Source organism: Mycobacterium sp. Panama NTM2 (assembly GCF_054355555.1).
The window spans coordinates 2791466-3019224 of sequence record NZ_CM135953.1; the positions used below are offsets into that span (position 1 = coordinate 2791466).

The 227759-nt window shown below is 68.0% G+C and carries 215 protein-coding genes and 5 pseudogenes (2 of these 220 running past the window's edge); 97 read left to right on the top strand and 123 right to left on the bottom strand.

Features of this window, described 5'->3' with window-relative positions; genetic code table 11:
* Positions 1–734: the 3' portion of a PE-PPE domain-containing protein gene (locus tag ACXYX3_RS13220; RefSeq protein WP_458607813.1), read on the top strand. It extends 679 nt beyond the left edge of the window; 734 of the gene's 1413 nt are visible here — the last part of the coding sequence; its start codon lies beyond the left edge, outside the window; the stop codon is at positions 732–734.
* A gap of 43 nt (positions 735–777) precedes the next feature.
* Positions 778–1608 (top strand): SDR family NAD(P)-dependent oxidoreductase, encoded by an 831-nt coding sequence (locus tag ACXYX3_RS13225; protein WP_458612078.1) that lies wholly within the window; start codon positions 778–780, stop codon positions 1606–1608.
* Here the strand turns inward: ACXYX3_RS13225 and ACXYX3_RS13230 are convergent.
* The 7 genes from ACXYX3_RS13230 to ACXYX3_RS13260 all read right to left on the bottom strand — a co-directional run bounded on the left by ACXYX3_RS13230 (position 1591) and on the right by ACXYX3_RS13260 (position 12139).
* Positions 1591–2769, bottom strand: a complete 1179-nt coding sequence (locus ACXYX3_RS13230) for an alkane 1-monooxygenase (protein ID WP_458607814.1) — start codon at positions 2767–2769, stop codon at positions 1591–1593. The genes ACXYX3_RS13225 and ACXYX3_RS13230 overlap by 18 nt on opposite strands.
* Positions 2770–2936: 167 nt before the next feature.
* The gene (locus tag ACXYX3_RS13235; RefSeq protein ID WP_458607815.1) at positions 2937–4538 is read right to left on the bottom strand and encodes a peroxidase family protein; all 1602 of its coding nucleotides are present in this window, start codon (positions 4536–4538) and stop codon (positions 2937–2939) included.
* A 52-nt stretch (positions 4539–4590) separates the two neighbouring features.
* Positions 4591–6483: a substrate-binding domain-containing protein gene (locus tag ACXYX3_RS13240; protein WP_458607816.1), complete on the bottom strand. Its 1893-nt coding sequence runs from the start codon at positions 6481–6483 to the stop codon at positions 4591–4593.
* Between the two features lie 47 nt (positions 6484–6530).
* Positions 6531–8732: a malate synthase G gene (locus tag ACXYX3_RS13245; RefSeq protein WP_458607817.1), complete on the bottom strand. Its 2202-nt coding sequence runs from the start codon at positions 8730–8732 to the stop codon at positions 6531–6533.
* On the bottom strand, positions 8729–9703 hold the full coding sequence (locus ACXYX3_RS13250; protein ID WP_458607818.1) for a 3-methyladenine DNA glycosylase: 975 nt from the start codon (positions 9701–9703) through the stop codon (positions 8729–8731). The genes ACXYX3_RS13245 and ACXYX3_RS13250 overlap by 4 nt, the downstream gene beginning before the upstream one ends.
* Before the next feature lie 5 nt (positions 9704–9708).
* Complete coding sequence (locus ACXYX3_RS13255; protein WP_458607819.1) at positions 9709–10770, bottom strand: hemolysin family protein; 1062 nt, start codon at positions 10768–10770, stop codon at positions 9709–9711.
* Complete coding sequence (locus tag ACXYX3_RS13260; RefSeq protein ID WP_458607820.1) at positions 10763–12139, bottom strand: hemolysin family protein; 1377 nt, start codon at positions 12137–12139, stop codon at positions 10763–10765. The genes ACXYX3_RS13255 and ACXYX3_RS13260 overlap by 8 nt, the downstream gene beginning before the upstream one ends.
* A 376-nt stretch (positions 12140–12515) precedes the next feature.
* On the opposite strand from ACXYX3_RS13260, the gene ACXYX3_RS13265 reads away from it, so the two are divergent.
* Genes ACXYX3_RS13265 through ACXYX3_RS13275 form a run of 3 tightly spaced genes read left to right on the top strand, consistent with a single transcriptional unit; the run spans position 12516 to position 16055 of the window.
* On the top strand, positions 12516–13484 hold the full coding sequence (locus ACXYX3_RS13265; RefSeq protein WP_458612079.1) for an iron ABC transporter substrate-binding protein: 969 nt from the start codon (positions 12516–12518) through the stop codon (positions 13482–13484).
* Positions 13481–15013, top strand: coding sequence for an ABC transporter permease (locus tag ACXYX3_RS13270; protein ID WP_458607821.1), 1533 nt, complete (start codon positions 13481–13483; stop codon positions 15011–15013). The genes ACXYX3_RS13265 and ACXYX3_RS13270 overlap by 4 nt, the downstream gene beginning before the upstream one ends.
* Positions 15006–16055 carry an ABC transporter ATP-binding protein gene (locus ACXYX3_RS13275; protein WP_458607822.1) on the top strand — a complete coding sequence of 350 codons (1050 nt, stop codon included), beginning with the start codon at positions 15006–15008 and terminating at the stop codon, positions 16053–16055. The genes ACXYX3_RS13270 and ACXYX3_RS13275 overlap by 8 nt, the downstream gene beginning before the upstream one ends.
* On the opposite strand, the gene ACXYX3_RS13280 is transcribed toward ACXYX3_RS13275, so the two are convergent.
* From ACXYX3_RS13280 to ACXYX3_RS13295, 4 genes are all read right to left on the bottom strand, one after another.
* Positions 16008–17447, bottom strand: a complete 1440-nt coding sequence (locus ACXYX3_RS13280; RefSeq protein WP_458607823.1) for a GuaB1 family IMP dehydrogenase-related protein — start codon at positions 17445–17447, stop codon at positions 16008–16010. The genes ACXYX3_RS13275 and ACXYX3_RS13280 overlap by 48 nt on opposite strands.
* Before the next feature lie 99 nt (positions 17448–17546).
* Positions 17547–19007 (bottom strand): NADP-dependent phosphogluconate dehydrogenase, encoded by a 1461-nt coding sequence (gndA, locus tag ACXYX3_RS13285; RefSeq protein WP_458607824.1) that lies wholly within the window; start codon positions 19005–19007, stop codon positions 17547–17549.
* A gap of 48 nt (positions 19008–19055) precedes the next feature.
* Entirely contained in the window at positions 19056–19991 is a 936-nt protein-coding gene (locus ACXYX3_RS13290) for a M56 family metallopeptidase (RefSeq protein ID WP_241207943.1), read from the bottom strand.
* Positions 19992–20005: 14 nt separating this feature from the next.
* Positions 20006–20422 carry a BlaI/MecI/CopY family transcriptional regulator gene (locus ACXYX3_RS13295; RefSeq protein WP_241207942.1) on the bottom strand — a complete coding sequence of 139 codons (417 nt, stop codon included), beginning with the start codon at positions 20420–20422 and terminating at the stop codon, positions 20006–20008.
* A 209-nt stretch (positions 20423–20631) separates the two neighbouring features.
* Here ACXYX3_RS13295 and ACXYX3_RS13300 point away from each other — a divergent pair, with 209 nt between their 5' ends.
* The 9 genes from ACXYX3_RS13300 to ACXYX3_RS13340 all read left to right on the top strand — a co-directional run bounded on the left by ACXYX3_RS13300 (position 20632) and on the right by ACXYX3_RS13340 (position 27191).
* Entirely contained in the window at positions 20632–21396 is a 765-nt protein-coding gene (locus ACXYX3_RS13300) for an iron reductase (RefSeq protein ID WP_458607825.1), read from the top strand.
* A 219-nt stretch (positions 21397–21615) separates the two neighbouring features.
* A complete protein-coding gene (locus ACXYX3_RS13305; RefSeq protein ID WP_241207948.1) occupies positions 21616–21960 on the top strand; it encodes a PaaI family thioesterase in 345 nt (114 codons plus the stop codon).
* Between the two features lie 63 nt (positions 21961–22023).
* Positions 22024–22326: an urease subunit gamma gene (locus tag ACXYX3_RS13310; RefSeq protein WP_241207940.1), complete on the top strand. Its 303-nt coding sequence runs from the start codon at positions 22024–22026 to the stop codon at positions 22324–22326.
* Positions 22323–22637, top strand: coding sequence for an urease subunit beta (locus ACXYX3_RS13315; RefSeq protein ID WP_241207939.1), 315 nt, complete (start codon positions 22323–22325; stop codon positions 22635–22637). Before ACXYX3_RS13310 ends, ACXYX3_RS13315 begins: the two co-directional genes overlap by 4 nt.
* The gene (locus tag ACXYX3_RS13320; RefSeq protein ID WP_241207938.1) at positions 22634–24355 is read left to right on the top strand and encodes an urease subunit alpha; all 1722 of its coding nucleotides are present in this window, start codon (positions 22634–22636) and stop codon (positions 24353–24355) included. Before ACXYX3_RS13315 ends, ACXYX3_RS13320 begins: the two co-directional genes overlap by 4 nt.
* Complete coding sequence (locus tag ACXYX3_RS13325; protein ID WP_458607826.1) at positions 24355–24993, top strand: urease accessory protein UreF; 639 nt, start codon at positions 24355–24357, stop codon at positions 24991–24993. Before ACXYX3_RS13320 ends, ACXYX3_RS13325 begins: the two co-directional genes overlap by 1 nt.
* Before the next feature lie 15 nt (positions 24994–25008).
* A complete protein-coding gene (ureG, locus tag ACXYX3_RS13330; protein ID WP_458607827.1) occupies positions 25009–25695 on the top strand; it encodes an urease accessory protein UreG in 687 nt (228 codons plus the stop codon).
* A complete protein-coding gene (locus ACXYX3_RS13335; protein ID WP_458607828.1) occupies positions 25696–26322 on the top strand; it encodes an urease accessory protein UreD in 627 nt (208 codons plus the stop codon).
* Positions 26319–27191 (top strand): LLM class flavin-dependent oxidoreductase, encoded by an 873-nt coding sequence (locus ACXYX3_RS13340; protein ID WP_458607829.1) that lies wholly within the window; start codon positions 26319–26321, stop codon positions 27189–27191. The genes ACXYX3_RS13335 and ACXYX3_RS13340 overlap by 4 nt, the downstream gene beginning before the upstream one ends.
* On the opposite strand, the gene ACXYX3_RS13345 is transcribed toward ACXYX3_RS13340, so the two are convergent.
* The 3 genes from ACXYX3_RS13345 to ACXYX3_RS13355 form a co-directional block, all read right to left on the bottom strand.
* Positions 27188–28555 (bottom strand): NAD(P)/FAD-dependent oxidoreductase, encoded by a 1368-nt coding sequence (locus tag ACXYX3_RS13345; protein ID WP_458607830.1) that lies wholly within the window; start codon positions 28553–28555, stop codon positions 27188–27190. The two genes, ACXYX3_RS13340 and ACXYX3_RS13345, sit on opposite strands and share 4 nt — an antisense overlap.
* Positions 28556–28677: 122 nt before the next feature.
* On the bottom strand, positions 28678–29607 hold the full coding sequence (locus ACXYX3_RS13350) for an LLM class F420-dependent oxidoreductase (protein WP_458607831.1): 930 nt from the start codon (positions 29605–29607) through the stop codon (positions 28678–28680).
* A gap of 113 nt (positions 29608–29720) precedes the next feature.
* Positions 29721–30392, bottom strand: a complete 672-nt coding sequence (locus tag ACXYX3_RS13355) for an SDR family oxidoreductase (RefSeq protein WP_458607832.1) — start codon at positions 30390–30392, stop codon at positions 29721–29723.
* 318 nt (positions 30393–30710) lie between these two features.
* On the opposite strand from ACXYX3_RS13355, the gene ACXYX3_RS13360 reads away from it, so the two are divergent.
* Together ACXYX3_RS13360 and ACXYX3_RS13365 are read left to right on the top strand one after the other, a co-directional pair.
* The gene (locus ACXYX3_RS13360; RefSeq protein WP_458607833.1) at positions 30711–31742 is read left to right on the top strand and encodes an APA family fibronectin-binding glycoprotein; all 1032 of its coding nucleotides are present in this window, start codon (positions 30711–30713) and stop codon (positions 31740–31742) included.
* A gap of 200 nt (positions 31743–31942) precedes the next feature.
* Positions 31943–32212 (top strand): GlsB/YeaQ/YmgE family stress response membrane protein, encoded by a 270-nt coding sequence (locus ACXYX3_RS13365; RefSeq protein ID WP_241207902.1) that lies wholly within the window; start codon positions 31943–31945, stop codon positions 32210–32212.
* A gap of 26 nt (positions 32213–32238) precedes the next feature.
* Here the strand turns inward: ACXYX3_RS13365 and ACXYX3_RS13370 are convergent.
* Positions 32239–32996, bottom strand: a pseudogene (locus tag ACXYX3_RS13370) (lysostaphin resistance A-like protein).
* Between the two features lie 51 nt (positions 32997–33047).
* Complete coding sequence (locus ACXYX3_RS13375; RefSeq protein ID WP_458607834.1) at positions 33048–35507, bottom strand: phosphoketolase family protein; 2460 nt, start codon at positions 35505–35507, stop codon at positions 33048–33050.
* 114 nt (positions 35508–35621) lie between these two features.
* Here ACXYX3_RS13375 and ACXYX3_RS13380 point away from each other — a divergent pair, with 114 nt between their 5' ends.
* The gene (locus ACXYX3_RS13380) at positions 35622–37961 is read left to right on the top strand and encodes a CaiB/BaiF CoA transferase family protein (protein ID WP_458607835.1); all 2340 of its coding nucleotides are present in this window, start codon (positions 35622–35624) and stop codon (positions 37959–37961) included.
* 3 nt (positions 37962–37964) lie between these two features.
* Entirely contained in the window at positions 37965–39440 is a 1476-nt protein-coding gene (locus ACXYX3_RS13385) for an acetyl-CoA acetyltransferase (RefSeq protein WP_458607836.1), read from the top strand.
* Here ACXYX3_RS13385 and ACXYX3_RS13390 read toward each other — a convergent pair whose 3' ends face one another.
* The 6 genes from ACXYX3_RS13390 to ACXYX3_RS13415 all read right to left on the bottom strand — a co-directional run bounded on the left by ACXYX3_RS13390 (position 39441) and on the right by ACXYX3_RS13415 (position 45083).
* Complete coding sequence (locus ACXYX3_RS13390; protein WP_458607837.1) at positions 39441–40427, bottom strand: malate dehydrogenase; 987 nt, start codon at positions 40425–40427, stop codon at positions 39441–39443.
* 14 nt (positions 40428–40441) lie between these two features.
* Complete coding sequence (locus ACXYX3_RS13395) at positions 40442–41038, bottom strand: hypothetical protein (RefSeq protein WP_458607838.1); 597 nt, start codon at positions 41036–41038, stop codon at positions 40442–40444.
* Between the two features lie 134 nt (positions 41039–41172).
* A complete protein-coding gene (locus ACXYX3_RS13400) occupies positions 41173–41817 on the bottom strand; it encodes an HhH-GDP family DNA glycosylase (RefSeq protein WP_458607839.1) in 645 nt (214 codons plus the stop codon).
* Positions 41818–41854: 37 nt separating this feature from the next.
* Positions 41855–42187: a TfoX/Sxy family protein gene (locus tag ACXYX3_RS13405; protein WP_241207893.1), complete on the bottom strand. Its 333-nt coding sequence runs from the start codon at positions 42185–42187 to the stop codon at positions 41855–41857.
* A 105-nt stretch (positions 42188–42292) separates the two neighbouring features.
* Complete coding sequence (gene lon, locus ACXYX3_RS13410) at positions 42293–44617, bottom strand: endopeptidase La (RefSeq protein WP_458607840.1); 2325 nt, start codon at positions 44615–44617, stop codon at positions 42293–42295.
* Between the two features lie 28 nt (positions 44618–44645).
* Positions 44646–45083, bottom strand: coding sequence for a nucleoside deaminase (locus ACXYX3_RS13415; protein WP_458612080.1), 438 nt, complete (start codon positions 45081–45083; stop codon positions 44646–44648).
* Positions 45084–45190: 107 nt separating this feature from the next.
* Between ACXYX3_RS13415 and ACXYX3_RS13420 the strand changes: the two genes are divergently transcribed.
* The 3 genes from ACXYX3_RS13420 (at position 45191) to ACXYX3_RS13430 (ending at position 48214) form a co-directional block, all read left to right on the top strand.
* Positions 45191–46114: an NADP-dependent oxidoreductase gene (locus ACXYX3_RS13420; protein WP_458607841.1), complete on the top strand. Its 924-nt coding sequence runs from the start codon at positions 45191–45193 to the stop codon at positions 46112–46114.
* Complete coding sequence (locus ACXYX3_RS13425; RefSeq protein ID WP_458607842.1) at positions 46111–46848, top strand: SDR family oxidoreductase; 738 nt, start codon at positions 46111–46113, stop codon at positions 46846–46848. The genes ACXYX3_RS13420 and ACXYX3_RS13425 overlap by 4 nt, the downstream gene beginning before the upstream one ends.
* Positions 46849–46936: 88 nt before the next feature.
* On the top strand, positions 46937–48214 hold the full coding sequence (locus tag ACXYX3_RS13430; protein WP_241207888.1) for an ATP-binding protein: 1278 nt from the start codon (positions 46937–46939) through the stop codon (positions 48212–48214).
* A gap of 18 nt (positions 48215–48232) precedes the next feature.
* Here ACXYX3_RS13430 and ACXYX3_RS13435 read toward each other — a convergent pair whose 3' ends face one another.
* Both ACXYX3_RS13435 and ACXYX3_RS13440 read right to left on the bottom strand, forming a co-directional pair.
* Positions 48233–48454: a hypothetical protein gene (locus ACXYX3_RS13435; RefSeq protein WP_458607843.1), complete on the bottom strand. Its 222-nt coding sequence runs from the start codon at positions 48452–48454 to the stop codon at positions 48233–48235.
* Between the two features lie 85 nt (positions 48455–48539).
* Positions 48540–49535, bottom strand: a complete 996-nt coding sequence (locus ACXYX3_RS13440; RefSeq protein WP_241207887.1) for an esterase family protein — start codon at positions 49533–49535, stop codon at positions 48540–48542.
* 190 nt (positions 49536–49725) lie between these two features.
* Between ACXYX3_RS13440 and ACXYX3_RS13445 the strand changes: the two genes are divergently transcribed.
* A complete protein-coding gene (locus ACXYX3_RS13445; RefSeq protein ID WP_458607844.1) occupies positions 49726–50157 on the top strand; it encodes a DUF1810 domain-containing protein in 432 nt (143 codons plus the stop codon).
* Between the two features lie 18 nt (positions 50158–50175).
* On the opposite strand, the gene ACXYX3_RS13450 is transcribed toward ACXYX3_RS13445, so the two are convergent.
* From ACXYX3_RS13450 to ACXYX3_RS13460, 3 genes are read right to left on the bottom strand one after another with little or no spacing between them, the layout of a single operon-like run.
* The gene (locus ACXYX3_RS13450) at positions 50176–51480 is read right to left on the bottom strand and encodes an alpha-amylase family protein (RefSeq protein ID WP_458607845.1); all 1305 of its coding nucleotides are present in this window, start codon (positions 51478–51480) and stop codon (positions 50176–50178) included.
* Entirely contained in the window at positions 51477–51956 is a 480-nt protein-coding gene (locus ACXYX3_RS13455; RefSeq protein ID WP_458607846.1) for a nucleoside deaminase, read from the bottom strand. The genes ACXYX3_RS13450 and ACXYX3_RS13455 overlap by 4 nt, the downstream gene beginning before the upstream one ends.
* Before the next feature lie 9 nt (positions 51957–51965).
* Entirely contained in the window at positions 51966–53627 is a 1662-nt protein-coding gene (locus ACXYX3_RS13460; protein WP_458607847.1) for a tetratricopeptide repeat protein, read from the bottom strand.
* Positions 53628–53702: 75 nt separating this feature from the next.
* On the opposite strand from ACXYX3_RS13460, the gene ACXYX3_RS13465 reads away from it, so the two are divergent.
* The 3 genes from ACXYX3_RS13465 (at position 53703) to ACXYX3_RS13475 (ending at position 58753) form a co-directional block, all read left to right on the top strand.
* Complete coding sequence (locus ACXYX3_RS13465; RefSeq protein ID WP_241207882.1) at positions 53703–54086, top strand: cupin domain-containing protein; 384 nt, start codon at positions 53703–53705, stop codon at positions 54084–54086.
* 131 nt (positions 54087–54217) lie between these two features.
* Entirely contained in the window at positions 54218–55432 is a 1215-nt protein-coding gene (locus ACXYX3_RS13470; protein ID WP_458607848.1) for a cytochrome P450, read from the top strand.
* Between the two features lie 69 nt (positions 55433–55501).
* Positions 55502–58753 (top strand): helix-turn-helix transcriptional regulator, encoded by a 3252-nt coding sequence (locus tag ACXYX3_RS13475; RefSeq protein WP_458607849.1) that lies wholly within the window; start codon positions 55502–55504, stop codon positions 58751–58753.
* A 2-nt stretch (positions 58754–58755) separates the two neighbouring features.
* On the opposite strand, the gene ACXYX3_RS13480 is transcribed toward ACXYX3_RS13475, so the two are convergent.
* The 5 genes and pseudogenes from ACXYX3_RS13480 to ACXYX3_RS13500 all read right to left on the bottom strand — a co-directional run bounded on the left by ACXYX3_RS13480 (position 58756) and on the right by ACXYX3_RS13500 (position 65824).
* Entirely contained in the window at positions 58756–60351 is a 1596-nt protein-coding gene (locus ACXYX3_RS13480; protein ID WP_458607850.1) for a SulP family inorganic anion transporter, read from the bottom strand.
* Positions 60352–60361: 10 nt separating this feature from the next.
* Complete coding sequence (locus ACXYX3_RS13485) at positions 60362–61051, bottom strand: cysteine hydrolase family protein (protein ID WP_458607851.1); 690 nt, start codon at positions 61049–61051, stop codon at positions 60362–60364.
* Positions 61048–62097: pseudogene (locus tag ACXYX3_RS13490) on the bottom strand (amidase family protein); the annotation flags it as partial. The gene ACXYX3_RS13485 and the pseudogene ACXYX3_RS13490, both read right to left, overlap by 4 nt.
* Before the next feature lie 184 nt (positions 62098–62281).
* Positions 62282–63769: an FAD-dependent oxidoreductase gene (locus ACXYX3_RS13495; RefSeq protein ID WP_458607852.1), complete on the bottom strand. Its 1488-nt coding sequence runs from the start codon at positions 63767–63769 to the stop codon at positions 62282–62284.
* Positions 63770–63841: 72 nt separating this feature from the next.
* Positions 63842–65824: an FUSC family protein gene (locus ACXYX3_RS13500; RefSeq protein WP_458607853.1), complete on the bottom strand. Its 1983-nt coding sequence runs from the start codon at positions 65822–65824 to the stop codon at positions 63842–63844.
* 33 nt (positions 65825–65857) lie between these two features.
* On the opposite strand from ACXYX3_RS13500, the gene ACXYX3_RS13505 reads away from it, so the two are divergent.
* Together ACXYX3_RS13505 and ACXYX3_RS13510 are read left to right on the top strand one after the other, a co-directional pair.
* Complete coding sequence (locus ACXYX3_RS13505) at positions 65858–66568, top strand: EthD domain-containing protein (RefSeq protein WP_458607854.1); 711 nt, start codon at positions 65858–65860, stop codon at positions 66566–66568.
* Complete coding sequence (locus ACXYX3_RS13510; protein WP_458607855.1) at positions 66565–67314, top strand: enoyl-CoA hydratase/isomerase family protein; 750 nt, start codon at positions 66565–66567, stop codon at positions 67312–67314. The genes ACXYX3_RS13505 and ACXYX3_RS13510 overlap by 4 nt, the downstream gene beginning before the upstream one ends.
* On the opposite strand, the gene ACXYX3_RS13515 is transcribed toward ACXYX3_RS13510, so the two are convergent.
* A complete protein-coding gene (locus ACXYX3_RS13515; RefSeq protein WP_241206464.1) occupies positions 67298–67498 on the bottom strand; it encodes a (2Fe-2S)-binding protein in 201 nt (66 codons plus the stop codon). The genes ACXYX3_RS13510 and ACXYX3_RS13515 overlap by 17 nt on opposite strands.
* A gap of 207 nt (positions 67499–67705) precedes the next feature.
* Between ACXYX3_RS13515 and bfr the strand changes: the two genes are divergently transcribed.
* From bfr to ACXYX3_RS13540, 5 genes are read left to right on the top strand one after another with little or no spacing between them, the layout of a single operon-like run.
* A complete protein-coding gene (bfr, locus tag ACXYX3_RS13520; RefSeq protein WP_241206463.1) occupies positions 67706–68197 on the top strand; it encodes a bacterioferritin in 492 nt (163 codons plus the stop codon).
* A gap of 19 nt (positions 68198–68216) precedes the next feature.
* Positions 68217–68699, top strand: coding sequence for a carboxymuconolactone decarboxylase family protein (locus ACXYX3_RS13525; RefSeq protein ID WP_241206462.1), 483 nt, complete (start codon positions 68217–68219; stop codon positions 68697–68699).
* Between the two features lie 29 nt (positions 68700–68728).
* Positions 68729–70081 carry a type I glutamate--ammonia ligase gene (locus ACXYX3_RS13530; RefSeq protein WP_458607856.1) on the top strand — a complete coding sequence of 451 codons (1353 nt, stop codon included), beginning with the start codon at positions 68729–68731 and terminating at the stop codon, positions 70079–70081.
* A 55-nt stretch (positions 70082–70136) separates the two neighbouring features.
* Positions 70137–70508, top strand: coding sequence for an ArsR/SmtB family transcription factor (locus ACXYX3_RS13535; RefSeq protein WP_241206460.1), 372 nt, complete (start codon positions 70137–70139; stop codon positions 70506–70508).
* 2 nt (positions 70509–70510) lie between these two features.
* Complete coding sequence (locus tag ACXYX3_RS13540) at positions 70511–70996, top strand: SRPBCC family protein (protein WP_458607857.1); 486 nt, start codon at positions 70511–70513, stop codon at positions 70994–70996.
* On the opposite strand, the gene ACXYX3_RS13545 is transcribed toward ACXYX3_RS13540, so the two are convergent.
* The 3 genes from ACXYX3_RS13545 to ACXYX3_RS13555 are packed head-to-tail and all read right to left on the bottom strand — an operon-like array spanning position 70997 to position 74995.
* Entirely contained in the window at positions 70997–72760 is a 1764-nt protein-coding gene (locus tag ACXYX3_RS13545) for an N-acyl-D-amino-acid deacylase family protein (RefSeq protein WP_458607858.1), read from the bottom strand.
* A gap of 11 nt (positions 72761–72771) precedes the next feature.
* Positions 72772–73188 (bottom strand): nuclear transport factor 2 family protein, encoded by a 417-nt coding sequence (locus tag ACXYX3_RS13550; protein ID WP_241206483.1) that lies wholly within the window; start codon positions 73186–73188, stop codon positions 72772–72774.
* 16 nt (positions 73189–73204) lie between these two features.
* Complete coding sequence (locus tag ACXYX3_RS13555) at positions 73205–74995, bottom strand: N-acyl-D-amino-acid deacylase family protein (RefSeq protein ID WP_458612081.1); 1791 nt, start codon at positions 74993–74995, stop codon at positions 73205–73207.
* Positions 74996–75099: 104 nt separating this feature from the next.
* On the opposite strand from ACXYX3_RS13555, the gene ACXYX3_RS13560 reads away from it, so the two are divergent.
* The 4 genes from ACXYX3_RS13560 (at position 75100) to ACXYX3_RS13575 (ending at position 78247) form a co-directional block, all read left to right on the top strand.
* Positions 75100–76047 (top strand): dienelactone hydrolase family protein, encoded by a 948-nt coding sequence (locus tag ACXYX3_RS13560; protein WP_458607859.1) that lies wholly within the window; start codon positions 75100–75102, stop codon positions 76045–76047.
* Positions 76048–76148: 101 nt separating this feature from the next.
* On the top strand, positions 76149–77255 hold the full coding sequence (locus tag ACXYX3_RS13565; RefSeq protein WP_458607860.1) for a glycosyltransferase: 1107 nt from the start codon (positions 76149–76151) through the stop codon (positions 77253–77255).
* Between the two features lie 38 nt (positions 77256–77293).
* On the top strand, positions 77294–77686 hold the full coding sequence (locus tag ACXYX3_RS13570) for a hypothetical protein (protein WP_458607861.1): 393 nt from the start codon (positions 77294–77296) through the stop codon (positions 77684–77686).
* Positions 77687–77779: 93 nt separating this feature from the next.
* Positions 77780–78247 (top strand): hypothetical protein, encoded by a 468-nt coding sequence (locus ACXYX3_RS13575; protein ID WP_458607862.1) that lies wholly within the window; start codon positions 77780–77782, stop codon positions 78245–78247.
* A 1-nt stretch (position 78248) separates the two neighbouring features.
* Here ACXYX3_RS13575 and ACXYX3_RS13580 read toward each other — a convergent pair whose 3' ends face one another.
* From ACXYX3_RS13580 to ACXYX3_RS13590, 3 genes are all read right to left on the bottom strand, one after another.
* Positions 78249–79553: a cytochrome P450 gene (locus tag ACXYX3_RS13580; protein WP_458607863.1), complete on the bottom strand. Its 1305-nt coding sequence runs from the start codon at positions 79551–79553 to the stop codon at positions 78249–78251.
* Positions 79554–79570: 17 nt separating this feature from the next.
* Positions 79571–79966: a hypothetical protein gene (locus ACXYX3_RS13585; RefSeq protein WP_458607864.1), complete on the bottom strand. Its 396-nt coding sequence runs from the start codon at positions 79964–79966 to the stop codon at positions 79571–79573.
* A gap of 84 nt (positions 79967–80050) precedes the next feature.
* On the bottom strand, positions 80051–80269 hold the full coding sequence (locus ACXYX3_RS13590; RefSeq protein ID WP_458607865.1) for a hypothetical protein: 219 nt from the start codon (positions 80267–80269) through the stop codon (positions 80051–80053).
* A 192-nt stretch (positions 80270–80461) separates the two neighbouring features.
* On the opposite strand from ACXYX3_RS13590, the gene ACXYX3_RS13595 reads away from it, so the two are divergent.
* Positions 80462–81346 carry a cyclopropane mycolic acid synthase family methyltransferase gene (locus ACXYX3_RS13595; RefSeq protein ID WP_458607866.1) on the top strand — a complete coding sequence of 295 codons (885 nt, stop codon included), beginning with the start codon at positions 80462–80464 and terminating at the stop codon, positions 81344–81346.
* A 9-nt stretch (positions 81347–81355) separates the two neighbouring features.
* On the opposite strand, the gene speB is transcribed toward ACXYX3_RS13595, so the two are convergent.
* Both speB and ACXYX3_RS13605 read right to left on the bottom strand, forming a co-directional pair.
* Positions 81356–82408 (bottom strand): agmatinase, encoded by a 1053-nt coding sequence (gene speB / locus ACXYX3_RS13600; RefSeq protein ID WP_458607867.1) that lies wholly within the window; start codon positions 82406–82408, stop codon positions 81356–81358.
* A gap of 16 nt (positions 82409–82424) precedes the next feature.
* Positions 82425–82856 (bottom strand): acyl-CoA thioesterase, encoded by a 432-nt coding sequence (locus ACXYX3_RS13605; protein ID WP_458607868.1) that lies wholly within the window; start codon positions 82854–82856, stop codon positions 82425–82427.
* Positions 82857–82891: 35 nt separating this feature from the next.
* On the opposite strand from ACXYX3_RS13605, the gene ACXYX3_RS13610 reads away from it, so the two are divergent.
* The 4 genes from ACXYX3_RS13610 (at position 82892) to ACXYX3_RS13625 (ending at position 85542) form a co-directional block, all read left to right on the top strand.
* On the top strand, positions 82892–83839 hold the full coding sequence (locus ACXYX3_RS13610) for a threonine ammonia-lyase (protein ID WP_458607869.1): 948 nt from the start codon (positions 82892–82894) through the stop codon (positions 83837–83839).
* Positions 83840–83857: 18 nt separating this feature from the next.
* Entirely contained in the window at positions 83858–84457 is a 600-nt protein-coding gene (locus ACXYX3_RS13615; protein ID WP_458607870.1) for a Pr6Pr family membrane protein, read from the top strand.
* 95 nt (positions 84458–84552) lie between these two features.
* Positions 84553–85302, top strand: a complete 750-nt coding sequence (locus tag ACXYX3_RS13620; protein ID WP_458612082.1) for a L,D-transpeptidase — start codon at positions 84553–84555, stop codon at positions 85300–85302.
* Between the two features lie 75 nt (positions 85303–85377).
* Positions 85378–85542 carry a hypothetical protein gene (locus ACXYX3_RS13625; protein ID WP_241206445.1) on the top strand — a complete coding sequence of 55 codons (165 nt, stop codon included), beginning with the start codon at positions 85378–85380 and terminating at the stop codon, positions 85540–85542.
* On the opposite strand, the gene ACXYX3_RS13630 is transcribed toward ACXYX3_RS13625, so the two are convergent.
* Complete coding sequence (locus ACXYX3_RS13630; protein ID WP_458607871.1) at positions 85527–85952, bottom strand: lipoprotein LpqH; 426 nt, start codon at positions 85950–85952, stop codon at positions 85527–85529. The genes ACXYX3_RS13625 and ACXYX3_RS13630 overlap by 16 nt on opposite strands.
* 81 nt (positions 85953–86033) lie before the next feature.
* Positions 86034–86810 carry an MmyB family transcriptional regulator gene (locus ACXYX3_RS13635; protein ID WP_458607872.1) on the bottom strand — a complete coding sequence of 259 codons (777 nt, stop codon included), beginning with the start codon at positions 86808–86810 and terminating at the stop codon, positions 86034–86036.
* Between the two features lie 85 nt (positions 86811–86895).
* Here ACXYX3_RS13635 and ACXYX3_RS13640 point away from each other — a divergent pair, with 85 nt between their 5' ends.
* The gene (locus tag ACXYX3_RS13640; protein ID WP_241206443.1) at positions 86896–87183 is read left to right on the top strand and encodes a hypothetical protein; all 288 of its coding nucleotides are present in this window, start codon (positions 86896–86898) and stop codon (positions 87181–87183) included.
* A gap of 12 nt (positions 87184–87195) precedes the next feature.
* Here ACXYX3_RS13640 and ACXYX3_RS13645 read toward each other — a convergent pair whose 3' ends face one another.
* A complete protein-coding gene (locus tag ACXYX3_RS13645; protein ID WP_241206442.1) occupies positions 87196–88452 on the bottom strand; it encodes a cytochrome P450 in 1257 nt (418 codons plus the stop codon).
* A 187-nt stretch (positions 88453–88639) separates the two neighbouring features.
* Between ACXYX3_RS13645 and ACXYX3_RS13650 the strand changes: the two genes are divergently transcribed.
* Positions 88640–89116, top strand: a complete 477-nt coding sequence (locus ACXYX3_RS13650) for a hypothetical protein (RefSeq protein ID WP_458612083.1) — start codon at positions 88640–88642, stop codon at positions 89114–89116.
* Here ACXYX3_RS13650 and ACXYX3_RS13655 read toward each other — a convergent pair.
* The 4 genes from ACXYX3_RS13655 to ACXYX3_RS13670 all read right to left on the bottom strand — a co-directional run bounded on the left by ACXYX3_RS13655 (position 89113) and on the right by ACXYX3_RS13670 (position 93990).
* The gene (locus tag ACXYX3_RS13655; RefSeq protein ID WP_458607873.1) at positions 89113–91368 is read right to left on the bottom strand and encodes a molybdopterin-dependent oxidoreductase; all 2256 of its coding nucleotides are present in this window, start codon (positions 91366–91368) and stop codon (positions 89113–89115) included. The genes ACXYX3_RS13650 and ACXYX3_RS13655 overlap by 4 nt on opposite strands.
* On the bottom strand, positions 91365–91958 hold the full coding sequence (locus ACXYX3_RS13660) for a TetR/AcrR family transcriptional regulator (protein ID WP_458607874.1): 594 nt from the start codon (positions 91956–91958) through the stop codon (positions 91365–91367). Before ACXYX3_RS13660 ends, ACXYX3_RS13655 begins: the two co-directional genes overlap by 4 nt.
* Before the next feature lie 89 nt (positions 91959–92047).
* Positions 92048–93181, bottom strand: coding sequence for a nitronate monooxygenase (locus ACXYX3_RS13665; RefSeq protein WP_241206438.1), 1134 nt, complete (start codon positions 93179–93181; stop codon positions 92048–92050).
* 53 nt (positions 93182–93234) lie between these two features.
* The gene (locus ACXYX3_RS13670) at positions 93235–93990 is read right to left on the bottom strand and encodes an HAD family hydrolase (protein WP_458607875.1); all 756 of its coding nucleotides are present in this window, start codon (positions 93988–93990) and stop codon (positions 93235–93237) included.
* Between the two features lie 201 nt (positions 93991–94191).
* Between ACXYX3_RS13670 and ACXYX3_RS13675 the strand changes: the two genes are divergently transcribed.
* Both ACXYX3_RS13675 and ACXYX3_RS13680 read left to right on the top strand, forming a co-directional pair.
* Positions 94192–94578: an STAS domain-containing protein gene (locus ACXYX3_RS13675; protein WP_241206436.1), complete on the top strand. Its 387-nt coding sequence runs from the start codon at positions 94192–94194 to the stop codon at positions 94576–94578.
* A gap of 45 nt (positions 94579–94623) precedes the next feature.
* The gene (locus ACXYX3_RS13680) at positions 94624–95070 is read left to right on the top strand and encodes an ATP-binding protein (protein ID WP_241206435.1); all 447 of its coding nucleotides are present in this window, start codon (positions 94624–94626) and stop codon (positions 95068–95070) included.
* Between the two features lie 4 nt (positions 95071–95074).
* Here the strand turns inward: ACXYX3_RS13680 and ACXYX3_RS13685 are convergent, their stop codons facing one another.
* On the bottom strand, positions 95075–96142 hold the full coding sequence (locus ACXYX3_RS13685) for an NAD(P)H-dependent amine dehydrogenase family protein (RefSeq protein ID WP_241206434.1): 1068 nt from the start codon (positions 96140–96142) through the stop codon (positions 95075–95077).
* A gap of 80 nt (positions 96143–96222) precedes the next feature.
* On the opposite strand from ACXYX3_RS13685, the gene ACXYX3_RS13690 reads away from it, so the two are divergent.
* The 4 genes from ACXYX3_RS13690 to ACXYX3_RS13705 are packed head-to-tail and all read left to right on the top strand — an operon-like array spanning position 96223 to position 101309.
* Positions 96223–96969: a glucose 1-dehydrogenase gene (locus ACXYX3_RS13690; protein ID WP_458607876.1), complete on the top strand. Its 747-nt coding sequence runs from the start codon at positions 96223–96225 to the stop codon at positions 96967–96969.
* Between the two features lie 30 nt (positions 96970–96999).
* Positions 97000–99783: a glycoside hydrolase family 2 protein gene (locus tag ACXYX3_RS13695; protein WP_458607877.1), complete on the top strand. Its 2784-nt coding sequence runs from the start codon at positions 97000–97002 to the stop codon at positions 99781–99783.
* 22 nt (positions 99784–99805) lie between these two features.
* Complete coding sequence (locus ACXYX3_RS13700; protein ID WP_458607878.1) at positions 99806–101074, top strand: competence/damage-inducible protein A; 1269 nt, start codon at positions 99806–99808, stop codon at positions 101072–101074.
* A gap of 10 nt (positions 101075–101084) precedes the next feature.
* A complete protein-coding gene (locus ACXYX3_RS13705) occupies positions 101085–101309 on the top strand; it encodes a hypothetical protein (RefSeq protein WP_458607879.1) in 225 nt (74 codons plus the stop codon).
* Here the strand turns inward: ACXYX3_RS13705 and ACXYX3_RS13710 are convergent, their stop codons facing one another.
* Genes ACXYX3_RS13710 through ACXYX3_RS13725 form a run of 4 tightly spaced genes read right to left on the bottom strand, consistent with a single transcriptional unit; the run spans position 101310 to position 104333 of the window.
* Complete coding sequence (locus ACXYX3_RS13710) at positions 101310–102245, bottom strand: alpha/beta fold hydrolase (RefSeq protein ID WP_458607880.1); 936 nt, start codon at positions 102243–102245, stop codon at positions 101310–101312.
* Between the two features lie 31 nt (positions 102246–102276).
* A complete protein-coding gene (locus ACXYX3_RS13715) occupies positions 102277–103743 on the bottom strand; it encodes an amidase (RefSeq protein ID WP_458607881.1) in 1467 nt (488 codons plus the stop codon).
* A 45-nt stretch (positions 103744–103788) separates the two neighbouring features.
* Positions 103789–104127 carry a hypothetical protein gene (locus tag ACXYX3_RS13720; RefSeq protein WP_458607882.1) on the bottom strand — a complete coding sequence of 113 codons (339 nt, stop codon included), beginning with the start codon at positions 104125–104127 and terminating at the stop codon, positions 103789–103791.
* Positions 104124–104333: a hypothetical protein gene (locus ACXYX3_RS13725; RefSeq protein ID WP_458607883.1), complete on the bottom strand. Its 210-nt coding sequence runs from the start codon at positions 104331–104333 to the stop codon at positions 104124–104126. The genes ACXYX3_RS13720 and ACXYX3_RS13725 overlap by 4 nt, the downstream gene beginning before the upstream one ends.
* A gap of 116 nt (positions 104334–104449) precedes the next feature.
* Here ACXYX3_RS13725 and ACXYX3_RS13730 point away from each other — a divergent pair, with 116 nt between their 5' ends.
* Positions 104450–104947, top strand: coding sequence for a hypothetical protein (locus ACXYX3_RS13730; protein ID WP_458607884.1), 498 nt, complete (start codon positions 104450–104452; stop codon positions 104945–104947).
* A gap of 7 nt (positions 104948–104954) precedes the next feature.
* Here ACXYX3_RS13730 and yaaA read toward each other — a convergent pair whose 3' ends face one another.
* From yaaA to ACXYX3_RS13760, 6 genes are all read right to left on the bottom strand, one after another.
* Complete coding sequence (gene yaaA / locus ACXYX3_RS13735; RefSeq protein ID WP_458607885.1) at positions 104955–105701, bottom strand: peroxide stress protein YaaA; 747 nt, start codon at positions 105699–105701, stop codon at positions 104955–104957.
* A gap of 24 nt (positions 105702–105725) precedes the next feature.
* A complete protein-coding gene (locus ACXYX3_RS13740) occupies positions 105726–106262 on the bottom strand; it encodes a C40 family peptidase (protein WP_241206424.1) in 537 nt (178 codons plus the stop codon).
* Positions 106263–106423: 161 nt separating this feature from the next.
* A complete protein-coding gene (locus ACXYX3_RS13745; protein ID WP_458607886.1) occupies positions 106424–107569 on the bottom strand; it encodes an alkaline phosphatase family protein in 1146 nt (381 codons plus the stop codon).
* A gap of 9 nt (positions 107570–107578) precedes the next feature.
* Positions 107579–108019: a response regulator gene (locus ACXYX3_RS13750; protein ID WP_046364196.1), complete on the bottom strand. Its 441-nt coding sequence runs from the start codon at positions 108017–108019 to the stop codon at positions 107579–107581.
* The gene (locus tag ACXYX3_RS13755; protein WP_458607887.1) at positions 108016–109641 is read right to left on the bottom strand and encodes a sensor histidine kinase; all 1626 of its coding nucleotides are present in this window, start codon (positions 109639–109641) and stop codon (positions 108016–108018) included. The genes ACXYX3_RS13750 and ACXYX3_RS13755 overlap by 4 nt, the downstream gene beginning before the upstream one ends.
* A complete protein-coding gene (locus ACXYX3_RS13760; protein WP_458612084.1) occupies positions 109638–110822 on the bottom strand; it encodes a PP2C family protein-serine/threonine phosphatase in 1185 nt (394 codons plus the stop codon). Before ACXYX3_RS13760 ends, ACXYX3_RS13755 begins: the two co-directional genes overlap by 4 nt.
* Positions 110823–111083: 261 nt before the next feature.
* Between ACXYX3_RS13760 and ACXYX3_RS13765 the strand changes: the two genes are divergently transcribed.
* The 3 genes from ACXYX3_RS13765 (at position 111084) to ACXYX3_RS13775 (ending at position 113361) form a co-directional block, all read left to right on the top strand.
* Complete coding sequence (locus tag ACXYX3_RS13765) at positions 111084–112298, top strand: acyltransferase family protein (protein ID WP_241206421.1); 1215 nt, start codon at positions 111084–111086, stop codon at positions 112296–112298.
* Between the two features lie 63 nt (positions 112299–112361).
* The gene (locus ACXYX3_RS13770; RefSeq protein WP_241206420.1) at positions 112362–113051 is read left to right on the top strand and encodes an Rv0518 family GDSL lipase; all 690 of its coding nucleotides are present in this window, start codon (positions 112362–112364) and stop codon (positions 113049–113051) included.
* A 19-nt stretch (positions 113052–113070) separates the two neighbouring features.
* Positions 113071–113361: a Dabb family protein gene (locus ACXYX3_RS13775; protein WP_458607888.1), complete on the top strand. Its 291-nt coding sequence runs from the start codon at positions 113071–113073 to the stop codon at positions 113359–113361.
* Here the strand turns inward: ACXYX3_RS13775 and ACXYX3_RS13780 are convergent.
* Positions 113358–114095, bottom strand: coding sequence for a glutamine amidotransferase (locus tag ACXYX3_RS13780; RefSeq protein ID WP_458607889.1), 738 nt, complete (start codon positions 114093–114095; stop codon positions 113358–113360). The genes ACXYX3_RS13775 and ACXYX3_RS13780 overlap by 4 nt on opposite strands.
* A 35-nt stretch (positions 114096–114130) precedes the next feature.
* On the opposite strand from ACXYX3_RS13780, the gene ACXYX3_RS13785 reads away from it, so the two are divergent.
* On the top strand, positions 114131–114901 hold the full coding sequence (locus ACXYX3_RS13785; protein ID WP_458607890.1) for an O-succinylbenzoate-CoA synthase: 771 nt from the start codon (positions 114131–114133) through the stop codon (positions 114899–114901).
* Positions 114902–114911: 10 nt separating this feature from the next.
* Here ACXYX3_RS13785 and aceA read toward each other — a convergent pair whose 3' ends face one another.
* The 5 genes from aceA to tenA all read right to left on the bottom strand — a co-directional run bounded on the left by aceA (position 114912) and on the right by tenA (position 121126).
* A complete protein-coding gene (aceA, locus tag ACXYX3_RS13790; protein ID WP_458607891.1) occupies positions 114912–117200 on the bottom strand; it encodes an isocitrate lyase ICL2 in 2289 nt (762 codons plus the stop codon).
* Between the two features lie 36 nt (positions 117201–117236).
* Positions 117237–117878 carry a uracil phosphoribosyltransferase gene (gene upp / locus ACXYX3_RS13795; protein WP_458607892.1) on the bottom strand — a complete coding sequence of 214 codons (642 nt, stop codon included), beginning with the start codon at positions 117876–117878 and terminating at the stop codon, positions 117237–117239.
* Positions 117879–119102, bottom strand: a complete 1224-nt coding sequence (locus ACXYX3_RS13800) for a DUF1688 family protein (RefSeq protein ID WP_458607893.1) — start codon at positions 119100–119102, stop codon at positions 117879–117881.
* Positions 119099–120334 carry a GTP cyclohydrolase II gene (locus tag ACXYX3_RS13805; RefSeq protein ID WP_458607894.1) on the bottom strand — a complete coding sequence of 412 codons (1236 nt, stop codon included), beginning with the start codon at positions 120332–120334 and terminating at the stop codon, positions 119099–119101. The genes ACXYX3_RS13800 and ACXYX3_RS13805 overlap by 4 nt, the downstream gene beginning before the upstream one ends.
* 75 nt (positions 120335–120409) lie before the next feature.
* Positions 120410–121126: a thiaminase II gene (gene tenA / locus ACXYX3_RS13810; RefSeq protein WP_458607895.1), complete on the bottom strand. Its 717-nt coding sequence runs from the start codon at positions 121124–121126 to the stop codon at positions 120410–120412.
* A gap of 86 nt (positions 121127–121212) precedes the next feature.
* On the opposite strand from tenA, the gene ACXYX3_RS13815 reads away from it, so the two are divergent.
* The 4 genes from ACXYX3_RS13815 to ACXYX3_RS13830 all read left to right on the top strand — a co-directional run bounded on the left by ACXYX3_RS13815 (position 121213) and on the right by ACXYX3_RS13830 (position 125158).
* Entirely contained in the window at positions 121213–121902 is a 690-nt protein-coding gene (locus ACXYX3_RS13815) for a DUF899 domain-containing protein (RefSeq protein WP_458607896.1), read from the top strand.
* 42 nt (positions 121903–121944) lie between these two features.
* A complete protein-coding gene (gene tpx, locus ACXYX3_RS13820) occupies positions 121945–122442 on the top strand; it encodes a thiol peroxidase (protein WP_241206412.1) in 498 nt (165 codons plus the stop codon).
* A 195-nt stretch (positions 122443–122637) separates the two neighbouring features.
* On the top strand, positions 122638–123270 hold the full coding sequence (gene ripD, locus ACXYX3_RS13825; protein WP_458607897.1) for an NlpC/P60 family peptidoglycan-binding protein RipD: 633 nt from the start codon (positions 122638–122640) through the stop codon (positions 123268–123270).
* A gap of 55 nt (positions 123271–123325) precedes the next feature.
* A complete protein-coding gene (locus ACXYX3_RS13830) occupies positions 123326–125158 on the top strand; it encodes a fatty acyl-AMP ligase (RefSeq protein WP_458607898.1) in 1833 nt (610 codons plus the stop codon).
* On the opposite strand, the gene ACXYX3_RS13835 is transcribed toward ACXYX3_RS13830, so the two are convergent.
* Positions 125151–125681, bottom strand: a complete 531-nt coding sequence (locus ACXYX3_RS13835; protein WP_458612085.1) for a YdcF family protein — start codon at positions 125679–125681, stop codon at positions 125151–125153. The genes ACXYX3_RS13830 and ACXYX3_RS13835 overlap by 8 nt on opposite strands.
* 167 nt (positions 125682–125848) lie before the next feature.
* On the opposite strand from ACXYX3_RS13835, the gene ACXYX3_RS13840 reads away from it, so the two are divergent.
* Positions 125849–126340, top strand: coding sequence for a hypothetical protein (locus ACXYX3_RS13840; protein ID WP_458607899.1), 492 nt, complete (start codon positions 125849–125851; stop codon positions 126338–126340).
* An 8-nt stretch (positions 126341–126348) separates the two neighbouring features.
* Here the strand turns inward: ACXYX3_RS13840 and ACXYX3_RS13845 are convergent, their stop codons facing one another.
* Entirely contained in the window at positions 126349–126780 is a 432-nt protein-coding gene (locus ACXYX3_RS13845) for an MOSC domain-containing protein (protein WP_458607900.1), read from the bottom strand.
* A 244-nt stretch (positions 126781–127024) separates the two neighbouring features.
* On the opposite strand from ACXYX3_RS13845, the gene ACXYX3_RS13850 reads away from it, so the two are divergent.
* Positions 127025–128404, top strand: a complete 1380-nt coding sequence (locus ACXYX3_RS13850) for a hypothetical protein (protein WP_458607901.1) — start codon at positions 127025–127027, stop codon at positions 128402–128404.
* A 51-nt stretch (positions 128405–128455) separates the two neighbouring features.
* Here ACXYX3_RS13850 and ACXYX3_RS13855 read toward each other — a convergent pair whose 3' ends face one another.
* Positions 128456–129208, bottom strand: coding sequence for an alpha/beta hydrolase family protein (locus ACXYX3_RS13855; protein WP_241206406.1), 753 nt, complete (start codon positions 129206–129208; stop codon positions 128456–128458).
* A gap of 66 nt (positions 129209–129274) precedes the next feature.
* On the opposite strand from ACXYX3_RS13855, the gene ACXYX3_RS13860 reads away from it, so the two are divergent.
* The 3 genes from ACXYX3_RS13860 to ACXYX3_RS13870 are packed head-to-tail and all read left to right on the top strand — an operon-like array spanning position 129275 to position 130966.
* The gene (locus tag ACXYX3_RS13860; RefSeq protein ID WP_458612086.1) at positions 129275–130156 is read left to right on the top strand and encodes a TIGR03854 family LLM class F420-dependent oxidoreductase; all 882 of its coding nucleotides are present in this window, start codon (positions 129275–129277) and stop codon (positions 130154–130156) included.
* A 55-nt stretch (positions 130157–130211) separates the two neighbouring features.
* Positions 130212–130580, top strand: coding sequence for a SpoIIAA family protein (locus ACXYX3_RS13865; protein WP_458607902.1), 369 nt, complete (start codon positions 130212–130214; stop codon positions 130578–130580).
* The gene (locus ACXYX3_RS13870; protein WP_458607903.1) at positions 130577–130966 is read left to right on the top strand and encodes a DUF4267 domain-containing protein; all 390 of its coding nucleotides are present in this window, start codon (positions 130577–130579) and stop codon (positions 130964–130966) included. Before ACXYX3_RS13865 ends, ACXYX3_RS13870 begins: the two co-directional genes overlap by 4 nt.
* 1 nt (position 130967) lies before the next feature.
* Here ACXYX3_RS13870 and ACXYX3_RS13875 read toward each other — a convergent pair whose 3' ends face one another.
* Both ACXYX3_RS13875 and ACXYX3_RS13880 read right to left on the bottom strand, forming a co-directional pair.
* Positions 130968–131513 carry a class I SAM-dependent methyltransferase gene (locus ACXYX3_RS13875; protein ID WP_458607904.1) on the bottom strand — a complete coding sequence of 182 codons (546 nt, stop codon included), beginning with the start codon at positions 131511–131513 and terminating at the stop codon, positions 130968–130970.
* Between the two features lie 4 nt (positions 131514–131517).
* Positions 131518–131862 carry a DUF3253 domain-containing protein gene (locus ACXYX3_RS13880; protein WP_458607905.1) on the bottom strand — a complete coding sequence of 115 codons (345 nt, stop codon included), beginning with the start codon at positions 131860–131862 and terminating at the stop codon, positions 131518–131520.
* A gap of 130 nt (positions 131863–131992) precedes the next feature.
* On the opposite strand from ACXYX3_RS13880, the gene ACXYX3_RS13885 reads away from it, so the two are divergent.
* Together ACXYX3_RS13885 and ACXYX3_RS13890 are read left to right on the top strand one after the other, a co-directional pair.
* The gene (locus ACXYX3_RS13885) at positions 131993–132259 is read left to right on the top strand and encodes a hypothetical protein (RefSeq protein ID WP_458607906.1); all 267 of its coding nucleotides are present in this window, start codon (positions 131993–131995) and stop codon (positions 132257–132259) included.
* A gap of 60 nt (positions 132260–132319) precedes the next feature.
* The gene (locus ACXYX3_RS13890) at positions 132320–132613 is read left to right on the top strand and encodes a hypothetical protein (protein WP_241206400.1); all 294 of its coding nucleotides are present in this window, start codon (positions 132320–132322) and stop codon (positions 132611–132613) included.
* Positions 132614–132659: 46 nt separating this feature from the next.
* Here ACXYX3_RS13890 and ACXYX3_RS13895 read toward each other — a convergent pair whose 3' ends face one another.
* Entirely contained in the window at positions 132660–133619 is a 960-nt protein-coding gene (locus tag ACXYX3_RS13895; protein WP_458607907.1) for an esterase family protein, read from the bottom strand.
* Between the two features lie 188 nt (positions 133620–133807).
* On the opposite strand from ACXYX3_RS13895, the gene ACXYX3_RS13900 reads away from it, so the two are divergent.
* A complete protein-coding gene (locus ACXYX3_RS13900) occupies positions 133808–134059 on the top strand; it encodes a hypothetical protein (protein WP_241206398.1) in 252 nt (83 codons plus the stop codon).
* A gap of 7 nt (positions 134060–134066) precedes the next feature.
* On the opposite strand, the gene ACXYX3_RS13905 is transcribed toward ACXYX3_RS13900, so the two are convergent.
* Together ACXYX3_RS13905 and ACXYX3_RS13910 are read right to left on the bottom strand one after the other, a co-directional pair.
* A complete protein-coding gene (locus tag ACXYX3_RS13905; RefSeq protein ID WP_458607908.1) occupies positions 134067–135626 on the bottom strand; it encodes an FAD-dependent oxidoreductase in 1560 nt (519 codons plus the stop codon).
* Entirely contained in the window at positions 135619–136443 is an 825-nt protein-coding gene (locus tag ACXYX3_RS13910) for a carotenoid biosynthesis protein (RefSeq protein WP_458607909.1), read from the bottom strand. Before ACXYX3_RS13910 ends, ACXYX3_RS13905 begins: the two co-directional genes overlap by 8 nt.
* Positions 136444–136531: 88 nt before the next feature.
* Between ACXYX3_RS13910 and ACXYX3_RS13915 the strand changes: the two genes are divergently transcribed.
* On the top strand, positions 136532–137665 hold the full coding sequence (locus ACXYX3_RS13915; RefSeq protein ID WP_458607910.1) for a glycosyltransferase family 2 protein: 1134 nt from the start codon (positions 136532–136534) through the stop codon (positions 137663–137665).
* A complete protein-coding gene (locus ACXYX3_RS13920; protein WP_458607911.1) occupies positions 137662–139158 on the top strand; it encodes a phytoene desaturase family protein in 1497 nt (498 codons plus the stop codon). Before ACXYX3_RS13915 ends, ACXYX3_RS13920 begins: the two co-directional genes overlap by 4 nt.
* On the opposite strand, the gene ACXYX3_RS13925 is transcribed toward ACXYX3_RS13920, so the two are convergent.
* Entirely contained in the window at positions 139109–139840 is a 732-nt protein-coding gene (locus ACXYX3_RS13925; protein ID WP_241206394.1) for a CDP-alcohol phosphatidyltransferase family protein, read from the bottom strand. The genes ACXYX3_RS13920 and ACXYX3_RS13925 overlap by 50 nt on opposite strands.
* 3 nt (positions 139841–139843) lie before the next feature.
* Between ACXYX3_RS13925 and ACXYX3_RS13930 the strand changes: the two genes are divergently transcribed.
* Both ACXYX3_RS13930 and ACXYX3_RS13935 read left to right on the top strand, forming a co-directional pair.
* The gene (locus tag ACXYX3_RS13930; protein ID WP_458607912.1) at positions 139844–140662 is read left to right on the top strand and encodes a YihY/virulence factor BrkB family protein; all 819 of its coding nucleotides are present in this window, start codon (positions 139844–139846) and stop codon (positions 140660–140662) included.
* A 27-nt stretch (positions 140663–140689) separates the two neighbouring features.
* Positions 140690–142105, top strand: coding sequence for an HNH endonuclease signature motif containing protein (locus ACXYX3_RS13935; protein ID WP_458607913.1), 1416 nt, complete (start codon positions 140690–140692; stop codon positions 142103–142105).
* A 6-nt stretch (positions 142106–142111) separates the two neighbouring features.
* On the opposite strand, the gene ACXYX3_RS13940 is transcribed toward ACXYX3_RS13935, so the two are convergent.
* Positions 142112–143296, bottom strand: coding sequence for a lycopene cyclase family protein (locus tag ACXYX3_RS13940; protein ID WP_458607914.1), 1185 nt, complete (start codon positions 143294–143296; stop codon positions 142112–142114).
* A 137-nt stretch (positions 143297–143433) separates the two neighbouring features.
* On the opposite strand from ACXYX3_RS13940, the gene ACXYX3_RS13945 reads away from it, so the two are divergent.
* From ACXYX3_RS13945 to ACXYX3_RS13955, 3 genes are all read left to right on the top strand, one after another.
* The gene (locus ACXYX3_RS13945; protein WP_458607915.1) at positions 143434–144483 is read left to right on the top strand and encodes a permease; all 1050 of its coding nucleotides are present in this window, start codon (positions 143434–143436) and stop codon (positions 144481–144483) included.
* Between the two features lie 71 nt (positions 144484–144554).
* On the top strand, positions 144555–145172 hold the full coding sequence (locus ACXYX3_RS13950) for a dihydrofolate reductase family protein (RefSeq protein WP_458607916.1): 618 nt from the start codon (positions 144555–144557) through the stop codon (positions 145170–145172).
* Entirely contained in the window at positions 145169–145606 is a 438-nt protein-coding gene (locus tag ACXYX3_RS13955) for a VOC family protein (RefSeq protein WP_241206388.1), read from the top strand. The genes ACXYX3_RS13950 and ACXYX3_RS13955 overlap by 4 nt, the downstream gene beginning before the upstream one ends.
* 80 nt (positions 145607–145686) lie before the next feature.
* Here the strand turns inward: ACXYX3_RS13955 and ACXYX3_RS13960 are convergent, their stop codons facing one another.
* Genes ACXYX3_RS13960 through ACXYX3_RS13980 form a run of 5 tightly spaced genes read right to left on the bottom strand, consistent with a single transcriptional unit; the run spans position 145687 to position 152453 of the window.
* Positions 145687–147141: an aminotransferase class I/II-fold pyridoxal phosphate-dependent enzyme gene (locus tag ACXYX3_RS13960; RefSeq protein WP_241206387.1), complete on the bottom strand. Its 1455-nt coding sequence runs from the start codon at positions 147139–147141 to the stop codon at positions 145687–145689.
* Positions 147131–148306, bottom strand: coding sequence for an amidohydrolase family protein (locus tag ACXYX3_RS13965; RefSeq protein ID WP_241206386.1), 1176 nt, complete (start codon positions 148304–148306; stop codon positions 147131–147133). The genes ACXYX3_RS13960 and ACXYX3_RS13965 overlap by 11 nt, the downstream gene beginning before the upstream one ends.
* The gene (locus tag ACXYX3_RS13970; RefSeq protein WP_458607917.1) at positions 148293–149597 is read right to left on the bottom strand and encodes an aspartate aminotransferase family protein; all 1305 of its coding nucleotides are present in this window, start codon (positions 149595–149597) and stop codon (positions 148293–148295) included. Before ACXYX3_RS13970 ends, ACXYX3_RS13965 begins: the two co-directional genes overlap by 14 nt.
* A complete protein-coding gene (locus tag ACXYX3_RS13975) occupies positions 149594–151108 on the bottom strand; it encodes an APC family permease (RefSeq protein ID WP_458607918.1) in 1515 nt (504 codons plus the stop codon). Before ACXYX3_RS13975 ends, ACXYX3_RS13970 begins: the two co-directional genes overlap by 4 nt.
* Positions 151109–151124: 16 nt before the next feature.
* Entirely contained in the window at positions 151125–152453 is a 1329-nt protein-coding gene (locus tag ACXYX3_RS13980) for a type I glutamate--ammonia ligase (RefSeq protein ID WP_458607919.1), read from the bottom strand.
* A gap of 129 nt (positions 152454–152582) precedes the next feature.
* Here ACXYX3_RS13980 and ACXYX3_RS13985 point away from each other — a divergent pair, with 129 nt between their 5' ends.
* Complete coding sequence (locus tag ACXYX3_RS13985) at positions 152583–153377, top strand: class II glutamine amidotransferase (RefSeq protein WP_458607920.1); 795 nt, start codon at positions 152583–152585, stop codon at positions 153375–153377.
* 5 nt (positions 153378–153382) lie between these two features.
* Complete coding sequence (locus tag ACXYX3_RS13990; protein WP_458607921.1) at positions 153383–154249, top strand: MurR/RpiR family transcriptional regulator; 867 nt, start codon at positions 153383–153385, stop codon at positions 154247–154249.
* Between the two features lie 10 nt (positions 154250–154259).
* On the opposite strand, the gene ACXYX3_RS13995 is transcribed toward ACXYX3_RS13990, so the two are convergent.
* Together ACXYX3_RS13995 and ACXYX3_RS14000 are read right to left on the bottom strand one after the other, a co-directional pair.
* Entirely contained in the window at positions 154260–157142 is a 2883-nt protein-coding gene (locus ACXYX3_RS13995; protein ID WP_458607922.1) for an aminotransferase, read from the bottom strand.
* A gap of 101 nt (positions 157143–157243) precedes the next feature.
* A pseudogene (locus tag ACXYX3_RS14000) lies at positions 157244–159297 on the bottom strand (amidase).
* Positions 159298–159458: 161 nt separating this feature from the next.
* On the opposite strand from ACXYX3_RS14000, the gene ACXYX3_RS14005 reads away from it, so the two are divergent.
* Together ACXYX3_RS14005 and ACXYX3_RS14010 are read left to right on the top strand one after the other, a co-directional pair.
* Positions 159459–160010 (top strand): TetR/AcrR family transcriptional regulator C-terminal domain-containing protein, encoded by a 552-nt coding sequence (locus tag ACXYX3_RS14005; RefSeq protein ID WP_458607923.1) that lies wholly within the window; start codon positions 159459–159461, stop codon positions 160008–160010.
* A gap of 5 nt (positions 160011–160015) precedes the next feature.
* Entirely contained in the window at positions 160016–160309 is a 294-nt protein-coding gene (locus tag ACXYX3_RS14010; protein ID WP_458607924.1) for a DUF1905 domain-containing protein, read from the top strand.
* 12 nt (positions 160310–160321) lie between these two features.
* Here ACXYX3_RS14010 and ACXYX3_RS14015 read toward each other — a convergent pair whose 3' ends face one another.
* On the bottom strand, positions 160322–160879 hold the full coding sequence (locus tag ACXYX3_RS14015) for an FKBP-type peptidyl-prolyl cis-trans isomerase (RefSeq protein WP_458607925.1): 558 nt from the start codon (positions 160877–160879) through the stop codon (positions 160322–160324).
* Positions 160880–160939: 60 nt separating this feature from the next.
* Between ACXYX3_RS14015 and ACXYX3_RS14020 the strand changes: the two genes are divergently transcribed.
* Positions 160940–161404, top strand: coding sequence for an SRPBCC family protein (locus tag ACXYX3_RS14020; protein WP_458607926.1), 465 nt, complete (start codon positions 160940–160942; stop codon positions 161402–161404).
* 31 nt (positions 161405–161435) lie between these two features.
* Positions 161436–162473 carry a zinc-dependent alcohol dehydrogenase family protein gene (locus ACXYX3_RS14025; RefSeq protein WP_458607927.1) on the top strand — a complete coding sequence of 346 codons (1038 nt, stop codon included), beginning with the start codon at positions 161436–161438 and terminating at the stop codon, positions 162471–162473.
* Positions 162474–162475: 2 nt separating this feature from the next.
* Here ACXYX3_RS14025 and ACXYX3_RS14030 read toward each other — a convergent pair whose 3' ends face one another.
* From ACXYX3_RS14030 to ACXYX3_RS14045, 4 genes are all read right to left on the bottom strand, one after another.
* On the bottom strand, positions 162476–163744 hold the full coding sequence (locus tag ACXYX3_RS14030) for a S1C family serine protease (protein WP_458607928.1): 1269 nt from the start codon (positions 163742–163744) through the stop codon (positions 162476–162478).
* A 124-nt stretch (positions 163745–163868) separates the two neighbouring features.
* Positions 163869–164708, bottom strand: coding sequence for a bifunctional hydroxymethylpyrimidine kinase/phosphomethylpyrimidine kinase (gene thiD, locus ACXYX3_RS14035; RefSeq protein ID WP_241206373.1), 840 nt, complete (start codon positions 164706–164708; stop codon positions 163869–163871).
* Positions 164709–164750: 42 nt separating this feature from the next.
* On the bottom strand, positions 164751–166028 hold the full coding sequence (locus tag ACXYX3_RS14040) for a sensor domain-containing phosphodiesterase (RefSeq protein ID WP_458607929.1): 1278 nt from the start codon (positions 166026–166028) through the stop codon (positions 164751–164753).
* Positions 166029–166159: 131 nt separating this feature from the next.
* Entirely contained in the window at positions 166160–166969 is an 810-nt protein-coding gene (locus tag ACXYX3_RS14045; protein ID WP_458607930.1) for an LLM class F420-dependent oxidoreductase, read from the bottom strand.
* A gap of 162 nt (positions 166970–167131) precedes the next feature.
* Here ACXYX3_RS14045 and ACXYX3_RS14050 point away from each other — a divergent pair, with 162 nt between their 5' ends.
* On the top strand, positions 167132–167281 hold the full coding sequence (locus ACXYX3_RS14050; protein WP_241206370.1) for a hypothetical protein: 150 nt from the start codon (positions 167132–167134) through the stop codon (positions 167279–167281).
* A gap of 5 nt (positions 167282–167286) precedes the next feature.
* Here ACXYX3_RS14050 and ACXYX3_RS14055 read toward each other — a convergent pair whose 3' ends face one another.
* A complete protein-coding gene (locus ACXYX3_RS14055) occupies positions 167287–167637 on the bottom strand; it encodes a nuclear transport factor 2 family protein (RefSeq protein ID WP_458607931.1) in 351 nt (116 codons plus the stop codon).
* A gap of 153 nt (positions 167638–167790) precedes the next feature.
* Here ACXYX3_RS14055 and ACXYX3_RS14060 point away from each other — a divergent pair, with 153 nt between their 5' ends.
* From ACXYX3_RS14060 to ACXYX3_RS14095, 8 genes are all read left to right on the top strand, one after another.
* On the top strand, positions 167791–168204 hold the full coding sequence (locus tag ACXYX3_RS14060; protein ID WP_458607932.1) for a nuclear transport factor 2 family protein: 414 nt from the start codon (positions 167791–167793) through the stop codon (positions 168202–168204).
* Between the two features lie 20 nt (positions 168205–168224).
* Positions 168225–168917, top strand: coding sequence for a helix-turn-helix transcriptional regulator (locus ACXYX3_RS14065; protein WP_458607933.1), 693 nt, complete (start codon positions 168225–168227; stop codon positions 168915–168917).
* Positions 168918–168977: 60 nt separating this feature from the next.
* A complete protein-coding gene (locus ACXYX3_RS14070) occupies positions 168978–170000 on the top strand; it encodes an LLM class flavin-dependent oxidoreductase (RefSeq protein WP_458607934.1) in 1023 nt (340 codons plus the stop codon).
* Positions 170001–170115: 115 nt separating this feature from the next.
* The gene (locus ACXYX3_RS14075) at positions 170116–170967 is read left to right on the top strand and encodes an AraC family transcriptional regulator (RefSeq protein ID WP_458612087.1); all 852 of its coding nucleotides are present in this window, start codon (positions 170116–170118) and stop codon (positions 170965–170967) included.
* Positions 170921–171334, top strand: coding sequence for a VOC family protein (locus ACXYX3_RS14080; protein WP_458607935.1), 414 nt, complete (start codon positions 170921–170923; stop codon positions 171332–171334). The genes ACXYX3_RS14075 and ACXYX3_RS14080 overlap by 47 nt, the downstream gene beginning before the upstream one ends.
* Positions 171335–171414: 80 nt before the next feature.
* The gene (locus ACXYX3_RS14085; RefSeq protein ID WP_458607936.1) at positions 171415–173649 is read left to right on the top strand and encodes a catalase; all 2235 of its coding nucleotides are present in this window, start codon (positions 171415–171417) and stop codon (positions 173647–173649) included.
* Positions 173650–173756: 107 nt separating this feature from the next.
* On the top strand, positions 173757–174113 hold the full coding sequence (locus ACXYX3_RS14090; RefSeq protein WP_241206363.1) for a VOC family protein: 357 nt from the start codon (positions 173757–173759) through the stop codon (positions 174111–174113).
* Positions 174114–174181: 68 nt separating this feature from the next.
* A complete protein-coding gene (locus tag ACXYX3_RS14095; protein ID WP_241206362.1) occupies positions 174182–174679 on the top strand; it encodes a GAF domain-containing protein in 498 nt (165 codons plus the stop codon).
* Between the two features lie 48 nt (positions 174680–174727).
* Here ACXYX3_RS14095 and ACXYX3_RS14100 read toward each other — a convergent pair whose 3' ends face one another.
* Genes ACXYX3_RS14100 through ACXYX3_RS14125 form a run of 6 tightly spaced genes read right to left on the bottom strand, consistent with a single transcriptional unit; the run spans position 174728 to position 180394 of the window.
* On the bottom strand, positions 174728–175525 hold the full coding sequence (locus tag ACXYX3_RS14100) for an ABC transporter permease (protein WP_458607937.1): 798 nt from the start codon (positions 175523–175525) through the stop codon (positions 174728–174730).
* Complete coding sequence (locus ACXYX3_RS14105; protein WP_458607938.1) at positions 175500–176384, bottom strand: 2-aminoethylphosphonate ABC transporter permease subunit; 885 nt, start codon at positions 176382–176384, stop codon at positions 175500–175502. The genes ACXYX3_RS14100 and ACXYX3_RS14105 overlap by 26 nt, the downstream gene beginning before the upstream one ends.
* A complete protein-coding gene (locus tag ACXYX3_RS14110; protein WP_458607939.1) occupies positions 176381–177550 on the bottom strand; it encodes an ABC transporter ATP-binding protein in 1170 nt (389 codons plus the stop codon). Before ACXYX3_RS14110 ends, ACXYX3_RS14105 begins: the two co-directional genes overlap by 4 nt.
* A 1-nt stretch (position 177551) precedes the next feature.
* The gene (locus ACXYX3_RS14115; RefSeq protein WP_458607940.1) at positions 177552–178592 is read right to left on the bottom strand and encodes a 2-aminoethylphosphonate ABC transporter substrate-binding protein; all 1041 of its coding nucleotides are present in this window, start codon (positions 178590–178592) and stop codon (positions 177552–177554) included.
* Between the two features lie 3 nt (positions 178593–178595).
* Positions 178596–179279: a phosphonatase-like hydrolase gene (locus ACXYX3_RS14120; protein ID WP_458607941.1), complete on the bottom strand. Its 684-nt coding sequence runs from the start codon at positions 179277–179279 to the stop codon at positions 178596–178598.
* Entirely contained in the window at positions 179279–180394 is a 1116-nt protein-coding gene (locus tag ACXYX3_RS14125; protein WP_458612088.1) for a TIGR03364 family FAD-dependent oxidoreductase, read from the bottom strand. Before ACXYX3_RS14125 ends, ACXYX3_RS14120 begins: the two co-directional genes overlap by 1 nt.
* A 109-nt stretch (positions 180395–180503) precedes the next feature.
* Here ACXYX3_RS14125 and ACXYX3_RS14130 point away from each other — a divergent pair, with 109 nt between their 5' ends.
* Positions 180504–181031 (top strand): HD family phosphohydrolase, encoded by a 528-nt coding sequence (locus tag ACXYX3_RS14130; RefSeq protein ID WP_458607942.1) that lies wholly within the window; start codon positions 180504–180506, stop codon positions 181029–181031.
* On the top strand, positions 181028–181726 hold the full coding sequence (locus ACXYX3_RS14135; protein WP_241206357.1) for a GntR family transcriptional regulator: 699 nt from the start codon (positions 181028–181030) through the stop codon (positions 181724–181726). The genes ACXYX3_RS14130 and ACXYX3_RS14135 overlap by 4 nt, the downstream gene beginning before the upstream one ends.
* On the opposite strand, the gene ACXYX3_RS14140 is transcribed toward ACXYX3_RS14135, so the two are convergent.
* The 6 genes from ACXYX3_RS14140 to ACXYX3_RS14165 form a co-directional block, all read right to left on the bottom strand.
* Positions 181713–182147: a hypothetical protein gene (locus ACXYX3_RS14140; protein ID WP_458607943.1), complete on the bottom strand. Its 435-nt coding sequence runs from the start codon at positions 182145–182147 to the stop codon at positions 181713–181715. The two genes, ACXYX3_RS14135 and ACXYX3_RS14140, sit on opposite strands and share 14 nt — an antisense overlap.
* A gap of 56 nt (positions 182148–182203) precedes the next feature.
* Positions 182204–182383, bottom strand: a complete 180-nt coding sequence (locus tag ACXYX3_RS14145) for a hypothetical protein (protein WP_458607944.1) — start codon at positions 182381–182383, stop codon at positions 182204–182206.
* Positions 182384–182405: 22 nt separating this feature from the next.
* Positions 182406–183314 (bottom strand): LLM class flavin-dependent oxidoreductase, encoded by a 909-nt coding sequence (locus ACXYX3_RS14150; protein WP_458607945.1) that lies wholly within the window; start codon positions 183312–183314, stop codon positions 182406–182408.
* A 74-nt stretch (positions 183315–183388) separates the two neighbouring features.
* Complete coding sequence (locus tag ACXYX3_RS14155; RefSeq protein WP_458607946.1) at positions 183389–184444, bottom strand: glucose 1-dehydrogenase; 1056 nt, start codon at positions 184442–184444, stop codon at positions 183389–183391.
* A 133-nt stretch (positions 184445–184577) separates the two neighbouring features.
* Entirely contained in the window at positions 184578–185912 is a 1335-nt protein-coding gene (locus tag ACXYX3_RS14160) for a DUF1214 domain-containing protein (RefSeq protein WP_458607947.1), read from the bottom strand.
* 992 nt (positions 185913–186904) lie between these two features.
* Positions 186905–187555, bottom strand: a complete 651-nt coding sequence (locus ACXYX3_RS14165) for a TetR/AcrR family transcriptional regulator (RefSeq protein ID WP_458607948.1) — start codon at positions 187553–187555, stop codon at positions 186905–186907.
* Here ACXYX3_RS14165 and ACXYX3_RS14170 point away from each other — a divergent pair.
* Positions 187538–188617 (top strand): oxidoreductase, encoded by a 1080-nt coding sequence (locus ACXYX3_RS14170; RefSeq protein ID WP_458607949.1) that lies wholly within the window; start codon positions 187538–187540, stop codon positions 188615–188617. The genes ACXYX3_RS14165 and ACXYX3_RS14170 overlap by 18 nt on opposite strands.
* 54 nt (positions 188618–188671) lie before the next feature.
* Here ACXYX3_RS14170 and ACXYX3_RS14175 read toward each other — a convergent pair.
* Positions 188672–189892: pseudogene (locus tag ACXYX3_RS14175) on the bottom strand (amidohydrolase family protein).
* A gap of 204 nt (positions 189893–190096) precedes the next feature.
* Here ACXYX3_RS14175 and ACXYX3_RS14180 point away from each other — a divergent pair.
* Positions 190097–190849: an SDR family oxidoreductase gene (locus ACXYX3_RS14180; RefSeq protein ID WP_458607950.1), complete on the top strand. Its 753-nt coding sequence runs from the start codon at positions 190097–190099 to the stop codon at positions 190847–190849.
* 112 nt (positions 190850–190961) lie between these two features.
* Here ACXYX3_RS14180 and ACXYX3_RS14185 read toward each other — a convergent pair whose 3' ends face one another.
* Positions 190962–194087 carry a hypothetical protein gene (locus tag ACXYX3_RS14185; protein ID WP_458607951.1) on the bottom strand — a complete coding sequence of 1042 codons (3126 nt, stop codon included), beginning with the start codon at positions 194085–194087 and terminating at the stop codon, positions 190962–190964.
* 993 nt (positions 194088–195080) lie between these two features.
* Here ACXYX3_RS14185 and ACXYX3_RS14190 point away from each other — a divergent pair.
* The 3 genes from ACXYX3_RS14190 (at position 195081) to ACXYX3_RS14200 (ending at position 198189) form a co-directional block, all read left to right on the top strand.
* Positions 195081–195800, top strand: coding sequence for a hypothetical protein (locus tag ACXYX3_RS14190; RefSeq protein ID WP_458607952.1), 720 nt, complete (start codon positions 195081–195083; stop codon positions 195798–195800).
* A 155-nt stretch (positions 195801–195955) separates the two neighbouring features.
* Positions 195956–196795 carry an alpha/beta fold hydrolase gene (locus ACXYX3_RS14195; protein ID WP_458607953.1) on the top strand — a complete coding sequence of 280 codons (840 nt, stop codon included), beginning with the start codon at positions 195956–195958 and terminating at the stop codon, positions 196793–196795.
* The gene (locus ACXYX3_RS14200) at positions 196792–198189 is read left to right on the top strand and encodes an FAD-dependent oxidoreductase (protein WP_458607954.1); all 1398 of its coding nucleotides are present in this window, start codon (positions 196792–196794) and stop codon (positions 198187–198189) included. Before ACXYX3_RS14195 ends, ACXYX3_RS14200 begins: the two co-directional genes overlap by 4 nt.
* An 88-nt stretch (positions 198190–198277) precedes the next feature.
* Here the strand turns inward: ACXYX3_RS14200 and ACXYX3_RS14205 are convergent, their stop codons facing one another.
* Both ACXYX3_RS14205 and ACXYX3_RS14210 read right to left on the bottom strand, forming a co-directional pair.
* Positions 198278–199303, bottom strand: a complete 1026-nt coding sequence (locus ACXYX3_RS14205) for an alcohol dehydrogenase catalytic domain-containing protein (RefSeq protein WP_458607955.1) — start codon at positions 199301–199303, stop codon at positions 198278–198280.
* Positions 199304–199361: 58 nt separating this feature from the next.
* Entirely contained in the window at positions 199362–202094 is a 2733-nt protein-coding gene (locus tag ACXYX3_RS14210) for an AAA family ATPase (RefSeq protein WP_458607956.1), read from the bottom strand.
* A 54-nt stretch (positions 202095–202148) separates the two neighbouring features.
* Here ACXYX3_RS14210 and ACXYX3_RS14215 point away from each other — a divergent pair, with 54 nt between their 5' ends.
* Complete coding sequence (locus tag ACXYX3_RS14215) at positions 202149–202601, top strand: winged helix-turn-helix transcriptional regulator (RefSeq protein WP_458607957.1); 453 nt, start codon at positions 202149–202151, stop codon at positions 202599–202601.
* Between the two features lie 72 nt (positions 202602–202673).
* On the opposite strand, the gene ACXYX3_RS14220 is transcribed toward ACXYX3_RS14215, so the two are convergent.
* From ACXYX3_RS14220 to ACXYX3_RS14230, 3 genes are all read right to left on the bottom strand, one after another.
* Positions 202674–203327 (bottom strand): cutinase family protein, encoded by a 654-nt coding sequence (locus ACXYX3_RS14220; RefSeq protein WP_458612089.1) that lies wholly within the window; start codon positions 203325–203327, stop codon positions 202674–202676.
* A gap of 349 nt (positions 203328–203676) precedes the next feature.
* Positions 203677–204420 (bottom strand): type 1 glutamine amidotransferase domain-containing protein, encoded by a 744-nt coding sequence (locus ACXYX3_RS14225; protein WP_458607958.1) that lies wholly within the window; start codon positions 204418–204420, stop codon positions 203677–203679.
* Between the two features lie 80 nt (positions 204421–204500).
* Positions 204501–205292, bottom strand: a complete 792-nt coding sequence (locus ACXYX3_RS14230) for an NAD(P)H-dependent oxidoreductase (protein ID WP_458612090.1) — start codon at positions 205290–205292, stop codon at positions 204501–204503.
* Positions 205293–205425: 133 nt separating this feature from the next.
* On the opposite strand from ACXYX3_RS14230, the gene ACXYX3_RS14235 reads away from it, so the two are divergent.
* Complete coding sequence (locus tag ACXYX3_RS14235) at positions 205426–206388, top strand: AraC family transcriptional regulator (RefSeq protein ID WP_458607959.1); 963 nt, start codon at positions 205426–205428, stop codon at positions 206386–206388.
* A 64-nt stretch (positions 206389–206452) separates the two neighbouring features.
* Here the strand turns inward: ACXYX3_RS14235 and ACXYX3_RS14240 are convergent.
* The 16 genes and pseudogenes from ACXYX3_RS14240 to ACXYX3_RS14315 all read right to left on the bottom strand — a co-directional run.
* A pseudogene (locus ACXYX3_RS14240) lies at positions 206453–206557 on the bottom strand (hypothetical protein); the annotation flags it as partial.
* Positions 206558–207068: 511 nt separating this feature from the next.
* The gene (locus ACXYX3_RS14245) at positions 207069–210032 is read right to left on the bottom strand and encodes an eCIS core domain-containing protein (protein ID WP_458607960.1); all 2964 of its coding nucleotides are present in this window, start codon (positions 210030–210032) and stop codon (positions 207069–207071) included.
* A 328-nt stretch (positions 210033–210360) separates the two neighbouring features.
* Positions 210361–210669 (bottom strand): hypothetical protein, encoded by a 309-nt coding sequence (locus tag ACXYX3_RS14250; protein WP_458607961.1) that lies wholly within the window; start codon positions 210667–210669, stop codon positions 210361–210363.
* Complete coding sequence (locus ACXYX3_RS14255) at positions 210669–213719, bottom strand: DUF6519 domain-containing protein (protein ID WP_458607962.1); 3051 nt, start codon at positions 213717–213719, stop codon at positions 210669–210671. Before ACXYX3_RS14255 ends, ACXYX3_RS14250 begins: the two co-directional genes overlap by 1 nt.
* A 9-nt stretch (positions 213720–213728) precedes the next feature.
* Positions 213729–215744, bottom strand: coding sequence for a hypothetical protein (locus ACXYX3_RS14260; RefSeq protein WP_458607963.1), 2016 nt, complete (start codon positions 215742–215744; stop codon positions 213729–213731).
* Positions 215741–218191, bottom strand: a complete 2451-nt coding sequence (locus ACXYX3_RS14265; protein WP_458607964.1) for a putative baseplate assembly protein — start codon at positions 218189–218191, stop codon at positions 215741–215743. The genes ACXYX3_RS14260 and ACXYX3_RS14265 overlap by 4 nt, the downstream gene beginning before the upstream one ends.
* A gap of 116 nt (positions 218192–218307) precedes the next feature.
* A complete protein-coding gene (locus tag ACXYX3_RS14270; protein WP_458607965.1) occupies positions 218308–220932 on the bottom strand; it encodes a putative baseplate assembly protein in 2625 nt (874 codons plus the stop codon).
* On the bottom strand, positions 220929–221294 hold the full coding sequence (locus ACXYX3_RS14275) for a GPW/gp25 family protein (protein WP_458607966.1): 366 nt from the start codon (positions 221292–221294) through the stop codon (positions 220929–220931). Before ACXYX3_RS14275 ends, ACXYX3_RS14270 begins: the two co-directional genes overlap by 4 nt.
* Positions 221291–221605: a hypothetical protein gene (locus ACXYX3_RS14280; RefSeq protein WP_458607967.1), complete on the bottom strand. Its 315-nt coding sequence runs from the start codon at positions 221603–221605 to the stop codon at positions 221291–221293. The genes ACXYX3_RS14275 and ACXYX3_RS14280 overlap by 4 nt, the downstream gene beginning before the upstream one ends.
* A gap of 1 nt (position 221606) precedes the next feature.
* A complete protein-coding gene (locus ACXYX3_RS14285) occupies positions 221607–222152 on the bottom strand; it encodes a phage baseplate assembly protein V (RefSeq protein ID WP_458607968.1) in 546 nt (181 codons plus the stop codon).
* Positions 222149–223282 carry a hypothetical protein gene (locus ACXYX3_RS14290; RefSeq protein ID WP_458607969.1) on the bottom strand — a complete coding sequence of 378 codons (1134 nt, stop codon included), beginning with the start codon at positions 223280–223282 and terminating at the stop codon, positions 222149–222151. The genes ACXYX3_RS14285 and ACXYX3_RS14290 overlap by 4 nt, the downstream gene beginning before the upstream one ends.
* A complete protein-coding gene (locus tag ACXYX3_RS14295) occupies positions 223275–223640 on the bottom strand; it encodes a LysM peptidoglycan-binding domain-containing protein (RefSeq protein WP_458607970.1) in 366 nt (121 codons plus the stop codon). Before ACXYX3_RS14295 ends, ACXYX3_RS14290 begins: the two co-directional genes overlap by 8 nt.
* The gene (locus ACXYX3_RS14300; RefSeq protein ID WP_458607971.1) at positions 223637–224299 is read right to left on the bottom strand and encodes a hypothetical protein; all 663 of its coding nucleotides are present in this window, start codon (positions 224297–224299) and stop codon (positions 223637–223639) included. Before ACXYX3_RS14300 ends, ACXYX3_RS14295 begins: the two co-directional genes overlap by 4 nt.
* A gap of 295 nt (positions 224300–224594) precedes the next feature.
* Positions 224595–226400 (bottom strand): ATP-binding protein, encoded by a 1806-nt coding sequence (locus tag ACXYX3_RS14305; RefSeq protein ID WP_458607972.1) that lies wholly within the window; start codon positions 226398–226400, stop codon positions 224595–224597.
* Positions 226397–227677, bottom strand: coding sequence for a Pvc16 family protein (locus ACXYX3_RS14310; protein ID WP_458607973.1), 1281 nt, complete (start codon positions 227675–227677; stop codon positions 226397–226399). The genes ACXYX3_RS14305 and ACXYX3_RS14310 overlap by 4 nt, the downstream gene beginning before the upstream one ends.
* Positions 227674–227759, bottom strand: the end of a protein-coding gene (locus ACXYX3_RS14315) for a hypothetical protein (protein ID WP_458607974.1). The gene runs 427 nt beyond the window's last position; 86 of the gene's 513 nt are visible here — the last part of the coding sequence; its start codon lies off the right edge, out of view; the stop codon is at positions 227674–227676. Before ACXYX3_RS14315 ends, ACXYX3_RS14310 begins: the two co-directional genes overlap by 4 nt.

A 227759-nucleotide genomic window follows, 5' to 3' on the forward strand; every position in this document is an offset into this window, starting at 1 on the left:
ACAACATCGTCTGGAAGGAAGGCAAGACCACCTACGTCTACGTGCCCACCGAGCATCTGCCCCTGCTGCAAGGCTTCTACGATCTGGGGCTCGGGTCACTGGTGGCCGACATCGAGCCTAAACTGCGGGAGATCGTCGACAAGGCCTACGACCGGACCTGGCTGGAGGGCAAACCCACGCTGGGTGACATCGCGGCGGGTGCCGAGACCACGGCCTCGACGTCGGTGACCACGCCGCAGGCTCGCCCTCTGGTTCGCGCGGCGGACACCAAGACCGCGGACACCGAGACAGCGGACTCGGAGAAGAACGCCACCGAAGCCACCGGCACCGGTGGCGAGCACGCTTCGGCGCGACCCGACACGACACCGAGCCCCGAGTCTCCCGACACCGGAAGCGATTCCGAGTCCGAGCAGCCGACCGATCCCGACGTCGTCCCCGCCGACGAGCCGGGCGACATCGTGACGCCCGACGACCGGCCGGCCGACGACGCCACGGCGCCGGACGGCGAGCAGCCCTCCGACACGCCGACCGAGGCATCCGACGGCGACGGCGACACCGGCACCGCGTCCGCGCCGCGGGCCAAGCACCGCATGCCGCTGCGCGGCGTCCTGAAGGCCATCGCGGCCGAGAAGGCCACCAAGACCGCCGAGACCGCCAAGTCCGACACCAGCCGGACCTCGTCGGCGAAGACGGCGTCCTCGTCGGCCGGGGGCGGCACCGACTCGCAGAACTGACACGGCGGCCGGCGGCTATCCTTCCGTCGTGGCAACTGAGGGTATGGCGGGCAAGGTCGCGTTCATCACCGGTGGCGCATCGGGAATCGGGGCCGCCCTCTCAGAGGCACTGGCAGCTGCGGGTGCGCACGTGTGGATCGCCGACCGGCAGGTCGAGGTCGCCGAGACGGTGGCTCAGCGGCTGCGCGGCACGGGTGCCACCGCCCACGCCGTCGCCCTCGACGTCCGCGATCCCGCAGCGTTCGAGGACGCCATCGCCGACACCGTGCGCACCAGCGGCCGTCTCGACCTCCTGTTCAACAACGCGGGTATCGGCATCGGCGGTGAGGTCGATGCGCTCACCCTGCAGGACTGGACGGACATCATTGACGTCAACCTGCGCGGCGTGGTGCACGGGGTACAGGCCGCCTATCCGCGGATGATCGCGCAGGGCAGCGGGCACATCGTCAACACGGCATCGATGGCGGGCCTGATCACCACGTCCGCCCAGGCCGGTTACTCGGCCACCAAGCACGCCGTCGTCGCGCTGTCGAAAACACTGCGTGTCGAGGCGGCCGCGCACGGCGTGCAGGTGTCGGTGCTCTGCCCCGGGGTGGTGCGCACGCCGATCCTGTCCGGCGGCGAATACGGGCGCAATCGCACCGTGAGCCGGGAGAACCTGATCAAGCTCGGTGAGGCGCTGCGCCCCATCGAGCCGGATCAGTTCGCCTCCCAGGCCCTGCGCGGCGTCCGCCGCAATCACGCCATCATCGTGGTACCGCGCTGGTGGAAAGCGCTGTGGTACCTGGAACGCCTGTCGCCGACCCTGTCGATGAAGACGGCCGCGATCGCGCTCAAACGCACGCGCGAGGTGGCCTCAGCCCCGCTGCAGTAACCGCTGCGCCTGCCGGGGCCGCAGCGCGGCCAGCCGGATGTCGCCGCGATAGTGGTCCTTCACGCGCCGGTCCATGACCCATCGCCACAGCGGTGGGCACAACGCCAGCACCACCATGGCCGCGTAGCCCGCCGGCAACTGAGGCGCCTCGTCGGCGTGGCACAGCGCCTGGTAGCGGCGTTGAGGATTCGCGTGGTGGTCGGAGTGGCGCTGCAGGTGAAACAGGAAGACATTGGAGATCACCGAGTTGCTGTTCCAACTGTGCGCCGGGCGGACCGGCTCGTAGCAGCCGTCGGGCCGGCGCTGCCGGCGCAGACCGTAGTGCTCGAGGTAGTTGATGGTCTCGAGCAGGAAGACGCCCAGCAGAGCCTGACCGATCAGCCAGGGCACGACCTGCACCCCGAATCCGATGATCAGCGCTGCGAACAGCACCACAGCCATCAGCCACGCGTTGAGCACGTCGTTGTGCAGCGTCCAGACCCGTCGTCCGTGCCGGCGCAGCCGCCGGCTCTCCAGCGACCAGGCCGACCGCAGACTGCCGGTGATCGAGCGCCAGTAGAACGCGTACACGCTCTCGCCCAGACGTGAGCTCGCCGGGTCCTCGGGCGTGGCCACCCGCGCGTGGTGGCCCCGGTTGTGTTCGACGAAGAAGTGGCCGTAGCCGGTCTGGGCGAGCGCGACCTTGCTCAGCCAACGCTCCGCGCGTGCGCGCTGATGGCCCAGCTCGTGGGCGGTGTTGATCGCGATGCCGCCGATGCCGCCTACGGTCAGCATCAGGCCGACCTTGTCGGGCGGCGTCATCGTCACCCCGCCCCCGCCGGTCCACAGCCAGCACGCCAGCAGCAGCGACATGTACTGCGCGGGCAGATAGAGGTAGGTGGCCCACCGGTAGTAGCGGTCCTGCTCGAGGTAGACCAGCACGCTGTCCGGCGGGTTCTCCGAGTCCGGCCCGACGAGGTAGTCCAGCATCGGGATGATCACCAGCATCAGTGCCGGCCCGGACCACCAGAACAGCCCCGAACCGGTCAGCGCAACGGCTGCCCACGAGGCGGGGACCAGGACGGGGATCACTATTCCGAGCAGCCACACGTAGCGCTTGCGGTCGCGCCAGTCACGGGGCGCCGCAGCGGATCGGATGTGGCCGGGCCGTCGGGTGGGCATCGTGCGCCTGCTCCCCCTCCTCGCCGTACTGTTAGCTGATCTTCGCACCCCCGCGCGTCGATCCGGTAACGCCGTCATATCATTGTTGCTCGTCATCGGGCAATCTCAGGAGCGAAGCGTGTCGTGTCGGACTGCTCACCGACCCCTTTCGAGCAGTTGCTCGCCAATCAGAAGACGCCGGGTCGCCGGTGGCGCCGGCCGAGGCTGACCCGCGGCGCGGGCGCCTCTCCGGAGATGTTGCGCAGGACCACGTCCGACAGCGTCGTCGTCGAGTCAATCACCTCGCACCCGACCGCGGAGAACGTCGTCTCACCGTACACGCCCGGGTCCAGCAAGGGGTTGGTCAGCGCCTGGGAGAACGCGTCCACCGCCACCATCGCGCTCATCAGCGGGGGCAGCGTGCTGCCGCGCCGGACGTCTTCGGCGAACAGTCCCACGAACAACTCGACGCGGTCCATCCCGTCGGCGCCGTAGCACGCCGTCAGCGCATCGCGGGTCCGCCGATCCGAGGTCAGATCGTCGATGGTGGTGAGCGCGGGAAAACCGCACAGCTCCCGGTAGGCGTTGTAGGGCTGCAGCCCGGTGTCGCGGCCGATCGTGATCGACTTCTCCTCGATCGGCAGCAGGCTCGGGTCGGTGTTGCCGAGGGCGATCGTGCTGCAGGGCTGGCGCGAGGCCTCGTCGAACAGCGCGGACAGCCCGTGTTCGGTGACGGGACGGGTGTCCCACCACATATCGGCGAAGCGCCGCTGCTGCCCGCCGACGGTGACCTCGGTCGGCACCAGCGAATGCCACCGGTAGAGCAGGTTGAACTCGACCGACATCCAGTTCTGCCGGTACCACTTCTCGCCTGCGCCGATCCCCGGCTCGACGAACAGGGGGAACTTGATCGGCGTGATGTGGTTGATGTAGTCCTCGATGACGATCTTGAGCAGCACCACGGTCAGCGTGTTGCGGGTGGTGTCGAACACCCGGTCGTCGGACCAGTCCGGGTGTTTCTCGCTGATCAGCCCCGCGATGCGGTTGTGCTCGCGCAGGAAGAGCGTGCTCATCATCACGAAGCCGTAGTGGATGTTGCCGCGGGGGATGCCGAGCGCGAAGAGCGTGGATCTGCGGGCATCCGGTACGGGACCGCCACGCTCGGCCTTGATGTCTCGCCCCCGGAACTCGGTCTGCAGACCCTCGAACTCGGGCTTGACGGTGCCGTCGGCGTCGCAGAGATAGGGCGGGAACTCGGCGTCGAGGGTGGGTTCGGTCTTCAGCCGGCCGCCGGTGTGCGCCCGCAGCACCGTGGTCACCTCTGTCTCCTGGCCGTAGAGCTGGCTCAGGTCGATGTCGTGCGTCGAGGTGTTCTTCTTGTCGTTGCGGGGGTCGGTCCGCAGGAATCCGTCGACGAACCACTGCGCGAAGATCGGGAAGAGCAGCGTCGACTTCGGCGACTCCGGGCATCGCGTGCCCGCACGGGCGAACAGTGCAGCCACCGTGGCCGGCGCGGGCAGGTCGGCCGCACGGCTCGGCAGCGACGGCAGATGACGTTGGCTGAAGCGGCGGTCGTGCAGTGACTCCCACGAAATCCAGTCCTGCTTGGTGCTCAACGCACCGGTTCGGGTCGGCATCGTGTAGATCAGCGAGTTGATCAGCCACCGGTTGACCAGCTTCGACACCCCTGGCGTCGCGCGCAGCCCGCGCCAGATCAGCGCGAAGTGCGTGGTCGCCAGGATGCGAACACCGTGCGAGACACCGTTCTTCCGCCAGAACCCGCTGGTCACGGACGTCAATATAAGTCAACAGCGCGGCTGGGGGAGGTTCTCCGGGGCGCGCTCAGCCCATCATGGTCGCGACGGCCGACGCCAGCTCCGGACCCGACGAGCTGGACAGGTTCTGGTAGGTGCCGCCCGTGGTCCGGGAGACCGCTTCCCAGGTGGAGCGGTCGGGATCGTCGCCGAAGTCGATGACGTTGATCGCGACGGGTTTGGCCGGGTCGAACGCGCCGCTGACGTACTGCTGTAGTCCGTCGGCACCCAGCGACTGGTCGGTGTGCGGGCCGGCGGTGATCACGAGCACCGAATTCTTCTGGCCCTCACGATATTTCGCCGATGCGTCGGTGTAGACCAGGCGCAGCGTCGTGAACGACACCGCGCCGCCGTCAGACGGCGACTGCCCGTCGAGCGCGGCGGTCACCGCGGCCGAGCGCGGCTGGCCGTTCACCTGGTCCGACAGCGCTCCTAGCGGCACCTCCGAGCGTCCGGCCACCCCGTCGAACGTCCACAATCCCACCCCGGAATCCGGGGGTAGGACCTGCAGGCGCGCCGTGAGCGCGTCGACGACATTGCTCAACCGCGATTTCCCGCCCTCGTCGGTCGGCATCGACTGGTCGAGCATCACGGTGACGGTCGGGCTCTGCGCCGGGCTGGCCAACATGTCGGCAATGGTGACCCGCAGCGCGTTGTCGCCGAGGTCGACCGGTGTGCCGAGGGGCCCGAAAGACACCACGTCGCTGGCCGGGGGCTGCTGGCCCTCCACCCGGAACCCTGCCTTCGCGAGCTCGGCGAGCTGGTCGGGTTTGCGCATGAACCGGGCGAACTCGCTGGCGGCCGAGATCTGCTCCTGGGCCAGTCCATCGCCGGAGAGCAACACGGTGGGGAAGTCGGCGACCGCGGTGGGTCCCGGCGGCAGCCACGCCGCCAGCTTGGCGTTCGCGTCGGGCAGGTCGGCAGCCTTCTGGAAGAGCCGCTGCTCGGTGGTGACCACGGCGTGCACCGGTGCGGTCGCGGGGTCGTCAGCGCCCAGCAGTGCGTCGAACGCCGTGCCGGCGGTGGCGTCGTCGAGGTCGGGGGCCGCGGCCATGACGGTGCTGACGGCGCCCAGCCCGGCGCTGGGCGGCGCGCCCGCGGGTGCCGATGCGGCGGCGATCGCCTCGGCGGCCAGATACGACGCGTCGCTGTCCTGGTTCACGGGCAGCGCCAGGCGGAGTCCGCCCCAGCCCTGCAGTCCCAGGCCGTCGAGTCCGGCAGGATCGCTCTGCAGCCGCGCGAGGGTGCCCCAGTTCTGGTCCTTCAAGGCGCCCTGCACTTGCGGAGACGTGGCCAGCACCACGGGCGAGGTGACCAGGGAGCGGCTGTCGCTGACGGTGCGCGGTCCGGTCTTGGCCTCCAGGCGGGCCTCCGAGGCCGAACTGGCCGGGATCCACAGGGCCGGGCGCTGCCCGAGGTCACCGGGCCAGTCCCCGGTCAGCCCGTTGAACACCTGATCGGAATCGGCGGAGGTGACCTCGACCTTCACGCACTTGTCGCCCACCGGCTCGGCGGTGTCGTTGTAGCGCTGCGCCAGCGCGGTCACGGGCTCCGCGATCGCGGGATCGGCGACGACCGCCACGGCGACCTCACCCTCGACACACCGGGCAGCGGCCGTCTGCGAACGGCTCGACAGCGCATCACCGAAGAACCGCCACATGATCACCGCGCCGACGATCACGACAACGCTGATCAGCGCGACGATGACGCCGACCGAGATCTTCCGACGTCCCGGGGTGACCGCCCGGTGGCTGCCGGTCCACTCGCCGTTGTCCCAGCCGCCGCTGCGCTGACCGTCGGGCCGCGATCCGTCGGCTTTTCGGGCCGCGCCGAAGCGTTCGGTCTGTGACTCGTCGGGTGCAGGTCCTTGCCGCCTGGTCGAGTCGGAGTCGTCGGGATCGGGGAGGCTGTGTCTACCCAAAGTGGTCCAGTACCTGCCTTGTCGTTGACCTGGTGTGTCGCCGGAGCTCAGTGCGCGCCGGCGGCGGCTTTGAACTCACGTCGGCGGCGATGCAGGATCGGTTCGGTGTAGCCGCTGGGCTGCGCGCAACCGTCGAGGATGAGCTCCTGAGCCGCCTGGAACGCGATGCTGCCCTCCGGGTCGGGCGCCATCGGCCGGAAATCGGGATCCGCGGCGTTCTGCTCGTCGACCACGGCGGCCATCCGCCGCAGGCTCGCCTTGACGTCGTCGGCGGTGATCACCCCGTGCCGCAGCCAATTCGCCAGCAGCTGACTGGAGATCCGCAGCGTGGCCCGGTCCTCCATCAGCGCGACGTCATGGATGTCGGGCACCTTCGAGCAGCCGACACCTGCGTCGATCCAGCGCACCACGTAGCCGAGGATCGACTGACAGTTGTTGTCGACCTCCTCGCGGATCTCGTCGGACGCCCACGCCAGCTCCTTGGCCAGCGGAACCGTCAGCAGGTCGTCGAGGCTGGAGCGGCGCTTGCCCTCGAGCTCCTTCTGCACCGCGAACACGTCGACCGCGTGGTAGTGCATCGCGTGCAGGGTGGCCGCGGTCGGCGACGGCACCCAGGCGGTGGTCGCGCCCGCTTTGGGCTGGCCGATCTTCTGCTCGACCATGTCGGCCATCAGCTCGGTCATCGCCCACATGCCCTTGCCGATCTGCGCCTTGCCGGAGAGCCCGGTCTCGAGACCGATGTCGACGTTCTGGTTCTCGTAGGCCTGAATCCACGCGGTCGACTTCATCGCGCCCTTGCGGATCATCGGACCCGCCTCCATCGACGTGTGGATCTCGTCGCCGGTGCGGTCCAGGAAGCCGGTGTTGATGAACACCACACGGTCGGCGGCGGCCTTGATACAGGCCTTGAGGTTCAGCGTGGTGCGCCGCTCCTCGTCCATGATGCCGACCTTGATGGTGTTCTGCGGCAGCCCCAGCACATCCTCGACGCGGCTGAACAGCTCGCAGGTGAAGGCGACCTCGTCGGGGCCGTGCATCTTCGGCTTCACGATGTAGATCGAGCCGGTGCGGCTGTTGAGCAGCGGGCCGTTCCCGTCCTCGTCGCGCAGGCCGTGGATCGCGATCAAGCTGGTGAACAGGGCGTCCTGGATGCCCTCGGGCACCTCGGCGGCGTCGGACCCGTCATCTGTGGCGAACACGATCGCGTCGTTGGTCATCAGATGGCCGACGTTGCGGACGAACAGCAGGCTGCGGCCCGGCAGCGTGACCTCCGCGCCGTCCGGACCGGTGAAGGTGCGGTCGTCGTTGAGCACCCGGGTGAACGTCTTGCCGCCCTTGCGGACCTCTTCGGCCAGGTCACCGCGGTTGAGGCCCAGCCAGTTCCGGTAGCCGAGCACCTTGTCGTCGGCGTCGACGGCGGCCACCGAGTCCTCGAAGTCCATGATCGTGGTGATCGCCGACTCGAGCACGACGTCCTTGATGCCGGCCTTGTCGGTGGAGCCGATGGGGGAGTCGGCGTCGATGAGGATCTCGATGTGCAGGCCGTTGTTGACCAGCAGCACCGCGGTCGGGGCGTCGGGCTCGCCGAGGTAGCCGACGAACTGGGCCGGATCCTCGAGCGAAACCGATTCGTCGTCCAGCGTCACGGTCACCGCGCCGTCGGCGACGGTCAGCCCGGTGATGTCGGCCCAGGAGCCCTGCGCCAGCGGCGCGGCACCGTCGAGGAACGTCCGGGCGTAGGCGATCACTTTGTCGCCGCGCACCTTGTTGTAAGAATCGCCGGGCTCGGCGCCGCCGTCGGTGGGGATCACGTCGGTGCCGTAGAGCGCGTCGTACAGCGAGCCCCAGCGGGCGTTGGCGGCGTTGAGCGCGAAGCGCGCGTTGAGCACCGGCACCACCAGCTGCGGGCCGGCGGTGGTGGTGATCTCGTCGTCCACGCCGGAGGTGCTGATCGTGAAGTCGGCGGGCTCGGGCTCGAGGTATCCGATGTCGGTGAGGAACTGCTTGTACTCCTCGGGGTCGAAGCCGCCGATGATGCGGGCCCGATGCCACCGATCGATCTGGGCCTGCAACTCGTCGCGGCGCGCCAGCAGCTCCTCGTTCTTCGGGGTGAGGTCGGCGACGACCTTGTCGACACCGGACCAGAACGTGTCGGGATCGATACCGGTACCCGGGAGCGCCTCGTTCGTGATGAAGTCGTACAGCACCGGGGCGACGCGCAGGTTACCCACCGTCACACGTTCCGTCATGAGTCCTCCCTCGGCGGCATGCGCGCGCTCGAACCCGCGCTACCTGTCGTGAATTCCGTCGAACCAGCGTACCCGCCGGTAAACACCCCACCGGTGCCGGTGAGCGCAGCCCCGTTGTCAGCCGAGGCCGCGAGCGCGTCGCAGGCGTCGATGAGCCGCGCCCGCAGCGGGGCGGCGCGCACGCTGATCGCCTCCTGGGCAGCGGCGTATTGCGCTCGGCCCGCGGATGTTTCGACCGGGATGGGTGCGAGGCCGAAGTCCCGCAGGTCGTAGGGGCTGGCGCGCATGTCGAGCACCCGCGCGTCCACCGCGAGGGCGAAACAATCCAGCAGCAACGAGGATTCGATCAGCGGTCCCAGCTTGGCCGCCCACTTGTACAGATCCATGCCCGCGTGCACGCATCCCGGCTGTTCCTCGGTGATCTGCGTCGCCCGCGACAGCGGTCGGGCGTTGCGCGGCGCGGCCGCGGGAGTGAAGAACCGATAAGCGTCGAAATGGCTGCACCGCAACGGCATCGACTCGACCACCGCATCCGTGCCCGCCGCCCCCAGGCGCAGCGGCACCGCGCCGTGGCGCACCTCCGACGTCCGGTACACCATCGCCCACTCGTGCATGCCGAAGCAGCCGAACCGGGGCGGTCGTGACGCCGTTGCGGTCAGCAGATCGGCGATGAATCCCACGGTGTCCGACCGCGCCACCAGATGGTCGCGGCTGACGGCGACCCCGCCGCCGTGGCGGTGGTAGCCGGCCCGGGTGAGGTAGTCCCGCGCCCCGGGCCCGGTCAGCACGACACCGTAGCCGGGATGCCAGACGCGCAGGTGCCGCGGACGCAAGCGGTAGTAGGTGAACAGGAAATCGAATACCGGGTGAGCCAGCCCGGCCTGCCGGCGCTCGACGTGCGGGGCCAGCAGGGCGTCGGCGCGCCGACGATGGGCGGCGGCCCGCTCCTGCCACGTCATCCGCGCTGCCATCCGAATCACACCCGGTGGGTGCCGTCCCGGACCGTCCCGACCAGGTCTTCGACGAGGTCTTCCAGCGCGACCATCGCGGTGATCGTGCCGTCGGCCGCGGTGACCAGCGCGAGGTGGCTGTTGGTGCGGCGCAGCCGGGTCAGCGCATCGGGGAGCGGCATGGAGGCCGGCACCTGGGGCAGCGGGCGCACCATCGACGACTCCAGCACCACCGAATCGTCGTTGGGACCGTCCAGCAGCGGGAGCACGTCTTTGATGTGCAGATAGCCGACGTACGCGCCGGAGGGGTCGGCGACGGGGAAGCGCGAGTACCCGGTCTCCTTGAGTGCCTGTTCCAGCGCGCCGATCGTCGGCCCCGCCCCGGAGCGCGCGGCGGGAACCGCGCGGATCTGGTGCAGTGGCAGCGCGACGTCGTTGACCACCCGGTTGCGGATCTGCAGCGCCCGGGTCAGCCGGGTGTGCTCCTCGGGGTCGAGCAGCCCCTCCGACAGCGATTCGGCGATCATCTCCGACAGCTCGACCGTCGACACCGTCACGTCGAGCTCGTCCTTGGGTTCCACCCCGAACGCCCGCAGCGTGGTGTTGGCACACCAGTTGTAGAAGGCGATGAACGGCCGGGCGGCGCGGATCCAGACCAGGTAGATCGGGATCAGCAGCATCGCCGTCGACTCGGGTCCGGCGATCGCGATGTTCTTGGGCACCATCTCGCCGAGCAGCACGTGCAGCGTCACGACGATCGACAGCGCCACCAGGAACGAGACGGTGTGCAGCAGCGCGGTCGGAATGCCGAGGAGCTCGAACGGCTTCTCCAGCAGATGCGCCACCGCGGGTTCGGCGACCCGGCCCAGCAGGATCGAACACACCGTGATGCCGAGCTGGGCGCCGGCGAGCATCAGGGACAGGTTCTCACCGGCCCTGATCACGGTGACCGCGCTGTTCTTGCCCTGCTCGGCGAGTGCTTCGAGCCGGTCGCGGCGGGCGGAGATCAGCGCGAACTCCGAGGCCACGAAGAAGGCGTTGGCGGCGAGCAGCACGAAGGTGAGCAGTACGCCGAAGACGTCACCCATCGGATTCCCCGCCGCTCTCGGCCTCGTCGGCGGCACGGCCGAGCCTGGTCAGCTCCAGCTGATCGATGCGACGGCCGTCCATTTTCACCACGGTGGCCAGCCACCGGATCGGGTCGTCGATCGGCCCGTCGGGGTCGAAGGCGACCAGTTCCACCGATTCCCCTTCGTCGGGGATGTGGCCGAGCTGTTCGAGGACCAGACCGCCGATCGTCTCGTAGTCGCCCTCCGGAGCCCGGAACTCGGTGTTCTCGGCGACCTCGTCGATGCGCAGCAGTCCTGACACCTGCCAGCCTTCACCGGCATGGACCACGTCGGGCGGCTCGTCGTCGTGTTCGTCGCGGACGTCGCCGACGATCTCCTCGATCAGGTCCTCGACGGTCACCATGCCGGCGGTGCCGCCGTACTCGTCGACGACGAGGGCGGTGGCCAGTCCGTTGGCACGCACCTCGGACATCACCGCGTCGCCGTCGAGGGTCGACGGCACGCGCGCGACGGACTGCACGATGTCGGACAGCTTGCGGGTGGCGCGCTGGTCGCGCGGCACCGCGAACACCTGCTTGACGTGCACGACGCCGATGGTCTCGTCCAAGTCGCCGCGGATCACCGGGAACCGCGAGTGCCCGGTACGGACCGCCGCCTGGCTCAGATCGAGCACAGTGTCGTCGGCGTCGAGGGTGTCGATCTTCGACCGCGGTGTCATCAGCTCCTCGGCGGTGCGGACGCCGAATTGCAGCGAGCGGTCGACCAGCACGGCGGTGACCGGATCGAGCGAGCCGCTCTCGGCCGAGGTGCGCACCAGCGACACCAGTTCCTGCGGGGAGCGAGCCGACCGCAACTCCTCGGCCGGCTCGATGCCCACGCGGCGCAGAATCCAGTTCGCGGTCCCGTTGGTGAGCCGGATCAGCGGGGTGAACAGGAACGAGAACATCAGCTGCGGGCCCGAGGCGAACCGCGCCGTGGGCACGGGCCGGGCGACGGCGAGATTCTTGGGTACCAGCTCGCCGAACACCATCGACACCGAGGTGGCGATCAGGATGGCCAGGATCAGCGCCAGCGTGGTCGCGAAGCTCTCCGGTAGCGACAACGCGGCCAACCCGGGCTCGAGGAGGCGGGCCAGTACGGGTTCGGCGAGGAAGCCGGTGGCCAGCGTGGTGATCGAGATGCCGACCTGCGCCCCCGAGAGCTGGGTGGACAGCGTGCGGTGGGCGCGTTGCACCATCTGGTCGCGGCGGTTACCCGATCGCGCATTGGCTTCGACGGTGCTGCGCTCGAGGGCGGTCAGCGAGAACTCGGCGGCGACGAACACCGCGGTGCCCGCGGTGAGCACCACGATGGCCAGCAGTGAGAGCAGCGAGGTAACGACGGTCACCGGCGGCCGCCCGACGAGACACAAGGGACGCCGGGCCCAGCGCCCGGCTGACTAGAGGAGGGCTCGGTCTCGGCCGGCTCCCGGTCGGGCCGCTCGGCGAGTATGGCCGGCTCGGATGGGCGTCCATCCAGTGCCTGCGGCACCTGATCCCTTTCGGCGCAGTGACAAACGGTAGTGCCCGTTCATGCTAGCCGACCTGTCCGGCTGCCCCGAGCCGGGCAATCGGTCTGGTTAGGCTCGCCTTAGCGCGGTGGTAGGTTCACAGCGAACGATCAGGAAAGGCGGACCCATGTCGCTCACACAGTCGGTCACTCGCTCGAACTCCCGGCCCTCCCGGTGGGTGGGGGCGGTCGCCACCGTCGCCGCGCTGGTGGCCATGACGGCCTGCGGACCGTCGAACACGACCGACGACGCCGACAAGGTGGTGGTGTATTCGGGGCGCAGCGAGGAGCTGGTGGCTCCGCTGTTCACCCAGTTCACCGAGGACACCGGCATAAAGGTGGAAGCGCGCTATGCCGGCTCGGCGGAGATGGCCGCGCAGCTGATCACCGAGGGCGACGAGTCCCCGGCCGACGTCTTCCTGTCCCAGGACGCCGGCGCGCTGGGCGCGGTGTCGAAGGCCGGGCTCTTCGCGCCGATCGACGCCGAGACGCTCCGAGCGGTCCCCGCGCAGTACGCGGCCGCAGACGGCACCTGGGTCGGGGTGTCCGGCCGCGCTCGGGTCGTGGTGTACAACCCCACGCTGGTGCCCACGCCGCCGGACACGATCGACGGGCTGCTGGCCCCGGAATGGAAGGGCAAGATCGGCTTCGCGCCGAGCAATGCGTCATGGCAGGCGTTCGTGACCGGGCTGCGGGTGGTGCGCGGCGAGGACGGCGCGGAACAATGGCTGCGCGCGTTCAAGGCCCAGGACCCCACGCCGTACGAGAACAACGTCGCAGTGCGGGACGCCGTGGATGCCGGTCAGGTGCCGCTGGGCCTGGTCAACCACTACTACCTCTACGAGCTGATCGACGCCAAGGGCGCGGACGCGGTGACGGCGCAGAACAAGTTCATGGCCGCCGGTGATCCCGGCGGTCTGGTCAACGTCGCGGGCGTCGGCGTCCTCAAGGCCGCCCCGAATCCCGAAGGCGCACAACGGTTCGCGTCCTATCTGGTCGGCGAGTCCGCGCAGAAGTACTTCGCTCAGGAAACCGAGGAGTACCCGCTCGCCGCGGGCGTGTCGCCGTCGGGGCAGATGCCGCCGCTCAGTGAACTGCAGCCGCCCGCGGTCGATCTGTCGCAGCTCGACGACATCGAGACCACGCAGGAGCTCCTGGTCGAGACCGGCCTGCTCACCAATTGACCGCAGGCTCGATCCGGGCGGCCCGCCCGCCGGTACTGCTGTTCGCGGCGGCCGCGCTGGTGGCGGCCGCGACGCTGATCCCACTGGTCTATCTGGGTGACCGCGCGTTCTCGCGGGGCTGGACCGCGGTCGTCGACGAGGTGCTGCAGCCGCGCACCGCGGCGCTGATCGGCCGGTCGCTGCTGCTGGTGGTCACCGTGACCGTCGCGTGCGTGCTGCTGGGGGTGACCCTCGCCGTCCTGCTCACCCGCACCGATCTGGTGGGCCGGCGGATCTGGAGCGTGGTGCTGACGCTGCCGCTGGCGATGCCGAGCTATCTGCTGGCCTACCTGTGGGTCTCTGCCGTGCCGTCGATCGCCGGGTTCTGGGGTGCGGTGCTGGTCCTGACGCTGGTGAGCTACCCGCTGGTGTTGCTGACGACGACGGCCGCGCTGGCCCGGGTCGATCCCGCACAGGAAGAGGTGGCGCGCTCGCTGGGGCGGGGCGGTTGGGCGGTGTTGTTCGGGGTGACGCTGCGCCAGTCCCGGGCGGCGATCGCCGCGGGGGCGCTGCTGGTGGCGCTGTACGTGCTCAGCGACTTCGGGGCGGTGGCCGCCATGCGGTACGAGGCCTTCACCTGGGTGATCTACGGCGCCTACCGCTCGGGGTTCAACCCGTCCCGCGCCGCGGTGCTGTCTCTGGTGCTGCTGGTGTTCGCGGTGGCCCTGGTGGTCGCCGAGCACGCCGCGCGGGGCCGGGCTGCGGCGTCGCGCGTCGGCTCGGGCACCCCGCGGCCGGCGCCGGTGAGCCGGCTCGGCAGCTGGCAGGGGCCGGCGCTGGTCGTGCCCGTCGCGGTGCTGGCCGCTGCGGTCGCCGTGCCGGCCGCCGAACTCGCGGAGTGGCTGGCCACCGCGGGCGCCCGCTGGGACGGCGGCCTGTGGAGCGCGGCACTGGGCGCCACGCTGTGGCTCTCGGCGGCCGCCGCGGTGGTGTCGACGGTCGCAGCACTGCCCCTCGGCGTGCTGGCCGCGCGGCATCGCGACCGCGCGACCCGGGCGTTGGAGGGCGCGAGCTACGTTGCGCACGGCCTGCCGGCGATCGTGATCGCGATTTCTATGGTGTCGCTCGGGGTGTTGCTGCTACGGCCGATTTACCAGCGGGAACCGCTGCTCATCCTGGCGTACACGGTGTTGTTCGTACCCCTGGCCGTCGGGTCGGTGCGGGCGGCAGTCGAGTCGGCGCCGATCCGGCTGGAGGAGGTCGCGCGGTCGCTCGGCCGCGCGCCGGTGCGCGCGTTCGTTGCGGTGACGGCCCGGGTGGCGCTCCCCGGTATCGCGGCGGGAGCGGCGATGGTACTGCTGACGTGCATGAAGGAATTGCCGGTGACGCTGCTGCTGCATCCGACCGGAACGGACACGCTGGCCACCCGGTTGTGGGGGTACAGCTCGGTCAGCGACTACGCCGCCGCCGCGCCGTACGCAGCCGCCCTGCTGGTCTTCGCGGCTGTCCCGACCGCGCTGCTCGGCGTGTGGAGCGTGCGCGGTGACTGACGGGGTGGCCGCGCACGGCATCCAGAAGTTCTTCGGCACCCGGCGGGTGCTCGCCGGGGCCGATCTGGTCGTGCCCGACGGCACGATGACCGCGGTGCTCGGGCCGTCGGGTTGCGGCAAGACCACGCTGCTGCGCATCATCGCCGGCTTCACCGATCCCGATGCCGGCACGGTCCGGATCGCCGGTCAGCTGGTGGCGGGCGGGCCCGCACCGGTGCCCGTCCATCGGCGCCGCGTCGGCCTGATGCCGCAGGAAGGTGCCCTGTTCCCGCATCTGAGCGTCGGCGGCAACATCGCGTTCGGGATGCCGCGCGGCGAGCGGGTCGAGAAGTGGCTCGACGTGGTGGGACTCGAGGGGCTCGCCGATGCCCGGCCGCATGAGCTCTCCGGCGGACAGCAACAGCGGGTGGCGCTGGCCCGCGCGCTGGCGGCCCGGCCGCGGGTGCTGCTGCTCGACGAGCCGTTCGCGGCACTCGACGCAGGGTTGCGCACCCGGGTGCGCGAGGACATCGCGACGATTCTGCGGGACACCGCGACGACGTCGGTGCTGGTCACCCATGACCAGACCGAGGCTCTGTCGCTGGCCGACTCGGTGGCCCTGCTGATCGACGGTTCGATCGCCCAGCACGGCAGCCCGGCCGAGCTGTACCAGTGTCCGGCCACGCTGGCGGCCGCCCGGTTCATCGGTGCGACGGTGGAGCTGGCCGGCACCGCCTCCGCAGGCGTCGTGCACACCGCGCTCGGGGCGTTGCGCCCGCTCATGCGCGTCGCCGACGGTGCCGCGGTGGTGGTGTTGCGTCCCGAGCAGCTGCGGCTCGCGGCGGGGGGTCGCCCCGCCCGCGTCACGGCGTGCCGGTTCTACGGCTCGGACACCGCGATCGAGCTGCGGCTGCCGGACGGCTGCACGGTGCGGATGCGGGTGCCGGGCCGGGCCGATCTGGAGCTCGGGTCCGACGTCGGCGTCGAGGTGGGCGGGTCGGTGCTGGCCTATCCGTCACCAGCCGGTGGGCAGGGGGTGGCCCTCGGCGAAGCCGGCGGCTGACTGCACCCCGAGCACCACCTTCTCGTGCAGTTCGGGCAGCGTGCGCGCACCGACGTAGGTGCAGGTGCTGCGTACGCCCGAGGTGATGTGGTCGAGCAGGTCCTCGACGCCGCCGCGGGCGGGGTCGAGGTTCATCCGGGAGGTCGAGATGCCCTCCTCGAACAGGCCCTTGCGGGCACGGTCGAAGGCGCTGTCGGCCGCGGTGCGCGCGGCGACGGCACGCTTGGAGGCCATGCCGTAGCTCTCCTTATACGGCTTGTCGTCGCGGTCGTGCAGCAGGTCGCCGGGGGACTCGTAGGTGCCGGCGAACCAGGAGCCGATCATCACGTTGGACGCGCCGGCGGCCAGCGCCAGCGCCACGTCCCGCGGATGGCGCACGCCGCCGTCGGCCCACACGTGCCCTCCGAGTTCCGCTGCCGCAGCGGCACATTCGACGACCGCGGAGAACTGCGGCCGGCCCACACCGGTCATCATCCGGGTGGTGCACATCGCGCCGGGACCGACGCCGACCTTCACGATCGAGGCGCCCGCGTTGATCAGGTCGCGGGTGCCCTCGGCGGAGACGACGTTGCCGGCGACCAGGGGCAGGCCCAGATCGAGCGCGGCGACGGCGGCGATCGCGTCGAGCATCTTGGCCTGATGGCCGTGGGCGGTGTCGATGACCAGCAGGTCGGCGCCCGCGTCGGCCAGTCCCCGCGCCTTGGCCGCGACGTCGCCGTTGATGCCGACGGCGGCGGCGATGCGCAGCCGGCCCCGGTCGTCGAGAGCGGGGGTGTAGATGCCGGCGCGGACGGCGCCGGTGCGGGTGAGCACGCCGGCCAGGGCGCCGTCGGCGTCGGTGAGCACCGCGACGTCTGCGCCGGGTGCGTGGTCGAGCAGGTCGAAGACCTTGCGCGGGTCGGTGCCCACCGGCGCGGTGACGAAGTCCGAGATCGCGACGTCCCGCACCCTGGTGAAGCGGTCCACACCGCTGCACACCGATTCGGTGACGAGCCCGGCCGGCCGGTTGTCGTCGAGGACGACCGCCGCGCCGTGGGCCCGCTTGTTGATCAGCGCGCACGCGTCGGAGACCGAGTCGTCGGGGGAGAGCGTGACCGGGGTGTCGACGACGGTGTCGCGGCTCTTGACGAAGTCGACGGTGTGCTGGACCGCTGAGAGCGGCAGGTCCTGGGGCAGCACCACGATTCCGCCGCGGCGAGCGACCGTCTCTGCCATCCGCCGGCCGGCGACCGCGGTCATGTTCGCGACGACGACCGGGATCGTGGTGCCGGAGCCGTCGACGGTGGACAGGTCGACGTCGAATCGCGAGGCGACCTGTGTGCGGCCCGGAACGATGAAGACGTCGTTGTAGGTCAGGTCGTACGGCGGCCGGTGGCCCTCGAGGAACTTCACGCCCGCGAGTCTAGTGGGGTCACCTCATCCGGCGAGCAGACGCGAACTCGAGCCCCAGGGGCCTCAAACACTCGAGTTCGCGTCTGCTCGCGGGGAGAATCAGGCCTCGATCTGGCTGCGGTCCCCGCTCCACAGCGTGTGGAAGCGCTTGTCGCGGTCGGCGTCGATGCGGCCGTAGGTGTGTGCACCGAAGAAGTCGCGCAGCCCCTGGGTCAGGGCGGCGGGCAGCCGCTCGGTGCGCAGCGCGTCGTAGTACGACAGCGCGGAGGCGAAGCCGGGGATCGGGATGCCGAGTTCGGTGGCCTTCACCACGACGCGGCGCCAGCTGTCGATACCCGACTCGATGGCCTCGCGGAAGTACGGCGCGGCGATCAGCGTCGCCAGCTCGGGATCCTCGTCGAACGCGTCGGTGATCCGGTTGAGGAACTTGGCGCGGATGATGCAGCCGCCGCGCCAGATCCGTGCCATGTCGCCGGGCTTGATGTCCCAGTCGTATTCGGCGCTGCCGGCCTGGATCTGGTTGAAGCCCTGGGCGTAGGCGATGATCTTCGATGCGTACAGAGCCTTGCCGACGTCGTCGACGAATTGTTTTGCGTCGGAGGGCTTCTCACCCAATTCGCCGGATGCCAACCCGGTGGTGGCCTTGCGCTGGGCGACCGATCCGGACAGCGCGCGGGCGAACACCGCCTCGGCGATGCCGGTGACCGGCACGCCCAGATCCAGCGCGGACTTGACCGTCCAGCGGCCGGTGCCCTTCTGCTCGGCCTCATCGAGGATCACGTCGACCAGCGGCTTGCCCGTCGCGGCGTCGGTCTGGCGCAGCACGGTCGCGGTGATCTCGATCAGGAAGCTGTCCAGGTCGCCGGTGTTCCACTCGGCGAACACGTCGGCGATTTCGGTTGCGCTCATGCCGAGCCCGTCGCGCAGCAGCTGGTAGGCCTCGCCGATGAGCTGCATGTCGGAGTACTCGATGCCGTTGTGCACCATCTTGACGAAGTGTCCGGCGCCGTCGGGGCCGATGTGGGTGCAGCACGGCACGCCGTCGACGTGGGCGGAGATCTCCTCGAGTAGCGGGCCCAGGCTCTTGTAGGACTCCGCGGGCCCGCCCGGCATGATCGACGGGCCGTTGAGCGCACCTTCCTCGCCGCCGCTGATGCCGGCGCCGACGAAGTGCAGACCGCGCTCCCGGATCGCCTTCTCCCGGCGAATGGTGTCCGTGTAGAGCGCATTGCCGCCATCGATGATGATGTCGCCTTCTTCCATGGCGTCGGCGAGCTCGTTGATGACGGCGTCGGTGGGATCACCGGCCTTGACCATGATGATCACGCGGCGCGGCTTCTCCAGCGCATCGAGGAACTCCTCGATCGTCTCGCTGCGCACGAACTTTCCTTCCGAGCCGTGCTCGGCGAGCAGCGCATCGGTCTTGGCGGTGGTGCGGTTGTGCAGCGCGACGGTGTAGCCGTGGTGGGCGAAGTTGCGCGCCAGGTTCGACCCCATCACTGCAAGGCCGGTCACCCCGATCTGCGCGGTGCCGGTCGTCGAGCTAGCGGAGTCGGTCATGCAGGGCGCCTTTCGTTGTGCGGTTGTTGCGTGCAGTCGAGCAGATCATCATGCGGTGAACAGCCGGTGCAGCTCGGTGAGCCAGGGCACCGCCAGCGCGATCGTCGGTACGACGAGTACCGCCGCGGCGCACACGTAGGCACCGGCGGCCAGCGCGCGGCTGTTCGGGGCGCCGCCGAGACGTCGCACCCGCACCACCGTGGTCGGGCCGCCGGCGGCGAGCGCACCTCGGGGGGTGTGCCCGGCGGCGCAGGCGACCAGCGCGCGCGCCAGGGGAGTGGGTCCGGTGCTGCGCACCGCGGCGTCGTCGGCGAGCGCCTCGATGAGCAGCCGCACCGCGTTGAGGGCGTGTCCGCTGCGCACGATGCGGGGGAAGGCAGCGTGCACCGCGGTGAACATCTCGAGCACCAGATCGTGCCGTGCGCGCAGGTGGGCCCGTTCGTGCGACAGGATCGCCGAGATCTCGTTGTCCGACAGCGTGTTCAGCGCGCCCTCGCTGACCACGACGCGGCTGCGCACCCCGGGCAGGCAGTAGGCCAGCGGCTGGGCGACGTCGAGGATGCGGATGCCGTGGGCGGGCATCGGGCGGGTGGGGTGGGCGCCGACGAGGTCGACGATCATCCGGTGGTGGGCGCGACGGCGTCGGGTGGCGATCGCCACCTGCAGGATCGAGCCGATCAGCCGCGCTCCGACGACGAGAGTGAGCGCGAAGACGACGACGTAGGCGGTCCACAGCGGCCAGCCGAGATCGTCGAGCGCGGTGACGATGGTGGCCGTGGGCCGGCCATCGGGTCCGGGCTCGAAGAGCCGGCTCGCGATCGCGATGCCCGCGGAGAAGAAGGACAGCACCGCGGCCAGCGCGATCGACTGCCACAGCACGATCGCCGCCCTCGGCGCCCGCAACGGCCACGTCGCGCGGGCCAGCAATGCAGGCACCGGCCCCGACAACATCAGGGCGACGATGGTGAAGGCCAGCGCGGACACGCTGTCAGTGTCTCTCAGCTGATGCCGTGATCGCCACTGGGTGTGTCTGCGCGGTGTTTGTCCTCGAGTTCGGCCAGGGCCCGGCGCAGCGCCGCAGCCTCATCGGCGCCGACGCGTTCGACGAAATGCACCAGTGCCGCCTCGCGGCTTCCGGAATCGGCGGCCTGGTCGAGCGCGTCGACCATGAGGCCGGCGACGAGTTCGTCGCGACCATGGGTGGGCGCGTAGCGGTGGGCCCGGTCGTCGCGGTGCTGGACGACGAGATTCTTCTTCGCCAGCCGCTGCAGCACGGTCATGATCGTCGTGTAGGCGAGGTCACGCTCGGACGACAGCGTCTCGTGGACCTGCCGCACGGTCTGCGGCTCACCCGCGGACCACAGGTGATCCATCACGGAGCGCTCGAGCTCTCCGAGCCGAGTCAACTTGGGCATGGTCCTCTCTCCTACCGGCGGTGCCTGTGAGCGTACTACGGCATTACTACCGCGTGTCGTATCACGTGAGACGACGTCTTCGAGCGCAACGCCGCGACGGTCGACAGCGGTGCCGGGCGGTGTTGTGAGTCCGATCACAGCGGTGGCCTCCTGTGGAGTCGATGTGCCTCGTGGTTATAGTAAGGCTAACCTAACTCAGGGAGGTTGCCGTGTCCGTTCTCGTCGACGATCCGCTGATCGCGAGCATGTCGATCAGGCGCCCGCTGCCGATCCATGCATCCAGCCGCCGGCTGCGCGCGCTCGATCCGGAATGCCCGCGCGTGCACGGGGTCGCGGTCATGGGCGACCTGTCACGTCGCCGCTGGTGGCCGCTGGCCGAACTCCTCACGACCGACCGGCTGTCTCGCATGTACGCGGCCGGCCTGGCCGAGATCGCGAACCCGGCCACGGTCACCCAGCAACTGGCCGCGACATTCGCCCACGTCGTCGTCGGCCGGGTGATCCCGCTCCTGGCGCTGGAAGGCCGGGCCTGGGACACCGGACCGGAGAACCTCTGGGTGCACGTGGACTCCGAAGGCACGATCGACTGGGTGGGCGTGGCCGAGCCCACGCTGCGCGCTCTACCCGACGATCCGGCGTTCGCCGGACGTCGCGCCGCGCGCAGGGACGGCATCGTCGCGCTGCCCAGCGAGGCCGCGCTGACCACCTGGGTCGCCCACCGCAGCCATCGCGCATTGGGCCCGCTGTTCACTCGCCTGCACGCAGAAAGCGACGGGACCACGCCGGTGTCGGCGATGTGGCATGCCGTCGGAGCCGCCGCCGTCAGCGCCGCCACCCAGATCCCGCTGCTGGCCGGCAGCAGCGAGGCGGTGAGCATGCGGCGCACGCAGGCTCTCCTCGACGCGCTGATGAGTTTCGGCCTGCCGGTCCGCGGCGGGCACCGGCCGATTCCGACGAAGGCCTTGTTGAATTAGGCAAGGCTTGCCTATATTGATCGAGTACCACCCGGACCGCGCCGGAGTCCTGAGGGCTGCAGAGACCCCCGGTCCGACCACAGGACGGGCCCCACGCCGCACGGCGTGGGGCCCGTCCGCTTCTGCGCCGACGGCGGCGTGTAGACACGATTCGTGATTGATCTTCCCGAAGGACTCGGTGACGGCTTCGACACGGTGCTCGGCCTGCGCTACGAGGAGATGTCCGCCGACGGCGGCCGCGCGACTCTCGAGATCACCGATGTCCTGTTGCAGCCCTGGGGCATCGTGCACGGCGGGGTGTATTGCGCGGTGATCGAGAGCATGGCCAGCGTGTCAGGCCATGTCTGGCTGACCCAGAACGGCGGCGGCTACGTCGTCGGCGTCAACAACAACACCGACTTCCTGCGCGCCATCCGATCGGGCACCGTGACGGCCACGTCGTCACCGATCCACCGGGGCCGGCGCCAGCAGCTGTGGGTGGTGACGATCACCGAGGGCAGCGGGGACAGCGGACGCCTGGTCGCCCGGGGCCAGGTGCGCCTGCAGAACATGACCGAGGAGTAGCCGGCAGCAGCCAGCGCCCGTGTGCGCTGCTGAGTGCGGCGGGTCGTGGCAGGATCGCCCTCTATGCGCCTGACACCGCATGAACAGGAGCGGTTGTTGATCTCCTATGCCGCCGAACTCGCCCGCCGCCGCCAGGCACGCGGACTGCGCCTGAACCACCCCGAGGCCGTCGCGGTGATCACCGACCACATCCTCGAGGGCGCTCGCGACGGACGCACCGTTGCCGAGCTCATGGTCAGCGGGCGCGCCGTGCTCGGCCGCGACGAGGTGATGGACGGCATTCCCGAGATGCTGCACGACGTCCAGGTCGAGGCCACCTTCCCCGACGGCACCAAGCTCGTCACCGTCCACGACCCGATCGCATGATCCCCGGCGAGATCGTCTTCGACGACGACGACATCGAACTCAATGCCGGTGCCGAGCGCCTTGAGCTCGACATCGTCAACACCGGCGACCGGCCGGTGCAAGTCGGCAGCCATGTCCATGTGCCACAGGCCAATTCGGCGCTGGACTTCGACCGCGCCGCCGCCCATGGTCACCGGTTCGACATCCCGGCCGGCACCGCGATCCGCTTCGAACCCGGCATCGCCCAGCGCGTCAGCCTGGTACCGCTGCGCGGCACGCGCGAGGTGTACGGCCTGAGCTTGAACCCACCGGGCAGATTGGATCAGCCATGACGGCGCTGTCCCGCGCGCGCTACGCCGCGCTCTACGGTCCCACGGCAGGGGACCGCATCCGCTTGGCCGACACCGATCTGTTCGTCGAGATCACCGAGGACCGCAGTGGCGGACCTGGGCTGGCCGGCGACGAAGCGGTGTTCGGCGGCGGCAAGGTGTTGCGGGAATCGATGGGTCAATCCCGCGCCACCCGCGCCGACGGCGCCCCCGACACCGTCATCACCGGGGCGGTGATCCTCGACCACTGGGGAATCATCAAGGCCGACATCGGTATTCGCGACGGACGCATCGTCGCGATCGGCAAGGCGGGCAACCCCGACATCATGTCGGGGGTGCATCCCGATCTGGTGGTCGGGCCCTCGACCGAGATCATCTCCGGCAACGGCCGCATCGTCACCGCGGGTGCCATCGACTGTCACGTGCACCTGATCTGCCCGCAGATCATGGAGGAAGCGCTCGGCAGCGGGATCACCACGATCGTCGCCGGCGGCACCGGCCCCGCCGAAGGCAGCAAGGCCACCACCGTCACACCCGGGGCGTGGCACCTGGCCCGCATGCTGGAAGCGCTCGACACCTGGCCGCTGAACGTCGCGCTGCTGGGCAAGGGCAACACCGTCAGCACCGAGGCGATGTGGGAGCAATTGCGCGGCGGGGCAGCAGGATTCAAGCTTCACGAGGACTGGGGTACCACCCCGGCGGCCATCGACGCCTGCCTGACCGTTGCCGAGGCCGCCGGCGTACAGGCCAACATCCACACCGACACCCTCAACGAGGCCGGCTTCGTCGAGGACACGCTGGCCGCGATCAAGGGCCGGTCGATCCACGCGTATCACACCGAGGGTGCCGGCGGCGGTCACGCGCCCGACATCATCACGGTCGCGGGTAAGCCCAATGTGCTGCCCAGTTCCACCAATCCGACGCGTCCGCACACCGTCAACACCCTCGACGAGCACCTCGACATGCTCATGGTGTGCCATCACCTCAACCCGAGCGTGCCCGAGGACCTGGCGTTCGCCGAGAGCCGGATCCGGCCGTCGACGATCGCGGCGGAGGACCTGCTGCACGACATCGGCGCGATCTCGATGATCGGCAGTGACGCCCAGGCGATGGGCCGCATCGGCGAGGTGGTGCTGCGCACCTGGCAGACCGCGCATGTGATGAAGCAGCGCCGCGGCTTCCTGCCCGGCGACACCAGAGCCGACAACACCCGTGCGCAGCGCTACGTGGCCAAGTACACGATCTGCCCGGCGATCGCCCACGGCATGGACCGCGAGATCGGTTCGATCGAAGTCGGCAAGCTCGCCGACCTGGTGCTGTGGGAGCCCGCGTTCTTCGGTGTCCGCCCGCATGCCGTGCTCAAGGGCGGCATGATCGCGTGGGCCGCGATGGGGGACGCGAACGCGTCGATCCCCACGCCACAGCCGGTGCTGCCGCGCCCCATGTTCGGTGCGGCACCCGCGGCCGCGGCCGCCACATCGCTGCACTTCGTCGCGCCGCAGGCGATCGAGGACGGGCTGGCCGACCGTATCGCGGTGGCGCGCCGCCTCGTCGCGGTGGAGAACGTGCGCGCTGTCGGCAAGGCGCAGATGCCGCTCAACGATGCGCTGCCCGACATCCGCGTCGATCCCGACACCTTCACCGTGCACATCGACGGCGAGGTGTGGCAGGAGCAGCCCGCCGCGGAACTGCCCATGGCGCAACGCTTCTTCCTGTTCTGATGATCACCACGCTGCTCGCACTCGCGGATTCGCGGCTGCCCACCGGCGGCCACGTGCACTCCGGCGGCGTCGAGGAAGCGGTGACCAGCGGCTTGGTCGTCGATCTGCCCACGCTGCGGGCGTACCTGCACCGCCGGATTCGCACCACCGGCCTGGTCACCGCGTCCCTGGCGGCCGCGGTGCACACCGGCACGCTCTCGCCAGCTGCCGGAGGCTCCGGGGAGGCCGAAACCGACGCCCGTACACCGGCTCCCGCGGCACGCGCGGCGTCGCGTGCTCAGGGCAGGGGACTGGTCCGGCTGGCCCGGCGCGTCTGGCCGGACACCGATTGGGCCGCTCTGGGGCCCACGCCTCACCTGGCGGTCGCGGCCGGCGCCGTCGGACACGCCAGCGGGATCGCCGCGGCGCACACCGCCCTGTCGCTCGTCTACACCACGATGACCGGATCGGCCACCGCCGCCCAGCGGCTGTTGGCCCTGGATCCCGGTGATGTCGCCGCGGTGACCTTCGCGCTGGCGCCGGTGTGCGAGGACGCCGCCGCTCAGGCCGCCCGCGGCCTGGCCGACCTGTCCGACCCGCTGCTGGACGTGCTCGCCCAGCGCCACCTCGAGCGTGACCGCCCCCTGTTCGCGTCCTGAAACGAAAGAGCCTGCATGCCACCACATCTCATCGACGGTGTCGGCCATTCCCACGATCGTCCGGACCGCCCGCGCCGGACGCGCCGGCCGGGGGAGCCGCTGCGCATCGGCATCGGCGGACCGGTCGGCTCGGGCAAGACCGCGCTGGTCGCCGCACTCTGCCGTCAGCTTCGTGACGAGCTGTCTCTGGCGGTGCTGACGAACGACATCTACACCACCGAGGACGCCGACTTCCTGCGGCGCAACGCCGTGCTCCCGGATGACCGCATCGCGGCGGTGCAGACCGGCGGCTGCCCGCACACCGCGATCCGCGACGACATCACCGCCAACCTCGACGCCATCGACGATCTGATCGCAGCGCACGCCGATCTCGATCTCATCCTGGTCGAATCCGGCGGGGACAATCTGACCGCGACGTTCTCGTCGGGTCTGATCGACGTCCAGATCTTCGTCATCGACGTGGCCGGCGGCGACAAGGTGCCCCGCAAGGGCGGTCCGGGCGTCACGTTCTCCGACCTGCTCGTGATCAACAAGACCGACCTCGCCCCGATGGTCGGTGCCGACCTGGACGTGATGCGCAGGGACGCGGCCGCGGTGCGCGCCGATCGTCCGTTCGCGCTGATCTCCCTGACCGTCGATCCGGCGGCGACGCCGGTGCTGGAGTGGGTGCGCGAGCAGCTGCGGGTCATGCAGGCGGTCTAGGTGCGGTCAGAGGTGCTGATCGTGGCACGCCCGGGACGGTCCCCCCATACAGAGACCACCGGAGCCATCGCGGTGCGGCGGACCGGACGCGACACCGTGCACCTGGTGTCGGCCGCCGCCACCCCGCTGGGGGGCGACACCATCCGGATGCGGGTGGTGGTGGAGGAGGGCGCCCGGCTGGTGCTCCGGACGGTCGCGGCGACGATGGTGCTGCCCGGCGCGGCGACCACGCAATCGCACGCGTGCTGGACGGTTGAGGTGGCCGGCACGCTGGACCTGGATCCGCAGCCGACGATCGTGGCCGGGCGGGCACGCCACACGGTGCACACGGCGCTGTCGATGACCGCAGGCGCGTCGGTGCGGGTGGCCGAGCGCGTGCAGATCGGCAGATCCGGTGAGCGCGACGGGTACTGGTGCGGGACGCTGCGGGCCGATCTGGACGGCGCAGCGCTGCTGCGCCACCGGGTCGACGTGGGCGCCGGCTCGGTGGCCGACGACGAGATCGCCGCACCACGTGCCTACGAGTCCGAAATGCGCTATCCGGCAGCTGATGTCGCAACCCGCGGGATGACCCTCGCGCTGGCCGGCGGCGGCAGTCTCACCACATGGCAGGGAGATCGACTGTGACGGAACGGCTCGGGGTGGTGTGGCGTCCCGATTTCGATCCCCGGACGCTCGCCGAGTCCTGTGCGCAGGCCGAGCACGCGGGCTTCGACGAGGTGTGGCTGTGGGAGGACTGCTTCCTGCAGGGCGGGATCGCCCAGGCTGCCGTCGCCCTGACGGCGACCCGGTCGCTGGTGGTGGGCATCGGGGTACTGCCCGCGCCCCTGCGCAGCGTGGTGGCCACGGCGCTGGAGATCTCGACGCTGGCCACGATGTTCCCCGGACGCGTGCAGGTGGGCATCGGGCACGGCGTGCAGGACTGGATGCGGCAGTCCGGGGTGGCGCCGGCGTCGCCCATGTCCTCGCTGCGGGAATACGTCACCGCACTGCGGGATCTGCTCGCCGGGCAGACGGTCACCGTGGCGGGCGACTACGTCCGCCTCGACGCGGTACGCCTCGACTGGGTTCCGGAAACCGCGGTGCCCGTGCTCATCGGCGGCGCCGGGCCCAAGACGCTGGAGCTGGCGGGCGCGATCGCCGACGGCGTGCTCTTGGACTGCCAGCACACCGCAGCCAGCGTCACGGCCGCGCTCGGGCACGTCGCGCGGGGCCGCGTCGGGCGTGCTCCGCACGCGTTCCGGGCCGTCATGTATCTGGCGTGCGCGCCAGCGCCATCCGACGTGGCGACCGTGCTCGCCGAGGAGGCACGACGCTGGCAGGTCGCCCCGGAAGCGGACTTCGGCGTCGGCGGCCCGGCCGAGGCGATCCGCGACGGCGCTGCCCTCTACCGCGCCGCCGGGATCGACACCGTCGTGCTGCAGCCGATCCGCACGGCGTCCGACCCGATGGACGTCATCGAGGCCGTGGCCGGTTCAGAGCTGGGCCGTCGCTAACTGGCCGCTTTCTGGTCCACGGTGGCTGCGATCTCCTCGAGTTCCTCGATGCGCGTTCGCGCGTACGCCTGCTGTTCGGTGATCGTGAGCTGACCGCGGTTGTTACCCAGGAACGTGACCGTCCAGGACAGCAGCGTGGCGATCTTCGTCTTGAATCCGACCAGGTACACGAGGTGCAGCAACAGCCATGCCAGCCACGCGATGAAGCCCCCGAACTCCAGCGGCCCCACCTTGGCCACGGCGCTGTACTTCGACACCGTCGCCATCGATCCCTTGTCGAAGTAGCTGAACGGTTCCCGCTCGGCCGGATCGGCGCCCTTGAGCCCCGACGTGATGGCCTTGGCGGCGTACTTCGCGCCCTGGATCGCACCCTGAGCCATGCCCGGGACGCCTTCGACAGCAGCCATGTCGCCCACGACGAACACGTTGGGGTGACCCGGGATCGACAGATCGGGGAGTACCTTCACCCGGCCGGCGCGGTCGAGTTCGACTCCGGACTGGTCGGCGAGGTCGCGCCCGAGCGGGCTGGCCGACACACCGGCCGACCACACCTTGCACGCGGCTTCGATGCGGCGGATCTTGCCGTCGGGGTCCTTGACCGTGATGCCGTTGCGGTCGACGTCGGTCACCATCGCGTTGAGTTGGATCTCGACGCCCATCTTCTCCAGCCGGGCCTGGGCCTTCTTACCCAACTTCTCGCCCATCGGCGGCAGGACCGCTGGAGCCGCGTCGAGCAGGATGACCCGCGCCTTGGTCGAATCGATGTGCCGGAACGCACCTTTGAGCGTCTGATCGGCCAATTCGGCGATCTGCCCTGCCATTTCGACCCCGGTCGGGCCGGCACCGACGACGACGAACGTCAGCAGCTTCTCGCGGCGGGCCGGGTCGCTGGACCGCTCGGCCTGCTCGAACGCTCCCAGGATCCGCCCGCGCAACTCGAGCGCGTCGTCGATGGACTTCATGCCGGGCGCCCATTCGGCGAAGTGGTCGTTGCCGAAGTAGGACTGGCCCGCCCCTGCCGCGACGATGAGACTGTCGAACGGGGTGACATAGGTGTGGCCCAGCAGCTCCGAGCGCACGGTGTTGGTCTTCAGGTCGATGCCGGTGACGTCGCCGAGCAACACCTGGGCGTTCTTCTGATTGCGCAGGATGACCCGGGTCGCGGGAGCGATCTCGCCTTCAGAGATGATCCCGGTCGCCACCTGGTACAGCAGCGGCTGGAACAGGTGGTGGGTGGTGCGGGCGATCAACTTGATGTCGACGTCGGCCCTCTTGAGCGCCTTGGCCGCGGTCAACCCGCCGAATCCCGATCCGATGATCACCACCTTGTGGCGATCGGATGCATTGGCTCCGGGATTGCTCATGGCTTCTCCTGTGCACGGTTCTCGCGGGTGTCCTTACCGGAACTTCTTTACCCAAACAGAGCAACCAGAACCTTAGCCGCAGCGCTTCCTGGCGGCGCGGTGAGATACCCCACCGCGGCCGATCACGCCCTGACCAGCGGTTTGAGCGCCTCTCCGAGCGCGGTGATCTGGCCGGGCTGATACCCGACGGTCTGGGTCGGCACGAACAGGATGACGCCGTCGATGCCCGCGTCGAGCACTTTGGTCTGGACCTGCTCGGCCACCTCCTCGACGCTGCCCGCGACCATCCGCTGCTTGAAATCGTCGGGGATCATGTCCGGGGACACGCCGTCGCCCAGAATCGCACCGACGAGCATCGATGTCTCGAGAGTGGCCGGATCGCGGTCAATCTCTTCACACCGCTGCTTGACCACCTCGACCTTGCGGGCGAGCTCGTCGAAGCCGGCGATGACGTTGAGGTGGTCGAAGTGCTTGGCCGCCAACGGGATCGTCTTCTTCTCGCCGCTGCCGCCGATCATCAACGGAATGTGGTCCCGGAAGCGGGGATTGGCCAGCGCCTCCTGGGTGCGATAGTGCTTTCCGGTGACGGTGGGGCGCTCACCGGCGAGCATCGGCAGGATGATCTGCAGCGCCTCACCGAGCTTCTCGAAGCGATCGGTGAAGGTGCCGAACTCGTAACCCAACTGGTCGTGTTCGAGTTCGAACCACCCGGTGCCGATGCCGAGGATGGCGCGTCCGGCGCTGATGACGTCCAATGTCGTGATCGCCTTGGCCAGCAGAGTGGGGTTGCGATAGGTGTTGCCGGTGACCAGCGTGCCCAGCTGGACGTTCTGGGTCGCGGCGGCCAGCGCGCCGAGGGCGGTGTAGGCCTCCAGCATCGGTTCGTCGTAGCTGCCGATTCCCGGCAGTTGGTAGAAGTGGTCCATCAGGAAGACCGAGTCGAAGCCGGCCTCGTCGGCTTCTCTGGCCTGTGCGGTCACGGTGGGGAAGAGCTCGCCCACACCGGTTCCGTAGGAGAAGTTGTTGATCTGCAGTCCGAGCCGGATCGTCATACGGCTGACCGTACGCAGGGTGACCCCGCCGATCTAGATCATTTCACCGTTGGCAGAAGCGGAAGAAATCTGCCCACAACCCGGAATAAAGCGCGTCCCCGAACCGTTGACGGCTAGCCGAAATTCGCCAGTGCGCCGTGGCTGACATGCAGGGTCTGGCCCGTGATGTGACGGGCCGCCGGGGTCGTGAGGAACAGCGCCAGGCGGGCGATCTCCTCGTCCACCGTGGGCGAGGACGTGCCCAGCCCCTCGTACCCGGGCTCGGTGCCGCGGCCGATCGCCACCGCGTTGACGGTGATGCCGCGGATGCCGAAGTGGTGTGCCTGTCCGGCCGTCCACGAGGACACCGCCGCCTTGACCGCGGCCGCGGCGCTGCCTTCGGTCATCGCATCCCCGATCACGGTGACGATGGAGCCCCCCGACCGCAGCTGGTCTCCGAGCGTCTGCACGGTCAGCACCGCCGACAGCAGGCCTGCGTCGAAGAGCCCGCGCCATTCCGCGGCGTGGTCGGCCAGGGTGTAGGTGCGGGGATCGCCGGCGGTCGACCGGGGGGCGGGCACGTTGATGACGGTGTCCAGGTGTGCGGGGAGATGCTGGCCGGCCGCGGCGATCGACGCCGGGTCGGTGGTGTCGACGACCACGGCGTCGGCCTCGAGTTCTTTGGCCAAGAGTTCGACGTCGTCACCGCGCCGGCCGGCGACGATCACGCGGTGGCCGGCGGTGCTGAAGTTCTCTGCGATGGTGCGGCCACGCTCGGTGTCGCATCCCGTGATCAGCACATCCATCATCGGCCTCCTGTTGTGTTCGGCGCTGAACCCCAGCGAGTCCCGACCATGTTACTGGACGGTAGCTAGTCGGCGAGGACCGACGCGCCCGCGCCGGTAACGGTGGCGCCCGACCAGGCGATCAAACCCGTGAACTCACCGGAGGCCACCCTGTGCGCCGACTGCGGCACCCCGAGCCACGCGCCGGGGCGCTTGCCATGCCAGCAAACTTCGTCAACGCTTTGTGCTGCACCGATTTGCTGATAGCAATGTCACAATTTGGTACATTCTCAGCTTCACACACTTGCGTCACGGCAGTAACACGGTAGTTTCTTCGGCATGCGTGATCCAGATATGTCGTCACCCCGCCGGAAAGGCCTGTCGACGTCGATCGGGCTCGCCGCCCTGACCGGCGCGACCGTCGCCGCCTTGACGCTGCCCGCCGTGGCGACAGCGCAGCCGGCGCCCACACCGGCTCCGCCGCCGCCCGCTCCGGCAGCGCCTGCGGACCCCGGCGCGCCCGCGCCGGCTCCCGCGCCCCCGGCGGATCCGAACGCGCCTGCGCCTGCCCCCGCACCCCCGGCCGATCCGAACGCGCCTGCGCCTGCCCCCGCACCCCCGGCCGATCCCAACGCACCGGCGCCGGCGCCGGCCGATCCCAACGCCCCGGCCCCCGCCCCGCCGCCCGCTCCGGAACCGGGTCGGGTGGACAACGCCGCCGGCGGCTTCAGCTACGTCGTACCCGCCGGCTGGAAGGTGGCCGACGCGGCCTCGCTGTCCTACGGGCAGGCTCTGCTGAACAAGCTGCCGCCGGCCGGGTCCCCGCCGGACACCCCGGCCCCGAACGACACCAGCATCCTGCTCGGCCGTCTCGACCTGAAGCTGTTCGCCGGCGCCGAGACCGACAACACCAAGGCCGCACAGCGCCTGGCCTCGGACATGGGCGAGTTCTTCATGCCCTTCCCCGGGACTCGCATCAACCAGCAGACCGTGCCGCTCAACGCGAACGGCATGACCGGTGTCGCGTCGTCCTACGAGGTCAAGTTCACCGACACCAACAAGCCGAACGGGCAGATCTGGGCCGGCGTGGTCGGCGCCCCGACGGCGCCGGGCACCCCGCGCGGTCAGCGCGCCCCCGAACGGTGGTTCGTGGTGTGGCTGGGTACCGCCACCAACCCGATTCCGCAGGCCGAGGCCGTCGCGCTGGCGAACTCGATCCGGCCCTGGACGCCCCCGCCTCCGCCGCCGCCGGCGGATCCGGGCGCCCCGCCGCCGCCTGCCGATCCGAACGCGCCGCCGCCGCGTCCGGCTGTCGGCCAGCCGGTGCCCGTCGACCCGAACACCGCGCCGGGGATGCTGCCGCCCGCCTGATTCACCCCCGATCGTGTCCGATCCTGTCGACTGATCGTTACCTGCCGGGGCTATACCGGAGTCAGGCCCGTTTGCGACCGCAACCGGGCCTGGCTGACGAGATGGTCGTGCGGTGAGCATCCGTTCGAAGGTTCTGAGAGAGTTCGTGCGGCCGATGTCCTCAGCCGGTTACATACCTGCCAGAAGGAGGACACATGGGCATCGGAGAACTCATCGGGCTGATCATCTTCGGCGCCGTGATCGGGGCGCTCGCGCGGCTGGTCATTCCCGGTAAACAGGCGATGGGGTGGATCGTCACGATCGTCATCGGCATCGCGGGCGCACTCATCGGCTATTGGCTCTGGGGCATGATCGCGAGGCCCGGCAACGCGAACACCAGCGGTATCGACTGGATTCGTTGGGCCATCAGCATCGCAGCCGCTGTAGTCCTGACACTCGGCTACACCGCGCTGACGCGGTCCAAGCGGTAGGGCTGCGCTGGGGTCGCCCGCCGCGTCTAACTGAGGTGCCAGACCAGCGCCGCGGCGAGCGCACCCAGCCCGTTGAGCGACCAGTGCAGGGCGATGGGCGCGATCAGGCTGCCGCTGCGCCGGCGCAGCCACGTGAACACGAAACCGGCTGCCGCCGTGGCGATGACGGCGCCGACGACGCCGGCGATCATGCCGAACGGTCCGCCGCCCAGGATGCGGGTGAACCCGACGTTGCTGGCGGTCAGCCCCAGCGAGGTGGCGATGTGCCACAGGCCGAACAGCAGGGAGCCTGCGGCGGCGACGCCCCGGAAGCCCCACGCGCGGTCCAGCGCGCCGTGCAGAACGCCCCGGAATGCGAGTTCCTCGGGGATCACGGTCTGCAGCGGAATGATGATCATCGACGCGAAAGCGCCCCCGACAGCGTCGCGTAGTGGTTGTTGAGGAACATCGGCCGGGTCCAGGGCAGCAGCGCGCCGATGGCGATCACGAGGCCGACCACCGCGACCGCGCCCAGCGCATAGCCGGCGCCCGACCGCCAGTGTTCGCGCCCCAACCCGAGTTCGTGCCAGCCCAGCCCACGTGAGCGCACCAGCGCGACCAGGCCCACGGCGGCGATCGGTACCACGGCCACGTTGGCCCACGGGGTGGTGAAGTGCGCGATCAGGTTGGTCACCGCGAGCACGACCACGACGACGCCGACGTCGACGTAGGCGCGGGCGTGGTGCAACGCCGCCAGCTGTTCCACCAGAGGGTGGGGCTCAGGAGACGCACTGGCGCCGGTCATCACCGTCATAACCGGCTCAGAATACCGAAGCCGGCGATCACCGCAGGTCAGCTACTCGTTGTCGCCCCCGGTGTCGGTGTCGGCGCCTGCGGTGCCGAACCCGGACTCACGGGCCGCGGGCCACACCCAGTCCTTGACCTCGCCGATGTCGTCGCCGTAGGCGCGGGTGTACTCCCGGGCGGCGATCCGCTTGTCCGCCATCTGCTGGCGCAGCGTCGCGCACCGAGGCCCGAGCGAGGGCACCCGATCGATGACGTCCATCACCAGGTGATAGCGATCCAAGTCGTTGAGCATCACCATGTCGAACGGTGTCGTGGTGGTGCCTTCCTCCTTGTAGCCGCGCACGTGCAGATTCGCGTGGCCCGTCCGCCGATAGGTCAGCCGGTGGATCAGCCACGGGTAGCCGTGATAGGCGAAGATGATCGGCCGGTCGGTGGTGAAGATCATGTCGAAGTCACGCGTGGACAACCCGTGCGGGTGCTCGGTGTCGTCCTGCAACCGCATCAGGTCGACGACGTTGACGAACCGCACCTTCAGCTCCGGCAGGTGTTGACGCAGGATGTCGGCGGCTGCCAGCGCCTCCAGCGTCGGGATGTCGCCTGCGGCCGCCAGCACCACGTCGGGCTCGGTGCCCAGCTCCTCGCTGCCGGCCCACTCCCAGATACCGAGGCCGCGCGTGCAGTGCGCGATCGCCTGCTCCATCGTCAGGTAGGTGGGGGAGGGCTGCTTGCCTGCGACCACGACGTTGACGTACTGACGTGAGCGCAGGCAGTGGTCGTAGGTGGACAGCAGGGTGTTGGCGTCCGGGGGCAGGTAGACGCGCACCACATGGGCGCTCTTGTTGACGACGTGGTCGATGAAGCCGGGGTCCTGGTGGGAGAACCCGTTGTGGTCCTGGCGCCAGACATGGCTGGAAAGAAGGTAGTTCAAGCTCGCGATGGGTCGGCGCCACGGGATCTTGTCGGTGACCTTGAGCCACTTGGCGTGCTGGTTGAGCATCGAGTCGACGATGTGGATGAAGGCCTCGTAGCAGTTGAACAGGCCGTGGCGGCCGGTCAGGAGGTAGCCCTCGAGCCAGCCCTGGCACTGGTGTTCGGAGAGCATCTCGACGACCCGCCCGACGCGCGCCAGGTGCTCGTCGACCTCGGGGCCGGCCAGCTCGGCGTTCCACTGCTTGTCGGTGGCGTCGTAGACGGCCTGCAGCCGGTTCGACGCGGTCTCGTCGGGACCGAAGATGCGGAAGTTCTCCGGGTTCAGCCGGATCACCTCGGTGAGCCAGCCGCCCAGAACGCGGGTGGCCTCGGCGACGGTCGCGCCGGGTGCGGGCACATCGACAGCGAACGATCGGAAGTCGGGCAGTCGCAGATCCTTGAGGAGCAGGCCTCCGTTGGTGTGCGGGTTGGCGCTCATCCGCAACGGGCCCTCGGGCGCCAGCGCGGCGATGTCGTCGTGCAACCGGCCGTCGTCGTCGAACAGTTCCTCGGCGTGGTAGGAGGCCAGCCAGTCCGCGAGGACGGCGAGGTGTTCGGCGGTGTCGCGCGCGCTGGCCAGCGGAACCTGATGCGCGCGCCAGGAGCCGGTCGTCTTCTTGCCGTCGATCGTCTCGGGTCCCGTCCACCCCTTGGGGGTGCGGAAGACGATCATGGGCCAGGCCGGCCTCGAATCGTCGCCGTCGGCGGCGCGGGCCTTGATGGCGGCGATCTCGTCGAGGACGTCGTCGAGCAGGGTCGCGAAACGACGGTGCGCATCGGCGTGCTCGCCAGCGTTCTCGTCGGTCACCTCGAAGAAGTACGGCCGATGCCCGTAACCGACCAGGAGGCTGCGCAATTCGTCCTCGGGGATGCGGGCGAGCACGGTCGGGTTGGCGATCTTGTAACCGTTGAGGTGCAGTATCGGCAGCACGACGCCGTCGTGCGCGGGGTTGGCGAGTTTGTTGGAGTGCCAGCTGGTCGCCAGCGGACCGGTCTCGGCCTCGCCGTCGCCGACGACCGCGGCCACCAGCAGATCGGGATTGTCGAACGCCGCCCCGTAGGCATGCGACAGTGCGTAACCCAGCTCGCCGCCCTCGTGGATGGAGCCGGGAGTCTCCGGCGCGACGTGGGACGGGATACCGCCGGGGAAGGAGAACTGCCGGAACAGGCGCCGCATCCCCTCGGCGTCGGCGGTGATGTCCGAGTAGATCTCGCTGTAGGTGCCGTCGAGGTAGGCGTTGGCCACCAGGCCGGGACCGCCGTGACCGGGGCCGGTCAGGTAGATCGTGGACTGACCCCGCTCGGCGATCACCCGGTTGAGGTGGGCGTAGAGAAAGTTCAACCCGGGAGTGGTGCCCCAGTGTCCGAGCAGGCGCGGCTTGACGTTCTCGCTCGCCAACGGGGTCCGCAACAGCGGGTTGTCCAAGAGGTAGATCTGGCCGACCGACAGATAGTTCGCGGCGCGCCACCAGCGATCCAGCCTCGCCACCGTCTCGTCGCTGATCGGCTGCCGGTCCACGGTCGTCCAGGCTGTCGTCATGATCCCCTTCCAACATCCTCATCTAACTAGGCATCGGCAGACCGTCAACCCCTACCCGATGAGCGGCGGGTTAATCTTTGCGCCGACGGGCACCACAGGAGGGCGGCACCATCGATGGGCGAGGCGGGACTGCTGACGTCCGTGCGCGTGCTCGATCTGGCCGGCGGTGAGGGCGACGGCGTCGGCCGGATTCTCGCCGATCTGGGCGCCGATGTGCTGAAGGTGGAGCCGCCTGGCGGCGCCCCGGCACGGTCGGCGCGGCCGACGATCAACGGCGCGGGAATCGGCTTCGCCATCGACAACGCCAACAAGCGGTGCACGACGCTCGATCCGGTCGATCGTGATCGGTTGATCGAGCTCGCCGCGAGCGCCGACATCCTGATCGACAGTGGAAACCCCGGGGGCGCAACGCTGTTCGGGACATCAGCGCTCGAGTTGGCCGATCGATTCGCCCATCTGGTCGTGCTGTCGATCACCGACTTCGGCCTGACCGGGCCGCGGGCGTGCTGGCAGGGCAACGATGCGGTGTTCTACGCACTCTCCTCGGCACTGTCTCGGACGGGGCCGACCACCGGTACGCCCGTGCTGCCACCCATCGGCATCGGGTCGGCGACGGGCATGGTGCAGGCGGCGTGGGCGGTGCTCGCCGCCTACTACGACCGGACTCGCAGCGGCCGAGGAGATTTCATCGATTTCTCGCGGTTCGAAGCGGTTCTGCAGGCGCTCGATCCGCCGTACGGGTCCGAAGGCCAGGCCGCCGTCGGGCTCAAGCCGCCGACCGCGCTGTGGCGGGGGCGGCCCCGGAACCAGCAGATCTACCCCATCTTCGGATGCCGTGACGGCCATGTCCGCATCTGCCTGCTGTCCCCGCGGCAGTGGCGCGGCATGCGCGCGTGGCTGGGTGAGCCGCCGCGCTTCGCCGGCCCGGAGTTCGACACGATCGCCGCCCGGTACGCAGCCTCGGCAGAGCTCAACGAGGCGATCGCCGCGCTGTTCTCCCCACAGTCGATGGATGAACTCGTCGCGCAGGGCCGGGACCGCGGTGTGCCCATCGCGGCGGTCCGCACCCCCGCAGAAGCGTTGCACGCAGACCACTTTCATCTCACCGGCGCGTTGAGCGAGGTGGCGCTGACCCCGGACGCGATGCTGACCATTCCCGTCGGTCCTGTCATCGTCGACGGTGAGCGCGCCGGGTTCCGCGTCCCGGCACCGGATGTCGCGACCGACGAGCCCGCGTGGACGCTGCCCGCCAATTCCGATACGCCGACGACACCAGCGCCGACGTATCCGCTCGAGGGGCTGAGGATCCTGGATCTCGGCGTGATCGTCGCGGGAGGTGAACTGGGCCGGCTGTTCGCCGACCTCGGCGCCGAGGTCATCAAGATCGAGAGCGCCGCCTACCCGGACGGGTTGCGGCAGGCCCCGGCCGGAATGCCGCTGAGCCGGTCGTGGGCGCTGACCCATCGCAACGAGTACAGCCTCGGACTGGATCTGCGGGACCGTCAGGGTGCGGAACTGTTCGCCCGTCTGGTCGCCACCTCCGACGCGGTGTTCGCCAACTTCAAGCCGGGAACCCTTGCCGCGCTCGGCTTTCCGTTCGAACGGTTGCGCGAGCTCAACCCCGACATCGTGCTGGCCGAGAGCAGCGCCTACGGCGATCACGGGCCGTGGAGCGCCCAGATGGGGTACGGACCTCTGGTCCGTGCCTCCACCGGCATCACCCGGTTGTGGACGTCCCCGGACGCTCCGCCCGGCGAGTTCTTCGATGCCACGACGATCTTTCCCGACCACGTGGTGGGCAGGCTGACCGCTGTCGCGGCCCTGGCCGCACTCGTCCGTCGGAACCGCGACGGCCGCGGCGCGCACGTCCACCTGTCGCAGGCCGAGGTGGCCGTCAACCAGCTGGCGGACCGCTACATCATCGAATCGGCCCGTGCCGCAGGCTGTTCCGTGGTCGACGACGACACCGTGCACGCAGTCTGTCCGTGCGCCGGCGACGACGAGTGGTGCGTGATCTCGGTGCCGAGTGGCGGCGCCGAACGGGCGGCGCTGGAGTCCGTCGTGGCCGAGAAGTTGTCCGGCGAGCGGGCGGCGTTGATCGCCGCGCTCGCGGCGTGGACGTCCCAGCGTGACAAGCTCGAGGTCGCCGAGCTCTTGCAGCGCCATGGGGTGCCTGCCGCGCCGATGAACCGCGCAGCGGATGTGCCCGACGATCCCCAGGTGCTGCACCGCCAGGTGTTCACCGAGCTGGTTCATCCGCTGCTCGAGCAACCGATTCCCGCCGAGACGGCGCCGGCCCCCTATCGCCGGATTCCGCGTGCCCCACTCCGTCCGGCACCGATGCCGGGCGAGCACACCCGTCAGATCTGCACCCGCGTGCTCGGCCTGACCGCAGAGCGCGTCGATGCGTTGTTGGCCGCAGGTGTGCTGTTCGACCATCACCAGGAAGGTTGACCCATGTCCCTCGACCCCAGAACCCCCGTGCTGGTCGGCTACGGCCAGGTCAACCAGCACACCGAGAACGCGAGCGTCGAACCCGTCGACCTGATGGTCGCGGCGGCGCGGGAGGCCGCCGATCCGCGGACACTGGCAGCCGTCGACGCGGTCCGGGTGGTCAACCTGCTCTCGTGGCGCTATCGCGACGCCGGGCTCCTCGTCGCACAACGGATCGGCGCCGAGAAGGCCGCCACCCGCTACACCGGGATCGGCGGCAACGTGCCGCAGACGCTGGTCAACCTCGCCTGCCTGGACATCCAGCAGGGCCGCGCCGACGTAGTGCTGATCGCCGGCGCCGAGACGTGGCGCACCAAGACGAAGATGCGCGCCGCCGGCGCCAAGGCGGACTGGACGAAGCAGGACGACACAGTGCCGCTGGCACCCGGCTCGGACGAGGTCATGGCGATGGCCGGCCCGGGCGATCTGAAGATCCACCTGGACCGTCCGTCGTATGTGTACCCGATGTTCGAGCAGGCGCTCCGCATCGCCGCGGGGGAGTCCGACGACGCGCACCGCAGGCGTATCGGCGCGCTGTGGGCGCAGTTCTCGGCCGTGGCAGCGAAGAATCCGCACGCGTGGAACCGACAGGCCTACAACGCCGAGGAGATCTACGAGCCGTCGGCGCAGAACCGGATGATCAGCTGGCCCTACACCAAGCTGATGAACTCCAACAACATGGTCGACCAGGGCGCCGTGCTGATCGTGGCGTCCGCGGAGAAGGCGCAGTATCTCCAGATCCCGCGTGAGCGTTGGGTTTTCCCGTACGCGGGCACCGACGCTCACGACACCTACGCCATCGGGGAACGCGCGGAGTTCCACACGTCACCGGCGATCCGGATCGCGGGCCGGCGCGCACTCGAACTGGCGGGCACCGGCGTCGACGAGATGGACCTGATCGACGTGTACTCCTGCTTCCCGTCGGCCGTCCAGGTCGCGGCCACCGAACTCGGCTTGCCGGTCGGCGATCCCGGCAGGCCGTTGACCGTCACCGGCGGGCTGACGTTCGCCGGCGGACCGTGGAACAACTACGTCACGCACTCCATCGCGACCATGGCCGAGCAACTCGCCGCCAACCCCGGGACCCGAGGGTTGATCACGGCCAACGGCGGCTATCTCACCAAACACAGTTTCGGCGTGTACGGCACCGAGCCCCCGCACCACGAATTCCGCTGGGAGAACGTGCAGGACGCTGTCGATCGGGAGCCGACCCGCACCGAGCTGGTCGATTGGACCGGAATCGGCACGGTGGAGACGTGGACGACGCCGTTCGACCGCGACGGCGTTCCGGAGAAGGCGTTCCTGGCGGTACGCACCCCGAACGAAGACCGGGTGCTGGCGGTCATGCCCGACGCCGAGGCGGCCCGGACCACGGTCACCGACGACATCGCCGGTGCGGCCGTGCGCGTGCACGCCGACGGCACCGCGACACTCGAGTGACTACAGCAGTCCGAGCGCGGCCACCGCGTCGCGTTCAGCCCGCAGCTCGGCGATCGATGCGTCGATTCTGCTGCGCGAGAACGGATTGATGTCCAGTCCCTCGACGATCTCCCAACGCCCGTCGACCGATCGGCACGGGAAGGAACACACCAGCCCCTCGTCGATGCCGTAGGCACCGGGGGACGGCAGGGCCACCGACGTCCAGTCTCCGTCGGGGGTGCCGTGGATCCAGTCGTCGATGTGATCGATGGCGCCGTTGGCCGCCGAGGCCGCTGAGCTGGCGCCGCGCGCTTCGATGATCGCGGTGCCACGCCGGGCCACCGTCGGAATGAAATCGTCGGTGAGCCAACGGGTGTCGGCGGCGTAGTCGGCGCCGGCGCGGCCGCCGACGATCGCGTGGAAGATGTCGGGGTACTGCGTGGGTGAGTGGTTGCCCCAGATCGTCATCCGGCGGATCTCGGTGACGGGCACGCTCGCGTGCCGGGCCATCGCGGCGACGGCGCGGTTGTGGTCGAGGCGGGTCAGCGCGGTGAAACGCTCGGCGGGGATGTCGGGAGCGTGCGCCGCCGCGACGAGCGCGTTGGTGTTGGCGGGGTTGCCGACGACCAGCACGCGGACATCCGCTGCCGCGCCAGCGCCCAACGCCCGGCCCGCGGTCGCGAAGATCGCCGCGTTGGCGCCCAGCAGATCGGCGCGCTCCATGCCCTTGGTGCGCGGCCTCGCGCCGATCAGCAGCGCGACGTCGACCCCGTCGAACGCGCGCACCGGATCGTCGTGGATCTCGGTGGCCGCGAGCAGGGGGAAGGCGCCGTCGTCGAGCTCCATGACCACGCCCTCGGCGGCGCGCACGGCGTCGGGCAGCTCGAGCAGACGCAACACCACGGGAGTGTCGTGGCCGAGCATCGCCCCGGCGGCGATGCGGAACAGCGCGACGTAGCCGATCTGGCCGGCGGCTCCGGTGACGGTCACGGTGACGGGAGCGGGCATGGCCCTGACCTTAGTCAGGGCGCGTCGGCGGGTACGTCGGTGTAGGCGGTGGTGAAGCCGTCGGCGGAGAACGTGAAGCCTTTGCCCGACAATTCCGAGAGGCAGGACACGCCGGACGCTTCCTGCACATTGCACCGGAATCCGGCCACGGCCAGGATGCGGTTGAACGGCAGCTCCGGTGGTTCGTCGACCGCGGATGCGGGCAGTGCGGCGAACCGGGGGTCGGCGGTGCGCTCGACCAGGATCGCGGTCGGGGTGGACGGCTCGCCGTCGGCGTCGGGCACGTCGTCGGGAGCCCCGGTGATGCCGATCGCGCTGGCGGTGCCGCCGGATTTGCCGCACGAGGCCTGCGTGCGCGGTGTGATCTCGCACTGCCAACGTCCGCTGGGCGTGGTGAAGGCGTAGACCGTGCCGGCGGCGGGATCACGGGTGGCGTAGGCGAAGGCGTTGGCCAGGTGGGCATTGCTCGGCCGCGTGGTTTCCGGAGCAGGGGGTGGTGCGGCGGCGGGTGGCGCGACGGTGTCGTCGGTGGTGACGACGGTGGGTCCGGTGCAGGCGGCGACCGACAGCGCCAGCGCTGCCGCACCGCAGAGTCGCGTGATCACAGACATGTCGGTGCACCAGCATGCCACCCCTGTTGTTCCGCGAGCTGGGGGTACCTCCCGCTCGCGAGCGCGCGTGTCTGCACGCCGACACGCGTGCGCGTCCGTGATTGCGCGCGCGCTCGCGCGACCGCGAGTGCGCGTCAGCTCATCAGCGCGTCACGCACACTGCGGTCCAGCGACACCCGCACCAGCGCCGCCGCCAGCGGTGCGCACGCACCGTCGGCCAGACGCGCCAGTTCGTCGGGGTCGTCGGGCAGGCCGAGCTCCTTCGCCGCGCCGAGAGCGCGCGGGTCGAAGTAGGGCCGCACCCAGGTCCACACGTCCTGGATCTCCCTCAGGAAGATGTCGGCGCCGGTGTCACCGATGCCGGTGAACTCCTCGAGCAGCTTCTTGGCGGCGGTGACGTCGCCGTCTGCGCGGTCAGCCAGCCCGCGCAGATCACCGTGATAGTCCTCGTTGACCGCGGTCGCGATCTGGGTGAGACGGGTGGCGGAGCTCTCGTCGTAGCGGGCGTACCCGGCGCGGCCGAAGGCGTCGATGACGGTTTTCCGCTCGGCCGCGAGCACGGAGTCGGGCGTGCGGATCTTCTCTCCGAAGAGCTCCCGCGCGGCACGCATCGCGATGTTCGCGTCAATCGGTTTGCTCGCCAGCATGCACAGCACCAGCAGCTCGAACAGCGGCATGGGCTTGTCGGCCGGCGTGATTCCGGCCTGCTCGGCATAGGTGCCGCCGGCCTCCGAGAGAAGGCGGCGCACGGTGTCTTTTTGGCCGTCGTTGTTGCTCACCGCCGTCGGCTACCCGCGGCGCACCGCACGGAACCTTCTATTTGGCGGGCAGGCTGACGGCGTAGTCGACGCCGCGGCGGACCCAACCGCGCAAGGCGGCGTCGCCCGTCACCCCGTCGGCGCTCACCCGTACCCAGCCGCGGGTCGCTCGGCCCGACATGACCATCGGCTCGACGTGCTCGTCGGCGAGCAACGCTTCTGTCTCCTCCGGCGGCACCCGCACCATCAGCCCACCTTTGCCGCTCACGCAGACCGCCATGTTGCCGCCCACCAGGAAGGCCAAGCCACCGAACATCGGCTTCTCGTCGACGCCACGGTGCGCCGCCACCAGTTCGCGGACCCGCTCGGCGAGATCGGTGTCGTACGCCATGGCGGCAACGCTAATGGCACAACCCGCACCGTGAGACGCAACGAGCGCGCGCATCTGCACGTGACACGCCGGTCACCTGTGCACAGACACGCGCGCTCGCGCAGACTAGGCCGCGACCGTGGCAGCCTCGGCCGCCGGCTCGAGAGCCAGCGCGACGATCTCGGCCACGTCGGTCATCGGCCGGACCTCCAGCGCGTCGAGCACCTCGGCCGGCACGTCGTCCAGATCCGGCTCGTTGCGCTGCGGGATGAACACCGTCGAGAGCCCGGCCCGCTGCGCGGCCAGCAGCTTCTGCTTGACCCCGCCGATCGGCAGCACCCGCCCGTTCAGCGTCACCTCCCCGGTCATGCCGACATCGGAGCGCACGTTGCGTCCGGTCGCCATCGACACCAGCGCGGTCACCATCGTGACACCGGCCGACGGCCCGTCCTTGGGCACCGCGCCCGCGGGCACGTGCACATGGATGCGGCGGTCCAGCGCTGCCGGGTCGACGCCCAACTCGGCGGCGTGGGCACGAACGTAGGACAGCGCGATCTGCGCCGACTCCTTCATCACGTCGCCCAGCTGACCGGTCAGCGCCAGCCCCGGCTCACCCTCGGTGGAGCCGGCCTCGATGTAGAGGACGTCGCCACCGAGACCCGTCACGGCCAATCCCGTCGCGACACCCGGCACCGCGGTACGCTCGGCCGATTCCGGCGTGAAGCGCGGACGGCCAAGGTAGGCAACGAGATCCGGCTCGTCGATGATGAGGCTCGTGACCCCACCCGCCGCCAGCTTCGTCGTGGCCTTGCGCATCGCCTTGGCCAGCAACCGCTCGAACTGGCGGACGCCCGGCTCGCGGGTGTAGTCCGCGGCGATCTTGTGCAGTGCCTCGTCGGTCACCGTCACCTCATCGACAGTCAGCGCGGCACGCTCGGCCTGCCGGGGCAGCAGGTAGTTCCGGGCGATGGCCACCTTGTCGTCGGCGGTGTACCCGTCGATCTGCACCAGCTCCATGCGGTCCAGCAGCGCCTGCGGGATGTTCTCGATGACGTTGGCCGTCGCCAGGAACACCACATCGGAGAGGTCCAGATCCAGATCCAGGTAGTGGTCGCGGAACGTGTGGTTCTGCGCCGGATCGAGCACCTCCAGCAGCGCGGCCGACGGATCGCCGCGGTAATCCGAGCCGACCTTGTCGATTTCGTCCAGCAGCACAACGGGATTCATCGATCCCGCCTCGCCGATGGCACGCACGATGCGGCCGGGCAGCGCGCCCACATAGGTGCGGCGATGTCCGCGGATCTCGGCCTCGTCCCGCACGCCCCCCAACGCGACGCGCACGAACTTGCGGCCCAGCGCCCGCGCGACGGACTCACCCAGTGACGTCTTGCCGACACCGGGAGGGCCGGCCAGTACCATCACCGCGCCGGAGCCGCGGCCGCCGACGACAGCCATGCCGCGCTGGGCGCGACGGGCCCGCACGGCCAGGTACTCCACGATGCGGTCCTTCACGTCGTCCAGACCGTGGTGGTCGGCGTCCAGGATGCCGCGCGCCGCAGCGAGATCGGTCGAATCCTCGGTCGTGACGTTCCACGGCAAATCCAGCACGGTGTCCAACCACGTCCGGATCCAGCCGCCCTCGGGGCTCTGGTCACTGGAGCGTTCCAGCTTGCCGACCTCGCGCAGTGCGGCCTCGCGCACCTTCTCCGGCAGCTCGGCCGCTTCGACGCGGGCCCGGTAATCGTCGGACCCTTCGGGCTCACCCTCGCCGAGCTCCTTGCGGATCGCGGCCAGTTGCTGGCGCAGCAGGAATTCCTTCTGCTGCTTGTCCATCCCGGCGCGCACGTCTTCGGCGATCTTGTCGTTGACCTCGGTCTCGGCCAGATGATCGCCCGTCCAGCCGATCAGCAACCGCAGCCGGGCGGCTACGTCCTCGGTCTCGAGCAGTTCACGCTTCTCCGTGTCCGACAGGTACGACGCGTAGCCGGCCGTGTCGGCCAGCGCCGACGGGTCGGTGATCTTGTTGACCACGTCGACGATCTGCCACGCCTCCCGGCGCTGCAGCATCGCCAGCAGCAGCTTCTTGTATTCGGCGGCAAGCGTGCGGGTCTCGTCGGTGATCTCGGGGTCGGCGACCTCGTCGACCGTGACCCACAGGGCGGTGCCGGGGCCGGTGGCGCCGGTACCGATGTGGGCACGCTTCTCACCGCGCACCACCGCGGCCGCACCGCCGCCGGGCACGCGACCGACCTGCACGATCGACGCCAGCACACCGTAGGTGGGGTAGCGATCGTCGAGCCGGGGCGCGATCAGCAGCTTGCCGGTCTGGCTTGCCTGGGCCGCGTCGACCGCGGCCCGGGCGGCGTCATCGAGCTCGATCGGCACCACCATTCCGGGCAGCACGATCGGCTCGCTGACGAACAAGACCGGGACTTGCAAGACTTCAGCCATCAATCCTCCAAAGTTGAATCTGATGCGCTCAACCTTGTGGCGAAGGACTTTGTTCCCGTTTCTGCCAGAGCCGGTAGACGTCGAGGGCGTCGGGGTGGGGCTGGTGATGCATCGGCAGACGACGGTCCTGCCAGGTTTTCCCGAACTCGCCGTAGAACGTGGCCAGCTCGAAGTACTTGCGGTTGTCCTGGTAGTACGGCGCGTACTCGTCGCGTTGGGTGAGGAAGACGACGGCGTCGGGGGAGCAGTAGTACAGCGATCCCAGACACATCGGGCACGGGTGGGCGAGCACGTAGATGGTCGCGCCGGTGAGGTGCTCGGACCCGACGGCCGTGCAGGCGGCGCGGATCGCCAGGATCTCGGCGTGGGCGGTCGGATCGTTGGTCTGAGCCACCAGGTTCGGACTCTCGGCCAGCACCTGCCCGTCGCGGGCGATGACCGTCGCGAAGGGCCGGCCGCCCTCCATCACGTTCTGGCGGGCGAGATCGACGGTGCGCTGCGCGAAATCCACGAACTGACTGATAACCGGTTCTCCCGCGGAATAGTCCTGAGCCGTGGCGGGTCGTAGCCCTCATGAGCAGAGCAGTCCGATTCGACCATTACGGCGGCATCGAGGTCCTGGATGTCCGTGACGTGCCGCGACCCGTGCCCGGCCCCGGGCACGTGCTGATCGAGGTGCGCGCCGCGGGCATCAACCCGGGTGAGGCCCTGATCCGGGAGGGTTTCCTGCACGACCGGTGGCCCGCGACGTTTCCGTCGGGTCAGGGCAGCGACGTCGCCGGTGTCGTGGCCGAGGTGGCGCCGGATGTCAGCGGCGTGTCCGTGGGCGACGAGGTTCTCGGCTTCTCCGACGAACGGTCCAGCCACGCCGAGTACGTCGCGGTTCCGGCCGACCAAGTCACCCCCAAACCTGCGGGACTGTCGTGGGAGCAGGCGGGATCGCTGGCCGTCGCGGGTACGACGGCGTGCGCGGCGGTGCGGTCACTGAAGCTCACCGCAGAGGACACGGTCGCCGTGTCGGCGGCCGCGGGCGGTGTGGGCAGCCTGGCCGTTCAGCTCGCCGTGCGTACCGGTGCGACGGTCTTGGGCATCGCGGGCCCGGCCAACGACGACTGGTTGCGTGACCACGGGGTCGTCCCCGTCAACTACGGTGACGGCCTCGCGCAGCGGTTGCGGGCCGCGGCGCCGGGCGGGCGTGTCGACGCCTTCCTCGACCTGTTCGGCGGCGGGTACGTCGAGATGGCCGTCACCGAACTCGGGGTGGCCCCCCAGCGCGTGGACACGATCATCGACTTCGCCGCCGTGGAGCGGTTCGGCGTGCTGTCCGTCGGCGGGGCCGAGTCGGGCATCGATGACCTGACCGAGCTGGCCAGCCTCATCGCCCGCGGCGACCTGGACCTCCCCATCGCCGCGGTCTACCCGCTCGACGAGGTGCGCGCCGCCTACACCGATCTGGCCGCCCGCCACAGCCGCGGCAAGGTGGTGTTGCGCCCGTGACCACGGACCCGATCACCGGCCAGGTCGTCGCGATCACCGGCGCCAGCAGTGGCATCGGCGAAGCGACGGCGCGCCTGCTGTCCGCTCGCGGCGCCCGCGTGGTGGTGGCCGCGCGCCGCACCGACCGGTTGGCCGCGCTGGTGCAGGAGCTCCCGAACGACGCGGTCGCCGTCTCCGCCGACGTCACGGTGGCCGCGGATGTGCAACGGGTCATCGACACCGCCGTCGAGCGTTTCGGCCGTCTCGACGTGCTGGTGAACAACGCCGGCATCGCGACGATCGGGGAGATGGCCGCCGGTGACGTCGCCGGGTGGGACGCGATGATCGACGTCAACATGCGCGGGGTGCTGTACGGCATCGCCGCCGCGCTGCCCGTGTTCCACCGCCAGGGCCGCGGCCACATCGTCACGACGGTGTCGACCGCAGGTCTGAAGATCGTCCCGACGATGGGCGTGTACGCGGCCACCAAGAACGCGGTACGCACCGTGATGGAAGCGCTGCGCCAGGAATCGACCGACGGCGTCGTGCGGACCACGTCGATATCGCCGGGCTTCGTGAACACCGAGTTGGACGGCTCCGTCACCGATTCCGACCTAGCCGCCCACATCCGCGCGCAGATGGATGAGTTCGGCCTGCCTGCCGATGCGGTCGCACGCGCGGTCGCATTCGCCATCGAGCAGCCGCACGACGTGGAGATCGGCGATCTGACGATCCGGCCCACCCGGCAGGGCTGACACCGGATGGGGGAGAAGGTGATCCCCCGAGCCGACCACCCGCCGGGGCGATGCGGGATGGCGCTTCCGGCCGCTACAACGTGGTGGTATGCCCCTCTGGCGTTTGCGCGACTTCCACGACGACGACCTCGATCAGGCGATCTCGGTCTGGGACCAGAGCCGAGAACCCGGTGAGGCACCGCCGGCGTTCCCGGTGTCCGAGGTGGTCGCAGCGGCACGGTCCGGTCAACCGGCGGTGGTGGCCGTGGTCGACGATCAGCTGGTCGGCATGGCGGTGGCCCACGTCGCCGCGGACCGGGCCTGGATCTCGATGGTCGCCCTGTCGAACCGCTGGCGCAACCGCGGGATCGGCAGCGCACTGTTGGCCGAACTGGAGCTGCGGCTGCGCAGCCTCGGCGCCCGCCGCATCAGCGTGTTGCTTCCCGCCGACGCCACAGGCGCTGCCGCGCTGCGCAATTCCGGATACACCGAACGGGCGGATCTGCGGTACTTCGAAAAGATCGACCACGTCGGCGCGTCGGACACCGGAGTGCTCTCGGCGCTGGGCGGCCAGCTCATCAACCCGGGCCGGTGGCAGGAGATGGCCGGCATGGAGGTCGAGAAGCAGATGATCGAGCGGCGCATCGTCGCGCCTCTCGCGCGCCCCGATCTCGCCGCCCGCTACGGAGTGTCACCACCCAAGGCGGTGATCCTGTTCGGCCCGCCCGGCACCGGCAAGACGAGCTTCGCCAAAGCCGTTGCCGGCCGCCTCGGTTGGCCCTTCGTGGAGATCTTCCCGTCCCGGTTGGCCGCGCCCGGCGTGGCGATGCCCGCGGCTCTGCGGGAGGTGTTCGCCGATCTCACCGAACTCGACGCCGCGGTCGTGTTCATCGACGAGGTCGAGGAGATCGCGGGCTCTCGCTCCGGAGTGCCGTCGGACCCGTCGCACGGCGTCACCAACGAGCTGCTCAAGTTGATCCCGACATTTCGGCAACACGAGGAACGGCTGCTGATCTGCGCGACGAATTCGGTCAGCTCGCTGGACTCGGCGTTCCTGCGGCCCGGGCGGTTCGACTACATCATTCCGGTGGGTCCGCCGGACGAGGCGGCGCGCCGGGCGATCTGGACACGGTATCTGGGCGGCAACGCCGCGGCGGTCGAGGTCGACAAGCTCGTCGAGGCGTCGGACATGTTCACACCCGCCGACATCGAGTTCGCCGCGCGCAAAGGTGCGTTGTCCGCGTTCGAGCGGGAGATCGAGTCGCGCCGCGGCGAACCGGCGTGCACCGACGACTACCTCGCGGCGATCGCCGACACGCGACCGACTCTCACCGACGCGATGCTCGGCGAGTTCACCAGAGACATCGAGCAGCGGACGCGGTTGTAGCGGCCTCAGGCCGCCGCGTCACGCCGCGGCATCCTTACCGCCGCCGACGCACGAGGTGCAGTCTGACGAGCCGAAATCGATGTCGATGTCGACCGAACCGCAGGTGGGGCAAATGAACGGGATCACGGCTGTCTCCAAGGGCCTCGACGTCGGCGCGGCCATCGCGCCCGACGAGCCGCGTGATACCCCGGGGTGGTGTCGGTCCAAACGCGTGCGGATGCCGCGACCCTCGGTGGTCATCGCCTGGTCACTTTTCGGCTGCCCGCACACGGCAGAGAGCCTGCCGCTCGGGGGAAACGGCAGGCTCTCTGAGTGTGGTGGGTGACTAGGCCGAGGCCTGAGCTCCGAGCACCCGTTGGATGTCCGGCTTCATCTGCAGGAGCTGCTGGCCCCAGTAGCCCCAGCTGTGCGTGCCCTGCGCAGGGAAGTTGAACACCCCGTTGGTGCCACCGGCCGCGATGTACTTGTCGCGGAAGCTGATGTTGGTCCGCAGGGTGAAGCCCTCGAGGAACTGCGCCGCCATCAGGTTCTGGCCCGCCGTGCCCGAGTCGAGATCCGACGGGGTACCGGTGCCGCAGTAGATCCAGACCCGGGTGTTGTTGGCCACCAACTGATTGATGTTGACCATCGGGTCATTGCGCTTCCACGCCGGATCCGAGGACGGACCCCACATGCTCTCGGCGTTGAAGCCGCCCGCATCGTTCATCGCGAGCCCGATCAGCATCGGCCACCAGCCCTCGGACGGGTTCAGGAAGCCCGACAGCGAGGCGGCGTAGATGAACTGCTGGGGATGGTAGATCGCATAGGTCAGCGACGCGCTACCGGCCATGGAAAGACCGACGACCGCGTTGCCGGTCCGCGACACTCCGCGGTTGGCCTCCAGCCAGGCGGGCAGTTCCTGGGTCAGGAACGTCTCCCACTTGTAGGTGTAGTTCTGACCGTTGCCCCGCGAGGGCTGATACCAGTCGCTGTAGAAGCTGGACTGCCCGCCGACCGGCATGATGGTCGACAGACCCGACTGGTAGTACCACTCGAACGCCGGCGTGTTGATGTCCCAGCCGTTGTAGTCGTCCTGGGCGCGCAGACCGTCGAGCAGGTACACGGCGTGCGGGCCGCCACCCTGGAACTGCACCCGGATGTTGCGGTTCATGGCCGCGGAGAACACATCCAGGTATTCGACCGGCAGGCCCGGCCGGGAGAACGCGTTGGCAGTCGCCGATCCCCCGACGAAGCCGATCAGCCCGGGCAGCGTGGTGACAGCCAGGGCGACGGCCGCCATCCGGCGTGCCCACCGACCTCGAAACTTCTCTCTCAACTTCATAACGGCAACCAACCCACCTTTCATCACAAGTCCACATGTCGCGCAAACGTGCCGTCGTGTGCATCCGCCATGGAACACGTTCGATGTTCCCGATCCGCTGTCCGACACAGCGATTCGCGGTCGCGGTTGGCTAACGATTACGACTCGGCGCAGTGATCATCGCCGCGGCCCTGCCACACTCGGACCACAGATGAGTACTCACGACGCAGACACGTTCGACCTGGAGCGCTTCACCGACGCCCAGGCCGGGACCTACGAGACGGCCCTGGCAGAGTTGCGCGCGGGCCGAAAACGCAGCCATTGGATCTGGTTCGTGTTCCCTCAGATGCGCGGCCTCGGGCGCAGCGCCACCGCGTACCGGTTCGGGCTGGCCTCCCTCGAGGAAGCCGTGGCCTATCTCGCCCATCCGGTCCTCGGTCCTCGTCTACAGGAGTGCACTGCTGCGCTCCTGACCCACCGCGACCGCGCGGCGCGCGACATCCTCGGCAATCCCGACGATCTGAAGGTGCGCTCGTCGATGACGCTGTTCGCACGTGCCGGTGGCGGTTCGGTGTTCACCGACGTGTTGGACGCCTTCTACGGGGGCGAGGAGGACGCGGCGACGCTGGAGCTGTTGCGCTGAGCCGGCACTGAGGCCGATTCAGCGAGGCGCCAGGATGAGCCACCCGTGGGGTGGCACCGCGGTCTCGCTGACCGTCTCCGCCGGTGGTGCCCCGGACCCGGCCACCACTTCGGCCTCGTCGAATCCGAACTCGCGCAACGCCATCGGCAGGGGTTCGTCGGCGACGTTGAGGCCGACGAGCAGCGCGTCGTCTCCGGCCCGGGACGCGTAGACGTAGCCGGTGTTGGTCACCTGCAGCGGTGCCGTACGCGCGGTGTGCAGCCAGGGGTGGCGCCGTCGCAGTCCGATGAGGTGCTGGTGGGCACGCAGGACTTGGTGCCCGTGCTCGCCCACCCCGTCGAGCGGAGAACCGAATTCGGGCCGCACCGCGTCGTCACCGCCGAAGCGTTCCTCTTTCACACCGCGATAGGCGACCTCGTCGCCGGCATAGATGCTCGGGGTTCCACCGGTGGTCATCAGGACCACCAGCGCGTGATCGACGTGGTCGGGGTTGTCCAACTGGCTCGCGATGCGGGTCACGTCGTGGTTGCCGATGAACGTCATCGGCACGAAGGTGTCGAGGAACTCGTTGTGCCGCTTGAGCGCCCAGTCGAGTTCGTGCAGGTTCGCGTCGTTGAGACTGCTCCAGATCGCCTTCCACAGCTCGTACTGGGTCACCGAGTCGAAGCCGGAGTCGGTCACCCGCACCACGTAGTCACCGTGGATGACTTCACCGACGAACCACGCCTGGGGGTACCGGTCCCGAACCCGGGGCAGCACCTGCGCCCAGAAGCGGTCGGGCACAGCGTATGCCGCGTCCAGGCGCCATCCGTCGGCGCCGCGACCGAGCCAATCGCACATCACGTCGACGACGTAGTCGACCACCTCGGGGTTGCGATGGTTCAACGCGATCAGACCACCGTGGCCCTCGAAGGTGGCGAACTCGCCGCCCCGCACGCGGAACCACGACGTGTCACTGCCGGCGAGTGCGTCGCGATAGCGGGGGAAGTCGGTGCCGACGTGATTGAACACGCCGTCGAGCAGGATGCGCAGTCCCCGGTCGTGCGCTTCGGCGACCAGGTGGTCGAAGTCACCGTCGTCACCGAGGCGTGCATCGATGCGGTGATGATCGGTGGTGTCGTATCCATGGGTCTGCGACGCGAACACCGGACCGAGCGCTATGCCGGACGCGCCGAGATCGCGGGCGTAGTCGAGCCAGTCCACGATCCGTCGCAGCCGGTGCTCATCGGGCCCCGGGGGCGGATCGGCCGGGTGCGCACCGACGAAACCGAGGGGATAGAGGTGCCACCAGATGGCGTGGGTGACCCAGTCCGGCTCGCTCATCGCCGAAAGGCCTTCTCGTACAGGGCTTTCATCGTGTCGGCGAGCTCGAGTGCGGGGCCGTCGACCGGCACGCCCGGTGCTACGGCGCTCACCGGCAACGCAGCGACAGGCGGCGACGGCGAATCCCAGGCCTGCAGCCAACCGGTCAATTGCGCCGAGGAGGCCGCGTAGACGATGCGACCCAGGCCCACCCACGCGTGGGCGGCCGCGCACATCGGACAGTGCTCGCCGCTGGTGTAGACGGTCGCGGCGGCGCGTTCCTGCGGGCTGAGGTGCTCGACGGCCCACAGCGCGATCGCCAGCTCCGGATGACGGGTGGCATCCCCGCCCGCCACGTGGTTGTGATCAGAGAATCGCACCTCGCCGTCGGCGTCGACCAGAATCGAGCCGAACGGTTCGTCGCCCGACTCGAGGGCGCGGCGGGCCAGGTCCACGCAGCGGCGCAGGTGATCGACGTCCGCGGCGCTGAGAGACACAGGCGAAGTCTACGCATCCATGCGGCAGGCGCACGACGCCCGGATCGGCACGTCGGCGCGGGCGGCCGCGAGTTCGAGCTGCCGGGCGATGATGGCCGCTTCGCCGTCGCGGCCCAGCCGGGTCAGGCACTCGTGGTATCCGTGCAGGCTCCACACATTGCCGGGATGCTGGCAGCACCGCGCCAGCGTCGGGTCCAGCCCGAGGTCGGCGGCGTAGACCCCGGCGGCCTCCTCGACGCGGCCCTGCTCGAGCAGCAGCGCGCCGTAGGCGTGCCGGGTGGGTTGCATCCAGCCCCACGGTTCGTCGTAGGGGAGCGCGTCGTCCAGCGCGATCGCGCGCCGCAGATGGGCGAACGCGTCCTCGTATTCTCCCGCGCGATAAGCGATTTCACCGTCGAGCATGGCGGCGGCGACGGCCAGGATGTCGCGGCTGGTGTTGTTGAAGAGATAGCGACTCTCGGGGATCCGTGCATGGGCCCGGGCGAAGGCCTCCCGCTCGGCGTGCGCCTCGGCGAGCCGGCCGGTCGCGGCGTAGGCGACGCCGCGGCCGTAGTGGATGGTCGCGGTGGTGGTGCAGTACAGATCGGCGTCTTCGGGCAGTGGCAGCGCGATCAGGTCGTCCCAGCGCCCGAAGCGGATCAGCACGTGCACCCGCAACGGCACGAACGCCTCCAGCCAGTCCGCCATCGGAGGTGAGGGGATGCGCAGCAACTCGGGGGTCAGCTGGGCCGACAGCTCGTCGGCGGCCCACAGCGCCGTGCCAAGGTTGGCCTCGAACATGGCCGAGTAGACCACGAAGTGCAGGTTGTGGGCGCGGTAGAGCGAGTAGAAGTTCAGCGGGCCCGACTGTTCGACGAAGCGTCGATCCACCTGTACGGCAGCAAGATTGGCGATCACCGAATCGTGGTAGTTGCCGCACAGTACGTCGATGTGGCTGGGCATGTGCCGAAGGTGACCGGCGTCGGGCACCAAGCCGCGCAGCAGGTCGGCGGCGGGCAGCGCTTTCTGCGGTGTCGCGGACATCTCCATGGCGTGCAGGTAGAGGTGCAGGATGCCGGGGTGTGCGCGTCCGGCCGGGGTGGCGAGCGCCGCGTCGAGAATCTCGAGGGCCTCGAGCACTCGTGAGCCGGGCGCGGGCTCGCCGGTGCGGGTGTCCCACAATGCCCACGCGGAGATGTTGACCAGCGCGTCGGCGGTTAACGCCACGACGTCGATGTCGTCGGGATGGCTTCGCGCGAGCGCGGTCATCGCGTCGGCGTAGGCGGCATGCCCGGCGTGCAGCGCATCGGCGTCATCCGGATCGTCGGTGGGGAACCGCGCCGTCAGCGCGGCGATCAGTCCCCGCTCGACCACTCCGGCGCGCCCGTCGGCGGCCCGCGCGAGTTCGGCACGCGCTCGGGTGACCGATGCGGTGAGGTCGGCGGGGTCGAACGCCTCCCACGCCTTGTTGTAGTTGGGCCCGATCGCGTAGGCGACACCCCACCGCGCCAGGGCGAAGTCCGGGTCCTGGGCGAGTGCGCGTTCGAAGCAGGCGATCGCCTCGTCGTGGTTGAACGCGTAGGCCCACACCATGCCCCGGTCGAACCACACCTGCGCGCCCGCCGATGGCGTGTCGGTCGGCCGGCGGTAGGAGCCGAGGTCGTAGTACGGCTCGATGGGCGGCGCGCTCATAGTCGGCACGATAATTCAGCGACAGCGGTGCCACGAGGTGTACGGCGATCGGGACCGGCGGCTACGGTGGCGCGCATGATCCGTTGCGTACGTCTGTGGACCGGTGCCGACGACGCGTCGCACGTACAGATCGGTCGGCTGGACATGCGGCCGGGCCGCAATGACGACCTCGTGTCGGCGACCGTTGCGGTGACGTCGGTGACGGTGGAGGAGACGGCCTCGGGCGGCACACTGGCCTGGCACACCGCACCGGTTCGTCAGCTCGTCGTCACTTTGGCGGGCACGTTGCTGTTCACCACGCGTGACGGCGAACGCTTCCGGCTCTCACCCGGAGATGTGCTGTTGGCCGAGGACACCACGGGGTCTGGTCACCAGTGGCGCCTCGAAGGCGATGACCCGTGGCGCCGCATGTACGTGGTGCTGGGCGACGACGCATCGGTACCGTTCGTCGCGGACTGAGGTCCTCGATCTACGACCCCCCCGAGGTCGGTATACGCGGTTGTGCCGATGTTCCGCGGCGCCGAAGCACGGATAGTCGATGTACCCGGGCACTCGCACGGGTCGACACCACCATCCGGGGGTCCTCCGCCATGGGATCGACAGACATCGCCCACGACCTGCCCACCCTGAACTTCGAGCACGCCGCGGACGTCGAGACCGCGCACGAACTGATCCGGTCAGCTCGAGAACGATCGCCGATCGCCCTCGGTCCGCACGGACCGGAGCTGTTGACTTACGACCTGGCGCGAACAGCGCTGCGCGACGGGCGATTCGCAATGCCAGAAGGCTTCATCCTCGCTGCGCAGGGGATAACCTCAGGTGAGCTCTGGGAAATCGTCACCGGCAGCCTGCTGAATCTGAACGGCTACGAACATCATCGGTTGCGCCGCTTGGTGGCTCAGGCGTTCACGCCACGCGCAGCCGGGCGCCTGCGCACCGTCTGTGCCGATGTCATCGCAGAGCTCGTCTACGGATTCGCACCAACCGGGCGCTGTGACGTCGTCAACGACATCGCCCGCCCGTACCCGGTGCCGATCATCTGTGCATTGCTCGGCACCCCCCGAGAGGACTGGCACCTGTTCTCCCGCTGGGCCGATGATGTGTTCAAGCTATTCGACTGGAACGTCAGTACCGACGCTCCTGACATCGTGCGGGCGTGGCGGTCTCTGGAGACCTACCTCGACGACATGATCTGCCGGAGGAAAGAATCCGGTGCCGACGACTTGATGGGCGCTCTCATGCGCGCAGAATTCGAAGGGGACCGCCTGAGTCGTCCAGAACTGCTCAATCTCGCCGCCACCCTTCTGATGGCCGGCACAGACACCACCCGCAACCAGCTGGCCGCCGCCGTGCAGGTCTTCTGCCGGCACCCCGACCAGTGGGAGCTGCTGGCGCGCCGGCCCGAATTGGCTCCGCAGGCCGTCGAGGAGGTGATGCGCTTCTGCCCGGTCGTCTTCACGACATTCCGCGTCTGCACCGAACCCGTCGACTTCGCGGGCATCACGCTGCCCGCCGGCGCCACCGTGGTCGTCAACACCGCTGCCGCCAATCGAGACCCGGCCGTATTCGACCACCCCGACGAGTTCGACATCACCCGGTCCGGCGCGCGCGCGATGCTGACGTTCGGCGGTGGCGTTCACTACTGCCTCGGCGCGCACCTGGCCCGCATCGAGTTGGCGGAGGCGTTGACGCTGTTGGCGCGACGCATGCCGCGCATCCGACAGGACGGTCCAGCGACGTGGAAGGCGCTCACGGGGATCACCGGACCCACCTCGCTTCCAGTGGTGTTCGACAACGGCTACTGAATGAGCTTGCGACCAACTAACATGACAGACACTGTCACTCGGCACAGCCGAATGTGGACGGGGTGGACCATGAGCGCGCTACCACAGGGAACCGTGACACTGCTCCTTGCGGATGTCGAGGGTTCCACTCGTCTGTGGGAAGCCCGGCCCACAGAGATGAACGATGCACTCAGAACGCTCAACACCGTTGTGCAAGAGGGAATTTCGACACATCACGGGGCGCGGCCCGTGGAACAGGGCGAGGGGGACAGTTTCGTAGCGGCTTTCGCGCGCGCCACCGATGCGCTGTCGTGCGCCCTGGATATCCAGCACGCGGTACCCGAACCCATCCGCCTGCGTATCGGAATCCATACCGGCGAGGTGCAGCTGAGGGACGAGGGAAACTACGCCGGCCCCGTGATCAATCGCGCCGCGCGCCTGCGCGATCTGGCACACGGCGGACAGACGGTGTTGTCCGGGGCGACCGAATCCATGGTGGTCGATCACCTGCCCGAGGGGTCGTGGCTCACCGAACTCGGCAACCATCGACTACGCGATCTGCCCCGTGCAGAGCGGGTGCTGCAACTCTGCCATGCCGATCTGCCCCAAGCGTTCCCACCGTTGCGCACACTGCCGGAGACCGCACACCACAACTTTCCGGTGCACCTCACCCGGTTCATCGGCAGACAACACGACACGGCCAACGTCAGAATGGCGTTGTCGACTCATCGCCTGGTGACGCTCACCGGTGCAGGCGGGATCGGTAAGACACGGCTCGCGCAGCATCTCGGTGTACAGCTGGCGACCGGATTCACCGGCGGCGCTTGGTTCGTCGATCTCGCTGCTGTCAATGCCGCCGATGCCGTTCCGATCGCGGTGGGCCGTGTTCTCGGATTGCCCGACCAGCCTGGCAGGTCCATGCTCGATGCGCTCGCCCATGACATCGGGACACAGCCGATCTTGGTGGTCCTCGACAACTGCGAGCATCTGGTCGACGCCGTCGCGTCGGTGACGAGTACGCTGCTCGCTAACTGCCCCGGTCTGGTCGTACTTGCAACGAGTCGAGAGTCGTTGGGAGTGGCCGGAGAGATCACATGGCTGGTGTCGCCCCTGCCGCCAACCGGCGAAGCGCGGGAACTTTTCATTGACCGAGCTCGTCGGGTGCGGCCAGATATCGACTGGGACGACGCAGACATCGCGTCCATCACTGACATCTGCCACCGGCTCGACGGTATGCCGCTGGCCATCGAACTGGCCGCTGCGCGGTTCCGATCGCTGTCTTTGACCGAGATCGCCGATGGCCTCCACGATCGCTTCCGGCTACTCACCGGCGGCGCGCGCACGGCGGTACGACGCCAGCAGACGATGCGTGCATCCGTCGAATGGTCCTACGCCCTCTTGACCGAATCCGAGCAGGCACTGTTCCGGCGATTCGCAGTCTTCGTCGGCGGTTGCGACCTCGCGGCCGCTGAGGCCGTCGTTGCCGCGACGGACATCGATCGCTGGCAGGTGCTCGATCTGATCACCCTCCTGGTGGACAAATCTCTGGTCCACGCCGAGGACAGGGCGGGCACGACGCGTTATCGCATGTTGGAGACCGTCCGGCAATTCGCCTCGGAACGCTTGGCCGAATGCGGGGACGCAGACACCGTGCGGGACCGGCACTGCACCCATTTCTGTGGAGTCGCCGCCCTGCTCGACACCGCGTCCTTGGAAGTTCATGCCGACCGCGTTCAGGCCGTGGCGCAGGAAATGGACAACCTTCAGTCGGCGTTCGCGTGGACACGCGAAACCGGCGACACCGAGCGGGCAATGCGGCTCACGTCGTCGCTGCAGCCGGTGTGGTTGTGCACGGGCCGTGTCGTCGAAGGCGCGGCGTGGTTCGACGCGGTCCTCGCCGGTCCGGATTCCTCGCAGGTGCCGGCGAAGGTGCGAGCTCAGACGCTGGCCAACAGGGCAATTCTTGCCGCCCATGTCGTTGAGCTCGACTTCTTCGCTGAGGCCCAAGAAGCGCTCGCTCTCGCCAGAGAGGTGGGCGAGGAGACGCTCCTGGCCCGGGCTCTGACCGCATGCGGTGCGATTGAGGCGTTCGCCCCAGATCTCGCACTGCCTCACCTGACCGAAGCGGAAGAACTTGCCAGGACGTCGGGAGATTTGTTGAGTCTCGGCCAGGTCCTCGCCTTCGCGTCGTACGCCTCGGTGTCTGGTTCAGGAGATCCTGTAGCCGGTCTCCGCTATGGCGTCGAAGGGCGCGATATCGGTGACGTCATCGGAGATCATTCCGCGTACCGATGGAGTCGTTGGGCCATCGGTGATGCTCTGTATATGAAAGGCGAATGCGTAGAGGCCATCACGGAGATTCGTGGGTTGATCGACATCGCCGATCGAGCACATGACGCGCAGGCGAAGGTGGTCGCGCAAATCCTGCTGGTCTTCCCACTCGTAGCCCTGGGGGAGGTGGTGCAGGCGTGCGATACGGCCAGCACAGCTGTCGAAACGTCCACTGCTTTCACATCCTCGCTCGAGGGCTTGGCACTCGGGGCGAAGGCGACCGCGGCCCTCGCTGCCGGCGATGTCGAAACAGCGACAAGTGCGAGCCGCGCCGCGGATGAACGTCTAGGCGATGAGCCCGCATTCGCCATGTTGAGCGTGAATCCCGCTGCGCTGGTGGCGCTGCACGGGGGCCGGCACGTCGATGCCCGTGCCGCGGCAGACCGCGCCGTCTCGACGCGACGGGGGTGGCATCTGGCGTGTGCACTTCGCGACCGCGCGTATGTGCTGCTCGCCCAGAGCGACATCGAGTCAGCGCGTCATGACGCGGTTACCGCGCTTGTTGAGTGTGCACGGGTGCAGGCCTACCACCCACTTCCGGACGTTCTCGAAATCCTGGCGACGACCGCCGGAGCCCGCGGCGGTCACGACGTCGCCTGCCGGCTCTGGGCCGCCGCGCAGGTGGTTCGTGATCACACCGGATTGGTTCGCCTGCCCTTCCTCGAAGAAGAACGGGAGGCCGCCATCGCCGCCACGCAAGAGGCATTGGGACGGAGCGTTTTCCACACTACGTGGCTTGAGGGGGCGGCGTTGACCCGGGACGAGGCGATTGCATACGCGCAGCGAGGGCTCGGCAAGCGCCGACGATCCACTCACGGGTGGGAAGCCCTCACGCCCACGGAGAAAAGCGTCGCGAACCTCGTCGGCTCGGGATTGTCGAACGGCGAGATCGCTACACGCCTCTTCATCTCCGATCGCACCGTTCAGACGCATCTCACGCACGTCTACGCCAAGCTGGGTCTCACCTCACGAGTCCAGCTGGCCGCCGAAGCTGCCCGCCATTCGGACTGAGGTCAGTGCCCGTCGACCACGTCGGACTCGTCCACGACGACGGGCTGCTTCGCCCCCGGCAGCAGTGAGTAGGCCAGGCAGATCACGCCGAAGAACGCATAGCCCAGTGCCACTTGGGGATTCGCCGCCCACTCCACCTGCGGTGCGTGGATGAGGCCGATGAAGGACAGTACGGCCCCGACCGCTGACGCGATCGCTGCGTAGCGGAACTTCTTCTCGAGGATGAACGTGACCATCGTGCCGAGGATCAGCCCGACCAGCACCGCGCCCTCGCCCAACGTGAGCAGCCCGTCGTAGACCACGCCGGCATTGCCCAGCGCGTGCATGCCGACCTGCGTCGCCGACGTGCCCGCGGCGTTGAGCGCGTTGTCGATCAGGCCGCTCGCCCACTGGGCCAGGTTGGGCAAGATCGCGGCCACCACCGCGATCGCGTGCAGCCGCGGCACGGCCTGGAACGCCTGCGCGCCGATCAGCAGGCCGATGTAGAGCAGGATCGGCACGATCGCCGGTACGGGGAGCAGTGCATCGAGAACACCGAAGAGGCCGAGGAAGCAGAGGATTCCGATCACGATGCCGCTTGCCAGCGAGTAGCCGGCGCGCCCGCCGGCGTCCTTCCATCCCGGGTGGCCGATGTAGACGGCGGGCGGGAAGGGTGAGCCGAACGCCGACCCGATGACCGCGCCCGCGCCGTCGGCGAGCAGCACGCTGCGCAGGTTGTAGTTGTCGCCGGCCGCCGCGGCGCTCTCCACGTTGCTCATCGCCTCGGTGAAGTTGTAGACACCGAGAGGGATTGCGGTACCCAGCAGGGGCGCCAGATTCGACAACCCTGCCAGCAGCATGTCGATCCGCAAGTCCGGGACGCCGATGGCGATGTCGGATACGGCCTGCCCCACATCGGGTGCGGACATGTAGCCGCCGACCCAGCCGATCGCCGTGCCGACGAGCAGTGCGGCCAATCCGACGGGGATCCCGAACGGCAGTTTCATGTCGGTGAAGAAGCCGATCAGGATGATCGCCAGCACGGGAAGACCGATCCATGCGGCTTCCCACATCTGCGCGGCGGGCCGCATCGAGATGAAGGTGATCGAGATGCCGGCCAGCGTGCCCAGCATCGCCGCGCGGGGGGTGAGCCGGCGGATATAGGGCCCGACGAACGCGCCGATCATCACGATCACGCCGATCATGAACGCCCACGCCAACCCCGCCTCCCAGGCCCGCATCGCGTCGTCGGTGTTGAGATAGACCGGCAGCATCACCACGAACACCACGATGAACATGTGCGGGACGCTCGGCCCGTACGGCAGTGCGGTGACGTCGGTTCGGCTCTCGCGCCTGGCCAGTCGGCGCGCCAGGAACGTGTAGTAGAGATTGCCGAGGATCAGCGCGACGCCGAGCGCAGGCAGCACGGTGCCCAGGACGTCGCCGGCAGGGATCTTGACCACGCCGATCATCAGGCCGGTGAGAGTCAAGACGTTGACCAAGATGTTGAACCCCAGGCCGAAGAACGCGTTCACATCGCCGCGGGTCCACCAGGGGACGGGGGCGGACCTCTCGGCGGGGGCGCCCATCGACGGGTCTGTGGTGACGTCGGTGCTCATGGGGGTCTCCTCAGACGGCCGTGGTGGTGAGCTGATGCAGAGCGGGGATGACGGCCGCCGTGTCGGCGACCCAGCCGAAGATGCCGCCCTGCGCGGCGATCATCTGCAGGCCGACGCGATGGAACTCGTCGAAATACGAACCGACACAATCGGATACCACCAGACACTCGTAACCACGGTCGTTGGCCTCGCGCACCGTGGTGTGCACGCACACCTCGGTGGTGACACCGGTGACGAGAAGCTGGGTGATGCCCGCATCTGCCAGCACGTCGGTGAGGTCGGTGCCGTAGAAAGCTCCCTTGCCCGGCTTGTCGATCACCACTTCGCCGTCGATCGGCGCGAGGTCATCGACGATGTCGTGTCCGTACTCGCCGCGGATCAGGATGCGGCCGAACGCGCCCGGATCACCGATGCGCTGGGTCGGTGCGCCGCGACGGAGCTTGGCCGGCGGGCAATCCGACAGATCCGGTCGGTGGCCTTCTCGGGTGTGAACGACCATCAGACCGGCGGCACGTGCCGCCGCCAGCAGCGCAGCCAGTGGCGGCACGACGCTCGCGAGGCGTGCGACGTCGTTGCCGAGGCTCTCACCGAAGCCACCGGGCAGGAGGAAGTCCCGTTGCATGTCGATGACGATCAGCGCGGTCGTGTCGGCGATGAGCGGGAACGGCGACGGCTCCGCCGCGATCGGGATCGGGTTCACAGCAGCTCCTCGGCGGGGACGGGGGTGGGGGAGAGATGACGGACGGGTCGTGATTCGTCGAGAATCTGCGCGGCGAGCTGCAATACGGTGTCATCGGTGAGAGCCGCGCCGAGAAGCATCGCGCTGCAGGGCTTTCCGTCACCGGTGACGCCGATGGGGACGGCCACGCCGCAGAGGTCGAGCAGGTTGCCGAAGTGGGTGTAATGGCCGAGCACGGTGTTGGTGTCGATCGGGGCGGCCTGCACCTCGTCGACGGTGAAAGTGGTGCCGATGGTGGGGAGCACGAAGACGTCCATGCGCTGCCACAATCGGCTCACTTGCGCTTTGAGTTCCTGCAGGCGCTGCAGTGCGGCGAACGCGTCGACGGCCGTGTAGCGGTGACCGCCGGCGAAGATCTCACGCACCACGGGGTGGATCGACTCGGGATGTTCGGCGAGGAAATCGCCGAACTCGACGAGGCGTTCGGCCACCCACGGGCCTTGGTAGAGAAGCGAACCCGCGGCGAGGAACGGTTCGAGGGGAATGTCGACGATGGGGTGGTGGCGAGCGAGCTGGTCACGGAACGCCAGGTGGGCTGCGCGCATCGGCGCGTCGCCGAAGAACTCGAGTTCGTCGACGGGGGGCAACCCGACGCGCGGAGGAGCGCCGGTGAACCGGGGGCCGCGGTCACGCGACCAGGGATCACCGTCGTCGCGGGCGATCATGACGTCGAGCACGCGGTCGGCGTCGTCGATGCTGCCGGCCATGACAGTGAGGCAGTCGAGGGATTTGCACGCGGGTACCAGGCCGACGGTACTGATGAGGCCGCGAGACGGCTTGACGCCGACGACGCCGTTGAGTGCCGCCGGGACGCGACCGGATCCGGCGGTGTCGGTGGCGACGGCGAACGGCACCTGCCCCAGCGCCACGGCGAGAGCGGAGCCGGAACTCGAACCGCCCGAGATGATGTCGTGGCCGTACACGCTGCGGGGGATGGTGTACGGCGTGCGCGTGCCGTTGAGGCCGGTGGCGAATTGGTCGAGGTTCGTCTTGCCCACGTACAACGCCAGTGGAGGGGTTGCGGGCTCGGCTCGCGATCCTGCACGACGCCTGCGACGGGCTCTCGCATCGGGAGCTGGTGGCGCTGATGGCGGAGGTCACGTCGGTGGTGCGGTCGGCCTCCGCGACCACATCCATGTATCGAACAATAGTTCGAACAACCGACAAACTCCGGACGCGCCGCCACGGGAGTCAAGGCCGCACGAACCACCGGTGCAACCAGCGCTCCAACATCGGTCCGTCACCGGGTCCGCCGGCAGCAGCGAGGTACCCGTCCGGCCGGATCAGCAGCCATCCCCGCGGATCAGGCACCCGCCCGTCGCGCACGCGTACCACGCCATGCCACGCCTGCGCGACGTCAGCCACCGCACCCGCCTCGGGACCGGCGAACAACGTCAGCGCGCCGAGATCGAGCGCGTCGTAGAGACCGTCCACATCCGGCACGCGGTCACCGGCCCGCAGTCCGCCCAGGCCGCCCGCACCGTCGGCCAGCGCGTCGCCGCGATAGCCGGCCGACAGCTGCCCGAACATCGATGCCGCCGCATTCTGGACGGCGTCGCGTGCCAGCGCCCGAGGCGCCATTCGGATACGAAGGGCATGCACGATCGGATTGGTGGAGTTGAACACCCGAGTGCCGATCTCCGTGAAGCGCAACACTTTTCGAATCACCGGCAGACGTTCGCCGGAGTAGGTGTCGAGCAGTTCCGGCCGAGCACGGCCGTCGAGCACCATCGCGAGCTTCCACCCCAGGTTGACCATGTCCTGGATTCCCACGTTCATTCCCTGCCCACCCGCCGGGCTGTGCACGTGCGCGGCATCCCCGCCGAACAGCACCCTGCCCGAGCGTAGATCCGCGACCATGCGGCTGTTGATCCGGAACTGCGAACTCCAGTTCAGTCCGTGCAGCCGCGCCGGAACACCGACGGTACGGTCATAGAGCTCCTGCATCTGCCCGATTGTCGGTACCGCCCCATCATCAGCCAGAACCGCCGACGGATCGGTGGCCATCATGCGAAAACGGCCGCGTCCCATGGGAAAGACGGCGACAAAGCCCCGGCGGGCCAGGAAGATGGACACCTCGTCTTCAGGTATCGGGCCGGCGATGTGCAGGTCGGCCAGCACGTAGTCGTGCGGCAGGGTGCGGCCGGGAAAGTGCATCCCCAGGGCTTTACGGATCGTGCTATGGGGGCCGTCGGCGGCGATCACGTACTGCGCCTCGATGCACTCGTCCTCACCTCCGGCGGAACGCACTGTCGCCGAGACGGACTGAGAGTCGTTACGCACCGAGACGACGTCGACCCCCCGTTCGACCTTGACGCCCTGACGGGCCAACTGTTCGGACAGCAGACGCTCGGTTTCCGATTGGGCGAGCATCAGGATGCCGTTGAACGCACTCGGCATCCGGCTCAGTTCGACGCGCGCGAGGTCACGCCCGTCGGCATGCAGGGCCGCGGCCCGCACCGCGTTGCCGAGGGGCAGCATCTCCTCACCGACGCCGCGGACCCGCAACAGTTCCAGGGTGCGCGCCTGCACGGCCAGGGCTCGCGACTCCGCCGACGGCTGCGGCGCACGGTCGACGACGCGGACGCTGATCCCCAGGCGGGACAGTTCGAGCGCTGCCGCCAGGCCGGTGGGGCCCGCACCGACGACGAGGACGGGAATTCGGGATCGGTCGGCCATCGGATCTCCTTAAGTCAACAATTGATGACTTTGACTGTAGGCCGATCCGGCCGAATGTCAACAGATGATGACTTAACGTCGGCGTGACGGCGAGGGCCACGGAGTGTCGGCGACCAGGCAGAGCGCACGCGTCATCGCCCCGATTTCGGACACCAACATGCGCGCCGATCCCTCCACCGACTCGTGCGCGGGCACCGATCGCCGCACCCGTTCGGCGGCGGCGGTCAGTTCCTCGGTGTCGACGCTCCACGGGTCGGCCGCTGTCCCCGGTTCCCCACACAGCGCCTCGACGTACTCGTCGACCGCCCGGACGAACGAACGGTGCGGCTGGGGAAACGCATCGACCGGCAGATTGTCCTCGAGCGTCGCGCACGATCCCGTGATCGTGTTCAGCACCGTGCGGTAGCACCGCAGCCAACGACGCTGCTCGGCCGACACCAGACGCGCCGCACCGGACGCAGCCTCGAAGGCCGCCCGGGCACGGAACGTGCGCTCCCACGCGGCGGCTCGAACCTCTGTCGCACTGTCGATCTCATGCAGGTAGACCTTCACGACCGTGGCCGCGTAATCGATCTCGGTCTTCAGTAGTTCACCCGCCCGCTGAGCGAGTCGGGTCAGCGGATCGTCGGGCATCAGCACGTGGGCGAGCACAGCCAGCGCACCACCGACCGCTGTCGCGATCAGCACATCGCGCGGGTCGACGAGCACCGCGGCATGGTCGATCCCGAGAATGCACGCGGCAGAGACCGAGACCGCGGCAGCCGCCGCGAGATACCCGTACCGTGACGCCGCGTGTGCGACGCACAGGCCAACGCCTGCCAGGACGGCGAACACGGCCGGCGCGGTGTGCGCGACCACCGCGACGCAGGACACCAGCAGCGCGCCTGCCGCCACGCCCGCGGTGCGTCCCACGCAGCGGGTGTAGGTGTGCGCCGTCTCGGGCCGCAGCACCATCAGCACCGTGAGCGCGATCCATGTGCCGTCGCCTCCCGAGATCACCCGCCCCAGCACGCATGCCAGCGCAACGGCGACCCCGAGGCGTGCGGCGTGGCGCACCACGGGGGAGTGCCGGTCGACGCCGGTCCGCAATCGCTCGAGCGCCACCCGCACCCGGGCGCGCAGGTCGGCCGGTCTCACATGGAGCCCGTCGTTCGGTCGTCGCGCCGCGGCGAGGTGCAGATGGGCGGAAAGTCGTTGCGCAGCAGGCGCACCGTCACCCATCGCAGCGACGGCGGCGTCGAGACGACGCAGCGCGGCGTCGACATTCCCGCGGGCCGCGCGGTCAGGATCCGCGAGCGCGGTCAGGGTGGCTGCGGCGGCGTGCAACACGTCGGTCGCGCCGGCGCTCGCCGCGACGTCGGCCATTGACGAGCCGATACGTCCGGGGACCAGATACCAGTTGCGGTAGCCGGCGGACCGTCGTTTCGGCTGCGCGGTGTCCGCGATGAACGCCGCCCTCAGCGCCACCATCGGCTCGGTGCTGGCCACGGATTCCTCGGCATCGGCGGCCAGACGCGTCGCGTCCGCGGCCAGCGAGCGATACGCCGTGGCGAGGGCCTCGCGCTGGATACGCCATCGCTGCGGTGGCCATATGGCGGTCACCGCGGCCTGCACCGCACCCGAGCCCACCGCGAGCGCCGCCGCCCCGAACGTCGACGCCCAGGTGGGCGCCGTCAGCCCCGCAACGATCAGGAGCGCTCCCGACGCGCTGGCGACCAGCCCGGCCTGCGCGCCCCACACCCAGGCCAGCGCAGCGAGCGCGCACCAGGCGCCGACGGCCACGACAAAGATCGCGAACAGCGTCGACGCCGCGGTGCCCACGAGGATCGCGACGCCCATCACGATCGAGACCACCAGCACACGCAGCGTCCGTCCGCGGGGATCCTGCGTCAGGGCCACCACCGCGGCGATCGCCGATGCGCCGGCGACCGCGGTCGCCGAGCCTGCCGGCCCCCATCGGATCGCACACAGCGCCGCCGCGACGGTGACGACGACGCTGCGCAGCACCGGAGCCGCCTCCGGTAGAGCCGCGCGCATCGTCTCGGCCGTGATCATCTCCCCATTCTGGCCCGGGGTTATCGTCGCGGAGTGGAGAAAGTCATCATGACGTTGCGTGGCGCGCCCGGTGACGAGGCGTGGTGCACCCGCGTGCGTACCGAGGTCGCCGAGCAGCTGGCCGACACCGGTGTCGCCGGACTCACAATGAACGTGCGCGATGCTGCGGTCACCGACTCGTTGATGACGCCGACCACGCTCGACCCGCCGGTGATCGGTGTCGTCAGCATCTGGACGGATCAGTATTACGGGTCCCAGATCGCCTCTGCCGCCGAGATTCTGAGCCGACACTGCGAGGAGCTCGCCGCGTACCTGGTCACCGAGTCGGTCCCGTTGCAGCCCCCGCGAACCGCACCCGGGGAACGGACGCCGGGTCTGGCCAACGTCGCTCTGCTGCGCCGGCCGGCCGACATGGACGAGGGGACGTGGCTGACGAGATGGCATCGCGACCACACCCAGGTGGCGATCGACACCCAGGCGACGTTCGGCTACACCCAGAACACGGTGGTCCGTGCGCTCACCCCGGGGGCCGAACCGATCTCCGCGATCGTCGAAGAACTCTTCCCGCTGGCCGCGACCACCGATCTGCACGCGTTCTTCGGCGCCGCGGACGACGACGATCTGTCCGACCGTATGACGCGAATGATGGCCAGCACCGCGGCCTTCGGCGCCAACGAGAACGTCGACACCGTTCCGAGCAGCCGCTACGTGCTGCGCGACCCGTTCGCTACGCTGCTGCCGTGACTCTGCAGATCAGCGATGACAACCGGGTTCGCACGCTCACGCTCGACCGGCCCGAGGCGCTGAACGCGTTCACCGAGGAGCTCTACCTGGCGACCGCGACGGCGCTCGGCGAGGCCTCTGCCGATCCCGACGTGGCCGTCGTGCTCCTCACCGGCGCGGGCCGCGCGTTCAGCGCGGGTAACGACCTCAAGGAGATGCAGGCCCGCATCGCCGACGGCTCCTACAGCGGGGGCAGCAACTTCCCGACGATGATCACCGCGCTGGCGGACCTGACCAAACCGTTGATCTGCGCGGTCAACGGCGTCGGGGTGGGGATCGGGACCACCATCCTGGGTTACGCGGATCTGGTGTTCATGTCGTCGACGGCGCGGCTGAAGTGCCCGTTCACCAGTCTCGGCGTCGCCCCGGAGGCGGCCTCGTCCTATCTGCTACCGCAGCTGATGGGCCGGCAGAACGCGGCGTGGATGCTGTTGTCCTCGGAGTGGGTGGACGCCGACGAAGCGCACCGGATGGGCATCGCCTGGAAGGTCTGCGCTCCCGAGGAGCTGCTGCCCGAGGCGCGGCGGCACGCGGATGTGCTTGCCGCGCGGCCCGTTTCGAGCCTCTCGGCGGTCAAGCGCACGATCGCTGCGAGTTACCGGGCGGGAATCGCCGAGGCCACCGCGCGGGAGAATGCCGAATTCGCCGAGTTGCTGGGCGGGGTGGCCAACGCGGCCGCGTTGGATCAGTTCAGCCAGCGACGCTGATTGCCGGCGCGGCCGGGACCTGGGCGAAGTGCGCCTCGATGATGGCCCGCAGGTTGCGACGGCAACGGCCGCAGTCACCGCCGGCTCCACAGGCCTCGGCCAGGTCGCGCGACGTGCGGGCGCCGTTGGCCACGAGCTCGCCGACGACGTGGCTGGTGGTGCCGGTGCACAGGCAGACGAACATCCGTTACGCCCATCCTCACTGTCGTCGCCGAATCGGTCAGTGCAGCCTTACCTTCGGTAGCGAAGTCTAGCCTTACTTTCCGGGATCGGTCCAGGCCCACCTCGCCGCGGCGGCCGGAGATGCGTCGGCCGAGGCCGGCGGTGCACTAGATTGAACGTGCTCGCACGACAGTCCGTGTGAGTCAATGACCTGGTTGAGGAGCAAGCCATGCAAGGGGATCCCGAAGTTCTGAAGTTGCTCAACGAGCAGCTGACGAGCGAGCTGACGGCGATCAATCAGTACTTCCTGCATTCGAAGATGCAGGACAACTGGGGCTTCACCGAGCTGGCCGAGCACACCCGCAAGGAATCCTTCGAGGAGATGGTTCATGCGGAGAAGATCACCGACCGCATCCTGCTCCTCGATGGCCTGCCGAACTATCAGCGACTGTTCTCGCTGCGCGTGGGCCAGACCGTGCGCGAGCAGTTCGAGGCCGACCTCGCCATCGAGTACGAGGTGGTCGCCCGGTTGAGGCCGGGAGTCATGATGTGCCGCGAGAAGGGTGACGCGACGTCGGCCACGCTGCTCGAGGGGATCCTGGCCGACGAGGAACTGCACATCGACTACCTCGAGACGCAGCTGGAGCTGATGGGCAAGCTGGGCGAGGAGCTCTACCTGGCTCAGTGCGTGTCTCGTCCGCCCGGCGTCGGCACGAACTAGAACGCGTTACACTTCGGCCATGAGCCGAATCGGGGACTTCGCCGACGATGACGTGACCGGCTTCGCGGTGACGTCGCCGGAGCTCGGCGCCGCGATGGCCCGGTTCAGCAATGCGGTGTACACGAAGAACCGGTTGCCGATGCGCACCCGTGAGGCGGCCCGCATCGTGATCGCGTACGCCAACGAGTGCGTCACGTGCCAGAACACGCGCGACAGCGACGGCGAGGCCAACGGCATCACCGAGGAGTTCTACGACTACGCCACCCAGTGGCGGACGTGGCCGGGCTACAGCGACCAAGAACGTATCGCGATGGAGTTCGCGCACCGGTTCGCCACCGACCACACCGGGCTGCGCGACGACGAGGATTTCTGGGCCCGGGCCAAGGAACACTTCGACGACGAGTTGCTCACCGATCTGGCGATCTCGTGCGCGATGTGGGTCGGCATGGGCCGCATGCTGCGCACCCTCGACATCGGACAGGCCTGCGCGATCACGCTGTGAACGCGACGGCCCGACGGCAGAATGACCGCATGGCCGCCAAACCGCTCGCCGCCGCGGCGATCGCCCAACTCGAATCCGACGGCGTCGCAACCCTCATCGGCACCGTCGTCAACCCCGCCGGACTGATGCACGCCAAGACCGTTCCGCTGCGCCGGATGGGGTCGTTCGCCGATCCGGGACTCGGCGCCAGCCCGGTCTGGCATGTGTTCACGCTCGATCAGGTCGGCATCGCGTTCAGCCCGGCGACCGGCGTCGTCGGGGATCAGCGAATCCGGATCGACCTCGGCGCGCTGCGCATCCTCGGTGACGGGTTCGCATGGGCACCAGGTGATTTCCACAGCCAGGACGGGTCCGTCGATCCGTTCTGCACCCGTGGAACGCTGCGCCGGGTCCAAGAAAGACTCGCGCATGCGGGTTTCGACGCGTTGGTCGGCCACGAGATCGAATTCGTGCTCGTCGGACCCGACGGGGCCGCGCTGCCTGCCGACCTGTGGGCCCAGTACGGGCTGGCGGGAGTCCTGGAATACGAGGGCTTCGTCCGCGACGTCACGGCCGCGGCGACGGTATCGGGGGTCGCGATCGAGCAGTTCCATCCCGAATACGGGGCGAACCAGTTCGAGGTCTCGCTCGCCCCGCTTCCGCCCGTCGCCGCGGCCGATCAGGTGAGCCTGATGCGCATCATCATCGGCCGCGCAGCACGCAGATACGGTCTGCGCGTCAGCCTGTCACCGGTGCCGTTCGCCGGCAGCGTCGGATCGGGCGCCCATCAACACTTTTCGCTCCTCCGTGACGGCGTACCCGTCTTCTCCGGTGGCGACGGCCCCGCCGGCATGACCGGGGAGGGAGCGTCGGCGGTGGCGGGCGTACTCGCCGGCCTCGCCGAGGCGCAGGCGGTGCTCAGCGGTTCGATCCTGTCCGGGTTGCGCATGCAGCCGGGCAGCTGGGCCGGCGCGTACGCGTGTTGGGGTACCGAGAACCGGGAAGCCGCTGTGCGTTTCATGACCGCGGGACCGGCGAACGTGTACGGGGCGAACGTCGAGGTCAAGATCATCGATCCGTCGGCGAATCCCTACCTGGCCTCGGCCGCCGTGCTCGGTCTCGCACTCGACGGCATCGAATCGGGGCGCAGCCTGCCCGCCGAGGTGGCGGTGGACCCGTCATCGCTGTCCGAGGCGCGCCGCACCGAGGCGGGCATCACGGTGCTGCCGACCGATCAGCGGGCGGTGCTCGACGCCCTGGACAGCTCGAGCACACTTCGCGGGATCCTGGGCGACCCGGTGGTCGACGCGGTGCTGGCGGTGCGCCGCTACGAAGACGAAACCTACGGCAACCTCAGCCCGGAGGAGCTCACCGACAAGTTCCGCCTGGCCTGGAGTGTGTGACCGAGCACGTCTGACCCCTTGACAACGTACAACCATTCGGTTGTATGTTGGTGCGGTGGATGTGCTCGACGAAGACCGCGCCGACGCGCTGTTCCATGCGTTGGCCGACCGGACCCGACGCGACATCGTGCGCCGAGTCCTGGCGGGCGAGGCCTCGGTGTCCACGCTCGCGGCCCACTACGACATGAGCTTCGCCGCCGTGCAGAAACACGTCGCCGTGCTCGACCGAGCCGGGTTGATCACCAAGCGCAGGCGAGGCCGCGAACAACTGGCCCGCGGCGAGGTCACCGCGATCCGGTCCGTGGCCTCGCTGCTGACCGAGCTGGAACAGGTGTGGCGTGGCCGCATCGCCCGTATCGACGACCTCATCGCATCCGACGACACCGCTTCCGACAACGCTGCATCCGAGAACACCCGAGAGGACTGACCATGCCCGTCACCGACGTTCACCACGACCTCGACGCCCGTAGCCTGACCATCGTCGCTGATTTCGCCACGCCCGTCGAACGCATCTGGCAGATCTACGCCGACCCACGCCAGCTCGAAAAGGTCTGGGGGCCGCCGGAATACCCGGCCACCGTGGTCGATCACGACCTACGACCGGGCGGGCGGATGACCTACTACATGACGGGACCCGACGGCGAGAAGTACGCCGGGTACTGGGTTGTCACCACGGTCGACGAGCCGCACGGGTTCACGTTCGACGACGGCTTCGCCGAACCCGACTTCACCCCCAAAACCGAACTGCCGGTGTCGAAGAACGCGTTCACGTTCGTGCCACACGACGGTGGCACGCGCGCGACGTACACGAGCAGCTACGCATCGGCCGAGGCGCTGCAGCAGGTGCTCGACATGGGCATGATCGAAGGCGCCACGTCGGCGACCAACCAGATCGATGCCCTGATCGCCGGCTAGCTAGCGCACGCCGCGCAGCAGCCGGCCCGGCCGCGCGCCGGTGTCCGCCCCGTGCCGGCGCGTCACCACGCCGCTGACGACGGTCGCGTCGTATCCCGAGGCGCCCTGGATCAGGCGACGCCCACCGGCCGGCAGGTCGTAGACCATGCGCGGGACATCGAGGCGCAGCGCGTCCATGTCGATCACGTTGAGATCGGCCTTGCGCCCCTGGGCGATCACTCCGCGATCGGACAGCCCGAAAAGCGTTGCAGTGTCCAGGGTCTGCTTGCGCACCACGTACTCGAGGGAGAACTTCGGCCCCCGGTGGCGATCGCGCGCCCAGTGCGTGAGCAGGAACGTGGGGTAGGACGCGTCGCAGATCAATCCGCAGTGCGCCCCACCGTCGGAGAGCCCCGACACCGCGGCCGGGTGGGTCATCATCTCGTAGATTGCGTCGTGATTGCCCTCGGCGTAATTGAAGAAAGGCAGCATCAGCATCGCGGTGCCGCCGGAGGAGAGCATCAGGTCGTACATCGTCGCGAGCGGATCCTCACCGCGGCGGGCGGCGATCGCGGCGACCGTCATGTCCGGTGTCGGCTCGTAGTCCGGCGGGTCCCCGATGGGGAAGATCTTGTCGACGCTGTACTGGATCAGCGCGTACAGCCCGTCGAACATCGGCACCGGCTGCGGCGGCAGATCGGTCTCGGACAGGATGGCCGCCCGCACCGCAGGCTCCGCGAGCCGGGCCATCAGATCGGTGTGGCCGAGTTCGGCCTTCAGTTTCCGGTAGGTCGGACGGTGGGTGAACGCGTGGTATCCGCTGAAGCCGAACAACATCCCGAACGGGCGGGCGGCGAACTGTGCGATGAGTTCGATGCCCTGCTCGAAGGCGGCGCCCGCACGGTCGAGTTGGTGGCGCCACAGATCGGGTGCGCCGCCGGTCTGGATCATCGTGAACGACACCGGCCGCTCGATCTCGGCCGAGAGCTTGGTCATCCAGTCGAGTTCCCGCATCGTCGCCTCGGCGGGGCTCTCGCCGGCGGTGCCCTGGGGCGACACCTCGAACACGGCCCTGCCGCCGGCGGCCATCGCACGACCCAACCCGAACAGTTCCGCCTCCGCGGCGTAGGTGCCGGGCACGGGTTCACCGTCGATGGCGCGGTGCGCTTCGGTGCGGGAGGTCGAAAAACCCAGTGCACCCGCCTCGATCGCCTCGGTCACGATGCGCGCCATCGCCGCGATGTCGTCGGCGGTGGCCTCCTCGTTGCGGGCGCCGCGTTCACCCATCGCATAGCCGCGAACGGCCCCGTGTGCCACCTGCGTGCCGTAATCGACTGCCAGAGAACGCTTCTCGATGGCGTCGAGATACTGCGGAAAGCTCTCCCACTGCCAGGTGATGCCCTCGGCCAGCGCGCTGCCGGGGATGTCCTCCACGCCTTCCATCAGCTCGATCAGCCATTGTTCGCGTCCCGGCCGCACCGGTGCGAAACCCACGCCGCAGTTGCCGCTGACCACGGTCGTCACGCCGTGCAGGCTCGAGGGCGCCAACGTGTCGTCCCAGCTGACCTGGCCGTCGTAGTGGGTGTGCACGTCCACGAACCCCGGCGTCACGAACCGCCCTGTCGCGTCGATGTGCTCGGCGGCGTCGGTCGTCAGCCCCTCGTCGTCGCCGCTGCGCCGCCGCACCTCGACGATCCGGCCGTCCTTGACCCCGATGTCCGCCCGGAACCGCTCCGCCCCGGTGCCGTCGACGACGGTGCCGCCGGTGATCTTCAGGTCCAGCATCGGGTCTCCTGTCAGACGAGTCCGGTCGCGTCGAACACCCACGACATGTCGGCGGTGGCGAAGTCCGCCATCCAGCTGGGCGGGGCGTGGTTGGCCAGCGCGCCCATGTCCCAGTAGTCCTTCCACAACGTGATCTTCCCGTCGACCACCCGGTGCACGGTGACGAACTGCAGCACCGCCGATTCGCCTGTGGCCCAGTGCCATTCCTCGTGATGTTCGTACATCAGATCGGTGCCGTTGCTCACCATCAGGCCGGGGAAGTTCTCATAGGACGCCAGCGGCTCCAGGCCGATCTTGAGTCGTTTGACGATGTCCTCGGGCCCGCGGGCCGCCGCGGCGGGGCCGACCGGCATGTCCAGATAGATGCAGTCCTCGGACAGGTGGGTCTTCAGCGCCTCCCAGTCGCGGGCCGACAGCGCCGCCCACATGCCCGCGACGGTCTGCTCAGCCGACACGGGTCAGCTCACCGGCCGACGAGGCCAGAGCCCGGACGCGGTGTGCGGCCCGCAGGAACCGACCGGTGCGCTGGGTGCCGACGACGTCGGTGAGCGCCCCGTCGCGGAACACCGTGCGCCCGCCGACGAGCACCGCGCGCACGGTCTCGTCGTTGCGGTTCACCATGCGGGGCAGCCCGCCGTACTGCTCGACCGGCGATTCGGCGTAACGGTCCAGAGAGTCGTCGAGACGTTCGGGGTCGATGACCACGACGTCGGCCCGGTCGCCGACCCGCAGATGGCCGGCGTCGACGCGGTACCAATCGGCCAGTTCGCCGGTCAGCCGGTGCACCGCGGCCTCGATGCTCATGAACGGCGTGCCTGCGCGTTCGGCGTCACGGACGTGCCGCAGCAGCCGCAACCCCATGTTGTAGAAGGCCATGTTGCGCAGATGCGCGCCGGCGTCGGAGAACCCCATCTGCACACCGGGGTCACGCGCCAGCATCTTGAGCACCTCCGGTCGGTGGTTGGAGATGGTGGTCCGCCACCGCAGCGCCGCACCGTGCTCGAGGACCAGGTCGAGGAAGGCGTCCGCCGGATGCAGCCCGCCGCGATCCTGTCCGACCTGACCGAACGACTTGCCGATCACCGAGGCGTCGGGGCAGCCCACGATCTCGGCGTCGAAGAAGTCCCGGTGCCAGACCCGCATCCCGAACCTCGCGTCGTAGTCGCGGCGGAAGCGGCGCCGGTAGTTCTCGTCGCGCAGCAGTGCGTTGCGTTCCACCTCGTCGCGCAGGTGCAGGGCGGCCGCGCCGGCGCCGAACTCCTCGAAGATGACCAGGTCGATACCGTCGGCGTACACCTCGAAGGGCACCGGCAGGTGCTGCCAGCGGAAATCGCCACCCAGCCCGTTGACCAGCCGGGCGAGCGGGCCGAGGATCTTGACCGCGACCGGGTTCGACTTGATGTCGGCGGCCGAGAGCAGGCTGGTCTTCAGCGGGTTGCGCACGATGCCCAGCGACTGGAAGGCCTGCGAGGCGATGTCGACCGGGTTCTCGATGTCGGGTCCGGATTGCAACACCCGGTTCGCCTTGCGCAGCATCGCCTTGAGCCGGCGCAGCTCGCGGGGCTTGGCGTAGGTCGACGGCAGGGTCCGCGACCGGCAGACCTCACCGTCGAGCTTGTCGAAAAGTAGTTGCTGCGACGACATTCCGACGAAACCGGCGCGCAACGCCTCGGCCAGCATGCCCTCCATGCGCGCCTGCTCGGCCCTGGTGGGGCGCTCCTCGGAGCGGGTGGCGCGGTCCAGACCCATCACCGCCGCGCGCATGTCCGAGTGACCGATGAACGCCGCGACGTTCGGCCCGAGCGGACGGTCCTCCAACGCCGCGATGTACTCCTCGCCGTCACGCCAGGTCTTGTGCGCCTCGATCGCGGCGACCACGTGCTGGCGGGGGATCGCCTCCACCCGGCCGAAGATGTCGCCGGCGTCGGGGCCGTCCACGTAGACGGTCGAGAGCGAACAGGAACCGAGCAGCACGGTGGTGACACCGTGGCGCAGAGACTCCGACAGGGCCGGCTCACCGAGCACCTCGACGTCGTAGTGGGTGTGGATGTCGAGCATGCCGGGCAGCACCCACGCGCCGGATGCATCGATCACCTCGGCGCACTCGGCCTCGGCGAGGTCGTCCTCCGTGATCGCCGCGACGTGTCCGTCTTTGATCGCGAGGGTGCGTATCGCAGACGGGGCGCCGGTGCCGTCGAACCAGCGGCCGTTGCGAATGATCGTGTCGTAGGTCACAGTGCTGCTCACGTCCCCATCGAACAGGGCCACACGACACGTGTCAACGGCATCGTGAACACATTTTGCGAATTGTCTACCGGGCCCAGCGCATAATCGAGCAGGTGACGCCGCTGCAGCGCTACATCGCCGAAGAAATCGCCACCGACCACGTCGACGGCCTCCTGTCCCGCCGCGAGGCGCTGCGCCGGCTGGCCCTGCTGGGGATGAGCGCCGCCGGTGCGTCGGCACTGATCGCCGCCTGCTCGGACAACGCGAACAACCGCACCACACCGACCGATCCGACGAGTTCGACCGGTGCATCGGGCTCGTCCGGCACCCCGGCATCGTCGTCTCCACCGCGCGGGGAGCCCCCGGGCCAGGCCGGCGCTCTGCCCACCACACCGGTCACCTGGGCCGGCCCGGCCGGAGAACTGCAGGGCGCATGGGCCGAGGCCGCCGACGCGCGCGGCGGCATCCTGGTCATCCACGAGAACAAGGGCCTCACCGACTGGGTGCGGTCGGTCGCAGGCCGGTTGGCCGGGGCCGGCTACTCGAGCCTGGCCGTCGATCTGCTGTCCGGGAGGGGCGGCACCGACACATTCACCGACCCGGCCGCGGCCACCGCCGCGCTCGGCCAGATCCCACCCGACACCATGGTGGCGGACCTGCAGTCCGGCATCGCCGAGGTGGCCCGCCGCACCCCGGGGCGCAAGCTCGCCGCGATCGGGTTCTGCATGGGCGGAGGACTGGTCTGGCGCCTGCTCGACACCGGGGTGCCGCAGCTTGCCGCGGCGTTCCCGTTCTACGGCCCCACTCCTGAGGACCCCGACTTCTCGAAGTCCGCCGGGGTGGCCGTGCTCGGCTTCTACGGAGAGCTCGACCAGCGCGTCAACGCCACCGAACCGGCCGCCCGTGCCGCCCTCGAGAAGGCCGGGATGGTCCACGAACTCGTCACCGAGCCGGGCGCCAATCACGCGTTCTTCAACGACACGGGGGAGCGGTTCGACCAGACCGCGGCCGATGACGCGTGGCGCCGCACACTGGACTGGCTCGTCGTGCACGTCGGCTGACCCCGGCCCGGGGGGCCGGCGGGGTTCGTCTGCACCGCCTGTTCGGCAACCCGCCACCTCGCCGTCGACTTCTGCACATTCCGGCACGTTCTGATGCCACCATGCGGGTCGTCCAGGTGGCCAACTTCTACGGGCCCCGATCCGGAGGCCTGCGCACCGCGATCGATCGGCTCGGCGCGGAATACCGCGCCGCCGGTCACGATGTCTTCCTCGTCGTTCCCGGACCGCGCCGCGAATGGACCACCGGTGCAACCGGTGTCGTTCGGGTCTCGTTGCCCGCCTTCGAAATTCCGTTCACTGGCGGCTACCGCGCGGTGTCGCCCCGCCCGGTCAGGAAGCTGTTGGAGGCACTGCGCCCCGACGCGCTGGAGGTCTCGGACCGGCTGACGCTGCGCTCGCTGGGGCCGTGGGGCCGCGCCCGCGGCGTGTCCACGGTGATGATCTCCCACGAACGACTCGACCGGCTGGTCGGCCAGATCCTGCCCACGCGGTCGGCTGAAGCGGTGGCCGACGCCGCCAACCGACGGACGGCCGCCAACTACGACGTCGTGGTGTGTACGACGTCGTTCGCGCGTAAGGAGTTCGACCGCATCGGCGCGACCAACCTGGTCACCGTGCCCCTCGGCGTCGATCTCGACCAGTTCCACCCGCGGCACCGCTCCACGGTCGTTCGCTCTCAGTGGGCCGCACCAGGACAGACGTTGCTGGTGCACTGCGGCCGCCTGTCGATCGAGAAGCATCCGCACCGAAGCATCGATGCGCTCGCGGCGCTGCGCGATCGAGGTGTCGACGCGCGCCTGGTGATGGTCGGCGACGGGCCGCTGCGGGCCCGGCTGCAACGACAGGCGCACCGGCTGCCGGTCGACTTCACCGGGTACGTCGGCTGCCGCGACACCGTGGCGGCGATCCTCGCCAGCGCCGACGTCGCACTCGCACCCGGCCCCCACGAGACCTTCGGCCTTGCCGCGCTGGAAGCGCTCGCCTGCGGAACGCCCGCGGTGGTGTCGCGGACCTCGGCCCTGGCGGAAATCCTCACCGTGGACAGCGGCGCCGTCGCCGACAACGACCCGCGCGCCATCGCCCACGCCGTCACGGCGGTCATCAACCGGCCCGAGGACCACCGCAGACACAGCGCCCGCCGCCGGGCCGAGCAGTTCACGTGGCCGCGCTCGGCCGCCGGGATGCTCAGCGCACTGCGCGTGCAATAGCGGGTCGGCCGCCGCTGCGGTGGCCTACGATCCCAGGCATGCTGCGCATTCTCGCCGTCGTCGCGGCCGGGACGCTGACCTTCGGGACGGCGGGGGTCGCGCGCGCCGAACCCCAGGAGGGCAGCTGCGATTACGCGCTCTCTCCACCGACTCTGGTCACCGTGTCGGGCACCACGATGGTCACCGCCACCGTGTCACCACGGGCATGCACCGGCGCGATGACCTTCCAGACCGTCGCGTGTGTGGCGATGGACGGTGACCCGGGCCCGGGTCACTGCAGCCAGGGACGGGGAATCCTGCCGGCCCAGGTGTACTTCCAGCCCTACCGTCCCGGGGCCGCCTACACCTCGACCGGTCGCGGATGTGCCTCGGCGGGCAATCCCCCGCAGGCATCGTGCCGCGAGACCGGCCCGCTGACCGTCACGCTCTGACCGACGGTTTAGCGCAGCAACCGCCCGGGCATCCGAGCGCTTATTGATGGGGTCGTCAACGTCGCACGGCCCCGCGCGAGCCGAGGAGCCGTCATGGACAGCAACAACACCGTCTGGATCGTGGTGGCCGTGGTCGCGGCGATCCTCGTGATCGCAGCGATCGTGTTCGTCGCGCGCAGTGCCCGAAACAAGCGCCGCGCCGCCGAAGCCGACCGCATCCGCAGCGAGGTCGACCACGACAGCCAGCGCGTGCAGCGACAGGCCACGCTGGTGGAGGAGACGGAGGCGAAAGCCCGTGCCGCACAGGCCGAAGCCGACGCCAAGGCCGCCGAGGCCGCGCGCCTGGCGGAGACCGCCGCAGGTCGCCGGGACGCGCTGACCAACTCGCAGCAACATCTCGACGCGCGTCGCGAGCATGCGGACAAGCTCGACCCGCGGGTCCGCCGGTCCGACACCGATGTCAGTGCCGACGACGACGGCGCGGGGACCGGGGGACGACACAGCAGTCAGGACGCGGGGCGCGACACCCATCGGGTGGCCCCTGACGCCACCCGGAACTGAGCTACCCGGTCCAGGCGACCGGCAGCCGCTTGATGCCGTGGATGAACGCCGATTGCAACCGGTCGGGTTCGCGGACGGCTCGCAGGTCGGGCACGGCGCGGTGCAGTTCCTCGAACGCCACCGTGATCTCCCGGCGGGCCAGGTTGGCCCCGAGGCAGAAGTGCGCACCGCCGCCCCCGAAACCCACATGCGGGTTGGGATGCCGACGCACGTCGAACGTCCACGGATCGGCGAACTTCGATTCGTCTCGGTTGGCCGAGCCGTACCACAGACTGACTTTGTCGCCGGCTGCGATACGCACGCCGCCCAGTTCGACATCCCGGGTGGCGGTCCGCCGCATGTAGGCCACCGGTGAGGCCCAGCGCACGATCTCTTCGACCGCGGTCGGGGCGATGGCTTCGTAGTCGGCCCACCAGATGTCGCGCTGCTCCGGGAAGCGGCTGAGCGCCAGCACGCCGTGGCTGATCGCGTTGCGGGTCGTCTCGTTGCCCGCCACGACGAGCAGGATGAAAAAGGACGCCACCTCGGCCGAGGTCAGCCGTTCGCCGTCGAGTTCGGCGGCGACCAGGGCGGTGGTCAGATCGTCGGCGGGATGTTCGCGCCGGTCGTCGGCGAGCGCCGTGGCATACGCCCCGATGGCCATTGCGACGGAGACGAACTCCTCGAAATCGGTGGCGATGTCGGGGTCGCCGAACCCCAGGATGACGTTGGTCCAACCGAAGACTCGCTGATGATCGGACTCGGGGATCCCCATCATGTCGCAGATGATCTGCAGCGGTAGCGGTCCGGAGAACTCGGCCACCAGATCGGCGTGCCCGTCGGGGTGTGCGGCCACCATGTCGGCCACCAACCGCGCTGCCCGCGCTCGCACCGAATCCTCGATCATCGCAAGCACTTTCGGGGTGAATGCGCTGCGCACGATGTTACGCAACCGGGTGTGGCGAGGGTCGTCCATCGCGATCATCGAGCCGAAGTACTCGGCCAGTTCCGGGGATTGATCGCCGATCACGATGCCCAGCGCCGAGCTGAAGATCTCGGGGTGCCTACTGGCGTAGAACACATCGTCGTAGCGGGTCAGCGCCCAGTGCCCGGCTATCTCGGCATCCCCGTCGGCCACGAACGCCTCGAAGAAACGGACGGGCGCCTCGCGGCGCAGTGTGGCGAACGCGCCGTCACGGATGTCGTCGTCGAGGCCCCAGAAATCCCACGACGCCAGGTCGGCGTCGGCCAGAGAGATGTCCGGCGGGGGAGTGCCGTTGACCCGGGTCACGTCGCCGAGTGTCGTGCCGAGTTCCGGGCTGCTCATGCAACCCGAGCGTAGCGTCAGGGCCGCGCTTGGTGACCCTTTCGGCCGTGTGTGCGACGGTCCTCTTTCATCCGCGCCTCGTGCAGGTGGCGTTGCCCGTCGACCAGGTCGTCACGCACCCGCTTCTCGTGGTCACGCACGACGTCCCAGTAGGTGTCCTCGAATTCTTCGATGATCTGGAAGGTCCATCTGCCCTCGAGGACGTTGCGGCCCACGACCTCTGTCTCCAGGCGCTCGGCGACATCGTCGTGGCCGGCCTCACGGAGCGCGTCGCACGCCTCGCCGAGCAGCAGATCGGCGCGACCCATCAGCTGGTGGAACGAATACAGGTGGCCCCGTGCGCGTTCGACCCACTCCAGCGCTTCGGTCACCTTCCCGACGGCATCGACCGTGGCATCGCTTGCGTCAGTCACGCCAGCGAGGTACCCGGCTTGCCTGCGGTGCAATCGCGGCGGGTGTGTCGAGTGTCTGACGGCGCAGCCCGACCGGTGGTCGGCTCAGCGTTCGTCGTCGTCGATCGGGACGTCGATCGTCTGCTCGATCAGATCGGCCTCGCTGGCCTGCCAGTCCCGCTCGCCGGCCACCCGATCGGCGTCCCGCCACGCCCCGTCGTCGGCCTCGCCATCGGCAGCGTCGCCGGGGTCGACCGGTGCCCGCTGCTCGGCCACGTCGGCTTCGGGAGCGTCGTCGAACGGGTCGTCCTGGGGTGTTGTCACGAGAGTTGCCTCCGAGGATGGATGGGCGGTTCGGCGGTCTCCCCACGATAGTTGGCCGCGCACCCGCTCGACGATTCACGGTCGCACACCATGCTCGGGTACTGTGCGTAGCAACTTTCGCCCTGGGCGAGACAGGCCCTCGAAGACGGTGGGGCCGTCCTCGCAAGCACTCGAGATTCAAAGGTCAGTGATTTGCCAGACACCACCAACGGAACCCAGGACCTGACTCCGCATTTCGAGGACGTCCAGTCGCACTACGACCTCTCCGACGACTTCTACCGGTTGTTTTTGGATCCCACGCAGACCTACAGCTGCGCCTACTTCGAGCGCGACGACATGACGCTCGAGGAAGCCCAGCTGGCCAAGATCGACCTGTCGCTGGGCAAGCTCGGCCTCGAGCCCGGTATGACGCTGCTCGACGTGGGCTGCGGCTGGGGCGCGACGATCAAGCGGGCCGTCGAGAAATACGACGTCAACGTCGTCGGCCTGACACTGAGCCGCAACCAGCAGGCGCACGTGCAGAAGGTGCTCGACGGCCTCGACAGCCCCCGCAGCAAGCGCGTGCTGCTGCAGGGCTGGGAGCAGTTCCACGAGCCGGTGGACCGGATCGTGTCGATCGGCGCGTTCGAGCACTTCGGCCGTGACCGCTACGACGAGTTCTTCAGCCGGGCCTATGACGTGCTGCCCGCCGACGGCGTGATGATGCTGCACACCATCGTCAAGCCCGATGACGAGGAATTCGCCGCAAGGAACCTGCCGGTCACCATGACCAAGATCAGGTTCTTCAAATTCATCATGGACGAGATCTTCCCGGGCGGGGATCTGCCGCAGCCGGTCAAGGTCAAGAGCCACGCCACCAAGGCCGGTTTCGGCGTCGGGCTGGTCCAGCCCCTGCGGCTGCACTACGCCCGCACGCTGGATCTGTGGGCCGCCGCGCTGGAGGCCAACAAGGATCAGGCCATCGCGATCCAGTCCGAAGAGGTCTACGAGCGCTACATGAAGTACCTGACCGGCTGCGCCGACCTGTTCCGCGACGGCTACACCGACATCTGCCAGTTCACCCTCACCAAGAGCTGAGTCGGGGCTTCAGGTAGGACGCTTCAGGTAGGACCGGGCCGGCTGGCCCGGCTCGCCGCCGGCTGCGTCGCGCCGCCGGGCCGCCATGCCGGCCAGCGCCTCGAACACCACCCGGTGCGCGGCGTTGACCGTCAGCTCGGCGTGGTCATAGGCCGGTGCCACCTCGACGACGTCGACGCCGGCCACGTCGTGCTCGTAGCAGAGCTGCCGGACCATCCGCAGCAGGTCGGCACTGGTGATGCCGCCCGGCTCCGGGGTTCCGGTGCCGGGCGCGTGCGCCGGGTCGAGCACGTCGATGTCCACCGACACGTACAGCTTGTCGGCCTTGGCCAGCGCCTCGCCGACCGCGTCGGCCATCACCGCCTTGAAGCCGCGCTCCCAGATCTCCTGCATGGTGTGCCAGGTCATCTTCTGTTCTTGCATCCACTCGAACGTGTCCTGCGGGGGCCAGTAGCCGCGCAGTCCCACCTGGACGAAGTGAGAGCCGGGTACCGCGCCGGACTCGATCAGCCGGCGCATCGGGGTGCCGTGGCTGGCGAGGTTGCCCTCGATCTCGTCGGCGGTGTCGGCGTGCGCGTCGAAGTGCACGATGCCGACGTTGCCGTAGCCGTGCACATCGGCCACCGCCGTGGCGGCCGGCCAGGTGATCGAGTGGTCGCCGCCGAGGATGACCGGCACGATGCCGCGGCCGGCGATCGCTGCCACGCGGTCCTTGATGTTCTGGTGTGAGACCTCGGTCTGCCCGTGCGGGCAGTAGGCGTCGCCGAAGTCGACGACCTCGAGCCAGTCGAAGATCTCCAGGCCCAGGTCCATGTGGTAGGTGCCCGGCTCGTAGGCGGTGGCGCGGATCGCCCGCGGGCCGAAGCGGGCCCCGGGCCGGTTCGTCGTCGCGATGTCGAAGGGGGCGCCGACGATCGCCACGTCAGGTTTCCAGGAATCCAGCTGGGCGGTCTCGGTCAGGAACGGCCGGTGGCCGAAGGACGCCACACCCGCGTAGGCGAGCTCCAACTGCTCGACCATGCCGGGCGGGAGATCGCGCTGGTGTCCGTGCTCATGACCCATGGGCAGACCGTACCGGTCAGCGTGCGCCATGGCCGGTCAACGCGTGACGAAGCGCATCCGGGACGGGCCGCTTGGCCCAGTCGTCGGTTGAGACGACGACGTAAGTGTTGGCCCCGCGCACCGCAACGTGTTCGGCGTCCTCACCGTCGTGGGCGGCCCGCCGGCGCACGGTGAACGCGACCGTGAAGCTCGTCGTGCCCACCCGGCTGCAGGCTGCGGTCACCCGCACCACGTCGCGCCACCGGACGGGCGCGGCGAAGTCGATCTCGCTGTGCACGACCTGGATGTCGTGGCCACCGGCGATCAGGTCGGCGTAGCCGGCTCCGCAGTGTTCGAGGTAGCCGGTACAGGCCTCGTCGAACCAGGTGAGGTAGTGGCCGTTGAACACCACTCCCTGCTGGTCGATCTCTGCGTAGCGGGGAACCACGGGCAGCGAGTATCCGGTCATCACCGACGACTGTAGGGGTGAGGCAGACTCGCACCATGCAGCTCGTGACCATCGACGACATCCACACGGCCGCACAGCGGATCCGCGGACATGTCACACGGACTCCGCTTCTGTCCGTGCCGTGGGGTGACCGGGAGCGGCCGCTGTGGGTCAAACCGGAGAGCCTGCAGGCGATCGGCGCCTTCAAGGTGCGGGGTGCGTTCAGCGCGCTGACCGCGGCGAGGGAGCGGGGGGAGGCGGTGGCCGACGTCGTGGCCTACAGCAGCGGCAACCACGCCCAGGCCGTCGCCTACGCGGCGGCCACCTTCGGTCTGCGGGCACACATCGTGATGCCCGAGGAGACGCCAGACGTCAAGGTCGCGGCCACTCGAGCCCGCGGCGCGCGGGTGGTGCTGTGCGGGGCGGGCCAACGGGAGACCGTCGCCGCGCAGGTGCTCGCCGACACCGGCGGGACGATGATCCCGCCGTTCGACCACCGCGACGTGATCGCCGGTCAGGGCACGATCGGCCTGGAGATCGCCGAGGACCTCGCCGAGGTGGCCACGGTGCTGGTCCCGGTCAGCGGCGGCGGCCTCGCCTCGGGCATCGGGGTGGCGATCAAGACCCTGTGCCCGAAGGCCGTGGTCCTCGGGGTGGAGCCCGAGCTGGCCGCCGACACCACCGAAGGTTTGCGGACCGGCGAGCGGGTGGACTGGCCGATCGAGCAGCGCAACCGCACCGTCGCCGACGGCCTGCGCTCCCAGCCGTCCGCGTTGACGTTCACGCACCTGCGGCAGGTCCTCGACGGGATGCTCACCGTGACGGAGGACGACATACTGTCGGCAGTCAGGGAATTCGCGCAGCGTGGTCATCTGGTCGCCGAACCCAGCGGGGCCGTCGCGTTGGCCGCCTACCGGCGGCACGCCACACCGCCGGGCCCCACCGTGGTGATCCTCTCGGGCGGCAACATCGAACCGCGGTTGCTGGCGCAGACGCTCGCCTGACGTCTCTACCCTGGGGATGTGGCCCTGCGGATCGGCCTGCGTGTCGGGATCGTCGTCGCCGTCGCCGCGGCGTTGCTCGTCGTCGGCGTCACCTCCGAACGTGGCCTGATGTGGCGCATGGTCACGTTCACCTATCAGGTCAACGTCGCAGCGGCCGCCTATTACCTGTGGACCCTCGTGCGGCCGCGCTCCGACGGGCGCGTCGGGCTGCGCGGCGCGGTGGTTCTCTATCTGGTGATGGCCGGGGTGGTGTGGAACCTGTTCCTCGTCGACCGCAGCATGGGCTACACCGTCGCCAACGTGCTGCTGCACTGCGCGGTGCCCCTGCTCGCGCTGTGCGACTGGGTTCTCGTCGGCCGCGCCTCGGCGCCCGCCCCTCTGGCGTGGTGGCATCCCATCGCGTGGCTGGCGTTCCCGGCGGCCTATCTGGTGGTGGCGCTGCTGGTGCTCAACGATCTGGGCCGGCGGGCCCCCTACTTCTTCCTGGACGTCGACAGTGTCGGCGCGGGCGCGGTCGCCGCCAATGTCGCGGGGCTGGCCGCCGGCGTGCTCGCGGCGGGTTATGCGTTGCTGGCCGTCGCCGGCGGGCTGAAACGTTCGCCCGCACCAGCGCGATAGTCCATGAACAGGGTTCACCCCCGCCGATTACCTAGGATGGCACCGTGACGAGCGCCTCACGTGAACACAACCGACTCCGCTTCTCGATCAGCCGCATGGCGGCCGTGATGGGGGCGGTGGCCGTGATGTCCGGCCTGTCGGTCGGCCCGTCAGCGATCGGAGCCATCGGTACCCCGGTGCCGACGCTTCCGTCGACGATCAGCGAGATCTCACCGTCTCCCGGGGAGACCGTCGGCGTGGCCCACCCGGTCACCGTCACGTTCACCGCGCCGGTGCCGAACCGCGGTGCCGTCGAGAGTTCCTTTGCGGTGCGGGCGGCAGGCGCCGGACCCGAAGAGGGCACGTTCTCCTGGCTCGACGACCGGACCGTGCAGTGGACACCCGCGCTCTACTTCCCGGCGCACGCACCCATCGATGTGTCGGTCGGCGGGTTCGCCACCAGCTTCCAGACCGGATCGTCGGTCGTCGGCGTCGCCGACCTGGACGCTCACACGTTCACCGTCAGCATCGACGGCGTCGTCGCCCGGGAGATGCCCGCATCGATGGGCAAGCCGAAGCACCCCACCCCGATCGGGAGCTTCACCGCACTGGAGAAGCAGAAGTCCGTCGTCATGGACTCGCGGACCATCGGCATCCCGCTGTCCGATCCGGAGGGCTACAAGCTCACCGTCGCCGACGCCGTGCGTGTCACCTGGGGCGGTGTCTATGTGCACTCCGCACCCTGGTCGGTGGGATCGCAGGGCTACGCCAACGTCAGCCATGGCTGCATCAACCTCAGCCCGGACAACGCGGCGTGGTATTTCGACACCGTCAGCGTGGGCGATCCGATCATCGTCCAGGCCTGACCGGGGTCAGCACACCGTCATATTTGCTGTGCGCATGCGGGGTAACCGTCTGTCACTGAAGACGGAGGTGCGATCATGCACGACCACGCAGACGAGACCGCCAGCCTTGCCGACGTGTCCCAGATCGGGGATTCGCCGCTGCTGCGGGCGATGAGCGGCGAACACATCAGCATCGAGGCGCACGACGACCTCGTCGAGATCGCCTGCTATGAGGAGCGACTGGATCAGCAGTTCGCCTGAATCCGGAACTTCGCCTGCGCGGAGTCGCTCGGCGTCGCGGTGAAGTTGCCGTCGGCGGTGCCGGTGATCGTGTAGTTGCCATGCCGACCGGTGACCTCGGCGTCGCCCATGTTGCCTTTCCAGAAGTTGCCCGAAAAGCCGGCCACATCCCGGAGTTCGACGGATTCGGCAGTCGGCGGCCCGTCCATCGCCAGCACCGCGGTGAATCCCTTGTCCTTGCCCGGAGTCTGGATGTACCAGGTGAAACCCGTCTGGCGGCACGTCACCGGGAATGCGCCGCCGGCATCGTCGCCGTCGATCGAGACGGTCGCCGTGGTGCCGCCGAGAGCAGGCTCCGGCGACGAACACGCCGTCCCTGCGAGCACAACGCCGCCGACGGCCATCGCTGCGACCAGATGTCTAGTCTCCATGGCGCTCGACTCTATGCGGTCGCGACCGTGTGCCCGGGGACTTCGGCGCGCAATGTGGGTAGGCGCGTCATTGCAGGCGCGTCATTGCAGAAAGAGGGCCGTCTCAGCATCGGCAGGCAGGAACGTCTCGATGCTGAGTTCGGCGGCGGTGAGGTCGAGTGCGGTTCCGAACGTCGTCACCATCGACAGCAATCGCAGTTCGACGCCGTCGGGCGTGATCAGGTCGAGCGGGACCGCCACCGCGCCCGGATCGTCGAACCGGTCGTCTCCACCCGGGTATCCGGCGATCTCGTCGAGCAGGGCGCTCAGCTCGCCGGTGTCATCGGCCGCCGCCTCCCGTCGCAATCTCCCGATTAGATGGGCGCGCCACTGACCGAGGTTGCGGATACGTGGCGCCAACCCGTCGGGGTGCAGTGCGATGCGCAGGGCATTGGCGCGCTCCAGAAGGTGCGGCGCCACCCCGGCGAGCAGCACGTCGGCGCCTGCGTTGGCGGTGACCAGATCCCAAACCCGGTTCACCACCACGCAGGGGTAGGGGTCGAAGGCCTCGAGCACCCGCGCCAATCCCGCCTGCACGGTCGCCATGTCGGGAGCGTCCAGCGGCCGCTCGGGGTAGGCCGGGGCGTGGCCCGCGGCCAGCAGCATGCGGTTCTGTTCGCGCCGCGGCACGTCGAGAACGTCGGCGAGCCGCAGCACCATCGCGCGGCTGGGCGTGGCACGGCCGGTTTCGACGAAGCTGACGTGTCGCGCCGAGACGTCGGCCTTCAGCGCGAGGTCGAGTTGGCTGAGTCGGCGCCGCTCGCGCCAGCGCCGCACCATCGCACCCACCGTCGTCGGTGGCATGTCTTGCGCCGCCATGGGATCAGTCTGGCGCCCGGGAGTAGCGGTCACCACTACCTTCGAGGTAATTGCGGCGCTTACCTCGCGGGCGGATCGTGAGGGCATGTCCGACAGGCCCGACATCCCGCGGTGGTTACGCACGGTTCTGGTCTGCGACCGCGCAGGCTCGGCGTGGTACGTCGGCACCGGCTTCTTCTTCGCGCCCGTGCTCGCCGTGGTGTCTCCCTGGCCCGAGTTGACGGTGGCGCTGTGGGTGCTGATCGGGCTGGCCGGGTTGTGGCTCGGCCTGCTGGGCCTCGCGATGGCGACCGGGTTGGCGATGGTGCTCCGCACCGGCGGCGAGCTCGGCGAGGACTACTGGCGCTCGATCATCGACTACCCCGCGGGGTGAGTGCCGGGCGCCTCAGTGGGCGACGGGGCAGCCGGTGCCGGTGTAGTCGACCTGCCAGTGCTTGATCCCGTTCAGCCAGCCCGAGCGCAGACGTTGCGGGGTACCGATCGACTGCAGGTCGGGCATGTGGTCGGCGATGGCATTGAACATCAACTCGATGGTCATCCGGGCCAGGTTCGCGCCGATGCAGTAGTGCGCCCCGGTACCGCCGAACCCCACGTGCGGATTCGGATCGCGCAGGATGTTGAACGAGTAGGGATCGTCGAACACCTCTTCGTCGAAGTTCGCCGACCGATAGGACATCACGACGCGCTGCCCCTTCTTGATCGGGACACCGGACAGTTCGTAGTCGCACAGCGCGGTGCGCTGGAACGAGGTCACCGGGGTCGCCCAGCGCACGATCTCGTCCACTGCCGTCGTCGGGCGCCGGGCCTTGAACAACTCCCACTGATCGGGGTGTTCGGTGAACGCGATCATGCCGTGGGTGATCGAGTTGCGGGTGGTCTCGTTGCCCGCGACGGCGAGCAGCACCATGAAGAACCCGAACTCGTCGTCGGAGAGCTTGTGTCCCTCGACGTCGGCCTCGATGAGCTTGGTGACGATGTCCTCACCGGGCTGCTCGGCACGTTGGGCCGCCAGCTGCATCGCGTACATGATCAATTCCGTTGCCGCGTTGCGGTTGTCGTGATGCGCGAACTCCGGGTCGTCGTCGCTGACCATCTGGTTGGACCAATCGAAGAGCTTCTTGCGATCCTCGATCGGCACGCCCAGCAGCCCGGCTATGGCCTGCAGGGGCAGTTCGCACGACACCTGCTCGACGAAGTCACCGGCTCCTGCGGCCGCCGCGGCCTTGGCGATGTTCTGCGCACGCGCGTCGAGATCGGCGCGAAGCCGCTCGACCGCGCGCGGGGTGAAACCGCGGGAGACGATCTTGCGCAGATGGGTGTGGTGCGGCGCATCCATGTTCAGCAGCACGAACTTGCCGGTCTCGATCTGCTCGCCGGTCGAGCCTTCGGGGTAGCGCGGCAGCGCCGTCTTCTCCAGGCTGGAGAACACGTCGCTGCGTTTCGAGATCTCCTTGACGTCACGGTGTTTGGTGACCACCCAGAAGCCGCCGTCCCCGAAGGGGCCGGCTCCTCCGGCCGTCTGCTCGTTCCACCAGATCGGTGCACTGCGGCGCAGCGCCGCCAGTTCTTCGACCGGGAGGCGTTCGCAGTTGAGGTCCGGATCGGTGAAGTCGAAACCAGGCGGGAAGACCGGAGTCGGCATGCTGGGGGCTCCTTGCCGTCATGGGGCTCTTATCCGATACCTACACCACCTAAGGGGTCGTTGCGTCGACTTCGCGGAGATCGTCGGGGCGGGCTGTAACGAATGTGGCGCCGGGGGAGAAGCACAGGGTGACAATGATCTCCAGGCGGCCCGCTGCGTGGCCGCCCACCCGAAGGGGGCACCGGTGATGATCGGATGGCACGTCAAGACCGCCTCTGCTGTGGGCGCCGCGGCGGTCGCGGGGCTGCTGGTGTGCGCGCCGCTCGCATCCGCCGATCCCGCTCCCGCGGTCCCGCCGCCCGCCCCGCTGCCCGCGCCCGTCGCGCCGCCGCTGGATCCGGCCGCGATCCCCGGTGCCCCGGTCCAGGCTCTGGCCGGTGGGGCGGCCGACGTGGCGGCTGCGCCACCCGCCGGCGTGCCGCACCTGTCGAGCCCCGAGAACCTGCCGCCGGGTACCACCGAAACGCCGGCCCCGCAGACCCGCCTGGGTTATCTGCGTGACCTCTGGCATTCCATGCAGACCCAGGAGGTGTCCGGGTCCGACGCGCTGTTGCTGCTGACGCAGCGCCCGATGTCGGCGACGCCCGGCATGCAGCCGACCCCGCCGGTACCCGCCGCTCCGGCGCCGGCACCGGAGCCGGCACCCGCTCCACTGGCCCCCTAGGGCGCGGCGGCCATGTCCGCCAACGCCTCGATGCGGGCCGGCACGTGTTTGTGCCACGGCGTGCCCGCATAGGCGTCCTGCCATCCGCTCGATGTGAGCGCATTCGGCGCGACGCCGGGGACGACCGTGCGTCCGTCGGCGTCGACGAAGTCCACCCCGAACCCGTTGGGCAGTGAGGCGTGCCCGGGCAACATGGCGTCGCTGATCTCGACGACGGCGTCGGCGGTGCCCGCTGCGGTGCTGATGCGGGCCCGGCCGCCGTCGGCCAGCCCCAGCGCTGCCGCGTCCGCGGGGCTGACCCGCAGTGCCCCCTGCGCGTCCCGGATGCGCCAACTGGGGTCGCGCAGGATGTCGTTGGCGGTGAAGGCGCGGCGCTCGCCGGCCGACAGCACGATCGGGAACTCCGGCGAAGTGAGCGCCGCGGGCTCCTCGGCCAGCTTCTGTACCTCGGCGAGCATCTCCGGTATCGCGATCGCGATTCGACGGTCGGGATGGGTGATCAACGCGAAGTCGTCCTCGTATTCGTGCACGGTGAAGGTGATGCCCGAACGGCCGTCGAGGATCGCCTCGAACAGCGCGTCGCCGTCGGCGTGACCGGCGCGCCGCACCGCCTCCGGATAGGTCATCGCGGTCTTCTGCGCCAGCCCCCACAGCGCCGCGGCACCGGCCAGACCTTCGGGCAGCGTGGCACCGAGCGTCTCGTAGAGCACGAACGGGAGCACCTTCGCCAGGCCGGGATTCGCGCCGACGGCCGTCAGGAACGCCGCCGCGAATGCGTCGAGACCTTGCTCGGCGGCGGCGCGCAGCGGAACGAGCTCGGCCTCGTCGACGACACCGAGGGCCCGGGTGAGACGGGCCCAGATCTCCGGTTCGGGGAGTGTGCCCTCCAACGGCTCCATCAGCCGGTGACGGAGATGGAAGGTGTTGCGCGGGAACTCGAGATTGAAGAACGTGGCCTCGGCCTTCTCGAACTGGCTCGCGGCGGGCAGCACGTAGTGCGCCAACCGGGCCGTTTCCGTCATCGCCACGTCGATGACCACGAGCAGTTCCAGGCTGTCGAACGCCGCACGCACGGCGCTGGAGTCGGCGATCGAGTGCGCCGGGTTGCTGCTCTCGACGATCAGCCCGCGGAAGCGATCGGGGTGGTCGGTGAGGATCTCGTCGGCCACCACGTTGCTCGGCATCAACCCGCCGATGATCGGGGCACCCGTCACCGGCGTGCGGCCGACACCGCCGGGCCGGAACAGCGGGGCGAACGACGAATGAAGATGCTGTGAGCCCGGTTTGGCGAAGTTGCCGGTCAGGATCCACAGCAGCTTGTTGAGGTACGAGCACAGGGTGCTGTTGACCGACTGCTGCACGCCGAGGTCCTCGAACACGGCCACGCTGGCCGCGCGGGCGATGCGCCGCGCCGCGTCCCGCAGCAGCTGTTCGGCCACTCCGCACCGCTCCGCGTAGTCGGCGACGGGCACCTGCGCGAGCACCGCGCGCACCTCGTCGGCGCCGCCCACGTGCTCGGCGAGAAAGGTGTCGTCGCAAAGGTTCTCCTGCACCAGCACCGCAGCGAGCGCTGCCAGACACCAGGCGTCGGTGCCCGGCCGCACCCGCAGGTGGAAATCCGCCATCTTCGCGGTGTCGGTGACCACGGGGTCGATCACGATCATCGACCGCGCGGGGTCCTTGGCGATCTCGTTGAGCACGACGCGGGCGCGCGGGAGGCTCTGCGACATCCACGGGTTCTTGCCGACGAACACCGACACCTCGGCGTGCTCGAACTCGCCCCGGGTGTGGCCGCCGTAGAAGTGGGCGTCGACCCAGTGCTCGCCCGTCTTCTCCTGAGCCAGTGCGTTGGACCGGTGATACGAGCCCAGCGCCTTGAGGAAGGCGCCGCTGTAGGCGCCCCCGAGGTGGTTGCCCTGCCCACCGCCCCCGTAGTAGAGGATCTTGTCGCCGCCGTGGGTGTCGGCGATCGCCGCGAAACCCGCGGCGATCTCCGATATCGCTGTGTCCCAGTCGATCTCCTCATAGGAGCCGTCGGGGCGGCGACGCATCGGGGAGGTCAGCCGGTTGCGCTGGTTCTGGTAGTGATCCAGTCGCAACGCCTTGTTGCAGGTGTAGCCCTGCGACGCCGGGTGGTTCTTGTCGCCGCGGATGCGGGCGAGCTTGCGGTCCTCGACCTGGACGATGATGCCGCAGTTGCATTCACACAGGATGCAGGCGGTCGGCTGCCAGTCAGGGGTCGTGTCGGTCATCGGGTGGCTCGCTTTCTCGTGCCGGCGGGCAGTGCCGCGTGGATCATCTGCGCGAGTTGGGTGTGCACCCGGCGCAGCGGTTCGTCGTCGCGCTGCGCCCGCGCGATGACGATCGCCCCCTCGAATGCCGACAGCGTGAACACGGCCAGATCCTCGGCGCGCTCTCCTGCAATGCCGTCGGCACGCAATCGGGTGGCCAGCGCCGTCCGCCACCGCGCGAACGCCGCCGCGGCGCGATCGAGCACCGGCCGCTCACCCGCACCCGGGTCGCCGGCTTCGACGGCCACCGCGACCACCGGACAGCCTGCCCGGAAGTCGCTCTCGCGCAGCTGTTGTGTCTGCCTGGCGAACAACTCGTCGAGCGCCTCGAGGCTCGACGCCGCCGCATCGAGACGACGGATCATGTGGTCGGCGGCGTAGTCGACGGCCTCGCAGAGCAGTTGGGTGCGACCGCCGGGGAAGTAGTGGTAGGCCGAGCCGCGGGGTGCGCCGCTGTGTTCGAGCACGTCGGCGATCGCGGTGGACTGGGCGCCGCGCTCCCGGATCAGCAGTGCAGCCGAGACGACCATGCGCTCACGGGGACCAGTCATGTATGCAAACCTACATAACGCTACGCGCAAAAAGAAGCGGTTTCGGCGTGGTTGTCGTCGCTGGTCGACGACAACCACGCCGAAAACGCCTAGACGGAGGCGGCCTCGTTGAGGTCGGCGAGGCGGCCGGTCGCCTCCAGGTACTCCTGCACCCACCGCTCGATCACCGTCGCGGTCTTCTCGACCTTGGTGAACTGGCCGACGACCTGGCCGACGGGGTTGAACGCGACGTCGACGGACTCATTGGGGTACTTGTGCGTCGCGGCGACCGCCATACCCGACACCATGTATTGCAGCGGCATACCGAGCGGCTTCGGGTTCTCCGGGTTCTCCCAGGCCTCGGTCCACTCGTTCTTGAGCATGCGTGCGGGCTTGCCGGTGAAGGAGCGGCTGCGGACGGTGTCCCGGCTGGTCGCCTTGGCGTAGGCGGCGTGCTGGACCGGCGTGTGCTCGGATTCTTCGACCATCACCCACTGCGATCCGGTCCATGCGCCCTGGGCGCCGAGTGCCAGCGCGGCCGCGATCTGCTGACCGCTGCCGATGCCGCCCGCCGCGAGCACCGGCACCGGTGCAACCTCTTTGACGACCTGGGGCCACAGCACGATCGAGCCGATGTCGCCGCAGTGGCCACCGGCCTCGCCGCCCTGGGCGATGATGATGTCGACGCCGGCATCGGCATGCTTGCGGGCCTGGTAGGGCGAACCGCACAGCGCTGCGACGACGCGTCCCTCCTGATGGATGTGGGCGATCATGTCGGCCGGCGGGGTGCCGAGCGCGTTGGCGATCATCGTCACCTTCGGGTGCCGCAGCGCCACCTCGACCTGTGGGGTGGCGGTCGCCTCGGTCCAGCCGAGCAGCTGCAGCGCGTCGTCGTCGCTGTGCTCGACGGGCACGCCGTGGTCGGCCAGGATCTTCTTGGCGAAGTCGATGTGCTCTTGGGGCACCAGGTCGTTGAGGGTCTTCTTCAACACCTCGGGGTCCATGTCGGTGGCGTCGGAGCCCTCGTACTTGTTGGGAATCACGATGTCCACGCCGTAGGGGTGGTCGCCGATGTTCTCGTCGATCCAGTTCAGCTCGATCTCGAGCTGCTCGGGGGTGAAGCCGACAGCGCCGAGCACGCCGAATCCGCCGGCCTTGCTCACGGCGACGACGACGTCACGGCAGTGGGTGAAGGCGAAGATCGGGAATTCGATGCCGAGTTGGTCGCACAGGGGAGTATGCATAGTCCGCTCCTGGTGGGCTCATGGGCCGAACGCGTCGGAAATTAGAACGTGTTCTACTTTAGTACACCGCGGAGGCCGTCGTGGTTTCCCCCGCCTTCTGTCGTGACGCGCAGCACCGGCCAGCCCTCGACCGCCGCACGCGCGGCCAGCTCCCGGCGCGGGTTGACCGGGCGCGGCTGACCAACCAGGGACATCAAGGCGATGTCCTCGTTGCCGTCGGCGTAGAACCAGCTGTCGGCCAACCCGATGTCACGGTTCTCACAGAACTGCCCGACTGCGTCGGCCTTGCGCCGCCCCCAGATCACCGGCCGCCGGATCCGGCCGGTGAGGCGGCCGTCGGCATCGACCTCGAAGTGGTTGCACACCACGTGCTCGATCTCGAGGAACCTCGCCACCGGCTCGGCGTGGATGGTCAGCGCCGACGAACACATCACCACGGTGTGGCCGCGGTCCTGGTGGGCGAGTACCACCTCGTGCATCGTCGGGAAGAGCCGCGACCGGACGCGCTCGCGAAACAGCCGCTCGCCGATGTCGTCGAGTTCGGCCAGCGACTCACCGTGCAGGTATCCGGCGGCGCGTTCGAGCAGCTTGGCGAAGTCGACCCGACCGAAGCGGTACCGCATGGCCGCCTCGATGACGCCGGTGACCTCGCCGAGCCGGGCCTGCCGACGACGGATGCGATCGCCGGCGTGTGCGGTGGCCGTGAAACCGTCGACGAGCGTCCCGTCCAGATCGAAGAAGGCGCCGATGTGGGGACCCTGCGGGCTCGCGCCGATCGCCGCCGACAGAACAGTGGGCAGGGCGGTCACGATCTCCTCGCATGTGGCCGGTGTCGGCGTTGACTTGCCATGCTACGGACCACACCGACACTCCTGGTTTAATCTGTGCCGGTCGCCGCAAACGGCCACGGTAGTTTGGTAGCCGGGTTCAGGAAGCAGCCTGTGCGCCGGAGGTGGACGGGAGTCTGCTCTGGCAGTGGGCGGACAGCGGCCTGACATGGAAGGTGAACCTTGGACGAGCAAGCAGCCGACGGCACAACCGCCTCATCAGCGGCCTCGAACTGTGACGTTGTCGAACGCTGGGTCGATGGCGTGGCCATCGTGTCGGTGTCCGGCGTCGTCGACATGCTGACCTCACCGCAGCTGGAGTCAGCGATCGACGCCGCGCTGACGCAGAAGCCGTCCGCGGTCGTGATCGATTTCACCAACGTCGAGTTCCTGGCCTCGGCCGGGATGGGTGTGCTGGTCGCAGCGCACGACAAAGCAGGCGCTGACGTGCGATTCAGCGTGGTCGCCGACGGTCCGGCGACGAGCCGGCCCCTCAAGCTGGTCGGTATCGCCGAGATCGTGAGCCTCTATCCGAGCCTGGACGAGGCGCTCGCGGCGCGTGACGCGTAGGAAAGCCGCGTAGAAACGTGCGTCTTCGGGTAGCCACCGACTGCCATGATCGATTCCATGCCGCCGACTGAGGTGGCCAACGCAGAACGTTTCGAGCGATTCGGCCTCGATGCCGACGCCGCAACGGTTGCCACGGCGCGCCGGGAGTTCGCCGCCTGGCTCAATCGCCACTTCGCGCTCGACGAGGAGCGCCGCAGCGACCTGGTGCTCGCGATCAACGAGGCGCTGGCCAATTCGGCGGAATTCGCCTATCGACTCGCCGAGCAGCCCGGGACCATCGACATCTGCGCCATCTACGACGCCCAGCGCCAGACGCTGACGGTCGACATCACCGACCGCGGCAGTTGGCGCACGCCGCAGACCGACCCGGTGCCACGCACCCGCGGGCGCGGCATCCCGCTGATGGAGACCCTGTCGGACCGGGCGATCATCGAACCGTCGGCCGAAGGCACCCACGTGCGCCTCGAATGGCACGGCGTCACGCGCCTGTAGACCTTCACCCCCGGTGGGTGCCGGCGACCAGCGGAAGGTCGAGCGTCGTGCGGATGCCCGCCTCCGCGGCCACCACATCCGGGATCGCGTTCACGATGCGGCCGGCGGCGGCGAGGATCGCCGCATAGTTGTGGTCCCCGTTGCGGCTGGTCGGGCAGATGTCCATCACGTAGGACGGCTCGCCGGTGATCTCCACCCGGTAGGACCCGCCGTCCTGAGCCGGCTGCGCCCAGTCGGGGCGCAGATCGCTGCGCAGCCGGGTGATGTGTTCGACCACGATCACCGGCTCCGAACCGACGAGGCCCTCGATCTGGAAACGCACCGCCGCGACCGTGCCCTTCTTGATGGTGCCGACGGCGACGTCGAAATCCTCGGGTGCGGGTTCCTGCTCGACACTGTCTCGGATGTCGTCGATCTCCACGCCGAGACCCGCGGCCAGCTGGCGGATCGCCACGCCCCACGCCGCGCTCAGCACGCCCGGCTGATACAGGAACGGCAGGTCGCCGATCTCGTTCCCGAACCCCATCACGTCGAACATGACGGTCGCGCCGTCATAGGTGGCGTAGTCCGCGATCTCCATCGTGCGGATCTGGCTGACTCGCGCACAGGTGCCGGCCAGAGCCAGCGGCAGCAGATCGGTGACGAAGCCGGGGTCGACGCCGGTGACGAAGACGGAGGCATTGCCTTGGCGGGCAACCGATTCCACCCGTTCGATGGCCCGCTCGCCGATGACACCCCACGGGTAGGCGAGAAATCCCGGCGACGAGCCGACGACGTTGATGCCGGCCTCGAGCACGGCGCGGACGTCGGCCAGCGCCTCCTTGGGCCGGATGTCGCCCATCGCGCAGTAGACGACGCAGTCGGGCGCGTCGGCGATGATCGCCGAGAGATCGCCGACCGCACGGACTCCCGTGGTGCCGTCGAGGTGGGCCAATTCGGCGGCGTCCTTGCCGAGCTTGTCGGCCGAGGACACCCACACCCCGGTCAACTCGAACCGTGGGTCCTCGATCAGCTGGCGCAGCGTCAGACTGCCGCAGTTGCCGGTGCCGATCTGCGCCACTCGAATCGTCATGGCCGCCAGTATGCGTGGTCCGCCGCCGTATTGGAACAGGTTCTAATTGCGCCGCAGGCTGTGCGGTAGCCTGTCGCCCCATGGGACGCGTGGACGGAAAAGTGGCACTGATCAGTGGCGGCGCGCAGGGAATGGGCGCCGAGGACGCCCGGGCGCTGATCGCCGAGGGGGGCAAGGTCGTGATCGGCGACATCCTCGACGAGAAGGGCCAGGCACTGGCCGAGGAGATCAACGCCCAGACCCCGGGCTCCATTCGCTACGTGCATCTCGACGTCACCCAGGCCGACCAGTGGGACGCCGCGGTGGCCACTGCCCTCGACGCCTTCGGCACGCTGAACGTTCTGGTCAACAACGCCGGTACCGTCGCCCTCGGCAAGATCGGCGAGTTCGACATGGCCAAGTGGCAGAAGGTCATCGACGTCAATCTGACCGGGACGTTCCTCGGCATGCAGGCCTGCGTCGAGGCGATGAAAGCAGCCGGAGGCGGGTCCATCATCAACATCTCCTCGATCGAGGGGCTGCGCGGCGCGGTGATGGTGCACCCGTACGTGGCCTCGAAGTGGGCCGTGCGCGGGCTGACGAAGTCGGCGGCACTGGAACTCGGTCCCCACAACATCCGCGTGAACTCCGTGCACCCCGGCTTCATCCGCACCCCGATGACGAAGTTCTTCCCTGACGACATGCTGCGGATTCCGTTGGGCCGCCCTGGTCAGCCCGACGAGGTCGCCACTTTCGTGGTGTTCTTGGCCAGTGACGAATCGCGGTACTCGACCGGGGCCGAGTTCGTCATGGACGGCGGTCTGGTCAACGACGTCCCGCACAAGTAGCGCCGCCGGCGCCGCCGGCGCCGGCCGTTGATGGACCGCGCCTCGCCGCAGGGACGTCACCGCGGACTGCGCACGACGCTGATCGTCGTGATGCTGGCAGCGCTGGTCGCGGTGCTCGGTGTCGCCGATGTCCCCGACTTCGCCACGCCCGCCCCCGATCCTGGCCGCGTCGAGCTGGCGCAGGGCTGGGCGCTGGTGTCGGCGCGCGTCGTCGGTGACGACGGCGCCGCGCTGTCCTCCCCGGACTATCGCCAGGCGGGGTGGCACCCGATCGCACACATGCCGGCCACCGTGCTGCAGACGCTGCAGGCCGACGGCAGCTATCCCGACCTCTTTGTCGGCACCCGCCTGCGTGACGAGGTGCCGTGGGACCTGTACCGGCAGGACTGGTGGTATCGCACCACATTCCACGCGCCGGGCGGGCATGCGACGTACCTGTTGGATTTCCCCGGCATCAACTACCGGGCGGAGATCTGGCTGAACGGGCACCGCATCGCCGGCTCGGATCAGGTCGTCGGTATGTACGCCGAGCACCAGATCGACGCCACGCCGTGGATCCGTCGCGATGGCGCAAATGTCCTGGCGGTCAGGGTGACTCCCGAGCAGGCGCTGCAGGACGTCGACGGCGTCGAACTCGCCGACAGCTGGTACGACTGGATCAACTGGCGCTATCTGGGGTATCGCGAACAGCCGGATGCCGCGCCGGTCGACAACTCGTTCGTTCCTGATCGCAACGCCGGCATCTGGAAACCGGTGACACTGCAGATGTCGCAGGACGTCTCATTGGGCGAGAGCGCGGTGCGTACCGATCTGCCGCTGCCACGCACGGATTCGGCGACCGTGACGGTGTACACGACGGTCCGAAACCATTCGTCGGACACCGTGCGCGGCGTCATGCGGGTGGCCATCAGCAGGGCAGGCAAACCCGACGTTGCTCTCGACCAGCGAGTGACGTTGGCGCCGGGGGAGAGTCGGGAGGTGAGCTTCGCCGCCGACCGATATCCGGAGTTGACGCTCGATCATCCCGATCTGTGGTGGCCGTACACGATGGGGGACCCCGCGCTCTACGAACTGCGCACCGAATTCCGGCGCTTCGGACGGGTTTCCGACGTCCACACCCAGCGGTTCGGCATCCGCACCGTCACCCAGCACCGCGACGACGACACCAGCCACCCGGAGCTCGGCACCGGGGGGAACTTCTACCTCACCGTCAACGGACGCGATTTCCCGGTGCGTGGCGCCGCCTACACCCCCGATCTGCTGTTCGCGGACAACCCGCAGCGTGACACCGCGGTGTTGCGGTACGTCCGCGACCTCGGGCTGAACATGCTGCGTCTGGAGGGCAAGTTCCCCGGCGAGCGGCTGGTGCAGATGGCCGACGAACTCGGCATCCCGCTGATGATGGGCTGGATGTGCTGCAACCAGTGGGAGAAGTGGTCGCAGTGGGACGCCGAGGACAACCGGGTCGCACGCGACAGCCTGACCACGCAGATCACCATGTTGCGTTCGCACCCTTCGGCATTCGTCTGGGCCAACGGCAGTGACGGCACCCCGCCGCCGGACCTGCTGGCCGACTACCGCCGGATACTCGAGGATGCGCACTGGCCGAACGCCGTGGTCGACACGGTGTCCAGCTTCGCTCGCGATGCCGACGGCAGGGTGCTCTGGGACGGCATCCACATGGCCGGTCCGTACAGCTGGCGTCCGCCCAGCTATTGGTTCGCCGGCCGATACGGTGCTGCGCGCGGCGCGAACGCCGAGCAGGGCGACAACGAACACATCCCCCCGATGGCGAGTCTGCGCCGCTTCATCCCGCCCGACAAGCTGTGGCCGATCAACGACACCTGGTCCTTCCATGCCGGCGCGAACAGCAGCAACTCGACCCTGACGACCATCCGCCGCGCGGTCGATCGGCGCTACGGACCGTCCGCGAGCGCCGAGATGTTCACCACCAAAGCTCAACTCGCGCACTACGAGTCGACGCGGGCCCAGTTCGAGGCGTTCGCCGCCGGTGGCTGGGACACGCACAAGATGACCATCTACTGGATGCTGAACAACCACTGGCCGTCGTTCTTCGGCCACCTCTTCGACTACTACCTGCGCCCGGGCGGCGCCTACTTCGGCGCCAAGACGGGGTTGCGCCCGCTGTCCGCGGTGTTCGACGCCTACGCCACCGGCGACCACAGCAGGGCGGCCCTGACCGTGGTCAACCAGACCGCGGCCGACCGACGGGACCTGCGGGTGCGGGTGCGGGTCTACGACCTGTCGGGTCGCGTCCGCGAGGATCGCACGAGCCCCCCGGTCGACGTCGTCTCCGGGGGCGCCGCGACGGCGCTGTGGATGCCGCGCGTCGCCCGGGACTCTCCGGTGTTCTTCGTTCGAGTCGAATTGCGTGACGCCACAGGTCATCTCGTCACCGACAGCACCTACTGGCAGTCTCAGCGCCGCGACGACGTCGGCGACCCGGCCAACGACCAGGCCTTCGAGCTGCAACCCGCCCGCTGGGCCGACATGACCGCGCTGAACACGATGCCGCGCGGCAGACTCGAGGTCACCGCCCGGCGGGCGGCTGACGGCGTCGTGATCCGGCTGCACAATCCGGGCCGGGCAGTCGCATTCTTCGCCCGCGCGGAGCTCACCACCGGACCCGCCGCCGACGAGATACTGCCGATCACCTACACCGACAACTACGTGACCGTCTACGGCGGGGAGACCGTCGAGGTCCGTGCCGACCCGTTGTCGGACACGCTGCGCGCGGGCTGGGTGCGCGTCACCGGCTACAACACCGCACCGGTCGTCGTTCCGGTCCGCTGATCCATGCGTACTGTTTCATGGTGTGAGCGCACGGGCGGGCATCGTCATCACCGGAACCGAGGTCCTCACCGGGCGGGTGGCCGATCGGAACGGTCCGTACCTCGCTGATCGCCTCCTCGAACTCGGGGTGGAACTCGCCCACATCACGCTGTGCGGCGACCGTCCCGATGACATCGAGGCGCAGCTGAGGTTCCTCGCCGACCAGGGCGTCGACCTGATCATCACCAGCGGCGGCCTGGGCCCGACCGCCGACGACATGACCGTCGAGGTGGTCGCCCGCTTCTGCGACCGCGAGCTGGTGCTCGACGCCGAGCTGGAGGCGACGATCCGCGGCATCGTCGATGACCTCATGGCCCGCTACCCCGGGGTGGACGCCGAGGCCGTACACGCCGCCAATCGCAAGCAGGCGCTGGTACCCGCCGGAGCGACGATCCTCACCCCGGTGGGCACCGCGCCCGGTGTCGTGGTCCCCGGGAAGCCCACAGTCGTCGTGCTGCCCGGCCCGCCGCGCGAGCTGCAACCGATGTGGCAGGCCGCGGCCGCCACCGACGCCGTCACCGAAGCGCTGGCCGGCCGCACGGACTTCCGGCAGGAGACCGTGCGGATGTTCGGGCTGCCCGAGTCCGGTCTGGCCGAGACGCTGCGGGAGGCGCAGCGCGAGGTCGACGGATTCGATCGGCTGGAGATCACCACCTGCCTGCGCCGGGGTGAGCTGGAGATCGTGACGCGATTCGAGCCGCAGGACGCACCCGTCTACGGCGCGCTACTCGCCACACTGTCGGACCGGCACGCCCACGAGATCTTCTCCACCGACGGCGCGCTGATCGACGACCAGGTGGCGGAGCTGCTGAGCGGGCGCAGGATCGCGACCGCCGAGAGCTGCACCGGCGGTCTGCTCGCCGCGCGGCTCACCGAACGCCCCGGATCGTCGGCCTACGTGTGCGGCGGTGCGGTCGCCTACGCCAACAGTGCCAAGGCCGAGGTGCTCGGCGTCGACCCCGGCCTGATCGAGGCGCACGGCGCGGTGTCCGAGCCGGTCGCCGACGCGATGGCCCGCGGCGCGCTGGCCCGCTTCGGCGCCGACACCGCGGTCGCGATCACCGGCGTCGCCGGCCCCGGCGGCGGCACCGAGGAGAAACCGGTCGGCACCGTGTGCTTCTCCGTCGCGCTGGCCGACGGCACCGTCGTCACGCGCACGACGACCATGCCCGGGGGACGGTCCGATGTACGGGAGCGTTCGACCACCATCGCGATGCATCTGCTGCGCAGGGCGCTGAGCGCATCCCGCTAGGGTGAGCACCATGGTTGACACCGACGAGCGGCAGGCGTTCGCGGCGCTCGCCGAGCAGACCGGCTGGGCGCAACGCACCTCCGAGCGCAACGACTACTTCGCCAAGGGCGAGGTCCGGGTGCACGTGGTGTGGCTCGACGAGGGCGCCATCAACGGCGGCACGCTCTATCACGACGACATCCTGACGTCCTACAGCCGGGAGCTGCCGACGGTGCAGAGCTGGCTCAAGCGCTGATCAGCGCCTCTTGTCGGTACCGGCGGCGTCCCACAGGTCGGTCATCGAGGTGAGGATCGCCTCGGCCTGCCCGAGCCCACCGAGATGGCTCTCGCCCGAGAGCGTGTAGAGCTCGGCGTCGGGCAGTCGCGACACCACGTGCTGACCGTGCGCGAACGGCACGATGTGGTCGGCGTCGCCGTGCCACCACCGCACGGGCACTGTCACGTCGGCGAGGCGGAAACCCCAGTCGCGGGCGAACACGACGACATCGGCGAACGGTGCCGCGAGTTGCTTGCGGCTGCCGTTGAGCAGGTCGTCGAGGAACATCGCTTTGAACTCCGGCCGGGCCAGCAGGCGGCGGTCACCCTCGGGTGACAACGCGCCGTAGAGCCCGATGATCGGCTCGGCGACGGGCTTGACCAGCCGGATCAGCGGGGTGGCCACCATGCTCAGCGTTCCGCCCACGTGTTCCAGGATCGGCGCCACCGGCACGCCGACGGTGCCCATCACCCCGCCGCCGATCGCGTCAGGCCCCTTCGTGGGTGCGACACCGCCGAGAACGCCGGCCGCGACGACCCGGTCAGGCATGGCCGCGGCGACACCCAGCGTGTAGGGGCCGCCGCCGGACAATCCGATCACCATCATCTTGCCGATGCCGAGCGCCTCGGCCAGCGTGCGAAGGTCGTCGGCGAAGTCGATCACCCGTCCATAGGCGTACGGCGTGGAGGAGCCGATGCCCGGCCGGTCGATGCCGATCAGCCGGATACCGTTGCGCTCGGCGTACAGCCGCGCTTCCAGCGGAATCTGACGGCGCGCTCCCGGAGTGCCGTGCAGCCAGAAGATGGGTTTGCCGGCCGGGTCGCCGAACTCAGCGAAGCCGAGACGCCGGCCTTCGCGGTCCGGGCCGACGGCGACGTTGCCTTCGAGCTTGGGACGGGTGATGTCGGTGGACATGCGCGACAGTGTCGCATGCCAGCCAACGACCTCAGCCGGCCCCGACCCAGCCCGGCGGCCGTCGGTCGGCCCACCCGACTGCCGTCTCCAGCTGCGCGGCCAGCGCAAGCAGAACCTCTTCGCCGGGCGCCATGAGCTGCACGCCGATGGGCAAGCCGTCGGCCGTCGTACCGAGCGGCAGCGAGATCGCGGCCCATCCGGTCACGTTGGCCAGCGCCGTCCAGCCGGTGGTCGCGAACTCGACGTCGAAGAACGCGCGGGTGGTCCCGCGCGGCTGGTCGAGCAATCCGTAGGGCGGCGGGGGAGTCAGCAGGGTGGGCACCAGCAGCACGTCGTGGTCGAGCATCTGCGTGGCGAAACGCCGTGTCTGGGCATGGATCGCGGCGATGGCCCCGGCGTAGGCGACGCCGGTGGTGTGCAGACCTTCCTGGATCATCACCCAGGAGCTCGGCTCGAACTCGTCCTCGCGCGGCTCCCGGCCCAGGTGCTCGCGCGCCGTCGCGAAGAGTTCGACGTTGCTGACGGTGTGCAGGACGGCGATCGCGTCGGCGACGGCCTCGGCGTCGATCGACGGCGCGCCCGGCTCGACGCGGTGACCCAGTTCGGCGAGCACAGCCGCGGTCTGTTCGACGGCAGAGATGACGGCGGGATCGGTCGCAGAGCCGGGGAACGGCGATGACGTTGCCATCATGATGCGTTGCGGCGCAGGCGAATCGGCGATGACGTCGAGGAATGGTTCGGATGGCGGCGGGGCCGAGTAGGGATCCCCGACGCCTGTCCCGGTGACGGCGTCGAGAAGCGCTGCGCTGTCGCGCACGGTGCGCGTGAGGGCATGCTCGTTGACCAGACCCTCCAGGCCGTGCCCGGCTCCCGGGGCGAACGAGGTCCGCGCGCGACGCGGCTTGAGGCCGACCAGGCCGCAGCACGCCGCGGGGACGCGGATCGACCCGGTGCCGTCGCCGCCGGACGCGGCGGGCACGATCCCCGCGGCGACGGCCGCGGCCGAGCCCCCGCTGGAGCCACCGGGAGTGATGTCGGACGACCACGGGTTGACGGTCGCGCCGAACAGCGACGGCTCGGTGGTGCAGTGGTTGCCCCACTCGGGGGTGTTGGTCTTGCCGAAGATCACCAGGCCGGCGTCCAGGTAGCGCTGCACGATCCACGCGGTGTCGGCCGCGACATGGGTACGCAGCGCGCGGCAACCCATCGCCTCCGGGGCGCCGGCCAGCGATGCGCCGAGGTCCTTGAGAAGAAAGGGGACACCGGCCAGCGGACCCGCTTGCCCGCTGCGCACCACACCGGACGCGTCGAGCGCGGTCGCGGCGGCGCGGCCGTGGTCGAAGAGGTCGGTGATCACCGCGTTCAGTGTGCGTCCCGCGTCGAGGCGGACGATCGCTGCCTCGAGCAGGTCGACGGCGCTCACTTCGCCCGCCGCGACCAGGGCTGCCTGGCCGACCGCGTCGATGCCGGCGAGTTCGAACGCTGTCCGAGAGTCCATTCCGGAATACTCGCGGCCGGTGGCGCGGCTCGGCAACCCGAGCGGCTAACCGACCGCGGCGCCGTAGCGCAGTACGCCGAGGAAAAGGCTCGTCGCGCACAGGCAGAACGTCGCGAGCGCGTAGGGCCATGCGCTGGCGCGCCGGATCAGCGCGACCACCGTCGCCGCCAGACCGATCACACCGATGAGCGCTGCGGCGGCCAGCGCGGTGAACACGGCGGTGACCGCACCGTCCACACTGCACGTCGACGGCGGGCAGTGGTCGAGGAACGCGAGCGAGAACAGACCGAGGAAAGCAGCGACAGCTCCCATCAGGACCGACGCCACCAGCAAGGCGATCGAGATCACGACATCGGCACGGGAGCGTGGTGCCGGATTCGTCACGGCGCGCGATCCCTGCGCAGGATGGTGTCGGTCACCTCGAGCGCCACGAGGATGTCCACGACGGTGATGGTCAACCCCCACCAGTACATCCAGCGGATCGTCTGATCCGGCTGCGCGGCGAAGTACACGAACAGGAAGATCGGGCCGACGATCCCGAACACGAACATCATCAGCTGCACCCGCACGTACACCCACAGACCGGCCATCGGCCGACAGTGTCGCGTTCGACACACCTGCACGTCAACGCCGGGTCCCGCGCACTCGGCAGACACTGAGGCCAACTAACCTTGACGGCACTGTCGATTCCCTGCGAGGTGACGTGATGTACCGAGCGACACGAGCCATGGCCGCGACCGCGGCACTGCTGATCGCTGCGCCCCTGTTCGCCGGTGTGGCGACCGCCGAGGGGACGGTGGTCAGCATGCCGTTCTCCGAGAAGCTGCGCCGCTGCGACTTCACCCAGGTCAAGTACGTCGGCGGCAGCGGGTACGGCCGACCCTCGGCCCAGCTGCGCGTCCAGGGCAACGAGGTGATCGCCGATGTCGAGTTCTTCACCGGACTTCCCAACACGCCCTATGACCTCCGGCTGATCCAGCTGCCCCGCTCATCGGCGGCCGACTGCGGTCCGGGAGCGCCCGGCGTGTCCGCGACGACGCTGTTCACCGACGGTGTCGGAACGGGCCGCGCCACTGTGCGGGGTCCGCTGATGCCCGGTGCCACGGGTGCGTGGATGAGCCTGACCCGCCCCGGCACGTTCAGCCAGACGCCCGACGAGTTCTACACGACCGATCTGGTCGCGAACCTGTCATCGGCTGCCTGACACCGCATCACCCGGTTACCACGACGGTGAGGTGGTCGCCGCGTCGCTCGACGCGCATCCCGGCCCGCCGGGCGATCCCCGCCACGGCGGCCGCGTCGGCGGGGTCGGATCTGCTCGTCGACAATGCGCGGGCGAGCCGTCCCTTGTGCGCCTTGTTGAAGTGGCTGACGACGGTGCGCCGCCCGTTCTCGGCTTCGGCCATCACGTCGACGGTGATGGCGCCGGGCACCTTGGCGAGATTGGCATAGGACCCGGAGCGCAGGTCGACGACCAGATCGCGGGCGGCGAGTTCCGCCAGTGCCGGTTCCAGTACGGGCCGCCAGGTGGACGCCAGGGTGGGCCGGCCCGGCAGTTTCGAGCCCGCCGAGAGCCGGTATGCCGGAATGAGGTCGTCGGCTCGCACGACGCCGAACAGCGCCGAGCCCACCATCAGGCGCGCCATGGCGCGATCTGCCGACGCTCCGCGCAGCGAGGTGACGTCGAGGGCGTCGTAGAGCACGCCGGTATAGCGGTGCAGGGCGGGCATCGTGGGTGCCGTCCACAGAGCCGCGTTGCGTTCGATCTCCTTGTCCTGGCTCGCTGACAGGCCCAGGGCCGCGCGGCTCGTCGCCGGATCCGCGGCCAGGGCGACGAGCTGGTCGACCAGTTCGGTGCGTACCTGGCTCAGTGCCGGGCACACCAGCGAGTCCACGGTCAGGGCAGGCCCGTCACCTCCGCCGCGTTTGGTCTCCGACGGCGGCAGCAGCACGATCACGGCAGTGACGGTAGCGCCACCGGGTCACCCCGCCGGCGGCGGCGGGGGCGGCGGCAGCGGCAGGGCCGGGTCCGCCGGAGGCGGCGGGGGCGGCAGCGGTGCTTCCTGCCCCATCAGCACCACAGGGGCCGGCGGCGGGGGCATGGGCGGCGCCAGCTGCGGATCGACGGGCGGGGGGACGTCTGCGGGTGCAGGCGCCGGCAGGTACATGTGACGGGTGAACTGACTCTGGTAGGCGCCTCCGCCGCCGACCTTGACGCCGCCACCCTCGCCGGAGGAGACCGGCGTGCCGTCGGGGAGGGTCACCGCGGTGTGGCCGCGGTTCCACCCGACGACGAGAGCGCCGGGTTGCGTCCCGTACTGGAACCCGCGCGCCTTCAGCGCGCCTTCGATGTTGCCGGTGTTGAACCGGTCCCCGAAGACGGGTCGGCCTGTCGCGGCGTTGGTCACCCAGGACACCAGGCCGGAACAATCGGTTCCGGCCGGCGAGTCTCCGCCCGTGATGTACGGAGTTCCCGACACCTGGTTGACGAGCGTCAAGAGTGTGGCGAGTTCATACATGCGGCCGGACGCTAGCAGAGGGTCTCTAATACGGCCAAAATGTGTGACAGCGGGCACATTACAGCTTCATCTCGCGGAATAATCACGAAAATTGCTGCTGCAGAATCTGTTTCAGAGCCGGCGCAACGACGCGAAAGATGCTGTTGCACAACAGGAATCGATCACCCTCGGGCGATCAACAGCGGAATCCGCTGTTCGGCCGAGGTGAAGGAGCCGTGCTGACCGATCAACGACGATTCCACCGGCTCGACTGTGCGGCGCACCACACCGGAGGTGCCCCGTGCGGCGACCACCACATCACCGATGCGAGCCGTGGCCTCCTCGGTGACCCGCTCCCCGAACCAGCCCGCCGCGACTGCTTCCTCGCGACCGACCACCCAGGCCCGCTCACCGAGCACCTCTCGCCAGGCGGCCAGCACATCGTCGCGAGCGCCGCGTTCGACGTAGACATGACGTGCGCGCACCTCGCCGCCGATCGCTGCCACCCCGTCGTGCAGCACCGGTTGGGAGTCGGCGTCCACGACGTCGGAGCCCAGACCCACCATGCCGTGATCGGCCACCACAGCCAGCAGGCTGCCCGCGGGCAGGGCCTCGACGATCGACTCCACCAGGCGATCCACCTGACGCAGCTGCCACCGCCACGCCGGACTCCCCGGACCGTGCAGGTGACCGACCAGGTCGAGGTCGGCGTGGTAGGCGTAGCAAAATCCGCGGTCGGCGAGCGTCGTGCTGACCGCCGCGACCAGGTCGCCGATCGCGTGCACTCCGACATAGCTGCCGCCACGCAGCGCCGCCCGTGTCAGACCGGAATCCGCGAACTCGGCACCGGAGATCACCCGCACCGACACCCCCGTCGACGCGGCGCGTTCGAACGTCGTCGCCCGCGGCTGCACGTACTCGGGCACCACTCGCTCCCGCAGATCGTCGCCCCAGGGGTGCGGCCGCCAGCGCAGCGCGTTGATGACACCCACGTCCGGCAGCCGGAAGGTCATGCCGACCACGCCGTGCTCCCCGGACCGGCAGCCCGTCCCCACCGCAGCGAGTCCGGCCGCCGTCGTCGCCGGGTATCCCGCGGTCAAGGTCGGCCCCCGCAGCGTCGCCAGAAACGGTGCGTCGTCGAGATGGGCGTCGAGAAGATCCGCACCGAGCCCGTCCACCAACAGCAGGCACGCGCCTGCCGTCTCGCCGACGCCGCCGAAACTGCCGGCGATGCGGGGGGCGAACCCTTCCACCCCCATCGCCGCCAGCAGCGACGGCGCCACGTCGGCGAGATGGGGTGCCTGCGGGTCGGGCCGGGGCAGGTTCACCTCCCACCTCTAGGAGTGGGGGAGTCGGACCACCTGGACGAAGAACTCATCGATCTGGCGCACCGCATTCATGAACTGGTCGAGGTCCACGGGCTTGGTCACATACGCGTTGGCGTGCAGTTTGTAGCTGCGCAGGATGTCCTCCTCGGCCGAGGAGGTGGTCAGCACCACGACCGGGATGTGGTTGAGCTCGGGGTCGCTCTTGATGGTCTCCAAGAGCTGGCGCCCGTCGTACTTGGGGAGGTTCAGATCGAGCAACACCAGGTCCGGCCGCGGCGCGCCTTCGTATTTGCCCCGCCGATACAGGAAGTCGAGGCCTTCCTCGCCGTCGTGCGCGACGTGCAGATTGTTCTTGATCTTGTTGTGCTCGAACGCTTCCCGGGTGATCAACTCGTCTCCCGGATCGTCCTCGATGAGCAGCACGTCGATGGCTCGTTCAGCGGGGGTCATGACGACGATCCTTCCATCAGGGGTGGCGCGGCATCGGAGACCGCCTCGGTTACTGCGGCATCGGAACGGGCCACGTCGTCGGAATCAGTGCTGGGAAGCGTGAACCGGAAGCGGGTGCCGTCGGTGTACTCGTTGTCGATCCAGATCGTCCCGCCGTGGTGTTCGACGATCTTCTTGCACAATGCCAGACCGATGCCGGTTCCGGTGTAGGCATCGCGGCCGTGCAACCGCTGGAAGATCACGAACACCTTCTCCGAGAACTCCGCCGCGATCCCGATTCCGTTGTCGCTGACCGAGAACGACCACTGGCCCGGCTCTGCGGCAGCGCACTCGATCACGACTCGCGGCGTGACGCCCTCGCGGCGGAACTTCACGGCGTTGCCGACGAGGTTCTGCCACAGCATGGTCAGCAGGGTCGGGTCACCGCTGATCGTCGGAAGCCCCTCGGCCGGCCGCTCGATCTGCGCGCCCGTCTCCTCGATCGCGGTCGACACGTTGGCCAGCGCGGTATCGAGCACCGTGTCGAGATCCACCGCGGTCTCGGTGGCGTTGAGACGGCCCACCCGGGAGAACGTCAGCAGGTCGTTGATCAGAATCTGCATTCGTTTGGCGCCGTCGACGGCGAACCCGATGTATTCGGTGCCGCGTTCGTCGAGCTTGTCGCCGTAGCGCTTCTCCAGCAACTGGCAGAACGACGCGACCTTGCGCAGCGGCTCCTGCAGGTCGTGAGACGCCACGTACGCGAACTGCTCCAGCTCGGCGTTCGAGCGGCGCAAGTCCTCGGCCTGCTCGTCGAGCGCCTCGGTCGCAGCTCTGGACGCCTCGAGTTCCTCGACGATCCGCTGGCGCATGTTGTCGACGTCGATCGCGATCAGCCGGATGTCGCGCGGCCCCTGCGGCACGATCTTCTCACCGAAATTCCCCCCGGCGATCCGCCTGCACGCTTCCGCCAGCTGTCGCAGCGGTCGCACCAGGGCGCGCCGAAGCAGCAGCGCCAGCGCGACCATCGTCACCAGAAATGCGACGAGCACGGCGAGCAGCACGCCGTTGCGCCACGTGCTGATGGATTCGAGTTCGGCGATGCCGTCGCTGCGCGCCTGGGCGAGACGGGCGTTCTGCTCATCGAAGAGCGCGCGCAAGCGATCGAACTCCGACTTGCCGACCTCGGTGAGCGCGGCGGAGATCGCATTGCGCACCCCGGGCTGCACCGCCGCGATGGCCGGTTCTGCGTAGCTGTCGCGCCACGAACCGGCCGCCTGCTCGATCGCGTCGAGATCGGCGAGCAGATCGGGTCGCTTCTGCTCGAACTGGCGCAGGTCCGCTGAAGCCCTCGATTCCGTCTCCCGCCCGGTGTCGTACGGCGCCAGGAACTGGGGGTCCGAGGAGATCACGTATCCGCGGACCGCGGTCTCCTGATCGCGCAGCGCGGCCTGCAACTGGTAGGCGGCCACCCGGGCCGGTCCCACGTTGTTGGTGAGCTGGCCGGACACCCGGTCGGTGCGGTCGAGCAGCAGTGCCGTGGTGACGGCACCGGCGAGCACGACCACCGTCATGATGGACAGCACCAGGTACTGCCACCCTTCCACGGTCAGGGCACGTATCCCGCGCTGGTCGGGGCTCATCCCGCCGCCCTCTCCGATGTCCTCTCGACCCGCACCACGGCGATGTCGTCGGCGATTCCACCGTGCGACTGCGCACGCTGCTCGACCGCGTCGATCAGCGCATCGACGAACTGCGGTCCGGGCAGGTGTGCCAGCGAACGGGCCACGTCGAGCAGGCCGTCCTCACCGAGTCGCTCGTTGCCCTCGCCGATGTGACCCTCGAACAGGCCGTCGGTGATCAACACCAATCCCTTCCCCGGCGGTAGTTCCATCGGATGCGGGGTCCAGTCGCCGAGGTGCAATCCGAGCGCGGGCCCGCCGATCGGCTCCACCCACTCGACCGTGCCGCCACCGTGCAGCAGCATGCCGGGGTGGCCGGCGCGCACCGCGGTCAGCGCCGAGCCGTCCAGCGGGACGGCGAGGCTCAGCACGGTGGCGAAGGTGCCCCGGCCTGCCCGTTCAGCCCGCAGGATGCGCTCGAGTTGGTGCATGCGCTCGGCGCCGCGCAACCCGGCGAAGGTGAGCGCCCGCCAGGCGATCCGCAACGCCACGCCGAGCGCCGCTTCGTCGGGACCGTGTCCGGCGACGTCCCCGATCATCACGTGCACAGTCCGGTCCGGGGTCTGGACGATGTCGAAGAAGTCCCCGCCGAGCAGCGCATTCCGCCGGCTCGGACGGTACTGGGTGACGATGCTGACCCCGGGGTCGTCGAGCAGCAGCGGCGAGGGCAGCAGCCCGCGCTCCAGCCGGGCGTTCTCTCTCTCCCGGGACCGGGTGGCGTGCAGATCGACGGCGGTCAACTCGGCGCGCTTGCGCTCGATGGCGTAGAGCACGGCCCGCCGCAGAGTCTCCGGGTCCACCCTGCCCTTGACCAGATAATCCTGTGCGCCGGAGGCGACGGCCGCCGACGCGACGTGCTCGTCGTTGAGACCGGTCAGCACCACGACGGGCACCGTGGCGTCCCGGGCGGCGATGCGCGCGAGCCCGGCGACCCCCTCGGTGTCGCGCAGGTGCAGGTCCAACAGCACACAGTCCGGCCGCGCCCCGTCGATCGCCTGCTCGGCCTCGGCCATCGATTCGGCCCACACCACATGCATGTCGACGCCGGCGTCGGCGATCAGTTCTTCGACGAGGATGGCGTCGCCGCGGTCATCCTCGACGAGGAGGACCCGCAGCGGCCCCCCGTCACCCGGGACAGTCATCTGACCCGGGACATCTGCGTACGACTGGTCACGCACGCTGGCATCTTCGCTTGTCAATTTCGAAGACACTACCCGCGTGTTCGCTGGGAGCCCGAACCCGGCGTCGGCGGCGTTGCGTCAGCCCGGCACCCAGGGTGCGCTGGTAACCTCCGACCGGCCGCCGGCGTCTTCGCCTCCGGGGAGGCGACCTGTCGAACAGCCCCGAGGTTCGATGCCGTCGGCACTGCTGTGAGGTTGTCGAGTTGGATCGTCGAGATCGAAATGAGTCGTGTGCGCACCGGTGAGATCAGGGCCCTGTCGGGGCTGCGCATCGTGGCCGCGCTGTGGGTGGTGCTCTTCCACTTCCGGCCGCTGCTGGCCGAGGCGTCCCCCGGGGTGCGTAGCGCGCTGGCGCCGATCCTCAACGCCGGCGCCCAGGGTGTCGACCTGTTCTTCATCCTCAGCGGATTCGTCCTGACGTGGAACTATCTCGACCGGATGGGGGAGTCCTGGTCGACGCGCGCCACGCTGCGATTTCTGTGGCTGCGGCTCGCCCGCGTGTGGCCGGTGTACCTGGTGACCATGCACCTGGCCGCGGCGTTCGCGGTGTTCACCCTCTACGTGGGACGGTTCCCCCTCCCGCCGGATGTCATCGCATCGCTGAACGCATTGAGTTGGCTCAAACAGGTCTTCCTGGTGCAGCTGTGGTTCCAGCCGTTCTTCGACGGTTCGAGCTGGGACGGCCCGGCCTGGTCGATCAGCGCCGAGTGGCTGGCGTATCTGCTGTTCGGCGGGCTGGTCCTGGTGGTGTTCCGCGTCGCGTCGGTGACCCGCGCCCGCGGGTTGATGTGGCTGGCGGTCGCGGCCGCCCTGGCGCCCACGCTGCTGCTGCTCGCCCACGGCGTGTTCTACACCCCGTGGAGCTGGTTGCCGCGCATCATCATGCAGTTCACGGCCGGGGCGCTGGCCTGTGCGGCGGTGCGGCGGCTGCAGCTCTCCGACCGTGGCCGCCACGCCGCGGGCCTCGCGGCGCTCGGTCTCGGTGTCGCGATCATCGGCGGCCTCTACGTTCTGGACGCGTATCCGCCCCAGGACATGCTCGATGCCGGCGGGCTGATCGACGTGCTCTTCGTCCCGCTGGTGATCACCTTGTCCATCGGCGCCGGCACGCTGCCCGCGGTCCTGTCGACGTCCGTGATGGTCTACCTGGGTCACATCTCGTTCGGGCTGTACATGATCCACGAGATCGTGCACACGATGTGGAACTGGGCGGTCCAGCAGTTCGCGATCACGCTGGTCCCCAGCTGGTCGGCGAAATTCACCGTGCTCGGTCTGGTGCTGCTGTCCGGATTGCTGGCCGCGCTGCTCTACCACGTCGTCGAGGAGCCCGCACGCCGCTGGATGCGCCGCATGCTCGACCCCCGCACGCCGCCGGCCAGACGCTCGTCCGAGCCGCCGCAGGGTCGGCTGCAACCGGTCGCCGCGCGGGCGGGATGAGGTGAGTGTGATGCTCGGCGAGTCGGCGCGCCGGCCCGCCCGGCGCGACCCTAGGCTGGTCCAGTGAGTCGTGTTCTGACGTGGATCCTCGCTGCCGCCTTGCTGTTCGGCGCCTTCACTGCGCCCGCACCGACGGTCACCCATCGCCAGGTACGCGTCCTCGATTTCGCCGTGAACAGGGTGGCGGTGGTCGGCGACTCCTACACCACGGGAAGCGATCAGGGTGGCAACGGTCCGCAGGGCTGGGCTCCGCAGGTGTGGCAGGCGCTGAGCAACCACGGCATCCCCGTCACGCCCACGGTCGCCGCGGAGGGCGGCGCCGGCTACTGCACGCGCGGCAACCACGGCAGCGTGTTCGAAGACCTCACGGTCCGCGCGGTCAAACCCAACGACACCCTGGTGGTGTTCTACGGGTCGCGCAACGACATGAAGGTCGAACCGACGCGGCTGTCGATCGCGATGTACGGCACACTCAGCCTGGCCCGCCAGATCGCGCGCTCGGCGAAGATGCTGGTCATCGGGCCGCCCTGGCCGACGGCCGATCCGCCGCCGGAGATCCTGCGGATCCGCGACATCCTGAGTTACCAGGCCCAGCTCGCCGGGGCGACGTTCGTCGACCCGATCGCCGCCCGCTGGTTCGTCGGCCGGCCCGACCTCATCGGGGCCGACGGCGTGCACCCCACCGACGCCGGCCACACCTACATGGCGGACAAGATCGCGCCACTGATCGGCACGCAGCTCGCGCCCTACTGAGAGCTGTTACGGTGCCCGGGTGATCCGCAACGTGGTGCTCGCCAAGCTCAAAGACGGCTACGACGCCGCCGAACTCACGCAGATCCAGCAGGGGCTCCGGGATCTGAACTGCCCCGGCACCGTGGCGTACTCGGTGGGCTCGGATGCGGGTTTGCGCGAGGGCAATTGGGACTTCGTCATCGTCGCCGACTTCGCCGACGTGGAGTCCTACCGCGGATACGACGCCGACGCCGAGCACAACGCGCTGCGGGCCCGGCTGGCCCCGATGGTCGAGCAGATCGCGCGGGCCCAGATGGAACTGTCTGCCTAACGGGCGTAGCGCTGCGCGAACGCGCGCAGGATCGCCATCGGGTGGGTCACCGAGCGGCGGCGGGCGGCCGCCTTGAGCGTCTCGGCGTCCTCGGGGGCGAAGTAGCCGTGGTTCTTGTAGGCATCGATGCGCGTGCACAACCCGTCGACGTCGAGCTCCGGATGGAACTGCGTCGCATAGACGTTGGCGCCCACCCGGAATGCCTGGACAGGGCAGTCGGCGGAGCGGGCGAGCAGGGCCACGCGGTCCGGCAGCACCGAGGCCGCCTCCTTGTGCCCGCCGAACGCGTCGAAGGTGTCCGGAAGACCGGCGAAGAGGGTATCGGTGCGACCCTCGTCGGTCAGCTCGATGGTCAGCGGCCCGACCGGCTCGCTGTGTGAGCGGTCGATGCGCGCGCCGATCGCCGCGCCGAGCACGCCGATTCCATAGCAACAGCCGAGGAACGGGAAGTCCGCGGCGAGGACGGCGGACACCAGGTCGGCCAGTTCGGCCTCGACGCGTTGCTGTACCGGGGATTTCGTGGCGGGGTCGTCGCTGACGGTGAAGGGGCCGCCGCCGAGGATGATGCCGGACCAGTCCGCCAGATCCAAGCCGCCGAGCGAGTGATCGAGGAGGCCGATGCGGTGCAGGCGCTGCCCGTCGAGTCCGGCGAATCGCATGACCGCCGCGTACTCGTCGGCGGCCGCGTCGTCCTCGCCACGGATTGACAACAGCAGGAACGGGGCACCGGCCACCGGTCCAGCGTAAACACGGGCTAGCTTGTCGGTCAGTGAGAACTCTGATCGATCTGGACGACGCCCCCGTGTTCGCGATCCCCGCGGCCGGCGGCCCGCGCTACGGGGTGCTGGTGGAGGGCCCGCAGGGGTGGGGTGAATTCAGCCCCCCGCCGGATGCCTCCGACGAGCTGGCGGCACGCTGGCTGACCGCGGCGATGGAGCCCAGCACCGTGGGCTGGCCCGACGCCCTCCGCGGCCGGGTCCGAGTCGGTGCCGACCGCCCGCTCGTCGCTGTCGAGAGCGTCGGTGCGGCCGTCGCACGGATCCGCGGCGTTGCGGGTCTGGACGTGGCATATCTCGTCAACTGCACCGCCGAGCAGGCGGCGCAGGTGCGACGCCACGTCGAGGTCCCGGTCGCCGTCGACGCCGAGGTGCTCGGCGCAGATCCCCGATGCGCCGACGTGGTCGTGCTGCGGTCCGGACCCCTCGGCGGGGTGCGGCGCGCGATGCGGCGCGCCGAGCGGCTCGAGATGCCGGCACTGGTGGCGTTCAGCGGCACCACCAGCATCGGGCTGGCCGCCGATGTCGCACTCGCCGCCGCGCTACCCGACCTGCCCTACGCGTGCGGGCCGGTGCCGGACTGGCTGCGCGACGGCGACGTCGTGTCGAGCGCACGGTCACTGGTGCCGTCCGACGGGTACCTGCCCGCCGCTCCGATGCCCGCCGGTCCCGACGCGAGCCGCCTGGACCAGTTCCGCGTCACCGACGCGGCCGTGATCGCGCGGTGGCGCGACCTCCTGCGCCGCGCCGCCGCGCTGCTGTAGGGCGTGACCCTCAGTCCTGCTTGGCGATCAGCCGCGTCAGCGCCTCGCGGTCGGGGTTGAGCAGCTCGTCGATCCGCGGCTGGTTCACGTCGGCGACGATGATCTCGCCGACCTCCTGGTAGACGTCGCTGAAGATGCCGTGGCTCTTCATCTTCTCGGTCTGATAGATGTTGTCCTCGGTGGGCGTCACGTAGTACACGATCTCGGCCTTGAAGCGGTGGATCAGCCACAGGTGGATCACGTCCATCAACCGCTTCTGCCGCAGCTTCTCGGCGAAGGTGTTCTGGTCGCGCACGGTCAGGATGCTGCGGCCGTGCCGGTCCTTGATCGGATCGACGACCACGTTGGCCAGCGGCTCTTCTCCCTCACCGAGGATCTGCAGATCGAGCACATCCGAGCCGGCCCGCCGCGGCCGCAGCCGCACGCGCAGCTTCTCCGGCAGCTTGTTGTGCTCGCTCCACAGCGCCAGCCAGTCCTCGAGCAGTTTCTTGGGCACCTCGGTCTGCACCAGGTGCTGATGTTGCGTGGACCCCTTGCCCATCGACTTCGTCGTCGCCGTCCGTCCGGACGACGCCGCCAGCGCGGCATCCGAGCGCGGGCCGCCGACGAGCGTTTGCGGTGTGCGATAGGGAGATTCGACGAGCCGCATCTTGCGTTGCAACCGGGCCAGCGCCAGCATGCCCTCCTGGCGCAGCGAGGTCGCGAACTCCTCGGACGCCACGCCGTCGACCTGGTGGCCGCCGTAGGTGATGAAGTTGAAGACGAACCCCATCTTTCCGATCTCCTCGGGGAACGCGCGCATCTCCTCATCGGTCATGCCGGTGGTGTCCCAGTTGAACGACGGGGAGAGGTTGTAGGCGAGCATCTTGTCCGGATAGACCGCGTGGATGGCGTCGGCGAACTGTTTGGCGTCGGCCAGGTCGGCGGTCTTGGTCTCCATCCACAGGATGTCGGCGAAGGGGGCTGCGGCCAACGACTTCGCGATCGCGTACGGAATGCCGCCGCGCACCTGGTAGTAGCCCTCGGGGGTCTTGGCCCGCTCACAATCCCACGCCGCGTCGGCGCCGAGTTCTTTGGCCTTCTCCCGGGCGACGTAGAGCGGCGCGCGTTCGGCGAAGGCCCGCCATTCCGCGGCGCTCATGGCAGCCGACTCGCCCTCGCGCTCCCGGAACTCCAGCAGGTCGGCCACCGCGCCGGCGTAGGTGTCTAGGCCGGCGTCGTCCTGCCACGCGTCGACGAAGCGGGACTCGACCTTGTCGAACGCAGCGTCCAGGGACTGCTCGGCACCGTCCTGCCACGCGGCCGCGGTCTGGTCGATCAGCTCCAGCACGCCGTGGCGGCCCAGCCACGCCTCGGCGGTGGCGTACTCGCCGTCGGGCAGCGCGTAGAGCAGGTGGCCGTTCAGCTCGGTCACGCCCTTGTCGTAGAAGCGGCGCACCATCGCCAGGAAGCACGACTTGTAGGACGGGATCTTGAGGTTGGTGACGCCGAGCAGGAACGGCTGGTCACGTTCGTCGGCACGGCTGTCGATCAGGTTGGCCGCCTCGGCGTCGGTCCGCGCCACGATGATGCCCGGTACCCGCATGATGTCGAGCTGGAACCGGGCGGTGTTGAGCCGCTTGATCTGCTCGTCCGAGGGCACCAGCACCTTGCCGCCCTGGTGGCCGCACTTCTTCGTGCCGGGACGCTGGTCCTCGATGTGGTAGCCGGGCACCCCGTTCTCCACGAAGCGACGAATCAGGTTGCGCACGTGGGGATCTCCGCCGTGACCCGTGTCGGCGTCGGCGATGATGAACGGCCGGTAGTCGTACTGGGGCGTGGCCGCGAGTTGTTCCGGGGTCATCTGCAGCCGCAGGTACTGCTGATTGCGGTCGGCGGTCAGCAGCGCGCGCACGATGCCGGCGGCCTCCTCGGGCACCTGGCTGAGCGGATAGCTGGCCAGGTCCGGCCCCGGATCCTCGCTGATCGAGCCCTTCGCCGACGTGGCCCAACCGCCGAGGTAGATGCCCTCGATGCCCATCCGCTTCATCACCACGGCCTGGCCGGGGGAGTAGGGCCCGAACGTCGTGATGCTCTTGCCCTGGGCGAACAGCTCGCGCAGATGGGGGTAGAACGCGGTGGCCGCCTCGCGCGCCACGGGATAGTCGGCGGGGATCGTGCCGCGCTGCTCGGCAACCTGACGTGCGGTGTAGAGGCGGATGATGCCCTCGAAACGGGGGCTGTCGAAATAGCGCTGGGTGTCGACGACATCGCGCTCGAACGGGGTCTGCGGCGCGAGGTCAGCTTCGGTGATGGCCATGACCCACCCTAGAGCGGGGGTCGAGCGCACGGGGAGTTATTTGGTGCCGAAGATGCGGTCGCCGATGTCGCCGAGGCCCGGCAGGATGTAGCCGTTGCCGTCGAGTTCCCGATCGATGGCGGCGGTGAAGATCGGCACCTCGGGGTGCGCCTGCGTCATGGCCGCGATTCCTTCCGGGCAGGTGACCAGGCAGACGAACTTCACCGATTTGGGGTTGAGCTCGCGCACACGCTCGACCGCGGCGGCCGCCGAGTGTCCGGTGGCCAACAGGGGGTCGAGCACCACCACGTCGCGCTCGGCGAGGTCGCCGGGCACCTTGAAGTAATACTCCACGGTCACTTGGGATCTCGGCTCACGGTAGAGCCCGATGTGGCCGACCCGAGCCGACGGCACCGCGTCGAGCATGCCGTCGAGAATGCCGGTGCCCGCCCGAAGCACAGAGACGAACACCACCTTCTTGCCGTCGATGACCTTGCCGGTGGTGGTCTCCATCGGGGTGTCCACCTCGACGTCGTGCACGGCGAGGTCGCGCAGCACCTCGTAGGCCATCAAGGCCGAGACCTCGCGCACCAGACGGCGGAACGTGTTGGTCGACGCGTCGCGGCGGCGCATGAGGGTGATCTTGTGCTGGACCAGGGGGTGATCGACCAGATGCACCATGGAACCAGAAGACGTCATCTAGAACACCGTCCCGTCACTGACCACGGTCAACGGCGGGAGCCCGCCGCGTAACCGCTGCGCCGATTCCCGCCCGGCCGCCCACGTGCCCCCTTCGAGGACGCACGCCAACGGCATCGCCACCTCGTCGACTCCGAGACGCGCGCGAACCAACGGTGCGATCTCGTCGAGCAGGGCCACGGTCAGCCCGCGCCACTCGACCACGAGTTCGTCGCCCGGCGTCCAGGACCGGTCGGCGACCGCGGGATCTCGCAGCCGCAGCACCCCGCCGTCGAGCAGCAGTCCGCCGTTGCGGTACTCAGGCAGCCCGGTCAGCGCGTCGATTCCGGTGACTGTCACCCCAGCGCATTGCAGCGGCTCGATCAGTGAATAGGTGAGCCACTGCGAGAGTTTGTGCAGCGGTAGCCAACCCGCGGTCCCCCCGGGGCCGTCCACCGCGCCGTGACGCCAGCAGTCGCCCAGCGGTTGGGTGCCGATCACGTTGTCCGACGGCCAGATTCGTGACAGCGAGGTGAGCAGCAGGACCAGTAGGTCATGGGCGTTCACAGTGCCCGAGGATGCCGACGACGCGTCGAACAGTCCGCCCGGTCTGCCGTGCGGACCGAACACCCGTGGGTGGTCGGCGAGTGCGGTACCGAGGTTGCGCATGAGCTGAACCCGGCCCGGGAGACCGACGAGTGGATTGCCGGACGAGACCTGCAGGACGGCGGCGAGGTCATCGTCGGTCAGGGCCCGTAGCGCGGCGGCGTCGACCTGCAGCGGGCGGTCCGGGTCGCTGGAGAACGCGCCCTCGACGAAGCCGTGCCAGCTGGCCACCGCCAGACCCTCCGAGCGGCGATAGCGCACGCCGTTCTCGACGAACCCCCAGTCCGCGCCGGCCCCGGCGTCGAGCAGCACGCTGACCACGGTGAGGTCGATCATCGCCCGAGCGCGGTCGCCGGGGGACACGTCGTCGAGCGCGGCGACGAGCGAGGCGGTGCGGTCGACGCCGCCGACGGTGAAGTGCCGCCACCGGCTGTGGGGCGGGATGTCCAGATCCGGGAACCGGGCGCGGGTCAGTGCCGCGACGTCGTCGGCGACCCGGTGGAGAGCGTCGTCGTCGACAGCGAACCAGGGGGAATCACCGGACCGGGCGCGGTCGAGCAGCGATGCCGACCGCGTCCGCACCGCCGCTGTGGTGCGCAGCACCTCCACGGCCTCGGCGGCGTGGTCCGTGGCCGTCACCCCTGCAGCCCCCTGCCTTTGACCTGCTTCAGTTCTTCGGCGTCGGGAACCTCACCGGGCGTGTAGTAGCCGGCGGCCATCTTGGCGTCGATCTCGACGCGCGCATCGGCGGGAATCAGCTCGTCAGGGATCGAGACACGTTCGCCCACTTCGATACCTGCGCCGGTGATCGCGTCGTACTTCATGTTGCTCATCGACACCAGCCGGTGGATCTTCCTCACGCCGAGCCAGTGCAGAACGTCGGGCATCAGCTCTTGGAAACGCATGTCCTGCACGCCCGCAACGCATTCGGTGCGGGTGAAGTACTGGTCTGCGGTGTCACCACCGGCTTGCCGTTTGCGTGCGTTGTACACCAGGAACTTGGTCACCTCGCCGAGCGCGCGACCCTCCTTGCGCGAGTACGCGACCAGTCCGACCCCGCCCCGCTGGGCGCCCAGGATGCACTCCTCGATGGCGTGGGTCAGATAGGGCCGGCAGGTGCAGATGTCGGAGCCGAAGACGTCCGAACCGTTGCACTCGTCGTGCACCCGCGCGGTGAGCTCGACGGACGAGTCGGCCAGATGCGCCGGATCGCCGAAGATGTAGACCGTCTGCCCGCCGATCGGGGGCAGGAACACCTCGAGGTCCGGACGCGTCACCAGCTCGGGATACATACCGCCGGTCTCTTCGAAAAGCACGCGGCGCAAATCGTTTTCGCTGCAGCCGAAGCGTGCGGCGACACCGGGCAGGTGCCACACCGGTTCGACGGCGGCCTTGGTGACCTGGGCCGCGCCCGTGTCGAGCAGGATGCGACCGTCGGGGACCAGTCGGCCTTTCGCCATCGCGTCGGCGACCTCGGGCAGGATCACCTGCGCCTTGGTCACCGCGATCGTCGGCCGGATGTCGATCCCGGCCGCGATCTGATCCGCGAACGCCTCGGTGACCATCGCGCCCCAGGGGTCGAGACTGACGATCGTGGTCGGGTCGGTCCACTGCGGGAACGGACCGATCCGGTCGGTGGGCGCCGTGTCTGTCAGATCGGCCCGGTGATCGGGGGAGAGTTGGCCCGCCGCGACGGCCAGCGCCCGGTAGACGCCGTACGCGCCGCTGTGCGCGCCGATCACATTGCGGTGCGCGCGGGCGGTGGTCCCGACGATCGGACCGCGCTCGGCGGCCGTCGGCGCGCCCCAGTGGAGAGCGGGCGCGTCGGTGCCACCGCTGTGCGACGTCAGTCGGACGTGTCCGGTGGGCATCGGTGTCCTCAGGTTGCTCGGTCCGGGAGAGAATCCGCCAGCTTAGCCACTACGCGCCGGGGGCGCCCGTTCATGTCACTGCGGCGCCGCCGCGCCTGCGATCTCTTGCGGCCATGCCTCCCGCCGGTGCGCGGCGTCGAAGAACATCCACTCGTAGCGGGAGGTGGTCACGAAATGCGCGCGGGCAGTGGCTTCGTCGGCGTCGGTCAGGGCGGGCCCCACGCGGTCGGCGAGCGCGATCACCTCGGTGACCGTCGCGGCGAACTCGTCGCCGCCGTAGCTGTCGATCCAGCGCTGGTAGCGCGGGTCCGTCGAGCCGCGCTGGGCAAGCTCGGCCCCCACCTCGGCGTAGATCCAGTAGCAGGGCAGCACGGCGGCGAGCCCGTCGGCGAACGTGCCGTCGTAGACCGTGGCGATCAGGTAGCTGTTGTAGGCCTGCGTGGTCGGTGCGACTGCCACGGCGTCGACGGCCTCGGCCGACAGACCGAGCGCCGGCAAGAGCTCCCCGTGCAGTGCCAGCTCGACGTCGAAGACCTCGGCGGCGTGCCGGGCGAACATCGCGGTGTCGGCGAGGGTGCCGGCCTTCGCGCCGACGACCGCCAGCGCGCGGGCGTAGGCGCGCAGGTAGTGCACGTCCTGGGCCACGTAGTGCGCGAAGGCCGCGGGGTCGAGGGTGCCGTCGGTCAGGCCGGTGAGGAACGGGTGGGCGATGATCGCGTCGAAGATCGGGGCGATGTCGTGCCACAGCCGCGAGCTCCAGGAATCGGTGAGCGCCGAACCGATACGGGTCATGCTGATCATCCTCGCAGCGATGATTTCCGCGTGCCCGCCCGGTCACAACCACTGACCCGTAGCCCCGCACCAGACAGGATGGTCAGATGAGCCAGTCCGCGCTTCCCCCCGTCGTCGACGGCGCCACGTGGCGCGCACAGCTCGACGAGTTGCGCGCCCGAGAGAAGGCAGCCACCCGCGAACTCGACGCGATCGCCGCGCAACGGCGGCGCCTCCCGATGGTCGAGATGGGTGACTACACGTTGATCGGAGCCGACGGCCCGGTGCGGCTCGCCGACGTCTTCGAGGGGCGCTCGCAACTCATCGTCTACAACCACATGTGGAGTGACGGCGAGACGTGGCAGTGCGGCGGGTGCACCGGGTTCACCTCCCAGTTCACCCGGCTGGAGTTCCTCGACCGCTATGACGCCCGGTTCGTCATCGTCACGGCCGGCCCGATCTCCGAGGCACTGGCCTACAAGAAACGGGTGGGCAACACGATGGAGTGGTACTCGTCGTCGCAGAGTCCGTTCGCCGCCGACGTCGACGCAGCGCCGGGTACTGGGTTCGCGGTCAACGTGTTCCTGCGCGACGGCGACCGCGTGTACCGCACCTGGCACACCAACGGCCGGGGCACCGAGCAGCTGAGTCACTCGTTCGCATTGCTCGACATCCTGCCGTGGGGTCGCCAGGAGGTCTGGCAGGATTCGCCGACCGGCTGGCCGCAGCGGCCGACGTATTCGGGGTGGCTCGATTCGCCCGACATCGCCCGCGCCTACGGCGATCCGGGGGCCTGACCCGGGCGCGACGAAATCGGCGCCGCTTGGCACACTGTGCGCATGGCACAGATAACTTTGCGCGGAAACCCGATCAACACCGTTGGAGAACTTCCCGCTGTCGGATCGCCGGCACCCGGGTTCACGCTCGTCGGAACGGATCTCGGCACTGTCGGTGACGATCAGTTCCGCGGTAAGCCGCTGCTGCTGAACATCTTTCCCTCGGTCGACACCCCGGTGTGCGCGGCGAGCGTGCGCACGTTCAACGAGCGCGCGGCCGCGGCCGGCGGTGCGGTGCTCTGCGTGTCGAACGATCTTCCGTTCGCCCAGAAGCGGTTCTGCGGCGCCGAGGACATCGAGAACGTGACCCCGGCTTCGGCGTTCCGGGACAGCTTCGGCAACGACTACGGCATCACGATCGCCGACGGGCCGATGGCCGGTCTGCTGGCACGCGCGGTCGTGGTGGTCGGCGCCGACGGCACCGTCTCCTACACCGAACTGGTCCCCGAGATCGGTCAGGAGCCGGATTACGACGCCGCGCTGGCAGCCCTGGGCGCGTGACGCGCGACACACCCTAGGCGTCCCGGCGCCGGCATAGGTCACCGTTCGGTTCCGGTCGGGCATCTGATTGATTCGCAGTCCTGCGACGACGCAAGTGCGCCCCGTGAGGTGGTGTAGAAATGGTCATAGTGACTGTTGTTAACGATGAGATCAGTGCCCGCCGGTGCTGACAGCTCAGAAAGCGGTGGAAGTGCCATGCGAGCGGTTCGTGGGTTTGTCGTCCTGGTTCTCGGCGTCATTCTCGGCCCAGCTCTGAGTCTGGCGCTGGCGGTCGCGACGCCTGGCCTGGCATCGGCTCAGCCGACGCGCTCGGCCACGAACCAGAAAGCCGTGGAAGTCGTCATCGCCCGCGCGCTTTCCCAGCGCGGGGTGCCCTTCGCCTACGGCGGCGGCGGCGCGTCCGGGCCCAGCAAGGGCACCGTCGCCGCACCTGCCGACCCCGCAGCGCCCGATCAGGCCGCGCTGGACGCCTCCGCCCTCGACCTCACCACGCCTGGCTTGAACCTGCCCGCCGCGGCCCCCACACCGGCGCCCGCTCCGCGGGTGGAGGTGGTGGGCTTCGACGCTTCGGGATTGATGGTGTACTCCTACGCCGGGGTCGGCGTGAAGTTGCCGCGCTCCTCCGGCGAGATGTACAAGGTGGGCCAGAAAGTGATGCCGTCGCTGGCGCTGCCGGGCGACCTCCTGTTCTACGGACCCGACGGCACCCAGAGCGTCGCACTCTTCATCGGCAACGGGAAAATGGTCGAGACCACGGACTCCGGCGTCGCGGTCTCGGAGGTGCGGACCAAGGACATGGCTCCCTACCTGGTCCGCATCATCGCCTGACCGATTGCGCCACAGAGGGATTCGTGCCCGCATCCAGGCCGCCTAGGATGCGGGCATGAGCCTTCGAACCGGACGGTCCGTCCCGATCGAGGCCGGGCTGCTGCAGATCGAGGATTGCCTCGCCGCCGACGGCAGCATCGACCTTCCCGACGGCATCACGTTCATCTCGCTGATCGACCGCAACATCGCCCACGTCGGTCACGAGGTCGCCTACCGGTTCCTCGACCACTCCGGCGCCACGATGGTGACCCACGAGATCACCTGGAGCCGGCTGGGTGTGCGGATGGCCGCGGTCGCGGCTGCGGTGCAGCGCGTGGCCTCCGTGGGAGAGCGGGTCGCCGTGCTGGCACCGCAGGGACTCGACTACATCACCGGATTCTTCGGTGCGATCAAGGCCGGCGCGGTCGCTGTTCCGCTGTTCGCGCCCGAATTGCCCGGTCACGCCGAGCGCCTCGACGTCGCCTTGCGCGATTCACGACCAGCCGCCGTCCTGACGACCCGCGCCGCACGAGATTCCGTGGTGGCGTTCCTCGACCAGATGACGGGTCTGACTCGGCCCACCATCCTCACGATCGACGACGTGTTGGACAGCACGGCAACCGAGTTCGCCGCGACGAGCGTCGGTGTCGACGACGTCTCGCACCTCCAGTACACCGGCGGAGCCACTCGCGCGCCGGTCGGTGTCGAGATCACCCACCGGGCGGTCGGCACCAACCTGGTCCAGATGATCCTGTCGATCGATCTACTTGACCGCAACACCCATGGCGTGAGCTGGTTGCCGCTCTACCACGACATGGGTCTGTCGATGATCGGATTCCCCGCCGTCTACGGCGGTCATTCGACACTGCTGTCGCCGACGGCGTTCCTGCGCAGGCCCGTTCGCTGGGTGGAGGCGCTGTCGGCCGGGTCCGTGGTGGGCCGTGTGGTCACCGCCGCCCCCAACTTCGCCTACGAGTGGACCGCCGCGCGGGGGGTGCCGGCCGCGGGGTCAGCCGTCGACCTGGCCAACGTCGTGCTGATCATCGGCTCCGAACCGGTCAGCCTCGCCGCCATCGACGCCTTCACGACGGCGTTCTCTCCGTTCGGTCTGCCTCGGACCGCGTTCAAGCCCTCCTACGGAATCGCCGAGGCGACACTGCTCGTCGCGACGACGTCACCCAGCGCTGCCGCCCGTGTCCTCCATGTCGATCGCGAGGAACTGGCTCGCGGCGCCGCGGTCCCGGTCCCGCCCGACCACGAGCGGGCAGTGGCCCACGTGTCCTGTGGACAGGTCGCTCGCAGTCAGTGGTGCGTGATCGTGGATCCGGACACCGGAGGCGAGGTCGGCGACGGATGCGTGGGCGAGCCGTGGCTGCAGGGTGACAACGTCGGGCGCGGTTACTGGGACCGCGCCGAGGAGACCCGCCGCACATTCGGCGCGCACCTGGTGTCGACCTCGGCCGACGGCAGTCACGCCGCGGGCGCCGACCTCGGCCGGCCCTGGCTGCGCACCGGCGATCTCGGGTTCTATCTCGACGGTGAGCTCTACATCATCGGACGGATCGCCGATGTCGTGGCACTCGGCCAGAAGCGGTACTCGCCGCTGGATCTGGAGACCACCGCCGCCGACGCCTCACCGATGGTGCGCCGCGGATACGTGGCGGCGTTCTCCGACGGCGATCGCCTGATCATCGTCGCCGAGCGCGCATCCGGCGGCGGCCGCAGCGATCCCGCGGTCGCCGCGAGAGCAGTCATCGACGCCGTCCGTCACCGTCATCACGTGACGGTGAGTGACGTCCGGATCGTCCCGGCCGGCACGATCCCGCGTACCACCAGCGGCAAGCTGGCCCGGCGAGCGTGTCGCGATGCCTACCGCACCGGCGCCTTCGACCAAAGCCCGATCAGGTGACCGCGACGAAGGGACTCAGGACGTCCCTGACGAACTGAGTGGCGTTGGTCTTGGGATTGCTGTCCGGAAAGCTCACTGTGGCAAGCACATTGCCGCCCGCATCGACGAAATTGCCGTCGGCGCGGTCCTGGTGTGACGACGAGGTCACCAGGATGATCCCCGACGTGCCGGCGTCGCGGGCCAACGGAACCGAGAACTGCGCGTTCTGCACGGTGCTGTTGGCTCGATCCTCGACGATGATCCTGTCGTCCGGCAGCCCGAGCACCCGCAACGTCTTGCGCATCTCGCCCGCCTCGGTCCGCCCGTTCCGGGGGTTGCCGCCCGTCACGATCACCGGCGACTGCGGGAACATCTGCGCCACGGCGAGGCCGGTGAGCACACGGGTGTAGAGGATGGGCCGCATCGTGCCGTTGTCCTTGAGCCCGTATCCCAGTATGACGATCGCCGGCTTCGAGAAGTCCTTTGCCGCAACGGGGGGAGCTGCTTGCGCGGTGGGCACCACGCCCACGAGCACCGCGAGCATCGCCGAGAGCGCGAATGCCAGCCGCGCCGCGGCGCCGGAAAGGGTCACGACTGTTCATCGCCGCACAGCCGCCGCGTATTACGTTCCGGTCTCGATGGTCCAACGATGCGGCCGACACCGCAGTCGTCGTTGGCGCGATCTGCGTCGGCGTGGTCTCGTGGACGATGATGCCTTTCTTGCCAAGCACCCCGGCCCGTGTGGCCGTGGCCGTCAGCGCTTCCGTCGTGGCCCTGCTCGTCGCGGCCCCGACGGCCGCCTCGGCGCCTCCGTCGGACAGCCAGGGGTACATCGACTCCACCGCACGGTGTGAAGCGCCCGCGACTGCCGTGGTGTTCGGCAGCACCTCGGGCTCACGCGTGGCCATCTGCAAGACCACCGACGGGGACCTCGAGTACCGGGGAGTCAGGGTGCGCGACGGGGCCAGGCTGATCACCTCCGCGTCGCAGTCCGCTGATGGCGCGTTCAAAGCCGTCCGGGACGGAATCGAGTACATGGTGACCTCCGACGCGCTGGTCATCAGCTCCGGCGAGAAGGTCATCCGGGACGAGGAGATACTCGACTTCCACCGGCCGGGCAGCACCGCGGCGCAGACGCCGAAGACCTCGAGCACACCTCTGCCACCGCCGTTGCCCGCCGAGGTCGGCGGCGACGGCAGCTGACGGTCCGCTCAGGACAGCACGGTCACCTCGTCGCCGACACGCAGAGTTCCCGAACTCAGGAGTCGACACACCGATCCGCCGCGCCGTGACATGGCAGCCGCGGCACCGGGGCCGATCCAGTCGTCGAGCAGCCGGCACGGAGCGCTGAGCCGCACCACCTCGAGGTCGACGTCACCGATGCGGATCCGGGTGCCGGGCTTGGTGGGGATGTCGCCGCTGTCGACGGTGACGTTGCGCCGGGTGGCCCCGGAATCGACGGGCCGGCCGAGCGCAGCGGCGGCGGCGTCGAGCGCTGCGCGGGACTGGAGCGTCACGTGCCGGTGGCGGGTCCCGTGATACCGGTCGCCGACGAGTCCCTTGCCCTCCTCAGCGGTCACCGATTCCACGGATCGCGTAGGGATGCGCCGGCCGGGCGCCACGTGGATCTCGACGATGTGCACGACTGGCGAGCCTACTGACCGCGCGCCGCAGTCACATCACGTCATGATTTGCTCACAAATAGGACCGCAATTAACTGACGCGCCCGTCAGCAAATCTACTCGTGACAACAATTCCTCGCGTTTCGGTGGACAATTCATCACATTCTGGATACGTTTCTCGCGGTCGGGGCCACACACAGCAACATGGAGGGGTCGCGTCATGCGCACTACCGCACGTTCTTATGTCACTGCCGGCGTAGCCCTCATGGGGGCGGGAGTCATCTCCGCGACACCGGTCACCCCGAACCTCGACCTGCAGATCAAGAGTTATGACGTGGGGCTGGTCGCCGCCACGCAGAGCTGTGCGGAGGGCAGCGCGAGTGCGCTGTGCTCGACCCCGACCGGCGTTCCGTCGGCGGCACCGTTCGCAACCACCACCGACAGCACGAACATCCTCAACATCCCCGCGAATCTGTTTATCGCACTTGCCAATGCGCCGTACAACTTCTTCAACGCGCTGGGCGAGGGCGATGTCGCACTCGGTTCCGACCCCAACGGTGACTTCAGTTTTCAGCCCACCTACGAAGGCGTGACGCTGACCCAGCCGGAGGGCAGCGTCGTGGGCCTCGGCCGCAACCTGCGCTACACCGGCAACTGGTGGGTGTACAGCCAGACCAACATCCTGGGCACGGACCCGGCGGATCCGTCGCGGTATCAAGCGCTGACCAATGTGCTCGTGCCCTTCCCGGCGCTGTCGGTCCCCCTGGGAAACATGGTCGCGGCGATCGCCGCCTCGCAGCTACCCATGGACGTCGGATGCACGGGAACGGGTCCGGGCGCGTGCGATCATCCCGAGGCCATTCTCAGCAAAATGTTTGATTTTCGTCACGTGGCCGCACTGTTTTCGCCCGATGGCTACACCTATCCCGAAACCCGGGCCGGCATCACGTGCAGCGCCGACGGCCAGTGCTACGTCAAGGACGAGAACGGGCCCGAGGTGCCCTGGTCGGGCGAGACCGTGAAGCTCGATGCGACCGCACCGTTCACCAGCTTCTACAACAGCCTGACCAAGACGCCCGACTTCTCCGAGATCAAGCCCCTGACACCACAATTCGTCGCAGAGAGCCTGACGAGCCTGGCGAACGGCATCAACACCGACTTCAATCCGTTCGTCCTGGGGACGCAGTGCACCGTGTGCGCGCCGTTCGTGCCCAACCCGGAGAACAAGCCGATTCCGGGTCCGGTGTTCACCGACCCCGGCACGTCGTCGGCCACCACGACGCTGGCGGCCGACCAGAAGACCGCGACGCCCGAGACCACGACCGACGAGAAAGCCGACACGAAGGCCGAGACCACGACCGACGAGAAGGCCGACGAGAAAGCAGACGCCCCGGCCGAGGCGAAAACCCCCGCGACCGACGAGGCCACCTCGGATGGCGCCGACAGCCCGAGCACCACGTCGGGACCGAAGCACCGTAAGCCCACCGCGACGAGCACGGCGATCAAGCAGGTGCGCGACTCGATCAACGCCAGCGTCTCGAAGGTGAGCGACAGCTTCTCGAAGAAGTCGAAGACCACCGACTCGAGCAGCAGCAAGAGCACCAGCAAGAGCAGCGGTTCGGGTGAGGGCGGTTCGCAGGACTGAACGTGACGCGGATGGGCGGCCCGGTCACGCGCCGCCCATCCGCGCCGACGCTCACAGGTAGGGGTCGGCCCAGGCGCTGATGATCCGGGCCGCGCGGGCCGCCTGGTTCTTTTCGGTCAGCAGATGGTCGGCCCCCTCCAGGGACACGAAACTGCGGGGATGCCGTGCGGCACGGAAGATGTCGCTGGCGTTGGCGATGCCGACCGTGTTGTCAGTGGGCGAATGCATCACCAGCAGCGCGCGCCGCAGCGTCTTGATGCGCTCGCGCAGGTCGGCGGCACGGACGTCTTCGATGAAATGCCGTCGCAGCGTCAGCGCCTTACCGCCGATGAGAAGCGGTGCCTCCCCGTCGGATTCGATGCGTTCGACCAACGCGTCATAGATGTGCTCCACATGCGCGGGCTGAAACGGCGCGCCGACACTGGCCACCGCCGTCACCGTCGGGCACTCGTGGGCGGCCGCGATCGCCGCGGCGCCACCGAAGGAATGGCCCACCAGCAGCCGCACCTCGCGGTCGGAGTCGTTCATGAACTCGACCGCGCGCACGGTGTCGGCGACCTTGTGGGAGAACGATCCGTCGCCCCAGTCGCCCTCCGAGTGGCCGAGGCCCAGGTTGTCGAAGCGCAGCATGCCGATACCCTCGCTGGCCAACTGTTTGCACATGCGGCTGGCCGCCGGCGAATCCTTCCCGAGGGTGAAACCGTGTGCGAAGACCCCCCAGCCGCGGACTTCGCCGTCGGGTACGTCGATCAGGCCGGCCAGTGCCGGACCACTGCTGCTCGGGAACTTCACGCGCTCTGCCACGCCGACATCCTCTCAGTTCTCACCGGTGGCGCATCCTGGTGAGGGACGACCGGAGGAGATCTGATGATGAAGGTTCGGTTCGGAGTGAGCCTGGGCACGGACGTGGGACCGGAGGCGCTGGCGGATGTCGTCGACCGCCTCGAGGCCGAGGGAGTCGATTCCCTGTGGTTCTCCGAACTCGTGTATTCGCCGGCCATCGATCCCACCGTCGGAATGGCGTTCGCGCTGGCGCGTACCCGCCATCTCAAGGTGGGGACGTCGGTTGCCGTGCTGCCCGGCCGTCATCCGGTGCTGGTCGCCAAGCAGCTGCTGTCGATGGCCGCGCTCGCGCCCAAGAGGGTGCTGCCCGTGTTCGGCCTGCGCCCGGCGCTACCGGTCGAGCGCGACCTGTTCGTCGTGCCCGAGGGCAAGCGCGCCGCGGTGTTCGACGAGTCACTGACACTGCTGCGCCGCGTGCTACGTGACGACGCGGTCACGTTCGCCGGTGAGTTCTTCTCGGTTCGCGACGCCTCGATCACACCGAAAACTGCTGCGCCGCTTGATGTGTGGCTCGGCGGCTCCTCGCCGGCGGGGTATCGGCGGGTAGGGACCCTCGCCGACGGGTGGTTGGGCAGCTTCCTCACCCCGGACGAGACGCGCACCGCGCTGGCGGAAATCCGCGCGGCCGCCGAGCAGGCCGGACGACACGTCCCCGACGACCACTTCGGCATCAACGTGGCGGTCGGTACCGGCGATCTACCTGCGCCGGTGCGGGCAGCAGTCCACGCTCGCCGGCCCGACCTCGATCCTGCGGAGCTGGTCGCTTCCGACTGGCCTGCGCTGCATGCGATGCTCGACGGGTACATCGCCGCGGGCCTGACGAAGTTCGTCATCCGACCGCTGGGCTCGACGGACATGGGGGAGTTCTTGAACACTTTCGTCAAAGAGATTCTGCCGCGGCAGAATTGAGCTGCAACCGGCGAACGGTACTCGCTCGAACGCCGCACGTGCCAGACTTCCGAGCATGATCGAGATGCTGACGGACCTGCCACCGGGCGTGGCGGGGTTCCGGGTGTCCGGCCGTCTCGACGGCGCAGACCTGCGAGAATTCGCGCCGGTGATCGAACAGATGATGACGACGGGGGAGATCCGGCTCGTCGAGGTCGTCGCCGACGACTACGAGGGGTTCGGACCGGGCGGTCTGGCCGAGGACCTGCGGTTGGGGCTCGACGTGCTGATGCACCACCACAGCGCGTTCCGCCGCGTCGCCGTGGTCACCGACAAGGACTGGGTGGTTCACGCGCTGCACGCCTTCGCCTGGCTGGTGCCCGGTGAGGTCGCGCTGTTCTCGGTCGCGGATCTGGACGCGGCAGTCAGCTGGGCCGCCGCGTGACGCGGCCGGCAATCGACCGCGCCGCCCTGGTCGCAGGTGGCATACGCCTCACCTCGGGCGTCTGGTTTCTCGTGGACCCGCTACGGGCGAACCGTTTCTGGGGTGATCCGGCAGATCCGCCGCACACCGCGCTGCTGCTGTTGCGCTCGATGGGCTACCGCGATGCGTTGATAGGCGCGCTGCTGATCTCCGCGGCGGCATCGGGGCGCGACACTCGCGGCTGGTTCCTCGCCTCGGGAGGCGCCGACGCAGCCGATCTGCTCGGCGGACTGAGTGTGCACGATCACCTCAGTCGCTCGCAGTGGCTGATCGGCCTCGGCGGCGCGGTGGCCGGTATCGGCGTCGGGGTGTGGGGAGCGCTGCGGCCCCGCCGTTCCCGCGGGTGACTCAGCGCCGGGCCAGCAGCCAGGCTCGGCCTCCGTCCTCACCGGCGGTGACGATCTCCAGCGCACCGAACGCCCGGGTGAGTTCCCCGGCCGGTGCGCGATAGCGGCCAGGTGACGCACCGACCTCGCTGAGCACGCTGACGGCCAGCAGCCCGCCGCGCACCACGCGGTCGATCATCGCCCCGTACAGCGCGGGCGCGCGAAACATACTGCACAGCAACACATCGACCTCGTCACCGTGGGGGAGTCCGTCGTCGAGATCAGCCACGGCGATGTGACAACGCGTGGCAACCCCGTTCGAGCGGGCCAGTGCTCGCGCCGCGTCCACCGCGGTCGGGGATACGTCGTAGGCGTGGACCGCCATTCCCCGCTTCGCCAGCCACACGGCGGCGGTACCACGCCCACACGCGAGGTCGAGCGCGGTACCGCAGCGGGGCACCGCTTCGACATGCCGGCGGAACGGTGCCGGCAGCCCGACGTCGTCAGCGCGCACGGGGGGTAGCGATCGGTAGCGCTCCTCCCAGCGGAGACGATCGTCGTCGGACACGCCGTCATGGTAGGTCCGCGGCCCGAATACGGATCGGGCCTCGCCATCGGCCGTCTGGGTCGAGGATCTCACCGCGCTGGGTGATGTGCACCATGCCGCGACGCGCGAGGTCGCGGGAGATCTCCCGGGCGGTGTCCATCGCGGCCCGCCAGTCCGCGCCGCCGACCGCGCGGGCCGCATCCGACGGGCAGGTGCTGCTGCGCGAACCGCGGTGTCCGGCCAGTGCGCGGATCGCCGCGTCGAGTCGGCGCTCGAGCGGACCCTCGTCCAGCGCCACCCGGGCAGCATCGGCGTGCGGCCCCGGCCCGCCCGCGATCGTCTCCAGTTCCCTGCGCAGCTGGTCGGACATGGAACCAGTGAAGCAGCCGGCAGCTGTGAAATGGGCCACACCAGGCGTTTATCCGGACAGCGGATCGGTTAGTTCTCTAGCCGTACTCAACGATCGTGGGCCGGTCAGGCCCGAAAGGGGAGTTTCACCGATGAAGTTGACTCAGGTTCTTGCCAGCGCCGCCGTGTTCGGTGGCCTCACCGCAGGCGCTCTGGGTGTCGCCGGCGCCGCCGTCGCGCAGCCCGGCTACACGCCTCCGCCCGCTCCGCCCGCCGGCCCGAACGTCGGCACCCCCCCGGCGTGGGCCCCGCCCAAGCCGGTCGATCCGTCGTGGGCCGCCGGGAACCCGCAGGTGTGGGACGAAGGCTGGCAGCACTGGGGCGTCTGGCTGAACGGCGTCTTCGTTCCGACCTACTGATCACCTAAAACACGTGAATCGACCGCCGCGGACCCATCGGGCCCGCGGCGGTCGCATGTCATGACCGAAGACGGGCACTACATCGTCATCAAGGGCAGACGGTGGCGAGCCACGGATCCCGCGATCCCCGAACAGCGCCGCGAGGAACTGACACACATCCTGATGGCGTGGCGACGCGAGGTGCGGCGCACCCGGGGAACTCCGCAGGAGGCGACCGCCAGAGCGGGCGTGCAGGACGCCAAAGTGGCGCTGGGCGAACGTGGTTCACCACCGTGGTGGGAACAGTCCGACGATGAGCGCCGCGCGCGCTGGGAGCGGCCCGTGGCCCGCCCCGGTCAGGTCACCGACGACTAGACCGAACCGGCCGCAGCACACCGGTGCTGCAGCCGGTTCGGCCGTCTCAGGCGCCCAGTGTGCGCTGAATGTCGGGCTTCATCGCGTTCAGCTGTGCGCCCCAGTACCCCCAGCCATGCGTCCCGTTCGGCGGGAAGTTGAAGGTCGCGTTGCGTCCTCCGTCACCGAGGTAGGCCTTCTGGAACGCGCGGTTGCTGTCTCCGGTGATGCTCTCCAACACCTGACCGGGGATGTCACCGCCGCCGCCGAGGTCACCCGGGCGGCCGTTGCCGGTGTAGATCCACAGCCGCGTGCCGTTGGCCACGAGTCGTCCGGCCTGCAGGGTCGGGTCGTTGCGCTGCCACGCGGGACCGCCCCCGGGACCCCACATCGCGGTGGCGTCGAACCCACCCGCGTCACGCATCGCGAAGCCGACCAGGGTCGGCCAGATGCCCTGCGACAGGTTCAGGAACCCCGACAGCGATGCGGCGTAACTGAATTGGCCGGGATGGTAGGCGGCGAGGATCAGCGCCGCGCTGCCCGACATCGACAGGCCGACAACGGCGTTACCGCTGGGTGAGATCCCCTTGTTGGCCGCCAGATAGGCGGGCAGCTCGGAGGTCAGGAAGGTCTCCCACTGGTAGTTGTACGTGGTGCCGTTGCCGACGGCCGGACGCTGCCAGTTCGTGTAGAAGCTGGACATGCCGCCGACCGGCATCACCACCGAGAGACCGGATTCGAAGTAGTTCTCGAATGCCGCGGTTTCGATGTCCCAACCACTGTTGTCGTCACGGGCGCGCAGGCCGTCCAGCAGGTAGACCGCCTTCGGGCCGCCGCCCTGGAACTTGACCGGAATGTCGCGGCCCATCGCCGCAGAAGGAACCATCAGCGTCTCGACGGGCAGTCCGGGCCGCGAGTACGCGGCGGCGGTGGCGGATCCGCCGACGACCGCGACGAGACCCGGCAGCAGCAGCGCCACCAGTGCGCCGGCGATCAGCCGACGTCTGAATGCGAGGAAAAACTTCATGATCGTGTGTGCCGTCCTCTCCACCGCGCGCCTCGCGGCGCGCGTCTTGGGAACTGTCAGCGGGCGGCATGCAAGCCGAGGCGATGCTGTTGCTTCTCACCGCACCCGCGTGGACTAGTTCGTCACGTGACGTATCGCCGTTACCGGTGTGAAGGTTTCGTCACACTTCGTCCGGGCATCCGGGCGCCATGACGGTGACGAGCGAACACGTGCGCGAGCTCTTGGCGGCTGACTCCGATGCGGTACTGGTGCTGATCGGGGGCCACGCCGAGGTGGTATCGGGCACGGAGGTCGGCGACGACGCCCACCGTGGCGCGCTCGAGGTGATCTCCCGGGCGGACCTCCTCGAACGCACCGGTGGGACAACCCGACTGGATGACAGCGAGCTCGCGGCTCAGGCGGCCGCGTTGGACACGGCGGTCACAGAACTCGGGGGCTGATCGACGGTCAGCTCGACGCGCGTGCCCTCGCACCGATCTGTGGCACGCCGGCGAGCAGGCCCCGCTGGGGCACGCCGAGGATCGGTTCGGCCGCCGCACCGAGTTCGGCGAGCACGTCGTTGGCAGCCAGCACGCCCGACATGGCCGAGCGTTCCATGAGCCCGGACAGGTAGGGGGTGTCGACGTAGTCGCCGGCGACGCGCAGCCCACGCGCGTCGGTGCGCACCGTGGGCCGGGTGCCGGCCGAACCGGGCGGAAAAGCGGGCGCGGTGGCTTCGAGCCGGTCGTGGGTGTGCAGGATCCGCGCCGCCGCGGTCTCGGGCCACAGGATCGCCAGTTCCTTGCGCAGTGCGGTCGCAGCGCTCGCGGCGTCGGGAAGACGGCATGAGTAGGAGTGCAGTTCCACGATCGACCCACCCGTGGCGCGCGCCCACTCGATGCTCGGGTCTTCGAGGCGTGAGTACACGGCGATCGAGTCCAGTGTCGGTTGGCCGCTCACCGCGCAGAACGGTGCCCGATCCGCGGCGACGTCACGGTCGTACCAGATCCGGCTGACTGCGAAAGGCGGTGCCACCGTGAGCTTTTCGCACGCCTGCGCCAACAGGGGGGCGACCTGCGCGGTGCTCGGTGAGCGGCTCACGACGTCGGTGAGCGCCCCGGGGTCGAGTGCCATGATCACGTGCCGGGTGTCGATGGTCCCCGCCGTCGTCGTGACCCGCCAACCGTGGCCGTTCGGCTCGACCGACACGCACCCGGTGTTCATCTGGACCTCGGCGCCATGGCGCTGCAGATGGCTCTGCAGGGGGTCCCAGATCGCGGTTGCATAGTCGGTGGAAGGGACGTCGAAGCCGATTCCCTCGGGGTTGCCGAGGAAGTAGTAGTGGAACATCGCGATCAGTTCGGCGGCCGAGAGTTGCCCCTGGTTGCAGAAGAACGACCGGGCGAAGGCCTCGAACAGCATGCTTCGGCTGCGTGCGGTCATCCCGAAGCCGTCGAGGAACGTCGCGGCGTCCACATCGTCGAACTCGGCGTAGGTGGTTGCCCGGTCGTAGGCCAGCAGCGCCCGCCCGGTGTCGGCGTCGGCGCGCAGGAGTTCGCGGCGCGTCAGGCTCTTGGACCGCAACGCCAGTGCCAGCAGATTCAACGGGGGAGCGGCGGGCAGTCCGGAGAGGTCTTCGGCGGGCCACTCGGCGGAGATCACCGGGTAGCTCTTCACCGGCGCGAGAAACGAGAGCGTCGGATCGGCCCGTCGCAGGATCGCCCGCCAGGTGTAGTAGTGCCGGAAGAAGGCGTGGAAGCCGTGCTCGATGATCTGCTCGGCACCGTCGGGCAGACGCTCCGGCCATGCTCCCAGCCTGCCGCCCAGGTGGCCGGCCGCCTCGAGCAGCGTCACGGCGACACCGCGTTCGGCGAGCACCACCGCAGCCGAGACACCGGCGATGCCGCCGCCGACGACGACGGCCTCGTTGCCCGCGGGTACCTGCTGGGGCAGCAACGGATCCGGCACCACCAGGCGCCGCGGCCGCATGCGCAGCGGCGCGGCACGACTGGTCATGACATCACTCATCGGGGCGACTCCTTGTCGTTGATCGGTCCGCGCGGGCTTGGGCGAACACGCGGGCGGCGAACGGCAGCGCGACCACCCCCATCAGCACCCCGCCGGTGATCGCCGAGCCGGGCAGGCCGAAGAACACGGCGTGGGCCAGCACCGAGGAGAAGTAGACCCACAGATACAGCGCCGCTGCGGGTTTCGAGAACGACAACGTGCCGCGCGAGGGCAGCAGCAGGTGCAGCGCCACCATCATCGCGGTCGACACGAGCAGCCAGCCGCCGTAGTTCGTCAGCGGGATCCCGGGGATCAGAGGCAGGGTGTGGGTGGCGTCGAACCACCGCCAGTGCCCGGCTGCGACCATCTGTGGATCGAGGAACACGTCCCAGGCCGTCAACGCGTACGCGGCCACGGCGACGACGGCCGGCCCGCGCCGGGCGAGGCTGCGTCCGACCACCAGCGCCGGCCAGGCCATCATCACCCAGGCCATCGGCACGATCACCGGAACGCCGAGCACCTCGGGCCCCAGCGTGCCGGTGTAGGCGTAGCGCCCGAACGGAATCCCCGTCGCGACGCCGACCGCCTCGGCGAGCAGACCGCCGCCGCCGGCGACGGCTGCCAGGATCAGCGCCCCGCGCACCCCGTGCACCCGCCCGACGTCGGCCAGCGAGGCGAGGAAGAAGATCGCGACGCTGCACACCGTCACCGGGGTGCGCCACACCTCGGGCATCAACGGGTAGACGATCTGCACGACGACTGCCGAGACGACCAGGGCCCAGACCGCGGGCCGCCAGCGCAGGGGCGCAGTGTGGGCGCTGGGCACCGCAACCGCCACCCGCCGAACCTCCGCCTCGAGAGTCTTTCTGGCCGTGCGGCGCCTGCCGCCGGCGCGGCGCCACCGCCGAACTGCGTAGAGTTTGCAGGTGCCCGATGCGCGCCTTGCCGAAATCCTACGCGCCGCGACGGCGGTCGGATCGGCGCTCGCCGTCCTCGGCACGATGCTCGAGCTGGTCAATCTGCGCGTGCTGCGTCGGCCGGAGGAGCACCCGAATCCCGCGGTGGCGGCGGTGTCGGTGCTGATCCCGGCCCGCGACGAGGCGCATCGGATCGCGCCGACGATTCGTTCGGTGCTCGCGCAGAAGGCGCTGCCGGACGCCGAAATCCTGGTGCTCGACGACGGATCCACCGACGGTACCGCCGACGTCGTGCGGTGCGCCGCCGGTGATGATCCCCGGCTCGAGGTCCTGACGGGATCGCCGCCGCCGCCCGGGTGGCTGGGCAAGCCGCATGCGTGCGCGCAGCTGGCGGCGGCGGCGCGCGGTGAGATCCTGGTCTTCGTCGACGCCGATGTGGTGCTCGCGCCGACCGCCGTCGCGGGTGCGGCGATGATGCTCGAGAAAGCGGATGCCCCCCACCTGGTGAGCGTGTGGCCGCGGCAGGTGACCGCGGGGGCGCTGGGGCGCCTGGTGCAGCCGCTGCTGGCGTGGTCGTGGCTGACGACGGTGCCGCTTCGGATCGCCGAGAGGTCGCGACGACCGTCTCTGGCCGTGGCCAACGGGCAGTTCCTCGCGATACGCGCCGACGCGCTGGCCCGCGCGGGCGGTTGGGCTGCGGTGGCCGACGCCGTGCTCGACGACATCGGGCTGGCGCGGGCGGTGCGGATCAGCGGGGGCCGCACCGGCGTCGCCGACGGTTCCGGCGTCGCCACCTGCCGGATGTACGCCACGGGCCGCGAACTCAGCGCGGGCTACCGCAAGTCGCTGTGGGCGGCGTTCGGATCCGCCGCCGGCGCAGCGGCCGTGGGAGCCGTCTTGTGCCTGGTGTACGTCGTGCCGCCTGCCGCGGCGCTCGCCGGCTCCCGGGTCGGAGCGCTGGGTTACGCCGCCGCCGTCGTCGGCCGGCTGCCGGCACGCCGATGGTCCGGCCGCGGCGGCGCGGGGGACCTGTTCGACGCCGCCGGCCACCCGGTCTCCGTGCTGGCGTTGCTGGGATTGCTGGCCTCGTCGTGGGTGGGTCGTCGGCGCGGGACCCTGCAGTGGAAGGGCCGGGCCCTGTGAGCCGCGTCGTGGTGATCGGTGCCGGCTTGGGCGGATTGGCCGCTGCTGCGCGGCTGGCCGCACTCGGCCATCAGGTGACGGTGTGCGAGGCCGCGCCGACGGTCGGCGGCAAGCTGGGGGTCGTTCACCGCGACGGTTTCACCTTCGACACCGGGCCGTCTCTGCTGACGATGCCGGATCTGCTCACCGAGCTGTTCGCCGCCACCGGTGGTCCGTCGGACCTGCGCATCGAGCGCGTCGACCCGGCGTGCGCCTACCGATTCGCTGACGGCACCGAGCTGACGCTGCCTCACGACCGGAATGCGGTGGGAGCCGCGATCGACGACGTGTTGGGCCGGGAAGCGGGGCAGTCCTGGCGGCGTCTGCACGAACGAGCTCGACGGCTGTGGGATCTGGTGGGCGAACCTGTTCTCCGACAACCGATTTCACTACCGGCCCTGGCGCGGATGAGCGCGCGCCCGGCCGATCTGAGGGCGGTCGCGCCCTGGCGCACCATCGACGGCCTGGGTCGCGCCACGTTCGCCGACCCTCGGCTGCGGATGTGGCTGAACCGCTATGCGACCTACTCCGGCTCCGATCCCCGGCGCACCCCGTCGGTGCTGGCGGTCACCTCGTTCGTGGAGCAGGAGTTCGGCGCCTGGTACGTCGCCGGCGGTCTGCGGCGGATCGTCGACACGGTGGCCCGGCGCTGCGCCGAGCTCGGCGTCGAGATCCGGACCGACTCTCGGGTGGACGAGGTGGTCACCGGGGGTGGGCGTGTGTACGGAGTGCGCTGCGCCGGTACCACGGTGCCCGCCGATGTGGTGGTCAGCGACGCCGACGCGAGCGAGCTGTACGGCCGACTCGCGCCCGCGCGGGCCCGGCTCGCCCGACGGTTGCGCCGGACGCCCCGCTCGATGGCCGGTTTCGTGATGATGCTCGGTTTGTCCGGCCGGGAGCCGGGCGCAGCACACCGCATCCTTTTTCCCAGCGACTACGACGCCGAGTTCGACGCGATCTTCGGCCGTCGCCCGCGCCCGGTCGCGGATCCGACGGTCTATCTGCACGCCCCTGACGACCCGACGTTGCGCCCGAACGACGCCACCGAGGGCTGGTTCGTTCTGGTCAATGCGCCGGCGCACGATCCGGCGGGCGGCATGGACTGGGACGCCGCCGGACTCGCGGACACCTATTCCGCGCACATCCTGGACGTCCTGGCCGAGCGCGGTGTCGATGTCCGGTCGCGGTTGCAGTTCACCGAGGTCATCACGCCGGCCGAGCTCGAACGCCGCACGGGCGCTCCCGGCGGCGCGATCTACGGCACCGCATCACACGGTCCGCGGGCCGCGCTGCGTCGACCCGCCAACCGCAGCCCGATCCCTGGTTTGTTCCTGGTCGGGGGGTCGGCTCACCCGGGCGGCGGCATCCCGCTGGTGCTGATGTCGGCCGAGATCGTCGCGGGTCTCATCGGTCCGGCGGGAACGACGCGGGCATCGACCGGCGGATTCCGTTGAGCAGCTGCAGCATTCCGACCACGCCGACTGCGGTCCACACGATGGTGAACAGATCGGCCCACTGCCACCCCAGGCCTGGCGCCCCGCCGGGGAGCACCGCCACCGCACCCGCCGCCAGCGCGACCACGATGAGGCGCGTCGGACGCTCGGCCACGGTGACCGCCCCGACGCCGGGCATCCCGACCGCCTGCGCGCGCGCCCGCACGTATTCGAGCAGCAGCACCGACGTCACCGCAGCGAGCACCCAACCCAGCGAAGCGCCCAGTGCATACAGCACCGCACCCAGCAGCAGGTCGCCGATGCGGTCTGCGACGGAGTCGACCAGCGCCCCCAGCGGGCGGGCCCGCCCGGTGCCCAGGGCCACCGCGCCGTCGAGCCCGTCCAGCACCCCGGCGAGCAACACCAGGGGGACGACCAGCGCCGGCCAACCCGGACCGACGACGGCACCCCAGGCCGCGGCAAGGGCGAGCACGCCGGCCAGCGATAGGACGTCGGGCGGAATCCGTGAGACAGGTCCGGCGGAGAGCGCCCGCATGATGCGCAACCAGCCACGCACCACCGGGGACGGCTTCACGCCGCCGTGCAGGTGCGACCACCCCGCATCGTCGCCGCCCGATCCGGCGGGTATGTCAGGGACCATGGTCTCAGCCTGCCAGCGCGGCTCGCGACGAGTGAAGGACATGCCGTGAGTCGATTGGGGCAGTTCGCTTCCGGTGTCCGGACGACGTTCCCGGGAAGCGATCTCGCGTTGTGGGCGGCCGGGGCCACCTATTTCGGGGTCATCGGGTTGGTGCCACTGGCACTCGCGGCGTTGTGGGCCGTCGGGGCGCTGGCGGGCCATGACACGGTCACCGCGGCCATGACCGCGGCGATCGACGGGTTGCCCAGCGGCCACGGCACTCCGGAGGCGCTGCACACCCTGACCCGGGTGGCGCTGGGGATGTCGTGGGTGCAGGCGCTGGTCGTGCTGTTCCCGGCGAGTTTGTACGGGGAGGGTCTGCGCCGGGCATTCGTCCAGATGTCGGCGGAGCCGGACTCGCTGACGGGGTGGCGCGGCCGGGCCGGTCTGCTGGGTGTGGCGGCGGTGGCCCCATTCCTGGTGCTGGCCGTGTTGCTCTCCGCGTCCTACGTCGCTCCTCTGTACACAGCGGGCGGGTGGTCGCTGGCGTGGGGAGTGGTCGTGGCGTTCCACATCGTGTGGGTGACGGTGTCGACGGCGCTGCTCGGGGTCTTCGGGCTCATCGGGCCCGGCCGCATCGGCTGGCGCGCACTGGCCATCGGCGCGTTCAGCACCGGGTCGATTCTGTCGGGTTTCCTGCAGGGCTTCCTGTTGTTCCTCGCCATCCCGATCCCGTGGTCGGCGCCGTTCGGCGGGTTACCCATCGTGGGCGCGGTGACGGCGCTGGCGCTGTGGCTCTACATCTTGCACATCCTGGTGCTGTGCGGGTTCCGGGCCACCGTGGTGCTCGACCAGATGGACCGGGGCTCCACCCGAGACAGCTGACGGTGGGCCGAACCTGTCGGTGGTCGAATGTATGTTCGAAGTATGTCGGTGGGTGTGGCGGAGGCGGTGGCGGGGCTACGGGCTGCCGTCGATGCCGTGCTCGCCGCCGATCTGGACCTGTCCACCGCCGCGGACGTAGTGGAGCTGCTCGATGAGCTGCAATCCGCGTCCTGCCGGCTGCCCGCCGCCGGGCATCGCGCCCTGGCGCGGCTGCAGGTCGAGACCACCCCGCAGAAGATGGGCGCCAAGAACTGGCGCGACGTGCTGGCGATCCGCTATCGGATCAGCGGCTCCGAAGCGCACCGGCGACTGACCGAGGCGGCGCTGCTGGCTCCCCGGCAGTCGATCACCGGGGCACCGTTGCAGCCGGCGTTGCCGGCGACCGCGGCCGCGCAGGAGCTGGGGCGGATCACGCCGGAGCATGTGGAGATCATCCGGAAAACGGTCGGCAAGCTGCCCGGCTTCGTCGATACGACGACCCGCGAGCAGTTCGAAGCCGATGTGGTGCGCATCGCCACCGGCGCCGGCCCGAAAGAAACGCGCGACGCCGCAGAGTTGGAGCTGTTTCTGCTCGATCAGGACGGGCCCGAACCCGACGATGCCGAACGCACCCGGAAACGCTCGCTGACGAAACCTCGGCAGGGCCGGGATGGGATGACGTCGTGGCGGGCCGATCTGACGCCGGAGGCGGCGGCGGTGTGGGAGGCGATCTTCGCCAAATACGCGGCCCCGGGCATGTGCAATCCCGACGACCCCGAGCCGTGCACGTCGGGGACGCCGACCCAGGCGCAGATCGATGGTGATCACCGCAGCCTGGCCCAACGCCAGCACGACGCGCTGGTCGCGGTCGGACGGATCGCCCTGATGAGCGGCGAGCTGGGTCAGCTCAACGGGTTACCGGTGACGGTGATCGTGCGCACCACGCTGCAGGACCTGGAATCGCGGGCCGGGATCGGCGTGAGCGCTGGTGGGACTCGGCTCCCGATCCGCGACGTGATCCGGATGGGCGCGCACGCGAGCCACTATTTGGCGGTGTTCGACCGCGCCACCGGCTCCGCGCTGGACCTGTTCCGCAGCCGCAGAGTGGCCTCGGCAGCGCAGCGGATCATGCTGATCGCCCGCGACGGAGGCTGCACCAAACCCGGCTGCCCCGTCGGCGCATACGGCTGCCAGGTCCACCACGTCACCCAAGATTGGGCCACCGGCGGGCTCACCAACATCGACGATCTCGGCCTGGCCTGCCCACCCGACAACCGCTCCGTCGGCGAGGGCGGTTGGACCACCACGATGAACACCCGCCACCACGTCGAATGGACCCCACCCCCAGAGCTCGACACCGGACAGACCCGCATCAACACCCACCACACCCCCGAACGCCTCCTCCGACCACCCGACGGAGACGGACCCGGCGGACCCGCACCACCAGACAACCAGGTCGCGTGAGTGTCTCTAGTTGAGGACGCGCTCGTTGCTCGGCAGCGGCGGAAGCAATGCGGGCCTGACGAGATGGCCGCGCAGTCGTCGATTGGACGCCCGGAACAGGTGGGTCAGCGCGGCGACGTTGCCGGCGACGTCGTCGCGCGCGGTCAGGTAGGTCCATCGGTGCCGTTCGGGGAGCTCGAAGAACTGCTCGAAAAACGCGGGCACGTCGGCTGGCGGCATGCGCAACAGGGCTTCCAACCCGACGCGGCGCAGGTGGTGCACCACCCGGGCGCTACGCGGCCACACCGCGTCGTGGGCCGCGGTGATCGCGCGCTCGGGTCCGCGCGGCAGGTGGGTCGCCACCGCCGCGGCCACCTGTGGGGCGAGGCGCAACGACGTGGCCAGGCTGAAACCGGTCGCCGGGTGGATCAACGGTGCGGCGGCACCGAACCCCAGGACGCCGGAGGCGCGGTGTCGGGGATGGTCCACGGTGAATGCCACCCGCTCCACCGGAGCGTCGGCGGGTGGCGTGATGCCGTAACGGGCGAGCCGGGCGCAGAGCCGGCGGTGCAGCGTGGGCAGCGGCAGGCCGGGCCGGCGCGCCAACGATGTCTCCTCGACCAGCACACGGCCCGCACCCAGCGGGATGACGTAGAGGAACGTGGGCCAGCCGTCTTCGCCGTGCTCCTGGCGCCAGTCCATGAACAGTGCTTCACCCGGGGCGATCAGCGGTGCGGCCGTCTCCTCGTCGAGGAACACCCCGTAAGCGGTCTGGGCGGCACGCTCTCGGCCATTGCGCCGCCTGTTCAGTGGCCGCGCCTGCCCGCCGGCGTCGACGATGACCGAGGCCCGGATCTCGGTTCCGTCGGCCAGTGCCACGACGCCCGGTTGCGGAGACCCGACGACGCGACCGGAATGCACGCGCACTCCGGTCAGCCCGTCGGACAGGTGGGCCTGAAGGCCGGGCACATCGAGCACCGCGTACTCCCAGCCCAGAAGCCGGTCGGTCAGCGCAACCACCCTGCCGGCCGCTCGGGCGGCGACGACGGCGGCCGGCAACTCGGGCGGCAGCTCCGGGGTCCACATCCCGTAGGTCGCGGTCCACGGCCGATCGGGGGCCACGTCGACCAGTGCAGTGGCCAGTCCCAGGCGCTGACATGCCCCGGCCAACGCCGCTCCTGCCGGGCCGGCCCCGACCACGCACACGTCCATTGGTCCTATCGTGCCGGTCCGGCCACCATGCTGTCAGCCGCAACCGCTGACACGTCGGAGAAATCCCGGAACCCTTGGACGGCATCGTTGCCACCCCGCGTGACGAAAGCCCGATCCGGTCGACTATCTGTTGACACGTGCTGACGTCTCGACGGGCGACGGTCATCGGGGCCGCGGTGACCGTGCTCGTGGCCGTGGCAGGTCTGACGTGGGCGAAGTGGATGCCCTACATCGGCAAGGCGCTGCACGCGGCGCGCACGGGGCAGTGGTCCGGCTCGGACATCTTGCACTCCGGTGGGGTGACGGCCGGTGACGCACCGAGTTGGCATGCGGCGACGTCGTTCTTCACCGCCTACGTCGGCGCGATCTGGCCCGCACTGGTGGTCGCGCTCCTGCTCAGCGCATGTGTGCAGGCTTTCCTTCCGCGCTCGTGGCTGCCCGCCATGCTGAACCGGCGACACCCGGTGTCGAGTGCGGCCGCAGGGGCCGCGGCCGGTATGCCGTCGATGATGTGTACGTGTTGTGCGGCTCCGGTCGCTGTCACGTTGCGCCGCAACGGCGTCGATCAGGGGGCTGCGGTGGCCTACTGGTTGGGCAATCCGTTGCTCAACCCGGCCGTACTGGTGTTCCTCGCCCTTGTCGCGCCCTGGCAGTGGACGCTGACACGCCTGGTGGTCGGCGCCACCGCGGTGCTCGGCGCGGCCGTACTGGTGGCCAGGCTGGCGCCGCGCAGGGCGGAGCCGGCGCTGACGCCCGATCCGGATGCGACCCGAGAGACCTCGGAGAGCACGCCGGCATCTGTCCGGTTTGCGGCCGCGCTTGTGCGGCTCTGCCTCGTGTTGGTTCCCGAGTACTTCGTGATGGTGTTGGCGGTCGGCGCCTTCCGCGGCTGGCTGCTGACGATCGTCGATCCGGATCATCGAAGCCTGCTGATCGTCGTCGTCGCGGCGATCGTCGGCACGCTCATGGTGATACCGACCGCAGGGGAGATCCCGATTCTGCAGGGGCTGGCGCTTCTCGGCGTGTCGTCGGGAGTGCTCGGCGCGCTGCTGATCACGCTGCCCGCCGTCAGCCTGCCCGGTATCGCCATGTTGGCCCGGACATTCGGGAGCCGGGCAACGATGCTGATCAGCACAGTCGTCGTCGCCGCCGGATTGATCGCGGCTCTGGCGCTGAGCGTCGTGTGAAGCGGTGGCGATGAGTTCTACCCGTCCGGCCGGTCAGCATGACGATTGTCCGCACGTCGATCGGAGGGGCTGTGCCTCGAACTCATCTCTCGATGTCCATGTCTGCCGACGGGTTCGTCGCGGGCCCGCATCAGGATCGTGGCCATCCGCTCGGGATCGGCGGTGAGCGGCTGCACGCGTGGCATCTCGGACCGGAGAAAGACCATCCCGTGAATCGGCAGGTGGTGTCCGACATGATGGACGGCATGGGCGCGGTCATCATGGGCCGCAACATGTTCGGCCCGATCCGCGGGCCCTGGGGAGACTCCGGATGGCGGGGGTGGTGGGGAGAGGACCCGCCGTACCACTGCCCGGTGTTCGTGCTGACGCATCACCCGCACGATCCCATCGAGATGGAGGGCGGCACCACGTTCCATTTCGTCACCGACGGCATCGAGACCGCCTATACGCGAGCCGAAGCGGCGGCCGGCGATCGGGCGGTCTCGATCGCCGGGGGTGCATCGTGCGCACGGCAGGCGATCGCCTCAGGTCTGGTCGACGAGATCGACATTCAGCTCAGCCCGGTGTTTCTCGGCTCGGGCGAACGACTTTTCGACGGCTTCGGGCCCGACCGTCCCGGACTGCGGCTCGAGCGGGTGCTCGAAGCGCCAGGGGTGGCGCACCTTCGGTTCGGTATGGTCCGACCATGACGATCCGATTGGAGAACGTCGGCATCGCAGTGTCGGACCTTGATGCGGCGATCGCCTTCTTCACCGATCTGGGGCTCAGCGTCGTGGGCCGAGACGTCGTCAGCGGAGAGTGGACCGACACCGCTGTCGGTCTCGACGGCAATCACGCGAAGATCGCGATGCTGCAGACACCGGACGGACACGGTCAACTGGAACTCTTCGAATACCTCCATCCGGCCGCCATCGAGACCGAGCCGACACGCCCCAACGAGATCGGGATGCACCGTGTGGCGTTCTCCGTCGACGACCTCGACGAAGCGCTGGCCATCGCCGCCCGCCACGGGTGCCATCCCCTTCGTGGCGTCGCGAACTACCAGGACATCTACAAGCTGACGTATGTCCGAGGCCCCAGCGGCATCATCGTGATGCTCGCCGAGAAGCTTGGCGGCGGCTGATCCGTACCGCGGCCAACGGCCGCCGTTGCAACCGCGAAAAGCGCTGCTGTGCAGAGCTTGTCGAACACGGCGCGGATCAGTCAGCGCACCGTCGTGACGAAATCCAGCGTCGGGTCCGACGCGCTGATCGGATTGCCTGCCGCGCGCAGCGCACTCAACAGGGCGATGACCTCGCCGCTGAGCCGTTCACCGGGCATCACCAGCGGAATACCTGGCGGGTACGGCGTGATGGCCTCGGCGGCGATGCGGCCGACAGCATCGGCCAGTGCGACGGGAGCTCGGGCGGCGAAGAACGCCTCGCGCGGGGTGAGCACCACCTCGGGCCTCACGGCGAGCAGGTCGGTGGTCCACCCATCGGCGGCCTCGCCGCGGCGCTGCCCGAAGTGCTCGGCGACCTCGGTGAAACCAGCTGCGAGCCTGTCGAAGTCGTCGTCGGTGTTACCGATCGTGCTGATGCACAACACGTGTCCGGTGCCGGCCAGTTCGGGTTGCACCCCGTGCACGGCGTTGAGTCGAGCCGAAATCGCGCGCGCGTCGGCGTCGAGGCCGCCGACCCCGACCAGCAACTTGGTCTCGTCCAGTTGGTGAAGCCCAGTTCCCTCGCCCGCGAGGTGTTCGGGCCTCAGCACCGTCAGTCCCGGGATGAGCGCAAGCTTCTCTGCGGCGCTGCGCGCCCGGTTCAGCGCACTCTCCAGCAGCGCGTGCCCGTCGGTCATCATCTGCCGGCGCGCCAGATCGATCGACGCCATGATCGCGAAGTGGGGACTGGTCGTCTGGATCAGCTGCAGCGACCGCCGCACCGACGCTTCGTCGAGCTGGCTGGTGTCGACGTGTAGCACCGCAGCCTGACTCAATCCGGACAGGATCTTGTGCACCGAGTGCACCGTGGCAGCGGCGCCCGAACGCTCGGCAGGTGTGGGCAATTCGGGATGGAACGCGAAGTGCGGGGAGTGCGCCCCGTCGACCAGCAGACGCACCCCACGCTCCTGGCACAGTGCGGCCAGGGCGGCGATGTCGCCGGTGGTGCCGTAGTAGGTCGGGTGCAGCAGCCACAGGGCACGCGCATCGGTCTCGGCGAGCGCCTTCTCCACGACGGCGACGTCCAACCCGTGAGCGACGCCGAAGTCAGCGTCCCAACGGGGTTCCACCCAGATCGGCCGCGCACCGACCTGGACGAGTCCGGCGAGCACCGATTTGTGCGCATTGCGCGCCACCAGCACCGGCTCGCCGGGCCGCAGCGCGGCCAGGGCCACCGCGATGTTCCCGCCGGTGGAGCCCTGCACCATCACGAAACTCTGTGCCACACCCCACGCGTCGGCGATGAGTTGCTCGGCCGCGAGGATCGGCCCCTCGGGGCAGTGCAGCGTGTCGGTGTCGGGCAGGTTGTTCAGATCCAGTGCGGCGATGTTGGCGCGAAACCACGGGTCGAAGGTGCGGCCGCCCTTGTGCCCGGGGGAGTAGAACGGCGCCTGGTCCCGCTCGACGAACGCGCGCAACGCGTCGAGCAGCGGCGCACGGCTGTGGTCAGAGCCCATAGACGCGCTGCGCGTTCGCCGTACCGATCATGTCGACGATGCGGATCGCATCGGACTCGGCACAGTCACCGGACCGGAGCCAGTCGCCCAGCACCACACCCATGGCGCGCCGCCACAGCACCGAGCCCAGCACGTGCAGCTCCGGGGGACCGAATGCGTCCGAGGAGTAGAGCTGTTTGGCGAAGGGGGCGACCTCCATCGCCTCGGCGACCAGACCGACCGACCGCGGGCCCAGATAATTGATCGACAGGCCCACGTCGAAGTTCACGTGATCGAAAGCCTGTGCCAGATAACCGGCTTGGCGATGGAACGGGTAGCAGTGCAGCAGCAGCACCGGCACGGCCGGCATGATCCGCAGCAGCGGCAGCAACAGCAGCGGGTCGCACCGGTGCAGGTCGAGATCACGATCACCGAAGCCGACATGCACCTGGATGGGCAACCCGTGCGCGGCGGCCTCGTGCACGCCGAACGAGATCAGGACCGGATCGTCGACGCGGGCCGACCCTGGGCGCGCTGCCAGCGCTCCCGCATGGTCGACGACGTCGGCGTCGGTCGGCCGGGTCCAGTCGATGTCGAATCCGGTGCGATAGGCCACGATCGTTTTCGTGCCCACCACGGTCGGGTCGGCCGCTGCGGTCGCAAGCGCCGTCCGCATCGCGTCGGGGAAGTCCTGCGCCGAGGTGCCGCCCTCCAGGAGGTCCTCGGCAACCCGCTCCAGCCGGACGATCTCGGAGGAGCGTCCCGCTGCGAGCTTGCCGAGCCGTTGATGCGTGGTGATCTGGTCGCCTTTGAAACCGGTGTCGACGATCCAGTGCGCGACGCCGGCGGCGCGCAGCATCGTCGTGGCCAGCTCGTCGGCGCGGAACTCGCACCGCCGCTTCCAGTAGGTCTCTCCGTCGACGTGGACGGGGAGATCGAGAAGTGGTGCGCACCAACGTCGTATCGACAGCCCGAGGGGCGTATCGAAGTTCGTCATCCACGACGGCACCGGGTCGTTGGACCCCTCGTTGATCGAGAATTCGAAGGTGGCCCGGTCGATGTCTTCGTTGAAGGTGCCGTGCACGTGGTGGTCGACCAGCGGCACGGTGCGCAGATGCTCGGCCAGGCCGTCCGGCACCGAATCCTCGACTCCGCCGAACACGTCATCCAGCTCACCACCCGGCATACTTCGCGACCTCCTCGGCGTCGACCTTTCCTGCAGCCGCATCCGCGATGGCTGTCCCGAGGATGTCCGCCGCCGTTGCCGCCTGTGCCTCGGTGAGCACCAGCGGCGGGGTGATCTCCAGGACGTTGCCGCCGACGTAGTAGACGACCGCACCCAGCTCCCAGGCACGGTAGACCACCGCGGCGGCCAAGCGGGGATCACGGTCACCGCTGGCGGGGTCGACGAGTTCGAGCCCGATCGCCAACCCCCGTCCGCGCACGTCGCCGATGCGGTCTCCGCCCGCAGTGCTCGACAGCGCGCGCAGGGCCTCGGCCAGTACGGCTCCCACCGTCGCGGCGTTGTCGATCAGTCCTTCCTCCACCACCGTCTTCAGTACAGCGCGTCCTGCTGCCGTGCACACCGGGTTGCCCGCGGTGGTCAGCAGCGCGGCGGCCGGGGGCTGGTCCAGGATCGCGGCCGGCCCGACCGCGGCCGACAGCGGCAGGCCGCCGCCGAGCACCTTGCCGAAGGTGACGATGTCGGGCACGACGCCGTCGTGCTCGAACGCGTGCAGAGTGCCCGGCCTTCCGAGCCCCATCTTGACTTCGTCGCAGATCAGGGGGACGTCATGGCGCTGACAGAGCTGATGCAGCTGGGCGAGGAAGCCGTCGGGCGGCACGACCAGTCCGCCGTCGGAAAGGATCGGTTCGACGATGAGGCAGGCCACGCGGCCGCCAGCGAGGTGCTGCTCGGCGAGCGAAAGGCATTGTGCTACATCGGTATCAATTCCCTGCGGGCTGGGCCGGAACGGATTGGGGTAGGGCAGGAAAACCGCATCCGGATCGGCGGGTACACCGGCGTCGACATGCACACCGGACACGCCCATCGCCACCCCGACACCGCCGTGGTAGCTGTGCTCGAACGCCATCACGGTGGGCCGCCCGCTGGCGTGCCGGCACGCACGCAACGCGACGTCGTTGGCGTCGGAACCGGCATGGCCGAGGTAAACCCGTCGCTCGCCGGTGCCGGGCACCAGCGCGAGCAGATCCTCGGCCAGGCCGACGGAGTCGGGGTGCACCGCTGAGAGTCCGCCGGAGCCGGGTGCGCTGCGGATGGCGCGGCTGACCGCCTCGACGACGGCGGGATGGCCGTGCCCCAATCCGGACGCCGTCCACGTGGCGGACAGATCCAGCAGTTCGCGACCGTCGGGGGTGACGAGCGTGCAGCCGTGCCCTGACTGCACTTCCAAGGGGAAGAAGCGCAGTTTCTCGATACCGGCGATGACCTCGTCGCGGGCGTAGAGCGTACTCACGCCGATCGGGTCGGGTCAGCGGTGGGCGTCGCATCCGATTCGCGGTCCAGTTCCAGGGCCAGCGATTCACCGACGCGCTTCGCGATTCCCGAGAGGGCGATCGCGATGACGAGACCCAGGGCACACCAGTACAGGCCGAGCATCGGTGCGACCGACCAACTCTCGGCGTCTTTGACGTTGAACCACAGCACCGTGACGATGACCACCGCTCCGAGAAGCGGCAGGACCAGTCCCGCGATCTTGCCCGCCCCGTTGTGCACGGACATGAATTTCGGCGCGCCGACGAAGTACGCGGCGGCGATCTCGACGAGCAGATAACACACCATCAGGCACACCGACCCGGCGACGGCGAACAGGAAGTAGGCGTCGATCGCGTCGTTTCCGGTGCCCATGTCGGGCCAGCCGGTGGCCCCGCAGATCAGGTCGACGACGAGGGCGACGACGACGACGAGCCAGGTGGCGCGGCGCGGGCCGCCGGTGTCGGCGTGGATGTGCGCCAGCGCTTTCGGACCGAAGCCATCGCGTCCGAAGGCATACAGCATCCGGCCCGAGGTCGCCGAGGTGGCGAGGTGGCAGCCGAACGCTGAGACGATCGCGGTGAAGATGATGACCAGCGAGAACCACTGGCCGATGTAGGTCCCGCCGAGATCGCCGAGAGTGTTACCCGAGCTCTGGAAGGCTTCCAAACCTGCTGCATCGGTCCCGAATCCGACGACCTGGGCGAACATCACCACGACGAAGAGGACACCGGTGAGGATCAGAGTCCCGGCCAGAGCGCGGGGGATGTTGCGCTTCGGGTCGTCGGTCTCCTCACCCATGGAAGCACACGCCTCGAAGCCTGCCCAGGACAGGAACGCGGCCACCACGCCCGCGAGCACCGCGGAACCGGACACGTCGCCACCGGAGAAGGAGAACACCGAGAAGTCGATTCCTGTGCTGGGCGCACCACCCTGGGCGAAGATGGCGACCACGAGCACGACCATCGCCAGGATGCCGATGCCCTCGATGGCCAGCAGGATCTTCGCGAGCAGCTGAATGTCGCGGCCGGACAACAGGAACGAGATGACAGCGCCGATGACCACGATCACCAGCCAGGGCACCTGGTAGGGATCGTCGGTGCCGGGCTGCAGTGCGGCGATGAACGAGTTCACGAAGGCAGCGGTCAGCGCGAGCGTCCCGATCGAGAATCCCCAGTAGGCACCCAGCATCGCGAACCCGGAGAAGAATCCGGTGCGCGGTCCGATGGTGCCGCCCACCAATCCATAGGCGGACCCCGCATGGTTCAGGTGCCGGGTGAGGCGCACGAAGCTGTAGCCGACCAGCGAGACGCCGACCAGTCCGATGAGGAACACCAGCGGGATCGACTTGCCGACGGTCCCGATCAGCCCCTGCCCGTTGCCGGACATGGCCAGGGTCGGACCGACCAGTGCGACGGACAACGCGAGCGCGACCCAGAACGGCAGTCGACGGTGCGGGATCTGATCGGGCGCATCAGGTGTTCCTGCGGTCACGGATGTCTCCTTCTTCTCAGCAGGTCCAGGCGAGCCGGACGGCGTCGCAGATCTGTTCAGGCGATTGGTCCCCGTAAGTCTTCTGCTCGTAGCGGCGCACGGCCAGAAGCGCTTCCACGATGTCGGCACTCAGCAGCTCGGCAGCGACCTTCGAAGTCTCCATCGCATCGAGCGCATCCCGCTGAGCCAGCGGCAACGGCGGAGTCTGGATGTCCGACTGAGCCGGATTCTCCGGAATCTCCTCCGGCAGCTCCAGAGTGCGTTCGATCCCACGCAGTGCGCTGCTGAGGAACGCGGCGGCGGCCAAGTAGGGGTTGGCACTCGGATCGATGAGCTTGCACTCGATGTTGGCGCCGTGCGGGTTGCCGGGTGTGGCGGCAACGAAACGGACTGCCGCTTCGCGGTTCTCGAGTCCCCAGCATGCGGTGGCACCGGCCCAGTTGCCGGGCTTGAGACGTAGCGGCGAGACGACGGAGCCCGCGTAGACACCGATCAGATCCGGCAGGGTGTCGAGAACGCCGGCGATCGCATGCCCGCCGGCCGGGCGCAGGCCGTGCGGACCGGTGCCGCCTGACAGTAACGGCCCCTGCGCGTCGGTCAGAGACAGGTGCAGATGGGCCCCGTTACCCGCAGCGCCGGCGAAGGGCACCGGCGAGAAAGAGATCCGCAGGCCGTGGCGGGCAGCAACGCGGCTGAGCACGATCCGCGCGAGAATGACCGCGTCCGCTGCGGCCACCGGCGTGTCCGGGGCCAGCGACATCTCGAGTTGGTCGTGCCCGTACTCGGTGTGCAGTTGCTCGACGGCCAGCCCGGCGTGCTGCGCGCTCGCCGCGAGGTCGACCAGGAAGGCCGAGCGGTCCAGGGAGGTCCTGATGCCGTACGGCGACCAGGGTTCGGCGGTGGCGGGGCCGCCGTCGGCGGCCAGCATCGTGCATTCCAGCTCGGCCCCCATCCGCACCTGCAGGCCGCGGTCGGCGGCGGCACGTTCCGCCGCCGCGAGTCGTGTCCGGGTGCACAGGGGTGCGGGCTCACCGTGCTGATCGGTGAGGACGCCGGGCGCCCAGGCGATCCCGCTCTCGACGACGCGCACATCGTTGCTGTCGATCCGGATCCGTAGATCGCCCGCCACGCCGATGGTGGGGGTGAACGCGATGCCACTGTCCACGCAGAACACGCTCCACGACGGGGACACCCCCATGCCGGATCGGGCGAAGGCCTCCAGCCGCGACACCGGCACGTATTTGGCCCTGGTCACGCCCGAGAGGTCCGTCACCGAACCCGCGACGACGGCGACGCCCTCCTCGCGCAACGCAGCTGCGTGGGCGGTCACATCGGGGTCGTCCATGGGGCAACGAACTCCTCGGTACTCCTCGGCGGATGGGCGGTCGCGTTCACGCTATGTCATAAATGTTTCAGAGTCTTTAATTTTCTCTGTTTATGATCGATTCATTAGATCCGAGGAACGGGGATGCGGATGTGTCGACTGTTGGGCGTTGCCTCGCCCGAGCCGACGTCGGTGGCCGACACCGTCGGTGACGCCGTGCTCACCGATTTCCTGGCGCTGACGAAGATCCACGGCGACGGCTGGGGGGTGGCGTCCGTGGGTGCGCCTGACGACGCTCCCCGCGTTGAGGTGTCACCCGACAGTGCGCTCAGTGATCCCCGTTTCGGTACGGCGGTCAAGGAGGCGGCGCGGGCATCGGTGGTGCACCTGCGCTGGGCCACCAACGGATTGGCGGTCAGGCGGGAGAACTCGCATCCGTTCGCCGCCGACGGGGTGGCGATGGCGCACAACGGGTCCATCAAGCCGATGGCCGCGCTCGACGGGCTCCTCGACCCCTCGGTGGCGGCCACGCTGCAGGGCACCACCGACAGCGAGCGCTACTTCGCGCTGATTCGGCAGTGCCGGCGGACCGCACCCGATCTCGCCGAGGCGGCGCGGTGGGCGGTCGCCGAGTTGCGCGGCATCTACGCCGACGCCAGCCTCAACGCGCTGGTGCTGGGGGAGGGCCGACTCATCGCGGTGCACGCGCATGCCCGAAGTGTGTTGCTGGACGAGGACATCGAAGAGATCAGCGCGACCGATCTGCCCGCCGAACACCTCGAGGATTACTTCTCGCTACGGACGGCGCGCCTCGACGACGGGACGGTCGTGATCGGTTCGACCGGGTTCGGCGATCTGCCCTGGCGGCCGCTGCCTCCCGAAAGCGTGCTCGAGATCGTGCTCAGCGATCTGTCGATGACGGTGCGGCCGATCATGGCAGATTGACTCACATGGTCGAACACAGCGAGTCGGTGGCGGCGCGCACACGTGCCGCGCTGGCCGGGCTCAGCCGCGCCGAACGTCGGGTGGGCCGCGCGCTGCTGGCCGACTATCCCAGCGCAGGCCTGAGCAGCGCCGCCCGGCTCGCCGAGCGGGCCGAGGTCAGTCCGCCGACGGTGTTGCGTTTCGCCCAGTCCCTCGGTTACGACGGGTTCGCGGGTCTGCAGGTGGCATTGCGCGCAGAGCTCACCCTGCAATCGAGCGGGCCGCTCACCCGGCTTGCCGATGCGCCGCCGGCGGGCAGCCACCTCGAGCGTCTGCTGCATCAGGCCCATGCGCAGAACGAGCGCGCCGAGCAGACCCTGGCACAGTTGCCGGCGGCGATGCTCGAAGCGGCAGTGACACTGATGGCCGACACCACCCGGCCCCTCCACCTTCACGGGGGCCGGTTCTCCCACCTGCTGGCCGTCTATCTGGCGGCCCATCTGGAGCAGTTGCGGCCAGGCGTGCGGCTGCTCTCGGATCCCAAGGGCACCGACCTCGGCACGATGATGGACCTCAGCCGGCGAGATGTGGTCGTGCTCTTCGACTATCACCGCTATCACCGCAGCGCCGCGGAGCTCGCCGCCGATGTCCACCGCGCCGGGGCGACGCTGTTGCTCATCACCGACGACATGGCGTGCCCGGTGGCGCCGGACGCCGAAGTGGTCCTGGCCGCCTCGAGCACCGCCGGCACGGTGTACCAGAGCATGTCGGCGGGTTTCCTGCTCACCGAACTGTTGATCCCGTTGGTGATGGACGCGATCGGCGAGCCGGCGCGCACGCGGATGGCGTTGTGGGAGGAGCGAAGGCGCGGGGAAGTGCTGGATCAGACCTGACGAGCCGACGTCACCAACCCGTCGTCAGTACCCGGTCGAGGCAGTCGACGAAGTAGTCCACCGACTCCTTCGACACGCACAGGGGCGGCTTGATCTTGAGGACGTTCTGGTAGTCGCCGGTGGGCTGCATGATCACTCCGACTGTGAGCAGACGATCACAGATCGCCGCTGTCTCGTCGGTCGCAGGCTCCAGAGTCTCTCTGTCCCGGACAAATTCGAGGCCGAGATACAGACCCGAGCCGTGCACTGTGCCCACGATCGGATGTGTCCCGGCCAAGTCCATCAGTCGGTTCTTCAGATGCGCGCCGACGACACGGGCGTTCTCCTGCAGGCCTTCCCCCGCAATGACGTCGAGAACGGCGATGCCGATCGCCGACGACACGGGTGAGCCACCCGTGGAGGAGAAGAAGTACCCCTGGGTCCGGTAGCGTGCCGCGATCTCGCGACGCGTGACCACGATGCCGATCGGTTGCCCCGCGCCGACCGATTTCGCGACGGCCACGACGTCGGGTACGACGTTCTGCTGCTGGAATCCCCAGAACCATTCGCCCAGCCGCCCGTAGCCGACCTGCACCTCATCGGCGATCGCTACCCCGCCGTGCCGGCGCACCGCGGCATACACCTGCTCGAGGTATCCATCGGGTAGGGCCACACCGCCGGCGTTGCCGAAGTAGGACTCGCAGATGAAGCCGGCCGGTGGCGTCCCCGCCTCGGCGAGCGCATCGATCACCGCGACGGCCTCGGGCCCGTACGCGGTCGCGTCGGCGCCGCGATGCACTCCGCGGTAGGCGTTCGCCGCATCCACGGTGTGCACCCACTCCGGCCGGGTCGCGAGCGCATTCGGGTTGTCGGCGATCGACGTGGACACCGCGTCGCTGGCGAATGTCCAGCCGTGATAAGCCTCCCGCATGGCGACGATGTCGGGGCGGCCTGTGGCGGCCATCGCGATCCGGATCGCGAGATCCGTTGCCTCAGAACCGGAATTGACGAAGAAGACGGTGTCGAGCTCGTCGGGCAGAGTGGCCGAGACGCGTTCGGCGAACTCGGCGATCACGCCATAGTTGAAGCGCGAGTTGGTGTTCAGCAGTCGCATCTGCCGGTTGGCCGCATCCACGACCCGGGGATGGGCGTGCCCGACGGAAGCGACGTTGTTGACCATGTCGAGGTAGACCCGGCCGTCGACGTCTGCGAGGTACTCGCGCCAACCGCGTTCGATGCGGGGCGGATCGACGTAGTAGTGCTCCTGAACCTCGGCGAGCACCTGCTGTCGGCGAAAGAGCGTGTCGTCGCGTCGATCCTGCGCCAGAGGTGGAAGACCGATCAGCGGAGCGGGGTCACCGGCCAGACGGCGCCAGCCGCCCGCATAGCGAGGGTCGACCAGCAGCGGGACCGGGTCCGCGTCTGCGCGCACGTGTTGGATGTCGATCGGCGTGTTCGCCGGCAGCGCACCTCCATCGGGCGTGAAACCGGTCAGGCGCACTACCTGGTCAGCCGTCGAGATCACGAGGCTGTCGTCGGTCTGATCGAGCTGGGCACCTGCCGGAATGTCGAGGGTGGCGTCCTGGGCCAGCCAGACCCGCAACGCGGTGGGAACCGTTGCCGGAGCGGCGGGCGTGCGCATCGGGGCGCCGGTGAGACGGGGAGCCCAAGCCGGGAGTACGACCGCGGGCGCGCCCTGGCGCAGTGCGGCTGCGGCAGCGCCGCCCAGCGCCGCCCCGTCCATCCACCGGCCCTCGTCGTTGACCGGTGCGGTGGTCCCGGCGTCGAGCACGGTCGCGCCGGCGAGGCCCGCGATCAGGGGCGCTCCGCTCCACACCGGCGCGGGACGGATCGGCATGTCCAACGCTTGGCGGATCAGCGTGTTCATCACCGGGAACGGAACGGACACCGCCTGCTCGAGGATGCGGAGTTCGCGGTCCAGGGCGGAATCGGCGTAGCTGTTCTGCGCATCGATGCGCACCTGTTGACGACCGCTGAGCACCAGCACCACTCCGCGCAGCGCGACCAGAGGCCAGAGGGCGTCGACTTCGTCCTCGCTCAGTGGGCGCAGAGCATGGAACGCCGTGATCGCCGGCAGTACGTCGACGGGCGTGAGACCGTCATGGTGCAGCAGCGACGACACCGTGATGGCGATTTCGTTGACAGCCCACGATTCGGCGACGTCGCCGAAATCGATGATGCCGTCGGGCAGTGCGCATGGGGCGTCCGGTGCGATGACATTGTCGTCGGTCAGGTCGAAGTGCCCGAGCTGCAGGGGAAGTCGCGCCGCCACGGCAGAGAGATCGCGTCCCGCCGCCTCGGTCACCGAAGCGGCGAGAGTGGCGATGCGCGAGTCGGGTTCGTCGCGCAGCAGCGCCTCGATCACCCGGTCGGCGTGGCGCAGGTCCCACTGCAGCACGCGGTTGGATGCCGGATGCGTGATGCCCGACAGCGCGACGCTCACCGTCGCAGCGAGCTCGCCCATCCGCGCGACCGTCGCGGGGGAGAGGTACCTCGATCCGGTGAGTGTGGCGCCACCGACGAACTCGAGGACGCGTGCATGCAGGCGACCCGCTGTGGTGTCCCACCACGCAGACATCGGGCCGTGCGCGCCGACGACCACCCGGGGGATGCGCAGATCCGGCTCACGCTCGGCGACGGTGTCGGCGGCGAGGCTCTGCAGGTCGATCTCCGCCTCGGAGAAGGCCGGGTTGGTCAGCTTGAGGACGCCGATCGGTGCGCCGGTGTCACGCTCGGTGAGCAGGAAGTTCTGATCCTGCTGACTTCCCAGCTCCGTGAGATCGCCGGTGATCGAGAAGGTCTCGGTCAGATGGCGTCGCACCTCGTCCATTCCGAGCGCGGGGGCGGGCAACTCGGGGCGTGCGAAGAAGTCGAAAACCTGGGTCTCGATCATCAGATGCCTCGTCTCGACGGGGTGTCACCACCTGGGGCGACTAGAACATACACGGTCGGTTTTCACTCCCACCAGACGCGATTTTCGCTGGTGGCAGCGGGTCAGAGGGGAGCGTCCGCGGTGGTCGCGATCGCGCCGGCGACGGCTCCTGTGTCGCTGCGGGCGACGACGACGATCAACGGGCCGTAGGGCGCACGCCATTCGCTGTGTGTGCGATCGGGTGGTCCGTCGGGCAGAGCACACGTGCCCATCAGCGCGTCGTCCACCGGCACTCGCTCGCCGTCGACGAAAGCGACGATCTCGGACACCGGATCGCCACCGGCGACGACGCGGAACGTGAGTGTGGCGCCGTCGCCGGCATCTCGGTGCACCGTCACGTCCGACACCCGCAGACGTAGGCCACCGTCGACCGGGCGACACGGCGTCGAGAACACGGCCTCGTCGGGCAACGCGGGGGTGCGCGGCGGGGGAGTGCGCCGCACCCGCAGGCTTTCGACCGAGCGGGCCAGCGCCAGCAGCATCGTGTCCGCATACGCGGCACCCGCGAGCGTCAGACCGACCGGCATGCCGGTGTCGTCCATCGTGCCCATCGGCACGGTGACCGTCGGGATACCGAGGTGCCGGGGCACCAGGTTGCCATTGGCCACCCAGACGCCGTTTTGCCAGGCGATGTCGGCCGAGGCGGCATCGGTGTCGGCGTCGGCGGGACCGACGTCTGCCGCTGCGGGGAATCGACGGCGTCGAAACCGTTGTCGGACAACCACGTCTCGAAGTCGGCGCGGCGTGTCTCTTCGAGGCCGCGCATTCCCGCCTCCACGGACGGGATCCGGTCGAAGGGCACGACGCCGACGCGGGCGCGTTCGACGTACTCCGCGAGATCGTAGGCGAGGTCGAACGGGAAGATTCCGTACCGGTCCGGAAGAGCTCCTGTCGGCGCGGGGAAGATCAGCGACCCGTCCACGGCCGCGAGATCCTCGGGCCCCGAGTCCACCGACCGCAGGAACGCGTCGAAGGCCCAGATGGACAGATCCCACACCTCGCGTTCGAGGTATTCGGCGGGGACGAGGCCCCGCTCGACCATCGTGCGTGACTCCGGGTGCAGACCCTCGTAGTTCTCCACGACCGGGAAGTCGGTTTCGACGACCTCGGCGCCGGCGGCCACCAGCTCGTCGCGCATCGTCAGCCACAGCGCCATCACCGAATCGCGAGTGCGGATCGGGTGAGCACTGTCCGGGTCGCCGTTGACGTAGAGCCGAGGCACCGCCAGACGCAACCCCTGCAGCGGTAGCGGTGCGAGGTCGACGAACGACGGCGGACGCACCGCCGACGCGGCGGGAATGTCGACCCACTCCTGCATCCGCCAGAGGTCCCCGTGACGCACCGGATCGTCGTCGACGACGACGTCGAGGAGTCGGAGGAGATCGTCCACCGAACGGGTATGGGGGACAACGACGTCCATCGTGGGGACCAACGGCCAGTTCCCGCGCACGGAGATCACACCCCGAGACGGGGTGTACGCGACGAGCGCATTGTTCGACGCGGGGGCTCGGCCCGACGACCATGTCTCCTCGGCCAGGCCGAAGGCGCCGAAACTCGCCGCAGTGGCAGTGCCTGACCCGTTCGACGATCCCGAACCGAAGGCCGATGTCAAATATCGTGCGTCATAGGGACTCTCGGCGCGACCGTACAGTCCTCGCTGCATGCCACCCGCCGCCATCGGGGGCATGTTGGTCAACCCGAGGCAGATGGCACCCGCCGAGCGCAGGCGGCCCACCGCGAAGGCGTCGTCGTCGGCGATCAGGCGTGCGAATGCGGGCGAACCCGCGGTCACCGGCAGGCCACGAACCTTGAAACTCGCCTTGGCGGTGAACGGTATTCCGTCCAGCGGTCCGAGGGACTGCCCTTGCGCCCGGCGCCGATCCGATGCGCGCGCCTCGTCGAACGCTGCGGGGTTGAGCACCGGAACCGAGTTCAGCATGATGCCCGACCGGTCGAAGTGAGCGATCCTGTTGAGGTAGCGGGCGACGAGCTCGACGCTCGTGACTGCACCCCGCGCGAGAGCGCCGCTCAGGAGTTCGAGATCGGCCTCGACGACCGTGAAACCACCAGATGTCATGTGCTGGGCACTGGACTCGACCGACACGCGATAAAACATACACTGTCGGTTTATGCTCGGCCTCGGATTCGCCGTTGTCGATCGGAGAGGAGACCGTCATCGCTCGCCCTTCGCGTCCACTTCTGAATCGAGAGCTGATCGCGCGGACCGCCCTGGCTCTCATCGATCGTCACGGCACCGAGGGGGCGAGCATGCGACGGGTGGCGCAGAAGTTGAACGTCAACCCGACCTCGCTGTACAACCACGTCGCGGACCGGGCCGCGATGATCGAGGACGTCCGCGCGCTCGTGTCGGCGCGCATCGATTCTGCGCCGCTGCGTGAGCGGTCGTGGGAGGACGGTCTCGTCGAGTGGGCGCGCTCGTATCGCATCGCGTTCGCCCGTCACCCGCGCGCCATTCCGTTGCTGATGACCACCCGGGCATCCGCGCCGGTCCTGCTCGCCGAGTACGAGGATTTCGTGGTGGCCGCCGAGGCCGCCGGTTGGCCCCCCGACGAGATCCTTCCGCTGCTGACCGCGTTCGAGTCGTTCATCCTGGGCAGCGTGCTCGACATGTCCGGTCCCACAGTCGTTTTCGACCCCACCGGACAGGAAGAGCGGTTCCCCCGTTTCACCGCCGCCTACGCGACGCTGGCGGACCACGACGCGTCCGACCCCGTCGCCACGCGCGCGTTCGAGCGGGGACTGGCGATGCTGGTGGCCTCGGCACGCCCGCCGACAGGGCGCCGAAACGGAAAACGCACCCTAAGCTGATCGGCGTGGACTGGGAGTTCGAGGCCGCGGTGTTCCAGTGGCGCGGCCCGGCACCGTACTTCTTCGTCGAAACCCCGCCGGACGTCGACGATTTCCTGCATGCGCGGGCGAGCGAACTGACCTACGGGTGGGGGGTCATACCGGCGCGCGTCCGCATCGGGCACACGGAGGTGACGACGTCGTTGATCCCCCGCGACGACGTCTACCTCGTCCCGCTGAAGGTCGCGCTGCGCCGCGCCGAGGGTGTCGACGACGGCGACACGGTCCGAATCCGACTCGACGTGGGCCCTGCTCGCTGATGCGGGCGCGGCTCAGGCGGATGCGTCGAGGATCTTGATCGCGAAGATCAGGGAATCGCCGGGAGCGATGCCTGCGGCGGGCTGACCGTTGGGATAGCCGTCGGCCGACGTCATCGCCACGGCGACGGTCGAGCCGACGCGTTGACCGGCGATGGCCTTCCCGAAGCCGGGCACCACACCGTCGAGCGGGAACTCGACCGGGGTGCCGCGCTGGTAGCTGCTGTCGAACACCGACCCGTCGCGTCCGTTGACACCCTCGTAGCAGACGGAGACCGTCGCGGTATCACCGACGACGGCACCCGAGCCGGGCGCCAACGTGTGCACCTGCGTTTCGGCCACCGTGAACGGCGCGGTCACGGTGATCAGGGGGGCTGCGGTGTCGGTGGAGCCGGTGACGGCGACGCTGCCGGTCGTACCGGGCAAGGTCCAGTCAGCGGCGGTGGAGGCGCTCGGTGGCGCGGTCGGACAGGCCGCTGCCTGCGCCTCCGAGGAACCGCAGGCTGTCAGGGCCAGCGTGGAGCCGACACACGCGGCGACGGCGAGGGCGCAAGGAACTCGGCGGAGCAGCACGCGGCCACGCTACCGTCTCACAGGTTTGAGCACGTGGTCGGTCTGGGCACTGGACATCGCATGAGCGACGACAACAAGGTGACTGTGGAACGTTCCATCGACGCATCCGCCGACGCGGTGTTCGACGTGCTGTCCAACCCCCACCGGCACCCCGCCTTGGACGGTTCCGGGTTCCTGCGCAGTGTCGACCACGCCGATCGCATCCAGAAGGTCGGTGATGTGTTCACGATGAACATGGCAGGCGATCACATGGGCGGCGAGTACAAGACCGACAACCACGTCACCGGATACGTCACGGACAAGCTGCTGGCCTGGCAGACGGCACCCGCCGGAACGGAGCCGCCCGGGTGGGAGTGGTTGTGGGAGCTCGAAGCCCAGGGTCCGAACGCGACACTGGTCCGGCACACCTACGACTGGTCGAAGGTCACCGACAAGGATCTGCTGAAGAAGGTGTCGTTCCCCCTGGTGACCGAAGACCAGCTGAGCGACACGCTGTCTCGCCTGGCGGCGGAAACCTCGTCCTGAGCGACCCGCCGGCGCGGATCAGACTGGGCTGATGCGCGCACTGGTGATGGACAGGATCGGCGGCCCACTCGAGGTCCGGACCGTGCCGGATCCCAGTCCGCCGTCGGACGGCGTCGTGGTGGCGGTGCGGGCCACCGGCCTGTGCCGCAGCGACTGGCACGCGTGGGCCGGGCACGAGGCCGTGTCTCTTCCGCACGTGCCGGGCCATGAATTGGCCGGCGTCGTCGCGGCCGTCGGCGCGCAGGTGCGTGGGTGGTCGGTCGGTGACCGAGTCACGGTGCCTTTCGTGTGCGGCTGCGGTGCCTGCACGTGGTGCCGATCCGGCAACGCACAGGTCTGCCCCCATCAACAGCAGCCCGGATTCACCTACTGGGGTTCCTTCGCGGAGTACGTCGCGCTGCCCGCCGCCGACGCGAACCTGGTGAGCCTGCCTTCGACCGTGTCGTTTACCGCCGCGGCCGGTTTGGGGTGCCGGTTCGCGACGGCATATCGCGCCCTGACCGGCGTGGGCCGGCTCGAGCGCGGACAGTGGCTGACAGTCGTCGGCGCCGGCGGTGTCGGGCTGAGCGCGGTGATGATCGGCAAAGCGTTGGGCGCCAACGTGATCGCGGTGGATCGCACCGCCGAGGCGCTCACCGCGGCCGAAGCCCTCGGCGCTGACCACTGCGTCATCGCCGAGGGCGCGGAGACCTCGGAGTCGATTCGTGAGATCACCGGTGGCGGAAGCGACGTCGGTGTCGACGCGGTGGGTCACGAATCTGCGTGTGCGCTGTCCATCGTCAGCCTCCGCAGGCATGGCCGTCACGTGCAGGTGGGCTTGTTGCCGTCTGTCGACGGGCATCCGCGCGTGCCGATGGATCGCGTCATCGCGTGGGAGATATCGCTCCACGGCAGCCACGGAATGGCCGCGGCGGACTACCCACCGATGCTGGACATGATCGAGCGCGGCGAGGTGCGTCCTGAGGCTCTGATCGAGCGGATCATCACCTTGGAGGAGGCAGCCGAGGCCCTGCCGACCATGGACACCGCATCACCAGCCGGTGTCACGATCATCGACCCCTGCGCCTGAGCTCAGGCAGTACCCAGCGTGACCTGCGCGGTGCGCGTCGCGCCCGCGTCGTCGCGATAGGTGACCGACACCTGATCTCCCGGCGCCTTGGAGCGCACCGCGGCGGCCAACGCTTCGGGCCCGTCGATGATCTGGTCGTTGATCTTCGTGATCACCGCGCCGCTGGGCAGTCCGGCCGCGGCTGCGGGACTTCCGGCCGCCACCTGCGCAACGGCCGCACCGCCGGTGTCGCTGGTGTCGTTGCTGAGCTGCACCCCGAGCGAGCCGTGGCTGGCCGTGCCGGAGGAGATCAATTCATCGGCGATACGTTTGGCCTGGTCGGAGGGAATCGCGAAACCGAGGCCGATCGAGCCGCCGCTGGAGCCGGATCCCATGCTGGCGCCGGCGGAGTTGACACCGATCAGGTCGCCGTTCATGTTCACCAACGGCCCGCCCGAGTTCCCGGGATTGATGGCGGCATCGGTCTGCAACGCGTCGAGGATGACCGGGGGCCCACCCTCGCCGTCGCCGGCGGCCACCGGTCGATTGAGCGCACTGACGATGCCTCGCGTCACCGTGCCCTGCAAGCCCAGCGGCGACCCGATCGCGACGACCTCCTGGCCGATCTTGACGTCCTTCGACGAGCCGATGGTGATCGGAGTCAATCCGCTGACGCCTTGGGCGCGCACGACCGCCAGGTCACCGATCGGATCGGTGCCGACGACGGTGAACGGCACGCTGCGGCCATCGGCGAAGGTGACGGTGGCCGCGGAGTCGCCGCCGTCGAAGGCCGCGGGTCGCGCACCCATGCCGCTCTGGACGGCGGGCGCGACGACGTGGTTGTTGGTGAGGATGAGACCGTCGGGACTGAGCACGATCCCGGACCCTTCGGCCACGCCCTGGCCTGCAGCGATCTGCAGTTTGACCACGCTGGGCATCACCTTGGCGGCGACCTGCTCCACCGAGTCCGGCGCAGCGCTGGCGGCCGGCTTCACCGGCTGCGCCTGCACGGTTGCCGGCGTCGCGGTGGCCGGGTGCTGGTGATCGGTCACAGCTACCGCGGCCGCGGCGCCTATGCCTCCGCCGGCGATGGCGACGGCCGCGGCGCCGGCGAGCACCAGACTGCGGGGGGTACGCGATCGCGCCGCGCGGCGCGCGGTGCGCGGTGAAGGCGGTGCAGCCGGGTGGCCAGGCCACGGTGTCGGGTTGCCCGACAACGGGTTCGGTTGGCTGGGCCAGTGTCCTCTCGTCCAGTCGTGAGTGGGCGGGACGGGTGGGGGCGGGGTCGCCATGGGTGGTGTTCCCTTCGAGGTTGGGGCATGGGAAGTCGATAATTCGACTCGGTTGCCTCAACACTGCCCACCGCAACTGAGACTCCACTGAGAGCACACTCAGCAAAGACCGAGAACATCAGGCTCAACGGTAGAGGCTGGCCAACCCGTTGACGGGGCCGAGACCGTGGCCGAGCGGATAGGCCTCCCGGATGCATTCGGTCACCCACATCTTGCCGAAGGCCACCGCATCGGGCACGGAGTAGCCGTGCGCCAATGCGGCTGTGATCGCCGCACCCAATGTGTCGCCGGCGCCGTGGTCATCTCGGGTGTCCACCCGAGCCGCAGCGAACTGGTGAAACTCCGAACCGTCGAACAGGAGGTCCGAGCTGACGCTCGATGTGCGCAGGTGGCCGCCCTTCACCAGCGCCCATTGCGGACCGAGCGCATGCAGGGCGCGCGCAGCGTCACGCTGGGTGTCGGCGTCCACGACGTCGATGCCGACGAGCAGGCGTACTTCGTCGAGATTCGGCGTCACCAGGGTGGCCAGGGGGATCAATTCGTCGCGCATGGCATCGAGAGCACTGGGGTGCAGCAGCGGCTCGCCCGCATTGGAGGCGCAGACCGGGTCGACGACGAAAGGGACGGTCCCGGCGAGCTTTTCGGTCGACCACGTGGCCACGATGGCGCGGATGATGCCGGCGGAGGCGAGCATGCCCGTCTTGGCCGCTTCGATTCCGATGTCGGAGGCCACCGCGCTGATCTGCGCCGCGACCACCTCGACGGGGATCTCGTGAAATGCCCTGACTCCCAACGAGTTCTGCACTGTCACGGCGGTCACCGCGGCGGTTCCGTGAACGCCGAGCATCGCAAAGGTGCGCATGTCGGCCTGCAGGCCGGCGCTCCCGCCGGAGTCGGAGCCCGCGATGGTCATCACCCGGCGCGGCGTCTGTCCAGGCGGGGTCAGGGGGAGACGGTTCGTCATCACGGCAGAGTCTAAAGGGCCCTCCACGCCGGGGACGCTGATCTACGACGCGCTCGAGCGAGGGTCGCCCGGTCGGCCGAACAGATAGCCCTGACCCCATTCGACACCGAGCTCGGTCAACGTCGCCTGCTCGTCGCGTCGCTCGATCGCCTCGGCGATCGTGGTTGCTCCCATCTCCGCGCAGAGCCTGACGATGGCGATCACCAGAGCACGTTTTGCCGGATCGCGATCGATATCCGAGGTGAGCGAACCATCGATCTTGATGACATCGGGCCGCAGCTGCAGCATCTGCGTGAAACTCGCATAGCCGGCACCGGCGTCGTCGATCGCCAGTCGTACACCTGCGTCCCGCAATGGCTGCAGCGCGTCGGCCAAGCCGTCGGGAAACGGCTCGTGCTCGGTGATCTCGAGGACCACCGGCACACGCACTGCCCGCAGGGCGGCGTGTAACCGCTCGTCCATGGCTGCCGACGGACTGGCGTTCACGGCGAGGAAGCGGTCTGGGGGTATCCAGTCGACGTCGGCGAGCACCCTGGACAACGCCGCCAATTCGAGAGGGACGCCGCGCCCGAGGCGGCGTGCGACGTCGAACCAGTAGGCAGGAGAGCGTTCCGCACCGCCGGGGAAACGGCACAAACCCTCGAAGCCGACGACAGATTCCGAAGCGAGGTCGACGATCGGCTGGTACACCGCCGACAGCGGGGACGGCGCTGCCAGCAGGTCGCTCAGGTGCTGATGGAGCGCATCCTCGCGCGCCAGGTCGGGGAGTAGCACAGACGCCAGGAACTGTGCGGCGTGATCGCGCCCCGAATGGCGGGGATCGCCCAGGAAATCGTCGAGCATCGACGACAGTTCGGTGTGAGATCCGATCAGAGCCGAGACGAAGCGCGCGGTTGCCTCCATCGCCGCGATATCGCGTTCGGTGAACTTGTATGTCTCGACAGCGGTGAGGCTCAGCGCCCCGATACCCCTGCCGTGGTGCAGGAGCGGGATCACGACGAGGGAGCCGATACCGAGGCGTGCACCGATGGCCCGGACCTCCTCGGTCAGCTCGGGATCGGCCAGCGGGTCAAGACTGACCTGTGGACGCCCGGTGGCGACGGCTCGACCCTGGAAGGTTCCGTGAAGCGGCAGGGTCAGCCCGAGCAGGGATTTCACCAGCCCGTGCGCGGAGACCACCACGAACGTGTCCTCGGGGGTCAACAGACTGACCGCTGCGCCGTCGGCTTTCGGTGTGAGCAGGCACATCTGCTCAGCGATCCTCTGCATGAGCGCTGAGGGATCGATGGACGCATTGATCGCTGCGACGAGGTTCTGCACCGTGCGACCTAGAGAGATCCCACGTTCTCGTGGCGAAGGCGCATCGTCGAGTTCCTCCCCTGGGCCAGCTGGTCGAGCCGCCTCGGGCCAAGGTAACAGCGAACTGTCAGCCAGAGGGCCGGATGCGGGAATCAGCCGTTGTCGCGCCAGGCGAGCACGTCTTTGAGCGCCCCCAGGTCGTACCCGTCGTCGGCGGTGAGTTCGGTCTGGAACAACGTCACTCCCGCATCACGGAACTCGTCCGCACTGCGCCTGTTCTGCCACAGAGTCGAGCGCTCGATCTCGGCGCCGCTGCGGCCGAACGTCGCGGCCAGCTCGTCCACGCGCTCGCTGAGCCTGCGGAACGTGTCGAGTTCGGCGAACGCATGCCAGATATGGGCATGTCGGGCGACGGCAGGGAGTGAGCGTTTGGGTCCGGTACCGCCGATGAGGATCGGCAGCGGGCGGACCGGTGGCGGGTTGAGGACGGCCAGCCTGTTCTCGATGCGGACGAGGCTCTCGTCGAACAGGTCGAAGCGGGATCCGAAGGTCCCGAAGTCGTATCCGTAGGTCGTGTAATCCTTTTCGTACCATCCCGCGCCGAGTCCGAGGATGAGTCGGCCGCCGCTGATGTGATCGACGGTGCGCGCCATGTCGGCCAGCAGATCGGGGTTGCGGTAACCGACACCGGTGACGAGCAAACCGATGTCGGCGTGCGAGGTGATCTCACCCCACGACGCCAGCGCGGTCCATCCCTCGAAGTTGGTCACGTCGGGCTGCACCTGCGCCAGAACGGGCTTGCCGTCGACGAGGGCGTCCATCACCGGTCGATGAAAGTGGTCGTAACCGAAGATCACGTCGACGCCGAGATCGTCTGCGGCGACGACGGCGTCGCGCCAGCTGCGGTAGTCGGGTGCGCCTCCGGGCTGAATCTGAACGGCGACGCGGACGGGACGGGTCATGGCTGCTCCTGAGTCGGGGGACGGCACTCTTGAGCCAATTCGTCTCGTACCGGGTTTATTCCGGTCCGAGTGAGGATGGGGGTTCAGCGCGGCGCAGACGGGGCACACTCGCACCGGATCGTCGAAGCGGCGCTCCGTCATTCCAGAGAGGACCTCGCGACCATGACGATGCCCAGTGACGCTGCCGATGCGGTCGAATCGAACGGTACGAACGACGGGCCGCGCGACCACGAGGGTGTCGACACCGACCACTCCGCCTACGTCGACGAGAACAATGTTCCCCACCCCGGAGACGCCAACGAGCAGCGCTGACCCGGCTAGGTGAGATAGGTTCCGTGCCCTTCCACGACTCGATCGCCGGCGAAGCGCAGAACTTCGTTGACCAGACCGCCGCGCTGGTTGCGATAGTTGATGACCATCACGTCGACTCCCTGATAGACGGCCTCGACGGTGAAATGCAGGTCAGGGTGCAGCTCGAGCGCACGAACCCAGTACTCGCGTAACGCTTCCTTGCCCGCGACCCGACCGCCCGTTGTCGGGAGCACCTGCGCGGCGACCGGAGAGGTGAACACGACGGCGTCGTCGAAGTGGTCGAGAACCCTCTCGACGTCGTGAGCGTTCCAGGCGTCAACCCATTGCCGACTGAACGTCTCGGCATCTCTGTCCATGCGGCACGTTAACGAGCCGGACGTGCGGTAGTCCAGCGCTTTTCGGCCGACCACGAGCCGGACATACGAACGCCCGTCTGAGTCCGCCGTCGCAGGAAACTCGTCCGCAAATACCGACACACCGTTGTCGCGGACGTGTCCGACGCTGTCGACATGACCGAGAACGCAAGCGCCGAGACGACCATGACCCCGAACACCGCGGTCGCGGATGCGGCACTCGCCGTGTGGCTGACGATGTGGAACAGCGGCGGCGAGATCGCCCGTCGCATCTGCACCGACGATTTCCGGATCCACTTCCTCAACTCCGAAGCCGACGGCTCGAACCCGGGCGACGACGTCCTGGGCGCGCAGAGCTTCGCTCGATACCTCGACGCGTACCGCGAGAGGCATCCGGAAGTGGTGTTCACCGAGGTGGCGCGCGCCGTCGACGGGGTGCACGGGCGGATGCTGTGGAATGTGCGGGCAGGGGAGAATGCTGCCGGCGGGGTCGACGTCTTCGACTTCACCGACGACGGCTTGATCCGCGAGGTGTGGTCGGTGGGCGGCACGCGGACACATCGCACCTGAGATCGGAGGAGGCTTGCGTGATGAGGCGGGCGGAAAGGTTGTACGCGCTGGTCGACCTCCTGCGTGGAGCCCGCCGACCGATGTCCGCCGCGCGGCTCGCCGAGGAATTCGCGGTGTCCAAACGCACGATCGAACGTGACATCCAGTCTCTTCAGCTCGCGGGTGTACCGATCTACGCCGATCGTGGAGTGTCGGGCGGCTATTCGATTCTGCGCGAGCACTCTCTGCCTCCGCTGAACCTGACGGTGACAGAGTCGTTGGCGGTGCTCGCGGGGCTCGCCCTTCTGGAGACCTCACCGTATGGAACGGCGGCGCGACGAGCGCGGGCCAAGGTCCTGGCGATCAGCGGCGAGGATCACCTGGCGTCGGTCGGAGACGCGTTGGCGTCGATGTTCGTCATCGACGCCGAAGCCCCCACGGAGGCGGCGATCGCACTCATTCCGGAAGCGATCGCCGCCCGCCGGGTCGTGCGGCTGCACTACATCGCCGAGGACGGGACGACCCGCACCAGTCGGGACGTGGAGGCGATGGGACTGCTCCGCGGCGGGGATGTTTGGATGTTCGTCGGATGGTGCCGGCTACGCAATGGAATTCGGGGGTTTCACCTCGACCGCATTCGGCAGCTGGAGATCAGTGACGAAGTCTTTCCCGAACGGGACCCCGCGGTACTCGACGCAGACCTGTCGCGGTGGCGTACCCGTCGGCTGGGGTGAGCAGCCGAGTCGGCCGGCATACCGGGGAATCGGTTCCGGCCGCGGGTGGTTGATCGGGCAGTGAAGAGGATCGGATTCCTGTCGTTCGGGCACTGGTCAGACAGCCCGCATTCCCGGGTGCGCTCCGCCTCAGACGCCCTGCTGCAATCGGTCGAGCTGGCGGTAGCTGCCGAGGAGATGGGCGCTGACGGTGCGTACTTCCGCGTGCACCACTTCGCCAGGCAACTGAGTTCTCCGTTCCCGCTGCTCGCCGCAGCGGCCGCGCGCACCACACGCATCGAGCTCGGCACCGGAATCATCGACATGCGCTACGAGAACCCGCTGTACATGGCTGAGGATGCCGGCGCTGCCGATCTCCTCTCCGGTGGCAGACTGCAGCTGGGCATCAGCCGCGGGTCGCCCGAGCAGGTGATCGAGGGCTACCGCTACTTCGGTCACCAACCCGCTGAGGGCGACGCCGATGGCGCCGAGATGGCACGCGAACACACGCGGGTGTTCCTCGAGGTACTGACGGGCCGGGGCTTCGCGCAGCCCAACCCGCGTCCGATGTTCCCGAATCCGCCGGGTCTGCTCAGGCTCGAGCCGCACTCCCCGGGATTGCGTGACCGAATCTGGTGGGGTGCGGGTACCCGCGCCACGGCCGAATGGACGGCTCGCGAGGGGATGAACTTGATGAGCTCCACGCTGCTGTCCGAGGACACCGGTGTGCCCTTCCATCAGCTGCAGGCCGAGCAGATCCAGCGATTCCGTGATGCGTGGACAGCCGCCGGCCACGAGCGTCAACCGCGGGTCTCGGTGAGCCGCAGCATCTTTCCGATCGTCAACGATCTGGACAAGCAACTGTTCTGGCACAACCGCAACAGCACGGACGAGGTCGGCGTGCTGGCCGGCGGCACAGCCCGCTTCGGTAAGACATACGCGGGTGAGCCCGACAAGCTCATCGCTCAGCTCGCCGAGGACGAAGCCGTTGCGGCGGCGGATACGTTGTTGTTGACGGTTCCCAATCAGCTTGGCGTCGAATACAACACGCACGTCATCGAGAGCCTGCTGACCCATGTCGCGCCGGAGCTCGGATGGCGGTGAGGAACTCGGCGTCGGCCCGTTCCCGCCCGTAGAATCCCCGAGTGTGACCGAGCAGACGCCGCCGTGCTGGGAGATGGCGACGGCGGCGTGCGATCGGCTCCCCGGGGTGACGTCGATGGTCGGGTATCGCACCCTCGACGTGCCCGACGGTACGCATCTCGGTATGCCGTCGGCGAGCCTGACGTTCATCGTCAGCGCCGACGAGGGCGTCGAGGCTGCTGCCGATGTCACGCAGTTGCCGCTGGCTCGTGCGCAACGCGTGATCCTCGGCGGACTGAAACTGCGCGCCAGCCATGTGCGGCAGCGTCGTGGACAGTCCGGGATCCAGCTCGCTGTGCACCCGCTGGCCTCACGGGCCCTGTTCGGTGTGCCCGCCGCCGAGCTGAGCGTCGATGACTTCGACGGATCCGCTGTCCTCGGCGCGGTCGCGAGGCAGCTCAGCGATCAGGTCGCCGAGGCGGCATCCTGGCCCGCCGCCTTCGACGTGGTTGCCGGGTTCGTGCAGCGTAGCGCAGACGCCCGCAACTCGGTGCGGCCCGAAGTGCGACATGCGTGGCGAATGTTGCGGTGCAGCGGGGGACGCGTATCGGTGGCCGCGGTGGCCACGGAGGTCGGTCTCACTCCGCGTCATCTGGGCACTCTGTTCCGCCGCGAGGTCGGGCTCGCACCCAAGGCCGTCGCGCGGTTGATGCGCTTCGAGACGGCGACCGCACAGATCGTTCGATCGGTCTCCGGAAGCGCCGGCGTCGACCTGGCCGACGTCGCAGCCACCACCGGCTTCTCCGACCAAGCCCACCTGAGCGCCGAGTTCGTCGCCTTCACCGGCCTTCCGCCGCGGAAGTGGATCGCTGCGGAGTTCCGAAACATCCAAGACGGCGGCCACCGGATGTTCGATCCTGACAACCATGACCCTGTCGAACATGACCCTGTCGAACCCGGCCGTGTGGCCCACACTGCAAGCCCATGACGCACCCGCGCTGATCGATTACCTCGTCGACACCTTCGGCTTCGTCGTGGGCGCCCGCTATGGCGACGAGGATCGCGTGGACCACGCTCAGCTGAACTGGCCGGAGGGCACCGGCGGGCTGATGATGGGCAGCTACAAGCCAGGCACCGACTGGTGTCGCGAACCCGGTAGCGCGGGTGCCTACATCGTCACCGCCGACGTGGACGCGCTGTACACGCGGGTGGTGTCGAAGAACGCCGACATCGTGCGCCCGCTGTGCTCGACCGATTACGGATCGCGGGAGTTCGCTGTTCGTGACCCGGAGGGCAATCTGTGGAGCTTCGGCACCTATGCGGGTGAGGTGAGTGAAACCGAGCCACCTGTTTAGGCGCGACGAGAGCGGGAAGCCGGGCGGTCCAACCGAACGAGCCCCTCCGGAGTGGGCTCGATCCGTGACGAGGGGATGCAATGGCAGCCGACCGTGGAGCCAAAGAGACCATCAAGAGTGTCGTCAAGGACGCCAAGGACAAGGTGGTCGAAGCAGCCGACAGGCTTGCGCAGCACAGCCCGAAGTACATTCCTGGTGCACCGGGGCCGGAGCCGGCGTCGTTCGACGAACCGACCGAGGCGCGCGAGCCGCTTCCGCCGAAACCGGACCAGGGTGGTCCTGATTTGCGCACCGCCACCGGCCTTTCCGTGGGCGGAGGTCAGACGGCGCGCGGGCAGCAGGGGGAGTACCTCACCACCGCCCAGGGCGCACGGCTGTACGACACCGACCATTCTCTGAAGGCCGGGCAGCGCGGGCCGACACTGCTGCAGGACCACCACCTCCGGGAGAAGATCACCCACTTCGACCATGAGCGCATCCCCGAGCGTGCGGTGCACGCCCGCGGTGCGGCGGCACACGGTGTGTTCCGCGGCAATAGTGCCGCTGAAAAAATCTGCACGGCGGGCTTCTTGAGGTCGGGCGCAGAAACCGATGTGTTCGTGCGCTTTTCGACAGTCTTGGGTTCCCGGGGTTCGGCCGACACGGTGCGCGACACCCGCGGCTTCGCCACCAAGTTCTACACCGACGAGGGCACATTCGACCTCGTCGGCAACAACATCCCGGTGTTCTTCATCCAAGACGGCATCAAGTTCCCCGATGTCGTGCACGCGGCCAAACCGCATCCCGATCGCGAGATCCCGCAGGCGCAGAGTGCCCATGACACCTTCTGGGACTTCGTGTCGCTACACACCGAGGCTCAGGCTCACACCATGTGGAACATGTCAGACCGGGGGATTCCCCGTTCGTACCGGATGATGGAGGGCTTCGGTGTCCACACGTTCCGCCTCACGGGGCCGGACGGTTCCACGTCGCTGGTGAAGTTCCATTGGAAGCCGCGCCTCGGGGTGCACTCTCTGGTGTGGGAGGAGGCGCAGATCGCGGCCGGGATGGATCCCGACCTGCATCGGCGTGACCTGGCGGACGCGATCGAGAAGGGCGCCTACCCCGAGTGGGACCTCGGCGTGCAGGTGATGCCCGATTCGCCGGACCAGATGTTCGAGGGCATCGACTTGCTGGACCCCACCAAGATCGTGCCCGAGGAACTCGCACCGGTCCAGCTGATCGGAACCATGGAGCTCAACCGCAATCCGACGAACTACTTCGCCGAAACCGAACAGGTGGCATTCCATCCTGGGCATCTGGTCCCCGGCATAGATGTGACCGACGATCCGCTGCTGCAAGCGCGGCTCTTCTCTTATCTGGACACCCAGCTGAGCCGCCTCGGCGGGCCGAACTTCGGTCAGATACCGATCAATCGGCCACACGCCCCCGTCAACGACATGCTGCGCGACGGCTTCCACCAACACGGCGTGCACCCGGGAGTTGCTCCCTACCAACCGAATTCCCTCGACGGCGGATGCCCGTTCTTCGCCGGCGCAGATACCGCGGCGTTCATCGAAGCGCCGGCGGTGGTTGCCGAGTCGACGAAAGTCCGTGCGGCTCCGGCGTCGTACGACGACCACTTCAGCCAGGTCACGCTGTTCTACCGCAGCTTGACCCCGGTCGAGCAGGCCCACATCGCCGAGGCGTACACCTTTGAACTCGGAAAGTGTTATGAGCAGGCGATCAAGGAACGCCAGCTGTCGGTTCTGGCGAACATCGACGCCGATCTGTGCGCGACCGTCGCGGCGGGGCTCGGCCTCGAGGCGCCCGCGGCCACAGCACCGCCCGCCGACCCGGCGCAGCTCAGCCCGGCGGTGTCGCAGGTGGGGGAGCGCTGGCCGACAGATGGACGTAACATCGGCATCCTCGTCGGTCCGGACTCCGATGTCGGCGACGTCTCCACCGTGGTGGATGCACTGGGCGCGGCGAAACTTGTGCCCCTGGTCATCGCTGCGCACGGAGGCACCCTCACCCACGAGGGCGGTACCGTACCGATCTCCCGGACATACACGACCGCACGTTCGATCGAATTCGATGCTCTGGTGATCGCGGGCTCGCCCACCACCGTGCAGGCAAAGATCCTCGTCGATGAGGTGTTCCGGCACTTCAAGGGCATCGCGGTCCTGCCACAGGGCGCCGATCTGTTGACTCGAGCCGGCGTGGCCGACGGCGCTGCAGGCGTTCTCGACGGATCGGACGCTGCTGCGCTGGCCTCCGCACTGATCGAGAGTCTCGGCGAGCACCGGGTGTGGGGCCGCGACGTCGCGGTCTGAACCCGAGTGGCGTCGGTTATGGAGACGTCACAAGTGGACAGGAATCACGGCACCGTCACGGGGTATCGCACGGTGCGTCAGAACAATTCGAGATGAAGGTGCAGGACATGGCATCAGGCGTGGCGACCGTGTGGTTACCGGTCGAAGACATGAAGCGCGCGGTGAGCTTCTACGGCGACACACTCGGTCTCGAGGTGAAGAAAGAGTCCGACGAGTGGTCGGAGTTGGACGCCAACGGATTGATGGTGGGCCTGAACGCTCGCGAATCGTCGGGAGCGGACGGCAGCGGTGGCGCCCTCCTGACGTTCCAACCAGATGGCGGCATCGACGACGAGGTCTCACGGCTTCAAGGCGAAGGCGTGTCGTTCGTCGGCGACATCAGCGACCACCCGTGGGGCCGGATCGCGTCCTTCAAAGACTCCGAAGGAAACGATCTGCAACTGTACGAGCCGCCCTCGGAGTGAATCAGCGGTATCGGCTTCGGGTGAGCGAAACGGTTGCAGTTCGCGCGGGGGAGCGCAAGAGTGACCTCATGCCTGATGCTGAACCCCACAAAACCGACACCACCCCGGGACTGGCTCCCTTGGCCGACCGCCTCGACAGGATCGCCGAGCAGCTCGGGGTGAAGTCGGTGTTGGTGATGCGGTCGGAATCCGACTCGATGGTGGTTGCTGCAACCGCTGGAGAAGCGACACAACACTATTCGGTTGGCGCAGCGGGCAAGAAAGCGTTGGACGACGCGTCGCGGGTGCCGCTCTACTGCGAGCGGGTGGTCGACGGCGATGATCCGTTGTTCGTCCGTGATTCCCGCACCGACGCCACCTTCGCCGGCAACGAAGACGAAGTGGAGTTCGGACTACACAACTATCTCGGGGTGCCCGTCCACGACGCCGCAGGACAGGTCGTCGGGACGGTGTGTGTACTCGACGACAGCCCGCGCGACTACACCGAGGAGGAACGCGCGCAGCTCTCGGCGTTGGCGGGAGAAGTCGAGCAGATCGTCGCGAAGGACGACAGCGCACTCAGCTGACGTGCAGGGCTCCGACGACTAGCCCCACTCGCCGATCACGGACGTCGATCAGCGAAGCGACACCCGGCCCCGGATGCGGCCGAGAACGACGAGGGTCATCAGCGTGACCGCGAGCAGAAGTGTGGTGCTGGCAGCGGCCTGGAAGACCTGACCACGGTCGGTCAACCCGAATATGGTCACCGGCAACGTCTTCCACGTCGCGGGATACACCATCACGGTGGCGCCGAGCTCGCCCATCGACAGGGCGACCGCCAACCCCGACGCCGCGCCGAGTGCCGGCAGAAGCAGCGGGAGTGTGACCCGCAGCAGAACTCGCGCCGGACCTGCACCGAGTGATTCCGCGGCCTGCCGGTAGGCGGGGTCGAGTCGATCGAGTGCCGCCGACACGGCGCTGAAGGCGAACGCCAGGACGAGGGCAGTGTGGGCGAGGATGACGATCCATCTCGTCCCACCGAGCAGCAGCGGCCGCTCGTTGAAGGCGATCAGCACACCGAGTCCGATCGCGACCGACGGCACGGCGATGGGCAGGTGGAACACCGCATCGGTGATGCGCCGCAGCCAGGTCGGCACCTCCCGCGCCGCCAGGGCAGCCCAGGTTCCGGCCGTCACGGCGAGGGCGCCGGCAAGCAGCGCCGTCTGCAGGCTCACCGACAGACTTGCGAGGTCCTCGCCGGACAGCGCCGTGCCGTACCTCGCAAATCCGAGGTCGGAAGGAAGTGGGCCGGTCCACGAGCCGGCAAGTCCGGCCACCACGACCGTCCCGAGCGGCAGCACGAACACCACGGTGACGATCATCCCGAACAGGGCGAGCACCGCCCGTCTACTGCGCGCGCTCCACAGCAGCACCGTCGTCCCCCCTTCGTGCAGTCAGCCGGGCGAACACGATGCGGTACAGCGCGTACAACGTCAATGACAGCACCACCTGCACCGACGCGATCACCGCGGCGCCAGGCAGATCGAACGTCACGATCCCACGGGTGTAGACGAGCACCGGCAAGGTGATGACCCCTTTGGCGCCGGTGAACAACACGATGCCGAACTCGTTGAGCGTCAACAACAGAACGAGGCTGCCGCCGGCGGCGAGCGCGGGCCACGCCTCGGGCAGCACGATGGAGCGCAGTGTGGTCCACGGTGACGCGCCGAGGCTCGCGGCCACGTCGAGGTGGGCGCGGGGAACCAGCGAGAACGCCGCCAGCAACGGACGTACCACGAAGGGCGTGAAAAAGGTGATCTCCGCGGCGATCACCCCGGCGGGGGTGTACAGGAAGTCGAGCAACGGGCCCGAACCGTCGCCGGTGAACTCGGTGGCGAGCGCGTTGACCGCGCCGGCCGTGCCGTAGAGGAATGTGAAGGCCAGCGTGATCAGAAAAGACGGCAGTGCGAGCACGGTGTCGATGAGCCGGCCCACCAGCGCCGAGCCGGGAAAGGGAACGAACGCGAGCACCACCGCGAGGAACAGACCGAGCACCAGGCACCCGACCGTCGACGCTGTCGCGATCGTGATGGTCCGCCACAGGGCGTCGCGGAACAGTTGCGAACCGAGCACCTCACTCCACGATCCGCCGACGGATTCGGCGAACACCCGCACCAGCGGGTAGCACGCGATCATCAGAACCAGCGTCAGCGGTGGCAGCAACCACAGCCATGCGCGCGACCGCGGCGCCGGCCCTGTCTTCGCGTCGTGTGCCTCCAGAACCGTTGTCACGCCGCATGTCCCGACGAGACGAGGACGCCGGCCGGTTCCGGTAGCCGAACCCCGACGACGCTGCCGTGTTCGAACGGGGTGTGGCCCGGCACGTCCACCTGCACGGTCACGTCGGGAAGAGAGTCGAGCGCCAGCACCAGCCGGGTGACCGCGCCGCGCCAGACTGCGGCCGACACGGTCGCGGGCAGCGCGTTGCGCTCGCGGGCGGAAACCACCTGCAGGGCGTGCGGGCGCACGCACAGCAGGGCGGGCGATCCCGGCGCCCAATCGGGTTGGCCGATCTCGGGATGCGGTGCTTCGGCACTGACCGTGCGCGAGCCGAGGCTGATCAACGCCGAGGTGCCGCTGACACGGCCGACCGTGCACGGCAACAGATTTGCCCCGCCGAGGAACGCCGCGGTGAAACTGCTGGGCGGACGCTTCCACAGGTTCTCGGCGGTGTCGACGTCGACGAGCCGTGCGTGGTTCATCACCGCGATGCGGTCGGCCAGAGCGAGCGCCTCGGACTGGTCGTGAGTCACGTAGAGCATCGCCATCTGCGGCAGTGCCTCCTTGAGGCGCTGCAGTTCGGTGAGCATCGACTGTCGCAGCGACGCGTCGAGCGCCGCCAGCGGCTCGTCGAGCAGTAGTACGGCAGGTCGGATCGCCAGGGCTCGGGCGATGGCCACGCGCTGCTGCTGGCCGCCCGAGAGCTCCCGCGGCAGTCGAGTTCCGAAGCCGGCCATCCCGACCATCTCCAGGACCTCGGCCACCCGCGGTGCGATCTCTCGTCGCGCCGTCCGCTGGGCCCGCAGCCCGAACGCCACGTTGTCGGTGACGGACATATGGGGGAACAGCGCATAGGACTGCAGGACGACGCCGATGCCGCGGCGCGCCGGCGGCAGGTTGGTGACGTCGCGGCCGGCCAGCCTCACCGAGCCCGATGTGGGGCGCACGAACCCGGCGAGCGCCCCCAGCGCGGTGAATTTGCCCGATCCGCTGGGTCCGAGCAGCGCGATCGTCTCCCCACCGGCGACGCGTAGCGAGAAGTCGACCAGGGCGGTGGTGGCCTTGCGTCTGCGGCCGTAGGTGACCCCGACACGGTCGAACACGATGGCCGGTGTCGCCGCATCTGCCCTCGGCGTCTGCGTGCGGCGCCCGAGTGGACCCAGGCGGGTCTGGGCCATGTCAGCTACCCGTCGCCTTCTGGTAGGCGGCGACATCGGCGTCGAGGTCGGCGAGCACGGTGTTCCAGTCCGGCACCCATACGTCGACCCCTTGCAGGACGCCGGCCGGGGTCTCGGGCCCGGTGCCGTCCGAGGTCTTGAGCGCGTCGAGCACCGGCATGCCCAGTGCGTCTGTCGGCACCGTCTTCTGGACATCGTCGGAGACGAGGAAGGCCAACAGCTTCTTGGCCTCTTCGGCGTGCGGGGCCCCCGCGGTGACACCGGCCACGTAGGGCAGCGACACCGTTGTCCGTCGGCCCTGCGCGTCGGCGGGGATGAAGATCCTGAAACGCGACTTGTCGTCCTTGATGGAGGCGAGGTTCATCTGCACGTCGCCGTTGGCCACCAGCAGCTCACCGTTGCTCACCTTCGGCTGTAGTTTGCCGGTCGACGAAGAGGGTCCGACGTTGCTGACCTGCAATGCTTTCAGATAGTCGAGGGCGGCCTGCCTGCCTCGGAGGTGCTGAAGCAGCACCAGCACAGCGGTGCCGTCACCGGCCTGCCCCGGTGTGGAATACTGCAGTTTGCCCTTGAACTCCGGGCGCAGCAGGTCGTCCCAGGTGACCGGTGCGGGATTCGCGTCCGGGTTGACGATGAAGCTCAGCGCATTGTCGACGATCGGTACGTACTGGGCCTGCGGTCCGACCTGGTCGGCTGCGATACCCGAGGTGTCGACCCCGCTGGGCTGCAACAACTTCGATGCGGCCGCCCGTTGGATGAACGGCGGCAGCGTCACCAGGAGGTCGGCCTGCGGGTTCGACTGCTCCTTCTCCACCCGGGACACCACCTCGCCGGAGCCGGCCTCGACCACGTTGACGTTGATGCCGGTCTGGTCGGTGAACGCCTTGAACGTGCCGTCGTACCAGCCTCCGAGCCCGTCGGCACTGTAGACCGTCAGCGTCGTCCCGTCACCGGACCCGGAGGACCCCGTGCCGCCGCAGGCCGCGGTGAGCATCGTGAGTGCGACGGCGAGCAGAGCGGCCGCGGAGCTGCGCAAGGTCATGGATCAGCCTTTCAAGAGGAGGTCGGCGAAATCGGAGACGGTGGCGACGACGTGTGTGGCGCCCGCCCCGGCGAGACGACGCTCGTCGTGAGCGCCGGTGAGGGTGCCTGCAGCGATGGAACAGCCCGCGCGCAAGGCGCTTTCGACATCGTTGGCGGTGTCGCCCAGCGCCGCGACGGCCTGCACGCTGTCGGCGCCGGTGCGGATGAGGGCGGTGAGGATGAGGTCGGGGAAGGGGCGTCCGCGGATGCCGTCGCCGGGGGCGAGCACGACGTCGGCGATGTCCTGCCAGCCCAACGCCTCGAGTAGCGCCGCCTGGGTGTCTGGAGAGAAGCCGGTGGTGAGCGCCACCCGGATTCCGGCGTCTCGAAGGCGGCCGAGGGCGTCCGCGGCCCCGGGAACGGGCTCGGCGCGCCCGGCGGTGATGAGTGACGAGTAGGCATGCTCGAACGCCGTGTTGGCGCGCTGCGCTGTGGCCTCGTCGTCGAACAGGGCGCGGAAGACCATGATCTTGGACTGGCCCATCGTGTCGAGAACGTACTGTCGCGCGTGTTCACGCCGGGGTCCGTCGACCGGCAGGCCACCCGCGTCGGCGGCCGCCTCGAAAGCCTCGACCACCAGACCGTCGTCCGCGACCGTGGTGCCCGCCATGTCGACGACGGCGAGTTGAATGTCATTGTTGTTCATCACAATCCGATCTGATCCGCGGTGTGTTCGCCGATGACGGGGCCGAGGGTCATCCCTCGACCGCCGGGTCCCGTCACCACCCAGACATCGTCATCGGCGCGGACCCGATGGACGAGCCGCTCTGTGTCGAGGCACTGGCTGTAGACACCGGCCCATCGCCGGCGCACGGGCGGCAGTCGCCGCCCCAGGAGCTCCTCGACCAGGCCGACGAGGTAGGAGTAGGGCGCCTCGTCGACGTCGAACGGAAACGGTTCCTCGTAGGCGTGGGTGTCGCCGATCGTGAGTCCGCCATGCAGGCGCTGAACGCAGAGCAGCTGCATGCGGTGCTCGTCGGCGACCGGGTCCTGACTTTCGCTGCGCCGCAGAGCGTCGAGCGCGTGCCCGGCGAATCCGGGGTAGTAGCGGAAGCTGTCACCGTCGGCGATCGCGGTGGTCAACGTCTCGCCGAGGGGAGCGGTCTGCATCATCTGCAGACGCACCCGGCGCACCGGCATGTCGCCGGCGAGCTCGCGGACCAGGCCGCCGTGGGCGGCCCCGGCGCACACGATGACGACGTCCGCGTCGTGCACTCCGCCACGATCGTCGACGGTGCGGGTGCCGGTGATGGAGCGTGCTTCGGCGCCCGGGTGGAAGCTGTAGCGACCACTGGCCTGCAGGTGTGCGCGCAGCGCGGGCAGGGCCTGACGGGATTCCACCGCGGCGTCGCGCTCACAGTGCAGGGCGGCGAGGAATTTGCCCCGCAGCGCCGGGTTCAGCGCGCGGGCGGCGTCGGCGTCGAGCAGACGGAAGCCCCGCTGCGCGGCGTCGCCACGTGCGCTGACGTCCTCGGCCACCGCCACTTCGGCGTCGGTGCGCAGCAGGGTCAGCGATCCGCACGGGCGGAACCCGACGTCGGGCACCTGCGCTGCGATGTCTTCCCAGAGCTGGCGGGAGCGCAGGCTGGCCTCGAGTTCTCCGGATGAGCGGCCCGAGACCCACACCAGACCGAAGTTGCGCACCGTCGCACCGCGTGCCTCGGCCTCGCGTTCGAGGTGTACGACCTCATGGCCACGGTGGATTGCGTGCCAGGCATGGGACGTCCCGAGGACGCCTCCGCCGATGATCGTGACCCGCATGGACATCGAGACAACCTTTCGTTGGCGTCGCCACCGCAGCCCGGCGATTGAGGGGGTGGGAACAGAAGGTGAACAATTGGTATAGACCAATCTAGGGTATGGTCTGGGCATGACACACAGATCCGACCTGGCATGTGCGGACGTGGCCGGTGTCCTTCAGTCCCTTCGCGGGGTGTGGGACGAGGTCGAGGTCGATGAGTGGGACCATGCCCTGCAGTGCGCCGCTCGTGCGCTGGACGACGATGCCGACGACGAGCTGGTTCTTGCTGCCGCGCTGCACGACATCGGCCACAGTCCGTTGCTCGGCGGGCCGGGCATCGGCGATCACTCCGGGCTCGCGAGCCGGTGGCTGCGGCCGCGTTTCGGCGAGCGGGTGGCGTGGCTGGCCGGCGCCCACGTGGCCGCCAAGCGCCACCTCGCGGCGACCGACGCCGATTACGCTGCCGCTCTGAGCCCCGTGTCTCGGACGTCATTGGAGGAACAGGGGGGAGCCGCTGTCGATCCCGTGCTCGCGGCGCACCCCTGGTGCGCGGATGCGTTGCGGCTGCGGCGATTCGACGATGCGGCAAAGGTTCCCGGTGCCAACACCGCGCCGCTGGACACCGTGCTCGCGATCGCCCGCCGCGTGGCCCGATGAGCCTGCCGAAACCGTACGTCGTACGCACCGGTCTCGACGAGATTCTCGCGGGTCTGCGCGAAGGCGACGCCTTTCCGCCGGAACGCGAACTCGCGCTGCGTTTCGGCGTCGCCCGCGACACGGTGCGACAGGCCGTGCACGAGCTCCTCGTCGAGGGTCGCATCGAGCGGCGTGGCCGCGGCACCGTGGTCTCACGGCCCAAACTCGTGCAGCCGCTCTCGCTGAAGTCCTACACCGAGGGCGCGCAGAGGATGGGCCGCACCCCCGGTCGTCTGCTCGTCAGCTGGGACAGGGTCACCGTCGATGCTGGGATCACCGCCGCACTCGACGTCGCGCCGACATCGCGGGTCATGCATCTCGAACGCGTGCTACTCGCCGACGGGGCACGGATCGGCCTGGAGAGCAGCTACCTACCGCTGCACCGATTCGCTTCGCTGGCAGAGGATTTCGATCCGACCACCTCCCTCTACGCGGCGATCCGACAGCGCGGGGTGGTGTTCGGCGAGGCGACCGAGCGCATCGAGACCGTGCTGCCCTCGCCGCGGGAGGCAGGGCTGCTGGAGTCCACGACGGCGATGCCGATGTTGCTCCTCAACCGCCGCTCGGTAGACACCGACGGCCGGCCGATCGAGGTCGTGCGGGCACTCTACCGGGGCGACCGCGTGGCCTTCGAGGCCACGCTCACCGATCGCTAGCCGGGTCAGCACTGGCTGTCGCGTAGAGCAGGGGATTCCGTCGTCTCGTGATCGCATGGAGCACCACGGCGGCAATCAGTGCCTCACTCAGCGACACAGCGGTCGCCAATCCCATCAGCGACGGCATCGGCTGGTGGGCGAGCGTCACCCCCGTGCCGTGGTGATGGGCGGGCATGGACCAGTGCGCTCCGACCATGGCCAAGTTCATGACAGCCACCACGGCCCACGTTCGCGGTCCGCATGCCCGCCACATCTCGTAGGCGCAGAACAGGCACGCCCCCGCCATGGCGACGATCAGCACCTTCGCTGTCGGGCTGTCGGCGTGAACGATCATCATCGCGTGAAGGGCCGCCGAGCACGCGGCCGCCACTGCGCACAACCGCCGGCCGTAGACCGCGGAGATGGCACGTGCACCCGACACCTGCTCACTCTCGCAGCTATTCGGCTTCGCTGCAGGGGAAGTGTGGCGCCTGGAACCTACGTGGCGCCTCGGTCGGTGATGTCGTTGTCGGTCGCTTCGTCGTCGTCGTCGCGGTGGGCGGCTTCGATGACCTCGGGCGGAACCGGCTTCTGCAACCAGGCCCGCATCCGCACCAAGCCCGCGGCGACGGTACCGAGGGCAATCACCCCGATGATGATCCAGACTGCAGCGGACATGACGCCATTGTCCACCTCCCGGTCAGGCCAGCGGCGCGAACGCCTCAGCCAACGCCCGGTAGGTGTCCAGCCGCGCCTCACCGCGGGGCATCGCGAAGTCGGGGACGATCACCTCGTCGACGCCCTCGTCGCGCCAGGTCGCCGCGGCCTCCGCGATTCGCGCCGGGGGACCGTAGACCACAGGTTGCGGGGTCGATTTAGCGGCCGCCTTTGCCTTGGCCTCGGCCTCGGCCGAATCGGTGACCATCACGAGGGCCTGCGTGGAGCGCCGCACGGTGGCTGGATCACGGCCCTCTCGTTCGCACGCCGCGTCCAGGGCCGCCGACCGCTCGGCGAACCCGCCCGGTGCCGACCACTGGTTCCATTCGTGGGCGTGCCGCGCGATCAGTCGCAACATCCGTGGGCCCGTCCCGCCGACAAGCAGCGGCAGCGGCGACTGCACCGGCTTCGGCTCACACAGCGCCTCGGTCAGTTGGTAGTACTGCCCGTCGAGAGTCGTCGTCTCCTTCGTCAGCAGCCCCGAGATCACAGCGAGCCCCTCGGCGAAGCGGTCGACCCGCTCCCTTGGCTCGCCCAACTCCAGGCCGTAGTGCTCGTGTTCGGTGACCTGCCAGCCCGCACCCAGCCCGAGTGTGAAGCGGCCCTTGCTGATGTGGTCAGCCGTCACCGCGAAATTCGCGAGCACTGCCGGGTGCCGGAAGGTCATCGACAGCACCAGGTTGGCCAGCCGGATCTTCGACGTGACGGCGGCCAGCGCGGCCATCACGGCGGTGGCCTCCAGCCAACTGCTCGCCTGGCCGGGCTTGTCGTCTGGTGACATGAAGTGGTCGGCCACGTAGACGCAATGCCAGAATCCGTCGTCTGCGAACTGCGCCAGTTCGACCACGTCGTTCCACGGATACGTTGTCGACGGCCAGAGGGAGAAGCGCACTCGCCCAGTCTAGGAATCAGCGCCCGCACGCGGCGGCGGCAGGGGCTGAATCAGCCATGTCCGCGGCTGCGCTGTCAGTCCTCGTCGAGCGTGATGACGACCTTGACGTCGTCGCGACGCCGCGCGAAGGCCTCGCGGTACCGGCTCAACGGAACGCGGCGGCTGATGAGGCTCGCCAGCCAGTCCTTGTCCGCACGGGCCAATGCGTCGACAGCGTGGTGGTAGTGGCGCAGGTTGGCGTTCACCGACCCCACGACTGCGTCGTTGCCCAACACGATGTCGCGGTTGACTGCGCCGGCGTCGATCGTCAGTGACCGCCCGGTGGGCGAGACCCCCGTCAGGCACACGATGCCGTAGGTCGCCGTCGTGGCCATCGCGCCGAAGACGACGTGCCCGGCGCCGGTCGCCTCGATGACGACGTCGGGACGAAGTGCCTCACCGACGGAAACGATGTCGTCGTGATGGTATTCGGCTCCCAGCGCACGGACGAGAGCCGGCTTCGGGCCGTCGGTGACCCTGTCGAGCACGTGCACGTCGAGCCCGCGCTGCACCCCGAGAAGTGCCGCGAGGAGGCCCACCGGTCCGGCGCCGGTGATCAATGCACGATGCGGGGCGAAGTAGGCCCTCTCGCCCACCCGCTGGACCTGTTCCCATGCCTTCGCCACCACCGTGGTCGGTTCGAGCAGCATCCCGGAGTCCTCGAGGTGCGCCGGCACCGCAACGGCGTAGTCCGACTCGACAACCCACCGCCGGCTGCCGTATCCGTCACGTTCCTTGATGCCGCGCTCGGTGTAACGGCCGTTGCGGCACATGTCGAATTCGCCCCGCGCGCAGGCGGGGCACGGTTCCGGATCCGGCCGGCGCACGACGCCCACCACCAGATCTCCGGGATGGAATCGACTTTCCGCCGGGGCAGAGGCGACGCGGCCCAGTGATTCGTGACCGAGCACGAGTCGGTCCCGACCCGGCGCCGCCCAGCCGTAGTCGCCGGCAACGATCTCTCTGTCGGTGCCGCACACTCCGATCGCCAGACCGTCCACCAACAGCTCGCCGGGGCCCGCAACGGGATCGGGCATCTCGGTGACGTCGAGTGAATCAGCCACGCCGGGCTGCACGGTCAGTGCTCGCATGACGACATGATTGCCGTGCGACATTCATGCCAAACAACAATTATTGCTGTACTACAACTACATTTCGGCTGAAAGCGCCTTCGGCATCATTGCGCTTCGTGAATCGACTCGATTCGCAGTGTCACGACCGGCTTCACACCTGCGGGTACGGCGCGAAGTGCCGTGCGTAGCCCGCCGCGCGAACAGCAAGCTGCGCAGCGCGTTGCTCCTCGGTGACGAAGTAGTACGGGTCAGCCGGGAGAAGGGCTGCGATCTCGCTCACCGGCACCACCTGCTGGCTGACGATCCTCGGCATGGTGGTGCTGTCTGGGTCGATGCGCTGGAAGCGAGCAGCGATGATGCCCTGGTTCAGTCCACCGGTGGAGATCCAGTTGTACACACCGGTGTCGGTCGGCGAGATCACGACGGTGTAGGTCCCATCCGGATTCCTTCGGGCCTGCTCGTTGTTGAGGCTCGTCTGCTGAGTCCAGAAGTCGGTCGTCGTCGTCCAGTCGCTGTACACCGGTACGGTGAAGTACTCGGCACTGCCGGGATCTATCGTCACGACCAGGGCTTGATCGTCGGCGAGCGAGAAGTTGCCGATACTCTGCCGCTGGTTCGCCAAGAATTCGGCGTTGCTACTCGGCTCCGGTATGACGTTGACCGGCTTCGGTGCGCCGGTCGCCGGATCGGTGGTGGCCAGAGCCATGTACTTTTCCTGCTCTTGGGCGCCCCGCACCACCATGATCAGCGCGGTGAAGACGCCGCGCACCAGAGGCGTTCCAGCAAGGAAGGACGGCGGCACCACCGACACCAACGACACCAGCAGAGGGTTGGAGTTGATCCTCGCTCCGACGAAGGCGAAACCCCCCAGTTGAGAGAACAGACTGTTCCGGGGTCCCGTGACCTTCTGGATCGACAGGCTCATGGGTTCCTCGACGTTCCAATCGCCGAGCGTGTTACGTGCAAGCAGGACAGTGGAAGTGGAGGTCAGCCGGATGTGATTGGTCTGTCCTGGCTCGGCCGGTTCGCCGCTGACCGTGATCACGAAGCTTCCGTCTGCTGCGATCTCCATGTCGTCGGCACTGAGGATCGAGGACGTCGTTCCCGAGGTTCCTTCGACGACGCTGAACGTGGTGTCGGCGGGCAGAGTGCCCGCAGGATCATGGGGATCGTAGTTGTGGAACCGCCCGGTGATGACGTAGGACGCGTTCTGGTTCACCCCGGCGAACCGATAGATGGTGTCGGGGTTGTCGTAGAGGTACCGGGAGTCACCCGAACTCGTGCCGAACCAGCTGTGCGGGGGATTGTCCGCCCAAATGAACGCGGGCGCCATCGGATTCAATAATTGCTGGCTGAACGACGAGAACCGGGCGAACTGATCGACCGCGTCGTCGAGTAACTCGAGATTCGCCGCGTCGGGACCGCCCACCGAAGCGAATTGGCGGTGAACGGCCGCCCTGAACTGAAGCCTCAGCACGACCTTCATCAATCGCACCGGCAGGGATCTGACGGTGCGTTCAGCGATTCTTTCGGCTCTGCGCTGCTCACGCGTCGCGAGGGGATTGGATGCGTCCGCCAGTGGTCTCCGCTGCGACGTCGCGGACGCTCGGGGGGTCGATCGGTCAGAGAGCGGTACTGCGTTCGTCGTGATCGTCCGCTCGGGATCACGCCGGTTGACGCCTGCGTTCAGCGTGACCAGCAGTGTGTCGGAGATGTCCGCCGGCGTGGCGTGTCTGGTAGCCGACCGCGTGATTGTCGATCGTGCTGCGACGCGTGGCGCGTTAGGAGCGATATCCGGCTTCACCGCCTGATGCGGGGCATCGGATCGTCCATGCGCCCGGGTGCGTCGGCCACCCGACTCCCGTGCGGACGTTCTCGAGTTCGGCCGGGGGAACGACATGCGCTGTGTGGGTCTCGCCTGAGACGACGTCGACGGTCCGGCAACCCGCATCGACCTCTCGTGAGGGGCTCCCACAGCAGACTTGCTCGAGGAGTCGCTGTCCGTGTCCGCGTGAGCAACTCCCGACACAGAGATGACCGTGCCGACACCGAGGAAGAGTGCCAGTACGCCGACGCGACCGACCCAGTTCGCATATCGCATTGCACTTTTCGGCTGCCTGCCCCTGGCGGTCTGCACCCGCCTGCCGGAGGATTCGTTCGCAGACGGTAAAGCGGTGCCAGCTGTTCCGTCGGATGCCGTCGCCGACTGGCCCATGATCACTCCCTTGTGACATTGCGCAACTACGGGCTGTGTCGCTCAGGGCAGAATGTAACAGCGGTCACACCACGCGTGGGGAGGCTTCTCGCGATAGCTCATCGCGCATATCCGGAGGTAGTCGATTCGCAGGACTGGGACAGCCGCTTTGGACTGCAGGGGTCCATGAAGTGGCTCCCGACCGCCGAGCGAGTCGCGCCACCACCGGCGGGGGAGTCAGGCGATGGCGGGCGAACTCGAGAAATGCTGTACGTCAGACGAATTCATTGAGTCTGCGCGGCCCGCCGCCAGATCTCGGCGCACGTTCGCCTGGCCCTCGACAGTTCTTTTTTCGAGCCTCGTGACGCTTGATAGAAATTCCGTTCGATCATCCAGCACAATGCGTTGGCGATCGCCGACGATTCGTCGATTCCCGACCCCGGTGGGACACCCATGTGCTCCAAGATGGTGCGGATGGCGTCGGTGAACAGCTCAGCGGTACTGGCCCACAGTGTGTCGAGCTCTTCGATGGTGGATGCGAGGTCGATTGCCGTGCGCATCACCACACCATGCTCGCGCCACAGTGCTTCCGTCCGCTCCATCGCGGTGTCGATGGCCGCACTCCCTGTGGCAGCGTCCGCCGCGGCGTCACGCGACTTTTCCTGAAGGACCTCGACGTACCGTGCGAAGAGGGCGGTGATGATCTCTTGTTTCGAGCCGAAGTAGAAGTACAGAGCACCGCGGGTGATACCCGCACCATCGGCGATGTCTGAAATCGTCATCGCCTCGTAGCCGATCGTTTCCAGAAGATCTTCAGTCGCGTCCAAAATGGCCTCGCGACGCAGGTCTCCCTTGCGCGGCATGGTCGATCGCCGCCGATTCACCTGGCGGCGATCCAGTGTTCGATCTTTTCCGGCATGGCTCTCAACCTCCATGAAGTCGACATCGTGCTGATTATTTTCGGCAGCGGACAGGGAAAGGTCAATCGACACCGTGGCGCGGCCTGCCGGCGAGCAGCGTCATCCCTTGTACGTCAACACTGTTTGCGGTGTGGGCTCGGATGCCAGACCAATACTCAAAACTTGACGTTGTGCTTATTTTATTCGACACTATGCTTAGTATTATACCGAGATCGCGGAGGCGGCATGCGCACGATTTTGATCACCGGAGTAAGCACAGGGCTCGGGCGAGCGTTCGCCGAGGCAGCCCTTGACGCCGGGCACCGTGTGGTGGGCACTGTGCGCAAGTCCTCGGATGCAGCGGCTTTCGAGGCGCGCTCGCCGGAACGTGCATACGCCCGCACACTCGATGTGACCGATGACGCAGCGGTCGCCCGGACCGTCGTCGACGTCGAGTCGACCGTCGGCCCTATCGACGTCGCCATCGCAAATGCCGGCTACGGCGTCGAGGGCATCTTCGAGGAAACATCCATCGCCGAGATGCGTGCGCAGTTCGCGACCAACGTCTTCGGTGTGGCCGCCACTCTGCAGTCCGTGCTTCCCTTCATGCGCCAGCGACGCGCCGGCCATCTGATGGCGGTCACGTCGATGGGCGGGCTCATGGCGGTCCCTGGCATGTCGGCCTACTGTGCCAGCAAGTTCGCCGTCGAAGGCATGCTGGAAAGCATCCGTCAGGAAGTCTCCGCGTTCGGTATCCGCGTCACCGCGATCGCCCCGGGTTCGTTCCGCACCGACTGGGCCGGTCGCTCGATGACCCGCGCCACGCACAGCATCGCCGACTACGACGAGCTGTTCGGCCCCATCCGTACCGCGCGGCTGAACGCGAGCGGGAACCAGCTCGGCAACCCCGCGAACGCAGCCGAAGCTGTCCTGTCGATCCTCGATGTCGATCAACCGCCGGCGCATCTGCTCCTGGGTTCGGACGCGCTGCGGCTGGTATCGGCCGCCCGCACGGCCGTCGACGACGACATCCGCCGATGGGAAACACTCTCGCGCAGTACCGATTTCGCCGACGGAGCGCAAATCGCCACGAACTGATCCTCGTGTCGGAAGCGTCCACGGGCGCCTCACCGCCGCGCCGGCATCGATGCGTCACACTCGGATGCCGAACAATTTCTCCGCGTTCCGGAATGCGATCTTCTCCTTCGTGTCTCGTGGCAAATTCACCGCGCGGAGCCAGTCGGTTCCGTCCTTCATGTTTGCGAACGGGTAGTCGGTTGCGAACATCACTCGATCCGCACCGATGCACTTCAGCTGGAGAAAAAGCAACTCATCCTGAAAGAACGCACTCGTGGTGAACCAGAAGTTGTCGTTGAAATATTGTCCTAGTGGCTTGTCGAGAGACCCTTCGGTCGATTCGCCCAGATCTTCGACAATGCGGTCGTAGAAGAACGGCAGACCCTCTCCCATGTGGCCGACAATCATCTGGAGGGTGGGGAACCTGTCGAACACCCCCGACATGATCAGTCGAAGCGATTGGGTGAGCACCTCTTGGTGCCACCCGTACCCTGAACCACTGAAGATGTAGTCCTGATACCGGTTGTTGTATCCGGGACGCTCGATACGTTAATAGATGTCGAACACTTCTTTCGGGGGGAAACCCGGGTGCAGGTATAGCGGAACACCAAGTGCCGCGGCACGTGCCAGAACGGGTTCGAAATCCTGGTGGTCGAGGAACTTCGGGCCGACGAATCCATTGGTCATGGCACCGACGAAGCCGTCTTCACGGACAGCGCGCTCCAATTCGTCCGCTGATGCCGTGGGGTCCCGCAATGGCAGGGTGGCGAAGGCTTGGTACCGCCCCGGGTAGGTGGTCATCGGACCATCGGCGACCATCTTGTTGAGCCGGAAGGCCAAATCGATACCCTCACGACCAGCGAGATCCTGGGCGCCTGGCGTATGCGCGGACAGAATCCCGATGGTGATGCCGGCCTCGTTCATCGCGCCGATGCGGCCTGGCCCGATTTCGGCGAGACCGATTCCCCGCAGGTACTCCACGTGATCGTCGTTGATCGCGTTCAGGGCTATCAGTTCGCCGGTGGAGTAGGTCTCTTCCGCGGCAATGATGGGCAGGTCTTGATCCCGCGACGAGATATCCCCGTCGTCTGTCGCCGGGTCACCGCGTCCCGCGGCACAAGCGGACAGCCCCGCACCGGCACTTAGTGCTGCGACGCCGCCCAGAATGCTGCGACGCCGCACCAGAGGCGTCCCTCGGGATTCTTCGCTCATCGTCATGCCATTTCGCTCCGATGTTGCAATGCCTTGTCGAGGTCTCGCCACCCCTGCCATGAACACAGCATGCTGCTCGGACATTCGGGTGTCACGGGGGATAACCTCCCGGGTTGGTGGGGGTCTCCTGCACCACGGACATTGATTCTCACGTCGCGGGCCTTGACGCGACGGAAGTCGAAGCGGGCTAGCGCGAGCACAATATCGAGTCGCCGCAGGTGGAACGAGGAATGAGCTGGCTACCGCTGTTGTTTGCAACAGAATTGGGCGGCTTGAGGAGGATGGTCGATGACCAGGTTGCAGCTGACGGGTGCCGTTGCGGTGGTATCAGGTGCTTCGAGCGGTATCGGTTGGGCGACCGCTAGGGCGCTGGCCGCGGAGGGCGCGAAAGTATCGGTGCTCGCCAGGCGAATCGACCGGTTGGACGACCTCGTGAATGTCATCGCCTCCGACGGAGGACAAGCGGTGCCCTACGAGGTCGACGTCGCGGATGCAGCGGGCGTCGAACACGTCGTCAGGGCTATCGGCGACGAGCAGGGACGCATCGATGTGTTGGTGAACAATGCCGGTTTCCTGGCCAACGGACCCGCCATGGGTGCCGAGCTCTCCGACTGGCATCGCATGATCGACATCAACGTCGGGGGAGTGCTCAATGTCACCCACGCTGCGCTGCCGTATATGGTGAACGCCGCGAAGGGATCTCGGGGTGTCGCCGACATCGTGAGTATCAGTTCGGTTGCAGGACGGCGAGTTCCAGCTCCCAGCAGTAACGTCTATGCTGCGACCAAGCATGCCGTCGGAGCGTTCAGCGAGGCACTGCGGCAGGAACTGGCGAGCAAACAGGTTCGCGTGGGCCTCGTCGAACCCGGCGTGGTACGCACCGAGATGACCACCGGTGGCGCCAAGAACGCGCCCGACGCGACAACTGGCGTGCCACTGAACCCGACGGACGTGGCCGGCGCCATCACCTACATGGTCACTCAACCGCCTCATGCCGCGGTGAACGAGATTCTCCTGCGACCCACCGAGCAGATCGTATAGCGACGGCCAGGTGTGGCCCCTCAGTATGACTCCACCCATCGGCGATATTCGATGCGCCGGGGTGGGCGGGAGCCGCACCGCCGGACCCGCACGGGCCCGGCGGTCGACGACCTCAGACCTCGACCGCGGAGGTGCGCGCTTCGACGATGACCATGTCGTAGTTGCTGGCCTGCCAGCCCGAGAGGAACACACCGATCGGCAGCTTCTTGCCTCGGCCGATCAGCTGTCCGTCGTCGTCGGTCATCGAGCTGTCGTTGACGTAGACGACGCCGTTGGCGAGATCGACCTCGGTGACCACCGCGGCGTGATCGAGGGTGAAGTAGCCGTCCTGACCCTCTGGCCCACTGCCGGCGACGGCCGTCCAGACGATGTTCGTCGAGTAGACCACCACGGCTGACTTGCCTTGTGCGAGAGCGGCTTCGAGGTCACGCAGCTGCCGTTGCGCATCGAGTGTCGTCGGCAACACGGTGTCACCGTTCTCGTCGACCGTCGCGCCCGTGGAGTAGGTCGCCGTGACGGCGAAGTACTGCTCCATCAGGGTGGGCAGGTCCTGGGTAGCGGCTCCCTCGTCGATGTTCTCGTCGAGGAAGATCATGCTTCCCGGCCTGACCACACTGCCGGTGGTTTTGGCCAGGTACACCATCTCGGCCTCGGTCGGCGGGGTCGTCTTGGTCGCAATGCCGATCGCGGACGCACTGGCCTGGAGAGCGCAGTTGGAGAAGCTCTGGCTGACCCAGTACTTGTTGCCCTCGGCGACGTCGCCGTAGACGCCGTCACCGAGGACCCTGATCGTGACCAGCTGTTCGACCGTGTCCGCCTGTGCGAAGCCCTTCTCGACGGCCCGGTCATGGCGCTGCTTCTGCAGCACGCCGGCCAGTCCGGGGCGAACCGCCTGAACCCCGTTGTCGAGCGTGATCACGAAACTGTCCTGCATCCCCGGCCGAACCAGCGCCGGATCGACGATGTAGGTGTACGTCCCGGGTTCGTCGCCGGCGACGAGCGTGCCGTAGCGGGGCCCGCTCGTCACGGTGTAGGTGACGTCGTATCCGTTGTTGCTCTGGCCGTTCATGTCGATGACGATCTGCTTGTTGTCGCCCGTCTGCGGTCCTGTCTCCGGCGATGCCGACGGTGCCCGGTTGAAGTAGACGTACGCCCACCGACGGGCGAGTTCGGCGAAGGGTGACTTGGCCGGCGGCGCAGTCGATTGCGCCGCAACGGAACTGGCACCTGCGGCGCCCTGGGCGCCCGCGCTGCCGTCCGAGCCGCTGGCACCCTGAACGGTCGGGTCGTCGCGCTTTGTTCCACCGACGCCGCCGGAGCCGAGCTGGCCGCCCGCACCACCCGCACCGCCGGGCGTTCCTCCCGTTCCGCCGGTTCCGCCGTCGCCACCGTCACCGCCGTCGCCGGGGGAGACGGCCCCGGTTCCTCCGGCTCCGCCGTCGCCTGCCTCGCCACCTGTCCCACCTTCGCCCGGATCGAGCGTCGCCGTTCCGAGGCCGCCGGTCCCGCCGGTGCCGCCGTCGCCGCCGCGCCCGCCACGACCCCCGGTGTCAGCCCCGTAGGCTCCTTCGCCGCCAAGCCCACCGGCGCCGCCGTTGCCACCGCTGGAGCCTGCTCCGCCCGCAGCCCCGGCGCCACCATTCCCGCCGGCGCCGCCGGAACCGCCGTTCTCACCGGCGGCCGTCGTCCAGCCGCCCCTGCCGCCCTGGCCGCCGGCGCCGCCCTGGCCGCCGGAGCCGCTGGCGCCGGCCTGTCCGTCCGTGCGGATGACGAAGAACATTCCGCCCGTCCCGGCCGCGCCGCCGAGGGAACCTCCTGCGCCGCCGGAACCGCCGTTGCCGCCTCGGCCGCCGTCAGTGCCCGGGCCAGTGCTGGTGTCGGGGCCCCTGCGGCCCTGGCCGCCCTGGCCGCCGGTGCCGCCGGTGCCGCCGGCCCCGCCGTTGCCGCCGAGGCCCATGAGCATGCTGCCGTTGCCGCCGTTACCGCCGGCGCCGCCCTGGCCACCTGCCTGGCCGTTTCCGCCGTCGAGCTGGGAGGCCGAGCCATTGGTGCCGACGATGCCTGTCTGGCCGATACCGCCATCGCCGCCGTCGCCGCCGCGTCCGAGGAAGGACATCTTGCCTGCGTTGCCGCCGTTGCCGCCGTCGCCGCCACCTTCGCCTCCGGCGCCGCCGTCGCCGCCGTTGCCGCTCATCCTGCCGCCGCGGCCGCCGTGGCCGCCGTCGCCGCCGTGATCGGATCCGAAACCTTCATCGGGGCTGTCGCCGCCGCGGCCGCCGGCGCCGCCCATGGCGAACAGGGCGAGCAGTCCGGCGTCTCCGCCGTCGCCGCCCCGGCCGCCGTAGGTGGCCTTGCCGCCGGTGCCACCCGCGCCGGCGTAGCCGCTCATCGAGAAGGTGCCGGTGTCGCCGCCTCGGCCACCGGCACCTGCGTTCTGGCCGTTGAGGATTGCGTTGCCGCCGACACCGCCGGCTCCGCCGTCGCCACGGATGAGGCCGCCTGTTCCTCCTGCGCCGCCCGCGCCGCCGGTCGAGGCCCCGGTCGACGTGCCGCCCGCACCGCCGTTTCCACCATCACCGTTCGCGCCGGCGGAGCCGCCGCGCCCCCCGCGCGATCCGTCGACCGTCGTGGCGCCGTCTCCGCCCTCGCCGCCATTGCCGCGGATCCGGCCGCCGGCGCCGCCGTCACCGCCGTCGCCGCCGTTGACCCCTACGACTCCGTTTCCGCCTGCTCCGCCGTCGCCGTAGGCACCGGCGGACCCGCCCTTGCCGCCGTTGTAGCCGGCGCCGCCGTCGCCGAAGAAGCCGCCTCGGCCACCGTCGCACGCAGAGACACCGGTGCAGGTCTCGGACGTCCACGAGTAGCCGTCGCCGACGATGAGGCCGCCGTTGGGACGCTCGGCCGTGCCGTCGCCGAAGAGGACGACCTTGGGCTGACGCGGTGTCGCTGCGGTCGCCGTGGATCGCCAGAAAGGAGCGGGGTCTGCCGCGCTGTCATCCGCGGACGAGTTCAGGGTGTTGCGTCGTTCCGCGCGGCGCTCAGCTGCGTCGGAGATGCGTCCTGCACGTTCCTGTTTCGCGGCAGTACGTCGGTCGGCCGCGGGGGTCGATGCGCGATCACGGGTCGTTGCCGAAGGACCTGATGTCTGAGAAGAAGCGTGACTGTCCGAAGATGCCGAGGTGCCCTCGTCGGCATGGGCAGCCGCCTGGGGCACGGTCAGGAACAGGGCAGTACCCATGCCCGCAGAGGCGACGCCGGCGAGTAACCACCTCCGAACGGCGAAGCTCTCTGACCGTCGGTGCGCCCCTTTGGTCCGCCTCGGAAGAGAAGAAAAATCGCCGTGGTCGGCCGCACTCGGCGCAGCATCAACAGACATAGAGACCCCCGAAATCATCAGTGACGTGGACGCCTTTGCGCGTGACCGGTACCGGTCGACGACGATCGCGCGTCCCGAACGCGGTCGACTTTACGGTGGTGAAAATTACTTGTCAGCAAATTGACGAAGAAACGGTAGGGGACATTTCAATCCGCAACGTAGGTACTGTGTCGTGTATTTGACGCGGGGTTCTGATCCGCTGCGCCCTGCGGCAAAGCCGTTTCCCACCGATCGGGATCCGGCTTCACGGTACTGCGAGAACGACGGTAGGCCGATACAGTTTCGATGCCAGCGAGGAACGGGTCCGGCCGCGCCCTCGGGTGCGGTCGGGTCCAAGGTGGTGTTTCGTTCGGCGCGGCCGTCCGCCGCATCAGAGAGGTCGTCGTTCGGAGGTGGGTTCTCACGTAGTCGGATCAGTGGCGGCCTCTGCACGGGCCGGCTCGGGAAAAACTGTCGGATTCCTCAGCTTTGACGAGATGCGCCGCGTTGGCGCGGCACTGCGGATCGTGCTCGACCTCTGAGTGTCGCGGGGGTGGTCGTCGTCGCGAAACGACAATTGTTGTCGCCGAACGACTTCAATTCTCACATCCGGCTCGACTGACGGCTGATCGAGGGTGAGCAGTGCGGTGGTGACAGCACCGCGCGGGCTCATGTCCAGAAGACGTATTCCACGCGCGGTAACAACCGGCACATCCGCTCCTCGCTGCGCTGACCACGTCCAAGGGCACCGATACGTAGTCATCTGACGGATGCCTGGTCGGCTGACGATGGCCCAGAGTCATTGTATGGAGCTGAACTGAATCAGTTCCTTCCCATCGTGAATCCCTACGCGGTGCACCCTTTCGAGGAGACAAGATGACTGACCTGGTTGATGTGATGTTCGATGCGCACGGCGGCCTCGACCGGTTCCGTCAGTTCGCGTTCCTGAACGCCCGACTGAGCCAGGGCGGTGTGCTGTGGGGGCTCAAGGGCCAGCCGACGGTATTGCAGGAGGCGACCGTCCGCGTCGACCTCAACCGAGAGTGGGTGTCACACTGGCCTTTCGCCCCCACCGGTCACCGCTCTCAGTTCACCCCGAAGCGCGTCACCATCGAAACGCCCGCGGGTGAGGTGGTCGAGCAGCTCGACGAACCCCGTGACTCGTTCGCCGGATACGTCATGGAGACGCCCTGGAGTACCGCGCAGGTCGCCTATTTCGCCGGATACACCATGTGGACTTACCTGACATCTCCGTTCATCCTGGCGCAACCAGGGGTCATCGCCGAGGAGGTCGACCCGTGGACCGAGAACGGAGAGACCTGGCGACGGCTGCGCGTAACCTTCCCCCAAGACATCGCCACCCACAGCACGATCCAGACCTTCTACGTCGACGAAACAGGACTGCTGCGTCGCCACGATTACGATGTGGACATTCAAGGCAGCAACCCCGCGGCTCGCTATCTGCTCGAACCTGTAACCGTGCAGGGAATCGTGTTGCCCTCGAAGTTGCGCATTTTTCCGCGAAACGACGACAACACTGCGGCCGCTGAACCCCTGATCGTCTCGGTGGACCTTTCCGACTTCGCCTTCGAGTGACCGTGGGAATCTGAGGGCGCTGAGAGGGCGGCCGGATCCCCCAGACCGAAACAACAGTCAATGTGCATATGGCCCGGGGGACCTGCACGCAACAGAATTCGAGATGGCACGGCCATCTCGCAACTGATCGACGATCGATGAAAGGTGCACAGAACATGCAGGATTCGTTGTCTTCAAAGGCTGAGACCCGGTATCTGGACGGGCCGAATGCGCGGTTCGCCTACCGCCGCTTCGGTTCGGGTACCGGGGTCCCGTTGGTGCTCGCGTTGCGCTTTCGCGGCACGATGGATCACTGGGATCCAGCGTTTCTCGACGCACTGGGAGCCGAACGCGACGTGATCGTCTTCGACAACATCGGGCATGGTAGGACCAGTGGCATCGCGCCGACCACGATGGCCGCGCTGGCCAGCGGACTCACCGAGTTCGTCGACGCCCTGGGGCTGGCCGAAGTCGACCTGCTCGGTTGGTCGTTGGGTGGGATCGTGGTGCAGGCAGCCACGTTGCAACGCCCTGACCTCGTGCGCCGGTTGGTTGTGGCGGGCAGCTCTCCCGGTGGTGGCGTGCCCGGAATGCCTCAACCCGATCCGAAGATCTGGCAGGTCGCAACAAAGCCCACCAACGACGACGATGACTTTCTCTATCTGTTTTTTCCAGAGGAGGACCCCGGTCGCAAGCTGGGGCTGGAGTCGCTGAGGAGGTTGGACGACCGCGTTCTGTCACCGGAGCATGTTCCGGTGTCGATCGAGACGATGCAGGCGCAGTTGGCGATCATTGCCTCGACCGGCTCGAGTATCTGGGATCGCCTGGGAGAGGTCACCATTCCGACCTTGGTCGCCAACGGTGCCCACGACCGGATGATCGATGCCTATGCCACCTTCGCGATGGTGGGCCGGCTACCCGATGCCAAGGCCATTCTGTACAGCGATGCCGGGCACGGTTTCCTCTTCCAACATGTCACGGATTTCGGCCGTGAAGTTGTCGAGTTCCTCGCGTGACCCCGCCGGCGCTCGAAGCCGATCTGCTCGTCATCGGATTCGGCAAGGGCGGCAAGACGTTGGCGGCAGAGCTGGGCCGACAAGGCCGGCGTGTCGTGCTGGTGGAGGAATCGGCGCAGATGTATGGCGGCACCTGCATCAACACAGGCTGTGTGCCGACGAAGTCGATGGTCTACCGCGCTGAGCACCCGCTGCGCGGTTCGTCAGGAGCGTCGGCTTACGCGGATGCGGTCGCCGCCACAGAGCGATTGACCACGGGCTTACGGGCCGCGAATCTGGCGGCTCTGGAATCGGTCCCGTTAGTGCGGGTGCTCACCGGACGGGCGAGCTTCATCGACGCGAACTCGGTCGCGGTAGAGACCGAGGACGGTCTTGTCACCGTGGTGGCGCGTGACATCGTCATCGGTACCGGCTCGACACCGGTAATCCCCGATCTGCCCGGCGTGCGACAGAGTCCGGTCGTGGTCACCAGTGCAGAGTTGCTACGGCGTGCGTCCCGACCGGACCGGCTTGTGATTCTCGGCGGCGGCTACATCGGCTTGGAGTTCGCGTCGATGTACGCCGGCTACGGCACCTCGGTGACCGTTCTGGAGCAACGCCCCGCCGTGCTGGCGCATGAGGATCGGGATATTGCCGAGGCTGCTCTTTCCGTTCTGTCCGATAGGGGGGTCACCATCCTCCCAGGAGCGGATGTCACTGACGTGCAATCTGTTCCGAGAGCCGGCGCGCCGCCGTTGGCGCGCGTGGGGTATAGCGTCGGTGGACGTGCCGCCACCGTTGAGGCCGACCTCGTGCTGATCGCGCTCGGGCGGACACCCAACACCTCGCATCTCCGACTCGATCGGGCCGAGGTGGAGACCACCGACACCGGTGCCGTCGTCGTCGACGATTTCCGCCGCACCAGCCAACCCCACATCTTCGCGGTCGGGGATGTCAACGGCGGACCGCAGTTCACCTACATCTCTCTCGACGACTACCGCATCGTGATCGATCAACTCCGCGGTGCCGCACAACCCCGGTCTGCAGCCCAGCGCCGGGCGGTTCCGAACTGTCTTTTCCTGACCCCTCCGTTGGCCCGAGTCGGTCTCACCGAAGCCCAGGCGCGCACTGCGGGCTACGACGTCACAGTGGCGGCCAGCCCGGTGGTGAACCTGGCGACGCTGGCAAGAGCGCGCATTGTCGATGACACGGCCGGGATGATGAAAGTGGTGGTCGATGCGGAAACCGACAGAATTCTCGGGGCCGCCCTGCTGTGCCACGACGCACAGGAGGTGATCAACATCGTCGCCCTGGCGATGCGCCACGGCATCACCGCTTCGGAACTACGCGACGAGATCTACACCCATCCCTCCATGTCGGAGTGCTTCAACCAACTGTTGGGCCTGTTGCAGTGAACTTCGACCCCACGAATTCCGCGGTCGTACCGCGCAGCCCCAACCCCGACGGTCGTCATCGTGTCGGCTGTGAACGGCGCGGCGTGGATCAGGGAGCGTGTGCGAAGTCGAGCACCACGCGAAAGCGCGCGCGTCCGGACAACATTCGGTCGTAGGCGCGCGGTGCGTCGTCAAAGGGGAGTGGTTCGATCATCGGGGCGATCTGGTGTGCGAGGCTGAATGCGAGATTGTCCTCGTTGTCGACGGCTGATCCGGTGAGGCTTCCGATGATGCTGCGACCACCGAAGATCAGATCGGGTGTGTGAACCGGTACCGGTTCTGGTGACGCTCCGACGACGATCATCTTTCCCCGCGGCTGCAGTCCTGTTACCAGCCCGGCCATCGATGCACCACTGGCGGCCGTGGCGATGATCGCTGTGGCACCACCGAGCGCAGTCAGCGCTGCAGCGGGTTCGTCTGCGCTGGTGTCGATGTAATGATCGGCGCCCAAGGTCGAGGCCAGTCCGGCCTTTTCGGTGCCGCGGGCCAGTGCGGCGACGCGGTAACCCATCTTCTTCGCGTACTGCACGCCCAGATGACCCAATCCGCCGATGCCCTGCACCGCCACCAGTGAGTTCACCGGCGCCTGGGCCACCCGTAGCGCGTTGAAGACGGTCACCCCGGCGCACAACAGAGGTGCGGCCGTCAGAGCGTCGAAGGCCTCCGGAACCCGGACCAGACCAGAAACCCTGGCGTAGACCACCTCCGCGTATCCGCCGTCGACGGTCGTCCCGGGCTGAGGTTGGTCGATGCAGTTGACGAAGTCGCCACGACGGCAGAAGTCGCACTGGCCGCAGTGGCCGCCGAGGAATCCCACTCCGACCCGGTCACCGACTTGCCACCGAGATTCGACGCCGGCACCGACGGCATCAATCGTCCCGATCACCTCGTGGCCGGGAACGATCGGCTTCGCCGGTTCTGGGCGCTGTCCTTCCACGGCCAGAACATCGCTGTGGCACACCCCGCACGCTGCCGTCCGGACCCGCACGTATCCGGCTGCGGGGTGGCGCAATTCGCAATCAACGAGGGAGAAGTTGCGCTGTCCAGTGACCTGATACGCCCGATAAGAGTCCATGGCTCCATGCCATCAGCTTCAGCGGCGACGCGGCATAAGTACGATGACCACGGTTCGGCTACTCATCGACGAGCGTAGCGATGGCGTCTCGCAACTGTGCGCGGCGGGTGACGCCGAGCTTGGGGAAGATCTTGTAGAGGTGCGCCGCGACGGTCCGATGTGAAATGTAGATCTGGTCGGCAATCTGGCGGTTGGTCAGGCCGCTGGCGGCGAGTTGTGCGATCTGTAGTTCCTGCGGCGAGAGTTTGGCCGCAAGGATGTCGGTCGCCGATGCTGCGCCCGGCACTTGCACCCCGGCCGCGCGCAGTTCGCCGCGTGTGCGCTGAGCCCACGGCTGAGCGTGGCGATGCTCGAAAATGCTTAGTGCTGCGGTCAATTGTGTACGCGCCTCGATGATGCGTCGCTGCCGGCGGAGCCATTCGCCGTAGGTCAATCGGGTGCGGGCGTACTCCAACGGCGCCTGAGCCGCGGCTTTTCCGACGTTCAAGGCAGCGTGGAAGTGGTGTTCCGCGCGCTGGTCCGTACCGGCGAGCAGGGCCCGACTGCGGTGTACCAGCATGACGACGTGGGGGGAACCGAGTGTGCTCGCCTCGGTGTCGATCTCGTCCACCAGGTGATGGATCACGCGGGTGTGGCCGCTGGCGACGGCGGCTTCGGTTAGGTCGGCGATCGCCCAGCGACGGGAGCTGCGGTCACGCTTCATCTCGGAGAGTTCGGTGAAGGCGCGTTCGTTGTCGTGTGTGGTCAAAGCAAGCAGGCCACTGGCCCAGGCCAGGTCGTCGCGCCACAGGAGGGGAGTATCGCTGGGCAGATGTCGTTGAGCTGTCGCCAGTGAGTGTTGTGCCGATATCGTATCGCCTTGGCACGCCTGGATCCGAGCCAGCAGGGCGGCTGCGGCGCCCATGCTGATCGTGAGATCCGCATCGGTGGCGATTCGGAATGCGTTGTGTGCGCTCACGGCGGCCTCGGTCAACTGGCCGGCGATGATTTGTGATCGTGCGGCGCCGCGCAGCGCCTCGCACTCGATCCCCGGCGCACCTGTCCTTCGCGCCACCTCGATGGAGCCCTCCCAGCATGACTGAGCGGCCGACAGGTCAGAGGCCGCCTCGGCTGCCAACCCCATCGACATCAGTGCCGTCAGGTCACCACTCAGAGCGTCCTGTAGCGATGCGGCGCGGCAACGGAATTGGCGGGCGTACTGAGTGTCCTCAATGGTGGTCAACGCGACTTCGACCGAGGGGTGATCCAGGTGCTCCAGTTCGTGCAGGCGCTCGGCCACCAATTCACGGTCACATTCGTCGAGTCCGTGCATCCGGCACTGCGCCGCGGCGGCAGCGAGCAGGCGGATACGCGCGTCCGACTCACCGTGGTCGCCTAACCGATCTGCCAGCACCACCAGATCCGCTATCGGCGGCGCGGTGACCCCGGTGGTGATGGCGAGGGTGAAGCGCGCAAACGCAAGATCGAATCGGTGCCGTAGGTCGGTGGCCAGCGGCTCGGCCTCGTCGAGGATGTCCATCGCCTCAGCGGTCAGTCCCGCTCGATAGGCGGGTTCGATAGCGGTGACGAGGCGGCGGGTGCGCTCATTCGCCGACGGCGACAGCGCGGCCGCGCGTCGCCATGCGCGTGCTGCTTCGGCATTGGCGCCACGAAGTTGCGCCGCCTGGGCCGCGGTTTCGAGGGCGGCGGCGACGGCTTCGTCGGGTCCGTAGGCCGCCGCCGAGCGGTGCCAGGCTGCTCTCATGGCATCGGTAGTCGCTTCGGCCAATGCGTGGTGAAAAGCGCGACGTTGCGTCAGGGGCGTCACCCGGTATGACACGGACCGGATGAGGGGATGGCGCACCTGGAGCGATCCGGCGACGACCGAGATCAGCCCGCTCCGCTCGAGTGGGTCCAGATCGCCATCTGATAGGCCGACGCGCCGTGCTGCGTCGGCGATTTCGGCCATTCTGGTGTCACCGCCGGCGGCGATCAGACCCAGCATCCGGCGACTGGGTTCAGGAACGGTCTCCAATTGCTCCAGGAAGGCGCGCTCGATGCGTCGCGTCGTCGGCAGGGGAGTCTCCGACGGGGGAGCCTTCTCATCGGCGCCGGTTAACAGTGCCTTCGTGAGTTCGACTATGGCCAGCGGATTTCCCGCGGCTTCGGTCAGTACGCGCAGTTGAGTCGCTTCGCTGAGCCCCTGCCCGTCGACACCCGAAAGCGCTTCCTTCATCAGGACGCGCGACGGCGCGATATCCAGGGCGTCCAGCTGGAGGTGCGGCAGCGACGCGAGTTGTGATGACTCTCCGTCGATTCGGGACCTCGCGGCACACAGCATCATCACCGGCGAGTGCGCGAGGCGGCGTCCGACGAAGGTGACGACGTGCTGGGAGGAGTCATCGAGCCACTGCGCATCGTCGATCACGAGGAGCATGGGCCGGGTGGCCGCGGCCTCCTCGATCAGCCCGAGCGTCGCCACGCCGATCAGCAGCGGGTTCGGCATGCCCGCCTCGGCGAGGCCGAATGCTGCCAGAAGCGTCGTCCGCTGGTGCTCCGGCAACGCGTCGGCGCAACCGAGGATCGGGTGCACCAACTCGTGCAGACCCGCGTAGCCCACCGTGGCCTGCGACTGCACCCCGGCACACGACAAGACGGTGAACCCCCGGGATTGCGTCCATGCTGTTGCCGCCGCCAGGAGGGTGGTCTTTCCGATCCCGGGCTCACCTTCGACAACCAGTGCACATCCGCGATCGGTCACCCTGGCCGCGGCCGCAGTGATCGCCTCGAGCTCGTTGTCGCGGCCGATCACATGCCCGAGAGTATCACCCTGGATTGGCCAATCCAACTCAGGTAGCATGCGGTGGTGCCTACTGATGCGTGGTCCGACGATCCCTGTCCCATTGCTCGCGCTATGGCGATCCTTGGGCAACGGTGGTCGGTCCTGATCATCCGCGATGCATTCCTGGGGACGACCCGATTCTCAGAGTTCAAGCAGCAGTTGGGGATTGCTTCGGATGTACTCAGCGCTCGACTGGCCGAGCTCGTGTCGGCCGGCGTACTGCAAACCGTCGAGTACCAGGAGCCGGGTGACCGCACCCGGAGCCGTTACGAGTTGACGCAATCCGGTCGCGACTTGGTCGTGGTTCTCGGAGCAATCGGCCAGTGGGGCTACAGGCACGCAGACCGAAGCAAGGGCACGCCGTATCGATTCGTCGACAGCAACAACGAACCAGTCATCGCCGGCTTCCGGCGCCGTGACGGTACCGCCGCTGCCAGCGTGGATGTCCGCCTGATCCGTACAGCAGCTCCGAGTTGACGATGACAACACCCGCACGCGCTCGTCGCGCATTCGTCAACGCTGGATAAGCGAAGGCTTCAGGGCACGGCGTCACCGCGTTCCGTCGACCAGGCGACCGGCGGCGAACAACGCCCCCTGACTGGCTAGTTCGCCGATGTAATTAGCGGAGTTGTGGCCCGCGAAGTTGAGCCCGTCTGAACAGACGGGATCATCCGCGGCACATAGTTCGCGGGTCTTGTCCTCGTATAGCGGGCCGATCGTCACCAGCGGCTGACCGAGAAAGTTCATCGCACGAGCATTTGGCAGACCAAACAGCACGACGGCTACGACGTGCTCGGCGACGTCCGGGGACAGCGGTTGGGGTACCGTCGTGGGATCGACACCGCCCGGCACGGCGGACGACGTCACGAAGCCGGCCACCGCGGCTCCTTGCGAGTAACCTCCGAGCACCGTCTTGGTTCGGGGGCAGGACGTGGCGATCGAGACCACGCGAGCGGCGGCATCCCTTACGCCGTCAGCGCCCGTAGCCCATTGGTCGGATGCCGGGTAGTCAACCGGATAGACCTCGAGTGAGCGCTCGCCCAACTGCGGGCGCAACGCATCGACGAATGCCTGGCCCGTTTGCCCGGTACCACGGGGTTCGTGCGTCCCGCGAGCGAAGATCACCTCGACATCGGGACACGACGCGGCCGACGCGGAGGGTGCGATGACGGCTGACTGTACGGCCGAAACAAGCACAGCCATCGAAAGACTCGACAATATCGTGATGTTTCTCATGATCTTCGTCCTTCGTACTCTGATTGAACGGGAGACGGTTGGTCGCCCGCCGGCGGCCACGCGACCTGACAGCCACGCGGCGGTGCCGTTTCGAGGAGACATGGCGTGTTCTCGGAGAAGCAGCGGTGCGTGACTTGTGCGGCCGACGTGGCCACCGTCAGTGGTGGACTCATCATTCGATCCGAGAAAACGACGCGCTGAAAAGCTCTTTCGAGTGGGAATCCCGCGTCGAGATCGCCGCGTTCAGCGGTTGGTCGCCGCTTGGAGAGCGCATTGAGAGTGGTCCGGCGGGTGGGCTTGCCCGTGAAGCGAATTGCTACGCGTCCTGGTGATGCGCGTCGGCCAACATCCGAACGAAGGTCTCGGCGTAGAGCGCGACGTCGAGTGGGTATCTACCGGTGAGGAACCGCCCGTCCTCGACGACGAACGGCGTTTCGACGGTGTCGCCGCGGAGCAGCGCACCCGTCGTTCCGACAGCGGCGCGCACCTCGGTTTCGGTGTACTTCCAGTAGGTCCGGTATCGGCGACCAACGCGCAAGACGGTGGTGCGGAACGCCCACTTCTCCAGCGGCTTCGTCAGCGTGGTCACCCGGTGACCGTCGAGGACGCTCTTTCCCGTGGCAGGGTCGATGGCCCTGGCGGGCACCAGCACCCCATGGCACACCGCACCGACCAATTTGTCGGCCCGCACGAAGTCGACGACCTTCTTCTGCAACACCGTGCTGTCGAGGTACTGCCGCATGCCTTTGGCGTGCCCACCCGAAAGGTGTATCGCATCGAAATGGTCGGCCTGGGTCGCTTGATAAGTGATCGGCGACAAGAACGCTGCCGTCTGGATCATCTCGTCGTAGGCCACTACAGCTTCCTCGCGCGCCGGCAGTGGATGAAACCAGCCACTCGACAGCAGACGCTGATCGCAGGCAGCCACGCGCCCATGCTCGGTGGCAAACGTCACCTCACAGCCGCTTTGTACGAATGCCTTCCACGACACGGCGGCCTCGGTGGTGTCGAAGTCGTTGTCCGGCAATGGCATCACGATGCGACGCCTACCATCAACCATGAATGCCTCCATATTCTTCCGAGTTTCACACTGCGGTGCTTCGTACGGGTGCGGCGCCTCTTCAATCCAGGCAGCGATATCTAGGCCAGATGGGCCGCCAGACCGGAGACCCCAGGAGCGACATCGGCAGCCAGCGTGTGCTTATCGGGGTAGTCGCCACCGTTTTGGCGGCGGAAGGGGATGGGTGTGTCGGTGAACAACCGCTCGAGCCGCTGCTCGAGCGCGTCCCGGGCGCGCTGAACCCCGTCATCGTCAAGAAACATCGCGCCATGCACAGCAAAGATCGGCAACACGTCCATCCCTGGGTAGAACAGTGCCCCACGGGTGAAGGGAAATAGCAGTTCTTCCAACGGGCCATTGATTCCACGGGGCCTATAATCGGCGGCGGGCCCGCCTGCGGTCACTGAAACCAAAGCTCGCTTTCCGGCGAGAATGCCCTCGCCGAAGCGATAGGCGTTGGTTCCGTCCTTGTAGCCGTATGCGAAGTGGTACGCGTACACCCTGTCGACCCAGCCCTTGAGGATCGCCGGAAGTCCGTACCACCAAATGGGGAATTGGAAGATGATGGCGTCAGCCCACAGCAGCTTTTCCTGTTCGGCTGCGACGTCATGCGTCTGGGAACCTGCGAGGTAGGCTTCTCCAGACGCCGAAACGAGATTGAACGGCGCTGAGCTGTCTCGCGAAGGGAAGTCGTCGGCGTCGGCGACGGCTTTCCAGTTCATCGCATAGAGGTCTGATACCTGGACGTCGTGCCCGCCGCGCTGCAGCACACTCAGAGCGTGGTCCCGCAGCGTTGCGTTCAGCGACGTCGGACTCGGGTGGGCGTAGACGATAAGAACTCGCACTGATACTCCTTGTGAAGCGCTCGGCATTCTCCTGCCGATCTCCGGCTCCGTCGACGCTATAGCGCAGAGCAGATCTCCGCGATGCCTGAAGTACTCATTTATTTGTCTGATCAGATCGAGATATCTGTTGTGGTGAAGCTTTCGGTAATAGCCTTCTGCGATGGACACTTTGACCGACGTCCTCAAGCGGGCGTCCGTTCGTGGTTCGGTGGCTGCCAGCGTGGTCGCCGGGGGGCGCTGGGGGATGCTCATGGATGCAGATGCCATGCCCGGCGCAGCATTCCACGCAGTCACGGCAGGTACCGCATGTTTGTTGATGAACGGTCGTAGCCCACTATCTCTTGTGTCCGGCGATCTGGTGCTGCTGCCGAGCGGCCCCACCCATGTGCTGGCCAGCGACCCCAGCGCTCCGGTGCGACCTTTCGACCACGACGGCGCGGCGGCAGCCGTCAGGGCTGGCGAGAACCTACCGGTGGGCACTCAGCCGGCGGCTACCCGCATCTTGTGCGCGGCTTTCCAACACGATCCGGCGACTGCGTTCAATGCCTTCGGCCTATTGCCGGATGTCGTACACGTTCCAGCGCTGACAGCGCCGCCGCCTCTGCGAAGTGCGCTACAGCTGCTAGGTGACGAGTTGGGTCACCCCGGGCTAGGTGCCAGCGCGGTCCTCGACCACATCGTGCACATCATGCTCATACAGCTGTTGCGGGTTTGGCTCGAATCAAGCCGCGCAGCCGAACATCCGCCGTCTTGGCTACGTGGACTGACTGACCCCGTCACCGCCGCAGCGCTCACGGCGATTCACCGTGATCCGGCGCACCCGTGGACGCTCGGAACTCTCGCCACAAGCGCCGGAGTTTCCCGTGCGACGCTGGTGCGCCGCTTCAGCACAGAGGTGGGGTGCCCGCCGGCCGAGTACCTGACGAAGTGGCGAATGGAACTGGCCGCGAACGAACTCCGATTCACCACGCTCCCGGTCGCACATATAGCCCGTAACGTCGGATACACCTCGGAATATGCGTTCAATCGGACGTTCGCTCGGTGGCAGGGCGTTCCACCGGGCAGATACCGAACCGCCTTTCTCGCAGCGGAATCCGAGGGGTCGACACCGGCCGAAACCTGACCCCGTGCCAGGGGACATGAACTCAGCTCGTTGCAAGTGATCGTGCGCCGCTTGCCGCGCACGATCCGGTAATGCCGCAGATCCGCATCAGACGGGCCACCTGATCACGCCCGACGTCGTGACTGGCGCATTTCATCGCATGCCACACCTTGCGGACTCGATAGAGCCGCCTGCTGGAGAGCGAGCGAATCTCGTGCACGTTCCGTAAGCCGTTGGCGTCGAGGCTCTCTCGTCATCGTGCTCCGAAAGGCACGCGAGCGTATTTCGGGGGGTGCAATACGGCGTAGCCTACTTGACATAATGTGGCTTATCGGTAGAGCTTATCGGTAGAAGCATCACCTGCGAAGAACCGACCGAGGGCGCTGACATGTCCCGTTGTTGTCCTGTCCGATCCGGAATCAGTTGGGAGTAATGCGGGAAAGCCTGGTAGCTGTCCGATTTCTCGCGCTCTGTTCCAGAACTATCTGACAATGACACCCACCCAGGTCCGTGCCAATGCACATGCGGATGTTCGGCCGCGTAACCGATGGCGCTGAGTCTGAATCCATGACTATCTGACAGCGCCGGACATGACGATCGACAGTACAGACCTTGCCTGACAGCGGCGGGCGCTCCGCGCGTCGAGGTACAGCGGAAACCTGCAATTCGTCACTGTGACGTTATGACGAGGGCTCTTCCCCTTAATGTAGTAATTTTGGCGCATTCGTCACCGCACCTGATGGATGCGGCACCACCTCGTGGGCACCGTTTATGAAGAAGACGTTCACGCCGTTCGGATCACCGACGAAGTAGGGCCCGTGCAGCTTCGCTTGGGCGGAGAACCAGCGCAGGCACTGCGGGCACATTGCCTTCGATGAGGCAAATTCCTGTTGGCCGGGGTGTTGCTCCGCTTGGTGCCGCTCGGAGTGCGAGTTCTCGTACGAACCCTCCGAGCCCGGTTTATCAAAGGGATGTGGTTCACTCTCGTGACCGGCCTCGGCACCCGCGATTTGCACCCTTTCGGTATGACGCTCCTTTTCGCCCGCATAACCGCTTGTACTGGGCTCACCACCGGCAGCAGCCGCAATGTTCTTCTTGCTCTCGATATCGGGCAGTCCCGCAAAGGCGTCCGAGGCGCGACCAATGCTCTCCTGATATTCCGGCAGATTGAGGAGAGCCGGGACGTCCAGATGCCGTTTCTTTACAGGGTCACGCTCGACCCGCTGACCAGCCGGGCCTTCCTCGCGGACGCCGATGTCCAGTTCGAGCTGCCTCAGCTTCTGCAGACCCTCCGATGTGGCGGGATCGATGGCTTCGAGACGGTCCATCAGTGCCTCGTCACGAAGAGCCTCGATGCGTTCCTCTAGCTCTGTCACCTTTACGGCCGCAAATTCTTCCACCGAGAGGGACGTCGGCGAAGATTCAGATACCGTGCCGCGGCGATCCATCTGGCTTGGAACGTCTTTGGTAGTGGCCGTCGTTGGTTTCGGTCCGCCCACTTCAATAAGTTCGGGTGAACCCGCAGTCGGCGTCCGCCCGAGATCAATCTCGTTGTGCGTTGTCGACCGCGTTGGCTGCGGACCTCGGTCCAACTCAACGGTCCCCGGGGATACGGGGCCAGGGTCGATCTCATGGTAGGAGGGAAGTATGGCAGGCTGGGGTGCGCTCGTCGTAACAGAAGAGTCGGTTGTAGGCACCAGCGGAGTCTGTGTCTCGGTATCGCCGGTCGACACTGTCCGACCGTCCTTGGTCGCGCCTTCCGGCGGCGCACCGAGCGACGCCTCGTGTTCAACGTGTGGCGCTCGCGGGGCAAGCGGGGTTCCTTGAGTCGCTGCCGCTTGGGCGCCGTGATGCGCGGCCGAGGACAGGGCTCCTGTAACCAAGGCGACTGCGACACCAGCAGGATCTGTGAGCCGTACCCAGGCGTCGTCAACCACCGTTTGCACAGTGACTTTCTGTCCTTTCCAAGTGCGGTAGGCATCTTGCGCCGCTGTTGTAAGTGCTGTGGACTCGGCGTGTAAGAGCAGAGAGTGTACGAGACTGCTGGTAACGCGTGCGGAAAGACTTTCGGTCGCAGGGTTAGCGGCGAGAGCTTCAGCGATACCTCCAGTCAACCGACCGCCATATCTCGCGATAAAGATTTGAACTATTGTGTCCACGAAGAAGGCGCCCCAATCGACTGGGTCGCCCATCGACACCTTGGCCGCAGCCAATGCGAGGTTCTGGGCGATCGGTGCCGCTGCGACGACGGTGTTCGCGGCTGCGACGCTACCTACCTGGTAGCCAGCCACCGTTGTTGTGGCGGCGCCGGCTCCCTCCGCACCGGCCAACGCACCTGCGGCAGCGCCACCGGTAACGATGGCGGCGATGACTGCCAGGGTCAGGGCAGTCACGGCTTCGGTGATCTCTAGGCCGGTGATTGTCATCTCGCCAGCGGAGATTGTTCCCCGGAAGTACGCGCGCCACATTCGATCAGCGGAGAGCATCTGTCGCTCTGCATCGGCAAGTAGCCCTGCAGCGACTTCGAGATTTCCGGCAGCAATAGCGGCGAAGGCAGCCTCGGCGTTCCGGTCGGACCGCGCAATATAGGCCAGCAACGTAGGTCCGGGGTCCTTGACTCGTCCAATCGTCTTGACGATCGGTGCGACGATCCAGCGCTTCCGATCGTTTTCTTGCAACGACTTGTATCCGAATAGGGTCCCGTGGCTTTTCGCTCTGATTTGCTTGAGATGATCTCTTAGCGCAGCTGCGGCGCCATGGCGCACTCGTTCAGCTTGTTCAGCTGTCAGAGTTACCGGCTGGCCATCAACGAAAAATGTGAAGGGACGCGAAGGGTTCCCCGACGGGCTGATCCCGTCGACAGTACGCATCACGGCCGCTAGGGCTGCTGCACCTTCACCGCGCACGGTCGGCAACAAAAGGGCATGGGTGTCTCCTTGCGCAGACCGTTGCTCAAGAATCTCGGCGGTTATCTTCGCAGCCGCGCTGTCCTGACCCAGCTCGGGATTTGTCATTGCACCTTCGTGAAGCCCCTTTACCGTGTCCGACGGCAGGCCCTTCAGCCTGTTCACAATGTCATCGCGGTTGAATTGGTTCAGGAAGAATGCGGCTCTTGAATTGTCCTTACGACGTAACTGCTGGCGAACGCGTACGTCGAGGTAGATGATCTTGGTTTCTTCAGCTATCGGAGACTCCGGACCAACCGCCGGATTACCAAGCGCGCCTTGGTGAATCTCTGCGACCTGTTCGGGACTCCGCTTAAAGGAATCGAGGAAGTAGCGGCGATGCTCCGCGCTCAGTTGGTGCACTAAGCCAGCGACGACTTCCCAACGTGACTGATCGGCCGCGTCGTAGGCCTGCTGGAGCAACGTAGGTGACTCGTTACTCGTTGCGGCCTCGGCCATCTCGCGCTGTATCCAAACCGATCCGCTTGCACTCTGCTGTATGACGTGCCTCAACTCGTGGCTGAGCAAGCGTTGTTCGGCTGGTGTATTGAGCCTAAACTCGTTACTTCCAAGGAAGATATGCGATCCGATGGTGTAGGCGCGAGCGTTGATTGACAACGCGGCCCTTTGCGCGTGGGAATCTTGATGAATTCGAACAGCGCTGAAATCGAATCCAGTCTCCGCCTCGATGGGACGCCGTTGCTCGGCATCAATCTCCACTCCCGACGACTTGAGTGCGTCCGTGACGGCGGCTGGAGCGCGCTCGGCAGTCGGCGATACACGGTGAGGCGCTTGTAGCGGTCTGTTCCACGATCCGTCAGCGGCTCGCTCCGCATCTAGCTCGAACTCGTCTTTTGGCTGACCGATCCTCAACTCGAATGGCTTTACAGCCGTGTGTGCCCCAACTGTCTTCTTGGCTGGGGCTGAATCATGCTGGGCTACGTGCGGTCGCGTCATCGCCAATTCACCCGTCCTGCCCAGGGACCGACCACGTTAGCAACGGACGCCCACATCCCGACTGCGTCATTCATGGTTCAATATCTCAACGTTAAACGGGCTGGTCAATCCAATGCTGAATAGCCACACTGAACTTCTCCTGCCATTTTTCGGCTGCGTTCTGTTCCTCCTCAAGCCGCGCCAGTGTGCGGGTAATTAGTTTCTCCAATTCGGCGTCGGCGTCGGCGAGCGCCCGCACCTCGTCGGCGCCAAGCTGCTCCTTCAGTTCGGCGCGCGTTGCGGTGGCGATGCGATGGATCCGCGCCGCGGTTTCCATGGTGCGCGAAAGTGCCTCGTGCATTTGCCTTTCCGGCGGCGGTTCGCTGCCGCTGCGGGTTGTACTTTCCACTTTTGCCTCCATTACGCGCCGATATTGAGCGGAGTTGGCGGTTGGCCGACGACGTCGGGGTCGGTGTTGACTTGGATCGGTCCGGTCGCGATGTTGCCGAGGACTGCCGCTGAGTCGCCCGCGGTGTTGATGATCGCCGAAGGCTCCCCTCCGAAAAGCCGGTTTCCTTGTACGACAGCCGACTTGGCCCCGAGGAGCGCTACAGTGAGGTGCTCCCGCTTAGGCTGCGAGCAGTGGTTGCTGGTCATGATGAGGTCGCCGTCGATAGTGGCGATGACCACAGGCGATCTTCCCGCACCGCTGAGGGTGTTGCCGTTGACGTGCACCTGACCGATCGCTTCGGGGCTGAAGAACGTAAGTCCGGGCATGATGACCAGTTTCCCGCCCGCAACTTTGGCACCGGTGACACCGAGGATGGGATCGTCGTCGCTGTGCAGTCGCAGCGCGGTCCAGTTGCGGACGATGGGGTCAGGCCCGATGCCGCCAAAGACGTTGTTGTCAGTGACGGAAAGGGTGGTGCGCCACGCCGCGGCCGCGATACCGAAAGCATTGCGTACGTGGTCGGAGTTTCCGATGCGCGACACCGAGTTGGCGGCAACCAGCGCTTTGCCGCAGGCGCGCAACGCGATTCCCACACAGACGAGGGCGGAGTCCTCGAGCGACGCGGCCACTCCGTCGACGATGTTGCCGTTGATGCTGGTGGTCATCGCGCCGGTGACGATGATGCCGCACACCATGGGGTCCGGCGCGGCCGCCGCGATGAGAACTTCCTCCGGGGTGGGCTTGAGCTCACGGATTATGTTGCCGGCGATGGCAACGGTCGTGTTCAAACCTCTGACGGTCACCGCGATTCCGCCGCCAGCACCGTGCACGGTGTTGTCGGCGACGGTAAGGCTGTTGATCGGCGCGGTGACTCGGATGGCGTCACCACTGACGCCGGAGACTGTGTTGGCGAGCACGTGCGCTGTGTCGCCGCTCGTGTCAGGGGGCGACGCTTCGATCACAATGCCGTGTTGCTGAGCTGCTCGCTGGATGGCGGTGATCGTGTTATTGGTGATGCGGACGTTGGGGCCGGCGACGATTGCGGTTCCTGCGGCCTCGATGGTGTTACCGCTGATGTCGATCGTCCGCTCGATCCGGAGATCCCCTGGCGGCGCGACTAGCCCATTGGCGATTACAGCGATTTCGCTGCAGCCGGTTATGGTGTTGTCTGCGATCAAGGTTGTGCCGTCATGCACCAGGACTGCATCGCGCTCAATGCTGAGATCGATCGCCCGCAGACGGCAGTCAAAGTTATTGTCGCGGATGGTCAGGCCCCGGGTGAGCAGCGGGTCGGGATCGGTAACGGTCAAGCCGAAGGTGTGTGCGCTAATTTGACAATGGCTGATTTCGGGCCGATCGTGCCGTCCGCGCATCGCGATAGCTGAGGCCTCTACGCTGGTGACGCGCAATCGAGTGAGGCGACATTCCTCGGTTCTTTCGTGAAAGACGATGGTCGCGGCACCAGCATGGGTGGTGACGGCGAAGTCCTCAAGAACAATATCCCGGCACGCGATCAAGATGATCGCGGTGTCCCCGCAGTGCACCTCGCTCTGGGCTCCGCATCCGCGAATCCGGATCGACGAGGTGTCGACGACGCGCAGCGGCTCGCCGAGGTTGTAGGTGCCCGGGCACAGAGTCATGTTGCCGCCACCGCTTCGGGCAAGCTGATCGACAGCATCCTGCAACGTGAAAGATCCGTCATTGTGCCGGTTGGGCGTCACGCAAATCTGGCACGCGCAGCCTTCCCCGCCAGCGGGTTGGTCCCATGTTGGGCGGCAATCGGTGACCGTGCCGGGCAGCGTGATCATGGCCAGCCGCGTGAAGTGGTGATGAATGCCTCGCGGCGGCGATTTGTCCAGCTTTTCCCACGATTCCTCAGGGCTCGGGGCGGCTGATCGGGCGGTGAATACCCAATAGTCGCCCGCGCGGGGTGCGCCGGCGGCCTCGAAGCTGAACGTCACCTGAAGCCCGTGCTCCAATGTTTGTGGGACTCCCGGGGTGATCGTTGCCAGGCCCGAATCCCATTTCCGCACCCGCAGATGGCGCTCGTCGGCAGTCGCCGCATCGGCCAACGCAGCCGGTAGCGGCGTGGCGAACGTGATGGTCCTGGTGTCTTCGTGGACAGTGACCTGCCGCATCTCCCCCACAGCGTGGGACAGTTCCAGATCGTCGTCGATGATTTCGACCCAGTTCTGGTCGGCGATGCGCAACACCTCGTCGCGACCGAGGGTCTGCAGCCGCAACTCGCTCGCCGACACCACCTCGCTGACGACGCTGCCAACCGTGGCGTTGTCTCGAGACCACTTGAATTCGGTGTCAGAGTGCAACTCGACGCGGTAAAGCTGGTTTTCCAGTCCTCGATAGCCGCCGCCGGGCGGGATCACACATGGGTCGTCAACGGGAGCGATCGCGATCGTCGAGGTGGTCAGACGCGCCGAAGAGGGCACCAACAACTCATCCCACTTGGTGATCGCGGCGTCGCACCCAGCCGCGGCAGCCAATCCCATTGTTCGTACTTGCCAGGCGGTTTGCGTGCGGGTGGTGGTGTCCACCCCGACGGCGCACTCGACGAGGTCGGGCGTGTTGAGGTAAGTCAGTTCACGCTCCCACACATCGAGGTACACCAGAAAGCTGCCGTTTGCGGGTAGCCGACCCTCCAGAGTGGGCCAAAATTGTTGGTCTTCGTAGTTGACGGGGTCTGATCCATTGAGTTCGGCCAGCAGCGGTTCGAACTCCCTAGCTTCGCCATGATTTTCGGCAAGCAGGCCATCGACATACATGCGGCCGGCGCCAATGGACATGACTCCCCCGGCCAGCGTGATCTTGAATGCGTCAGGGGTGAGCCGCGACACCACGGCAGGGTTCGGCTGCAGATCGGCCACCTGCGCACGCAGCCTGCGGTCGGTGATCGCGGTGTATTCGTTGAAATCGGCATCCAGCCACATCCGCCCTTGCTGGCAACCGACATTGCTGTGGTTACGTATCGGGTCGAATCGGACCTTGCTGAGGTCTGCACTCATTGCTCCTCCTCAAGTCGCATATAACACACCTGCTTCTAAGCCAAATCGCAGATACTCCTCCAGTCGTACCTGCAGATTTGATTCGCGCAGCGGCGCGAACAGCCTGTTGCCTGCGCCCATTTCGCTGCCATTGTCGGCACCTCGGCGCACCGCGTCGACGGTCCCGGCGCACAACTGGCAGTAGCCGGGATCACCGAAGCGCAGGCTGGTGAACTCGGGGCGAACCGATGATCCGCCCGGCTTGCAGCGATAGCATCGCGGTGTGCGGGAGTAGTCGGGCAGGTAGGAGAATCGGATGCAGCCTTCTTGCCGGCGTTGGGCGGTTACTGCGCCCAGGATGATGCAATTGGAAATCTCCTGCACCTCAACGGTGTTCACCTTTCCGATGACGGTGCACTGTTTGAGGGTCAAGGCAGCGCCGTACGACGCGGGATCACCGACGCTGCCGTAGTAAGCATTCGCTTCGGCGCCCGAAGCGTCGATGACACTGTCAGTCACCGTGACGCTGGCTCCGGGCACCGCCACGATCGGCCCGAGTACACATCGGTTGATCTGAACATCGGCAAATACGTCCGATACCACGATGCTAGGCGAGTCCGGTTGTACAGCTTCATTTTTCGATGTTCGAGAAAGACCCGGCACCAGGGTGCAGTCGTTGAGCACCAGTGTGTGCACTTCCTGGTCGACGGAGGCCCCGATGACGACCGGCCCGCCAGCGATGAGTAGACCATCCAACGTCACGGTGCCGTTCGCATCAGGAGTGACGGTGAGTGGCTGCTCGATTTCGAGTAGAGGTCGGCATTGGTCTGCCGCGCGCAGCACCACTTCCTTGCCTGGCTCGGCCGATACCGCCACGTTCTGTACGTAGCGCCAACTGTCGGTGATTTCCACCGCGCCACCTCCGGTGATTTGGTCTAGCGGCACCAGCAGATCGTCGCCGTCGGCCACCTCGATGACGGGACCGTCGAGGCTAATTGCGGTATCGCGGCGATATCCGCCGCCACCGATCATCAACGCGTCGCCGTAATGAAAATGACCGGTTGGGATTTCCCCTTCTGGCACAGGATCAGCGAAATACGCCCTGCCGAGCACCGGGTCGATCACCACACCGCTGCCAGCGGACGGTGCGTGGGCCCAGTCGCCCGTGATATCCGACAGATCACAAATCTTGACCGCCGCGAAGACCGGCTCGGCCATCGTCCCCACCGACAAGGTAGCGCCCTGACCGTAATATTTCCCGAGGTGTGCGGCCAGCCAGCGCCGGGACAGCGGTATCGGCACATCGAAGCGCTCGGCGATGTGAGTGATCTCGTCCTCTGTGCGAGCCCGGCCGAACAGAGGTGCGTCGATGCCCAGCGGATGGAACCTGAACCGCTGCCGCGAGCCTCCATCCGGAACCAGTGGCGCCCGATCAACCGTGAGCGCCTTGATTCGCCACAGGAAGATCCCCACGTTGCGAATGTTGTAGCGGCCTGCGCCCGTGGCGATGCGGCGCACATCGACCACATGCGCCAGATCATCGAATGCTCCGCCGACTCCCTCCAGCCGCAGTGGATGGCGCAATTCGGCAATCGCACCTCTGCCCGGCCGCAAATGGTTCATGTACTGCGTTGCGGCCAACAGCTCGAAGAATTCCACCGCTCGTGCCGGGCACCCGGTGACATCTGCGGCGAGCTGCTCGAGCATCGCCGCGGTGCCCTTGCGGCGACGGTAGGCGATCGTATTAGCCACCTCGGCTCGCGGCGCGCTGATCTCGGGCGGCCCCTGCAGCGGTCGGTAGCCGATGAGGTCTCCGATGTAGGGCAGCGCCCAGTCTTCCGCTGTCTCGGCGAACAGGTTGTCGTAGAAGTGATCCTGGCCTTCCTCGAGCACATCGATTTCGGTAGCGATGACCTTCACGGCCTGAAGCAGTGCGCCCCCCGTCTCGTCGTCGCGGACCCGATACGTCCGCGGCAGCAACGACCAGATCCGCTCGACGGTGGATTCGCGCGCACGGTTCAGGCTGGCTTCCTGCTGAGCGGTCACGTCATCTCCGTCAAGGAATCGAGAGGGTTGGCGGCCAGTACCAGCAGTTCGGCGCCCGTTACGGCCTGGGCGGTGACGCCCGGGGCATCGGCCCGCAGCCGCACGTTGTCGGACTTGCCGGGCTGATCTTGCCGACTGAGCCGGTCGAGGTCGACGGCGACCACCCCGGGTACAGCTTGGATGGTGGCAATGACCGCTGAGGCCGCTATCGGTTGAGTGAGCTCCCGCATGGGAAACCCGAAAGCGTCAGTGAGCCGATCGGCGACGGCACGGCGGACCTTGTCGGCCTGATAATCGGGGTGACGCCGCACCCGCGCCTTCACAACGAAACCGATTTCGCGGTGCCGCACCACTACGACCGGCACCAGCGGGTCGCCATGACTGCGCAACGCGGCCGTGAGAAGCGCCCGCTTCGCGTCGGAAACCTCATCTGCGTTGTCGGCTGCAACGGTGACGACGATCGTGCGCACACCTGCGATGCTCAGAACCATGACATGGCTCTTGGCGATCCCGGCATAGTTGCGGGCGAAATCGGCGTAATCGCTAAGCGATACCGCCCGATCGAGTGTGCGAGTCGAGATCTGCACACCCTGGCGGGCATAGTCGGCCGGATCAGGATCGGCACCGCCGGCAGCCGGACCGGGGTTGGTCACTCCGGTCACCCCGAGCGGCGGGCTTCCGAGTTGGGTCAATGCGCCCGGACCCAAATTCCCCCCTACGCCAAGGCCTTTGCGGTAAGTGGCGCGCACATTGTGTTGCCCCGTGGTTAGCCGCGCGCCGCGGACACCGTCACCGCCGAGTACCTCGAATACTCCCGCCGGATTGGCCGCCGTAACGAATTCCTGCTCCCGCGGCCCGGCCCCGTACAACGTCGGACTTTCGTGCCAGGCAATATCGTTGACCCGCACCTGAAGTGTCGAGGAGGCGCCCGACGCCTCGTCGGACGGAACGTAGGTCAACGGTGTGTGTTTGAGTTCGAACCGCTGGAAGGGAGTGGCGGCGTCGCCGTCGCCGAGGATCTGATGCACGGTCTCCCCGTGGGTGGCCGCCACGACGTTGCCGAAAATCCCGATGTCAGATGGCTTGTAGCGGACAACCTGCTTCAAAGCGTCGGTCAGGGTGACCCGTGTGTTGTCACCTTGCTTCGTTACAGCGGCGACGGTAGCTACCTCGACAACTCCGGTCGGGTTACCGGAAGGATCGAGTGCTGCGACCAACAATGTCCGACCCGGCGGTAATCCGGATACATCGCCGGCGATGACCATTTCGGCGCCCCGCACCGTTGACGCCGCCGGCAGCGGTTCACCGCTCAACGACAACGGTTCTTCGATCACGGTCACGGTGGTTTCACGCACCTTCTCGCGGAAAAACGTCTTCCAATCACTGAAGCTGCCGCTGAGTGCGAGCCTGGTCACCTTGCCTGAGACCGAGAACTCGGCTCGAGACAACTCCTGGAGACCCGTCACGGTGAACTTCCGGTGCACTGAACCGGCGCTCAGGACCACCGACTTGCCCACGATGTCGGGGTGGGGGCCATCCAAATCGATCGCCATCGCACCCGGAGTCGACACTTCGGTGATGAGGAAATCCGGCCAATCAGGACTCACTTTCGTCACCAAAGCGAACGTCCACACTCCCCCCGGATAATTCTTCTTGAACTCGGAGGACATTGCTTTCCACATCGGGGCGTTGTAACCGAAGACATTGAGCCGCTTACGGACAACGTGAGCCGTGAGCGGCGCAGCGGCGGTCAGCCCGTCGCGCCAGGCCACTCGGACGCGTTCCCGCTTCGGCTCTGCTTCAACAGTCTCCACCGAGCGGAACTCGACCGCCCCCGCCTCGTTCGTGAATAGCAAGATGTCACCACGTTTGAGGCTGTTGGCGACTGCCGCCAGGGACGTGTTGTCGCGCGGAGCGCTGACAAAAATTTGGGTTTGCCCTGCGATCTTTCCGAACGCCACGTTCCTCCCGAGTACAGGTTGTCGGGTGGCGACAGGTTTCATCAAGTTCCATTGCGGGCGTGCCTCGACTACCCCAGATGTTTCAAAAACCTGTTGCTGTTCACCGGGTCCCGGCACACTGCGCACCGCGGTCCCGGCCGGAATGGTGATCGCGGCCGGCATCCGGATCTTGCGGAACGGTCCGGCCGCCTGCTCGACCTCGACCGTCGGGGGCGGTTCCACGTAGAACGCAAGATGAGTCGCCGCTGCCACCCCGGGACGAGCCCGGTAGGCCACCAGCTTGCCCAGTTCGACGACTGACGATCGGTCGATGGCCGTGCGCACATACGCCTCGTTGATGAGGCGCTCGTTGTAGAAGGTGATGATGTCGGCCATGCAGGCAGCGGCATCAAGTAGCGCTATTGTGAAATCGTCGTCGGCCCTGGTGGTGAGGCGGGCCAGAGCGGGCCGGTCACCAGCGGTCAGCCCGGCACGCAGGCTCGCCACGAACTGGGTGTAATCCCCTATCCGATTGGCCACCGCAGGTAGGCCTGGACGGTTCTGCACCGGTTGTGGGGTGCTGGGGTGTACACCGATGCAGCAGTCACATGTACAGTCTCGGCTCACTTCCCGCCTCCCAACGTCAGCTCAAGTACCCCGTTCTCGGGGAAGTTGGGATTGTTGTCCAACCGCGCGATCTCCAGCCGGCCCATCGTGAGCACGCCGGAATCCAACCCGCTGATCGGGGTGTCCTGTTGGCGGCGGAAGGTTTTGACGGTAACCGAGGCGATGCCGGGCACCCCATGCACAGCGGCATAAATGGCGCTGAGGTAGACCGGTTGCGCGAACGTCAGGTTGTCCGGGTCGAAGAGCCGTCCAACCGCAGCCAGCACCTCGCCGCGAACCTCCGAGCGCTGGTGGGCATTGGCGACACACACGTGCATGCTGATCTCCAACGGCACGTAGTGCGGCCGGTCGATTTCCAGGTCGTAGCCGGCGAGCCTGAACTTTTCCAGATCGCGGCGCAGATCGCGCTCGAAAGCGACATCGACGTCTGTGCCGCCGGCGGGGTCGACGGTCAGAAACACGGTGTGCCAGCTGCCCGTCCAGCGCCAGGTCGCCGCTGCACGCTGTACCCGCGGGCTGCGGCCTGCCACTTCTTGCCAATCGCTGGGCGTCACCGCTCGCTGCTGCACCCGGTAGGCCTGTGGGGCGTCGCGGCGGATCTCGTCGGCGGTTTCCGGCTCAGCACCACCGCCAGCCGGCAGAGGGTTGCTGACCGTGTTCACCACGCCGGTGTCGGCGATGTGTACCAGAGTATTTGCGCCGACGTTGCCGGCATTCCCGTTGCCAACCCGGTATACCGCCGTGAACTCGGTGCCGTCTTTCGGTTCGTTGAGCCGAAGAAATACTGTGCCATCGTGTTCGGTTTCGACCACGAACAACCGGTCAGCCGGCCCGCTGCCGAGCAGGTCGCGCTCCTGACGCCAGGTTGCCGTACCGTCGTCCAACCTTATTGACGGGTGTGCGTCGCGGGGGGCCGCCGCGGTCACCGCGCAGGCCGGAATCGGACGCCCCAGCAGCAAGAGCTTTCCGTCCGAGTCGATCTGGATACGCAGCACGGTGTCACCATCGCTGACAGACCAGTCGCTGCCGGAGCCGCGGAACACTGGCGGGTAGGAAAACTGCACACCATAGCCAAACAGCCAGTCACTGAGCTCTTCCGGTTTGCCATTGGTCAACGAGTCGATCACCGCCGCGATCGGTTTAGTGCGATCGAGCTCGGGCGCGCCGACGTTCACCGACCGGGTCAGCGGTCCACGGCTGAGGTGGGGACGATACCGCGTCGGAAGCGCCCTCGGCTCGGATCTCGGTGCGCAATGTGTGGAATCAGGAGGGTAGAACAGATGAGCGGGTGCAACGGTGCCGAGCGGCTCCGGAGAGTCGACGGTGCGCCCGTGGTCGGCGACCACGATATTGCCCCACGCCACGCTGACCGGCTGTCCGGCTGCGGCGGGGGCGCTGAGGCACAACGAGAACGGCAGTCGATCGGCCGCGTCCCAGGTGATCTCGGTGACGTTGACCGCGTTATTGGTCGATGGGTCGTCGAACTTGCCGCCGCACGGGTCCTCGGCGTCGCCGACCTGGGTAAGGCGCACCGCCCAAACGTGCGCCGGGTCGCGGTCGGCGGCTTCTCCGGTTGTGGGGCTGACAATCTCCGCGAAGATGAGCAGGTCTCCGGCTCGCAGATCGGGGTGTGCCCCGCGCAGTGTCGCCGAGGTGCTGCCCTTGGGGACGCAGCAGTCGTCGTCACCCCATGTGTAGAAGGAGAACAGGTTGTGGTCGGCGTACAGCGTGTTCGTCTCCACCGTCTCGAAGACTGTGGCGCCGGCGTCTACCGCGATCTTCTCCTGGACCGCTGTAAGGGAACCCGGCAGCCCATCGATCTTGCTGTACACCTTGGTACTTGCCGGAAGTGTGGCGCTGTCGGCGGACGTGGTGCAGCGCAGGAGCACTCGCGCCGAGCAGCCGTCGTGGACGGGGTAGTCGACCAGCCGCGCGTGTCGTCGCAGTGAGACGCGAGAGCGGGCGGACTCCAGGTATGCCTCGGTTGCAATGGCATCCTGCCGGTAGCTCAACCGGTCGCCCTCATAGGCCAATATCTCGACCAGCATCACACCCAAGTCGGCGGGGCTGCGTTCCCGCCAATCGGGAGCGATCAAGCTCATCCGATCCAGCAACGTTCGCCGTAGACTTGCGTAATCCTTGGCCAGGTAATCGATTTGAGGTACCGCAGCGGTCGGTGGTGGACACTCGTAAGAGTCCCGGCAGTCGAGTTTGGCCTCGCAGTCGATCTTGAAGGAGAACTCGATGTCCGCCAATACCGGGTCGAAGTCTGCCGGGGCGGCGTCGATATGCAAGGTGTAGGGCGAATAGTCGCCCGCGGCGTTGGTGCGCACGACCAATACATGGTCGGGTTCGTCCAGATCCGCGACGAGAGCCGGGTCCTCACCAGCGGGGAGAGCGTCTGCCGCCGCTACCCACCGCACGTGGATGTCTTTAATGCGTTGCCCACCAGAGATTTTGACTTGCTCGGTGTTGATTCCGCCAGCCGGTCTGAGCAACCGCACCAAAAGGGTGCGCTGCGGGGGGCCCACACGGGCGACTTCGAGGTCCTCGATGCCGTTGACAGTGCCTGCCAGTTTGATCACCTGCAGTCGGCGTTCTTGGCAACAGACGTAGGTCATACTGGCGCTCCGCTCGCGGTGAACTGGTCGGTGCGGCGTTGCTGGGTACGGTTGACGATGTAGTCGACGGTCACCTGTAGCGACCCGTCAGAGTCGATGACGTCAACCGTTTCCACGGTGATCAGGTGCGCCAGCCACTGCCGCAGGGAGCCTTCCACCAGGAATTGTGTTGCGGTGGCGAGGTCGGCACTATTGGGTTCAAACGTGAGTGCCAGCAGGCCCGAACCGAAGTCGGGCCTCATCACCCGCTCGCCGGGCGCGGTGAAGAGCACCTGGCTGATCAGATCGCGCAGATGGGTGGCGTCATCGACACTGGCGGTGCGTCCGGTGTCGTCAAATCCGAAGGGATAAGCGATGTTCACGTCGCCACCACCCGGGGTTGAACACTGACGGGCAGCATCGGCATCCCGGTCGACGCACACACTGACGCGCCGGCCTGCACCGCCACCGGCACCCCCAGCGACATGACCCGTGCCGCCCCGCTCACCCACTGCCCGGCAGCGCAGAACACCCCGCTGGGCGTCAACGAGCAGCCCGCAACTGCATACGGCGAGGCGATGGTGACGACGGGTTGGGCGCTGACGCTCACTCGCGGACTGGGGGCAAGCGCGGTCGCCACACCGCCATGCGAGCACAGCACTACCGCCCCGAGATGCACGACAGGCCCAGGCATGTCACGACACCGTCAGCGCGCCGACGTTGATATCTACCGGAAAGCCCACCACGCTCATCCCCGAGCCGACCATGTTTATCATGGCGCCCTTGCCGTTTCCGATGGAAATGCCCGCGTCGGTGACTGAGATCATGGGGATACCTCGGCAAAAGATGGTGACCCCACCGATGCCGGGCGCGTCGTTGACTACCACCCCATTGAGCAGTGTCGTCTGCATGGTGATGCCCGACATGGCGGGCGGCACCGCCTTAGCCAAGACCGGGGTTTCGGCCATCACCCCCCAGTAGCCGCCCACCCAGATCGGGTGGTCGGGGTTGCCCTGCTCGAATTCCACCCACACTCCGGCGCCCATCGCCGGCACCGAGAACACCCCCGTGTTGATGCCAGAGATCGGCAGACACGGCATCGCCCAGCTACTCGGCGCCACCGCGGAGACATCCGGCACCATCACTTGGATGCGTCCGATCTGTAGAGGGTCGACGTTGTTGACGACTTGGGCGCGGTATTTGCCGTAGTACTTCTTGTGGCTTGCGACTGCGGGACTCATGTGGGCACCTTTGGCAGTGTGGACAGCAGCCCGTTGCGGGCCAGGGTGAACGATTGCTTGTATTCGCCTCGTTTGATGGTGTGATCCACCGAAGCCACGTAAAACAGCCCGTCGAACGGTTCCCCGGCACCACGCACACCGACCAGGCCGCGAGATTTGAGAATGCCTCCGTAGCGAGCCACGTCAAGACTCCCCTGGCCGAATACGGAATCAGAATGCTGTGCGGCGTATGCCATCCCGCGCATCAATGCCACCCACGGCTTGAGCTTGGCCTCCTCGTCGAGGAATGTGATCTTCGGCGGGATCGGTGGCACCAGCCCCAGCGGCGGGTTCATCGGTGTCATATCAGGGATCGGGATCGGCAATGGAACCTTTGACATCTGCTCTTGGATAAAGACAACAGGCAACTCTTTTCGTTCCTTGTCGAACGAGAACGACAGGCTCTCCACGTTGCGGTGCGGTGTGTCCAGATCCAGATTCAACGCGGACTGCGGCGCCCCAATGCGGATTTCGGGTCCCCAGTAGGCCTTACTCACACCGGGAGTTGGCCCAGAGTCGAGATAGAAGACATAACCCACCTCAGAGGCGAGCTGCTTGACATAGGAATAGTCAGTACCCTGATGGCGCGGAATGGATTCGACGGGGATCGGCAGATCCTCGATGACGCTGGGCACCACCAGCGGTACGACGCCGAACGCCGCGTACTTCGCCAATACCGCCAACACCCGCACCGACGGGGGCATCGCCGGGTAGGGAATGCCGGTGAATTCGATTACATCCATCAACGCCGACAGGTCCTTGCCTTTGACCACCAGTGACGGCTCACCCTTACCCGAGTCGCGCACCTCATGATTGGTCATCACACCGTCCATCAGCACCTCGGACTGGCCCCGGATGCTGACCACGATGACCACCCGCATGATCGGGATGGTGCCGCCGCCGCTGAGCAAGAATAGCGTGTACAACGGCGAGCGTCTGGAAAGCCGAAACACCAACTCGAAACCGCTTTGCGTCTCACCCGATCCCACGTGCACGTTGAGCGAATCCACCGCGTCGATCACCTCGCGGCCCACCGGGGCCGGCACTAGAGGGCCAATCAGAAGCGACAGCCGTACGCCGCCGTCAAGCATGACCGACCCCCGGCATGCCTTGCTCGGCGGCGATCCGCAACCATCGGCCGACCGTGGCGGTGAGCTCGTCGGGGTGGGTGGCCACATTGGCATCTGCAATGCGCCACCACAGTTCAGGGTCACCCAGGTAACGCGCGGCCAAGAGATCGAGGCGATCCCCGCCGACGACGGCATGTTCACCGAGCGCACCGAGCCGCTCCGGATGCGGCAGCAGCCGGAGCGCGAGATACGCCACCGGCGGTCCACCGTCGCCACGATCCAGCGTCCGAGTGGGTGTGCCGGCATATCTACTGTTGGGTGGAAAACTGTTGGCGGGCAGAGCACCTGCAGCCACCAGGGCCGCCACCGGATCGGTCATGATGGCAGCCCTTCCAGTCCTAACGCAGACAAACCAGCCGAACCAGCCTTGGTAGCCAGGGACTCTTTGCCACGCAAATAGTTCATGAACAGGCCGCCGCCCCGATGGGCAAAACCGAGATCATCGACCGACAGCACCCGCAGACCAAGACTGACCTTCGCCCTCAGCGGGTTGAGCGCCGGATCGAAAGCTTCCTCGGTGACCGACAGTTCGGTCACAAGCACTGGCACGATTCGATTGCGGGACCACACGAAGAGCGACAAGGGTGATTCGAGGGGCAATACCTCGAGCATCCCGGCGGCAGCGAGCTTGTCGTTCGCGGCTAGCGCCGCTGCTTGCGGATAGGCCAAGGCCTCCAGCACGGCCAGCTGGGGGCTGACCCCATGCCGAACGATGTCAGGATTCTGGTCGGCCAGTTCGAGCTGGTCGGTCGCATCGACGACGGCCTCCAGCTTGATTGTCTCTACCGCTACTCCTTTCAGCCGCAACGCCGCCGAGTGGTCGCTGCTCTCCCCCGCAGCCGCCTTGATTTGCAGCGACCGAGTAAGTGATTCCGGGTTATACTGCAGCGGAATGACTTTGAGTAACGAGCCGGTCGTCGGATCTACCAGCACAATGCCGCCCTTGATCAGCCGCGGCGACCCTGGGAATGCGCTCATGAGCTTCGCCTCGATGACGGCGGCTGATTAGCGGGCTGAGGCCGACTGCCCGCCGACCCGTGGTTGTCGGATACGAGGCTGCCCCATACCGATTGGGCCACAGCGCCGCCTGATAGTCCGGGCATAGCAAGCTGGTTGCCCTTCAGATGAATCGCGGCACCCGAGGTATAAACCCCACGGTATCGGCGCGCAAGATCGGCCAACGCGGATCCCAACTCGCCGCGAAAGGCCTCGGGATCCTGGGGACCTTCGCCATCCACGACGACGGCCTCGATGTGAATCTGGATGCGGCGCATTATGTCCACCCGCGGATCTCGGCGTCGGTGAGAGGCTTTTCCAGCTTCACGTATTCGCGTCGGGCTGCCGCCATCACGTGCCTCATCGACACCGACTCGCCTGCCGCCGCGGCCAGGAAGGCCGCGCCGAGCGCGACGGTGCGGATATGTCCGCCCGGGATCTGCAATTGGGCGAGGCGCTGCCAGTTCAGGTCCGCGAGCGGCACCTCGGGCGGGAACATCAGCTGCCAAATGCGCACCCGGGCTTCGACATCGGGGAAGGGGAAGCCGACCACGAAGTTGATGCGGCGCAGAAACGCCCGGTCGAGCGCGGCGCGCATGTTCGTAGTGAGAATGGCCAGCCCACGATAGGTGTCCATGCGGCCCAGCAAGTACGAGATTTCGAGGTTGGCGTAGCGGTCGTGGCTATCGCGGACCTCACTGCGTTTACCGAAGATGGCATCGGCCTCGTCGAACAGGAGCACCGCGCCGCTGGCGTCGGCGGCGTCGAAGACACGTTTGAGGTTCTTCTCGGTCTCACCGATGTACTTGCTGACCACACCGGCCAAATCAATGCGGTACAGATCAAGATTCAACTCTCCCGCGAGTACCTCGGCGGCCAGTGTTTTGCCCGTGCCTGACTCACCCGTGAAAAGTGCCGACACTCCCAGTCCGCGCTGAGACAGATGCGCCATCCGCCAGTCCTCGTACACCTGCCCGCGATACCGCACCTGGTTGGCGATGTCGTGCAGGGTGTCAAGCGCCGCCTCGGGCAACACGAGGTCTCCCCATCGTGCGGATGGTTCCACGCGATCGGCCAGCTCGGCCAATTCAGATCGAACGTGCACCCGGCAGGCGTCCTGCAGACTCTGCTGTCCCAGATCCGCTGCTATCGACTCGATGTCGGGCGGCTCGAATCGGAAGTGACCTGACAGGATCGCGGCTTCGGGACCGGGACCCGCGAACCGCTCCCACAGTTCGCGCTGATCCCTACTGGTTGTCTCGGGAATCACTCGAGTTATGTCCGCGCGAAATCCCGGCGCAGCCACCAGAGCCGAACATCCGAGTGCGTCGACGAATGACACCAGCGCACTGTTGGTGTCTTCGGCGGTGACGTACAACAGCGCTCCTAACAGGGCTACCTCACGCTCCACCAGTAGCGCCACTTCGGCGTTGTCCCGCCCAGCCGATGGCAGCCGCTCACCCGGCACCGCCAACAGCAACAGACCCAATGCGTCTGCGACGTGAGCGGCGATTCGCAGCCGGGTCCTGTCGCCGGCTCCGTCGAGTCGAACGACCGCCCGGCTGGCCCGGATGGATAGAGACGCGGCCAGCTCCGCGGCGAACTCGGACTGAGCGGCGGTGAGGACATCGGGAGCCGATGAACCGGGGTGGGCCTCTACGAGACCCCGGAGCCCGGGATCGACATACGTGACTCCTGTCAGATGGTGCAGGATTCGTTCGTCGATGCGCAGCGGGCGGCTAATCAGCCCACCGCTGGCAGCGAATTCCGTCAGCTGCCAGTGCCGTAGTGGAGCGGCAGGCGCTAGCGCATCCCAGTGTGCATTCTCCAGGACCGCCAACGCCTCGCCGAGCGTCGGTGGTGCAAACCGTGGATCCAGCTCGGCGCCCGCGCACCACAACAGCAAGTCGTACTCGAACGACGACAGCCGGAATACCTGTCTGAGCTGTGCGGCACGCGTGCCGCTGTCAAGCTCGCAGACGACCGCTGTTTCACCGGTGATCTGGGCATGAACCCGGTCCAATTCCGTGGCCAGCGCCCGTTGATTCCGATCCGTCCAGGTTTCGTTCTCGGTGACGGTCATGGGACGTTCACCTGCCGATCGGTCCTGAAAGCAGGCGGGTTCGCCGTGTAGTCGATGACGCGGCTATCCACCCCGTCGATACGCACCCGCACCACTGTCGCACCGGGCGGCACGTTGGTAAACTCAGCGATGACGTGGTCCACGGAATTGGACCGGGATGCAATGGGCACCTGGACACCACCCAACGCGACGCCTGCCTCTTGGTCCGGCCGTAAACGCGGAGCGAGGCCATTGAGCCTGAGCCGCTTGGTCTTGGTGCCGGTGATCGTGTGTGTCGTCCATGTCGGCGACAGCCGGAGCGCGGCGAGGTTGGTTGTCCGGGCATCGGTCTCACCGATGGGCGTCAGGGAGATGCCCACCGTCCAAACTCCCGACGGACAAATCTTGTTTGGAAGCTCGGCTGCCGGCATCGTGAAGGTGAGCCGCGCCGGATCCTTGTTGTCACTGACCGGGATGTCGTGGGAGACCAAGGCGTGCCGGAGATGAACGGTGATGTCTGTACCGTCGAGGTGGGCGCCGTTCACAGTAATCTCCTCGCCGAGCTCGGCGACAGCTGTTCCGTCAGGCGCGGCAACTGACTCGATGGCGGGATAGGGCGGCACGAGTCCGGTAGTACCAGTAGGAGTCACAGCGCGGACCGTGCGCTTCAGCACGGGCAGCGGATCGGGGCGGGGAGCAGGGGGCGGTTCGATGAGGACAACGCTGACCTGGAAGCCGACACTGGGCCGGTAATGGCTCTGCAAGGCAGACCACAACTTCGACATTTCCTCCAAATCCATTGTTTCCCACGTAATTTTCAGTGCCTCGAATTGATCGGCCAGTCCGGCATTGGGTGGGTCACGAAACGCATCGGGCAGCACGGTCGCGTCAACCGGGGTGAACTGCAGCGCATTGCGAATTGCCCTACGGTCGAGGAAGGGACGTTCGTGCAGCAGGTGCATCCCGTATCCGAGCAGCATCTCGGCATGGAAATCCTCCCTGCCGTAGGCAGTGAGCAGGTAATGCACATCAAGACCCAGCGGGGGTGCAGAGAGTCTGCGGCCGCCACTATCACGGGTGGGCTGCCCGACGTTGCGCCAACCGGGGTTGAGGCTCACCCGATAGACGAACAGGTTGAGCTGCGGTTCAGCTATCCCATCATCGAGCTTGATCAGATCGGGAGCGCGGGCGGTGACCTTGACCGGACTACCCACTGCCGGAACCGCATCCACCAGCCCATTGTCGAGCACGTTGCGAAGCACCGCGCTGACCGCGCCGACCGCCAGAGCGGTACTCATGAGGTTTTCCGATGTTCACCGCGCAGGTAGGCACTCAAGCTCAGCGCATCTCGCGATTCGGTGTCTTTCGGCGAGTTGACCC

Bases quoted from the DNA above. Each gene is read 5' to 3' on its own strand.
- ACXYX3_RS13225 (WP_458612078.1), top strand. From the start codon at position 778: ATGGCGGGCAAGGTCGCGTTCATCACCGGTGGCGCATCGGGAATCGGG.
- ACXYX3_RS13230 (WP_458607814.1), bottom strand. From the start codon at position 2,769: ATGCCCACCCGACGGCCCGGCCACATCCGATCCGCTGCGGCGCCCCGT.
- ACXYX3_RS13245 (WP_458607817.1), bottom strand. From the start codon at position 8,732: ATGACGGAACGTGTGACGGTGGGTAACCTGCGCGTCGCCCCGGTGCTG.
- ACXYX3_RS13250 (WP_458607818.1), bottom strand. From the start codon at position 9,703: ATGGCAGCGCGGATGACGTGGCAGGAGCGGGCCGCCGCCCATCGTCGG.
- ACXYX3_RS13255 (WP_458607819.1), bottom strand. From the start codon at position 10,770: ATGGGTGACGTCTTCGGCGTACTGCTCACCTTCGTGCTGCTCGCCGCC.
- ACXYX3_RS13265 (WP_458612079.1), top strand. From the start codon at position 12,516: ATGACGGCCTGCGGACCGTCGAACACGACCGACGACGCCGACAAGGTG.
- gndA (WP_458607824.1), bottom strand. From the start codon at position 19,007: ATGACCGACTCCGCTAGCTCGACGACCGGCACCGCGCAGATCGGGGTG.
- ACXYX3_RS13295 (WP_241207942.1), bottom strand. From the start codon at position 20,422: ATGCCCAAGTTGACTCGGCTCGGAGAGCTCGAGCGCTCCGTGATGGAT.
- ACXYX3_RS13305 (WP_241207948.1), top strand. From the start codon at position 21,616: ATGTCCGCCGACGGCGGCCGCGCGACTCTCGAGATCACCGATGTCCTG.
- ACXYX3_RS13310 (WP_241207940.1), top strand. From the start codon at position 22,024: ATGCGCCTGACACCGCATGAACAGGAGCGGTTGTTGATCTCCTATGCC.
- ACXYX3_RS13315 (WP_241207939.1), top strand. From the start codon at position 22,323: ATGATCCCCGGCGAGATCGTCTTCGACGACGACGACATCGAACTCAAT.
- ACXYX3_RS13320 (WP_241207938.1), top strand. From the start codon at position 22,634: ATGACGGCGCTGTCCCGCGCGCGCTACGCCGCGCTCTACGGTCCCACG.
- ACXYX3_RS13325 (WP_458607826.1), top strand. From the start codon at position 24,355: ATGATCACCACGCTGCTCGCACTCGCGGATTCGCGGCTGCCCACCGGC.
- ureG (WP_458607827.1), top strand. From the start codon at position 25,009: ATGCCACCACATCTCATCGACGGTGTCGGCCATTCCCACGATCGTCCG.
- ACXYX3_RS13345 (WP_458607830.1), bottom strand. From the start codon at position 28,555: ATGAGCAATCCCGGAGCCAATGCATCCGATCGCCACAAGGTGGTGATC.
- ACXYX3_RS13350 (WP_458607831.1), bottom strand. From the start codon at position 29,607: ATGACGATCCGGCTCGGACTGCAGATCAACAACTTCTCCTACGGAACC.
- ACXYX3_RS13355 (WP_458607832.1), bottom strand. From the start codon at position 30,392: ATGGATGTGCTGATCACGGGATGCGACACCGAGCGTGGCCGCACCATC.
- ACXYX3_RS13360 (WP_458607833.1), top strand. From the start codon at position 30,711: ATGCGTGATCCAGATATGTCGTCACCCCGCCGGAAAGGCCTGTCGACG.
- ACXYX3_RS13375 (WP_458607834.1), bottom strand. From the start codon at position 35,507: ATGACGACAGCCTGGACGACCGTGGACCGGCAGCCGATCAGCGACGAG.
- ACXYX3_RS13380 (WP_458607835.1), top strand. From the start codon at position 35,622: ATGGGCGAGGCGGGACTGCTGACGTCCGTGCGCGTGCTCGATCTGGCC.
- ACXYX3_RS13385 (WP_458607836.1), top strand. From the start codon at position 37,965: ATGTCCCTCGACCCCAGAACCCCCGTGCTGGTCGGCTACGGCCAGGTC.
- ACXYX3_RS13390 (WP_458607837.1), bottom strand. From the start codon at position 40,427: ATGCCCGCTCCCGTCACCGTGACCGTCACCGGAGCCGCCGGCCAGATC.
- ACXYX3_RS13395 (WP_458607838.1), bottom strand. From the start codon at position 41,038: ATGTCTGTGATCACGCGACTCTGCGGTGCGGCAGCGCTGGCGCTGTCG.
- ACXYX3_RS13405 (WP_241207893.1), bottom strand. From the start codon at position 42,187: ATGGCGTACGACACCGATCTCGCCGAGCGGGTCCGCGAACTGGTGGCG.
- lon (WP_458607840.1), bottom strand. From the start codon at position 44,617: ATGGCTGAAGTCTTGCAAGTCCCGGTCTTGTTCGTCAGCGAGCCGATC.
- ACXYX3_RS13415 (WP_458612080.1), bottom strand. From the start codon at position 45,083: ATGGAGGGCGGCCGGCCCTTCGCGACGGTCATCGCCCGCGACGGGCAG.
- ACXYX3_RS13420 (WP_458607841.1), top strand. From the start codon at position 45,191: ATGAGCAGAGCAGTCCGATTCGACCATTACGGCGGCATCGAGGTCCTG.
- ACXYX3_RS13430 (WP_241207888.1), top strand. From the start codon at position 46,937: ATGCCCCTCTGGCGTTTGCGCGACTTCCACGACGACGACCTCGATCAG.
- ACXYX3_RS13435 (WP_458607843.1), bottom strand. From the start codon at position 48,454: ATGACCACCGAGGGTCGCGGCATCCGCACGCGTTTGGACCGACACCAC.
- ACXYX3_RS13440 (WP_241207887.1), bottom strand. From the start codon at position 49,535: ATGAAGTTGAGAGAGAAGTTTCGAGGTCGGTGGGCACGCCGGATGGCG.
- ACXYX3_RS13445 (WP_458607844.1), top strand. From the start codon at position 49,726: ATGAGTACTCACGACGCAGACACGTTCGACCTGGAGCGCTTCACCGAC.
- ACXYX3_RS13450 (WP_458607845.1), bottom strand. From the start codon at position 51,480: ATGAGCGAGCCGGACTGGGTCACCCACGCCATCTGGTGGCACCTCTAT.
- ACXYX3_RS13460 (WP_458607847.1), bottom strand. From the start codon at position 53,627: ATGAGCGCGCCGCCCATCGAGCCGTACTACGACCTCGGCTCCTACCGC.
- ACXYX3_RS13465 (WP_241207882.1), top strand. From the start codon at position 53,703: ATGATCCGTTGCGTACGTCTGTGGACCGGTGCCGACGACGCGTCGCAC.
- ACXYX3_RS13470 (WP_458607848.1), top strand. From the start codon at position 54,218: ATGGGATCGACAGACATCGCCCACGACCTGCCCACCCTGAACTTCGAG.
- ACXYX3_RS13475 (WP_458607849.1), top strand. From the start codon at position 55,502: ATGAGCGCGCTACCACAGGGAACCGTGACACTGCTCCTTGCGGATGTC.
- ACXYX3_RS13480 (WP_458607850.1), bottom strand. From the start codon at position 60,351: ATGAGCACCGACGTCACCACAGACCCGTCGATGGGCGCCCCCGCCGAG.
- ACXYX3_RS13495 (WP_458607852.1), bottom strand. From the start codon at position 63,769: ATGGCCGACCGATCCCGAATTCCCGTCCTCGTCGTCGGTGCGGGCCCC.
- ACXYX3_RS13500 (WP_458607853.1), bottom strand. From the start codon at position 65,824: ATGATCACGGCCGAGACGATGCGCGCGGCTCTACCGGAGGCGGCTCCG.
- ACXYX3_RS13515 (WP_241206464.1), bottom strand. From the start codon at position 67,498: ATGTTCGTCTGCCTGTGCACCGGCACCACCAGCCACGTCGTCGGCGAG.
- bfr (WP_241206463.1), top strand. From the start codon at position 67,706: ATGCAAGGGGATCCCGAAGTTCTGAAGTTGCTCAACGAGCAGCTGACG.
- ACXYX3_RS13525 (WP_241206462.1), top strand. From the start codon at position 68,217: ATGAGCCGAATCGGGGACTTCGCCGACGATGACGTGACCGGCTTCGCG.
- ACXYX3_RS13530 (WP_458607856.1), top strand. From the start codon at position 68,729: ATGGCCGCCAAACCGCTCGCCGCCGCGGCGATCGCCCAACTCGAATCC.
- ACXYX3_RS13540 (WP_458607857.1), top strand. From the start codon at position 70,511: ATGCCCGTCACCGACGTTCACCACGACCTCGACGCCCGTAGCCTGACC.
- ACXYX3_RS13545 (WP_458607858.1), bottom strand. From the start codon at position 72,760: ATGCTGGACCTGAAGATCACCGGCGGCACCGTCGTCGACGGCACCGGG.
- ACXYX3_RS13550 (WP_241206483.1), bottom strand. From the start codon at position 73,188: ATGTGGGCGGCGCTGTCGGCCCGCGACTGGGAGGCGCTGAAGACCCAC.
- ACXYX3_RS13565 (WP_458607860.1), top strand. From the start codon at position 76,149: ATGCGGGTCGTCCAGGTGGCCAACTTCTACGGGCCCCGATCCGGAGGC.
- ACXYX3_RS13570 (WP_458607861.1), top strand. From the start codon at position 77,294: ATGCTGCGCATTCTCGCCGTCGTCGCGGCCGGGACGCTGACCTTCGGG.
- ACXYX3_RS13575 (WP_458607862.1), top strand. From the start codon at position 77,780: ATGGACAGCAACAACACCGTCTGGATCGTGGTGGCCGTGGTCGCGGCG.
- ACXYX3_RS13580 (WP_458607863.1), bottom strand. From the start codon at position 79,553: ATGAGCAGCCCGGAACTCGGCACGACACTCGGCGACGTGACCCGGGTC.
- speB (WP_458607867.1), bottom strand. From the start codon at position 82,408: ATGGGTCATGAGCACGGACACCAGCGCGATCTCCCGCCCGGCATGGTC.
- ACXYX3_RS13605 (WP_458607868.1), bottom strand. From the start codon at position 82,856: ATGACCGGATACTCGCTGCCCGTGGTTCCCCGCTACGCAGAGATCGAC.
- ACXYX3_RS13610 (WP_458607869.1), top strand. From the start codon at position 82,892: ATGCAGCTCGTGACCATCGACGACATCCACACGGCCGCACAGCGGATC.
- ACXYX3_RS13620 (WP_458612082.1), top strand. From the start codon at position 84,553: ATGGCGGCCGTGATGGGGGCGGTGGCCGTGATGTCCGGCCTGTCGGTC.
- ACXYX3_RS13625 (WP_241206445.1), top strand. From the start codon at position 85,378: ATGCACGACCACGCAGACGAGACCGCCAGCCTTGCCGACGTGTCCCAG.
- ACXYX3_RS13630 (WP_458607871.1), bottom strand. From the start codon at position 85,952: ATGGAGACTAGACATCTGGTCGCAGCGATGGCCGTCGGCGGCGTTGTG.
- ACXYX3_RS13635 (WP_458607872.1), bottom strand. From the start codon at position 86,810: ATGGCGGCGCAAGACATGCCACCGACGACGGTGGGTGCGATGGTGCGG.
- ACXYX3_RS13640 (WP_241206443.1), top strand. From the start codon at position 86,896: ATGTCCGACAGGCCCGACATCCCGCGGTGGTTACGCACGGTTCTGGTC.
- ACXYX3_RS13645 (WP_241206442.1), bottom strand. From the start codon at position 88,452: ATGCCGACTCCGGTCTTCCCGCCTGGTTTCGACTTCACCGATCCGGAC.
- ACXYX3_RS13650 (WP_458612083.1), top strand. From the start codon at position 88,640: ATGATCGGATGGCACGTCAAGACCGCCTCTGCTGTGGGCGCCGCGGCG.
- ACXYX3_RS13655 (WP_458607873.1), bottom strand. From the start codon at position 91,368: ATGACCGACACGACCCCTGACTGGCAGCCGACCGCCTGCATCCTGTGT.
- ACXYX3_RS13660 (WP_458607874.1), bottom strand. From the start codon at position 91,958: ATGACTGGTCCCCGTGAGCGCATGGTCGTCTCGGCTGCACTGCTGATC.
- ACXYX3_RS13665 (WP_241206438.1), bottom strand. From the start codon at position 93,181: ATGCATACTCCCCTGTGCGACCAACTCGGCATCGAATTCCCGATCTTC.
- ACXYX3_RS13680 (WP_241206435.1), top strand. From the start codon at position 94,624: ATGATCGATTCCATGCCGCCGACTGAGGTGGCCAACGCAGAACGTTTC.
- ACXYX3_RS13685 (WP_241206434.1), bottom strand. From the start codon at position 96,142: ATGACGATTCGAGTGGCGCAGATCGGCACCGGCAACTGCGGCAGTCTG.
- ACXYX3_RS13690 (WP_458607876.1), top strand. From the start codon at position 96,223: ATGGGACGCGTGGACGGAAAAGTGGCACTGATCAGTGGCGGCGCGCAG.
- ACXYX3_RS13695 (WP_458607877.1), top strand. From the start codon at position 97,000: ATGGACCGCGCCTCGCCGCAGGGACGTCACCGCGGACTGCGCACGACG.
- ACXYX3_RS13705 (WP_458607879.1), top strand. From the start codon at position 101,085: ATGGTTGACACCGACGAGCGGCAGGCGTTCGCGGCGCTCGCCGAGCAG.
- ACXYX3_RS13710 (WP_458607880.1), bottom strand. From the start codon at position 102,245: ATGTCCACCGACATCACCCGTCCCAAGCTCGAAGGCAACGTCGCCGTC.
- ACXYX3_RS13715 (WP_458607881.1), bottom strand. From the start codon at position 103,743: ATGGACTCTCGGACAGCGTTCGAACTCGCCGGCATCGACGCGGTCGGC.
- ACXYX3_RS13725 (WP_458607883.1), bottom strand. From the start codon at position 104,333: ATGGCCGGTCTGTGGGTGTACGTGCGGGTGCAGCTGATGATGTTCGTG.
- ACXYX3_RS13730 (WP_458607884.1), top strand. From the start codon at position 104,450: ATGTACCGAGCGACACGAGCCATGGCCGCGACCGCGGCACTGCTGATC.
- ACXYX3_RS13740 (WP_241206424.1), bottom strand. From the start codon at position 106,262: ATGTATGAACTCGCCACACTCTTGACGCTCGTCAACCAGGTGTCGGGA.
- ACXYX3_RS13750 (WP_046364196.1), bottom strand. From the start codon at position 108,019: ATGACCCCCGCTGAACGAGCCATCGACGTGCTGCTCATCGAGGACGAT.
- ACXYX3_RS13755 (WP_458607887.1), bottom strand. From the start codon at position 109,641: ATGAGCCCCGACCAGCGCGGGATACGTGCCCTGACCGTGGAAGGGTGG.
- ACXYX3_RS13760 (WP_458612084.1), bottom strand. From the start codon at position 110,822: ATGACTGTCCCGGGTGACGGGGGGCCGCTGCGGGTCCTCCTCGTCGAG.
- ACXYX3_RS13765 (WP_241206421.1), top strand. From the start codon at position 111,084: ATGAGTCGTGTGCGCACCGGTGAGATCAGGGCCCTGTCGGGGCTGCGC.
- aceA (WP_458607891.1), bottom strand. From the start codon at position 117,200: ATGGCCATCACCGAAGCTGACCTCGCGCCGCAGACCCCGTTCGAGCGC.
- upp (WP_458607892.1), bottom strand. From the start codon at position 117,878: ATGACGTCTTCTGGTTCCATGGTGCATCTGGTCGATCACCCCCTGGTC.
- ACXYX3_RS13805 (WP_458607894.1), bottom strand. From the start codon at position 120,334: ATGCCCACCGGACACGTCCGACTGACGTCGCACAGCGGTGGCACCGAC.
- tenA (WP_458607895.1), bottom strand. From the start codon at position 121,126: ATGACCCGTATCGGTTCGGCGCTCACCGATTCCTGGAGCTCGCGGCTG.
- ACXYX3_RS13815 (WP_458607896.1), top strand. From the start codon at position 121,213: ATGAGCCAGTCCGCGCTTCCCCCCGTCGTCGACGGCGCCACGTGGCGC.
- tpx (WP_241206412.1), top strand. From the start codon at position 121,945: ATGGCACAGATAACTTTGCGCGGAAACCCGATCAACACCGTTGGAGAA.
- ripD (WP_458607897.1), top strand. From the start codon at position 122,638: ATGCGAGCGGTTCGTGGGTTTGTCGTCCTGGTTCTCGGCGTCATTCTC.
- ACXYX3_RS13830 (WP_458607898.1), top strand. From the start codon at position 123,326: ATGAGCCTTCGAACCGGACGGTCCGTCCCGATCGAGGCCGGGCTGCTG.
- ACXYX3_RS13835 (WP_458612085.1), bottom strand. From the start codon at position 125,681: ATGCTCGCGGTGCTCGTGGGCGTGGTGCCCACCGCGCAAGCAGCTCCC.
- ACXYX3_RS13840 (WP_458607899.1), top strand. From the start codon at position 125,849: ATGCCTTTCTTGCCAAGCACCCCGGCCCGTGTGGCCGTGGCCGTCAGC.
- ACXYX3_RS13850 (WP_458607901.1), top strand. From the start codon at position 127,025: ATGGGGGCGGGAGTCATCTCCGCGACACCGGTCACCCCGAACCTCGAC.
- ACXYX3_RS13860 (WP_458612086.1), top strand. From the start codon at position 129,275: ATGAAGGTTCGGTTCGGAGTGAGCCTGGGCACGGACGTGGGACCGGAG.
- ACXYX3_RS13865 (WP_458607902.1), top strand. From the start codon at position 130,212: ATGATCGAGATGCTGACGGACCTGCCACCGGGCGTGGCGGGGTTCCGG.
- ACXYX3_RS13880 (WP_458607905.1), bottom strand. From the start codon at position 131,862: ATGTCCGACCAGCTGCGCAGGGAACTGGAGACGATCGCGGGCGGGCCG.
- ACXYX3_RS13885 (WP_458607906.1), top strand. From the start codon at position 131,993: ATGAAGTTGACTCAGGTTCTTGCCAGCGCCGCCGTGTTCGGTGGCCTC.
- ACXYX3_RS13890 (WP_241206400.1), top strand. From the start codon at position 132,320: ATGACCGAAGACGGGCACTACATCGTCATCAAGGGCAGACGGTGGCGA.
- ACXYX3_RS13895 (WP_458607907.1), bottom strand. From the start codon at position 133,619: ATGAAGTTTTTCCTCGCATTCAGACGTCGGCTGATCGCCGGCGCACTG.
- ACXYX3_RS13900 (WP_241206398.1), top strand. From the start codon at position 133,808: ATGACGGTGACGAGCGAACACGTGCGCGAGCTCTTGGCGGCTGACTCC.
- ACXYX3_RS13905 (WP_458607908.1), bottom strand. From the start codon at position 135,626: ATGAGTGATGTCATGACCAGTCGTGCCGCGCCGCTGCGCATGCGGCCG.
- ACXYX3_RS13925 (WP_241206394.1), bottom strand. From the start codon at position 139,840: ATGTCCTTCACTCGTCGCGAGCCGCGCTGGCAGGCTGAGACCATGGTC.
- ACXYX3_RS13935 (WP_458607913.1), top strand. From the start codon at position 140,690: ATGTATGTTCGAAGTATGTCGGTGGGTGTGGCGGAGGCGGTGGCGGGG.
- ACXYX3_RS13940 (WP_458607914.1), bottom strand. From the start codon at position 143,296: ATGGACGTGTGCGTGGTCGGGGCCGGCCCGGCAGGAGCGGCGTTGGCC.
- ACXYX3_RS13955 (WP_241206388.1), top strand. From the start codon at position 145,169: ATGACGATCCGATTGGAGAACGTCGGCATCGCAGTGTCGGACCTTGAT.
- ACXYX3_RS13960 (WP_241206387.1), bottom strand. From the start codon at position 147,141: ATGGGCTCTGACCACAGCCGTGCGCCGCTGCTCGACGCGTTGCGCGCG.
- ACXYX3_RS13965 (WP_241206386.1), bottom strand. From the start codon at position 148,306: ATGCCGGGTGGTGAGCTGGATGACGTGTTCGGCGGAGTCGAGGATTCG.
- ACXYX3_RS13980 (WP_458607919.1), bottom strand. From the start codon at position 152,453: ATGGACGACCCCGATGTGACCGCCCACGCAGCTGCGTTGCGCGAGGAG.
- ACXYX3_RS13985 (WP_458607920.1), top strand. From the start codon at position 152,583: ATGTGTCGACTGTTGGGCGTTGCCTCGCCCGAGCCGACGTCGGTGGCC.
- ACXYX3_RS13990 (WP_458607921.1), top strand. From the start codon at position 153,383: ATGGTCGAACACAGCGAGTCGGTGGCGGCGCGCACACGTGCCGCGCTG.
- ACXYX3_RS13995 (WP_458607922.1), bottom strand. From the start codon at position 157,142: ATGATCGAGACCCAGGTTTTCGACTTCTTCGCACGCCCCGAGTTGCCC.
- ACXYX3_RS14020 (WP_458607926.1), top strand. From the start codon at position 160,940: ATGAGCGACGACAACAAGGTGACTGTGGAACGTTCCATCGACGCATCC.
- ACXYX3_RS14025 (WP_458607927.1), top strand. From the start codon at position 161,436: ATGCGCGCACTGGTGATGGACAGGATCGGCGGCCCACTCGAGGTCCGG.
- ACXYX3_RS14030 (WP_458607928.1), bottom strand. From the start codon at position 163,744: ATGGCGACCCCGCCCCCACCCGTCCCGCCCACTCACGACTGGACGAGA.
- thiD (WP_241206373.1), bottom strand. From the start codon at position 164,708: ATGACGAACCGTCTCCCCCTGACCCCGCCTGGACAGACGCCGCGCCGG.
- ACXYX3_RS14045 (WP_458607930.1), bottom strand. From the start codon at position 166,969: ATGACCCGTCCCGTCCGCGTCGCCGTTCAGATTCAGCCCGGAGGCGCA.
- ACXYX3_RS14050 (WP_241206370.1), top strand. From the start codon at position 167,132: ATGACGATGCCCAGTGACGCTGCCGATGCGGTCGAATCGAACGGTACG.
- ACXYX3_RS14055 (WP_458607931.1), bottom strand. From the start codon at position 167,637: ATGGACAGAGATGCCGAGACGTTCAGTCGGCAATGGGTTGACGCCTGG.
- ACXYX3_RS14060 (WP_458607932.1), top strand. From the start codon at position 167,791: ATGACCGAGAACGCAAGCGCCGAGACGACCATGACCCCGAACACCGCG.
- ACXYX3_RS14065 (WP_458607933.1), top strand. From the start codon at position 168,225: ATGAGGCGGGCGGAAAGGTTGTACGCGCTGGTCGACCTCCTGCGTGGA.
- ACXYX3_RS14075 (WP_458612087.1), top strand. From the start codon at position 170,116: ATGGTCGGGTATCGCACCCTCGACGTGCCCGACGGTACGCATCTCGGT.
- ACXYX3_RS14080 (WP_458607935.1), top strand. From the start codon at position 170,921: ATGACCCTGTCGAACCCGGCCGTGTGGCCCACACTGCAAGCCCATGAC.
- ACXYX3_RS14085 (WP_458607936.1), top strand. From the start codon at position 171,415: ATGGCAGCCGACCGTGGAGCCAAAGAGACCATCAAGAGTGTCGTCAAG.
- ACXYX3_RS14090 (WP_241206363.1), top strand. From the start codon at position 173,757: ATGGCATCAGGCGTGGCGACCGTGTGGTTACCGGTCGAAGACATGAAG.
- ACXYX3_RS14095 (WP_241206362.1), top strand. From the start codon at position 174,182: ATGCCTGATGCTGAACCCCACAAAACCGACACCACCCCGGGACTGGCT.
- ACXYX3_RS14110 (WP_458607939.1), bottom strand. From the start codon at position 177,550: ATGGCCCAGACCCGCCTGGGTCCACTCGGGCGCCGCACGCAGACGCCG.
- ACXYX3_RS14115 (WP_458607940.1), bottom strand. From the start codon at position 178,592: ATGACCTTGCGCAGCTCCGCGGCCGCTCTGCTCGCCGTCGCACTCACG.
- ACXYX3_RS14120 (WP_458607941.1), bottom strand. From the start codon at position 179,279: ATGAACAACAATGACATTCAACTCGCCGTCGTCGACATGGCGGGCACC.
- ACXYX3_RS14125 (WP_458612088.1), bottom strand. From the start codon at position 180,394: ATGCGGGTCACGATCATCGGCGGAGGCGTCCTCGGGACGTCCCATGCC.
- ACXYX3_RS14130 (WP_458607942.1), top strand. From the start codon at position 180,504: ATGACACACAGATCCGACCTGGCATGTGCGGACGTGGCCGGTGTCCTT.
- ACXYX3_RS14135 (WP_241206357.1), top strand. From the start codon at position 181,028: ATGAGCCTGCCGAAACCGTACGTCGTACGCACCGGTCTCGACGAGATT.
- ACXYX3_RS14145 (WP_458607944.1), bottom strand. From the start codon at position 182,383: ATGTCCGCTGCAGTCTGGATCATCATCGGGGTGATTGCCCTCGGTACC.
- ACXYX3_RS14155 (WP_458607946.1), bottom strand. From the start codon at position 184,444: ATGCGAGCACTGACCGTGCAGCCCGGCGTGGCTGATTCACTCGACGTC.
- ACXYX3_RS14160 (WP_458607947.1), bottom strand. From the start codon at position 185,912: ATGAAGGTCGTGCTGAGGCTTCAGTTCAGGGCGGCCGTTCACCGCCAA.
- ACXYX3_RS14170 (WP_458607949.1), top strand. From the start codon at position 187,538: ATGGCTCTCAACCTCCATGAAGTCGACATCGTGCTGATTATTTTCGGC.
- ACXYX3_RS14165 (WP_458607948.1), bottom strand. From the start codon at position 187,555: ATGGAGGTTGAGAGCCATGCCGGAAAAGATCGAACACTGGATCGCCGC.
- ACXYX3_RS14180 (WP_458607950.1), top strand. From the start codon at position 190,097: ATGACCAGGTTGCAGCTGACGGGTGCCGTTGCGGTGGTATCAGGTGCT.
- ACXYX3_RS14185 (WP_458607951.1), bottom strand. From the start codon at position 194,087: ATGGGTACTGCCCTGTTCCTGACCGTGCCCCAGGCGGCTGCCCATGCC.
- ACXYX3_RS14190 (WP_458607952.1), top strand. From the start codon at position 195,081: ATGACTGACCTGGTTGATGTGATGTTCGATGCGCACGGCGGCCTCGAC.
- ACXYX3_RS14195 (WP_458607953.1), top strand. From the start codon at position 195,956: ATGCAGGATTCGTTGTCTTCAAAGGCTGAGACCCGGTATCTGGACGGG.
- ACXYX3_RS14205 (WP_458607955.1), bottom strand. From the start codon at position 199,303: ATGGACTCTTATCGGGCGTATCAGGTCACTGGACAGCGCAACTTCTCC.
- ACXYX3_RS14220 (WP_458612089.1), bottom strand. From the start codon at position 203,327: ATGGCTGTGCTTGTTTCGGCCGTACAGTCAGCCGTCATCGCACCCTCC.
- ACXYX3_RS14225 (WP_458607958.1), bottom strand. From the start codon at position 204,420: ATGGTTGATGGTAGGCGTCGCATCGTGATGCCATTGCCGGACAACGAC.
- ACXYX3_RS14230 (WP_458612090.1), bottom strand. From the start codon at position 205,292: ATGCCGAGCGCTTCACAAGGAGTATCAGTGCGAGTTCTTATCGTCTAC.
- ACXYX3_RS14235 (WP_458607959.1), top strand. From the start codon at position 205,426: ATGGACACTTTGACCGACGTCCTCAAGCGGGCGTCCGTTCGTGGTTCG.
- ACXYX3_RS14250 (WP_458607961.1), bottom strand. From the start codon at position 210,669: ATGGAGGCAAAAGTGGAAAGTACAACCCGCAGCGGCAGCGAACCGCCG.
- ACXYX3_RS14255 (WP_458607962.1), bottom strand. From the start codon at position 213,719: ATGAGTGCAGACCTCAGCAAGGTCCGATTCGACCCGATACGTAACCAC.
- ACXYX3_RS14270 (WP_458607965.1), bottom strand. From the start codon at position 220,932: ATGACCTACGTCTGTTGCCAAGAACGCCGACTGCAGGTGATCAAACTG.
- ACXYX3_RS14280 (WP_458607967.1), bottom strand. From the start codon at position 221,605: ATGCCTGGGCCTGTCGTGCATCTCGGGGCGGTAGTGCTGTGCTCGCAT.
- ACXYX3_RS14285 (WP_458607968.1), bottom strand. From the start codon at position 222,152: ATGAGTCCCGCAGTCGCAAGCCACAAGAAGTACTACGGCAAATACCGC.
- ACXYX3_RS14290 (WP_458607969.1), bottom strand. From the start codon at position 223,282: ATGCTTGACGGCGGCGTACGGCTGTCGCTTCTGATTGGCCCTCTAGTG.
- ACXYX3_RS14295 (WP_458607970.1), bottom strand. From the start codon at position 223,640: ATGACCGATCCGGTGGCGGCCCTGGTGGCTGCAGGTGCTCTGCCCGCC.
- ACXYX3_RS14300 (WP_458607971.1), bottom strand. From the start codon at position 224,299: ATGAGCGCATTCCCAGGGTCGCCGCGGCTGATCAAGGGCGGCATTGTG.
- ACXYX3_RS14305 (WP_458607972.1), bottom strand. From the start codon at position 226,400: ATGACCGTCACCGAGAACGAAACCTGGACGGATCGGAATCAACGGGCG.
- ACXYX3_RS14310 (WP_458607973.1), bottom strand. From the start codon at position 227,677: ATGAGTACCGCTCTGGCGGTCGGCGCGGTCAGCGCGGTGCTTCGCAAC.